The sequence below is a fragment of the Devosia sp. YIM 151766 genome (genome assembly GCF_030285925.1).
Classification (GTDB): Bacteria; Pseudomonadota; Alphaproteobacteria; order Rhizobiales; family Devosiaceae; genus Devosia.
The window spans coordinates 1585529-1809485 of the sequence record NZ_CP127251.1 but is presented as its reverse complement, the minus strand read 5'-3'; the positions used below and the strand labels follow the sequence as shown (position 1 = coordinate 1809485).

Sequence of the window (223957 nt, the reverse complement as noted above, 5' to 3'; positions counted from 1 at the left end):
AGCGAGCCCTCGATGGCCTGCCCCTGCGGATCGAGAACGCCATTCTTGAGCGTGACGATGACGCGCGCTTTCATCAGTTCAATTCCCGAATTACTGGACCAGGCGCGGACCTGTGGTCAGCGCATTGTCATTTTCCACGAGGATGCCGAGGCGCTGGGCCACTTCGCGATAGCTCTCGACCAGGCCGCCGAGATTTTCGCGGAAACGGTCCTTGTCGAGCTTGTTGCGGGTCTTGATGTCCCACAGACGGCAATTGTCCGGGCTGATCTCGTCGGCCAGCACGATGCGCATCAGATCGCCTTCATAGAGCCGGCCGACCTCGATCTTGAAATCCACCAATTGGATGCCGACGCCCATGAACAGGCCGGTCAGGAAGTCGTTGATGCGGACAGCGAGGCTCATGATGTCGTCGAGCTCGGCGGGATTGGCCCAGCCGAAAGCGGTGATGTGCTCTTCGGAGACCATCGGGTCGCCGAGCGCGTCGTCCTTGTAGCAGAACTCGATGATCGAGCGGGGCAGGCGGGTGCCGGGTTCGAGCCCCAGGCGCTTGGCCAGCGAACCGGCGGCGTAATTGCGCACGATGATCTCGAGCGGGATGATCTCGACTTCCTTGATCAATTGCTCGCGCATATTGATGCGGCGCAGGAAATGCGTCGGGATGCCCAGATCGTTGAGCTTGGCGAAGATGAACTCGGAAATCCGGTTGTTCAACACGCCCTTGCCGTCGATCACTTCGTGGCGGGCGCCGTTGCCGGCAGTGGCGTCGTCCTTGAAGTATTGCACCAGAGTGCCCGGCTCGGGACCCTCGAACAGGATCTTGGCCTTGCCCTCATAGATTTTGCGTCGACGGTTCATATCGAATCCGTTGCCATTGAGAGGTGGGGTGGATTGGCCGCTTCATGCGCCAGAATGGGGCAAAAAGGCAAGGGCTTTCCTGCCATGGGCAATATGCATGACATGGCGCGGCAGCCGCAGAGGTGCCGTTGATTTGCGTGGCCGAACCACCTATGTCCAAGACCGGAGCCGGTTAGGCGGCGATACATAGCCATTTTGGGAGAGACCATGAGCCAGTTTGAAGATCGGCAGAAGGGCCAGGAAGCCAAGTTTGCCTTCGACGCCGAAAAGAAATTCAAGGCCGAGGCGCGCCGCAACAAGCTTCTGGGCCTGTGGGTTGCCGAACTGCTGGGTCTGTCCGGCGATGCCGCCAATAGCTATGCCGCCGAGGTCGTGGCCGCCGATTTCGCCAAGCCGGGCGATAGCGACGTGTTCGAGAAGGTTTCGGGCGATCTCAAGGCCAAGGGCGTCGCCCTGGATGACGCCGCCATCCGCGCCAAGATGGATCAACTGGCCGGCGTGGCCAATGAGCAGGTCGCCGCCGAAGGCTGATCCGCGCCAGATTCTGAAAACAAGGGCTCCGTCGGGAAACCGGCGGGGCCTTTTTTTGTTTTAGAGACGCTGCATCAGCCGCGTGAACATCAGCAGGCCCTCGGGCCAGGGGCCGTGGCCGGAAGCCACGTTGATATGGCCGGCAGCGCCCGCCTGATGAAAGTCCGAACCCCAGGCCGCAGCCAGATCGGCGCCGCGCTCCAGCGCGCAATAGGGATCGGTGGAAGAGGCGACGAGCAGCGAGGGGAAGGGCAGGGGCTCGCGGCATATTGGCAGGAAATCGAGCAGCTCGTCGGGCAGATTGGCGCGTTCGAGATCGGGCGGCGCCACCAGCAATGCCCCTCTCACCTTGCCATCCGCCAGCCTGGCCGCTGCCCTGGCCACGGCAATGCAGCCGAGGGAATGAGCGACCAGAACCACCGGCCTGGATGCCAGTTCCACCGCCTTGACGATGGTGTCTGCCCAATCGTCGGGATCGGGCTCGTGCCAGTCGGCCTGCTCGACGATCGCGGCGGTGGACATTTTTTCGGCCCAGCGGACCTGCCAATGTCCCGGCCCGGAATTGCCCAGGCCGGGCAGGATCAGGATTTCGGCCTCGGCAATTCTCATTCGTCGAAAACCCGGGCGAAAATGGTGTCGACATGCTTCAAGTGATAGCCGTCGTCGAACATGGCGTCGATTTGGGCATCGGACAGAGTCACTTGCGGGTCGTCCTTGAGGTTCTGGGCAAAAAGGCCGGTGCGGTCGCCCCGATGCTCCCAGACTTTCATGGCGTTGCGCTGCACCGCCGCATAGGAATCCTCGCGGCTATAGCCGGCCTGGGTCAGCGCCAGCAGCACGCGCTGCGAATTGTGCAGTCCGCCGAGCAGGTCGAGATTCTTGCGCATGTTCTCGGGATAGACCACCAGCTTGTCGATGACGCCGGTGAGACGGGCCAGTGCGAAATCCAGGGTGATGGTCGCGTCCGGCCCGATCATGCGTTCGACCGAGGAATGCGAAATATCGCGCTCGTGCCACAGCGCCACGTTTTCCAGCGCCGGAACCGCCATGCCGCGGACGAGGCGCGCCAGGCCGGTGAGGTTTTCCGTCAGCACCGGATTGCGCTTATGCGGCATGGCCGAGGAGCCTTTCTGGCCGGGCGAGAAATATTCCTCGGCCTCCAGCACTTCGGTGCGCTGCAAATGCCTGATCTCGACGGCGACGCGTTCGATGGAGCTGGCGATGACGCCCAAAGTGACGAAGAACATGGCATGGCGGTCGCGCGGGATCACCTGCGTGGACACCGGCTCGATGGCGAGCCCCAGCTTCTCGGCCACATAGATTTCTACCTGCGGATCGATATTGGCGAAGCTGCCAATGGCCCCTGAAATGGCGCAGGTGGCGATGTCGTCGCGCGCCGCCACCAGCCGGCCCCGGTTGCGGGAAAATTCGGCATAGGCCTGGGCCAGCTTGATCCCGAAAGTGGTCGGCTCGGCATGAATGCCGTGGCTGCGGCCGATGGTGATGGTGTGCTTGTGCTCATAGGCGCGCCTCTTGAGCGCGGCCAGCAATGCGTCGATATCGGCCAGCAGAATATCGGCGGCGTTCCGCAGTTGCACCGAGAGCGTGGTGTCGAGAATGTCCGACGATGTCATGCCCTGATGCACGAAGCGGGCATCGGGCCCGACGATTTCCGACAGATGCGTCAGAAAGGCGATGACGTCGTGCTTGGTGGTGCGCTCGATCTCGTCGATCCGTTCCACGTCGAAACCGTAATCGCCCAGTTCCGCCTTGCGGGCGTTCATGACGTCCCAGATCTTGTCGGCGCTTTCCTTGGGCACCACGCCCAATTCGGCCAGCTTGGAGGTGGCATGCGCCTCGATCTCGAACCAGATGGCGAAGCGATTTTCGGCCGACCAATTGGCCACCATTTCAGGACGGGAATAGCGCGGAATCATGGGTTTAGCCTTAGTAGATCAGAATTCGATTCAATGGGGCGGTGGTGGCAGGAGGCTAGACCAGCAGCCCCGTGGCCGCATCGCGTATGGCCTTGATCCGGCCGGCATAGGTGGCGGCATCATTGCCTGCATAGATCGCCGATCCGGCCACCAGCACATTGGCTCCCGCCGCGACGATGGCGCGCGCGTTCTCGGCGCTTACGCCGCCATCGACCTCGAGATCGATGGCGCGGCCGCCGATCAGCGCCCTGGCCTGGCTGATCTTGTTGAGGCTTTCGGGAATGAAGCTCTGTCCGCCAAAGCCGGGATTGACGCTCATGACCAGAACCAGGTCGCAATCGTCGATGACATGCTGGATCGCAGCAACCGGGGTCGCGGGATTGAGCGCTACGCCGGCCTTCTTGCCCATGGCGCGGATGGCCTGCAATGAGCGGTGCAGATGCGGGCCGGCCTCGGCATGGACGGTAATGATATCGGCCCCGGCATTGGCGAAATCGGCCAGATAAGGATCGACGGGCGCGATCATCAGATGCACGTCGAATATTTTATCGGTAACGCCACGCACCGATTGCATCACCGGGGCGCCGAAAGAGATATTGGGCACGAAATGCCCGTCCATCACGTCGACGTGAATATAATCGGCACCGGCGTCGACAATCGCCTTCACCTCATCGCCCAGCCGCGCGAAATCGGCGGAGAGGATGGACGGCGCAATGCGGAGCGGACGGGTAGGCATTGAATGCACCTCAACCGATGAGCGTTGGCCGGTGCTGTAGCGTGGGCGGGGGGCAGGGGCAAGGCTTTGCGCCCTGAATGGGCGATTTCGTGCGGGGCGAGGGGGCCAGGCGCTCACAACGCCGCGATGCGACCCTACGGCTCATTGCTTTGTAAAACGCAGGCGCTACACAGAAGCGCGAGCAAGGAGCGTCGGCTTTGGAATTTTCCCTGCCTCTGGTCATCGGTGCGGGCATATTGAGTTTTCTCAGCCCCTGCGTGCTGCCTCTGGTGCCGCCCTATCTCACCTATATGAGCGGGGCGAGTTACGACCAATTGCGTGCCGAATCCGCCACGATCGGCGGGCGCTTGCAGCTGCGGGTGGCCGTTACCTCAATCTTCTTCATTCTCGGCTTCTCGGTGGTGTTCGTTACCCTGGGCGCCACCGCCACGGCTTTCGGGCAAGTCTTCCGCCAGCTCCTGCCGATCCTGACGCCGATTGCCGGCGTGGTCATCATCGCTATGGGCCTGCATTTCCTGGGCGTCTATCGCATCGGCTTTCTTGACCGCCAATTGCGGCATAACGGGCCGGGCGTGGCTTCGGGGCCGTTGGGCGGGTTCCTGCTCGGTCTTGCCTTCGCCATTGGCTGGACGCCCTGTATCGGGCCGGTCCTGGCGGCGATCCTGTCCGTTGCCGCCAGCCGCGATACCGCGTGGGAAGGGGCGTCGCTGCTCGGGCTCTATTCGCTGGGCCTCGGCATTCCGTTCTTCCTCGCCGGCATCGCCGTTGGTCCGTTCCTCACCTTCTTCCAGGGGTTCAAGAAGCATCTCGGCCTGGTCGAGAAGATCATGGGCGGGATTTTGGTGGTGACGGGCCTGTTGTTCCTTACCGGCAATTTCACCCGCATCTCCTACTGGTTCCTCGAAACCTTCCCGGTTCTCGCAACCTTCGGCTAAGCGGCCATTTCCTGGACGGGACAGCGATCAGATGAGCTTCAATCCGCGCAGCGAAGCGTGGCCGGATTTGCCGATGATGATGTGATCGTGCAGGCTGATGCCCAAAGGCTTGGCGATATCGGCAATTTCCCGGGTCATCCGCACATCGGCCGATGATGGGGCGGGGTCGCCAGACGGATGGTTGTGCACCAGGATCAGGGCGGTGGCCGATAGTTCCAGCGAGCGGCGGATCACTTCGCGCGGATAGACCGGCGTATGATCGACAGTGCCGACCTGCTGGACCTCATCGGCAATCAGGCGGTTCTTCTTGTCGAGGAACAGCACCCGGAACTGCTCGATGGTCTCATAGGCCATCTGGCTGCGGCAATAATCGATCAATTGCGACCAGGACGCCAGAATCGGCAGTTCGCGGTCGATCTGGTCCCGGCCATAGCGCTGTGCAGCCGCCTGGATCACCTTGAGATTGGTGATCGATGTCGGGCCCAGGCCCTTGACCTCCGTCAGCCGTGCAGGCGAGGCGCCCAGGACAGCCGAAAATGAACCGAAACGCTTCAGCAATTCCTTGGCCAGTTCCTTGGTGTCGCGCTGCGGCAGTAGAATGTGCAGGACCAGTTCCAGCAATTCATAATCGGCCAGCGCGTCGCCGCCCACATTGTTGAAGCGCTCGCGCGCCCGTTCGCGATGGCCAAGATAATGCGGTTTCAGCGCTTCGGACATTCCCGGATCTTTGTTCGTCGGCTTTTCCGTCACGCTGTCGCCCGGCTGGCCAGCGGATTGAACAGGCCGGCGGGCGACTTGGTGAAGATTTCGCAGCCGGTCTCGGTAATGCCGATGGAGTGCTCGCACTGGGCCGAGAGCGTGCGGTCGCGGGTCACGGCGGTCCAGCCATCGGAAAGGATTTTCACATGCGGCCGGCCCAGATTGATCATCGGCTCGATGGTGAAGATCATGCCGGGCTTCAGCGGCACGCCGGCGCCGGGTGTGCCGAAATGCAGGATATTGGGTTCATCATGGAATAGCCGGCCCAGGCCATGCCCGACGAAATCGCGGACCACGCTCATGCGTTCGGCTTCGGCGATTATCTGGATCGCGGCGCCGATATCGCCGGTGGTGCTGCCCGGCCTGGCGGCGGCAATGCCGGCTTCCAGGCACTCATAGGTGATCTCGATCAACCGCTCCGCCTTCCGCGAAATCTCGCCGACCGGATACATGCGGCTCGAATCGCCGTGCCAGCCATCGACCACCAGCGTCAGGTCGATATTGACGATATCGCCCTCGCGCAGCGGCCGCTGGTCGGGAATGCCGTGGCAGACGACGTGATTGATCGAGGTACAGAGCGAGTGGCGGTAGCCCTTGTAGAAAATCGTCGCCGGCACCGCGCCATTGTCGCGGGCAAATTCATAGGCGATCTGGTCGAGCTTGTCGGTCGACACGCCCGGCTCGACATATTCGGTCAGAATATCCAGGGCCTGCGCGGTCAACGCGCCAGCCTTGCGCATGCCCGCGAAACCTTCCTCGCCATGGAGCGGAATAACGCCCGAGGTGCGGCGGGTTTTGCTGGTGGCGTCGACATAAGTGATCATGCGTGGTCTCCTGACCGCAAAATAGGAGGATCGGTGGGGGATTGGAAGGCCGTAGGGCGGCTTGACTCGGCTTTGTCCGGCGAGGCATCCAGAAAGCCCATTGGATAAAGACCATGAACCAGCCAGATAGCCGTGTCACCGCCGGAATGATCGTCATCGGCGACGAAATCCTCTCCGGCCGCACCAAGGACGTCAATATCGGCGCCGTCGCCGATTTCTGCACCGATCTGGGTATCGATCTCACGGAGGTGCGGGTCGTGTCCGACGAAATGGAGCATATCGTGGAAGCGGTGAATGCGCTGCGCGCCCGCTATACTTATGTCTTCACCTCGGGCGGTATCGGGCCGACGCATGACGATATCACCGCCGACGCCATCGCCCGCGCCTTCGGCGTCGCGCTGCCCATCAATCCACAGGCCCGCGCCATGCTCGAAGCCCGCTGGAAACAATCCGGCACCGAGGTGAACGAGGCCCGCCTGCGGATGGCCCGCATCCCCGAAGGCGCCGACCTGATCGTCAATTCGGTCAGCGCCGCCCCCGGTTTCCGCATCGGCAATGTGCATGTCATGGCCGGCGTGCCGGTCATCATGCGCGCCATGCTCGAAGCGCTGACGCCCACGCTCAAGGGCAGCAAGAAGGTGATGTCGGCCACGGTGAAGGCGGCGGTCGGCGAAGGCACGGTCGGCGGTCCGCTGGCGGCCTTGCAGGCGGAATATCCCGACGTGAAGATGGGCTCCTATCCGCAGATGGGCCATGGCTGGGCCATCACCGAACTGGTGCTGCGATCTTCGGATGAAGCCCGGCTGGCCGAAGCCGCCGAAAAGGTGCGGGCCATGGTGGCTGCCGCCCATGAGAAGGCCGGCATCGGGCCGCCCGATTCTGAATGATTGGCGATCCGGCGCGGCTTTGCTAAGCACGGGCCGATATCAGTACACATTGGCGCAAGCCGCCGCCTGGAGAGCTATGTGAGCAACCCGAACCAGAAATCCTTTCCCGTTACCTGGGATCAGTTCCACCGCGACAGCCGCGCCCTGGCCTGGCGCCTGACCGGCCTCGGACCCTTCGACGCAGTGGTGGCCATTGCCCGTGGCGGCCTGGTGCCGGCGGCCATCGTCGCCCGCGAGCTCAATATCCGCACCGTCGAGACGGTCGCGGTCAAAAGCTATGACCATCAGAATCAGAGCGGCATCAAGGTGCTGAAGGAGATCAGTCCGCCGGTGCTCGAGGTTTCCAGGAATGGCGGCAAGGTGCTGATCGTCGACGATCTGGTCGATACCGGCAATACCGCCCGCGTCGTCCGCGACATGCTGCCCGGCGCCCACTTCGCCACCGTCTATGCCAAGCCCAAGGGCCGCGAGATGGTCGATACCTTCATCACCGAGGTCAGCCAGGATACCTGGATTTTCTTTCCCTGGGACCTTGACGTCGCTTATGTTGCCCCCATCTCCGGCGGCACCGACTAAGCATCTGGCGGGCGTGGTGGAATGGTAGACACACCGGACTTAAAATCCGGAGGGGGTATCCCCATGCGGGTTCGAGTCCCGCCGCCCGCACCATATGTATCGAGGCTCTCGCGGGCCAAGATGCCGACCGGAATCTCAGAATCGAAATGACAGCCATGGCGGTGCAGGACTGATGCTTCTCAAGCGTGACCTTCTCGAAGATATCAAGGCCGGCAAGGTGGACCTCATCTTCCGCCGCTGGAACCGGCCGACCGTCAAAGCCGGCGGTACGCTCAAGACCAAAGTGGGGCTGCTGGCCATCAAGGCCATCACCGATATGAGCCCGGATGACGTCACCGATGCCGAGGCCGGGCGCGCCGGCTTTGACGGCGTTGCCGATTTTCGCCGCTGGCTCGAGACGATGAAACAGGGCAACCTCTTCCAGAAGATCGAAGTCGGCTATATCGGCGAGGCGGAATAGCGCACCGGCTCGAGGGGCCGGCGGGCACCGATATTCAGAACGGCACCGGCGCCGAGAAGGTCATGAATTGCCCGGTCGTGGGATGGGTGAAACCCAAAGACGCGGCATGCAATTGCAGCCTGTCGGCGGCGGTGAAATCCTCGCCCTCGGCATAAAACGCATCGCCTAGAATCACATGGCCGATGGCCTTCATGTGCACCCTGAGCTGGTGGGTGCGCCCGGTGAGGGGTACGAGCTTGACGCGGGTGGCCCGGTCCTCGCGCTCCATCACCTGCCATTCGGTCTGCGCCGGGCGGCCGTGATCGTGGTCCACCTTCTGGCGCGGCTTGTTGAGCCAGTCGGTGGCCAGCGGCAGGTCGACCAGCCCGCTATCGGCTTCGACAATGCCTGACACGCGGGCCACGTAATGCTTGCTGGTCTTGCGGTGTTCGAACTGGCTGCCGATAAAGCCATGGGCGCGCTTGTTGAGCGCCAGCACCAATACACCCGACGTATCCTTGTCGAGCCGATGGCACATGCCGGCGCTGGGCCAGGTCTGGCGCGCGCGATATTCCACGCAATCCCACAGGCTCGGGTCCTTGCCGGGGACGCTCAGCAAGCCGCTCTGCTTGTCCACCACCAGAATATCGTCGTCGACATGGAGGACGTTCAGATAGGGATCGGTGGGCGGGAAATAATCGAGAAGAATGGGCATGGGACCGGGCATCGCAGCCCTCTAGCAGAGGGAGCCGGGTTTCGCCATGCTCCATTAGCAGGCCGATAGCGCTACAGGCCTTATTGCCAGCGCTTGAAGCTCTTGAGGTGGTCGAGACTGCCGACCACGGTGCGAACGATCTTGTCGACGCTGTCGGTCACCGGAACCGCCAGCACGTTTTCGGTTTCCGGGTCCGGCACTTCCAGGGTTGCGAACTGGCTGTCGAGCAGGCTGGTCGGCATGTATTCGTGGCTGCGTTTGGCCATGCGCTCGGCAATGACCTCCTGGCTGCCGTCGAGATAGACGAACAGCACCGGCTCGCCGGCCTGTTCGGTGATGAAATCCCGATAGGCCTTTTTCAGGGCCGAACTGGCGCCAACGGCCACGCCTTTTTTCTGCGAGGCCTGTTTCAGCGCCGCAGCGTGCACCTCCAGCCAGGGCCAGCGGTCGGCATCGGTCAGCGGTGTGCCGGCCCGCATTTTCTCGACATTGGCTTCCGGGTGATATTGGTCCCCATCCAGAAACGGCGCATGCAGCGCCCGGCTCAGGGCCGCGCCGATCGTGGATTTGCCGGAAGAGGATACGCCCATCACGATGATGATACGGGCAGGTTCAGACTGTGGCTGTGAAGGCGCCGTCGACATAGAGAATGTGTCCATTAACAAAACGGGATGCATCGGAGGCGAGGAACACGGCGGCCCCGCCCAGTTCTTCAGGCTGCCCCCAGCGGCCCATGGGCGTGCGGCTTTCTATCCAAGAATTGAATTTCTCATCGTTGAGCAGCGCCTCGTTCATCTCGGTGGCAAAATAGCCCGGGGCAATGCCATTGACGTTGAGACCGTGCTTGGCCCAGTCGACCGCCATGCCGCGCGTGAGGTTGGCCACCGCGCCCTTGGTCGCCGCATAGGGGGCGATGGAGGGGCGGGAAAGCTCGGCCAGCAGCGAACAGATATTGATGATCTTGCCGCGTCCGCGCGAAATCATGTGCCGCGCCACCGGCTGGGAAACGTTGAACACCGAGGTGAGATTGGTGTTGACCACCTGGTCGAACTTGTCCGGCGGAAATGCCTCCAAGGCGCTGCGGAACTGCATGCCGGCATTGTTGACCAGAATATCGATCGGCCCGATCTCGTCCTCGACATGAGCAATGGCCGCATCGATGCTGTCGCGGCTGGTGACGTCGAAGGCCATGGCGCTGACCTCGAAGCCCTGTTCGGCCAAGTCCGCGGCAGCATTGCCCAAGGCGGAATTATCGCGTCCGTTGAGGATCAGCTTCGCGCCGGCCTGGCCCAATGCCCTGGCCATGGCGAAGCCAAGGCCTCGGCTGGATCCGGTGACCAGCGCGAGGCGTCCAGTCAGGTCGAAGGGAGATGGCTTGCTCATGTCGTCCCATAATCCTGAAACTGCCGTCCCCGCTTGTTAGTTCAGCAGCGATTCCGAGGCAAGGCTTGTCGGCGAACTTCCATACAAGCGGTGCAAATCGGTCGGCATTTGCGCAATTCGCCCTTCCTTTGCCGGGGAGATTGTGGTCATTCTGCCGCCATGCGCGCTGTATCGGCGGGCAGGATACGACGATTTCAGAAGGACTTTGCGGATGTCGACTGCGGATATCGGCCTGATCGGCCTGGCGGTGATGGGTTCCAATCTTGCGCTCAACATTGCGGAGAAAGGCTACACGATCGCCGTTCACAACCGCTCCTCGGGCCGCATCGATGAATTCGTCGCAGAAGCCAAGGCGCAGGGGCTGTCGGAGCGGACCATCCCGAAATACGACCTGGCCGATTTCGTCCAGAGTGTGAAGGCGCCGCGCTCGATCATCATCATGGTCAAGGCCGGCAAGCCGGTCGACGACATGATCGAACAGCTCTTGCCGCATCTGCAACCGGGCGATGCCATCATCGAATGCGGCAATTCGCTGTTCACCGATACCCAGCGGCGTTTCGATTATCTCAAGCCCAAGAATATCGGCTATCTCGGCGTCGGCGTGTCCGGCGGCGAGGAGGGGGCCCGCCATGGTCCCTCGATCATGGTCGGCGGCTCCAAGGAACAATGGCACAATGCCGAGGCGGTGCTGACCGCCATCGCCGCCCAGTTCAATGGCGAAAGCTGCTGCGCCTATCTCGGCGAAGGCGGCGCCGGCCACTTCGTCAAGACCATCCACAATGGCATCGAATATGGCGACATGCAGATGATCGCCGAAGTTTATGGCGTGATGCGCGATGGTCTGGGCATGTCACCAAAGGCTTGCGCCGAAGTCTTCAAGGAATGGAACAAGGGGCCGCTCAATTCCTATCTCATCGAAATCACCGGCCATGTTCTGGACGCCGTCGATGGCGAAACCGGCAAACCGCTGGTCGACCTGATCCTCGACAAGGCCGGCCAGAAGGGCACCGGCGTCTGGTCCGCCATCGTCGCCCAGCAGATGGGCGTGCCCGCCACCGCCATTGAGGGCGCCGTGGCGGCCCGCTCCATCTCCTCGCGCAAGGATGAGCGCGTCGCGGCCGAAGCCATTTATGGCAAGCCGAACCGCGCCCGGACGGATGTGACGCTGGAAGATCTCGAAAAGGCGCTGCTGGCCGGCAAGATCGTGTCCTATGCCCAGGGCTTCGCGGTGATCGCCAGGGCCTCGGAAGAAAACGGCTGGGCGCTGCCGCTGGCCACCATCGCCAAGATCTGGCGCGCCGGTTGCATCATCCGCTCGCGCTTCCTCGACCAGATGGCGTCGGCCTATGCCAAGGGCGAGGCCGTCAATCTGCTGGTGGTGCCGGATTTCGTCACCATCATGAAGGACGCGCACCCGAGCCTGCGCAAGGTGGTTGCCGCCGCCGCCATCGGCGAATTCCCGATGATCTGCCTCTCGGCCGCGCTGAGCTATTTCGACAGCTACCGCCAGGCCCAGGGCACCGCCAACCTGATCCAGGGCCAGCGCGACTTCTTCGGCGCCCATGGCTTCGAAATCGAAGGACGCGGGACGGGCCTGCACGGCACCTGGCCGTCGACGCTGGGCAAGTAAGTTCCAATTAAAAAGCCCCGCTTCGGCGGGGCTTTTCGTTGCTATAGCTCGCGGAACATCACATAGGCGTCCACATATCCGTGGACGGGGTGATTGAAGGCATGGGGTAGGGTGCCGACGATCTCGAAACCGAGCTTCTTCCACAGCGCCACCGCGCCTGCATTGCTTGACACCACGTGGTTGAACTGCATGGCCCGAAAACCGCGATCCCGGGCGCGCTGTAGCGAATGCAGACCCATGGCGCGGGCCACACCCTTGCCGCGGGCTTCCGGCGCGGTCATGTAGCCGCAATTGGCCACATGCACACCGCCGCCACGTTGATTGGGCATCAGGTAATAGGTGCCGATGACGCGTCCATCCAGCTCCGCCACAAACACTTCATGCGCGGGCATCAGCCAATAGGCGCGGACGCCCTCGTCATCCAGATCGCGGTCGATCGCATAGGTCTCGCCCGCCGCCAGGACCGGCTTGACGATGGCGAGGATGGCGGGCCAGTCGGCGTCAGCGGCGGCGCGGATCGTTATCGCGGTCATCTTCTATCGGGGCGATGCGTACCTGGCCCGGCGGCGGCATTTCGGGCGCCTGCGGGTGGTCGGCAATGCTGGGGCGACGGCTCAGCTCGAACCGCCAGGCGGTGAAGGCGAAGAGCAGCAGGGCCATGGTCACGCTGGCGCTGGCGGCAATGAAGGGAGCGCCGGGAAAGTAGCCATGCGCGCCGGGCGAGGTAGTGTAATAGGAAAAGATCTGCGTGGCCGCCAGCGGTCCGATAATGGTCGCCAGCGAGCTGGCGGCGTTCACCGCCCCCTGCAATTCGCCCTGGCTGTTGTCCGGCACCTGCCGCGACAGCACCCCGTTGATCGCCGGCGGCGCCAGGCCGCTGACCGTGCCCACCATGATGAACAGATAAAGCTGGTACACATCGCTGGAGAAGGCGACGCCGGCAAAGGCCGCCATGGCGGCCAGCAGCCCGATCATGGCCACGGCCGGTTCGCCGATGCCGCGGGACAGCGGGCCGGCCAGCACGGCCTGGCTGATGGCGAAGCCCAATCCGAACGCGCCAAGGGTGCGGCCGATGGTCGATGAGGTGAAATTGAACATTTCGACGGTGAAGTAGCTGAACACCGTCGGCAGCGCCTGGGCCGAGAGCTGGAAGAAGAACAATACGCCCAGCAGCCACAACACCGAGGGGTATTTCTTCAGCGCCAAGACCGCGCCAAGCGGATTGGCCCGGCGGATATCGAATTTGCGGCGCGAGGTTTTGGGCAGGCTTTCCGGCAGCACCAGCAGGCCGAAGAGGAAATTGGCGAAGGCGAGGCCGGCGGCGGCAAAGAACGGCACGCGGGGGCCGATCTCACCGAGCTCGCCGCCGATCACCGGACCGATGATGAAGCCCAGCCCGAAGGCCGCGCCGATCAGGCCGAAGCGATGCGTACGTTTATGGGGCGGGGTGATGTCGGCCATATAGGCGGTCGCCGTCGCCAAAGCCGCCCCGGCAATGCCGGCGATGATGCGGCCGATGAAGAGATACCAGACGAAGGGCGCGATCGACATCATCAGGTAATCGAAGGTCAGGCCGAGCAGCGACAGCAGTAATACCGGCCGCCGCCCGAAGCGGTCGGACAGATTGCCCAGGACCGGCGAAAACACGAATTGCATGAAGGCATAGGCGAAGACCAGATAGCCGCCGATAACCGCCGCTTCCGCCACGCTGCCACCGGTCAGATCCTCCAGCAATTCGGGCAAAACGGGCACGATGATGCCCACGCCGATCATGTCGAGCAGGATGGTGGTGAGGATACAGGCCAGGGTCAGTTTGGAGCGGATCGCAGCTTGCATGCGGTGGTTCGAACCTTTTTCTTGTCCCGCTCCGGGGGCTCGCTGCAATTGACACGCCCCAGCCCGGCAAAGCAAGGCCGGCTAAGAGATTGCGTCGGCCTTGTAGTCGTAAATCCAATTCAGCCGCCGCAGATGCGCCCGTGGTCCCTGCGCCGAGATCGTGGCGTCTCGCGCCAGGCTCAGTGGCCATGGCAGGTGGAAAATCCGGCCATTCTGCGCAGACAAGGCGGCGACCCGTTTCACCCTGGCTTGCCGAAGCGCCGCATAACGGGCAAACGCGTCTTCAGCGCCTTTCGTCTCCACCAAAAGTGGCGCGAGGATGGTCGCGTCCTCGATTCCCATGGCGGCGCCCTGCGCCTGGAACGGCACCATGGCGTGGGCGGCATCGCCGATCAGGCCGATATTGGACCGATGCCAGATGGAAGTCTCGACCGTGAATAACGGCCATGGCGTCCAGCCGCTCCCGGCCGCGGTCAGAATTGCGCCTGCCCTGGCTCCGGTGCCGGAAGGACGAGGCTGGCCTTGCGGCTCCTGCGTCGCGGCGGGCATGAAGAGCGCCAGATTGGCTTGTCGCCGGGATGGCAGGGGATAGCAGACCAGATGAAAACCGGCGCCGAAAAACACGGAGACCCGGTCCGGCGCGATCTGTCCGGAGACGAGATCGAGGGGAACCAGCGCGCGCCAGGCGATTCGATTGCCGAAATGCGCCTCCGGCCCTGCCAGCATGCCCCGCCGGGTCGGCGAATGAACGCCATCGGCGCCAATGAATGCGTGGGCGCGGCTGGTGCGGCTTTGCCCATCGGCCTCGTCGATGGCCACGGTGACGCCGCGGGCGTGGGAAACCACGTCCCAGTGCCGCACGCCGAACAGAATATCGATATTGGCGAAGCGCCGGCAGGCCTTGTAGAGCAAGTCGGCCAGGTCCGCCCGGTGCATCACCGCATAGGGCGCGCCGAACCGCTCGCGCATGATGGCGCCCAGCTCCATGCTCATGGGAGTGCTCTGGCTGCCTTGCGGGTAGAGATCGAGCGCCTCGGGTTCCAGACTCACCGCGTCCAGCGCCGCGCTCAGCCCCAATCGGTCGAGACAATGACGGGCATTGGGGCTGATTTGCAGTCCCGCGCCGAATTCGTGCATATGGGGGCTGCGCTCGAGCACCAGGATATTGGCGCCGAATTTCGCCAGGGCGAGGGCCAGCGTCATGCCGGCAATGCCGGCTCCGGCGATGATATAATTGCGGCCCGTGGCGGGCATGGCATCACTCAGGCGGCATAGGCCCGGAAAATGGCGGAGGCCGGGTTGGCATGACCGGCGCCGAGTTCTGCCTTATAGACGTAAAGCGTCGAGCAATAAGAGCAGACGACCTCATTGTCTTTGCCCATGTCGATGAAGATATGGGGATGATCGAAGGGGGGCAGGGCGCCGATGCACATGAATTCCTTGGACCCGACCTCGATGGAACGCAGGCCTTCGGTGTTGTGAAAATGCGGGATCGAACCGTGGGCCATGATCGGAACCTGGATTGTTGAAATCGGCGCGACCATAGCCAAACCACCCGGGCAAGAAAAGGGCAAAGGCAGCGGCCGATTGTCCTTGATTTTGCCGATTGAAGCCGCAAAACCCAAACCCGTCACCAGCAGGATCGCTTATGCCCACTTTCTCCACTTCCGGTCTGTCGCTCGCCTATGACGTTCACGGCGCCGGCGCGCCGGTCCTATGCGTTCACGGCTTCGCCTCGAGTGGCAAGGTCAATTGGATCGATACCGGTTGGATCGAGACACTGAACGGCGCGGGCTATCAGGCCATCACGCTCGACAATCGCGGTCACGGCCGGTCGGACAAGCCGCACGATCCTGAACTCTATTATCCCATCCAGATGGCCGAGGACGCCATTGCGCTGCTCGATCATCTCGGCATCGAGCGCGCCGCGGTATTGGGCTATTCCATGGGCGCACGGATCGCCGCCTTCATGGCCTTCTCCCATCCCGAGCGCGTCGCTGCCGCCATTTTCGGGGGCATGGGCATGAATCTCGTCAATGGTCTGACCGATGGCAACGACATCATTGCCGGCCTGCGGGCCCCGGCGCTATCGGATCTCACCCATCCCACCGCCCGGCAATTCCGCATTTTCGCCGACCATACCGGCTCGGACCGCGAAGCCTTGGCCGCCTGCATGGAAACCTCTCGCCAGCCCATGGCGCGCGCCGATGTCCGACGCATCGACGTGCCGGTATTGGTGGCGGTCGGTGAGGCCGACGAGATGGCTGGCCGCCCCGAGACGCTGGCCGAACTCCTGCCGCAGGGCGAGGCCGTGGTCATTCCCAGGCGCGACCACATGCGCGCAACCGGCGACCGGGTGTTCAAGGAAGCCACGCTGGAATTTCTGGGCAGGACATTTCCCGCAACTACCCATTCGTGAACCAATTGGTTCGCTGAGGCTTTGTTTTATGGAACGATCTGTCCTATATCGTGCTTTGTCGATGAAGCGGAGAGCGATGCCATGAGCGGCACGGCCCGGAAATCTGCCTATATTCAAGCTATTGATCCTGTCTGGGATGCGGTGCGCGCCGGTGCGCAGCAGATTCTGGACAGCGAGCCGTCGCTGGCCAATCTGGTTCTGTCGAATGTTCTCAACCACGATAGTTTCGAGGCGGCCTTGGCGCACCGCCTGGCGGCGCGTCTCGATCACGAGGAAGTTTCGGCGGACCTGATCCGTCAGGCCCTGACCGAGACGCTCAAGGATAATCCTGAAATCGGCGAGGCGGCGCGGGTCGATCTCGCCGCCACCCTGGAGCGCGATCCGGCCTGTAATCGGGCCGTGGAGCCATTGCTCTATTTCAAGGGCTATCAGGCGATCCAGACCCATCGTTTCGCCTATGCAATGCACAAGGCCGGACGACGCGACCTCGCTCTCTATCTTCAGAGCCGTTCCAGCCAGGTTTTCCAGGTCGATATCAATCCCGCCGTCGCCATGGGCAAGGGGATCATGCTCGATCATGGCACCGGGCTCGTCATCGGCGAGACGGCGGTGATCGGCGACAATGTCTCCATGTTGCAGAACGTTACCCTGGGCGGCACCGGCAAATCCGACCAGGACCGCCATCCCAAGATCGGCAATGGCGTATTGATTGGGGCCGGGGCCAAGGTTCTGGGCAATATCAAGATCGGCGATTGCTCCCGTATCGGCGCTGGGTCGGTGGTGCTCAAGGAGGTGCCGCCGCGCGTTACCGTCGCCGGTGTACCGGCCAAGGTCATCGGCGAGGCCGGTTGCGCGCAGCCGGCCCTGGTGATGGACCAGATGGTTCTGGTGCACGACGCCAATTGATCTGAACGCAAGTCCCGCCTCGGCGTTTTACCTGAAAATGACCCGGCCCGGGCCTTGTCTGCGGCGGGACAAACACTAGATTGCCGGCTCCACGAAACCAGTAGGACATAGGCCCGTGAACCATCCCGAGATCATCAAGCTGCAAAAATTCCTGCAACAGACGTTCAACAACCGCAATATCGATGTCCGCCCACGGGCCAAGCTGAACGATTCAGTGGAAGTGTTTATCGGCGAAGAATCGATCGGCCTGATCCATGTCGATGACGAGGACGGCGACAAGTCCTTCATGTTCTCCATGTCGATCCTCGACATCGATCTTGAAGACCTTTGACTGATCGAATGGGACCGCGCCCGGCGCGGTCAGTTCGCTAAAGCGCTCCGATCTGGCCCAGCCACAGGGCCAGTTCCTGGTCGAATTGCCGCCAAGCCGGCAGCGCGCCGGCTTCGAAGCTCAATACGGCCGCCAGCCCGCTTTGCAGATGAATGGTGCGCAGGCACCGATCCGGCCTGGCTCCGTCCACCGCCGTTGCGCATTTGGCCACGAAGGGCACCGGTGACAGCGGGTCGTACCAGACTGTCTCCCCCGCATAACCTTCTCGCGCCGCCATGGATTTTCCCACCAGACCGGGAATGCCGCCGATAGTCCCGTCCTCGAATTGGTGCAGATAGACGGCATCGAGCAGGGCACTGCTGGCGCGGGCGCGACTGCGCGGCAGCAGGGTCACGTCGATCGCGACCGGCGCGGCGCCGGGTTCCAGGTCCAGCAGGAACCGTAAATCCACCTGGCTGGCGAAGCCGCCCGTCATCTGTTCGCCATAGCGGAACCAGGCGGCGGGGATGTCCAGATCCCGGCCGGCAATGGTCTGTTGCACGCTGTCCTGGTCCCCAAGCGCCGGCAGAGGCGACGTCTCGGTTTGACCTGTCCGATCAATGAGATAGGCCAGGCTCACGGCCATCAACAGGACCAGCGCCGCTATGCCGGCGAGATTGTAGATCAAGGCGCTGCGCGTCTCCGCCCGGCCATTTGTGGATATCGGGGCCAGCATTAACCAATTTTTCCGCCTGAGGGTGACAGGCAATAGGGCAATCAATATGCTTAACAAAAGGTAAATAATGGTGTCAGGGTGCAGCCATGACGAGAGAACTCCTGCTCGCAGCGTTCATCATGGGCGTGGGGCTCTGTGTCTCGGGGATGGCGACGCATCTCTACCAATGGCGCACCCGCCAGCCGGCCATGTTGCGCATGGATGGCAGGACCTATCTGGCGGCGCTGGGCAATCTGTTCATGAGCTTTGTCTGCGGACCTTACATCATGCTGCAATATGGCTGGCGGCATGAGGAAGGGGGCACGATCTCGATGACCTCGATGCTGGTCGCCGCCCTCGTCGCCTTCGGCTGGGCCTTCATTACCGGGCTGCTCTTCATGAGCGTCTATATCGCCCTGCGCTTCTAAGTCATTGAAACAGCGAGGCCGGCTCCGCAATAGCGAGGCCGGCCTTGCTCTTCAGACCCCTATCAGGGGCGGGGTCCGGAAACTCATTTCATGTTGGCGGCGACCACGGTGACGCGGTCATCGATCATGTCCACCCACTGGCCGGCATGGGCCTGGGACTGGCGCTTGATGTAGGTGTAGGGGGTGTCGCTCCACAGGCGGATGGCGCCATCCTGATTGTCGAGAACGAGGTCGCCGCGATCGGTGCGGGCGATCAGCACGGCGTGGCCATTGCCATTGGCTTCCTTGACCACGGCGATCATCAGCGTCGACGGATGCCAGCCGGCGGCGATGAGATCGCGGCGTTTGATCAGGGCGAAATCTTCGCAATCGCCATAGCCGTTGGGATAGGTCCAGAACTCGGCGACCTGATAGAGCTCCTGGTCGGTGACCGGCACAATCGTTTGATTATAATAGGAATTTACCGAAACAAGCTGCTGCCAGCTGGCATCGGTCAGCGTGGCGGCGGGCACGACCTGGTCATGGGCGCGGCATTCGGACGGGCGGGATTGGCAAAATTCGAGGTGCCCCACCGGAATGGAGGTATTGCCGGCGGCGGTCTGGATGAAGGCGACATTGGAGAGGTCCAGCGCCGCAGCGGGATTTGCCATTGCGATCAAGGCCATAAGCAGCCCGACCAGCAGTCCTTTATTGTTGAAAGCCATTTTGTAGTCTCCCTGATAGAGACCACGTTAGGCGGCGCGGTTTAGGTCGATCCGAAAATTGCCGAGCAGTTTTTATGCGTGTTTTATCGAAGCCGGCAGGCTTGTCTTAACCATGGCATTTGGGGGAATCCGCTAACAGATTGTTAGCGTCGAGCTCAGTTCACGCGCAGATTCTGCTGCACGACGTTGAGCATTTCCTGGGCGGAGGCGAATTCGACGGCGACGCCATTCTGGAAGTGGCGGATGACGCGGGCGCGCATGCGGCCCAGGGTGATCGGCGTGCCCATGGCCGGGCGGACGTCGAGTTCGATGGCGGCGCCGGAAAGCGAGATGTCGATGATCTTGCAATTATAGCGCCGGCCATCGTCGAGGACGACGGTGGAGTGGCGGATGTCGGGAACGACGCGCTCGTGGCGGCGGTCCTCGGGCAGGTTGAGCAATTCCTTGTTGGCGAGCCAGGTGAGCTGGGCCGCCATCTTGTCGCGCTTGCGGGGGGAGGCGGCGATGTCCATGACGAAGCCGCCATCGACCTGGAACAGGATCGTGCCCTCGATGCGGCCGATATGATCGAGATAGGCGATGATGCGTTCGCCCACTATGCCCGCCACCGGCGCGATCACCACGGCATCACCCGGCGACATCGACAAAACCTGGCAGGGAAACTCGCGACGGTCGGCCAGCATGTAGCGGCCCAGGATCGACACTTTGACGCGCTGAAAACGATGCTCGGGAGCACCGTCGCCGCGGCCGGGGGCGGATTGCGGCGCGAAAATATCATCACTGAGCATATGTCAACCTGCCCACGCATTGGGGGAAACCAGTGCGAGGTTAGCCGGTCTTGGTTAACGCTTGGTGAGACTATCGCCGCCGATTAGCGGCAAAGGCCGGACAGGGCTCAGTTGCGGCCGCCATCGATCACCGCGAGATGAGCGTAGCGGCGGGCGGTACGGCCATAGATCGTCGTCGGCAAGGCGGCGGGAGCGCTATGGGCATAGTGCACGTCATTGACGACGCTGGACATGACCTCCCGCACCGTGTCGCCGGCCGAAATCTCGTCGGGCCAGATCAGCCGCAGGCCGGTAATGCGCTGTTCGAGCACCGGCTGCACGCCGAGCCAATAGGGCTCTTCCAGTGCCGTCATGGCGCCGAGGATGCGGGTATGGGTGGAGCCATTGTGGCGCAATGGCATGAGGATGGTTTCGAAATTCACCCGGGTCTGCAAGGCGGTCGAGCCCTGGAAGGTGACCAGAGCCACGGCGTGGTCCTCGGTGACGGCGCGGATCAGGGTTTCCATGGCGTCGCTGTCGCGGTCGTGCCAGAGCGCGGAGAAGGAGCGCCCCTTGAGCTCGCGGCAATAGCTGGTGCACAGATGCGAGCCGGCCAGGCGGAAGGAGAACTTGTCGTGCTCGTCCAGTTCCAGAATGAAGGTATTGGCCAGGGCGTCGCGGATGCGGGTCGGGTCGATGTCGCGGCGATCGGGAGCGCTGCGCGAGCCGCGAATCGTGTTCCAATAGGTATAGAGCGACGTGGTGCTCGGCATCTGCATGGTCAGGAACCCGGTCTGGAAGGCCTCGGAAGGCCCAACAGGAGGCCGTCCGCAACATTCCGACAATCGCAAAACGCGGCTGTGAATGCCCGCTTAAAGAAGAGTTAAGGTTAACGCCGGTGGCCGAATGTGGAAAAGTTAACGCGAGACCGCGCGGCGCCGGAGTTTCAGGACTTTCCCATGCGTGAACAAGATCAAGTCCCGGCGCCGCCGGGCATCCCGGCCAAAGAGCCGGTCTTCCTGCTGCCCACGCCAGTCACCCTGCTGGCCGGCGCGCTGATTGTCGTTCACCTGGCGTCAACCCTGGTTCTTAACCAGGACGGGCTGAACCAATTGCTGTTCTGGTTCGCTTTCCAGCCCTATCGAATCGTGCTGATGGCCGAGGATCCCAGTTTCGGCATTCCGCTGCTCTGGTCGCCGTTCACCCATGCGCTGCTGCATGCGGGATGGGACCATCTGGTGTTCAACACCGCCTGGCTGGTGATTTTCGCCACGCCCGTCGCCCGGCGCTATGGGGCAGGGGCCATGCTGGCGCTGTTTCTGGTATCGGCGGCAATGGGGGCGGCATTCTTCGCGGCGACGACGCTTTATGAAGGCATCTATCTGATCGGCGCCTCGGGCGGCGTGGCCGGCCTGACCGGCGCCGCCATCCGCTTCATCTTCCAGCCAGTGCTGATGGCGCGGCACCCCGAAACCGGCGAGCCGGTCATGATCGGGCGGCGGCTGGCCAGCCTAAGGGAGGTGTTCGCCAATCCCTCGTCGCGCTATTTCACCCTGATCTGGCTGGTGCTCAATGCCGCCGTGCCCCTGGTGCCGGTGATCACCGGGCAATCGCTGGCCGTCGCCTGGCAGGCGCATCTGGGCGGCTTCGTGGCGGGGTTCCTGCTGGTGGGGCTGTTCGAGCGCAAGGTTTAGGATTTTTACCCCGGAATTGCGGCTTTTTGCTCCCTCTGGGGAGAGGGGGGGTGTTTACATCGGGCACTTCGAGCCAAGTTGTCTCGGGACGTGAGGCCTTTCGCCCCCTCCCCCTTGAGGGGAGGGCCGGGAAGGGGTGCTGCGGTTCCTACACATCTGGGAGCCTCGCCCTTGCTCCGACACCCCCACCCTCAATCCCTCCCCTCAAGGGGGAGGGAGGCGCAGGAACCGCCGATCCTTTACCGGCGTCGAGTTTTGAGGGAAGGCCCCCCATCCGGCCCTGCGGCCGACCTCTCCCCCGAGGGAGAGGTGACGCAGCGCCCGCGTCTGCCCCCCCCTCATCCGGCCCTGCGGGCCACCTTCTCCCCGAGGGGGAGAAGAATGGGTTCTGGGCTCAGCCGGTCCACCGGGGCGCGTGGGAATCAGGCGCCGTAGACGGTCTTGGGGTCGAATAGTCTGGGCAGGCCGGTATCTTGCAATTGCGCGGTGCCGTCCTTGAGAATCACCCGGCGGTAGAAGCAGCTTTGACGGCCGGTATGGCAGGCGGCGCCGCGGCCGGTCTGGCGCACGACCATCACCAGACAATCCTGGTCGCAATCGGTGCGCAGCTCGACCACTTGCTGCAATTCGCCGGAGGTTTCGCCCTTTTTCCAGATCGCGCGGCGGGAGCGGGACCAGTAATGGGCGGTGCCGGTTTCCAGCGTCAGCGCCAGCGTTTCGGCGTTCATGTGGGCGACCATCAGCACCGCATTGGTCGCGGCGTCCAGGGTGACCACGGTGATGAGGCCATTGGCGTCGAAGCGGGGGGCGAAAGTCGTGCCTTCTTCGAGGGCGGCGCGGTCGAGGGATCGGGGGTCGGTGAAGGGGCCCATGCTAGCGATGCGCCACCATGGCGAAGAACCGGTCCTGCTCGGCGCGGTCCTCGGCGAAGACGCCGGTGAAGCGGTGGGTGACGGTCTTGACGTCATGCGCCTTCACGCCGCGCATGGTCATGCACATATGCTCGGCTTCGAGCAGCACGGCGGCGCCGCGGGGGCCGAGATTTTCGTTGATGGCGTCGATGATCTGCGCCGTCATGGTTTCCTGGGTTTGCAGACGCCGGGCGAAGACGTCGACGAGCCGGGCCAGCTTGGACAGGCCGACGACGCCGTCATGAGGCAGATAGGCGATATGGGCCTTGCCGTGGAACGGCACCATGTGGTGTTCGCAATGGGCATAGAATGGGATGTCCTTGACCAGAACGAGGTCGTCATAGCCGCCGACCTCCTTGAAGGTCTTGGACAGGACTTCGCGGGCGTCCTGGCCATAACCGGCGAAGAGCTCGCCATAGGCCTTGACGACGCGGGCAGGAGTTTCCAGCAAGCCCTCGCGGGACGGATCGTCGCCGGCCCAGGCGATCAGCGTCCGCACGGCCTCCTCCGCCTCTTGCCGGCTGGGGCGGGAGCGGGGCGTATCGGCAACGGGCACCGGCGAGAGGGGCTTTATCTGGGCATCCATGTATCCGGCTCCTTGCATGGCCACCGCCCGATAGAACGCCGCACGGCAGCGTCAAATCATGACAGGAGCAGATTCTCCTGACAGGCCGATGGAGAGCCCCTATATAGAAGCGGAGCGGGACCGGAACAAGAAACAGAATTGTCCAGATCATGGAACTGAGCGATCTCTATTCCGAAAAAATCCTCGACCTGGCGGGAAATGCCCGGCAGCCGGGACGATTGGCCGATGCCGATGCCAGCGCCCGCAAGGTGAGCCGCATTTGCGGCTCGGTGATCGAGGTCGATCTGCAGGTGCGCGACGGGATCATTACCGGCTATGGCCACGAGATTTCCGCCTGCGCGCTGGGGCAGACCTCGGCGGCGGTAGTGGCGCGGGAAGTGATCGGCACGCCGGTCAGCGAATTCCTCGGCGTGCGGCAGGCCATGCATGACATGCTCAAGGCCGAGGGGCCGCCACCGGGCGGCAAGTGGGACGACCTCAAATATCTCGAGCCGGTGCGCGCCTATCCGGCGCGCCATGTGTCGACGCTGCTGGTATTCGATGCGGTGGCGGCGGCGCTGGAAAAACTCGAATCGCCACAACAGGTTGCGTCGCAAGGCTGATGAACAGATTCATGGCGCTGTTCTGGCGGGTGCTGGACTTTCCGTTCAAGCTGGCGGCGATTTTCCTGATCACGCTCTATCGCTATACGCTGTCGGCCTTTATGGGCCGCACCTGCCGGCACCTGCCGACCTGCTCGGAATATACACGCGACGCCATCTGGCAATTCGGCTTCTGGCCGGGCGGCTGGATGGGCCTGGCGCGGTTCTGGCGCTGTCGGCCCGGCGGCACGCATGGCTACGATCCGGTGCCGGAAAGCCTGCCGGAGGCGGGCCGGTGGTATCTGCCGTGGCGCTATGGGCGGTGGCGGTAGGCTTTCGAAGGCCCCTGACATTCGAGTTTTTGGCTGGCTCGGCTGGAAATGTCCGCCAATCATGCTATTCAGGCCGCCTCGCAGCGATGCATGCTGCGATCAACCCCAATTGCTGGAGACTTCCAATGTCGATCAAGGTGACGTTCCCCGATGGTGCTGCTCGCGATTTTCCGCGCGGCACTACCGGCACCGCGATCGTCGAGGGCATCTCCAGGTCGCTGGCCAAGAAAACGGTCGCCATGCGCTGGAACGGCGTGTTGTCCGATCTTTCCGATGCGCTGGAAGATGACGGCCGGATCGAGTTCGTGACGCGCGACAGCGGCTCCAAGGACGTGCTGGAGCTGATCCGGCACGATGCCGCCCACGTGCTGGCCGAGGCGGTGCAGGAGCTGTGGCCCGATACGCAGGTGACGATCGGCCCGGTGATCGAGAACGGCTTCTATTACGACTTCTTCCGTCCGACCGGGCCGTTCACCGAGGACGAGTTGCGCGTCATCGAGAAAAAGATGGGCGAAATCGTCGAGCGCGGCGCCGCCTTCACCAAGGAAGTGTGGAGCCGCGACCAGGCCAAGGACTGGTTCGCCGCCAAGGGCGAGGCGTTCAAGGTCGAGCTGGTGGATGCCATTCCGGCCGACCAGTCGATCAAGATGTATGCCCAGGGCCAGTGGAAGGACCTGTGCCGCGGGCCGCATATGCGCAGCGTGAAGGATGTCGGCCAGGCGTTCAAGCTCACCAAGGTGGCCGGCGCCTATTGGCGGGGCGACAGCAATCGCGAAATGCTGTCGCGCATCTACGGCACGGCATTCGCCACGAAAGAAGAGCTGGACGCCTATCTCCACATGATGGAGGAGGCGGAAAAGCGCGATCACCGCAGAATAGGCCGCGACCTCGACCTGTTCCATTTGCAGGAAGAGGCGCAGGGCTCGGTATTCTGGCATCCGCGCGGTTTCGTTATCTACAACCAGATGGAAGAATATATCCGCCGGCGGCTGAACAAGGCCGGTTATGTCGAGGTCAAGACGCCGCAGCTGATGAATGCCAAGTTCTGGGAGCAGTCGGGCCATTGGGGCAAATATCGCGAAAACATGTTCGTGGTGCCCGACCAGGTGCCGAATACGGAAGACGACAGGCCGGTCTTCGAAGAGGTCGGCGACCTGTTGGCGCTCAAGCCGATGAATTGCCCGGCGCATGTGCAGATCTTCAACCAGGGCATCAAGTCTTACCGCGATCTGCCTCTGCGCATGGCAGAATTCGGTTGCTGCCATCGCAATGAGGCGCATGGGGCGCTGCATGGCCTGATGCGGGTGCGGCAGATGACGCAGGACGATGCGCATATTTTCTGCCGCGAGGACCAGATCCAGTCCGAGACCGAGCATTTCGTGCATCTGCTCTATTCGGTCTATGGGCATCTGGGCTTCGAGAACGTGGTCATCAAGCTGGCGACGCGGCCGGAGAATTTCGGCGGTACCATCGAGCGCTGGGACGCGGCGGAACAGGCGCTGGGCGATGCGCTGCGCGCCACCGGCTACGATTTCGAGATCGCCGAGGGCGAGGGCGCCTTCTATGCCCCCAAGCTGGAATTCCATCTCAAGGACGCCATCGGCCGTTCCTGGCAGGTGGGGACGCTGCAACTCGACTATGTGCTGCCCGAACGGCTCGACGCAACCTATGTGGCCGAGGATGGCAGCCGCAAATATGCGGTGATGCTGCACCGGGCCATCCTGGGATCGCTGGAGCGGTTCATCGGCATCCTGATCGAGAACTATGCCGGCAAGATGCCGATGTGGCTGGCGCCGACCCAGGTGGTGGTGGCGACCATCGTTTCGGAAGCGGATGAATATGCGGAAAAGCTGGTGCGCCAGCTCCGCGATGCCGGCATTCGCGCCGAGATCGACATTCGCAACGAGAAGATCAATTACAAGGTGCGCGAGCACTCGGTGCAGAAAGTGCCGCTGATGTTCGTGGTCGGGCGGCGCGAGGCCGAGGAGGGCAATGTGTCCGTCCGCCGCCTGGGCACCGAGGGGCAGCAGGTGCGCCCATTCATGGAGGCGCTGGTGGACCTGATGGCAGAGGCGACTCCGCCCGACCTCAGGGAACGGGCCGAAAAGGCCGCCTGATGCCGCAACGTCCGTCGAACCGCGAGATGAAGGCGCTTTATCACCTGGGCGAGGACAAGGTCCTCGGCCCGGGCGATTTCAAGGATATCGGCGAAAAGACCTTTGCCGGCATGCTGAAGAAGCAATGGGTGGAAGAGGTCACTCCGGGCAAGTTCCGGACGACCGAGAAAGGCCGGATCATCCACGACGAGGAAGTGTATTTCACCGGCCGCTGGAAGCGCTGACCGTCAGGGGAAAGGTGCGACATGGCCGAGCCGATCATGATCACCCGCAGCCTCTCCATCGATCCCGCCGAAATCGAGGAAACGTTCATACGCGGATCGGGGCCGGGCGGGCAGAATGTCAACAAGGTGGCGAGCGCGGTGCAATTGCGCTTCGACCTCATCAATTCCCCCAGCCTGCCGGAGCCGGTGAAGCGGCGGGTGAGCGCGTTGGCGGGCAGCCGGCTGACCAAGGACGGCGTCCTTGTCATCAGCTCCAATTCACATCGCGACCAGCCGCTGAACCGGGCCGAAGCGCTGGCGCGGCTGATTGCCTTGCTGCGCGAAGGCGCCTATCCGCCCAAGCCGCGCATCGCCACCCGGCCGACCCTGGCGTCCAAGAAGCGCCGGCTGGCGGGCAAGGCGCACCGCTCGATGACCAAGCGCCTGCGGCGGACGGATATCGAGGGAGATACGTGAATCAGGAAGCGCGGGCGGCCGGAAAAGCTGTGGCCGCGACCTCATGGTTCGACAGGCTCACCATGAGGTCTATGGGGCGGGGCAACCCGCGCTGGTGGCGCGGGGTGGTTGATCGCGTTGTTATTTCGCCGTGGCGGAGATGTTCACCTTGCCCAGGAGCGAGGCGGGGTCCTTCTCGGCGGCGAGGAAATCGGCCATGTCGAGGCCGGGTTCGTCCTTGGCGGTGATGCCGATTTCGAGGGTTTTGGCGCTGCCGGAAACGAAGGCAGCGACGGCGTCGCCCAGTTTGGCCGCATCGGCGACACCGGCCAGCAGGCTGATCACCGTGCCCTTGGCCAGATCGGCATAGATCGGGCGAAGCCTCGCCGGATCGCCGCCCTGTTCGGCGGCGGCGATGGCCAGCACGAGATCGGCGAGACCGGCATCGGCCACATTGACCCGGATCGCCTTCAGCGCCAGCTCCCTGCCGGCCTCGATCATGGCGTTCTCGTCCAGCGCGAAGAGGTCGGCGGTCGCATTGGCGATGATGCCGGCCAGATTGAGCGTGACCAGGTCGACGCCGGTGAACGAGACTTCCTCGATGTCGATAATGCTATCGGCCTCGTTCCAGGCGCCGGCCAGTCGAAAGCCGAAATCGATGTCGGTGATGCCCAGCGCCCGGAGCTGCTCCAAGGTGTCGTCGCCGTTTTCGGGCAGCACGGCCTGGATATTGGTGGCGGAGATGTCGAGATCGGTGGGGATGCCGTTGAGATATTCGCCCAGGGTCAGGTCGAAGGCGCCGACGCTGGCCTGGATGCGTTCGTCGGCATTGTCGGGATCGGGAATGTCGATCGACAGGCCGGCAAAGGACAGGCCCTCCATGGAGGGGATCAGGGCGCGGCCATGCTCTTCGAACCAGGTCTCGTCGACATTGTCGGGGACAGTTTCCAAGGTGGCGATGACGCCGCCGAGATCGGCTTGCTTGATCGTCAGATTGTCGAGCGTGACGGCGCCGTCGCCCTCCACCACCACGCTGAAGCCGTCCATGGAGATGGCGGGATAGATGCCGGGGGACATGCCATCCATCACCAAGCCGGCAATGTCGAAAGTCAGCGGCCGGTCTTCATCGTCGACGCCGGAGCAGGACAGGCCGTCAAAGCTCATCTCGGAGGTTTCGAAGGCGGTGAGGATATCGGCATAGATGCGCACCATGCTGGACAGGAGCGCCGGATCGAGGTCGTCGGGATCGTCCTCCAGCGCCTGGGTCAGCGCCATGATCTCGATGAAGGAGGTCTGGAGGGGCCGGGCCTTGAACCAGGCACCGGCGGCGGCGCCGATGGCGCAACTGGTCTCGTCGGTCTCCAGATTGCCGCCTGCGGCCGTAAAATCGGTGTAGATGGTCTGGAATTCGGTTCGTCCGGCCGCGTCGACCAGCCCATAAAGGCCGAGCATGCCGCCAATATTGAAATTGGCGGCCGACATGGTCCCGAAATCGGCACTGGTCTTGTCGGTCTCGACGGCGATGCCGCCCAGGGTGACGCTGCCGGCGACGCCGTCGGTAACGTCGGTGAGCACGAGATCGCTGAAGGTCACCAAAGCGTCATCGCGGCTCTTGCCGCGTTGCGAGGACAGGGTGAAGACGATTTCCGGCACCGTGATGCTGGTGGCGTCGAGCCCGGCCAATGCGTCGGCATGTTCGGCAATGGCGCCCGACAGAATGGCGGAGAGTACGTCTTCGGACAGGTTCGAATCCACGGTGTCGATATGCGGGATGGAAACCGAATGGGCGATCTCAAGCGCGGCGGGGGCCGGCGCCTTGGTCTTGATCTTGGACTTGTCCTGGGACAGGGCCGGGGTGGCGGGCAGGACCACGCCGATCAGGCAGGCGGCGGCCAGCGTCGGCAGACGGCGCGAAGCGAATGCGTTGAAAGTCATGGGTTCTCTCCCGTTTCCATGCGGCATATCTGACGACGAAAGAGCCGCCGTTCAACGATGCGCGCTGTCATTGCCGATAGCGATACGCAAATAGGGCGCCAGCGTGGCGGGCGGGAGATGGAGAGACCTCATGGTGAGCTTGTCGAACCATGGGGTCGCGGGCGTGGAGTTACCCGACCTCGTCCTTCGACAGGCTCAGGATGAGGTCTGCGATAGGCTGGGTGAGGCCTATAGCCCTAATAGATCGAGGACAGGACCTCGAATTCCCGCTGGCCGCCGGCCTGGACCTGCAATTCCCGATTGTAGACCTGGTCGCCCAGCTTGGCGAGGACGAGATATTCGCCTTCGGCCAGCACGGTGGAGGGGAAGGCGCCGCGCTCGGTGAAGAGGGTGGCGCCATCGCTGGTCTGGAGGGTCCATTCGACATCGGCGATCGCCTCGCCGCCTTCCTCAGAGACGAGCTTGAACGACACTTCGGCAGCATGATGATAAAGCGTGGCGTCGGTGAGCTGGCCCGGCTCCACCCGCAAATCGGCCCGCACCACAGCGTTGATGTCGCCGAACCGGGAAACGACCTGATAGGTTCCGGCATTGAGGGTGACGATCTCGTTGGCCGCCAGGTTTTCGGCCACCGGCACGCGTTCCGCGCCATTGCCTGCGGTCAGGATGTCGAAATGCAGCAGGGAAGGGGAGATGGCGATATCGCCGGTGACGGCGGAATTGAGCCTGATGGCCCCGACATCGAGAACCAGATCCACCTGATTGTTGCCGGGAACCACCACCAGCGGCTCGCTGAACTGGGCCCGGCCATAGGCGAGATGGATGACATATTCGCCGGGGGGAAGCTCAAGATCGGCGCTGCCGGCTTCGGCCTTGGCCACCAGCGCCATTTCGCCGTTCTCGTCCATGGCGCTCTCGAAAATCCGCCAGATCAGGCCATCGGCAATGGCGGCGCCGTCCTCGGTGATGCGCGCCGTCAGCGTCACCGGCTGGGGAACATTGGTCAGCGCCGCAATGGCTTCGGCCGCCGTATCGGCGGGGGGCGGCGGGACGATCTCGCCCGCTTCCCGGTCGGGCCGGGGCCGTGGCAGTGGCGGCATCTCGGCGTTTTCCTGCGCCAGCGGCGGGGTGAGCGGCGGCGCGATCAGGGTCGTCAATCCGATCAAGATCGCCAATAAAACTGCAAAACGCATGAAGACTCCCGGGCGGCCGCATGGATTGATCGGCGAATCCTTCCGGAACGGATAGGCCGAGATTTGGGAAAAGCTGTGTCACATTCACCGTGGCTTTTAAACAGCGCAGTGGCAAGATGCCGCCTTTTTCGCGGCATGCACTTTGCCCAAGCTGGCGCGAACGGATATCTATCGGACAAACAAGGAGATTTTCATGCCCGCCAATCCGGTTCTGCGCGATTATCTATTGACCCGCCGCTCGGTGGGACTGGCCTTCTTGCAGGAGCCGGGTCCGTCCGAGGCCGAGCTGGAAACCATCCTGGCGATCGGCACGCGGGTGCCCGACCATGGCAAGCTCACGCCCTGGCGGCTGGTGATCATCGACGGCGCGGCCCGGGCTGAGGCGGGCGAGAAGCTGGCGGCCATCGCCGCGGCGCGCAATCCGGGGCTGGATGAGGCCGGGCTGGAGATGGAACGCCGGCGTTTCCTGCCGGCTCCGGTGACCATCGGGGTGATCTCCGCGCCCAGGGAACATCCGAAAGTGCCGGAGCTGGAGCAGGTGCTGTCGGCCGGCAATGTGGCATTCAACCTCGTCCATGCCGCCTATGCGCTGGGCTATGCCGCCTCCTGGGTGACGCGCTGGTTCACTTTCGACGCCGAGGCGGCGCGGATGCTGGGCGCCGGCGAAGGGGAGCAATTCGTGGGCTTCGTGCATATCGGCACGCCCAGCGCCAGCGTGGAGGACCGGCCACGGCCCGCGCTTGCCGAGGTGGCGACGCGCTGGAGCGCCGGGTAACCAGGCCTTAAGCTTGGTTAACGCATTGTTAGCGTCCCGGCGTGATATTGTACCGGTTCCCGATTCCCTCGTGAAAGCCCGCCCATGGGTGTGCAGCCGATTAAAATCCCGCAAAATCTCGCAAGCGCGCTGACGGCGGCGGGCACGCGCAGCGGGGTGGATTTCGGCTATCTGCTGCAAACCGCCATGCGGGAAAGCAGCCTCGATCCGCAGGCGCGGGCGGGCACCTCCTCGGCGGTGGGGCTGTTCCAGTTTCTGGAGGGCACCTGGTTGCAGGTGATGAAGCAGGATGGGCCGCGCCTCGGCTACAAGGCCCATGCCGACCAGATCGAGGTGAATGCGGGCGGCGATTACGTGGTGCGCGACCCGGCGCGGCGCGCCGCCATCCTCAAGCTGCGGGAAGACCCGCAGATCGCCGCCGACCTGGCGGCGGCGTTCACGCGGTCCAATGGCGAATATCTGTTTTCGGCCTTCGGGCGCATGCCGAGTCCGGGGGAATTGTATATCGCCCACTTTCTTGGCGCCCAGGGCGCGGAAAAGATGTTTCGCGCCGGGCTGCAAAATCCCGACCAGGTCGCGGTCAACCTGTTTCCGCGCCAGGCCCAGGCCAATAGAGCGATATTCTACGATGCCGGCGGTACGGCCCGCACCATCAAGCAGGTCTATCAGGTGTTGACGGCCAAGCATGAAGGCGGCCCCGCCGCCGGGTTCTCGGTGCAGCAGATGGCCGGGCAGGGGGCGGGTAGCGCCAGCAGGGAGCCGGCACCGCCGCCGATCCCATCGCGGTTTTCGCGCGACGACATGTCGTTTACCGGCCTGTTCCTGACCGATCCGAAAATACCGGGCGAAGACGATGCCGAGGCGGAGGGCGGCGCGGCCTTCTTCACGCAGCTCTATAGTCAATAGGCGAGACGTGAGCAGCCTGAAATTCGGCACCAGCGGCCTGCGCGGGCTGGCGGCGGAGCTGGAGGGACAGGCGGCGCGGCGCTATATGCGGGCCTTTATCACGCATCTGTGCCGACAGGGCATGGCCGGCAGCGGCAGGATATTCATCGGCCGGGATTTCAGGCCGTCGAGCCCCGCCATTGCCGCCGATTGCGCCATGGCCATAGCGGCGGCGGGGCTGGAGCCGGTGGATTGCGGAATGCTGGCGGTGCCGGCGCTGGCGCTGCACGCCATGGCTGCCGGCAGCGCCGCGGTGATGGTCACCGGCAGCCATGTCCCGGCGGAACGGAACGGGCTCAAATTCTACCTGCCCGGCGGGGAAGTCGGCAAGGCGGATGAGGCGGGAATCCTGGCAGCGCTCGGCCCTGAGCCGGTGCCGGACCTGACCGTGTCGATGGCCCAGGAAGGGGCGCTCGCCCAGCAGCGCTATATCGCGCGCTTTGCGGACCTGCTGCCGGCCAGGCAGCTGAAGGGGTGGCGGATCGGGATATTCGAGCATTCCAGTGTGGTCCGGGACGTGCTGGGGCAGGTGCTGAGGCAATTCGGGGCGGAGACGATCGGGCTGGGGCGGGCCGATAATTTCGTGGCGGTGGATAGCGAGGCGTTGGGCGACGAGGTGTTTGCGCCGCTGCCGGGCTGGCTGGAGCAATATGGACTCGACGCCATCGTCTCGGCGGATGCGGATGGCGACAGGCCGCTGCTGATGGACGGCAGGGGACAATTCGTGCGCGGCGACGTTCTCGGCCTGGTCACGGCGCGATATCTGGGAGCCGAGAGCGTGGTGACGCCGGTGACCGCCAATTCCGGCATCGAGCGGATCGGGGCCTTTGCCCGCGTGGTGCGGACCAGGGTGGGATCGCCCTATGTGATGGCGGCGATGGCGGAGGCGCCGGGCGCGGTGATCGGGTTCGAGGCCAATGGCGGCACTTTCGTGGGCAGGCATGTCAGTGTAGCCGGCAGGCACCTGCCCGAACTGGCCACCCGCGATGCCGTGCTCCCTATATTGTGCATGCTGGGCGCCACCGGCCCGGGACGGCGGATCGAGGACGTGGTGGCGCAATTGCCATTGCAGGCGGCGCTGGCCGATCGCCTGCGAAACGTGCCGGAGGCGCGCAGCCGGCGGTTTCTCGGCCGGCTGGCGGACGATCCCGACTATGCGGCAGCCCTGTTCGAGCCGCATGGCATTGCGGAGCTGGTGCAGATCGACGGGCTGCAATTCCGCACCGGAGCGGGGGACATGGTGCATTTCCGGGCCTCGGGGAATGCCCCCGAACTGCGCTGTTATGTGGAGGGCAGTTCCATGGATATCGCGCGCGACCTGCTGCGCTGGGGCATGAATATCGCGGCAAGGGAGCTGGGGCTGGATGACGAGGAGGGGCGGGAGCTTTGACAAAGACCGTTCCGGGCGGTTGTATGTATTAACCCGTAGTTAACCATGATGCGGCCGCCATTGCCGCAAGCGCTGGGATCGATCTGCAGTTATAATTCCGATGGGCAGGAACGATGACACTGTACGACCAAGCATGGCCTGTCACGGCTGCGGCGCGTGACCCATCTGTTTTTGCCGGCCGCCAGCAGCACGAGCTTCATCTAAGCCAGAGCGGGCTGCCGCTCCGATTGTCGGACATGGCGGCGCCGGGCGTCCGCTGGCGCAGGAATTCCATTTCCAAGAGGACGATCGATGTCGTGCTGGCGCTGGCCGGCCTAATACTGCTTTCGCCGCTTTTTCTCGTTCTGGCGATCCTGATCAAGCGCACCAGTCCGGGGCCGGTATTCTTCCGCCAGCAGCGGGAGGGCCTCGATGGCAAGCTGTTCGGCGTCTATAAATTCCGCTCGATGCGGACCGAGCTGGGCGACCAGTCCGGGCTCCGGCAGGCGGTCGGCGGCGATCCGCGCATCACCCGGCTCGGGCGGTTCATGCGCCGGACCAGCCTGGATGAGATGCCGCAATTGATCAATGTGCTGTTCGGGGACATGTCGCTGATCGGGCCGCGCCCCCATGTGCCCGGTATGCTGGCGGCGGGCATGCCCTATAGGGATTTGGCGCCCTATTACGATGATCGGCACCGGGTCAGGCCGGGGCTCACCGGCTGGGCACAGGTCAACGGCCTGCGCGGCCCGACGACCGAGCCGCAGCTGGCGCTGGCGCGGATCCATCACGATCTGGCCTATATCCAGAACTGGAGCCTATGTCTGGATTGCAGAATCCTGGCGCTGACCCTGTGGCGGGAGCTTTCCACCGGCACCGGCAGTTGAGCGGCAAGGCGGCAGGTCGCGGGGCCGTCACAGCTTTTGCTGGTTGAGAACCGGGATGAGCGGCACGCTGCCGCGCAATGCGGGCTCCAGCGACAACAGGGCCTTGCGCACGTCCTGTTGCGGGGTAGTGGCCCATTGCACCACCATGACCACCGCATCGGCCTGGCGCGCGATATAGCTGCCATCGACCACGTGGCCCAGCGGCGGGGTATCGAGGACGACGATCTCGAAGGCCGAGGCGGCGGCGGCCAGCAGCCGCTCGAAATTGCGGCTGGTGACCAATTGGTCGGTGGCGACGTCGCTGGACTGCGAGCCGATCAGCGTCAGCAGGCCGGTCTGCTTGTCCTCGGTGGCGGCGGTGCGGAAATTGTCCAGCATTTCGCCGGATCTGAGCGCATTGAACAGACCGTCGGAGGCGCCGACGCCGAGTTGACGATGGATGGAGGGACGCCGGAAATCGCAATCGATCAGCAGGGCCGCGCGCCCGGCCAGCGCATAGGAGCGGGCAATGGACAGCGCCAGGGTGGTTCTGCCCTCCGCGAACGCCGCCGAGGTCACCATGATGATCGGGGCCCGGTCCGGTTCGGATTTCGAGGCCATGGCCAGGCTGTGGTCGATGCTGGTCCGAACCCGCCGCACTGCCTCGGCATAGGCGGATAAGGGCGCGGCAATAAGCGCTTCGGCGACGCTGTGCTGATCGGGCAGGAGCTTGACGCGCGGCACGACCAGGGCCGACCGGGTCCTGGCAATGGCGGCCAATTGATCGTCCGAGGTGACGCCGCCGATGAAATGCTCGTAAAGGAAGGCCAGGAAAATGCCGAGCACGAGGCCGATCAGGGCGGCCAGGGCCAGCATGTTGCGGGCATTGGGGAAGCTCGGCAGATCGGGACGCAGCGCCGCCGAAACCACCCGGCTATCGGCCAGTTGAAGACTGGCTTCCGCCTGCAATTGCTGGGACAGGGCCAGCAATTGTTCATATTGCCGACGCGCCAGATCGCCGCGCTGCCGCATGTCGTAGAGTTCGGTCGGCGTTTCGGGTGCCTCCTCGACCGGGCGCTGGGAAAAGCCGTCATTCTCCATCAGGCTTTGGCGCGCCGCATCCAATTGCCGTATCACCACGTCGCGGGCCGCCAATGCGCCCTGCACCTTGGCGCTCAATTGACTGCCGATATAGGCGCTGGCCATGGCATTGGCCAATCTGGCCGCCAGGTCGGGGTCCTCCGAACTCGCGGAAATCGAGATGAGGAAGGTGGCGCGATGCCGCTGTACGCTGATTCTGGAATCCAGCTTGGCCAGGATTTGCCGCAGGGCATCGTCGGGGGTCGAGGATAGCGGCGCGCGCAAACCAAGGAATGACAGCAGGCGGTCGGCAAAGCCCGGGCCAGCCTGAAACTCGCTGTTGGCGCCGAGATTTTCGCGATCGATGACCGCCAGCAATACATTGTCCGACTTGGCCAGCAGCACCTCGCCTTCGACACGGGCGTCGATAGCCGAACTGGCGCCGGTCTGCGGCTGGTCGAGAAGCAGGTTCCTGCTGCTGGGATCGACCATGACCAGGGTGGTGGCGGTGTAGATCGGAGTCAGGGTGAGCAGGTATAGGCCAGCCAGGCCGATAATTGCCAGAAAGATCGCCAGCACCAGCCAGAACTGGCGCCGGAGAAAACTGAAAACCGCCCGAAGGTCGATCTCGGCATCCATGTCGGACCTTAAAATGACAGCGGCCTGAAAAATTTCCGCCGGGGCGGAAAGTTTTTATCGCTCGATCCGCTCCAGACTTGCCGGTTTCCGAGGCGGATGCAAGAGACGGCAGGTTTTTCTCGCCACCAGGTGCGGGTTTTGACAGTCTTCGGCGCCCCCGGGCGGCAGAGGCGGAATTTATCTATTGCCGGGCCGGCCAAAAATAGTGTTCGCTCTCCATTACTCTTGTCATTGCCCGTCATATGGCTTGGAGCAGGCATGAATAGGCCAAGGACCGCCCTTATCACCGGTATTACCGGGCAGGATGGCGCCTATCTGGCGCAGCTTTTGCTGGACAAGGGATATGTCGTCCACGGCATCAAGCGGCGGTCGTCATCGGTCAATACCGGCCGTATCGAGCATCTCCGGCAAAATCCGCGGCTCATCCTGCATTATGGCGACCTTACCGACGCGACCAATCTGGTCCGCATCATGCAGGAAACCCAGCCGGACGAAATCTATAACCTGGCGGCGCAAAGCCATGTGCGGGTCAGCTTCGAGACGCCCGAATATACCGCCAATGCCGATGGCATCGGCACCTTGCGCCTGCTGGAGGCCATCCGCATTCTCGGCATGACCGAGCGGGTGCGGTTCTGCCAGGCCTCGACCTCGGAGCTTTTCGGGCTGGCGCAGGAAGTGCCGCAAAGCGAGACCACGCCGTTCTATCCGCGCTCGCCTTATGGGGTAGCCAAGCTATACGCCTATTGGATCGTGGTGAATTACCGCGAAGCCCATGGCATGCACGGCTCCAACGCCATCCTGTTCAACCATGAAAGCCCGGTGCGCGGCGAAACTTTCGTTACCCGCAAGATCACCCGGGCGGTGGCGGCGATCCATCTGGGCCGGCAGGACAAGCTCTATCTGGGCAATCTCGACGCCAGGCGCGACTGGGGCCATGCGCGCGAATATGTCGAGGGCATGTGGCGCATGCTGCAACAGGACGAGCCCGGCGATTACGTGCTGGCCACCGGCGTGACGAGCGCGGTGCGCGACTTCGTGCAATGGGCCTTCGCCGATATCGGCATGGCCATTGAATGGCGTGGCAGCGGCCTGGAGGAGCAGGGCCACGACGCGGCGACGGGACGCTGCCTGGTCGCGGTGGACCCGCGCTATTTCCGGCCGACCGAGGTGGATATGCTGCTGGGCGACCCGAGCAAGGCGCGGCAGAAACTGGGCTGGAGCCACAAGACCGGTGTTCGCGAACTGGCCGCCGAAATGGTGCGCGAGGACCTGCGCATCATGGCGAATGACAGCATGGTGGAGGAGGCGGAATGTACGATCTAGCGGGCAAGCGCGTCTGGGTCGCCGGCCATCGCGGCATGGTCGGCAGCGCATTGGTGCGCCGGCTGGCCTCGGAGGATTGCGCGATCATCAGCGCCGGCCGCGAGGTGGTCGACCTGAAGCGGCAGGCGGAGGTCGAGGCTTTCGTGGATCATGCCAGGCCCGACGCCATCATCATGGCGGCGGCCCGGGTCGGCGGGATATGGGCCAATGAGAGATACCCGGCGGATTTTCTCTATGACAATCTGATCATCGAGGCCAATGTCATCGAGGCGGCGCATCGCCATGACGTGGAGCGGCTGCTGTTCCTGGGCTCGAGCTGCATCTATCCAAAATCCGCATCGCAGCCGATTGACGAAACCGCGCTGCTGACCGGGCCGCTGGAGCCGACCAATGAATGGTACGCCCTGGCCAAGATCGCCGGCATCAAGCTGGCCGAGGCATATCGCCGGCAGCATGGGCGGGACTATATTTCCGCCATGCCGGCCAATCTCTATGGGCGGGGTGACAATTTCGATCTGGCGTCGAGCCATGTGCTGCCGGCGCTGATCCGCAAGGCCCATGAGGCCAGGATGAACGGGGAATCCAGCCTGACCATATGGGGGACCGGCACCCCGCGCCGTGAATTCCTGCATGCCGACGATTGCGCCGACGCGCTGGTGTTCCTGCTCAAGACCTATTCGGGCGCGGAGCCGGTCAATGTGGGGTCGGGCCGGGACATCCCGATCCTCGATCTGGCGCGGCTGGTCGGCGACGTGGTCGGGTTCGGCGGCGACATCGTGCACGACCTGAGCAAGCCGGACGGCGCGCCGGGCAAACTGATGAGCGCCGACACGCTCAGGGGCATGGGCTGGAGGCCGCGCATCGGATTGGAGGAGGGCATTCGCGATGTCTATGCCTGGTTCGTGCAGCATGTTGCGCAGGACAGAGCGGCGTGAAGCTGCTGATCCTGGGCCTCAATTACGCGCCCGAACCGATCGGCATCGCCGTCTATACCACCGGCATGGCCGAGGCGCTGGCCGGCAATGGCCATGAGGTGCAGGTGGTGGCGGCGTGTCCCTATTATCCGGGCTGGAAGATCATGGCGGGCCATAGTGCCTTCACCTATGCGCGCGGTTCCGAGAACGGCGTCGATGTCACCCGCGTGCCTCATTACATCCCGGCCGGGCCATCCGGGGGCAGGCGGCTGCTGCATCATTGCAGTTTCGGGCTGGCGGCCTTGTTCCCCATGCTGATGCGGGCCTGGTTCTGGCGGCCGGATGTGGTCATGAGCGTGGCACCCTCGCTGATCGCCGCGCCGGTCGCGCGCCTGGCCGCTGGCCCGTGCGGCGCGAAAAGCTGGCTCCATATTCAGGATTTCGAAACCGAAGCCGCCTTCGCCACTGGTCTGCTCAGGGATGGCGGGCCGGGCGCGCGGCTGGCGCGGTTTTTCGAGCGGGCGGTGCTGAACAGGTTCGATATCGTCAGCACGATTTCTCCCTTCATGGGCCGCAGGCTGGCGGAAAAAGGCGTATGCGCGGACCGGATCGTCGAGTTCCGCAATTGGGCCGATCTCGACGCGGTGCAGCCGGGACCGGACGGGTCGGACTATCGGGCGGAATGGGGCATCACCACGCCCCATGTCGCGCTTTATTCGGGCAATATCGCCAATAAGCAGGGTACCGAGATCATCGTGGAGGTGGCCCGCCGGTTGAGAGAGCGGACGGACCTGACTTTCGTGGTTTGCGGGGAGGGACCGAACCGGGCCAATCTCGAAGCGCGGGCGGCGGGCCTGACCAATATCCAGTTCCGCGATCTGCAGCCCAAAGAGCGATTGGGCGCCCTTCTCGGATTGGCGAGCATCCATCTCTTGCCGCAAATCGCCGGCGCGGCGGACCTGATGCTGCCGTCCAAGCTGGCCAATATGCTGGCATCGGGACGGCCGGTCATCGCGACGGCGGCGCCGGGAACGGGGCTCGCCACCGAAATGGAGCATTGCGGTCTTTGCACCATGCCGGGCGACATTGACGGTTTTGTTGCCGGTATCAGCCGCCTGCTGGACGATGCGGAACTCTGCGAGAAACTGGGAGCGGCGGCGCGAAACAGGGCACAGGAGCGCTGGGGAAAAGCAGCCATTCTGAATGGCTTCGAGCGGCAGCTTGGACTGCTTTGTGAAGATCGGCGGCAATCGGCCGGAGGCGGAATTGGCAGCTATGGAGCAAAATAGCGCCGACACCGCCATCGCCCCGCCGCCGGACGAGCGGGCGCGCCGGATCATCGTCAGGCTGGTGCAGTGGATATTCGTTCTCGTGCTGCTGGAGGGCGTCTTGCGCAAATGGGCCTTCGGCTCGTTCGAGCAGCCGCTGCTGTTCCTGCGCGATCCGCTGATGATCGCCGCGATCATCCATTATGTCGGCTATCGGGGGGTGAAATTCTCGGTGCTGTCATTCTGGTATTGCATCGCCGCGCTGGCCTTGCTGCTCCTGGCATTGTTGCAATTGAGCACGGGCGTGAATGTGCTGGTCAGCTTGATCGGGATGCGCTTCTACCTGTTATTCGTGCCGCTGCTGTTCATCATTCCGGAAACCTTCAACCCGGAAGACATCGCGCGGCTGCTGCGGCTTTGCCTCTGGCTGGCGGTGCCGGTGGGCATTCTGGTCATGGTGCAGTTTCATTCGCCGGTGGATGCGCCGATCAACAAGGGGCTGGGCGACGATCTTGAGGGCCGCTTCACGGTGGTTTCCGGCGTCGTGCGCCCCTATGGCCCATTCACCTTCGCGCAGGCGCAGGCCACTTTCGCGAGCTTTGCGCTGGCCACGCTGCTGCTGACGGCGCTGGGGCGCAATTTCATCCAGGCGCCCCGGATATTACTTGTGGCGGGCGGGATGGCGGTGCTGGTCATGGGGGCGCTGAGCGGCGCCCGGTCATATTTCGTATCGGCCGCCATCATCGTGGTTTTCGCCATGATCGGCTCGCTCATCGTGGGGCAGAGAACCGGGCGCTTCGGCGGGATAATAGCGCTGTTCGGACTGATCGCCGCCTTCTTCGTGGTCTTCGTCGCGGTGTTTCCCGATGCCTATGAAACCATGGCGCAGCGCCAGACCATGGCCGGCAGCAGCGAAGGCTCCGTCTTCGAGCGGATCTGGACCATCCTGACGGGGGTGACGGCGCAATTCGAGCGGGCCGATATGTGGGGTCTCGGCATCGGCACCGGCTCCAATGCCGGCTCGTTCCTGGCGGCAGGCGAGCGGATGTTCCTCCTGGCGGAAGGGGAATGGCCGCGCATGGTGCTCGAACTGGGCCCGGTCTTCGGGGTGACCTTTATCGGCCTGCGCATGCTGATCGTCGCGGCAATATTGCTGAAAGCGGCCAATGGGGCGCTGGCGGGGAACAGCGCGGCCATGGTCATGGCGGGCTTTGCCGCTCCCCTCATCCTGATCGCGCAAGTGACCGGCAATAATGGCATGGCGACCTTGCCCTGGCTGGCCGGCGGCCTCACTCTGGCGCTGGCGCGGCAAAGCTTGCCGGACATGGCGCGGGAGGCGCCGGCTGCATTTTCCCGGCCAACCGGGCCGCGCATGGGCAGGGCGGGATCGCCATGACCCGCGACCTGGCCCCGCTGCGCTATCTTCAGCGATTGCCGATCCGGCGGGCCAGCACCTTTCTCGTCGCCAGCACCATTGCCCAGGGCCTCACCGCCCTGGCGGGGCTGATGATCGCCCATTGGACCTCGATTGCCGATTACGGGCTCTACACGATCGTCACCACGCTCATGGGCGCGATCATTATCCTGACCAGTGGCGGCGCGCAGTTGAGCTTTACCGCCATATTGGGCCGGACCTGGCCCGCTATGGATCGCGCCGCCGAGGCGCAGGAAGCGGTCATGCGCATGCGCCGCCGGCTGGCACCGATCATGCTGCCCCCGGTGCTCGGCGCGGCGTTCGCGCTGCTCCTGCATAATGGCGCGGCGCTGGAGACGGCCATTTGCCTCTGCGTTTTCCTGCTGATGTTCTGGTGGGCCGACCTGCATGGCCGCCTTGCTGAACAAGTGCTCTATTTTGCCCGGCGGACGAGCCGGGTCCAAGCGGTCGAAATCGGCTTGGCGGCGCTGAGAATTCTGGCGGTATTGGCGCTCCACGCCTTGGGAATGCTGGACATTTACTGGGCAGTGGGCCTCAGCGTGCTGGTGGCGCTGCTCAAGGTGGGGCCAATGGTCAATTGGTCGCGCCAGATCATCGGGCGGGAGCGGGGATGGCGCGAGGAGGATCGGCGCGAGGTCCGGCTTGCGGTTCGCCAGCAATTGCCCGTCGATCTCTATCATGTGTTCCAGGCGCAGATCGTTATCGTCGCGCTGTCGCTGTTCGCCGGCGTCAGCGATGTGGCCGGGTTGGGGGCGATCGGCCGTATCCAGCAATTGCTGTTGCCCGTCGATGCTTTCACCTATGCCTTTTGCGTACCGATTTTCGCGCAGGCGACCCGGAACCTGCTGAGAAAATACTGGGCCCTGGTCATGCTCACCATGGCGCCGGCATTGCTGCTGCTGGGCGTGGCCTATCTGGCGCCATGGATTTTGCTGGCGCTGGTCGGGCCGAATTATGCCGGCCTGGACTTCGAAATTCTGGTGGCGGCGGCGGTGGCGCTGGCCAATCGCGGTTCGCTGACGGCGTGGCGCCTGGTCGCTCATCGAGGCTGGACCGGCTATAGCTGGCTGCAAATCCCGGTGGGGCTGGGTACTTGCGTGCTGATTGCCCTCGTCGTCGATATCGGCACCATTGCCGGGGCGCTGACCCTGACTTTGTCGCTGACCCTGGGGCGGCTGGCCGCCGCCGGCGCCGAACTGATCGCCGCTCATCGGCGCGGCGCCCTGATGCCCCGGGCGGCCGGAGGCTGGCCATGAAAGTGCTGATCTCCAGCCATGCCTATTGGCCCGCCATCGGCGGATTGGAGGTGACGGCCGAGAACATTGCGCGGCGCGCCGCCGCCGATGGGCACGAGGTGATCGTGATCACCCAGACGGCGAGCGCGGTGGAGCGCAACGACGGCGTGGCGATGGTGCGAGGCCCAAATCCGTTGCGCCTGCTATCGCTGTTCCGCTGGGCGGACCGGGTCATCGCCCGGCATCCATCGGTGCGTCTCAACTGGCCGGTCCTGGTGACGAGAAAGCCGTTCACGATCTGGTATGCCAGCCATGTCCGGGGCGGTGGCGGAATATTGTCCGGCTGGCTGTTGCGGCGGATCGAGGCGGCAGGATTCAGGATCGCCAATAGCGAATTCGTCCGCGGCAAGATACCGGGCTGCGCGGCGGTGATCTTTCCCGGCTATGACGAACAGGTGTTTCGGCGGGAGATCGCATGGAGCAGCAGGGCGGCGGATTTCATCTTTGTCGGCCGGCTGGAGCCAGAGAAAGGCATCCAGACGCTGATCGAGGCCATGCAGCGCTTCCCGCATTCCCGGCTGACCATTGTGGGGCGCGGCTCGGGCCAGGCGGGATACGAGTGCCTGGCCGGCAAGCTGGGATTGCAGGCGCGGATCAGCTTTGCCGGCGCCAAATCGCAGGCGGAATGCAATGCTCTGCTGAATCGGCACAAAGTGCTGGTGGTGCCGTCGCGCTATGAGGAGCCGTTCGGCAAGGTCGCGGTGGAGGGACTGGCGGCGGGGTGCCGGGTGGTGGTCTCCGACAGGGGAGGCTTGAAGGAGGCCGGCGGCCCGGCGGCGCTGCTGTTCAGGGCGGGGGAGGTGGGCTCATTGGCCCATGCCATGGCGAAGGCGCTGGAGCCGGCGGAACATTTGCGGCTGCTGGCGGAGGCGCATGTGGCGGATTGCACCTTTGCAGCGGCCTATCGGCAATTGGCGCGGCTTGCCGGCCTCGATGGAGGCGTAACGTGAAGGTTACGATATCGGCCCATGGCCGCGCCCATATGTTCGCTTTGGCGCGGCAGATGCTGAAAAGGAACAGCCTTGGCCGCATCTATTCCGGCTTCAATTGGGGCAGCCTGAAGCGAGAGAATGTGCCGCGCGACCGGGTGACGACCTTGCCCGTGCTGCGGCCGCTGATGATGCTGCGATATCCCGCTGCGATACAGCCCGGCCCGCGCGATATGCAGCATATGCATCGCGCTTCGGCGCTCTTGCAGGATGCCTTGGTCTCCCGGCGCTTGCCGGACACGGATATTTTCGTGGCGCAAGAGGGGCTTGGTCTGTGGAGCGGGCCGGCGGCACAGCGGCACGGGGCCAGATATGTGCTGGATCGCGGCTGTACGCATATCGGCTGGCAGCATCGCCTGCTCCGGGAAGAATATGAGCGCGTCGGCCTGGAAAATAGCTATTATGCGCCAACGACCCATGAGCGCGAACTGACTGAATATGAGCTGGCCGACCTGATCGTAGTGCCCTCGGGATTGGCGAAACGGAGTTTCGTCGAAGCGGGTGTGGATGCGGGACGGGTGGCGGTGGTGCCTTATGGGGTCGATCTCACGCGGTTCAGGATGGAAGGCCGGCCCGGCTCCGGGACGTTCGATCTCTTGTTCGTCGGCGATCTTTCGGTGCGCAAGGGGGCCTTCGATCTGTTCGACGCGCTCGACCTGCTCGCGTCCCGCGCCGTGACGCTGACGCTGATCGGCAGCATGGAGCCGGCGGTGCGGCAGCGGCTGGGCCGCCGGCTGCGGGCTGGTAATGTCCGGGTCATGGGGCGGGTGGATCATGACAGGCTGCGCCATGTCATGTCCCGGTCCCATGTTCTGGTCCTGCCCAGCATCGAGGATGGGTTCGGGCTGGTGGTGGCCGAAGCCATGGCCTGTGGCTGCCCGGTCATCCTGTCCGAAAATACCGGCGCGCGCGAGCATGTCGCACATGGCGCCGAGGGGCTGGTGGTTCCGATCCGCAGCCCCGAGGCCATCGCGGCGGCAATCGCCTGGATGGCGGACAATCCCGCGGAGCGCGCGGCCATGGGGTATCGGGCGCGGGCGCGGGTCGGCGCGCTTGGCGGCTGGGATCAATATGGCGAGCGGATGTTCCAGCTCTATAGCGGGCTGCTGCAATGAGGATCCTGCACATCATCGCGTCGGCAGACCCGCGCACCGGAGGCCCTATAGAAGGGCTGCGGCTCGCCGCCGATCTCATGGCCGAATGGGGACATGGGACCGAGATCGTGACGCTCGATGCGCCGGAGGCGGCGTTCCTGCGCCATTGGCCGCATCAGGTCCATGGGGTGGGGCGGTGGGTGAAGCGATATGGCTATACGCCGGCATTGGCCAAATGGGTGGCGCGCCATGCCGCCCGCTTCGATGTCGCCGTGGTGCATGGCTTGTGGAACCATGCCTCGGTCGGCGGCGGGCAGGGACTGCGCCGGTCGGGCCTGCCCTATCTGGTCTTTGCCCATGGCATGATGGACCCGTGGTTCCGGCAGACCTATCCGCTGAAGCATCTGGCCAAGCAGGCATTCTGGACATTGTGGCAGGGCAGGGTGCTGCGCGAGGCGCGGGCGGTGCTGTTCACCACGGAAACGGAGATGCGGCGCGCGCGTCATAGCTTTGTCGGGCACGGCTATCGGGAAGAAACCGTTGCTTTCGGGTCAGGCCAGCCGCCGGCTGGGGACGCCGAGCAGCGGGCGGCGTTTGGCGCCGTCCTGCCGGCGCTGGCAGGGAGGCGATATCTCCTGTTTCTCGGCAGGCTTCACCCCAAAAAGGGGTGCGATCTGCTGATTGAGGCGTTTGCCGGAACAGCCCGAACGCATCCGCATCTCGATCTGGTGATCGCCGGCCCCGATCAGGCCGGGTTGAAGGCCAGGCTGGCGGGACTGGCGGAACGGGCCGGTATTGCGCCGCGGGTGCATTGGCCCGGCATGTTGACCGGCGCGGCCAAATGGGGGGCGTTTCGCGGCGCCGAAGTCTTTATCCTGCCGTCCCACCAGGAAAATTTCGCAATTGCGGTGGCGGAGGCCCTGTCCTGTTCCTGCCCGGTATTGATCACCGATAAAGTCAATATCTGGCGCATAGTGGAACGGGCCGGAGCGGGGCTGGTGCGGGCCGATAGTCTGGCGGGCGTGCGGGCGTTGCTCGCCGCATATCTCGATCTGCCTGAAGCGCAGCGCGCGGGAATGCGCCTGGCCGCCAGGACCGCATTCGAGACCCATTTCTCGGCGGAGCGCGCGGCCGCTGACCTGCTGATGCATTTGGAGGAAGCAGCGCGATGAATGGCGACCGCGATATTCTGCAGGCCGGGCGGCATGGCGCCGTGTTCGGTGGAGCCAGCTTTACCCTGGCGCACCGGCTCAAGCGGCTCGCCTGGGCGACCGCCTGGCTGGTGCTGGCGCGCTGGACGCCCGCGCCGATGCGGACATGGCGGATCATGGTGCTGCGCGCCTGCGGGGCCCGCGTTCACGCGACCGCCAATGTCTATGGCAGCGCCCGCATCTGGTATCCGCCCAATCTGACGATGCACGCCCATGCGACGCTGGGACCGCGGGTCAACTGCTACAATATGGCGGCAATCGTCGTCGGCGAGCGGGCTTTGGTTTCGCAGGGCGCGCATCTCTGCTGCGGCAGCCACGATGTGGACGACGCGCATTTCCAGCTGGTCGCCAAGCCCATCGTGATCGGAGAGGGCGCCTGGGTGGCGGCGGAGGCCTTTGTGGGGCCGGGCGTGGAAATCGGCAATGGCGCGGTGCTGGGCGCGCGCGGGGTGGCGTTTACAAATCTGGAGCCGGGGATGATCTATGCCGGCAATCCGGCCAGGCCCCTGCGGCCTCGCCGCCTGGCCGGGGCGGGGGCATGACCGGCCTGGCGGTGCTCATCCTCGCCCAGGACGAGGAGCGTCACATCGCCCGGGCAATCGCCTCGGCAGCGGGGTTCGCGACGGAGGTATTCGTCATCGATTCCGGCTCGACGGACCGCACGGTGGAACTGGCGCAAGCGGCGGGAGCGCAGGTCCTGACCAATCCCTGGATCAATTATGCCAGGCAATTCCAATGGGGCATGGACAATGCGCCGATCACCGCCGAATGGATTTTACGGCTGGACGCCGACGAGATCGTCGAGGCCGATCTGGCGGCGCGTATTGGGAGCGAATTACCCTTTCTGCCCGCCGATGTGGCGGGCGTCACTATCGACCGCAAGCATATTTTCATGGGCCGCTGGATCAGGCATGGCGGCCGCCATCCATTGCGCCTGCTGCGGCTGTTCAGGCGCGGCCATGGCCGCATCGAGCAGCGCTGGATGGACGAGCATATCCTGGTCGAGAACGGGCGCGTGGTGCATTTCGCCGGCGGCTTTGCCGATCACAACCTGCATGATTTGAGCTTCTTCATCGACAAGCACAATAAATATGCGACGCGCGAGGCCGTCGACGTTCTCAACCAGAAATATGGACTATTCGCCCGCGACAGGGACATCACCGAGAGCAATGCGTCCCGCCAGACGGCCTTCCGGCGCCGGATGAAGGAGGCGGTCTATAATCCCCTGCCATTCCCGGTTTCGGCGCTGGGATACTTCCTTCATCGCTATTTCATCCAGCTTGGATTTCTCGATGGCCGCGAAGGCCTCGTCTATCATTTTCTGCAGGGCTATTGGTACCGTTTCCTGGTCGGCGCCAAGGTCATGGAGTTCGAGCGAGCCCTGGCCGCTTGCGATAATGCCGAGGAAAAGCTCAGCCGCTTGCGGGCGCTTTCGGGATTGAAGCTGTAGCCGGCCGCATTGCCCGGTCGGGCCGGGCAATGCGGGGAAGATGGCGTTCAGGCGGCCAGCAGGAGCGGGAAGTCGGAACGGGTGATGGCGAGGTCATAGGCCCTGCCGCTCAGATTTAGCGTCTGGCCCTCGGCACTGGTCTGCAATTGCACCGCCACCAGGATCGGCTCATCGATGCCGGCAGTGCCGGCCTGCCAGGATATGCTGGTTCGGCCATTGGCCGGGTCGGTGAACGGCATGGGCCGGCCATCCAGACAGATCCTGATGCCGAAGCCATTGGCGCGGATATTGCCATTGCCATTCATCTTGAAGGTCAGCCAGTAGTTTTGCCCGGTGGCGAAGCCCCAGACGCCAAAGGATGACAGGTCCACATATTTGCCGAAGGCATCCGCATTGGGCGATGCGGCGATATCGCTGCGAATGGCCGTCGCCCCGACAATGGTGCTCGCCGTGTCGTCGATGAAGACCGGGGCGAGGCGGGAGCCCTCGATCAGCGTTGGGACCAGCGGTTGCGCGCTCGACGCCATGGCGGTCAAGTTCTTGGCGACGGCATCGACGGTCACCGTGTGGTCGCCCCGCAATTCCCGCGGGAAGGAGCGATAGCGCGCCGCCGCCCGCCGGCTGATATTGCTGTCATGGGGGATCGGCATGCCGGCCTGGGCGGATAGTAGATCGTCCAATGCCCTGTAGCCGGCAGCATTGGGATGGATGAAGTCGCCGGAATAGGTGCCGGCCGCGATATTCAGATTGCTGGCGCCCGGATAGTAGGCGGCGGCATAGGCGGCAATGTCCGCGTCCTGGCGGTTGGCGCCATCCCAGTCCAGCACGAAGACGCCATCGCCGGCCTGCGCCAGAATATCGGCTTTCAGCCGATTATAGGCCGTGTGGAAATTGGCATTGCCGGCATCGTTGGGCATGATGTGGTGGCCGGCCATTTCGATGGCATAGATCACCGGGATGCCGGCGGCGCGAAAACCGTCGAGCAGCTTGGCCAGGGCCGTGGCGAAACCGCCGCGGCGCACCCAGCCGTCAGCGGAAGCCTGCGTGCCGGCATCGTTGACCGTATAGGTGATGACGGCCAGATCGAGCTCGGGAATGCCATGCAGCGCGTCGATGCCGTTGTCGCCGGCAATGGCAATGCCATCGACCAGATTGCCGGTCTTGCTGCGCAGCGTCACCGCATCGCGCAGCGTCGAGCCGCCGAGGGTGAAATCCTCGACTTCGACGCCCAGCGCCGCAACGCGACGGGACAGGCGGCGCTCGATATAGCAATAGCCGCTGGCCGGGGGCGTGATGATCAATTCGTGCGGTCCCGGATCGACCGCAAAGCGCGCCAGCATGCCATAGGCCTGGGCGCCGCCCTCACCGACCGGATGGCTTATCCCGTCAATGGTGACGGTGAAGCCTTCGGCGTCGATTTCGCGGGACCAGAACAGGTCGATCTGGTCGCCATAGACGATTTCCCGGATCGGCGTCGACGTGCTCCGGCCGCGCAGCCGGATGGTGCCCGCGCCGCCGAAATATTGGCGATGCCAGCCCTGATACACATTGTCATAGCTGCCGCCGATGCCGCCATAGAGCTGCGATTGCGCGCCGGCATCGCCCCATTTGGCGCGCACGTCCTCCTTGAATTTCTGCATGGTGCTGATGTTCAATTGCGCCAGCGAGGTGCCGAACAGGCCGATGCGATAGCGCCCGGCCAGCGCCTTGCGGAAGTTGAAGGGGTCATCGCCGCCCGCGATGGGTGTCAGAGCGGCGCCGATGCCCAGGCCAATTTCGATCATCAGGCCAATCCCACCAACTGGGTCGCGGTGCTTGCTTCGAGGACGCGGCGGACGCGGATCGGCAGCAGCGTTCCTGCTGCGAGGCCGGTGAACGTCGCTTGCCCGCCATCGCGCATCGTGACCGTCAGATCGCCGCCACCGCCGATATAGATGGCCCTGGTGGTGAGGCTCAGATCGGCATTGTCGTCAGGCGCGATGGCAATCGCCCGGGAGGCGGGAGATGTCAGTCCGCTATGTGTATTTTCGAAATAATCGCTCATGGCTGCCCTCTTGGTCATCGAAGCCACGAGGGTACGTCCGCCGGGGGCGGGCGGGGATAAGCCGGCGCCGTGTGTCAGGCGCGGCCGAATTCATCTTCGATGCGGACAATGTCATCCTCGCCGAGATAGGAGCCGGTCTGCACTTCAATCAGCTCCAGATCGATCTTGCCCGGATTGCTCAGCCGATGGGCGCAGCCGAGCGGCAGGTAGATGGACTGGTTTTCCGTCAGGGCGGTGATGGCGCCATCCACCGTAACTTCCGCCGTGCCGCGCACCACGATCCAGTGCTCGGCTCGATGATGGTGCTTTTGCAGGCTCAGCTTCTTGCCAGGCTTGACGAAGAGCCGCTTCACCTGGAAGCGGTCGCCATTGAGGATCGAGGAATAACCGCCCCAGGGCCGATGGGCGGTCGGGTGGATTTCCGTCAGCGTCGCCGCATCCGTGTCGGTGCGCAGGCGTTTGACCATGTCGCCCACCCTCTGGGCCTGCGACAGGCGACCGACAAAAACGGCGTCATTGGTGGCGATCACCGCCACATCGTCCAGCCCGTCGACGGCAATATGGGCGTGGTCGCTGACGATCAGCGAATTGGACACATCGAGCAGCGTGGTCCGGCCCCGGGTGACGTTGCCGAGAGCGTCGCGCTCGCCGCTTTTCCATACGGCGTTCCAATTGCCGAGATCGGTCCAGGAAAAGTCCACGGCCACCATGGCGGCGCGAGCGGTTTTCTCGAAAATGGCGTAGTCGACGGAAATGTCGGGCGCCGTGGCGAAGGCGGTTTCCTCAAGGCGAATGAAGTCGAGATCCTCGCGGGCGGCCTGCGCCGAGGCCAGCGCCGCCCGGTGCGTATCGGGGGCCAGCCGCTCGGTCTCGGCGAGGAAATGTGCCGCATGCAGCATGAACATGCCGGAATTCCAGAAATATCCGCCTTCCTCCAGCATTTGCGCGGCCCGTGCCTTATCCGGCTTTTCCACGAAATGCTCGACCGGGCGGGCCAGCCCGCCGATGACGGCGTCGCATTTGATATGGCCGAAGCCGGTTTCCACCCGAAGCGGCCTGATGCCGAAGGTCACGAACCGGCCGGAGGAAGCGGCTTCGACAGCCTGGTCCACGGCCAGCCAATAGCCCTGATCGACGGTCACGTCCTGATCGGAGGGCAGGACGTGCATCAAGGTTTCCGGGCCGAAATGCCGGGCGATATAGGCGGCAGCGACGGCGATGGCCATGGCGGTGTTGCGCGCCACGGGTTCGAGTAAGATGCCGGACAGGCCGATGCCGAGCTCGGCCGCCTGCTCGCCGACGATGAAGCGGTATTCGGAATTGGTGATGACCAGCGCCGGCGCGTAACGGGCATCGGCCACCCGTTCAAGCGTATGCTGGAACGGGCTGACGGGGCCGGTCAGCGGCAGGAATTGCTTGGGCCGCGCCGTCCGTGACATCGGCCACAAGCGCGTTCCCTGGCCGCCGGCGAGAATGAGGGGGACGACGACAGCGCTCATGAGTCAATCACTCCAGCAAACCGCACCGATATGACCGGTATATACGAGCTTTCCCCTAGTGTCGCCTGCACGGGCTTATGGTGAACCGTTCCTTAAACTCTGCGCTTTATTGTCGGCTGGCGTAGGCGGAGTAGCGTTATGATCGGGTACCAGGCTTTTGCGGACCTTTCACAGTCCAGCGACAGCAATGAGCGCGGCCACGCCGCCCACCTCGCCGCCCTGGCCTATCTCGAACATCGCGGCGCGGCTGAAGAGCATGCCGCTCTCTATGCGGCCCTGATCGGCTTTCTCGATGATCCGTCGGTCAAGGTCCGGGCGGCGCTGGCCTATGGATTGCTGCATTCCGCCGAGGCGCCACGGCCGATCATCCTGGCCTTGCTGCGCGACAGCCCGATCATTTCCCGCGCCGTGCTGCAATATTCGCCGCTGCTGGTGGATGCCGACCTCATGCCCATCGTGCGCTCCGGCGACGCATCGGCGCTGCTGGCGATCGCCCAGCGCGTCAATGTCAGCCGCCGGATCGCCGCCGGATTGGTGGCGCGCGACGATCCCGGCCTGACCTTGCGGCTGCTGCGTCGGCCGGATGTCCCGTTCGGCGCCGACATGCTGCAATCGCTGGCCGTGGCCCAGGGCGGGGATGCCCGGCTTCGCGGCGCCATGCTGGCCCGGCGCGATCTGCCGCCGCCGGCGCGGCTGGTCCTGGTTCACCGCGCCGCGGAAAGCCTGCGCCAATGCCGCATCGTCAAGGGCGCGCTGGCGCCGGAGCGGCTGGAGCGACTATTGCGCGACGGCACCGATATGGCTTTGTCGGAAATCGGCGAGACGGCGAGCGCCGATCCGGAATTCGTCGATCGCCTGGTCGGCGCCGACCAGCTCAATACCCGCCTGCTGCTGCATGCGATGGTCACCGGTCATGTCATGTTCTTTTCGGCCTGCCTCGCCTCGCTCGGACAGGTGAGCCGCGAGAAGGTTTTCGTGCTGCTCGAAAACGGCAGCCGGGCGGCGCTCAATGCGCTCTTCGCTCGCTGCGGGCTCGATGCCGCCATCGCCCGCCTGTTCGTCCGCATGGTCATGCATGCGCGCACCGCCGACCTGTCCGACGATCTTGCCGCCCGCCATTATGTGGTAACGGCGCTGACCGAGGAATTGCTGGCCGAATTCGCCGACGAGATCCCCATCGAGCTCGAAGAGGCGTTCACCTATCTCAGCGAGCAGAACGTGGCGCTGGCCCGCCAGGCGGCGCGCGGGGTGCTGCGCGCCTTCGCCGATTCGCGCGACGGCATGCTGCAATTGCCGGCGGCCTAGAAGCGGAATTGCTCGATCAATACCCGTTCTTCCAGGCTGGTGCCCGGATCGAACAGCAGGATGGCACGGTGGCTGCGGTCCTCCTTGACCGTGACCTCCTGGATATTCTGGAATTCCACATTGTCGGCGACGGCGCTGACCGGGCGTTTCTCGATCTCACGGACGACGAATTTCACCACGGCGCGATTGGACAGGATGGCGCCGCGCCAGCGCCGGGGCCGGAACGGGGAGATCGGCGTGAGCGCCAGCAGCGGCGCTTCGATCGGCAGGATCGGCCCATGCGCGGACAGATTGTAGGCGGTGGAGCCGGCCGGGGTCGACAGGAGCGCGCCGTCGCAGATCAATTCCTCCAGCCGCACTTCGCCATCGACGATAATCTGCAGCTTGGCCGCTTGGTAGGTGGAGCGGAACAGCGAGACCTCATTGATGGCCAGCGCCGCGCGCGTTTCCCCGCTAGCGTCGAGGACGGTCATCGATAGCGGATAGATATGCGTCCGTTGGGCCGCCGCGAGGCGTTCATCCAGCGCATCCTCGCTGAAATCGTTCATCATGAAGCCGACAGAGCCGAAATTCATGCCATAGGTGGGGATGTTGCTGTCCATGACCTGGTGCAGGGTCTGCAACATGAGCCCGTCACCGCCAAGGGCGACGACGATATCGGCATCTTCAATGGCGCAGGTGCCATAGCGGGCGCGCAGGCGGTCCGCCGCTTCGTCGGCCGCCGGGGTATCATTCGTCACAAAGCAAATTCGGGAATCTGCCAACCGGGCGGCCTCCTGAGAACCGTCGTCTGACTAGCATGCCGCTCTCGCGGGCGTCCATCCTACGATAGACGACCGGCGGCGCCGGCCAGCGGGCCGGGAATTTCCTGTACCCCCGTCAGGCCATCCAATGCTTTTTGCGGGCCGTCTTGCCGATGCCGGGATTGAACGTGTTGGTGGGGTCGAGCTGGCGGTAGAATTGCTCCAGCGCCGGCTTGGCGCGGTAGAGATGTCCCACATTGTGCTCGGCCGGATATTCGGCGCCGCGCGCATCGAGAAGCGCCAGCATTTCGGCTTCCACGGCGTGCAGGTCGCTGCCGCGCCGGACCAGATATTCCTGATGCAGGACGTGGCAGAAGAAATGTCCGCAATACATCTTGCGCACGAAATGCCGCTCGATCTCGGCCGGCAGGGTCTCGAACCAATCGACGGTATTGCGCGGCAAGGCGATATCGAGCGCCACGATGTCTTCCACTTCGTCCAGATGGACATCGCGATAGCGGACCACGGAGCCGCCCACGGCGAAGCGGTTGAGATAGGCGCATTTGCCCTCCTCCTCCGTGCATTCGAAGAAAGCGCCGGTGGCGGTGGGGAAATGCTTTTCGAGATAGGCGCGGGCTTCGGCGACGCCTTCGCCGCCCATTCTCAGCATGAGATGGTGCGCATAGCGGTCACGATAATCGTTGAGCCGATCCGGCAGATGCTCGGGCAGCAGCCTCACCACGGCTTGCAGCACTCTGTCGGTGACGTGGCCGCCCAGGCCGAATTTCTCGGTCAAGCCGTCGAACCAGCTCTTGATCGCATAGGCCTTCGGAACATGGTCGGTGCCCAGATGCTTGACGAACAGAAACAGGTCTTTGCCGTAGCGCTGGGACAGGTCGTAAGCGCCGCGATGCATATATTCGCCGGCTATCGGCATATTGGCGAAACCGGACAGGATATCGCGCCGCACCATGGCCAGGTCGGCGGGATCATTGCTGCCGATATAGAAGACCGCAACGTCCTTGTCCGCCTCGAACGTATCGAGGCGCAATGCGAAAACCGCCACTTTGCCGGCCGAGCCGGAGGCTTCGTAATGGCGGCGCGGATCGGCATTGAAGCGCGCGGGCGTCGGCGCATCCACGTCGCGGACATGGTCGTGATAGCCGCGATCCGAGGCCCATTGATTGCCGTCGTCGCGAATATCGGCAGCACTGTAATCGCCGCGGTCGAGACGGGCCAGGATGGTTTCCGGATCGGCGCCGAGTTCGACGCCCAGGTGATTGACCAGGTGCAGCCGCCCCGCTTCATCGACCTGGGCAAAGAGGGCCAATTGCGTATAAGCGGGCCCGCGCCGGATCAGCGAGCCGCCGGAATTGTTGCAGACGCCGCCGATCACCGACGCGCCGATGCAGGATGAGCCGATGACCGAATGCGGCTCCCGGCCCAGCGGGCGGAGCCGTTTTTCCAGCTTGTCGAGCGTCGCGCCGGGCAGGCAAAGCACCTGTTTGCCCTCATCGATGAGGTCGACACGGTCGAGGCGCAGCGTGCTGATGATGACGATGGGGCGGTCATAGCCGTCGCCATCGGGCGTCGAGCCGCCGGTGAGCCCGGTATTGGCCGCCTGGCAGATGACGATGACGTCGGCCTGGATGCAGGCCTCGAGCACGCGCCATTGTTCCAGCAGCGTGCCCGGCCGCACCACGGCCAGGACCTTGCCCTCGCCGAAACGATAGCCTTTGCGGAAATGGCGCGTCCGCCGGTCGCCCACCAGGACATGGCGGGGGCCGACGATCGTGTGGAACTGGGAAAGGAGCGGTTGCATGATCTCCGGCAATGGCGGCGTTCAGCGTTGGAATTTACCGGATTCGAGCTTCGAATTCGGCGATCTTGTCGGTAGCGGCGGGTTCATCCTGAACCTTCGAGAAGCGCCTGGCAATTTTCTCGCCGTCTGCCGGCGGGCGCTATCCCCGGCCTACGAACGGCATGGCCGTCGCCATCACCGTCATGTTCAGCACATTGGCCTGAAGCGGCAGGCCGGCCATATAGAGAACCGCCCTGGCCACGTCCTCGACATTCATGGTCGGCTCGGCGGCGATCCGGCCATCGGCTTGCAGCACGCCGCTTGAAATGGTCTGCGTCATGTCGGTGGAAGCATTGCCGATATCGATCTGGCCGGCGGCGATATTATAGGCCCGCCCGTCGAGCGAGGTCGCCTTGGTCAACCCGGTGATCGCATGCTTGGTCGCCACATAGGGGGCCGAGCGCGGCCGCGGGGTGGTGGCCGAGACCGAGCCGTTATTGATGATGCGCCCGCCCTGCGGCGTCTGCCGCTTCATCTGGGCGAAGGCGAACTGGGTGCAATAGAACGCGCCCGAAAGATTGGTCGCCACCACTTCCGACCATTGTTCGCCCGTCACCTCCTCAAGGGAGGCCGACGGCCCGGCAATGCCGGCATTGTTGACCAGAAGGTCCAGCCGCCCCCATCGGGCCGTCACCGCGGCGAAGGCCGCCTCGACCCCCACGCGGTCGCCGATATCGACCGGCAGCGCGATGGCGGTATTGCCGCTGGCATCGAGCGTCTGCGCCAGCTCGTCGAGCACCGGCTTCCGCCGCCCGAACAGGGCCACTTTATAGCCTTCGCCGTGCAGCGCCCTGGCGATGGATTTGCCAATGCCCGATCCCGCGCCCGTTACGATTGCAATCTTGCCGCTCATTCAGGCAACTCCCCACCAAGCTCGTCTTCGATATGAATCCGGATAATCTCGTCAAACGAGCTTTCCGCCGCAAAGCCCAGCGCCCTGGCGCGCGAGGCGTCGAAATCCCCGGCCCAGCCAGCGACCATTTCAATCGTCATGGCGTCCGGCTCGCGCCGGATCAGCGATACGGCCTTGTCGCCCGCGACCCGCCGCAACGCCTCGATCTGCTCTCCGGCCGTGGCGGATAGTCCCGGCATGTTGAGGTTGCGCCGGACGCCGAGGCTCGCCGTGTCCATTTGCGCCGCATGCAGCAGGAATCCCGCCGCCGCGCGCGGGCTGGCATGCCAATGGCGCACATTCTCATCGACCGGCAGCACCGCTTCGAGCCCGATGAGCGGTTCGCGCAGGATCGAGGAAAAGAACCCCGACGCCGCCTTGTTGGGCTTGCCCGGACGGATGCAGATCGTGGGCAGGCGAATGCCGATTCCATCCAGGAAGCCGCGCCGCGAATAATCCGAGAGCAGCAATTCCCCGATCGCCTTTTGCGTTCCATAGCTGGTGCGCGGCGTCGAGAAGAATTCATCGCCGATCTTTTCAGGAAACGGCGCGCCGAACACAGCAATCGAGGAGGTGAAGACGAAACGCGGGCAATAGGCTTCCTGCCTGCCGGCCAGCCGGATCGCCTCATAGAGGAACCGCGTGCCATCGAGATTGATGGCATAGCCCTTCTCGAAATCGAGTTCGGCCTCACCCGAAACGATGGCCGCCAGATGGAAAATGACGTCGGGACGATTCGCGATCAGGCCGGACGCCGCTGCCGGGTCGGCGATATCGACGGCGCGGGCGGTGACGGCGATGTCCTGTTCCTGCGGCGTTTCGGGAGCGATGACATCGACCAGTTCGATCGCTTCGATGGGTTTTCCGCTCAACGCTCCATTGGCGAGAAGGGCGGCGGTCAGCTTGCGGCCCACCATGCCGGCGGCGCCCGTGATCAGCACTTTCATCAACAATCAGCCTTTCGGATTCGCCCTATTGGCGCGGGGGCCGGGACGTTCGCGGGCCATGAGTGCATAGGCGATATTGACGCTGGCCGGAGCGGGCCTGTGCCGGAGCGCCGCCACTTTGAGCACGGGTCTTCCGGGCGGGCCGCATAGCGCGCATGGCCAGGCAGGATTGGAAAGGGAGTGCCTTCCACGGCGTCTTAGACCCCTCGCAGAATGTCGGCGGAAACCTGGTTGGACATAAGCCATCATTTAAGCGATTGTCCAGAAAACTCACTTGCGGCGCCGCAATATGCGCCTGAAAACCCTGAAATATTTGGCGTGTTCAGCTTGTCGATCGCGCCCATGAAGGAGAGACCTGATCATGTTGCTGGGCCTGGGGCCGATGGTGGCGACCGATGCCATCTCCATCGTCGGCGGGGATGAGACTGCCTGGTGCGGCGCGCCGAATGCCGGCGGAGAAATCTGATGTCCAGCGTCAATACCGGCTCCGGCCTTTCCGCCATGTCGCCCGCCCGGCTGGGAGTGCTGGTCATGCTGGCCGGCATGTTCCTGTTCGCGGTCAATGACGCGGTGGGCAAATATCTGGTCGCCTCCTATTCGGTCGGCCAGGTCCTGCTGCTGCGCTCTGCCGTGGCGCTGGTCATCCTGCTGCCTTTCCTGGTGAAATCCGGCATCGGCCCGATCTTTTCCGCCGAGCGTCCATGGCTGCAATTCGCCCGCGTGGTGTTTTCCACCGCCGAGGTCTTCTGCTTCTACTGGGCGGTCTATTACCTGCCGCTGGCCGATGTCATGACTTATTGGCTGGCCGCGCCCATCTATGTCGCGGCGCTCTCGCCCTTCCTCTTGCGGGAAAAAGTCGGCGCCATCCGCTGGGCCGCCATAGCCATCGGCTTTATCGGCGTATTGATCGCCCTGGCGCCCTCGGGCGAAGTCAATCCGCTCGCCATCCTGGTTTCGGTGGTCGGTACGCTGGCCTTCGCGCTGATGGTCATCACCGGCCGCACCCTGCGCGGCACGCCCGACACGGTGCTGGTGTTCTTCCAGATCGGGGGCGCATTGGTCGCCGGACTGATTCTGACCCCCTTTGGCTGGGTCACGCCCACGGCCGGCGATTTCGTTCTTCTCGGAACGCTGGGCGTCGTTGCCATGCTGGCCCATATCTGCGTCAATCGCGCCGTCAAACTGGCCGATGCGGCCATCGTCGCGCCGCTGCAATATACCTTGCTGCCCTGGGCGATCGTGCTTGGCTATCTGTTCTTCGGCGATCTTCCCCGCCCGATGACCCTTATCGGCGCGACCATCATCATCGCCTCGGGCTTTATCATCTTCATCCGCGAAAACCGCGCCAAGCGGCCGCCTACGAGAAAACGCGCCTGAAAATTTCACGGGATTTTCTGGTGCCGGCAGCAGGGTTCGAACCCGCGACCCCCTGATTACAAATCAGGTGCTCTACCAACTGAGCTATACCGGCCTCGCCATGGCCTTTAGCATCGACTTGCCTTGACCGGCAAGTCGATCCGTGGCGATGGGGGCGCGGAACTTTTATTCTCTCCAGGCGGCCATCGGCGCATCCGGCAATCACCTTGCGTATCGTGGTTTGGAGGCCTTTCACATCTGCGGATGCAATGCCGCACTAATTTGCTCCAAGCCATTGTAACCCCAGCATTTCCAGCGCTTTCAGGCTTGAATCGGGAGGCGGCGAGGCGGTATTTACGACGCCTGAATGCCATGCCGGCGGCGTGGCCCGACCGGGGCGAGAACCGTGACGCAGAACCGATTGACGCATTTGCAGGCGCTGGAAGCCGAAAGCATAGAAATCCTCCGCGAGGTTGCGGCGAGCTTCGAGCGGCCGGTGATGATGTATTCGATCGGCAAGGATTCGAGCGTCCTGCTGCATCTGGCGCGCAAGGCGTTCTTTCCCAGCCGCATCCCGTTCCCGCTGCTGCATGTGGACACCACTTTCAAATTCCGCGAAATGATCGCCTTTCGCGACAAGATCGCTGCCGAATACGGGTTCGAACTCATCACCCATACCAACCAGGATGGGGTGCGGGACGGGATCAATCCGTTCGATCACGGGTCGTCGCGCTATACCGACATCATGAAGACCGCGGCCCCTGCGGCAGGCGCTCAATGCCGGGCAATATGATGCGGCCATCGGCGGGGCGCGGCGGGACGAGGAAAAGTCGCGCGCCAAGGAGCGGGTGTTTTCCCATCGCAATGCCCGCCATGCCTGGGACCCCAAGAACCAGCGGCCGGAGCTGTGGCGCACCTTCAATACCAGGCTCAATCCGGGCGAGAGCATGCGGGTGTTCCCGATCTCGAACTGGACCGAGCTGGATGTGTGGACCTATATCTATTCGGAAAACATTCCTATCGTGCCGCTTTATTTCGCCCGGCCGCGTCCGGTGGTCGAGCGGGGCGGCACGCTGATCATGGTGGATGACGACAGGCTGCCGCTGGCGCCGGGCGAGAACCCGGGCGAGGAAGTGGTGCGGTTCCGCACGCTGGGCTGCTATCCGCTGACCGGGGCCATCCGCTCACCCGCCACCGACCTGCCCGCGATCATCATGGAAATGCAGGCCAGTCGCGCTTCCGAGCGGGAAGGGCGGCTGATCGACAGCGATTCTGCCGGCTCGATGGAAAAGAAAAAGCAGGAAGGGTATTTCTGACCATGACCCTCGCCAGCGCCATTGCGGATAATGACCTCGATTTCTGGCTCGCCGGTCAGACCGGCAAATCGCTGCTGCGGTTTCTTACCTGCGGCTCCGTCGATGACGGCAAATCCACCCTGATCGGCCGGCTGCTCTATGACAGCCAGCTCATTCTCGACGACCAATTGGCCAGCCTGAGGCGCGAGAGCCATAATCGTCCGGTGGGCGATGAGGGTGTGGATTTCTCCTTGCTGGTCGATGGCCTCGTCGCCGAGCGGGAGCAGGGGATCACCATCGACGTCGCCTATCGGTTCTTCTCGACCGAGAGGCGCAAATTCATCGTCGCCGATACGCCGGGCCACGAGCAATATACCCGCAACATGGCCACTGGCGCCTCCAATGCCGATCTGGCCCTGGTGCTGGTCGACGCGCGCAAGGGCGTTCTCACGCAGACGCGGCGGCATTCCTTCATCCTGTCGCTGATCGGGGTGAAACATGTGGTGCTGGTGGTCAACAAGATCGACCTGGTCGATTACGATCATGCGGTGTTCGAGCGGATCGAGGCCGAATATCGCGCCTTTGCCGAGCCGCTGGGTTTCAAGACGCTGGCGGCGGTGCCGGTCTCGGCCCTGCGCGGCGACAATATCCTCGCCCCCAGTCCCGATACGCAATGGCACAAGGGCCCGGCCCTGATGCCCTATCTCGAAGCCATCGACGTCGCCGAGGATCGCACGGCGCGGAAATTCCGCTTTCCGGTGCAACGGGTGAACCGCCCCAATCTCGATTTTCGCGGCTTTTCCGGCACCGTCGCCGCCGGCAGCATAACGGTCGGCGACGAAGTGCTGATCGCCTCCTCGCGCCAGCCGGCCGTAGTGAAGAAGATCGTCACCATGGACGGCGATCTCGGGCACGCCATTGCCGGGCAGGCGGTGACCCTGGTGCTGGACCGCGAGGTGGATGTGTCGCGCGGCGATGTGCTGGCGCGGCCCGGCGAGACGCCGGAATATTCCAACCAGGTGCAGGCGCGGCTGATCTGGATGAACGAGGAGGCGGCGTTTCCGGGCCGGTCCTACCTGCTCAAGCTCGGCTCGCAGATCGTGCCGGCGACGATCACCGACCTCAAGTTCCGCACCAATATCAATAGCCTGGAACAGAGTGCGGCGACCAAGCTCGATCTCAACGAGGTCGCCACGGTGACCATTGCCACCGACAAGCCGATTGCCTTCGATGCCTATGCGGCCAATGCGCTGACCGGCGGCTTCATTCTCATCGACCGGCTGTCCAATGCCACGCTGGGGGCCGGGACCATCGAATTCGGCCTGCGCCGCGCCCAGAATCTGACCTATCAGAATTTCGACGTGAACCGCGAGGTCCGGGCCCGCTCGAAAGGCCAGACGCCGCGCATCGTCTGGTTCACCGGCCTGTCGGGCTCGGGCAAGTCCTCCATCGCCAATCTGCTGGAAAAGCGGCTGACCGCCGAAGGGCGCCACGCCTATATTCTCGATGGCGACAATGTGCGCCACGGGCTCAACAAGGATCTGGGCTTCACCGAGGCGGCGCGGGTCGAAAATATCCGCCGCGTGGCGGAGGTCGCGCGGCTGATGGCCGATGCCGGCCTGGTGGTGCTCGTCTCGTTCATCTCGCCCTTCGAGAAGGAGCGGCGGCTGGCCCGCGAGATCGCCGGCGATATCGACTTCAGCGAAATCTATGTCGATACGCCGCTCGAGGTGTGCGAGGCGCGCGATCCCAAGGGCCTCTACAAAAAGGCGCGGGCCGGCGAGATCAGGAATTTCACCGGCATCGATTCGCCCTTCGAAGTGCCCGGCAATCCCGAATTCGTGCTGCATGGCGCCGAATGGGAACCGGCGGCCCTGGCCGACCAATTGCACGACTGGCTGAAATTCTAGGACGGCAGGTATATTGCACTAACCGCGGGCGCGCTCGGCGGCGGTCAGGGCGGCGAATTCGACCTGGTCGATATTGCTCAGCGTCTTCATCATCAGGCCGCGGAAAATCGGTTCTTTCTCGTCCAGATGCGCCATGATGCTGGGCATGCCGTTGATCTTGCACACCAGCGAGGCGTTCAGGGCGCTTTCGATTTCCGGCCGCATCAGGCCGAGCGCCCGCGCCCCCGGTCCGACGATCAGGATATGGGAGGGATCGAACATGGCCAGCATGCGGGCGAGGCCATAGCCGATGGCGCGGCCCGCCAGGTTGAAGCCATGGGTAGCGGTGCGCTCGCCCATTTCGGCGCGCTGCACCAGCGATTCATATTGCTGCGCCGGAACCGCGAGGGCAGGGGAGGCGGTTTCGGGAACCGAATAGGCGGTGCGCAGCACGCCGTAATCGGCGGCATAGGCCTCGATGCAGCCACGCATGCCGCAGCGGCAGAGCGCGCCGTTGGGGATGTGGTTCATATGGCCGAATTCGGTAGCGCCGTCGTCGCCGCGTCCCATGATCTGGCCATGCAGGCTGAGGCCCATGGCGACGGTCGAGCCCACGAAAACCGTGGCGACGCTGGCGTCCAGCAGGCTTGCTTCGAGCCAGCGGGCGCCCTCGGCCAGCAGGCGTCCGCGCTTGTGCAGGCTGACCGGCAATCCGATGCGGCTTTCGAGAATGGCCGCGAAGGGGGCGCCGGCCAGGCCCGGGATCGGCGACCATTTGACGCCTCCGCCATCGCGATCCAGAATGCCCTGCACCGAAATGGCGATGCGGCGCAGCGTCCCCGATGCCTGGGGCGTGCGCGCCGACATTTCCGCCAGCTTCTCGGCGAGGAAATCCTCGGGCCGCGCGCCCCGGAAGGTGGTCGGGGTGATGGCGCTTTCCATCCGGTCGACCAAGATGCCGGCATAATCCACCAGCGATAGCCGCGCCCGGTTCACGTCGATCTCGAACAAGGCGACATAGGCGGCGCAACGCTGGAAACCCACCAGCGTCGCCGGCCGCCCACGGCTGCGGGCGTCGCTTCGCTCGACGGCGCTCAGCTCCTGCACCAGCCCCTGGGCCAGCAGGTCCTGCATGATGGCGGTGACGCTGGCATGGCTGAGTCCGGTCAGGCTGGCCAGCGCCGTGCGCGATTGCGGCCCGCTGGCGCGCAGCGCTCCCAGGATCAAGCCCCGGTTCTGCCGCCGGACGCTGTCGCTATCGCTGACGGATCGGGTCAACCGCCTACTCCCTGAACCCCGGCCATCCATCTGAACATCACTGCCCGGCAAGCTGCAGCCGCCAGAATTTGGATTCCGAAATTGATGTTGACATGTCCGCAAGCGCTATGCGAGAGCTTTTTTCGAGCAATAAAATAAAGCTCAGGGCGCAAGGGGGAGGCAGCCTGCAAGGCGGCCGTCCAGCTTGCTTTTCGGGCAATGTACTGCCCCATGGGAGGACAGATTTATGAACAAGTTCGCAGCTGTGCTGCTTGCCTCGACCGTGCTGTTCGGGTCGGCGATCGCGCAGGATCAGGTGGTTGTCGGCGTCTCCTGGAACAATTTCCAGGAAGAGCGCTGGAAGACCGACGAAGGCGCCATCAAGGCTGTGCTCGATGCCGCCGGCGCACAATATATCTCCGCTGACGCGCAGTCGTCCGCGTCCAAGCAGCTCACCGACATCGAAAGCCTGATCAGCCAGGGCGCCGATGCCATCATCGTCCTGTCGCAGGACAGCGACGCCGTCGGTCCGGCCGTGGCCGCCGCCGTTGCCGAGGGTATTCCGGTGGTCGGCTATGACCGCCTGATCGAAAATCCCGATGTCTTCTACCTGACCTTCGACAACAAGGAAGTCGGGCGTCTGCAGGCCGCTGGCGTTGCCGCCGTGGTTTCGGAAGGCAATTTCGTCTTCATCAAGGGCAATTCGGCCGATCCGAACGCCGACTTCCTGTTCGAAGGCCAGATGGAAGTGCTCCAGGCCGGCATCGATGCCGGCACCATCAAGAATGTCGGCGAAGCCTATACCGAGAACTGGAATCCGGAAGTTGCACAGAGCAACATGGAGCAGTTCCTGACCGCCAACAACAACGAAGTCGACGCTGTCGTCGCCTCCAATGACGGCACTGCCGGCGGCGCCATCGCGGCGCTGGCGGCGCAGGGCCTGGCCGGTTCCGTGCCGGTCTCGGGCCAGGACGGCGACCACGCCGCCCTCAACCGCATCGCGCTCGGCACGCAGACCGTGTCGGTGTGGAAGGACGCTCGCGAACTGGGCAAGAAGGCCGCTGAAGTGGCCCTCGAACTGGCTGGCGGCAAGGCGCTCGACGAAGTCACCGGCGTGGTGCCCTTCGCCGGCGGCCCGAAGGGCGTGGAGATGAACGCCTTCTTCATCGCCCCTGTCGCCGTCACCCAGGACAATCTCAACGTCGTCATCGACGCCGGCTGGGTGTCCAAGGACGTGGTTTGCCAGGGCGTTGCTGCCGGCTCGGTCGCCGCGTGTGACTAATCCAGCGCGCGGCAAGGCCGGAAACGGCTTTCCGCAAGCGAGGCGAAAGTAAATGGCGGGGCGGCATTGGCAGTCTTCGGACCCTATGCCGCTTCGGACTGAAACCATATAGACTGGTTTGAGGTGCCGCGGCGTTCGCGCCGCGGCATTTCTGAATCGGACCGCGCTCTGTTTCTGCGGCGCGTCGTTTTTTTCGGGAGATTTCGATGGCAGAGCAGCACGCCATGACGACCCCCGCGCATCCGAGCAGCTTTGCGCAAAATCCCCTGCAGCGATTCCTGAGCGCCACCGAGGTCGATACCCGTCTCCTCGGCATGATCGGCGCGCTGGCCATTATCTGGGTGGGGTTCAATATTTTCTCCGGCGGCCTGTTCCTCACGCCGCGAAACCTGTGGAACCTGTCGGTGCAGACCGCCTCGGTGGCGGTCATGGTCACCGGCATGGTGCTGGTCATCGTCACCCGCAATATCGACCTGTCGGTTGGCTCCATTCTGGGCCTGGTCGGCATGGTTATGGGCGTCATGCAGACGCAGATCCTGCCGGTGCAGTTCGGCCTGGGGCTTGGCCATCCGATGATCTGGGTGCTCTCGCTCGCCACCGGCATCGGCGTCGGCGTCCTGATCGGCGCGTTGCAGGGCTCGATCATCGCCTATCTCAAGGTGCCGGCCTTCATCGTCACCCTGGGCGGCTATCTGGTCTGGCGCGGCGCCGCCTGGTGGGTCACCGCCGGCCGCACGGTCGCCCCGATGGACACCAAGTTCCAGCTCATGGGCGGCGGCCCGTTCGGCGCCATCGGCGCTATGTGGAGCTGGGTCGTGGCCGTCATCGCCTGCGCCGCCATCATTATCGGGCTCTATCTCGGCCGCCGCCAGCGCCGCCGTTTCAATTTCCCCCAGCGTCCGGTCTGGGCCGAAATCACCCTGGCGGTGATCGGCTGCGGTGCCGCCATCGGCGCGGTCGCCGTGGTCAATGCCTATCCCTGGCCGGTGCGCATCGCCGAGAATTTCGCCGCCGCGAACGACATCGCGGTGCCCGAAGGCGGGCTGTTCATCGCCCATGGCATCGCCATTCCGGTGCTGATCGCGCTGGGCGTCGGCGCGGCCATGACCTTCCTGACCACCCGCACCCGTTTCGGCCGCTATGTCTATGCCATGGGCGGCAATCCGGAAGCGGCCGAGCTGGCCGGCATCAATACCCGCTGGGTGACGGTCAAGATCTTCATGCTGATGGGCGCGCTCTGCGCCATCGCCGCCGCCATCGCCTCCGCCCGCCTCAATGCGGCGACCAATGCGCTGGGGACTCTGGACGAGCTCTATGTCATCGCGGCGGCGGTCATCGGCGGCACCTCGCTGGCCGGCGGCGTCGGCACGGTCGCCGGGGCGCTGCTGGGCGCGCTGGTCATGCAATCGCTGCAATCGGGCATGGTGCTGATGGGCATGGACAGCCCCTTGCAGTCGATTGTCGTCGGTGCCGTTCTGGTCTTCGCGGTGTGGCTGGACACGCTGTACCGCCGGAACAAGAATTAGGAGTCGCGCTCATGTTGGACACAAGAACGCCAATGGTCGAAATGACCGATATCTCCATCTCCTTCGGCGGCATCCGCGCGGTCGATCATGCCTCCATCAGCCTGCATGGCGGCGAGGTCGTGGGCCTGCTCGGCCATAATGGCGCCGGCAAGTCGACGCTGATCAAGATTCTCTCCGGCGCCTATCGCCGCGATGCGGGCGAAATCCGCATCAATGGCGAGGCCGCGACGATCAACAATCCGCGCGACGCCAAGGCCTATGGTATCGAGACCATCTATCAGCAGCTCGCCGTTGCCGATAATGTCGATGCCGCGGCCAATCTGTTCCTCGGGCGCGAGATCATTACCCCATTGGGCACGCTCGACGATGCGGCCATGGAATCCAAGGCGCGGGAAGTGATGGGGCGGCTCAATCCCAATTTCCGCCGCTTCAAGGAGCCGGTAAAGGCGCTGTCGGGCGGCCAGCGGCAATCGGTGGCCATTGCCCGGGCGATCCTGTTCAATGCCCGCATCCTGATCATGGACGAGCCGACCGCCGCTCTGGGGCCGCAGGAAACCGCGCAGGTCGGCGAATTGATCAAACAGCTCAAATCCGATGGCATCGGCATCTTCCTCATCAGCCACGACATCCATGACGTCTTCGACCTCGCCGACCGTGTGGTGGTGATGAAGAACGGCCAGGTCGTCGGCCAGGCCAGGACCAGCGACGTCACCAAGGACGAAGTGCTGGGCATGATCATCATGGGCAAGGTGCCCCCCGGCGCCACGCCGGGGCCGGGCGCCATTGCGGGGTAGAGCCGGGCGGTTTGAAACCCCCGGCCTAGCGGCTCCTGTGCCCCTCTCGGCCCAAACCACCGCTCGTCACCCTCGCGCTTGACGCGAGGGTTCTTCGTATATGGATTTTGCCGCAAGAGCCCTCGCGTCAAGCGCGAGGGTGACGATCCGGGGATTCCGGCCTATCGGCTCCTGCGCTCCCTCTCCCCCAAGGGAGGGGTGAAGAGGCGCGACCGATCGCCGGGGACAATAGCTGATGGTTGCTCCCCCACCGTGGGCATGTCACGTTCCCGCAGAATCAGTTTTGGAGTGCATGCCATGAAGACCCGCGCCGCCGTCGCTTTCGCAGCCGGAAAGCCGCTCGAAATCGTCGAAGTCGATCTGGAAGGCCCCAAGGCCGGCGAAGTCCTTATCGAAATCAAGGCGACGGGCATTTGCCACACCGACGATTTCACCCTGTCGGGGGCAGATCCCGAGGGCATTTTCCCGGCCATTCTCGGCCATGAAGGCGCCGGCATTGTCGTCGATGTCGGGCCGGGCGTCACCTCGCTCAAAAAGGGCGATCACGTCATTCCGCTCTACACGCCCGAATGCCGCGAATGCTATTCCTGCCGCTCCGGCAAGACCAATCTGTGCACCGCCATCCGCGCCACCCAGGGGCAGGGGCTCATGCCGGACGGCACGTCGCGCTTCTCCTTCGAGGGCAAGCCGATCTTCCACTATATGGGCTGCTCGACCTTCTCGAATTACACGGTGCTGCCCGAAATCGCCGTCGCCCGGATCGATGAAGCCGCTGCCTTCGACAAGGTCTGCTATGTCGGCTGCGGGGTCACCACCGGGGTCGGCGCCGTGCTCAACACCGCCAAGGTGGAAGTGGGCGCGACGGCCGTGGTGTTCGGGCTGGGCGGCATCGGCCTCAACGTCATCCAGGGCCTGCGCCTCGCCGGCGCCGACATGATCGTCGGCGTCGATCTCAACAATGGCAAGAAGGAATGGGGCGAGCGCTTCGGCATGACCCATTTCGTCAATCCCACCGAGATCGGCGAGGATATCGTTCCCTATCTCGTCAACCTGACCAAAAGGCGCGGCGATCTGATCGGCGGCGCCGATTACACCTTCGATTGTACCGGCAATGTCACGGTCATGCGCCAGGCGCTGGAAGCCAGCCATCGCGGCTGGGGCAAGTCGGTGGTTATCGGCGTGGCCGGAGCCGGGCAGGAAATCGCCACTCGCCCGTTCCAGCTGGTCACCGGCCGCACCTGGATGGGCACCGCCTTTGGCGGCGCGCGCGGCCGCACCGACGTGCCCAAGATCGTCGACTGGTATCTCGACGGCAAGATCGAGATCGATCCGATGATCACCCACACGCTGCGCCTCGAAGACATCAATAAAGGCTTCGACATGATGCATTCGGGCGAAAGCATCCGCTCGGTGGTGGTGTATTAAGCGCCGCCCGGATCATGGCCGATCCCGTCATTTTCGTCGACGCCGATGCCTGCCCGGTCAAGGACGAGGCCCGGCGTGTCGCCGAGCGGCTGGGCCTCGTCGTCACCTTTGTCAGCAATGGCGGCATCCGGCCATCGCGCGATCCCATGGTGCGGGTGGTTGTCGTGCCCGCCAGTGCCGACGCGGCCGATGACTGGATCGTCGAGCAGGCCCAGCCCAACGATATCGTGCTGACGGCCGATATTCCCCTGGCCAGCCGCGCCATCGACAAGGGCTGCCACGTGCTCGGTTTTACCGGCCGGCCCTTCACGCCGGCCTCGATCGGCATGGCCCTGGCCATGCGCGATCTCAAACAGCATCTGCGTGAAACCGGCGAGATCCAGGGCTACAATCCCGGCTTCCGTCCCGCCGACCGCTCGGCCTTCCTCTCGGCGCTGGATACTCTGGGCCGCAAGGCTAAATCACTGCGCGGTAAGTAGTTCTTAAGTTTTTGCGAGGGGTTTATTAACCATAATCGCAAATTGTGGAGCCCGCTGATCCAGTGTCGTGGGTGTCCTCGTGCAAGTGCTGCGTGCCTTTGTTCTAGCCGGTCTGTTGGGGGCGGCGCTTATGGGTTGTGCCAAGCCGGTCAGCCATAACGATCATGCCGTTTCCGGGCCGCTGGCCGTTCAGGACCGTGTAGTGACCGGCAGCGTCCAGCAGGTGGCGAGCGTAAGGGTGCAGCAGCCGATGCCCAAAAGGATTTTCGCCTCCGGCGCCCTGGCCGGCCGCACCCTGGCCGTCGCCGCCACCGCCGATATCGTGCTGCGGCCCGGCGAAGTCATCCTGACTTTCGATGACGGTCCGCGCGCCGGCAAGACCCCGGCCATTCTCGATATTCTCGACAGCCATGGGGTGAAGGCCACCTTCCTGATGCTGGGCTCGGCGGCCCGGGCCAATCCGGCGCTGGCCCGGCTGGTGGCGCAGCGCGGCCACAGCGTCGGCAGCCACACCTATGACCATGTCGATCTCAGTACGCTCGGCCGGCAGGCGGCTTTGGACGAGATTGCCCGGGGCGAAGCGGCGGTGGCCGACGCCCTGGCCGGTTCGGGGCAGGGCCTCTCGCCCTTCTTCCGCTTTCCCTATCTGTCGCAGAGCGGCTATCTGCGCACCACGCTGCTGCAAGGCGATATGGTGGTGCTCGACGTCGATATCGACAGCAAGGATTATTACAAGGATTCGGCCGCTATCGTCGCCGCCCGCACCCTCGAACGCCTCGATGCGCGCGGCAGCGGCATCATCCTGTTCCACGATATCCACCAGCGCACCGTCGACATGCTCCCGGCCTTCCTCGATGAGCTCAAGGCGCGCGGCTATAGCGTCGTGCGGCTCGCCGCGAAGAATGACGGCGTGTTCAGCCGCAGCATCATCACCGCCCAGGCTCCCGGTGCGGCCGAAAGCCTGTAGCGCGGTTTTGGAGTCCAATGTCGCTATGCGTGACCCATGGTTCGACAAGCTCACCATGAGGTCCTGCGGCCACAGGAACAGAGCTCTCGCCAGACCTCATCCTGAGCCTGTCGAAGAACGAGGTCGTCCATCGCCGCGCCCCCAATCTCGCGCCAGCGAATGCGGAACGAAGCGGCCATTGCCCGTCACCGCATAGCCGTCCAGCATCCGTTCGGCGATGCGCTTTCCCTCGCGCACGATGCGGCGTTCGAAAAGCGGTTGTCCGGTAATGGGTACGCGCATGGCGGCCTCGCTATGGTTAGCGAAGTCTTAACGCAGGGCGCGGCGCGCGTCCAAACAAGGCTGGCGCTATGGTTTACGCGCCGCGGGCCTGCCTATTCCTCGTCGTCCTCGACATCGGTGAGATAGACGGAAATCTCGATATCGATGCCATGAGCAGCAATGGAGGCCGCCGCATGGGCGGGCAGGCGGGCCGACATCGATTCGCCCGCCACCGGGTAATCGAAGGCGATATCGAGCACGGCCTTGCCGATCCGGCGGTCGTCGAGCATGGCGGCGATGGCCGCGCCGGAACGATCGGCCAGTTCCAGAATGGCCCGGACGGGATTGGCCACCGGCACATCCACCTGGGCATAGAAGCTGTTCTCGGCGTCTTCCGGCTCGTAGCGCACCGTCAATTGCTTGAGCGCCACGTCGAGTTCTTTTTGCGTCACGCTGACGCCGGAGAGCCGCAGGGCCATGGCGAAGGGCTCGAACTGGCTCATGCGCCGCGTCCGGCGGTGGCCGCGAACAGCGCGATGGCAGCGGCGTTGGAGACATTGAGCGATTTGATCGGGCCGGGCATGTCGAGCCGCACCATCTCGTCGCAGAGTTCGCGGGTGCGCTGGCGCAGGCCCTTGCCCTCGGCGCCCAGCACCAATGCAAGGGGGACGCTGTCATTGCGGGGACGCAGCGGCGCTTCAGCTTCCGAATCAAAGCCCAGCACTAACATGCCGCGTTCCTTGAGCTTTTCCAGCGTGTCGGCCAGATTGCGCACCTCGATCATCGGCACCAGGTCCAGCGCCCCGGAGGCGGCCTTGGCCATGACTCCGGTTTCGCGCGGCGAATGCCGGGCCGTGGTGATCACCGCATCGGCCCCGAAGGCGCAGGCGGTGCGCAGGATGGCGCCGACATTATGCGGGTCGGTCAACTGGTCCAGCACCACGACCAGTTTCAGCCGCGAAATATCGTTGAGCCCGAAGCGGCTGACCGGATCAACCTCCAGCGCCACCCCCTGATGCACGGCCTCGCCGCCCAGCAGGCGATCGAGTTCCTTGGGATTGGTCTCGGTGACCTTCACCTTGCCGATCTCGCCGCTGTCCTTCAGCCGGTTCAGCCCATTGGGCGTCGCCAGCAGCGCCTTCTTGACGCGGTGCGGATTGTCCAGCGCGGCGCGCACCGTATGCAGGCCATAGAGATAGACCGGCCCGGTATCGGGATCGTATTTCGGCTTGGGCGGAAACTTGTTGCGGCTCATGGCCTGAGCGGTAGCTGTTTTGCAATGGCGCGGCAAGCGGCGCAATTTGAGATTCTTCGGCTCTCATCGCCTTAGGGACGAGACGCCGCCCCGCGCCCCATGCTCACTCCGCCAATTCAAGCGTCGGTATCGTTGAAACGTCCACCTCGCGCTCAGCCCGTTCCAGGTCATAGCGCTTCTGAAGGTTGATCCACAGAACGGGGCCGTTGCCGCACAACTTGCCCAGGCGTACGGCCATGGCAGCGGTGCCCGGGATGCATGGCCGGCAGGCTGCGCTTGATCGGCGTCATCAGTGATAATCCTCCAGCTCAACCTCGATCGCGTTCTCGCCGTGACAATGCATGCTTTCACTGAACCTGGTTCGGGTATAACGTTCAGATATTGGTCAGGTTTGCATAGAAAAGACGCCCGGTAAGGCTCTGGAGGCGTCATATCAGGACAGAGTATAAACCCGCACAAGGGTGTATCAGGGCGGAGCGCATATGCCGGCGATTAAGCGGCAGGGGAGATTGACATGCTGACAATGCGCCTCAGCAAGGTTTCATTCGTCGCGGCCATCGCGCTGTTCGCAACACTTGTGTCCTTCGGCAATATCACGGATTACGGGACGAACTTCGCGTTCGTCCAGCATGTCTTGCTGATGGATACGATCTTTCCCGACGCGACGATCGCTTATCGATCGATCAGCAATCCCGCGCTGCATCACGCCGCCTATATTCTAATTATTGCAGCCGAGACGGCGACTGCGGTTCTCTGCTGGATCGGCGCTTTCTTCATGCTTTCAAACGCGCGCAACACAGCGGCCGCGTTCAACCGCGCCAAGAGCTGGGCGATAGCCGGCCTATCGATCGGTTTCCTCGTCTGGCAGGTCGGGTTCATGACTATCGGGGGCGAGTGGTTCGGCATGTGGATGTCGGACACCTGGAACGGCATCGATTCAGCCTTCCGATTTTTCATCACGATCATCGCAGTGCTCATTTACGTTGCGCTACCTGATGGTGAAATTGACGCCTAACCACGTCTGCGAGCAAAGAAAAGCCCCGCCATGGCGGGGCTAAGTTCAGGAGACAACCCAGGGAGGCGTCCAGCACCATAGGGCGCGATTCCCGATCATCGCGGTATTTGCCTTTAGTCCCGTAAGCATCCGGCGAGGGCTGCAGAAACCAGAATCTGCAAGCAGGACAAGCCCGACATTACGGACAAGCTGGTTTCGAACATGTCTCCTGCTGGTATAGGGAGCCTGGAATAAGGCTTATCTTGATGAGCTTTGCCTATTTCCCAGCGGGACGTTCAAGGATCAGGTGGACGCCTCATCCGGCGCATTCGGGCGTTTGGTGGGCAATCGACAGGCAGAGATGACCACAACGACGGTTAGAGGACTTTACTAACGCGTCCCCAGCGTCGCCAGAAAGTCGCTTAAGCTCGCCTCGTATCGGGCAGGGCTGACTTTCCAGGACTGTATGTGGTCCGCCTCTGTGCGCAGATATTCAGTGACATAGGCACGCCTCGCCACCAGATCGTCGCTGCTATGGATCGGGACGATGCTGTCGGCAAAGCCGTGGGAGAGAAACAACGGCCCCTGAAACTCTGCGAACTCATCTACGGTCACCGCGTCCGCCAGACGTACCGGCACCGATCGTTCACTGAACCACAGTGCGCCACGTGCCAAAATCGGGGCGAGAGGGAGGTTCATCCGCTCGATCTGAGCGGTGATCAAGGCCCGAAAGTCGATAGCCGGAGCATCGAGGATAATCGCCGAGATCGAGCTGGACGCATCGGATTGGCGAAGGAACTGCCCCACGATCCCACCGCCCATCGATTCCGCCACCACAATGATGGTTGGAGCGCCGTTATCTGTCGCATATCGAACGGCCGTCTCGAGATCCTGCCATTCGGTCAGGCCAAAGGCATATAGCCCGCTGGGATCAGAGGGGGCATCGCCGTCATTTCGGTAGCTGATCATGAGAACCGGCAGTCCGGCTTCATGAAGTGTGGGCAAGAACCGGTAGCCGTTTTCGCGTCGACCACCGATGCCATGCACAAAGATCGCCCAGGGCTGGCTGGCGCTCGGTTCTTTGGCGGGGATCAGCCATGCGGGGAGGTTGCCGAGCTGTCCTTCCAGGACAACATCCTGGAAGGTGTATCCATAGGCATTCTCAGGATCGCCCTCGTAGCCGATGTCAGCCGGGCTCTCGGGTGCGGGCCATCCGCTGTTCTGTGCGGTCGCCGCACCAACGCGAAGTGTGCCGTCCAGCAAGTTGGCCGCTTGCCAGCTACCGACAACTATGTACCCGGCGCCTAAGATCACCGCGGCGCCAAGCGCCCAAATTGCACTCTTTGGCATACCCGAACCCTCATTTCCGAAGGGAGGATGCCGAGCAAAGGATAACACGTGATGACCAAGCGGCGTCGTTATTGATAGGGATGAAGGCAAATGGAAGCCGTTGACACAAAATCGCGAACGGCATGGCGCGAGGGTATGGCGCGAACGCAAGAATGGCTAATGGAAAGGTTAGCCAAATCAGCGGTAGAAAGGGCAATGAAATCAAAACCCGTTTGGGCCGGTGGTGGAGGGGACTGGATTCGAACCAGTGTAGCCTGAGGCGTCAGATTTACAGTCTGATGGATTTAACCACTCTCCCACCCCTCCACATTTTCGGGCAGGAGACGAAGCGCATGCGTCTCGTCGGGCCGGTTTATGGTGGGCTGTCGCAAAGGTGTCAACACCCTAGCGCCTCTCTCCCTTAAGATTTCGTCGCCATGGCCATTTTATCGGGCGTGAAGGCCGCATGGTCTTGCCAGCTTGTGGACGATCTTGCTAAGCGAGGGCCGTGGCTTCGCCCTCGGGCGGGTATAGCTCAATGGTAGAGCAGCAGCCTTCCAAGCTGAATACGCGGGTTCGATTCCCGCTACCCGCTCCATTCTCCGCGCCAAGTCGGAGACATCGGTCGCTCCTTCGCTTCAAAAAGCCACCAGTTCTTCGGCACCTCGGCGCCTTCATTAGGGAATGACGGAACGGCGTGGTAGCTTGGGGCCAGGCGGCGATGATGCCGTCCATCTCCGAACTGATCGGACCTTCATGAACATCCCTGAATGGATCAAGCCCGCAGCTTACGGCGCGGTAGCCGGCGGCATCGTCGTAGCAGTCATAGGCTTTGCATGGGGAGGGTGGGTCACTGGCGGATCGGCCCAGGCGAGTGCGCAAGCGGCAGCGGATGCAAGCCGGACGGATCTGGCCGCTGCAATCTGCGTTCAGAATTTCCTGGCCGATGAAAATGCCCGGGAAAATCTCGAAGCGCTGAAGGCGATTTCGAGCAATACCCAGCGCCGGGGCTTCATCGAGGCGGGCCCTTGGGCGATCATGCCCGACAGCACCGCCGCCGTCGCCTCAACGGCAACGCTGTGTGCGAGAATGGTGGGCGAACTCGAACCCGTGGAATTGCCCGTTGTCGAGTCCGGGGAAGTGATCGAAGAAGGCGAAGTGATCGAAGCCGATCCTGTCGTCCCGGCGCCTTCCACGGATGTCGCGCCCGATGCGGACGCTGCCCCTGAAGCCGAGACCACGACGCCCTAGGCGAGCTGGTCTGGCGCTGAAATCTGGTGGCCCCGGTGAAATCCCGGGGCTGCCATTTGCCGATGGCTGAAGAAGGCCCCGGGCCGGAACACGGCCCGGACGCGGATCGATGCTGCGAAGCTGGCCCGCGGCCGGGTCAGTCCGCCACGCCCGCCGGCAGGATGCCGGCTTTGAACAGCACCTGAGGCTCGTCATAGGTGTCGGCCTCGACATCAACATCGGCCGAATAGGCCCAGACGCCGGCGCGCGAGGGGGCGATGCGCTCGGCCGTGGCGATGGCGGCCTCCGCCGATTTGACCTGTTGCGGCTGGTCCGGCTCCATCCGGCGGCCTTTCTGTCGAAAGCCCTGAACATAATACAGTGTCGGCATGGCGCATCCTTCTCGGTTGGCCAGCGGCTTAGCACATAAGTGCGGCGCAGCGCGGCAATCTTCCATATCGACCGGAAAACCCGACGAACTTGTCCAAACTCCTCTCAGCGCAGAACCGCCCGCAATTCGGCTTGCACCTGTTTCATGGCGGGCAGGTAGAGGGTGGCAAGGTCCGCCACGCTGTCCTGGGTCGCGGGGACGCCGATATTGAGCGCCGCCAGGGTGATGCCGCGGGCATTGAGCACCGGCACGGCAATGGAGCGCAGGCCCAGTTCCACTTCCTGGTCGATCAGCGCGAAGCCCTCGCTGCGGATCGCCGCGAGTTCCTGCATCACCGCGGCCGGATCGGTCCTGGTATAACGCGTCCGCGCCACCAGCGGCGAAGCGTCTAGAATGGCCCGGGCTTCCGTTTCCGGCAGCGCCGCCAGCATGATTCTTCCCATCGAGGTGCAGAAGGCGGGCAGACGCGAGCCGGGCATCAGGGCGATGGACATCACCTTGCGCTGGGCCGCGCGCGCCACATAGACGATTTCCGCGCCATCGAGAATCGACACCGAGGAACTCTCGCCCAATGCATCCGACAGGCGGACGAGCAGCGGCTGCACCATTTGCGGCAGCGGCATGCTGGCGAGGCAGGCCGTGCCCAGCCGCAAGATGCGGGGCGTCAGGGTGAAATATTTACCATCATAATCGGCATAGCCGAGATGGGCCAGCGTCAGCAGGCAGCGGCGCGCCGTGGCCCGGTCGAGGCCGGACGCAGCGGACACTTCGGCGATGGATTGGCGCGGACGATCCGCCGTAAAAGTCTCGATGGCCAGCAAGCCCTTGGCCAGCCCGCCCATAATGTCCCGTTCCAGCATCGCGCCCCCGTTTGTGCGATATGTCAACAAATGCAGCATATCGCACAAATGCCATTGCCGGCCAAGCGGGGAGGGCCATAATCGGCGCGAGCCTTGCGAAAAGGAAAAAGCATCATGGACAAGACCTTCCCCGATCTCGCCAGCGCCCTGGCGGGAATCGAAGACGGCATGCGCCTGATGGTGGGCGGTTTCGGCGGCTCCGGCGCGCCGATCGAGCTCATCCACGCGCTTATCGACCGGTTCAAGGCCACGGGCAGCCCCAAGAACCTGACACTCATCAACAACAATGCCGGCAATGGCCGGATCGGCATCGCCGCGATGATCGATGCCGGCATGGTGGCGAAGATGATCTGCTCGTTCCCGCGCTCGGCCGATCCGCGCGCCTTTACCGAAAAATACCTGGCCGGCGAGATCGAGCTCGAACTGGTGCCGCAGGGTACTTTGGCCGAGCGCATCCGCGCCGGCGGCGCCGGTATTCCCGCCTTCTACACGCCGGCCAGCTATGGCACCGATGTCGCGGCAGGCAAGCCGGTGGCCGAGTTCGACGGCAAGCATTATGTGCAGGAGCGCTGGCTCAAGGCCGATGCCACCATCCTCAAGGCGGAACTGGCCGATAGTCTGGGCAATCTCACTTTCCGCAAGGCGGCGCGCAATTTCTCGCCGCTGATGGCCGCTGCCGCCGCGCTCACTATCGTGCAGGCGAGCCGGATCGTGGCGCCGGGGGAGATCGACCCGGAAGTGGTGGTCACCCCCGGCATATTCGTCACCCGCGTGGTCGAGGTCGCCGATGCCCGGCAGGAAGAGGCGCTGATGCGCGAAGGAGCGGTCTATTCATGAGCACGAAACTCTCCAACGCTCAGATCGCCTGGCGGGCCGCGCAGGACATCGAGGACGGGGCCTATGTCAATCTGGGCATCGGCTTTCCCGAAATGGTGGCCAAATTCCAGCCGCCGGGCCGGCAGGCGATTTTTCACACCGAGAACGGCGTGCTCAATTTCGGTGAAAGCCCGGCAGCGGGCGAGGAGGATTGGGACCTGATCAATGCCGGCAAGAAGGCGATCAGTCTCAAGCCCGGCGCGGCATTCTTCCATCATGCCGACAGCTTCGCCATGGTGCGGGGCGGGCATCTGGATGTGGCGATCCTGGGCACTTATGAAGTGGCCGAAAACGGCGATCTCGCCAATTGGTCCACCGGCCCGAAGGGGGTGCCGGCGGTGGGCGGCGCCATGGACCTGGTGCATGGCGCCAAGCGCGTCGCCGTCATCACCGATCACGTCACCAAGGATGGCCGGCCCAAACTGGTGAAACGCTGCGCCCTGCCGCTGACCGGCGTGGGCTGCGTCACCCGCGTCTATACCAGCCTTGCGGTCGTCGATATCGAGAACCAGCGCTTCGTGCTGCGCGAAAAGCTGGCCGGCATCAGCGTGGACGAGCTGCAATCGGTAACCGGCGCCGAACTGGTCCTGCCCGACACTATCGGCGATCTCGCCGCCCCGGAGCTTTGACATGAGCGAAGCCTTTATCTGCGCCTATATCCGCACGCCCATTGGCCGTTTCGGCGGGGCCCTGTCCGCCGTCCGCCCCGACGATCTCGGCGCCATTCCGCTCAAGGCGCTGATGGCGGCGCATACTGGCGTCGACTGGGAGGCGGTCGACGATGTCATTTTCGGCAATGCCAACCAGGCCGGCGAGGACAATCGCAATGTCGCCCGCATGAGCCTCTTGCTGGCCGGGCTGCCGGTCGGCGTCACCGGCACCACCATCAACCGCCTTTGCGGCTCCGGCATGGATGCGGTGATCGCCGCCGCCCGCGCCATAAAATCCGGCGAGGCCGAGCTGGTGATTGCCGGGGGCACCGAATCCATGTCCCGCGCCCCCTTCGTGCTGCCCAAGGCCGAGACGGCTTTTTCCCGCAATGCCGAAATCTATGACACCACTATCGGCTGGCGCTTCGTCAATCCGCTGATGCGGGCGGCCCATGGCACCGATTCCATGCCTGAGACCGGCGAGAACGTGGCGCGGGACTATGGGGTGAGCCGGCAAGACCAGGACGAATTCGCCGCGCGCAGCCAGGAAAAAGCCGCCGCCGCCCAGCACAATGGCCGGCTGGCCCGCGAAATCGCCCCGGTCGTCATTCCACAGAAAAAGGGCGATCCCATCGTGGTCGACAAGGATGAGCATCCGCGCGCCGGCACCAGCGTCGAGACCCTGGCCAGGCTGCGCCCGCTATTTCCCGATGGCTCGGTCACCGCCGGCAATGCCTCCGGCGTCAATGACGGAGCGGCGGCGCTGATCGTCGCCTCGGAGGCGGCGGCGAAAAAGCATGGCCTCACCCCCATTGCCCGCATTCTCGGCGGCGCGACGGCGGGCGTACCGCCGCGCATCATGGGCATGGGGCCGGCTCCCGCCACCCGCAAGCTCTGCGCCCGCCTCGGCCTCGCCCCCGGCGATTTCGACATCGTGGAGCTCAACGAAGCCTTTGCCAGCCAGGGCATCGCCGTGCTGCGCGAATTGGGCATCGCCGAAGACAGCGCTCATGTGAACCCCAATGGCGGCGCCATCGCCCTCGGCCATCCCCTAGGCATGTCCGGCGCCCGCATCGCCGGCACGGCGGCGCTGGAACTGAACCTCACCGGCAAAAAGCTGGCTTTGGCAACGATGTGCATTGGCGTAGGGCAGGGCATCGCCCTGGCGCTGGAGCGGGTCTAAAAATCCCGCGGGCCCAGCCCTCGCAGACCTCATGGTGAGCCTGTCGAACCATGGGTCGGTTCGCACCGTGCCGTCGACGGGCTCAGGATGAGCTCTAGTGAGGCCGGACGCAATGGTGTGAAGCGCGGTGAACTGACAAGCAAGCCGAGCGCCGGCGCGCGTTATCCTGCACCTTGCTCCTTCACCCCCGATCGTCACCCTCGCGCTTGACGCGAGGGCTCTTGCAGGAGCGGCGACACACGCAGACCCCTCACGTCAAGCGCGAGGGTGACGAGTGGCGCCGGACGCCGATGCGCCCCGGCGGCATCAAGACGCTATCGCGGACATCCACATGACAATATCGGAAAATCGGGCCTGGCAGGGGCTGGGGGACTCGAACCCACGACCCTCGGTTTTGGAGACCGATGCTCTACCAACTGAGCTAAACCCCTTCAGGCGAGGCCGTGTCTAAAGCCAAAGCCGCCGCGATGCAAGTGGGTCCGCGCGCTGGAAAGCGGGTTTCTTGGCCGCGCTATAGCGGCCATTGGATGACCGTAGGAAACGCTCAGTTTGCTGGCCAGCCGTTTTGCCGCTGCGGAATTGTGCGTCGAATTGCCCGCCCCCGACCGGACAATATGGTGCGCCGGGCGGTAAGCGCGGCCAGGACGGCGGTGACGCCAAGAATCATCAGGACGGCCATTCTCTCCTCCTCTGGGGAGACAATGACGCGCCGGGCGCGGCGTTCCATCACAAAGAAGACGATTACTCGGCGGCGGCCGGCAGCTTGCCGATATGGCGCGCCTTGAGCCGGTTCAATTGATGGGCGGCATGGGAGAGCAGGGCGGTGCGGACCTGATCGTGCGGAACGCGGCCGCAATCGGCCTTGACCTTGAGATCGAGCGAATATTGCGTCGTATTGCCCATGAGATGCTCGCGGATACGGACGCGTACCGCGCCGGTGATCCGGTTGGGCAGCGCCCGGTGCGGACCGAAATGCAGGAGCTGGCAGCCAACGACTTCGAAAGACATCGCTCTCCCCTCCATGAGCTTTGCCGTTTTTTGGGCACATTTCGATCCAAAGCCAATGCGGGGCCGCTGGCAAGAGCAATTCGCGCGGTTTTGCACTTATCCTTTACAGTTTCGTGGTTTTGGCGGGTGCGGGCTGCGACGATTCTCTGGGCTTGCCTGTTGCAATATGCCGGCAAAGCCTCTAGATAGCCGGTCTCTAGCCGTGCGGGATTCCTGCGCGGCCTTTGGTTTTGCACCAAGTTACGAGTTGTTTATCTATGGCCCGCACGAACCCGATCAAGTTTCTCCAGCAGGTTCGCTCGGAAGTCAGCAAGGTTACCTGGCCCAGCCGGAACGAGGTCCTGATCTCGACCGTCATGGTCATAGTGCTGGTCATCCTGGCCAGCCTGTTCTTCCTGCTGGCCGATCAGGTCATTTCCTGGCTCGTGTCCTTGCTGCTGTCGATCCGCTAAGCGGATCAGTCTATGGATCTATTGGGAGCGGCGACGCTTTATGGCCAAGCGCTGGTATATCGTTCAGGCTTATTCGAACTTCGAGCGTAAAGTGGCGGACGATATCCGTCAGAAAGTTGCGCAGAAGAAGCTCGAACACCTGTTTGAAGACGTGATCGTGCCGACCGAGAAGGTCGTCGAGATCCGCCGTGGCCGCAAGGTGGATGCCGAGCGCAAGTTCTTCCCGGGCTATGTGCTGGTCAAGATGGACATGACCGACGAGGCGTTCCATCTGATCAAGACCACCCCCAAGGTCACCGGTTTTTTGGGCGCGGACAACAGGCCCGTGCCGATTTCGGAGAGCGAGGCCATGTCGATCCTGCAACAGGTGCAGGAAGGCGTGGACCGTCCCAAGCCCTCCATCAGCTTCGAAGTGGGCGAGAACGTGCGCGTGTCGGACGGTCCCTTTGCCAGCTTCAACGGCATCGTCGAAGAGGTGGACGAGGAACGCTCCCGCCTCAAGGTCGAGGTCTCGATTTTCGGTCGCCCCACTCCGGTGGAGCTCGAATATGGTCAGGTCGAAAAAGCCTGACCAGCCCGATCGGCTTCGCTCGGTCGGAAACCCGTGGAAGGGGATGGCGCTTAGCCGGCGCCAGGAAACCGCACCACGGCATCAACTGCCCTTCGGGGCAAACTGTAAGGATGAACAATGGCTAAGAAAATTACGGGCTATATCAAGCTCCAGGTGCCGGCTGGCTCCGCCACGCCGTCGCCCCCGATCGGTCCTGCCCTGGGCCAGCGCGGCCTGAACATCATGGAATTCTGCAAGGCCTTCAATGCGGCCACGCAGGAGCTGGAAAAGGGCTCGCCCATTCCCACCGTGATCACCGCCTATGCCGACAAGAGCTTCACCTTCGAGATGAAGCAGCCGCCGGTGACCTATTTCATCAAGAAGGCGCTGGACCTCAAGTCCGGCTCGAAGCTTCCGGGCAAGGAGAGCGCCGGCAGCCTCTCGCAGGCGCAGCTGCGCGACATCGCCGAGAAGAAGATGAAGGATCTCAACGCCGATGACGTTGAGACCGCAATGACCATGATCGCCGGTTCCGCGCGGTCCATGGGCATCCAGGTCGAGGGCTGATAGATATGGCAAAGATCGCAAAGAGGGTCGCCGCTGCCCGTGATGGCATCGACCGCAACAAGCTCTACAGCCTCGAAGAGGCCGTCAAGCTGGTAAAATCCAAGGCTTCGGCCAAGTTCGACGAATCCATCGAGATCGCCATGAATCTGGGCGTCGATCCGCGTCACGCCGACCAGATGGTCCGCGGCGTCGTCAGCCTGCCCAATGGCACCGGCAAGACCGTTCGCGTCGCCGTGTTCGCCCGTGGTGCCAAGGCCGACGAAGCCACGGCCGCCGGCGCCGATATCGTGGGCGCTGAAGACCTGATGGAAACCATCCAGAGCGGCAAGATCGATTTCGATCGCTGCATCGCCACCCCGGACATGATGCCGCTGGTCGGTCGTCTCGGTAAGATCCTGGGCCCGCGCAACCTGATGCCGAACCCCAAGGTCGGCACCGTGACCATGGACGTCAAGGGTGCTGTCGGCGCCGCCAAGGGCGGTGCGGTCGAGTATCGCGTCGAGAAGGCCGGGATCATCCATGCCGGCGTCGGCAAGGTGTCCTTCTCCGAGGAAGCGCTGTTGCAGAACATCAAGGCGTTCACCGACGCCGTCGTGAAGTCCAAGCCGGCCGGCGCCAAGGGCACCTATGTCAAGAAGGTCGCCGTCAGCTCCACCATGGGCCCGGGCGTTCACGTCGAGCCGGGTACGGCGCTGTAGATTCGCAGGGCTTCGGCCCTCGAAACGTTAGCAGTCTGTTAGCGTCAAGCGCGGATTGCCAACGCAAGTCCTGTCCGAGACTGCCGGCCGGCGTCAGCCGTTAATTCCGAATTCCGGAGCCAGCAATAGATGGGGTGAGACCCGATCTGGCCGTGAGGCCATGGGTTCGAACCTAAGCCAGTTGTCTCTTTGCGAGGCTCCCGGTTGGCAGGCATTAACCGTTGTTCCCCGGTCCGGAAGGGCAGGGGGCAACATTTGCCAATGGTCCCTAAGTGCTTGTCGCTGCGGGGCTAATTAGTGGAGACTAGCTTTGGAAAGAGCGGAAAAGCGTGTCGTCGTCGCCTCGCTCCAGGAAGCCCTTGCGGGTGCTGGATCGATCGTCGTCGCACACAATACCGGCCTGACCGTCGCTGCGTTCACCGATCTGCGCGTGCAGGTCAAGAAGGCTGGCGGCAAGGTCAAGGTCGCCAAGAACCGCCTTGCCAAGCTCGCTCTGAAGGAAACCGATGTCGCTGATATATCGGGCCTTTTTACCGGCCCGACCGTCATCGCCTATGCGGAAGATCCTGTCGCTGCACCGAAAATAGCAGCGGCCTTCGCCGAGAAGAACCAGAAGTTCGTCATTCTCGGTGGTGCCATGGGTCAGACCGCGCTCGACGCCAATGGCGTCAAGGCGTTGGCGACCATGCCGTCGCTGGACGAACTGCGCGCAAAGCTCGCAGGCCTCGTCAAGCAGCCGGCAACGAACATCGCTTCCATCCTCGTGCAGCCGGGTGCGGGCATTGCCCGTGTCCTCAAGGCTCACGCCGAAAAGAGCGAAGCGGCGTAAGGCCGTTCCAAACTACCTCAACATTCGAACCCAAACTGAAAAGAGTACAAAATGGCTGCTGATCTCGCCAAACTCGTAGACGACCTTTCGGCCCTGACCGTTCTGGAAGCTTCCGAACTGAGCAAGCTCCTGGAAGAGAAGTGGGGCGTTTCCGCCGCTGCTCCGGTCGCCGTTGCCGCTGCTGCCGGTGGCGCTGCCCCGGCCGACGCTGCTGAAGAAAAGACCGAATTCGACGTGATCCTCACCTCCTTCGGTGAGAACAAGATCAACGTCATCAAGGAAGTCCGCGCCATTACCGGTCTCGGCCTGGGCGAAGCCAAGGCGCTGGTCGAAGCCGCTCCGAAGGCCGTCAAGGAAGGTGTCGCCAAGGCTGAAGCCGACGACATCCAGAAGAAGCTGGAAGCTGCCGGCGCGAAGGTCGAACTGAAGTAATTTTCGGTTCCTGCCTTGAAATTGGCGAAATGGCGCTTTATGTGCCATTTCGCTTCTCCGTTTCCTAGCGGAGCGATTCGCCGGGCCGATTGGATGGGTCAAGGCGCCAATTTGCGGAAATATATGACGATTTTGGATGTCGCGGGCACAATCAAGCCTCTGTTGACCTCGCTGCGGGCTGTGCCGCATGCGGGGTTTTAGCTGCTGATCACGTGTCTGTGATCCCGTTTCCGGGCCTGGAACGGGATTAGTGAATCATCCCTCGAAAGGCCCGAGAGAATTGACGAAGGGCATATATCCCGAGCGCCGACGGCTGATGGTCGGGTCTTTGGATATCTGCCTCCGAGACAAGCAAAAAGGAGCGTTTTCCGGAAAAGTGGTTTCCATTTTTTCGTCCGGAAAACGCGACCAAATTAAAACAGGAGCTTTCATGGCTACCACCTTCAACGGCCGCCGCAAGGTTCGCAAGTCCTTCGGATCCATCCGCGAAGTCACGGAGATGCCCAACCTGATCGAAGTCCAGAAGGCGTCTTACGATCAGTTCCTGCTGGTCGACGAGCCCAAGGGCGGTCGTTCGGACGAGGGCTTGCAGTCCGTCTTCCGCTCGGTCTTCCCGATCACCGATTTCTCCAATACCGCCTCGCTGGAATTCGTGCGCTACGAGTTCGAACAGCCCAAATATGACATCGACGAGTGCCGTGCGCGCGATATGACTTTCGCTGCCCCGCTCAAGGTGACGCTGCGGCTGATCGTGTTCGAAGTGGACGAGGAAACCGGCGCCCGCTCGGTCAAGGACATCAAGGAGCAGGACGTCTATATGGGCGACATGCCCTTCATGACGCCGAACGGCACCTTCATCGTCAACGGCACCGAGCGTGTCATCGTTTCGCAGATGCACCGCTCGCCGGGCGTGTTCTTCGACCACGACAAGGGCAAGACCCATTCCTCGGGCAAACTGCTGTTTGCCGCCCGCATCATTCCCTATCGCGGTTCCTGGCTCGACATCGAGTTCGACGCCAAGGACATTGTCTTTGCGCGCATCGACCGCCGCCGCAAGATTCCGGTGACCTCGCTGCTCAAGGCGCTCGGCATGGATGCCGAGGAAATCCTCGCGACCTATTACAACACGCTGCAATACGAAAAGTCCGACAAGGGCTGGCGCGTTCCTTACGATGCCGAGAAGTGGAAGGGCGCCAAGCCCAGCTATGATCTGATCGACGCCACGACCGGCGACGTCGTGCACGAGGGCGGCAAGAAGCTTTCGGCCCGCCAGGCCAAGAAGCTCGCCGAGAACGGCCTCACCCATCTGCTGGCCGTCGATGAAGACCTTTACGGCATGTATATCGCCGAGGACCTGGTCAATCTGCAGACCGGTGAGGTCTATGCCGAGGCCGGCGACGAGATCGACGAGAAGACGCTCGCCACCCTGATGGAGCTCGGCTTCGACGAATTGCCGATCCTCGATATCGATCACATCAGCATCGGCGCCTATCTGCGCAATACGCTGGCCGTGGACAAGAACGAGTCCCGCGAGGACGCGCTGTTCGATATCTACCGCGTGATGCGTCCGGGCGAGCCGCCGACCGTCGACACGGCCGAAGCCATGTTCAACTCGCTGTTCTTCGACAGCGAGCGCTATGACCTGTCCGCCGTCGGCCGCGTCAAGATGAACATGCGCCTGGGGCTGGAAGCGCCCGATACCGTGCGCACGCTGCGCAAGGAAGACATTGTCGAAGTCGTTCGCACCCTGGTCGACCTGCGCGATGGCCGCGGCGAAATCGACGATATCGACAATCTCGGCAACCGCCGCGTCCGTTCGGTCGGCGAGCTGATGGAGAACTCCTACCGCCTTGGCCTGCTCCGCATGGAGCGCGCCATCAAGGAGCGCATGAGCTCGGTCGAAATCGACACAGTGATGCCGCAGGACCTGATCAACGCCAAGCCCGCGGCTGCCGCGGTGCGCGAGTTCTTCGGCTCCAGCCAGCTCAGCCAGTTCATGGACCAGACCAATCCGCTGTCGGAAATCACCCATAAGCGCCGGCTTTCGGCGCTTGGGCCGGGCGGGCTCACCCGCGAGCGCGCCGGCTTCGAAGTCCGCGACGTGCATCCGACCCATTATGGCCGCATCTGCCCGATCGAGACGCCGGAAGGGCCCAATATCGGCCTGATCAACTCGCTCTCGACCTTTGCCCGCGTCAACAAGTACGGTTTCATCGAAACCCCGTACCGCAAGATCGTCGACGGCAAGCTGACCGAGGACGTGGTCTATCTCTCCGCCATGGAAGAGGCCAAGCACTTCGTCGCCCAGGCCAATGTGCAGTTCAACAAGGACGGCACGCTGCAGGACGATCTGGTCGTGGCGCGCCATGCCGGCGACAACGGCCTGACGCCCAAGGAAAACGTCGACCTGATGGACGTTTCGCCCAAGCAGATGGTGTCCGTTGCCGCCTCGCTGATCCCATTCCTTGAAAACGACGACGCCAACCGCGCCCTGATGGGCTCGAACATGCAGCGTCAGGCCGTGCCGCTGCTGCGGGCCGAGGCGCCTTATGTCGGCACCGGCATGGAAGCGGTCGTAGCCCGCGATTCCGGCGCCGCCATCGTGGCCAAGCGCACCGGTGTCGTGGACCAGGTGGACGCTACCCGTATCGTCATTCGCGCCACGGAAGAAACCGACGCCTCGAAGTCGGGCGTCGACATCTACAATCTGATGAAGTTCCAGCGCTCGAACCAGTCGACCTGCATCAACCAGCGGCCGCTGGTGGTGGTGGGCGACCACATCAATTCCGGCGACATCATCGCCGATGGGCCCTCGACCGAACTGGGCGACCTCGCTCTCGGCCGCAACGTGCTCGTCGCCTTCATGCCCTGGAACGGCTACAACTTCGAAGACTCCATCCTGCTCTCCGAGAAGATCGCGATGCAGGACGTGTTCACCTCGATCCATATCGAGGAATATGAAGTCATGGCCCGCGACACCAAGCTTGGCCCCGAGGAAATCACCCGCGATATTCCGAACGTCTCGGAAGAAGCGCTGAAGAGCCTCGACGAAGCCGGTATCGTTCATATCGGCGCCGAAGTCATGCCGGGCGACATCCTGGTCGGCAAGATCACTCCCAAGGGCGAAAGCCCGATGACGCCGGAAGAAAAGCTCCTCCGCGCCATTTTCGGTGAAAAGGCTTCGGACGTTCGCGATACCTCGCTGCGCGTGCCCCCGGGCGATGCGGGCACGGTCGTGGAGGTGCGGGTCTTCAATCGTCATGGCATCGACAAGGACGAGCGCGCCATGGCCATCGAGCGCGAGGAAATCGAACGCCTCGCCAAGGACCGCGACGACGAGCAGTCGATCCTCGACCGCAACGTCTATGCCCGCCTCAAGGAAATGCTGTTCGGCAAGGCCGCCACGGCGGGTCCGAAGGGCTATGTGGTCGGCACCAAGCTCAATGATTCCATCTTCGAGGGCCAGCCGCGTTCGAAGTGGTGGCAGTTCGCGGTCGAAGACGACAAGGTCATGACCGAGATGGAAGCCCTCCACGCCCAATACGAGGAGAGCCGCCGTCTGCTCGAGCAGCGCTTCATCGACAAGGTCGACAAGTTGCAGCGCGGCGACGAACTCCCCCCGGGCGTGATGAAGATGGTCAAGGTCTTCATCGCCACCAAGCGCAAGATCCAGCCGGGTGACAAGATGGCCGGCCGTCACGGTAACAAGGGTGTGGTTTCCCGCATCGTGCCCGTCGAAGACATGCCGTATCTCGAAGACGGTACTTCGGTGGACATCGTGCTGAACCCGCTCGGCGTGCCGTCGCGCATGAACGTTGGCCAGATCCTCGAGACCCATCTGGGCTGGGCCTGTGCCGGCATGGGCAAGAAGATTGACGAGATGGTCCGCGCCTATCATGCCAAGGGCGACCTGAAGCCGCTGCGTCTCGAAATCGGCGAGCTCTTCGCCAATGACGAGTCGATCACCCAACTCGACGATGACGGTCTGGTCCGCCTGGGCGAGCATTTGTCCAAGGGTGTGCCGATCGCCACTCCGGTGTTCGATGGCGCCAAGGAAGCCGATATCGTCGAGCTTCTGGAGCGGGCAGGACTTCAGTCCTCGGGCCAGTCGACCGTCTATGACGGGCGCACGGGCGAGCAGTTCGACCGTCAGGTGACGGTGGGCTATATCTATATGCTCAAGCTGGACCACCTGGTGGACAACAAAATCCACGCGCGTTCCATCGGCCCCTATTCGCTCGTCACGCAGCAGCCGCTGGGTGGCAAGGCGCAGTTCGGCGGTCAGCGCTTCGGCGAAATGGAAGTGTGGGCACTCGAAGCCTATGGCGCCGCCTATACGCTGCAGGAAATGCTCACCATCAAGTCGGACGACGTGGCCGGCCGCACCAAGGTCTACGAGGCCATCGTGCGTGGCGACGACACCTTCGAAGCGGGTATCCCGGAAAGCTTCAACGTCCTGGTCAAGGAAATCCGTTCGCTCGGTCTCAATGTCGAACTTGAGAACCGCGAGCTGGCGGCTCCGGCCAATGAAGCCGAGGGCGAACTCGCGCCTCCTCAGGAAGCGGCGGAATAATCCGGCACTTCCAATCCCATTCACCTTCCGGCCGGATCAGCAGCGTGGCTGCGGTCCGGGCGGATAGAGGAGAGAACAGATGAATCACCATTCCCACGTCATGGACCCGTTCAACCCGGCCATTCCCGTGCAGACTTTCGATCAGATGAAAATCTCGATCGCGTCGCCGGAAAAAATCCTTTCCTGGTCCTATGGCGAGATCAAGAAGCCCGAGACCATCAATTACCGCACGTTCAAGCCCGAGCGTGACGGACTGTTCTGCGCGCGCATCTTTGGTCCCGTAAAGGACTATGAATGCCTGTGCGGCAAGTACAAGCGCATGAAGTTCAAGGGCGTCATCTGCGAAAAGTGCGGTGTGGAAGTCACCCTGAGCCGCGTTCGCCGCGAGCGCATGGGCCATATCGAACTGGCCGCTCCGGTCGCCCATATCTGGTTCCTGAAGTCGCTGCCGAGCCGCATTGCCCTGCTGCTCGACATGACGCTGAAGGATATCGAACGCATTCTCTACTTCGAGAACTACGTGGTCCTCGATGCCGGCCTGACGCCGTTCACCACGAACGAGCTGCTGACCGAAGAGCAATATCTGGATGCCCAGGACGAATACGGCGCTGACACCTTCACCGCCAAGATCGGCGCCGAGGCCATCCGCGACCTGCTGATCGGCCTCGATCTGGAAAAGATCGCCGCCGACCTACGGGTGGAAATCGCCGAGGCGACCACCGAGCTGAAGCCGAAGAAGCTGGCCAAGCGCCTCAAGATCGTCGAGCAGTTCATCGTTTCGGGCAACAAGCCCGAATGGATGATCATGACCGTGATTCCGGTCATTCCGCCCGAGCTGCGCCCGCTGGTGCCGCTGGATGGCGGGCGCTTTGCGACCTCCGACCTCAACGATCTCTATCGCCGCGTCATCAACCGCAACAACCGGTTGAAGCGCCTGATCGAGCTGCGGGCGCCGGATATCATCATCCGCAACGAAAAGCGCATGTTGCAGGAAGCTGTGGACGCGCTGTTCGACAATGGCCGCCGTGGCCGCACCATTACCGGTGCCAACAAGCGTCCGCTGAAGTCGCTGTCCGACATGCTCAAGGGCAAGCAGGGCCGCTTCCGCCAGAACCTGCTGGGCAAGCGCGTCGACTATTCGGGTCGCTCGGTCATCACCGTGGGTCCGAACCTGAAGCTGCATCAGTGTGGCCTGCCCAAGAAGATGGCGCTCGAACTGTTCAAGCCGTTCATCTATTCGCGCCTTGAGGCCAAGGGTTTCTCCTCGACCGTCAAGCAGGCGAAAAAGCTGGTCGAAAAGGAAAAGCCCGAGGTCTGGGATATCCTGGACGAGGTGATCCGCGAGCACCCGGTGCTGCTGAACCGCGCGCCGACGCTGCACCGTCTCGGCATCCAGGCCTTCGAGCCGATCCTGATCGAGGGCAAGGCCATCCGTCTGCACCCGCTCGTCTGCTCGGCATTCAACGCCGACTTCGACGGCGACCAGATGGCCGTGCACGTTCCGCTGTCGCTCGAAGCGCAGCTGGAAGCGCGCGTTCTGATGATGTCGACCAACAACATCCTGCATCCGGCCAATGGCCAGCCGATCATCGTGCCGTCGCAGGATATCGTGCTGGGGCTCTATTACCTGTCGCTGATGAGCGACAATGAGCCGGGTGAAGGCATGGCGTTCGGTTCTTATGCCGAACTCGAACATGCGCTGGACAACAAGGTCGTCACCCTCCACAGCAAGATCAAGGCTCGCGTGGCAGCCTGGGACGAGAACGGTCAGCGGACCACCGAGATCGTGGAAACGACCCCGGGCCGCATGCTGATCGGGCAGATCCTGCCCGAGAGCGCGGCCGTGCCGTTCGCGACCGCGAACCAGCTGATGACCAAGAAGATGATCTCCAAGATGATCGACACCGTTTATCGCGGTTGCGGCCAGAAGGAGACGGTCATTTTCTGCGACCGCGTCATGCAGCTCGGTTTCCAGAACGCCTGCGATGCCGGCATTTCGTTCGGCAAGGACGACATGGTCATCCCCGCGTCCAAGTACACGATCGTGGAAGAGACCCGTAAGCTGGTCGAGGAATTCGAGCAGCAGTACAATGACGGCCTGATCACTCAGGGCGAGAAGTACAACAAGGTCGTGGACGCCTGGGCCAAGTGCGGCGACCGGGTCGCCGAGGAAATGATGGAGGCGATCCGCACGGTGCAGATCGACGAGGAGAGCGGCCGTCAGAAGCCGATCAACTCCGTCTATATGATGAGCCATTCCGGTGCCCGCGGTTCGCCGGCCCAGATGAAGCAGCTTGCCGGCATGCGCGGCCTGATGGCCAAGCCGGACGGCTCGATCATCGAGACGCCGATCACCGCGAACTTCAAGGAAGGCCTCAACGTGCTGGAGTATTTCAACTCCACCCACGGCGCCCGCAAGGGTCTGGCCGATACTGCTCTGAAGACCGCCAATTCGGGTTACCTGACCCGTCGCCTGGTGGACGTGGCGCAGGACGCGATCATCGTCGAAGTGGATTGCGGCACCGAGCGTGGCCTCACCATGGAGCCGATCGTCGATGCCGGCCAGGTCGTGGCTTCCATCGGCCAGCGCGTGCTGGGCCGCACCACCGCCGACGATGTGTTCCATCCGCTGACCGGCGACCTGATCGCTCCCAAGGGCACCTTGCTCGAGGAGAAGCATGTCGACGTGATCGAAGAGGCTCGCATCCAGTCGATCCGCATTCGGTCGCCGCTGACCTGCGATCTGCGTCAGGGCTGCTGTGCATCGTGCTATGGCCGCGACCTGGCGCGCGGCACGCCGGTCAATATCGGTGAAGCTGTCGGCGTCATCGCCGCGCAGTCGATCGGTGAACCCGGCACCCAGCTCACCATGCGCACGTTCCATATCGGTGGCACGGCGCAGGTGGTCGATTCCTCGTTCCTCGAGGCCGGCGCCGAAGGCAAGATCGAGGTTCGCAATCCGAACCTGGCGACGACCGAAGGCGGCAAGCAGGTCGTCATGGCCCGTAACGTCGCCCTGGTCATCGTCGATAGCGAAGGCAAGGAGCGGGCGACCCACAAGGTCACCTATGGCTCCAAGCTGCTGGTGAAGGAGGGCGACAGCGTCCGCCGCGGCCAGCGCCTCGCCGAATGGGACCCCTATACCCGTCCGATCCTCGCCGAGGTCGAAGGCGAGGTGGTGTTCGAGGATCTGGTCGACGGCGCTTCCGTTGCGGAAAACACCGACGAGGCCACCGGCTTCACCAAGCGCGTGGTCATCGACTGGCGCGGCAACCAGCGTGGCGACGGGCTCAAGCCGGCGCTCGCCATCGCCCGCGGCGGCGACATCGCCAAGGTGGAACGCGGCGGCGACGCTCGCTACCTGCTCTCGGTGGATGCGGTTATCGCCGTCGAGCCGGGTGAAAAGGTCGCTCCGGGTGACGTTCTCGCGCGTATTCCGCTGGAAAGCGCCAAGACCAAGGACATCACCGGCGGTCTGCCGCGTGTGGCTGAATTGTTCGAGGCCCGCCGTCCGAAGGATCACGCCATCATCGCCGAGATCGATGGCACGATCCGTTTCGGTCGCGACTACAAGAACAAGCGCCGCATCGTCATCGAGCCGAATGAGGATGGTGCAAGCCCGGTCGAATACCTGATCCCGAAGGGCAAGCCGTTCCATCTCCAGGAAGGCGACACCATCGAGAAAGGCGAATACATCCTGGACGGCAATCCCGCTCCGCACGACATCCTTGCCATTAAGGGCGTCGAGGAACTGGCGCGCTATCTCGTCAACGAGATCCAGGAAGTCTATCGCCTGCAGGGCGTGCTGATTAACGACAAGCACATCGAGGTGATCGTCCGGCAGATGCTGCAAAAGGTCGAAATCGTCGATCCGGGCGAATCCGGCCTGCTCAAGGACGAGCAGCTCGACAAGCTCGACTTCGACGAGCTCAATGACACCCTGGTGGCTGACGGCAAGAAGCCGGCAACCGCCAATCCGGTGCTGCTCGGCATCACCAAGGCGTCGCTGCAGACCCGTTCCTTCGTGTCCGCCGCCTCGTTCCAGGAAACCACAAGGGTGCTCACCGAGGCTGCCGTCTCCGGCAAGGCCGACCTTCTGGAAGGTCTCAAGGAGAACGTCATTGTCGGCCGCCTGATTCCGGCCGGTACCGGCGCCGGCCAGTCCAAGGCCAAGCAGATCGCTGCCAAGCGCGACGATCTGATCCTGGACGAGCGCCGCCGCCAGGCCGAAACCGCCGCCATTGCGGCGCCGGCGGCCGAATAAGGCGCCTGGTTGCGAAACGAATTGGGGAAGGGGCCTTCGGGCCCCTTTTCTTTGTCCGCGCCAGCGAAGGGCCGGCGGAAGGGGCAGGGCAGGGGAATCCTCCCGGCCGAACGGATATTATCAACTCCGTCCAGTTTCGGTTTTGCGGCCTTTTGCGCCGAAGTGCCGGAAACGCATGGCTCTCCTTCGGATATTTCAAGAAAGAATCCTTGACGCGGCGAGTCTTCGGCTCTAAACAGCGCCTACCTTAGCGGTCGGTCGTGATTGTCACGCCGGGTCCCTGCCAACTAGCGCGGGAATCCAGGGCAATCAAACACACTGTCGGGTAGTTAGACGAAGCAAATCCTTGTGCGCATGACCGCTGCTGAAAGGCGCGTGGTCCGCTGCAACTGAGGCGCTGCCGAATCCCTGCAGGGGTCGGGTGAGCGCCGCTTTGGTTTGCTTGTGTAGACCGTATAATTTTGGACCAATGGAAAGAGCGCAATGCCCACCATTAATCAGCTGATCCGCAAGCCACGCGCCAGCAAGCCAAAGCGGAACAAGGTTCCGGCCATGGAAGCCAACCCGCAAAAGCGCGGCGTCTGCTCCCGTGTGTACACGACGACCCCGAAGAAGCCGAACTCGGCTCTGCGCAAGGTGGCGAAGGTTCGCCTGACCAACCAGCGCGAAGTGATTTCGTATATCCCGGGTGAGGGCCACAACCTGCAGGAGCACTCCGTGGTGCTCATCCGTGGTGGCCGCGTACGCGACCTGCCGGGCGTTCGTTACCACATTTTGCGCGGCGTTCTCGATACGCAGAGCGTGAAGGACCGCAAGCAGCGCCGTTCGCACTATGGCGCGAAGCGTCCTAAGTAAGGAGATTTGAGTCATGTCCCGTCGCCACCGCGCAGAGAAGCGTGACGTTATTCCCGATCCCAAATTCGGTGATCTCGTCGTCTCCAAGTTCATGAATTACCTGATGCAGGACGGCAAGAAGTCGGCTGCCGAGTCGATCGTCTATGGCGCTTTCGACATCGTCGAGGTCAAGACCAAGCAGGACCCGATCGCCGTGTTCCATGGCGCGCTGGATAATATCCGTCCGGCCGTCGAAGTGCGTTCGCGCCGCGTCGGCGGTGCGACCTATCAGGTTCCGGTTGAAGTCCGCACCGAACGTCAGCAGGCCCTGGCCATCCGCTGGCTCATCGAATCCGCCCGCAAGCGCGGCGAGAACACCATGCGCGAGCGCCTTTCCGGCGAGCTCATGGATGCGATGAACGGCCGCGGTCAGGCCGTCAAGAAACGCGAAGATACGCACCGTATGGCTGACGCCAACCGTGCCTTCTCGCACTACCGCTGGTAGCAGGAGCGCCCAATGGCTCGCGATATTCCGATCAATCTCTACCGCAATTTCGGCATCATGGCGCACATTGATGCCGGTAAGACCACTACGACCGAACGCATCCTCTACTATACCGGCAAGAACCATAAGATGGGCGAGACCCATGACGGTTCGGCCACCATGGACTGGATGGCGCAGGAGCAGGAACGCGGCATCACCATCACTTCGGCCGCGACCACCACGTCGTGGAAGTCGCGCGATGGCGTACAGCACCGCTTCAACATCATCGACACGCCCGGACACGTGGACTTCACCATCGAAGTCGAACGCTCGCTGCGCGTGCTGGACGGCGCCGTGGCTCTGCTCGATGCCAATGCCGGTGTGGAGCCGCAGACGGAAACCGTCTGGCGCCAGGCCAACAAGTATGATGTTCCGCGCCTGATCTTCGTCAACAAGATGGACAAGGTCGGTGCCGACTTCTACCGCTGCGTGGAAATGATCGGTACCCGCCTGGGTGCGAAGGGGATTCCGGTTCAGCTGCCGATCGGCGCCGAGACCGAATTCAAGGGCGTCGTCGATCTGATCGAAATGAAGGGGATGGTCTGGCGCAACGAGGAGCTCGGCGCGCAGTGGGATGTCGTCGAAGTCCCGGCCGACCTCAAGGAAAAGGCCGAGAAGTTCCGCGAGCAGCTGGTTGAAGCTGCCGTCGAAATGGACGACGCGGCCATGGAAGCCTACCTCAATGGTGAGGTTCCGAACAACGACACCATCCGTCGCCTGCTGCGCAAGGGCGTGCTGGAGACCAAGTTCTTCCTGGTCTTTGCCGGTTCGGCTTTCAAGAACAAGGGCGTTCAGCCCCTGCTCGACGGCGTTATCGACTATCTGCCGGCGCCCACCGACATTCCGGCGATCAAGGGTATCGACGCCAGGACCGAAGAGCCGATCGAGCGTCATGCCGACGACAGCGAGCCGCTCTCGATGCTGGCCTTCAAGATCGCCAACGACCCGCATATGGGCTCGCTGACCTTCTGCCGCATCTATTCGGGTCACCTCGAATCCGGCGTGCAGCTGGAGAACACCGTGAAGGGCAAGCGCGAGCGCGTTGGCCGCATGTTCCAGATGCATTCCAACAGCCGCGAGCAGATTACCGAGGCCTTTGCCGGCGATATCGTCGCCATCGTGGGCCTCAAGGACACGACGACCGGCGATACGCTGGCGCCGGCGAACTCGCAGGTCATCCTGGAGCGCATGATCTTCCCGGACCCGGTTATCGACATTTCCGTCGAGCCGAAGTCCAAGGCCGACCAGGAAAAGATGGGCCTCGCCCTCAATCGCCTGGCCGCCGAAGATCCGTCCTTCCGCGTCAAGACCGACGAGGAATCGGGTCAGACCATCATCTCGGGCATGGGCGAATTGCACCTCGACATTCTCGTCGACCGCATGAAGCGCGAGTTCAAGGTGGAGGCCAATATCGGTCAGCCGCAGGTGGCTTACCGTGAGACCATCACCAAGAAGACCGAGAAGGACTACACTCACAAGAAGCAGTCCGGCGGTTCGGGCCAGTTCGCCCGCATCAAGATCATCGTCGAGCCGGGTGAAGCCGGCAAGGGTCTGGAATTCGTCAACGCCATCGTTGGCGGCTCGGTGCCGAAGGAATATATCCCGGGCGTCAGCAAGGGTATCGAATCGGTGATGGGCGCAGGCCCGCTGATCGGCTTCCCGGTCGTGGACGTGAAGGTTACCCTCGTCGATGGTGCCTATCACGACGTGGACTCCTCGGTCCTGGCCTTCGAGATCGCCGGCCGTGCGGGCTTCCGCGAAGCCTTGCGCGAAGCCGGTCCGAAAATCCTCGAGCCGATCATGAAGGTTGAAGTTACGACGCCAGACGATTACATGGGCGACGTCATCGGCGACCTCAACTCGCGGCGTGGGCAAATCCAGGGCACTGAAAGCCGTGGTGTCGTCCAGACCGTGAATGCGTTCGTGCCGCTTGCAAACATGTTCGGCTATGTGAACTCGCTGCGCTCCATGAGCCAGGGTCGTGCTCAATACACGATGACGTTCGATCACTACGAGCAGGTTCCGCAGGCTGTCGCTGACGAAGTCCAGGCCAAATACGCCTAACAACAGCGCAAGCTAATAAACTCAACTGAATGTCGGCGATTGCGCTGACGAATTTGGAGAAAAGCGATGGCAAAGGAAAAGTTTTCCCGCACCAAGCCGCACTGCAATATCGGCACCATCGGTCACGTTGACCACGGCAAGACCTCGCTGACCGCAGCGATCACCAAGGTGCTGGCCGAGGCCGGCGGCGCGACCGCTCGCGGTTACGACCAGATCGACAACGCGCCTGAAGAAAAGGCCCGTGGCATCACCATCAACACCTCGCACGTCGAGTACGAGACGGCCAACCGTCACTATGCTCACGTCGACTGCCCGGGCCACGCCGACTATGTGAAGAACATGATCACCGGTGCCGCCCAGATGGACGGCGCGATCCTGGTCGTGTCCGCTGCCGACGGCCCGATGCCCCAGACCCGCGAGCATATCCTGCTTGCCCGTCAGGTTGGCGTGCCGGCCCTGGTGGTGTTCCTGAACAAGTGCGACATGGTCGACGATCCGGAACTGCTCGAGCTCGTTGAACTCGAAGTCCGTGAACTGCTCTCGTCCTATGAATTCCCGGGCGACGACATTCCGGTCATTCGCGGTTCGGCCCTTGCCGCCCTCGAAGACAGCAACAAGGAACTCGGCCACGACGCCGTTCTCAAGCTGATGGAAGCCGTTGACGCTTACATCCCGCAGCCGGAGCGTCCGATCGACCTGCCGTTCCTGATGCCGATCGAAGACGTGTTCTCGATCTCGGGTCGCGGCACCGTGGTGACCGGCCGTGTCGAGCGCGGTATCGTCAAGGTTGGCGAAGAAGTCGAAATCGTCGGCATCAAGGACACCCAGAAGACCACCGTTACCGGCGTCGAAATGTTCCGCAAGCTGCTCGATTCGGGTGAAGCTGGCGACAATATCGGTGCGCTGATCCGTGGTGTCGACCGCACCCAGGTGGAACGCGGCCAGGTGCTCTGCAAGCCCGGTTCCGTGACCCCGCACACCGACTTCGTTGCTGAGGCCTATATCCTCACCAAGGAAGAAGGCGGCCGTCACACTCCGTTCTTCGGCAATTACCGTCCGCAGTTCTACTTCCGCACCACCGACGTGACCGGCATCGTGACCCTGCCGGAAGGCACTGAGATGGTTATGCCGGGCGACAACATCAACATGAACGTTCAGCTCATCGTGCCGATCGCCATGGAAGAGAAGCTCCGCTTCGCTATTCGTGAAGGTGGCCGCACCGTCGGCGCCGGCGTCGTCGCGAAGATCCTGAAGTAATCGTCCTAGAGACTTTCGCGGCGCGCGACTGAGCGCGCCGCGATCCATTTTGTCAGGATTTGAGAAGATGAACGGTCAGAATATTCGCATCCGCCTCAAGGCGTTTGACCATCGCGTGCTCGATAGCTCGACCCGCGAGATCGTCAGCACTGCCAAGCGTACGGGTGCGCAGGTGCGCGGGCCGATCCCGCTGCCGACCCGCATTGACAAGTTCACCGTCAACCGCTCGCCGCATATCGACAAGAAGGCTCGCGAGCAGTTCGAGATCCGGACCCACAAGCGTCTGCTGGACATTGTGGACCCGACTCCCCAGACGGTCGATGCACTGATGAAGCTCGATCTCGCCGCCGGCGTCGACGTCGAAATCAAGCTCTAAGGCCTAAGGACTACAAGAGTTTCCGCGCCTGCCGCGAAAAGGGTCCTCTGAAACCATGACCCGGCAGTGCGCCAAATGAGAAGGTAAAACCGATGCGTTCTGGATTGATCGCACAGAAGCTGGGGATGACCCGCATCTTCGCAGAGGACGGCTCGCACGTCCCCGTGACGGTGCTGAGCCTGCAGAACTGTCAGGTGGTGGGCCAGCGTACCGTCGAGAAGGACGGCTATGTTGCGCTGCAGCTTGGCGCTGGCCAGGCCAAGCCGAAGAACATCTCCAAGGCCGAGCGTGGGCAATATGCCGTCGCCAAGGTCGAGCCCAAGCGTCACGTGGCCGAGTTCCGCGTCGATGAAGCCAACCTCATCGAGGTCGGCGCGACGCTCAAGGCCGACCATTTCGCCGATGGCCAGCTGGTCGACGTGACCGGCACCTCCATCGGTAAGGGTTTTGCCGGCGGCATGAAGCGCTGGAACTTCGGTGGTCTGCGTGCTTCGCACGGCGTGTCCGTGTCGCACCGCTCGATCGGCTCGACCGGTCAGAGCCAGGATCCGGGCCGCACCTTCAAGAACAAGAAGATGCCGGGCCATATGGGTGATCGTCGCATCACCACGCAGAACGTCAAGGTCGTCAAGACCGACGTGGAACGTGGTCTGATCATGATCCAGGGTTCGGTCCCGGGCGCCAAGGGCGCCTGGATCATGATCAAGGATGCCGTCAAGAAGCCGGCTCCCGCGAACGTTGCCTTTCCCGGCTCGTTCGAGGCCGCCCTTGCGGGAGAAGTGAAGTAAATGGAACTCCAGGTAACCACTCTCGACGGCAAGTCTGCCGGCAAGGTTGAACTCAAGGAAGACCTGTTCGGTCTTGAGGTTCGCCCCGACATTCTGCACCGCATGGTTCGCTACCAGCAGCTCAAGGCCATGGCCGGCACGCATGACGTGAAGAACCGGTCGGAAGGCGCGCTCACGGGCAAGAAGTTCGTGAAGCAGAAGGGTTCGGGCGGCGCTCGTCACGGCGACCGCAAGGCGCCGCAGTTCCGTGGTGGCGGCCGTGCATTCGGCCCGACGCCGCGCAGCCATGCGATCGACCTTCCCAAGAAGGTCCGCGCTCTGGCGCTGAAGCATGCCCTGTCGTCCAAGGCCAAGGCGGGCTCGCTGATCGTCATCGACAGCGTTGCCCAGAAGGAAGCCAAGACGGCTGCTCTGCGGACCGCTTTCGGCAAGCTGGAATGGGCGAATGCCCTGATCATCGATGGCGCGAATGTCGACCAGAACTTCGCTCTGGCCGCCCGCAACATCCCTAATATCGACGTGCTGCCGGTGCAGGGGATCAACGTGGTGTCGATCCTGAAGCGTGACAAGCTCGTCCTCACCAAGGCAGCGCTCGAAGCGCTGGAAGCGAGGTTCGCATGAACAAGCTTGCCGCATACGACATCATCCGTAGCCCCGTCGTGACGGAAAAGTCGACCATGGCTTCGGAAGCCAATCAGGTCGTCTTCGATGTTGCCATCGACGCCAACAAGACCGAGATCAAGGCCGCCGTCGAGCAGCTCTTCTCGGTCAAGGTCAAGGCCGTGAATACCCTGGTCCGCAAGGGCAAGGTGAAGCGCTTCCGTGGCCGCACCGGTGTTCGCAACAACGTCAAGAAGGCCGTTGTAACCCTGATCGACGGCCAGTCGATCGATATTTCGACCGGCCTTTAAGGGACAAGAGACAGACAAATGGCTCTAAAGACTTATAATCCCACCTCCGAAGGCCGTCGTACCCTGATTACGACCGATCGTTCGGGTCTGTGGAAGGGCAAGCCGGTCAAAGCGCTGACCGAAGGCCTGAGCAAATCCGGTGGCCGTAACAATCACGGCCGCATCACTGCGTTCCATCGTGGCGGCGGTCACAAGCGGACCTACCGCTTGATCGACTTCAAGCGCGTAAAGTTCGACGTGGTCGGGACCGTTGAGCGTCTCGAATACGATCCGAACCGCACCGCCTGGATCGCGCTGATCAAGTACGAGGATGGCGAGCAGGCCTATATCGTGGCGCCGCAGCGCCTGGCCGCCGGCGACAAGATCATCTCGTCGCTCAATGGCGCCGACGTGAAGCCGGGCAATGCCATGCCGCTGGAGCGCATGCCGGTTGGCACCATCGTGCACAATATCGAGCTGAAGCCCCGCAAGGGCGGTCAGGTCGCTCGTTCGGCCGGCGCCTATGCTCAATATGTGGGCCGCGACCAGGGTTGGGCGGTTCTGCGTCTCAATTCGGGTGAACAGCGTCGCGTTCACGGTTCCTGCATGGCCACCGTTGGCGCAGTCAGCAACCAGGATCACTCGAACACCTCGCTGGGCAAGGCCGGCCGCAATCGCTGGCTGGGCCGCAAGCCCGCCAACCGCGGCGTGACCATGAACCCGGTCGACCACCCGCATGGTGGTGGTGAAGGCCGGACCTCGGGCGGCCGTCATCCGGTGACCCCATGGGGCAAGCCGACCAAGGGCAAGCGCACCCGCAGCAATAAGGCGACGGACCAGTTCATCGTTCGCAGCCGTCACGTGAAGAAGGGCAGGTAAGACATGACCCGTTCGATTTGGAAGGGGCCGTTCGTCGACGGCTATCTGCTCAAGAAGGCCGAGAAGGCCCAGTCCTCTGGCCGCAACGACGTGGTCAAGATCTGGTCCCGTCGCTCGACCATCCTGCCGCAGTTCGTCGGCATCACGTTCGGCGTACACAATGGCCAGAAGCATGTTCCGGTGAACGTCACCGAAGACATGATCGGTCACAAGTTCGGCGAATTCGCTCCGACCCGTACCTATTATGGTCACGCGGCCGACAAGAAGGCCAAGAGGAAGTAAGAGATGAGCAAGCCAAAGACTGAGCGCGCTCTCAAGGATAACGAGGCTAAGGCTGTTCTGCGCATGCTGCGCATCAGCCCTCAGAAGCTGAACCTCGTCGCGCAGTTGATCCGTGGCAAGAAGGTCGAGAAGGCGCTGGCCGATCTCGAATTCAGCCATAAGCGCATCTCCGGCCAGGTGAAGAAGGTGCTGGAAAGCGCTATCGCCAATGCCGAAAACAACCACGGCCTGGACACCGACGCCCTCGTCGTTGCCGAAGCCTATGTGGGCAATTCGCTCGTCATGAAGCGCTTTATGGCGCGCGGCCGTGGTCGGTCCTCGCGCATCCAGAAGCCCTTCGCGCACCTGACGATCGTTGTCCGGCAAGTTGAGGAGGCCGCATAATGGGCCAGAAAATCAATCCGATCGGCTTCCGCCTCGGCATCAACCGTACATGGGACAGCCGCTGGTTCGCCAATAAGGGCGAATATGGCACTCTGCTCCAGGAAGACCTGAAGATCCGTACGGCTCTGATGGAAGACCTCAAGGCGGCTGCGGTGTCCAAGATCGTCATCGAGCGTCCGCACCGCAAGTGCCGCGTGTCGATCCACACCGCCCGCCCGGGTATTGTGATCGGCAAGAAGGGCGCCGATATCGACAAGATCCGCGCCAAGGTGAAGAAGTTCACCGACAGCGAAGTGCACATCAACATCGTTGAAGTGCGCAAGCCCGAGACCGATGCGACGCTGGTTGCCCAGGGCATTGCCCAGCAGCTGGAACGCCGCGTGGCCTTCCGCCGCGCCATGAAGCGCGCCGTGCAGACGGCGATGCGCATGGGCGCCGGTGGCATCCGCGTGAATGTCGGTGGTCGTCTGGGTGGCGCCGACATCGCTCGTACCGAATGGTATCGCGAAGGCCGTGTGCCACTGCATACCCTGCGCGCCGATATCGACTACGGCACTGCTGAAGCCGAAACCACTTACGGCATCATCGGCATCAAGGTCTGGATCTTCAAGGGCGAAGTCCTTGAGCATGACCCGTCGGCCCATGAACGCCGCGCTACCGAAGGTGGCGATGGCGGTCAGCGTAGCGAACGCGAACCGCGCCGTGAGCGCGGCGACCGCGAACGCGCATAAGAAGGTTAGTTCGTTATGCTGCAACCGAAGAGAACTAAGTTCCGCAAGGCCCATAAGGGCCGCATCCATGGCGAAGCGAAGGGCGGCACCACGCTGGCCTTCGGTCAGTACGCCCTCAAGGCCACCGAGCCGGAGCGCGTCACTGCCCGCCAGATTGAAGCCGCCCGTCGTGCGATCACTCGCGAGATGAAGCGTCAGGGCCGCGTCTGGATCCGGATTTTCCCGGATCTGCCGGTCTCCAAGAAGCCTACCGAAGTCCGTATGGGCAAGGGCAAGGGCTCCGTGGAGTTCTGGGCTGCGCGCGTTAAGCCCGGTCGTATCGTTTTCGAGATTGACGGCGTGCCCGAAGACGTTGCAAAGGAGGCGCTTCGCCTCGGTGCAATGAAGTTGCCGATCACCACGCGTGTTGTCACGCGTATTGCCGATTAAGGAACACGAGCATGAAAGCCAGTGATGTGCGGGCCAAGACCGCAGACGAACTGAAAGATCAGCTCGTCGACCTGAAGAAAGAACAGTTCAACCTGCGTTTCCAGCGCGCTACCCAGCAGTTGGAAAAGCCGGCCCGGGTCAAGGAAGTCCGCCGCGATATCGCGCGGATCAAGACGATCCTGACCGAAAAGAACGCAGCTCAGTAAGGAATAAAACCCATGCCAAAGCGCGTTTTGCAGGGGACTGTGGTCTCCGACGCCAATGACAAGACCATCGTGGTTCGTGTCGAGCGCCGTTTCACTCACCCGCTTCTGAAGAAGACCGTGCGTCGTTCCAAGAAGTACCACGCCCACGACGAGAACAACGTGGCCAAAATCGGCCAGACCGTGTGGATCGAGGAAACTGCGCCGATCAGCAGGAACAAGCGTTGGGCCTTGGTCCCCGCTTCTTCGCCGTCTGCGTAAGAGAAACAATTCAGGTCGGCGCGCCGGGTGACGGTGCAGCCGATAAATTAGAAGGCATCCAGTCATGATCCAGATGCAGTCCAATCTCGACGTCGCCGATAATTCCGGCGCCAAGCGAGTCATGTGCATCAAGGTGCTGGGCGGTTCGCACCGCAAATACGCCTCGATCGGCGACATCATCGTCGTTTCGGTCAAGGACGCTATTCCGCGCGGCCGCGTTAAGAAGGGCCAGGTGATGAAGGCCGTGGTGGTTCGTACCGCCACCGACATTCGCCGCCCCGATGGCACCGTCATCCGTTTCGACAAGAACGCCGCCGTTCTTCTGAACAATCAGAAGGAACCGATCGGCACCCGTATCTTCGGACCGGTTCCGCGCGAGCTCCGCGCCAAGAACCAGATGAAGATCATCTCGCTCGCCCCAGAGGTGCTGTAATGGCCGCCAAGATTAAGAAGGGCGACAAAGTGGTCGTCCTGGCCGGTAAGGACAAGGGCAAGACCGGTCAGGTCCTCGCTGTCATTCCGACCGAAGCCCGCGCGATCGTCCAGGGCATCAACCTGGTTCGTCGCCACCAGAAGCAGACTGCCTCGCAGGATGCCGGCATCTTCACCAAGGAAGCGCCGATCCACCTGTCGAACCTGGCTGTCGCCGACGCTAACGGCAAGCCCACCCGCGTCGGTTTCCAGATCAAGGACGGCGTGAAGACCCGCGTCGCCAGGACCACCGGAGATCAGATCGATGGCTGAGACCGCATACGTTCCGCGTCTCCGGACCGAGTACGACACCAATATCAAGGCGGCGCTGCGCGAGCAGTTCGCCTACAAGAACGTCATGGAGCTGCCGCGCCTTGACAAGATCGTGCTGAACATGGGCGTCGGCGAGGCTGTCGCCGACACCAAGAAGGTGAAGTCGGCTGCCGACGAAATGCAGAAGATTGCCGGCCAGAAGCCGGTCATCACCCATGCTCGCAAGTCGATCGCCGGCTTCAAGGTCCGCGAAGAAATGCCGCTTGGCGTGAAGGTGACGCTGCGCAAGACCCGTATGTACGAATTCCTGGACCGCCTGGTGAATATCGCCCTGCCGCGCGTCCGCGACTTCCGTGGCCTTAACCCGAACGCCTTTGACGGTCGTGGCAATTATGCCTTCGGCATCAAGGAACACATCATCTTCCCCGAGATCAACTATGATCAGATCGATCAGGTCTGGGGCATGGACATCGTGATCGCCACGACGGCCAAGAACGATGATGAGGCGCTCGCGCTTCTCAAGGCTTTCAACTTCCCGTTCCGCCAGTAAGCGGGAAGGGATAAAGGATCAGGACATGGCAAAGACCAGCTCCATCGAAAAGAACAAGAAGCGCGCCGCTCTGGCCAAGCAGTACGCCGACAAGCGCGCTACGCTGAAGGCGGCCGTGAAGAACCAGGAGACTCCCATCGAGGAGCGCTTCAAGGCCAGCCTCAAACTGGCGGAACTGCCGCGCAATTCGGCCAAGGTTCGCATTCGCAATCGCTGCGAAGTGTCGGGCCGGCCGCGTGGTTACTATCGCAAGCTCAAGATGAGCCGTATCGCCTTGCGTGAGCTGGGCAACCTGGGGCAAATCCCGGGTCTGGTGAAGTCGAGCTGGTAAGGAGAGAGAACGATGAGCTTTTCCGATCCTATCGGCGATATGCTGACCCGCATCCGCAACGCTCAGCAGCGTCGGAAGAATTCGGTCACGACGCCGGCATCGACCCTGCGCGGTCGGGTGCTGGACGTGCTCCAGTCCGAGGGTTTCATCCGCGGCTATTCGGAGACCAAGTTCGAGAACGGCGCGGCCGAATACGAAATCGAACTGAAATATTCGGACGATGAAGGCGTGATCCGCACCATCGAGCGCGTGTCCCGTCCCGGCCGCCGCGTTTACGCGTCGGTAAAGAATATCCCGCAGGTAGCTAACGGCCTCGGCGTGTCGATCCTGTCCACCCCCAAGGGTGTGATGGCCGACCACGAAGCCAAGGCCGCCAATGTGGGTGGCGAGGTACTCTGCCGCGTCTTCTAAGGAAGGCGTGGCAAGACGATTACTCAAGGAAGCATTATGTCACGTACTGGCAAGAAACCGGTGGCCCCGGTTAACGGCGTTACGGTCACGATCAATGATCGCGCCGTCAGCGCCAAGGGTCCGAAGGGCGAACTGAGCCTCACGCTCATGGATGTCGTCAATGTCGAGCAGGGTTCGGATGGCATCGTCGTCAGCCCGGTCAACGACAGCCGTGAAGCTCGCGGCGCCTGGGGCACCACCCGTTCGCTGATCCAGAACATGGTCACCGGGGTGAGCGATGGCTTCGAGAAGAAGCTGGCCATTCAGGGCGTCGGTTACCGCGCCGCCATGCAGGGCAAGGATGTCAAGCTCTCGCTGGGTTTCAGCCACGAAGTGATCTATGAAGCTCCTCGGGGCATCACGCTTGCCGTTCCGGCGCCGACGGAAATCGTCGTGAGCGGCATCGACAAGCAGCAGGTTGGCCAGGTTGCGGCCGAGATCCGCGGCTGGCGTCCCCCCGAACCCTATAAGGGCAAGGGCGTGCGTTACGCCGACGAGCAGGTCTTCCGCAAAGAAGGCAAGAAGAAGTAAGGAGCGCCGGAAATGGCAATTTCTGCAAAAGGTGCGGATCGGCGCAAGGCCCGTGTCCGCAAGGCGCTCAAGGCTCGTGCCTTTGGTCGTCCCCGTCTCAGCGTGTTCCGCTCGGAGAAGAACATCTACGCCCAGATCATCGACGACAGCACCGGCCGGACGCTGGCTGCCGCCTCGACCCTGGAAAAAGACATCAAGTCTTCCGTCAAGAATGGCGCGACCGCGGATGCCGCTGCCACTATTGGCAAGCTGATCGCCGAGCGCGGCGTGAAGGCCGGGGTGGGCGAGGTCGTTTTCGATCGTGGCGCCTATATCTATCACGGCCGTGTTAAGGCCCTTGCAGACGCTGCCCGTGAGGGCGGCCTGCAATTCTAACCACGGCGAGGAAGAGATAAAATGAGCAGAGACGTTCAAGAGCGCGAAAGCGAGTTCGTCGATCGCCTGGTCCACATCAATCGTGTGGCCAAGGTGGTGAAGGGCGGCCGTCGCTTCGGTTTTGCGGCGCTCGTCGTCGTAGGTGACCAGAAGGGTCGCGTCGGTTTCGGTCACGGCAAGGCCCGTGAAGTCCCCGAGGCAATCCGCAAGGCCACGGAGCAGGCCAAGCGCCAGATGGTCCGTGTGCCGCTGCGCGACGCCCGGACGCTGCACCATGACGTCGCCGGCCGCCACGGCGCCGGCAAGGTCATCCTGCGGGCCGCCGTTCCGGGCACCGGCATCATTGCCGGTGGTCCGATGCGTGCGGTGTTCGAAACGCTTGGCATCAACGATATCGTGGCCAAGTCGCAGGGCACCACCAATCCCTACAATATGATCCGCGCCACCTTCGATGCGCTGAAGCGCGTTGACAGCCCCCGCTCGGTGGCTGCCCGTCGCGGCCTCAAGGTTTCCGAACTCCAGGCTCGCCGCGGCGAGGCTGCCGTCGAAGCCTGATTGAAAGGCTCGGAGAAAACCAATGGCTAAAGCAAAGACCATCGTCGTGCAGCAGGTCGGTTCGCCGATCCGCCGTGAGAAGAGCCAGCGCGCGACCCTGATCGGGCTCGGGCTCAATAAAATGAACAGGCAGCGTGAGCTGGTTGATACGCCCGAAGTGCGCGGCATGATCAACAAGATCCCGCATCTCGTCCGCGTCGTCGGCGAGTAAGGAAGTTACGAAACATGACCCGTTTGAACGAACTTCGTGACAATCCCGGCGCCAACAAGGTCCGCGTCCGCATCGGTCGTGGTATCGGCTCGGGCGTCGGCAAGACCGGTGGTCGCGGCGGCAAGGGCCAGACGGCTCGTGCCGGTGTCGCCATCAACGGCTTCGAAGGCGGCCAGATGCCGCTTCACATGCGTATGCCGAAGCGCGGCTTCAATGCTTGGAATCCCAAGGATTGGAATGAAGTCCGCATTGACCGCATTCAGGCCTATATCGATTCCGGCAAGCTGGACATCAAAGCGGTGGTCGACGCCGCCGCTCTGGTTGCCGCTGGCGTTATCCGCCGGCCCAAGCACGGCGTCCGCCTGATCGGCGCCGAGGGCTTCTCGGCCAAGAAGGTTACCTTCAAGGTCGATTACGCCACCAAGGGCGCCACCGCCGCCATCGAAGCTGCGGGCAGCAAGCTCGACCTGATCCCGGTCAAGGAGACCTGGAAGAAGACTCCGCACGCCGGGTAATCCACTCGGCCGGGCGCACGCGGCAATCGATGCCGGGTGCGTTCTTGTGGTTTGTTGCGTCTGGCGGGGACATGTCCCATATATGCTCCCGCAGCGCTCCGAGCGCACCTGGCATCTACGGCATCGTGCGGAAAAGTGGGAACCGGTTTTCCGCGGCAAGCGATGCGGCAATAAATGACTGGAGCGGCAATGGGCGTTCGCCAGAACGTTCGCCGCTTTAGGCCATAGGAGCGATTTATATGGCGTCCGCAGCCGAACAGCTCGCACGTAATCTCAGTTTTTCGACCTTCTCGAAAGCGAAGGCCCTGCAACAGCGCATCTGGTTCACACTGGGCGCGCTGCTTGTTTATCGTCTGGGAACCTATATCCCGCTGCCGGGCATCGATCCCGATGCGTTCCGCGCGACGTTCGAGCAGTCGCAGCAGGGCATTATCGGCATGTTCAACATGTTCTCCGGCGGTGCCGTCGAGCGCATGGCGATCTTTGCGCTCAACCTCATTCCCTACATCACCGCCTCCATCGTGGTGCAGGTGGTTTCTTCCGCATCGCCGCGCCTCGAAGCCCTCAAGAAGGAGGGTGAGGCCGGCCGCCGCAAGATGAACCAGTACACCCGCTATCTGGCGGTGCTGTTCTGCGCCATCCAGGCCTATGGCATTGCCGTCGGTCTCGAAGGCAGCCAGGACGTCGTCCTCAATCCCGGCTGGTTCTTCCGTATTTCCACGGTGATCAGCCTGGTCGGCGGCACCATGTTCCTGATGTGGCTCGGCGAGCAGATCACCGCGCGCGGCGTCGGTAACGGCATTTCGCTGATCATTTTCGCCGGCATCGTGGCCAACCTGCCGTCCACCGTGGCTCAGACGCTGGAACTGGCCCGCACCGGCGCCATTCCGGGTTTCGCCGGTCTGGGCATGCTGGTCCTGGCCCTCGTGGTGATCGGCGTCATCGTGTTCTTCGAGCGCGCCCAGCGCCGGCTGCTGATCCAGTATCCGAAGCGTCAGGTGGGCAATAAGATGTTCCAGGGCGATACTTCGCACCTGCCGCTGAAGCTCAACACCTCGGGCGTGATCCCGGTGATCTTCGGTTCCTCGCTGCTCCTGCTGCCGGCCACGATCGCCTCGTTCGCCGCCCAGGGCAATGCGCCGGGCTGGCTCACCACCGTCACCGCCCTGCTGGGCCGGGGACAGCCGCTCTATCTGGCGCTGTTCGCCTTCTTCATCATCTTCTTCGCCTTCTTCTACACGGCCATCGTGTTCAACCCGACCGAGACGGCGGATAATCTGAAGCGCTCCGGCGGCTTCATCCCCGGCATTCGTCCCGGCGAACGCACCGCGCAGCATATCGATTATGTGCTCACCCGCGTCACCGTGGTCGGCGCGGTCTATCTGGCGGTGGTGGCGCTGATTCCGGAAGTCATGTTCAGCCAATTGGCCGTCAGCCAGTTCATCGGCGGCACTTCGCTGCTGATCATGGTGACCGTGACTCTCGATACGATCACGCAAATCCAGAGCCATCTGGTGGCCCAGCAATATGAAGGGCTGCTGAAGAAGTCCCGTCTTGGGGGAGGCAAGCGTCGATGAGACTGATTCTGCTGGGGCCGCCGGGAGCGGGCAAGGGGACGCAGGCAAAGGTCCTGATGGACGCCTATGGCATTCCCCAACTCTCGACCGGCGATATCCTTCGCTCGGCGATCGCGGCGCAGACGCCGCTCGGGCTGGAAGTGAAGGCCATTCTGGATCGGGGCGACCTGGTGTCCGACGACATCGTCAATGGCATCATTTCGGAGCGCCTGGACGCCGAGGACTGCAAGCCCGGCTTCATTCTCGACGGCTTTCCACGCACCATCGCCCAGGCGGAGAGCCTGGACAGGATGCTGGCGGACAAGGGCGTGTCGCTCGATGCCGTCATCGAGATCAAGGCCGAGACCGACGAATTGGTGAAAAGAGTCATCAATCGGGCCCGGGAATCGGGTACGGCACGGGGTGACGACAACGAGGACGTGCTGCGCAAGCGCCTCGGAGTCTATTCCGAGCAGACCGCGCCACTGGTCGCCTATTATGCCGACAAGCAGCTCTTGCGGACGGTCGACGGCATGGCGCCGGTCGAGCAGGTGACGGCGGCGATAAAATCGGCGCTCGGGAAGTGAACGCAGGGCCGGGCAGGGCTGTTGACTCTGGCCGGTCTTGTCCTTAAAGAACCGCACCAGTCTCATGGATCATTGGGCTGGATTCGGTTTTCCCATAATCGGGGTCGAATTCCGGTCCCTTGTTGTTTAAAGGCATCCGCCGCGATGGCGCGTGTCGAATGAAGGAGAGCAGACGTGGCTCGTATTGCTGGCGTCAATATTCCGACGAATAAGCGTGTGGTGGTTGCGCTGCAGTATATTCACGGAATCGGCGACAAGTTCGCCAAAGACATTACTGAAAAGGTCGGCATTCCGGCCGAGCGCCGCGTCAATGAGCTGACCGACGCCGAAGTCATTCAGATCCGTGAAGCCATCGACCGCGATTATGTCGTGGAAGGCGATCTTCGCCGTAATGTGGCGATGAACATCAAGCGCCTGATGGACTTGGGCAATTATCGTGGCCTGCGTCACCGTCGCGGCCTGCCGGTTCGCGGTCAGCGCACCCATACCAATGCTCGTACCCGCAAGGGTCCGGCCAAGCCGATCGCTGGCAAGAAGAAGTAATTCCGTTCCCGCGTTGCGGGGACGGCAGCATTGGACTGAAGATCGCGATGCGATTTTCGGACGAGTTCGATGCGCAAGGAATGCTGGAGCGCCTGGCGCTCCGGATAATGGGATTTGGCGGGGCAGGGCTTTTCGGCGGCTCGACAGAGTAGCTGGAAGGGCTTGAACCGCTAATTCCGTGGTGGAGCTGCTGGTGTTACGGCAGCGCCGATATCCTAGAGGATAGTAATGGCTAAGACTGAAGTCGCGCGCATCCGCCGTAAGGAGCGCAAGAATATCACTTCCGGCGTCGCTCATGTGAACGCCTCGTTTAATAATACCATGATCACCATCGCCGATATGCAGGGCAACACGATTTCGTGGTCGTCCTCGGGCGTGATGGGCTTCAAGGGATCGCGCAAGTCGACCCCCTATGCCGCGCAGGTTGCGGCGGAAGATGCCGCCAAGAAGGCGCAGGAACACGGCATGAAGACCCTTGAGGTCGAAGTGCGCGGCCCCGGCTCGGGTCGTGAATCGGCCCTGCGGGCGCTACAGGCCGCCGGCTTCAGCGTCACCTCGATCCGCGACGTTACCTCGATCCCGCACAATGGCTGCCGTCCGCGCAAGCGGCGCCGCGTCTAGTCAAGACCATTGGAACGCTCCCGGCCTCTCCGGCCGGGAATCCTATTGTGTTTGCGGCGGTGCGGTCTTCGTAGGGCCGCGATTTTGAAAGGACAATACCGTGACGATCCAGAGGAACTGGCAGGAACTGATCAAGCCGACCAAACTGGACATTGTTTCGGGCGGCGATAACGTGCGCGCGGCTTCGGTGGTTGCCGAACCGCTTGAGCGCGGATACGGGCTTACCCTGGGCAATGCCTTGCGTCGCGTGCTGCTGTCGTCGCTTCAGGGCGCGGCAGTGACCGCAATCCAGATCGACGGCATTCTGCACGAATTCTCCTCGCTGCCCGGCGTGCGCGAGGACATCACCGACCTGGTGCTCAATGTCAAGGAAATCGCCCTGAAGATGGGTGGCGAAGGCCCGAAGCGGCTGACCCTCTCGCGACAGGGCCCGGGCGCCGTCACCGCTGGCGATATCAAGGTCACCGGCGATATCGAAGTGTTGAACCCGGACCTGGTGATCTGCCATCTCGATGATGGGGCCGAGATCAACATCGAGTTCACCGTCAATTCCGGCAAGGGCTATGTCCCGGCCGAGAAGAACCGTCCCGAGGACGCACCGATCGGCTATATCCCGGTCGATTCGCTGTTCTCGCCGGTTCGCCGGGTGAGCTACAAGGTCGATGCGACCCGCGCCGGCGAGAGCCTGGACAAGGACAAGCTGACCCTGTCGATCGAGACCAATGGCGCGCTGACGCCGGAAGATGCAGTGGCCTTCGCCGCTCGCATCCTTCAGGATCAGTTGTCGGTCTTCGTCAACTTCGAAGAGCCTACCAAGGAAAAGGCCCAGGATTCGGTTCCCGAACTGGCCTTCAACCCGGCGCTGCTCAAGAAGGTGGACGAGCTCGAACTCTCCGTGCGTTCGGCCAATTGCCTCAAGAACGACAACATCGTCTATATCGGCGACCTCATCCAGAAGACGGAAGCCGAGATGCTGCGGACCCCGAATTTCGGCCGCAAGTCGCTCAATGAAATCAAGGAAGTCCTGGCACAGATGGGGCTTCATCTCGGAATGGACGTCAATAACTGGCCGCCCGAGAATATCGATGACCTCGCCAAGCGCTACGAAGATCATTATTGATCCGGCGCTGCCAAGATTTTAGGAGAAACCCATGCGCCATGGTAATTCAGGCCGCAAGCTCAACCGGACCGCTTCCCACCGCAAGGCCATGTTCGCCAACATGTCCGCGGCGCTGATCAAGCACGAGCAGATCGTCACCACGCTTCCCAAGGCCAAGGACCTGCGTCCGATCGTCGAGAAGCTCATCACCCTGGGCAAGCGCGGCGACCTGCATGCGCGCCGCCAGGCCATCGCGCAGATTCGCGACGAGACCCAGGTTGCCAAGCTGTTCGCCGTGCTCGGTCCGCGCTATGCCGAACGCCAGGGCGGCTATATCCGCATCCTCAAGGCCGGCTTCCGCTATGGCGACAACGCGCCGCTGGCGGTGATCGAATTCGTCGATCGCGACGTTAATGCCAAGGGTCTGGATTCCGGTCCGACCTTCACGCAGGACGACGAAGCCGAAGCCGCGTAAGACCGGCCGGTAGAAATGAATTGAGGCGGCCACGGTTCTCCGTGGCCGCCTTTTTCATGGGCGCGGGAAAGTCCTGCCGCCTACCGCGCCTTGCTCACCAGTTCGCGCACCGCCGGGGCCACTTCCTTGCCGAACAGGTCGATGGGGCCGGAGCTGTCGGCGGGCAGGATGAAGGTGGAAAAACCGTGCTCCAGCGCCAGCGTCGCGATCTGCTCGACCATCCGCTGCCAATCTTCCGGCGCCCCCAGCCGGCCCTGAAGATTGATCAGCCGCCGGATTTCGCGCGGATCGCGCCCGGCCTCCTCCGCCGCCGCGTCGATGATGGCGTTTGCCTCGGCAAGGCCGGGGCTTTTGATATAACCCAGCGACGGCAACCAGCCGTCGCCCTTGCGGCCGATCAGCTTGAGCATGCGCGGCTTGTAGGCGCCCACCCAGATGCCGATAGGATGTGCGGGCAGGGGCCCGCGGCGCGCTCCGCGCGCCTGATGGAAGCGTCCCTCGACCCGGACCCCGCCTGGCTCCCCGGCATCCCAGATGCCGCGAATGATGTCTATGGCCTCGTCCAGTGCGTCCACCGCCTGGCCCGGCGTCAGCTTGCCGCCGCCCATGGCCTCGATGCCCTCCCAGAAGGCGCCGGAGCCCAGTCCCAGCTCGGCCCGTCCATGCGACAGCAGATCGAGGCTTGCCATCGCTCGCGCCAGCACCGCCGGCTGGCGCAGCGGCAGGTTCAGCACATTGCCTGCAAGGCTGATGCGCTCGGTCTTGGCGGCCACGAAGGACAGCAGCGTCCAGGTGTCGAGAAAATTGGCCTGATAGGGATGGTCCTGGAAGGTAGCGAGATCCAGCCCCGCCGCCTCGGTCGCCTGCGCCAGGGCGACGACAGCGTCGGGATTTTGTGCCGATGGCGTGATGAACGTGCCGAAACGCAGTGCGTGCCCATAATCAGTCATGGCAAAGTTCCGATGGTTACGAAAGATAGCCTGCTATCTGGTCGATACCCAACGGCCGGGCAAGGCGGCACAGCGATGTAACCGCTCCTTGCCCGATCATCCTCCTGCCATTCACTCCGCCGGCGCCATATCCTTGCCGGTATAGACGTTCTCGACCCAGTATTGATCGCGGCGCACGAAGCCGTTGAACGGGGTCAGCGAGGCTTGGGTATAGGCGCCCATCAGGCCGAACTCGATCCAGTCGTCCTCGTCGATATCGGCGGGCAGGGTGAAGACTTGGGGCAGCACGTCATAGCTGTCGCAGGTCGGGCCCCAGATGGTGAATTCGCTGAATTCGCCATTATTGTCGTGCAGGCGCGGGCCCCGCCAGACGCGCACCGGCGGAGTGAAATGCATGAACTTCACTTCCATCAGCGCGCCATAGGCGCCGTCATTGACATAGACCGACTGGCCGCCGCGCTGATGCTTGACGCGCAAGAGCAGCGAGGTGGACGAGGTGACCAGCGCCCGGCCCGGCTCGATGATCAGCTCGGGCTTGTTCTTGCCGAAATGTTCCTCGACTGCGGCTTTAATGGTGTCGAAATAATGATCCATGGGGGGCGCCACGCTGGTCGGGTAGGGGGCCGGATAGCCGCCGCCGATATTGAGGCGCTTCAATTCGATGCCCGCTTCATTGACGATACGTGCGGCTGCGGCGATGTGGCGCTCATAGGCATAGGCGTCTTCGCACTGGCTGCCGACATGGAAGCAGAGGCTGGGCGTATAGCCCATCTTGTCCACGGCGGTGACGATCTCGGGCGCCGATTGCTCCATGACGCCGAACTTGATGCCGAAATCGTAGGATTTCAGCGCCTTGCCGGCCTTGAAGCGCGTAGTCACTTCCACGTCGCGGCTGGGCGACACCACGGCGGCCAACTGGTCGAGTTGCTGCGGATGGTCGATGGTGAAGCTGCGAACCCCGAATTCCTCATAGGCGCGTTCGATCTCGCGCTTGTTCTTGATCGGGTTGTTGTAATGCATCACCGCGCCGGGAGCGTAGTCGCGCACCAGCTCCATTTCGACATTGGAGGCCACGTCGAAGGCCGTGATGCCCTCGTCATGCAATTGCGCGATGATGTGCGGGGAGGGATTGCACTTCACCGCATAGGTCAGCAGCCCGTCAAAGCCCTTCTTGAAGACCTTGATCGCCCTGCGGAATTCCTTCTCTGAAAACAGGAAAGAGGGATAATCCGGCGCTTCCGCCGCAATCAGCGCGGAAGTATTGGCATGCAGGATTTTCGGCTCGTCATTCATTGGACAACAGGCCTTTCAAGGCTGGAGCAAGCGGCGGAAATGAGCGCTGCATATAGGGCTGGGGTCCCCCCGGTGCAAATGTTTATTTAGGTCCTATACCAACAATGCGCGGGCGTCATTTTGATGACAGATTCCGCGCGCCTTGCTTGCTGGGCCCGGAGCCGGTCGACAGGCTGAAGAATTGATTCCGAAGGTTTGTTCATGTCATTGCGAACGCTGGTGTTTTCAGCAGTAATTCTGGCGCTGCTCGCGCTGGGTGGCACCTTGGCTTTGGCGCCATGGAATGGCGCGCCGCCGATTCATGCTCAGGTGCCGATTGCGCCCGTTGCGACGGCGCCGCCGGCAGAGGTGGAACGCATGGTTCCGCAAACCGATCCGCAGATCAGGCTCAGCTTCGCGCCCGTCGTCCAGGCGGTGTCGCCTTCGGTGGTCAATGTCTATGCCACCCGCATCGAGCAGCAGGTGGTTTCGCCCTTTGCCAGCGATCCGTTCTTCTCGCGCTTTTTCGGCGATCGATATTTCCAGACCAGGCCGCGCGAATCCCGCTCTCTGGGCTCGGGCGTCATCGTCGATGCAAGCGGCGTCATTCTCACCAATAGCCACGTCATCACCGGCGCGACCGATATTCGCATCGCGCTCAGCGACGGGCGCGAATATGCCGTCGATCTGGTGGTAGAGGACCAGCAGACCGATCTGGCGGTACTGCGGGTCCGCAATGCCGAGGCCACCGCTTTTCCCGCTATCACCTTCGCCGACAGCGACGCCTTGCTGGTGGGCGATCTGGTCCTGGCCATCGGCAATCCCTTCGGCGTCGGCCAGACAGTCACCAGCGGCATCGTTTCGGCCCTGGCACGCACCGGGGTCGAAGCGTCGGATTATGAATTCTTCATCCAGACCGATGCCGCCATCAATCCCGGCAATTCCGGCGGCGCGCTGGTCGATCTGTCCGGCGACCTGGTGGGTATCAACACCGCCATCTATTCCCAGACGGGCGGTTCGGTGGGCATCGGCTTTGCCATTCCCGCCAATATGGCGCGGCTCGTGGCCGAGGCCGGCGTCAGCGGCGGCGAAATCGTCCGCCCGTGGTTCGGCGCCAAGATGCAGGCGGTCACCGCCGATATCGCCGCCAGCCTGGGCATGGCGGCGCCGCATGGGGCGATGATCACCGAAGTCGCGCCGGGCGGTCCGGCCGAGCGCGCCGGTTTCCAGTCCGGCGATGTCATTCTTTCGGTGGATGGTTTGCGGATCGACGATCCCAGCGGCTTCAATTTCCGTCTTGCCACCAGGCCGATTGGCCAGCCCGCCGATCTCGAACGCCTGCGCGGCGGCGCGAGCGAGACCATTGCCTTCCCGGTCGAGGCGGCCCCGCAGCCGCCCGCCGAAGCGGTTGCCGCCATCGCCGGCAATACCCGCTTTGCCGGCGTCACCGTCCGCGAGCTCGATCCCGCCCTGAGCGAGGCCAAGGGCCTGCCCTATGACGCCAAAGGAGTCATCGTCACCGCCATCGAGCCGGGATCGGCCGCCGAAGCCATGGGGCTCCGGGTCGACGACATCATCCTGGCGCTCAACGACAATGACATCACCAGCGCCCGGAGCTTCCAGCAGATCGCCAGCCAGCGCGTCCGCACCTGGCAGATCATCCTGCAACGCAATGGCAGAGTAAGCCGCTCGATCGTGAGTGGCTGAGCGCCGTCCCGCAGGGCAAATCGCGCCAGTGGCGCGATTTGAAGCGCTCAGGCCATGAGAGCTGTGCTCGAATGGCGGGGCATTTCCGTTTGCAGTGCTACGAAATTCGGCCGATTTGAGCTAGAACCCCTTCATGTCCGATCTTTTCTCCGCCGACCCGTCAGAAACCGACAAGGCCCGCCCGCTGGCCGACCAACTCCGTCCGCAGAATCTGGATGAGGTGATCGGGCAGGAGCACCTGCTCGGCCCCAATGGCACGCTGCGGCGCATGCTGGCCTCCGGCCGCCTCGGCTCCCTGATCCTGTGGGGACCGCCCGGCACCGGCAAGACCACCGTGGCCCGATTGCTCGCCGACCAGATCGGCTACCGTTTCGAGCAGATTTCCGCGATCTTCTCCGGCGTCGCCGATCTCAAGAAGGTTTTCGAGAAAGCCCGGTTCGAGCGCCTGTCGGGCCACCGCACCCTGTTATTCGTCGACGAAATCCATCGCTTCAACCGGGCCCAGCAGGACAGTTTCCTGCCGGTCATGGAAGACGGCACCGTGGTCCTGGTCGGGGCGACCACCGAGAATCCGTCTTTCGAACTTAATGCCGCGCTGCTCTCCCGCAGCCAGGTGCTGCGTTTCGAGTCGCTGGGCCGCGACGATCTCGAAAAATTGCTGGGGCGGGCGGAGACATTGCTGGGCGCCAAATTACCGCTGGACGATGCGGCGCGCGAAACCCTGCTCGGCCTCGCCGATGGCGACGGGCGAGCGCTGCTGGGACTGGTCGAGGAAATTCTGGCCTCGGTTCACCCGGACGAGACGCTGGATGTTAGCAGTCTGCTAACGATAGTGCAGCGCCGGGCACCGATCTACGACAAGGCGCAGGATGGCCATTACAACCTCATTTCCGCGCTGCACAAGACCATACGCGGCTCCGATCCGGACGCCGCCCTCTACTATTTCGCCCGGATGCTGGATGCCGGCGAAGACCCGTTATTCCTTGCCAGACGCTTGATTCGCATGGCTTCCGAGGATATCGGCCTCGCCGATCCGCAGGCCCTGACCCTCGCCGTCGCCGCCCGCGACGCCTATCAGATGCTCGGCTCACCCGAGGGTGAATTGTCGCTGGCGCAGGTCGTCGTCTATCTGGCGCTGGCCCCCAAGTCGAACGCCATCTACACGGCCTTCAAGTCCGCGATTTCGGTTGCCAAATCAACGGGTTCGCCAACGCCGCCAATGGTGATCCTCAACGCCCCGACCAAGATGATGAAGGGGCAGGGCTATGGCGAGGGCTATATTTACGACCACGATACACCCGAAGCGTTTTCCGGCCAGGAATATTTCCCGGAAAAAATCGGGCGGCAGGATTTTTATCATCCGGTCGAGCGGGGCTTCGAACGCGACCTGCGCAAACGCATGGACTATTTCGCTCGCCTCCGTGCTTCGAAATATCCCGCGGAATCAGGAGATTAAGCGATGCAGGCTGTTTTTCTCGTCGGGCTGGGCGGCGCCATTGGCGCAACGGCCCGCTATGGCGCCTACGTGCTTGTCGGTCGTTGGTGGGCGGCCGGTTTTCCGCTGGCGACGCTGCTGGTCAATATCCTCGGCTCCTTCCTGATGGGCGTCCTGATCGGCACTTTAGCCCGGACGCTGCCGGCTTTTGCCAATGAAATCAGACTGTTCGTCGCTGTCGGCATTCTCGGGGGCTTCACGACCTTCTCCTCCTTCTCGCTCGATACCATTGTGCTGATCGAGCGCGGCGAGATCGGCCAGGCTCTACTTTACATCGGCTTGTCAGTTGTAGTTTGCCTGTTCGGTCTATATCTCGGGCTGCTGATAACCAGAGGTGCGGCATGAGCGGCGTTCAACATCGAGAAGTCGTGGCGGATGATGACGGGATGCGGCTGGACCGCTGGTTTTCCCGGCATTTCCCGCAGCTTGGCTTCGCCCGTCTGCAGAAGCTGATCCGGAACGGTGAGGTGCGGGTCGACAAGGCGAAGGCGCAGACCAGTACGCGCCTGGTGCAGGGGCAGGTGGTTCGCATCCCGCCGATCGATGATCCCGACACCGTTCGACCGCACCGCGTGAATGAAGAAGATGCCAGGTTTCTCAAGGACTTGATCCTTTACGAGGACGACGATCTCTATATCTTCGACAAGCCGCATGGCCTGGCGGTACAGGGGGGCAGCGGCACCACGCGGCATCTGGACGGGCTGCTGAAGAACCTGCCCAACAAGCAGGGCGAAGCGCCGCGTCTGGTGCATCGGCTGGACCGGGACACTTCGGGTTGCCTGGTGGTGGCGAAGACCGCTGCGGCGGCGAAGCATTTCGGCTCGGTGTTCCGGTCGCGTTCGGCAAGGAAGATCTATTGGGCCGTGGTGGCGGGCAATCCAAGTCCGCGCCAGGGCGAGATTTCCTGCTTTCTGGCCAAGCGGCAGACGGCGGATGGCGAGCAGATGGCGGTGGTGCGCAATGGTGCTCCGGGCGCGGTGCATTCGTTGAGCTATTATTCGACCACCGATACGGCAAGCCGGCGGTTTGCCTGGGTGACGCTGAAGCCGGTGACTGGCCGGACGCACCAATTGCGCGTGCATATGGCGCAGTTGGGGACGCCGATCATCGGCGATCCGCGCTATTTCAATATCGAGAACTGGCAGGAAGCGCCGGGGCTTGCCGACGGTCTGCATCTGCATGCAAGGCGCATCGCCCTGCCGCTGCGCAACGGAAAAAAGATAGATATTTCAGCGCCTTTGCCGCCGCATATGCGGCAGAGCTTTGAAGCGCTCGGCTTCGATCCGGATCGGTTCGATGCGCAGAATGACGATCCGGAGGACGTGGCGTGAAATTGATCATGTTCGACATGGATGGAACGCTGATCGATACGGCGTCGCTGATTGGCGAACATATGGCCACCACCTTTGCCGGGGCCGGGCTGAATGTGCCGGAGCCCGATCAGGTGCGGAGGGTCATCGGCCTTAGCCTGCCACGGGCCATGCTGCAATTGCTGGGCTCGCAAGATATTGAACTGGCTGACAAATTGGCTGACGACTATCGCGGCCATTATCGCGCGGCGCTGGTTTCCGCCGAGGGGCGCGAGGGATTGTTTCCGGGGGCGCTGGACGCCTTGAATGTCCTGCGTGGCCGAGCCGACATGTTGCTGGGCATCGCCACGGGCAAGGGATTGGCCGGTGTGCATCGTTTGACGGAACTGCATGGCATTGCCGGGCATTTTTCGACGTTGCAAACGCCAGACCACAATCCATCCAAGCCGCATCCGGGGATGATGCTGCGCGCCATGGAGGAAGTGGGGGCCGACAAGAGTCTTACGGTGATCATCGGCGACACCACGTTCGACATGGAAATGGGCAAGGCTGCTGGCACGAAAACCATAGGAGTTACATGGGGTTATCACGATCCCGGCGAGCTTCTCGGGGCCGGCGCCGATATTCTGGTCGAGAAATATGCCGACCTGCCGGCGGCGATTGATCGGGTGTTGGAGAATTCATGATGCGCGACCAACTGGAAGAGGCGCAGAAGCACCTGGATGACGGTTACGGCCGGGCGCAGCACCTGAACAAGGTGGAATTGCCCAAGCGCTTTTATAGCAGCGTCGACGTGGCCCGGGGACAAGATGGCTATTCGGTGACGCTGGATGGGCGACAGGTGCGGACGCCGGGAAGGAAGATTCCGGTGGTGGTGCAAGCCCTTAGCGTTGCGCAGGTGATGGCGAAGGAATGGGCGGCGCAGGGGGAATTCATCGATCCGTCGACAATGCCCATGGTGCGGCTGATCAATTCGGCTTTGGAGAGCGGGGAGGAGATGATCCCGGCGTTCCGGGCCGAAATCGGCAAGTTCGCCGGCAATGACCTATTGCTCTATCGCGCTGATTCTCCTCATGAATTGGTCGAAGAACAGGAGCGGCAATGGGACGGCGCGCTGGTCAAGCTGGCGCGGCATTTCGACGTGGCATTCCAGCCGACCATTGGCATTATTCACCAGAAGCAGCCGGATGCGACTTTGGCGAAGCTGGATGCGGCGCTGGAAGGGCAGGGGCTGATCAACCTGACCGCGCTGGTGTCTATCACCGGGCTGACGGGCTCGGGAATGCTGGCGATTGCCCTTCTGCATCAATTGCTTAGCGCCGATGAAGTCTGGGCGGCGGCGCATGTCGACGAAGACCACCAGATTCGGCTCTGGGGCGAGGACGACGAGGCGATGGAGCGCCGCGCCAAGCGCCGGATCGAGTTCGACATGGCCGTGCAAGTGGTCGAATCTTCACGTTGAGGTCGAATTGGCTAGCAGATTGTTAGCGCCGAGGGCCGCCTAAAGGCGATTTAGGAGCCAATCGGCCGTCTCGGGTGAAATCTCGCGCAGCGGCGCCAGCACGAAGTCGCGTTCATGGGCGAAACGGTGCGGCAAGGTCAGCCGGTCCGAGTCCATTTCCACGCGCTCATAGGCAATCAGATCGATATCGATGCGGCGCGGTCCCCAGACCTCGTGCCGGACCCGGCCCAATTCGTGTTCGATGGCTAGACAGGCATCCAGCAGGTCGAGCGGGGAAAGATCGGTTTCGATTGACGCGGCCATATTGGCGAAATCGGGCTGATCGGTCTTGCCCCAGGGCTTGGTGCGGATGATCGAGGATTGCGCCACGACGCGGATATGGTCATGCGCATCCAGCCGGCGCATGGCTTCGGCCAATTGGGCGGGCGGGTCGCCGATATTGGCGCCGAGACTGAGCCAGGCCTGCGGCATCAGGCGGGCCGGACGCGATGGAGCTCGATGGCGGCCTCGCCGCGCACCATGGCAATCGGCGCTTCCGGCTTGCGGACGCGGACGATGACCCAGGTAATGTCCGAAAACGCCTCGAACAGGGCATTGACGATATTCTGGCCGACCGCTTCGATCAGTTGCATGCGGCGATTTTCGAAGGCGGATTTCACCTCGTCGTAAATGGCAGCATAGGAGACGGTGGCGCCGATCGTGTCGGTCTGGCCGGGACCGGAGAGGTCGACGCCGCATTGCAGGTCGATGAGGAAGCGCTGGCCGAGCTTGGCTTCCTCGTTGAACAGGCCGTGATAGCCGTAAAAGCCCAGATCGCTGAGAATGATGCGGTCACCGGTGAAGGGAATAGGCATGTGTTCTCTCATTCGCATCGTGTTGGGTTCAGGCGCTCGCTTCCCCTAAAGGGGAAAGCCGGGATGGTCAAAACTATGAGTCCTAGCTGTCAGTTACACCATATAGCGTTGCCTCGGCGACGCGAAGGGCATCGCTATTGGCGGCGACGTCGTGGACACGGAAAATATGGCCGCCGCGTTCGTAGCCCTGCACATTGGTCGCGATGGTGCCGGGCAGGCGCTCGGATGGCCGATTGTCGAGCAGGCGGCCGATCATCGACTTGCGCGAGGTGCCGATCAGCAGGGCTTGGCCGGGGAAATGCCGAATCAGCTCGGGGGTTTGGCGGAGAATGCTGTAATTTTGCTTCAGGGTCTTGGTGAAGCCGAAACCGGGATCGAGGATGATCCGGGCGGGATCGAGGCCGGCGCGGGCGGCGATGGCGAGGCTTTCGGCAAAATAGGCGAGCATGGCCGGGATCGGGTCGGTCGCGGCGGTCCAGTTGCGGTCCCAATGCATGGCGATGACCGGCGCATCGTGCAGGGCGGCGATCTCGGCCATTTCGGGCGCGCCTTGCAAGCCGTTGACGTCATTGACGATGTCGGCGCCGGCTTGCAGGGCCTGATCGGCGACCAGCGGTTTCATGGTGTCGATGGAAATGGGAGCGGCAATGCCTCGGGCGCGCAGGGCATCGATCACCGGCATGACGCGGTCGAGTTCCTGCTGCACGCCGACCGGTTCGGCGCCGGGGCGGGTGCTTTCGCCACCGATATCGAGAATGTCGGCGCCTTCGGCCAGCATGAGGCGGGCATGGGCGAGGGCGGCGTCCAGGCGATCATGATGGCCGCCATCGGAAAAGCTGTCGGGGGTGACATTGAGAATACCCATGACGAGAGCGCGGCGGCCGAGCAGGAGCGGCGGGCGATGGCGCAGGGCGATGGCGTGGGTGCTGTGCATATTGGCTCCGATGGGTCCGGTTTAGGGCGGAGCGGGGGCAGTCTCAAGGGGCATGTGGCATTTTGGTCGGCTGGTCTGGCACTCCGGACCGGCGGCGTCGTCGCCCCGTCCCTATTGGAAGGAGGCGACGATGTTGTGAAACGTTGCCGTCAGCCGTGCCGCCTCGTTTCGAGCGCCGCCTTGATCACCAGCGTGACCACGGCGATCAGGGTCAGGGTGGAGGCGGCGGCGAAGGCGCCGGTGATGTTGAAATCGTTGAACAGCAGGTTGATTTGCAGCGGCAGGGTGTTGGTCTGGCCGCGAATGGCGCCGGAGACCACCGAGACGGCGCCGAATTCGCCCATGACGCGGGCATTGGTCAGCACGGCGCCATAGACCAGGGCCCAGCTGATATTGGGCAGGGTGACGAACCAGAACATCTGCCAGCCATTGGCGCCGAGCGAGAGCGCCGCTTCCTCGTCGTCGGTGCCCTGCTGGCTCATCAGCGGAATGAGTTCGCGAGCCGCATAGGGGGCGGTGACGAAAAGGCTGACCAGCACAATGGCCAGCGGGGTGAACATGACCTGAAGCCCATTGGCTTGCAGGAAAGGGCCGAGCAGGCCCTGGCCGCCATAGAGGAAGAGATAGGTGACGCCGGCGACGATGGGGCTCATGGCGGCGGGCAGCTCGATGAAGCTGATAAGCAATTGACGGCCCCGGAAGCGGAAACGGGTGACCAGCCAGGCCAGAGCGGCGCCGACCACGATATTGACCGGCACGACGATCAAGGCGGTGATAACGGTGAGCCAGATGGCGTGCATCGTGTTGGGGTGGAGGATATTGGCGAAATAGACGTCGATGCCTTCGCGCAGGGCGAAGGAGAAGATGAGCGCCAGCGGAATGACCAGGGTGATGCCGGCCAGGATGAAGGCGAGGGCGATGAGAATGCGTTCGGCGGGGGAGCGGGTCATTTGGTGGCCTCACCGAGGGCTGGTTCGGTCCTGCGCCAGCGGGCTGGCCCCTGCGCCTCCCGCCCCCTTGAGGGGAGGGATTGGGGGTGGGGGTGTCGGAGCAGAGCGGGACCGCTGATTGTGTAAAGGCCGCGGCACCCCCATCCCGGCCCTCCCCTCAAGGGGGAGGAGGCGATGAGGCCGGAAAGCCGGCGCTGGTGGTGTCCGGCGGCGATCATCACGCGCTCCTTTCCACATAGCGGGTCTGCCAGGCGGCGAGGATGTTGGTGGCGAGCAGGGTGAGGAAGGCGACCAGCAGCAGGACGAAGGCCAGGGCGGCGGCGGCTTCGTAATTATATTCGTCGAGCCGGATATAGATGAGCAGCGAGACGATTTCGGTGACGCCCGGCAGATTGCCGGCGATGAAGACCACGGCGCCGAATTCGCCCAGCGAACGGGCAAAGGAAAGCACGCAGCCGCTGATGAAGGCCGGCATGATGCTCGGCCAGATGACGCGGGTGAAAATCTGCCAATTGCTGGCGCCGAGCGTCTGGGCGGCCGATTCCAGGCCTGCGTCGAGATCTTCGAGCACCGGCTGCACCGAGCGGACCACGAAAGGAATGGAGGTGAAGGTCATGGCGGCGATGATGCCGAGCTGGGTGTAATTGACCTTGATGCCATTGGGTTCGAGAAACTGGCCGTACCAGCCGGTATTGGCAAACAGGGTCACGAGGACGAGGCCGGCCACGGCGGTGGGCAGGGCGAAGGGCAGGTCGACCAGCGCATCGAGCAGGCGGCGGCCGGGAAAGCGGTAGCGGGTGAGCACCCAGGCCAGCAACAGGCCGAGCAGGGCGTTGAGAATGGTGGCGTAGAAGGCCGAGGAAAAAGTGATCTGATAGGCGGCGAGGGCGCGGGGGGAACTGGTGATGCGCCAGAATTCCTGCCAGCCCATGCCGCCGACCTTGAGCAGCATGGCGGCAATGGGCAGGAGAATGATGAGGGTGATGTAGAACAGCGACACGCCCATGGTCAGCCCGAAACCGGGGAGCAGATGCTTGCTGCGGGGATTGGCCATGGATTCCGGTGCTTTCAGGCGGGCCGCTGCCCGCCTCGCCTGTGCGATAATTGTTCGACGCAGAAACAGCCGGCTGGCGCTCCCTCGCCCCTCGGGGGGAAGAAGCGCCAGAACCGAAGTCTTTTTCCGCAAGGGTTTACTGGTTCACGAATACCTGGTCGAGCAGGCCGCCATCGGCGAAATGCTCTTCCGATACCCTGGCCCAGCCGCCGAAGGCGTCGTCGACATTGACGAGGCGCACATCGGGGAAACGATCGGCGAATTCGGCGGCGACGGCGTCGTCGTTGACGCGGTGATTGCGCTCGGCGGCGACGCGCTGGCCTTCGGGCGAATAGAGGAAGTCGAGATAGGACTTGGCGAGATCGCGGCTGCCGCGGGCGTCGACCACTTTGTCGACGATGGCAACGGGGAATTCGGCCAGCAGGCTTACCGAGGGCACCACGGCCTCATATTGGTCGGCACCGAGCAATTCGACGGCGCTGAGCACTTCGGCTTCGAAGGTGATGAGCACATCGCCCTGGCCGCGCTCGGCAAAGGCGGTGGTGGCGCCGCGGCCGCCGGTTTCGAAGACCGGCACGTTGAGGAAGACCTTGGTGAGATAATCCTCGACCTGGGCCTGGTCGCCATCAAATTCCTCGTCGGCCCAGGCGCGGGCGGCGAGATAGGTATAGCGGGCATTGCCGGAGGTCTTGGGGTTGGGGAAGATGACGCCGACATCGTCGCGGGCGAGATCGCCCCAATCGGTGATGTCCTTGGGATTGCCGGCGCGGACCAGGAAGGCCGGCAGCGAATAGAAGGGCGAGGCGCTATTGGCGAACTCGCTCTGCCAATCGGCGGAGACGAAGCCGCCCTCGACCAGCCTTTCGATATCGGGCACCTGGTTGAAGGTGACGACGTCGGCGGGCAGGCCTTCGAGAATGGCGCGGGCCTGGGTGGAGGTGCCGGCATGGGACTGGTTGACCGTCACGGCGACGCCATTGGCCGCTTCATAGGACGGAATGAAGGCGGCGTTCTCGGCCTCGAACAGCTCGCGGGCGATGTCGTAGGAGGCGTTGAGGATGTCGGTGGGCTGCGCCAGGACCGGAGTGGCGGCGAGGGTCAGGGCTGAGGCGGCGGTGGCGAGAAGTTTTTTCATCGGCGCTAAATCCATCACATTGGTCGAGTTGGCGACGTTGATGCGATGGGGAAGTGGCGCCGTAAAGCGCTAAATGATTGCTTCGGATGACTAATTCACGTTGGCCGACAGCCAGGGCAAAGACGTTGCGCCGGCTGCGCCTTCGACGCCAAATCCTTCCGGGAGGGAGGCCGGTCTCCCATGGGCGACCGGCCGGGATATTTATTTCGAAACGGCGCGGCCGATGATGATGATGATGCAGGCGCCGATAAAGCCCGCGATCAGATAGCCGACCCATCCGCCGAAGGAGATGCCCAGCAGGCCGAAAACGAGGCTGGCCAGGATGGCGCCGACAATACCCAGGAGAACGTTCTTGAGTACGCCGCCACCGGCATTCAGAAACATGCTTGCAAGCCAGCCGGCGACACCGCCGATAATGATGGCCGCAAGCCAACCTACTCCGTCAAAACCCATAATGCTGCTCCTCTCGCAATGAGTCTTTCGACCACAAGAGGTTGGCACAGTGAACGAAAAACGCAAGGTGGGGCGGAAAGCGGGTATGGGGCGGTCCGGGTATGGATCAGAACGCGATGGCGTTCTCTTGCCCCCGTGTCATTCCCACGAAAGCGGGAAGCCCCGTTGGGTTCGCCGCCAGCGGAAGTGGAGGTTCCCGCTTTCGCGGGAACGACCCCGGTGAAACACCTGACTGAACCGGAGCAAAGGCGAGCCGGTTAACGTCCGGCCGGCTCGGCGAAGAGGTCGTATTCGTCATGGTCGGTCACCGTGACCGAGACGATGTCGCCGATCTTGATGCCGGCGGCGTGGTCGACGATGACCTGGCCGTCGATTTCCGGCGCGTCCCATTTGGAGCGGGCAATGGCGCGGTTTTCCTCGGGGCGGACATCGTCGACGATGACGTCGATGGTGCGGCCGACCTTTTTCTGCAATTGGCGCCAGGACACTTCCTGGGCCACTTCCATCAATTGGGCGAAGCGCTGGTCCATGACTTCGTCGGGGACGATGCCGGGCAGGTCATTGGCCGGGGCGCCGGTGACCGGCTCGTATTTGAAGCAGCCGGCGCGGTCGATCTCGGCTTCTTCGAGCCAGTCGAGCAGGAATTCGAAATCCTCATCCGTCTCGCCGGGATAGCCGACGATGAAATTGGAGCGGATGGTCAGGTCGGGGCAGATCTCGCGCCATTTCCTGATGCGGTCGAGCGTCTTTTCCTGATTGGCCGGGCGACGCATGGATTTCAGCACATTGGGGGAGGCGTGCTGGAACGGAATGTCGAGATAGGGCAGGACGAGGCCCTCGGCCATCAGCTCGATGACCTGGTCGACATGGGGATAGGGATAGACATAGTGCAGGCGCACCCAGGCGCCGAGATCGCCCAGTTCCTTGGCCAGATCGTAGAATTTCGCCTTGACCTCGCGGCCGCGATATTTCGACGTGGCATATTTGACATCGACGCCATAGGCGCTGGTGTCCTGGGAGATGACCAGCAATTCCTTGACGCCGGAGCGGATCAGACCCTCGGCTTCGCCGAGAATGCCGGCGGCGGGGCGGGAGACGAGATCGCCCCTGATCTGGGGGATGATGCAGAAGGAGCAGCGATTGTTGCAGCCTTCGGAAATCTTGAGATAGGCATAGTGGCGCGGCGTCAGCTTCAGGCCGCTTTCGGGCACCAGGTCGACGAAGCGGTTGGCCACGGGCGGCAGGTGGTCGTGCACGGCACCGACCACGCTTTCATATTGGTGCGGACCGGTGATGGCGAGAACGCTCGGATGGGTCTCGCGGATCAGGTTCTCCTCGACGCCGAGGCAGCCGGTGACGATGACGCGGCCATTCTCGTTGAGCGCTTCGCCGATGGCCTCAAGGCTTTCCTGCTTGGCGCTGTCGAGGAAGCCGCAGGTATTGACCAGGACGATATCGGCGCCGGCATAGTCGCGGCTGAACGAATAGCCCTGCGCGCGCAGGGTGGTCATGATGCGCTCGCTGTCGACGAGGGCCTTGGGGCAGCCGAGGCTGACAAGTCCGATTTTAGGCGCCTGAGTCATGCGCGTGGCTGTGTCCGATTATCTGTTTTACGCATCGGCATGGACGAAAATCGCCAGGCGCTTTTCGGTCCGCTGCTCTGTCTGGATGGCGCGTCATACAGAAAGTCGCACATTTGCGCAATGTGACCGCCCTGCCGGGAGGGCGGGGCAGGTCTGTCATGAGCGGGCAACACGCGATGGTGAATGACGATCGGGAGGTCAGGTGACCGATTTCGGCGGGGTGCGTCTGGCGGTGCGGCGGGGCTTGTGGGTTTCGCCGGGCTTGGTGGCCGGCTCGCGTATGTCGCTGGCCGGGGGCGCGGGCGGTGCAGGCGGAACGGGCGGCGCAGGAGGAACGGGCGGCGCAGGCGGGACGGTGGGCAGGGGCTCGGTGGCCGGGGTGATATATTCGTCGGCCTCGGCATAGTCGCTGTCCTGGCCTTCTTCGGCCAGATCGCGGATGGCGTCGCGGACTTCGTCGAGCAGCGAGGCGGAATAGCGCGAGCGCTGGACGCTGTCGCCGCTCTGCTCGTGGCTCTTGAACCAGACCAGCAGGGCTTCGCAGCCGATGCGCAGGCCGACAAAGGCGAGCAGCCCGAAGACGACGATTTCGAGCAGGCCCCATAACCCGTCGCCAAAGCCGCTGCCGAAGCGGAAGAAGAAATGGCTGATGGCCCAGAGCAGGATGGCGGCGAGGCCCAAAGCATAGAAAATCGGGACCAGCCGCGGGGACAGGATCGCATCGAGCCGGAACAGCGTCTGGCGCGTCAGGAGGCGTTTGAGATCGTCCAGGGTCATATGCGGCTCCTCGAATCCGGTTCCTTGGGACAAATTGGGCGGCTCAGGCCGGGATGGCAAGGCCCGGCGGCGCCAAAAAGGTCGGCCCGAAAATCGCTTCGAAGCGGGCGCGCAGCACCGAATCGACTTCCGGCATGGTCAGCAGGACCCCCAAATCCTCGAAGGAGGTAACGCCCTGGTCGGTGATGCCGCAGGGCACGATGCCGTCGTAATGGGACAGATCGGGGTCGATATTGAGCGAAATGCCGTGAAAGCTGATCCATTTGCGCACCCGCACGCCGATGGCGGCAATCTTGTCCTCACGGCCAAGGCCCTTGCCGGGACGCGGCACCCAGACGCCGACCCGGCCGGTGCGGCGCGCGCCAGCGATATTATGGGCGGCCAGGGTATCGATGACCCATTGCTCCAGCCCCTGGACCAGGCAACGGATGTCGCGGCCGCGTCGGGTGAGGTCGAGCATGACATAGGCCACGCGCTGGCCGGGACCGTGATAGGTATATTGCCCGCCGCGACCGGCGGGATAGACCGGAAAGCGCGGATTGAGCAGGTCTTCGGCGCGGGCCGAGGTGCCGGCGGTGTAAAGCGGGGGATGTTCGAGCAGCCAGACCGCTTCCGGTGCCTCGCCGGCAGCGATGGCGGCGACGCGCTCGTCCATCATCGAAAGGGCGCGCCGATAGTCGAGCGGGGCGTCGAAAATGCGCCATTCGACGGCGCGGCCATCGTCGCGATGCAGTTTCGCGCCGCTTTGGCACGTTTCGTCGGCGCTTGTTAACACTTCCATAACCAGGCCTGGCTGACTTTCAGGGTGACGAATCCGCACACGGGGCGCGGATCACTTTGCTCGAACCCCTTATCTATGAGCACATTGGACAATATTGAAGTCGATATCACGGTGGAACTGGGCGCGACGACCATGCCCATCCACCATTTGCTGCGCATGGGCCGCGGCGCGGTCATCGAACTGGACGCGACCGAACACGATCCGCTGAAGATTTATGCCAATAATACGCTGATCGCCAGAGGCGAGGTCAATGTGGAAGAGGGGCATTTGCGGGTATTCGTCACCGAGAAGGTGATGCGTCTGGGGTAAACGCCGCAGGGCGATAATCGTCTCCTCCTGCGCTCCATTCCAGCTTGGCATTATTGGCCCGCTGTGCTTTTGATGTGTCTGTTGCAAGGCTTGAGCAGCGCGGGGGGCGTTGTCGTTGACATCAAATGTATTTGAGGGCTTGGCGAGGCTGGACCGTGGTCTGCTCCGCACGAGGCTTGTTGCCTGTCTGGTCGTGGCCGTGCTGCTGGTGGCCATCGTCATTTATAACCGCTCGGCGCTTCTGCTGCTTTCCAGCCCCGGGACCTTCGAGCAAATCGGCGCCTATTGGAATTATCTGCAGACCAATATGCGCGGCGAGCCGCTGGCCTATGGCGTGCTCATGACGCGCTTCATCGCCAATCTGATCGGATTGGGCACGTTCGCCCTGGCGATGATCGCCATCGTGCTCGGCGCGCTGCGGTTGCTGGCGCGTACGCTCTGGGAGACGCTGATCCACCTGCGCAACGCGATTCCCGAGGATGCGCCCGAAGGCTATCGGCATATCGATGAGGTGGTCTCGACGCTGACGACGCGCAAGATTGCCGTCAACCAGAACTATCATCAGTTTCTCAAGGCGACGTTCGGGGCCGCCGCCGCCTTCGTGCCGCCCGCCGCGCAGCCTTATGCGCAAGGCGCCGCATCGCGCCTGGCATCGCTGTCGGGCAGAATCGTCGGCTATATCGTGTTGAGCGGCCTGGTGCTGGGCGGGATTTATTTCCTGCATCTGGACAATGTGCTGAACTCGATGTTCAACCCGGCCTTCGCCCGGGAAGTGGCCAGGATCGGCGCGCTGGAAGCGGCGCTCTCGCTCTCGCCGCCAATCATCCTGCTGCTGGCGCTGGTGGCGATATTGAGCGCGGTGGATTTCGCATTCCTGCGGGCCGTAGTGCCGGCCCGGCTGCCGGCCGTGGACAGCGAATCGCTGGCGGAAACGCTTTCAGCATCGACCGATTACCGGAACATCATCAATCAATTGCCCAACAAGGCGGAAGCCCGGCGCTTCCAGAACATTCCCAACCGCGTGGTGCAGATGGATGCCGAGGCGGCGTCGGCCGCCATATCGGATGCCGGCACGTTCGAAGCACGGCTGGTCATCGAGCGCCAGCCGCTGCCGATGGGCAATCCGGTGGCGGCGGCGGCGCGGCTGCGGCTGGTGGCGGGCTGGTCGCTCTATGGCGTGGGCATGATCGTCGGCGGCTTCCTGGTGCTGCCGGCGGCGGTGGAGCAGTTTTTCCGCGGCGTGGCGGTGGATACGCCTTCGGCCTTCCTGCCGCCGGCGCTGGCCATGCTCTATCTGTTCGCCTCGCACCGGTTCCGCCGGGCCGGGCTCTATCACATGGAAGCCGGCGAAGCGCTCTACAGGGTGCAGCGGTTCAGGTCGCTGTTCGCCTTCATCCGGCTGCGCGGAACCCAGCACAAGGCGGAAGTCCGCGTCGGCAAGGCCGATTCCGACAGCGTGGAGACCAGCACGCAGGTCACCCACCCGGAATTTCTGGCCGAAGTGTGGGCGGGAACGGTCGAGGCGGAAGTCGGCGATCTGGATCGCCCGCGCGACCTGGTGACCATTTCCCGCACCGATGACAGCCATGACTGGCTGACCGGCATATTCGGCGACGTCAGGACGCTCTGCGCCAAACGCGTGGAAATGGTCGGCGTCAACCTCGACAACAAGGACTTGCAGGATGTCGTGCGCGGCAATGTCAACATTTCGGCGCAGCGCGAGGGCAATGCCGAACTGGCTCGCCGGCAGGCCGCGTTCGAAGCGGCGCTGACCGGGCCGCTTGCTCCGGCGCAGATCGAGGCGGCGGACATCCCGCTGGTCGAACATGGCCGCTTCTGCACCGCCTGCGGGCAGCCCGCGGGCAGGGAGGCGCAATTCTGCTCCAAATGCGGACAGAAGCTGGAGACCGAGGAAGCATAGCAAGTCTCCACAGCCGGACAAGAATTCCGATTTATCCGCTTGAGGTTGTGGCGGAGCTTTGCTACATCCCACTCGCTTCGGTGCCGCTGGCGTCCGAGGCTTCTACCACACAGTGCGGTCGTGGCGGAATTGGTAGACGCGCAGCGTTGAGGTCGCTGTGCCGCGAGGCGTGGAAGTTCGAGTCTTCTCGACCGCACCAAACTCTCCCATTCTCGTAATGGGGACAAAGAGTTGAAGGATTACAGGCACTTGTAGCAGCCCACCCACTACAAAGGGCGCTACAAGTGGCCATCCTCATGCCAGCACTTTTCCGAGCAAAAAATGGCGACTGGTTCGCGCGCAAAGTCATCCCCCCGGATGTGCGGGATGCCTATCAGCGCGCCTATGGCATTCGGCAGGAAGAGCGCTTCCGGCTCACCACCGACAAATCATCAGGCGAGGCCAAGGCTGCCTTCGCTCAGTGGGTCGCTGACGTTGAGGGCCGAATTGCTGCGTTACGCTCAGCGGCCTCCGGTGAGGCTTTGGAGCTATCTCACCGTGAGCTGCACGATCTGGCAGGGCGCTGGTATGACTGGTTCATTGCTCAGCATACCGATGGTGATGCCTCGGTTGAGGTGTGGGACCACCACTATGAGCGCTATCAGGACGCCCTAAGCCGCTTTAATAGCGCGCATGAAGAAGATGAGCCTGATGAAGCCGCTACTCGATCTCCTCGCGTTGCGGCCTATATGCAAGCAACTGTACAAGAGCTTTCACGGCTGCCCACCTTTCTTGCCGGTGAAGGCGTAGCGCTCTCGCCAATCTCCCATGCCGCTCTTGTAGACACAGTTGAGCGCGACCTACTGGCCGCTATGGCATTGCTGCGGCGAAGGGCAGGGGGTGACTATCGCCCCGACCAGCACCGTGAGCGCTTTCCGAAGGCAGTTCCCGTCAATCCAGCGAACGTGAAGCTGAGCGGCTGGAACGCTTGGGAGGCGTTTGAGGCGTGGGTGAAAGAGCGCCAGCCAGCCGTGGCCACAGTGAACCGCTGGCGCGCCGTCTTCATGGACCTCAATGCGTTTCTGGAGAAGCGCGACATTGCGCTTATGACCGATGATGATGCGGTGGCTTGGAAAGACAAGCTGGCAGCAACAGCGGGGCTCGGTGGTCGGACAGTCAATGAGATTTGGCTCACTGGTGCCCGCACGGTCTTCAATTGGGTGAAGAAGCAGAAGAAGCTGACCAGCAATCCTCTGGACGGGGTAAAGGTCGCCGTGGCCCGCTCAGGCCCGACCCGTGGCAAGTTCCAAGAGGAAGACGCCGAAACCATCCTCAAGGCCACCTTCATCCCTCTTGGGCCGCGCACATCAGAGCATCTGAAGCTCGCTGTGCGGTGGGTGCCATGGCTGTGTGCCTATACAGGTGCTCGGTCTGGTGAAATGACGCAGCTCCGCAAGCAGGACATTGAGCGGCATAAGGACGGCTTCTGGCTGGTTCATATCACGCCTGATGCGGGCACCGTGAAGGGCTCAATGCCGCGCACGGTGGTGCTGCACGACCATCTGATAGAGCAGGGGTTTATCGAGTTCGTTCAGAAGGCCAAGGCTGGTCCGCTCTTCTATGACTTAAAGGCGGTAAAGACAGACAAGCCGGTGGACCCGCTCAATCCGCCACGGCCTCCCTATGTGATCATGCGCCAGAAGCTGGCTGATTGGGTCCGTAAGCTCGGCGTTACTGACCCCGGCGTTGGTCCGAACCATGGCTGGCGGCATACCTTCAGGCGCAGGGCGGCAAAGGCCAAGATAGAAGAGCGCATCCGTGACGCCTTCTGTGGCCACACCGACCCGAAGGTTGGGCGGCGCTATGAGCTGCCTGACATCGAAGAGCTGGCCGAAGCCATCAAGGAATTTCCTCGCTATCCCGTGGAAGCGCCGAAGCGTCCCTAAGAGCCCCTAGATGGGCGCATAGCGCGATGCTTTGGCGCGGGAGGCTCATCCCCATCCCGCTGCCTCACTGTTCCTGTGTGTCCTTCTGGAGGCTTTCTCCATGCTGCCCGATGGCGGGTGGCATCACCGCGAAAACTATAGGCATTCCATGCGCGGGATTTTTTCTTTCGGTCGGTCGATCATCAACGAGGTTCAGGAGTTCGGCTTCAGGGGCGCTGTGGCGAACCTTCGGGACGATTGGGCAATGGCCAAGATTGGTCATGTCGATTTCTACGGCCCTGCTCCCCATGCCCAATTCTATGCTGACCGCAGCGCCGAAGCGTTCGCCTCTGGCCGATGGGGCGAGGGCTACACGACCGTCACAGGCGCAGTAATTCATGTGGCCGACTATGAGAGCCCAGACTGCCCTAAAGGCTGGGGGACGCTCCTTGGCCACCTCGCTGCCACCGAGCCGGATGTTCTGGGCATGATGGACCAGTTCCCAGACATCGCTGATGGGGATGGGAGGGTGCTGGAGCAGCTCTGTGAACGGGAAGGAGTGACGCCCATTATCATCTCCGCTGGCTCATGGCTTGTCCGCAACGGCGTCTTCGCCAGTCCCGCCTTCCCGCTCCATGTCCTCCGCGTTCATGCCGGGCAGGTAGTCTAATGTTGGCGGTCATTGCAGGTCTGGGCACCATGATCGGGCTCAACGCAGTCTTGGCGGTCGCCTATGGCATCGCTTGTGGGTCCAGCCAGTTTCTGAACATGCTGCTGCGGTTCTCGTATCTGGCGTGGCCGTTCAAGCTGGTGGCGTGGTTTGGCTGCGCATGGGCGGGGCTGAGCGTGGGGGAAGCGCTGGCGTGACCGATTACCCCTCACCCTAGACCTCTCGCAAATTCAAAAAACGCGGAGGTCAATCTTGCAAGAACCTCATGGGCTGCCTTCGGGTGGCCCTTTTCACTTTTGGAAATCATCGCCATGACCATCAACCGTGTAACCGGGCTTCGGCCCATGGGTGACCGCCCTCGTGCCGGTCGCCGCAACTCCGCTCGCGTGGACAGCCCCTCGGCCTCTGACATCCGCATGCCTGGGCTCCGGCCCACAGCCCGCCCGGTGGACACCTATAGCCGTCCTCAAGCCCCTTCTCAGGACAATTCCTTCCTCCAGCTTGCGCGCGCCCTGGGCGAAATCAACCCGGTCATCGGCGGCTTCCTCAATGACGAGGCCGCGCGCGAACGGAAGGATGCTGAGGACCGCGCCATGCGCCGCATCGGTGGCATGTCCTATGACGAGGCCCGGGCTGCCGTAGACAGCGGTATGCCGGAGATGGCCAACCCGTGGTTTAAGGCTGCCTTTATGAAGGTGATGGGCGAACGCACCGCCTATAACCGCATGAACGAGCTGAGTGCCCAGTACGCCACCGACCCGAACCGGCATGAGATCGACTTCTCAAGCTACGTTCGGAACGCGGCCAACGAAGACCTCACGGCCTTTGACGACAAGCACTTCGAGGCTGGCTACCTCCCCCTCATGGGCAACTATGAGGCCACGGGAGCGGCCAAGCACACCGAAGTGCAATCGGCGCGAACCATGGACGAGGCCAGGGCGAATGTCTTTGGCGTCTTCCTAGGTCAGGCGCAGACGCTCAGCGCGGAGGGCAAGCACCCCGAAGAGATCGCCAAGGAGCTTTATGCCCGCTACGAAGGTCAGGAAGAGTTCCTGCGCCTGAGCCGTGGCGAGCAGGACGAGCTGATGATCAATGTCATCAGTGCCCTCGCCAATGACGGTGATTGGGAGCTGGTCAACGCGCTGCTCAGTCATCAGCGTGAAGACGATTTCGGGAACATGTCTTCGCTGGCCACGTCGCCACAGTATTCGGTGAAGACGGCTGGCATCATCGAGCGGGCCAAGAGCGCCCATGGTGAGCAGGTTCTGGAGCAGAGCATCGGCTCCTATGCTGACCTGAATATTCAGGCGGGCAACGGTAACCTCACTAAAGAACAGATGGACCAGTACGTGGCGGAACACCCGAACATGCTGGACGGTCGCGCTCAAGCTGATTTGCTTATCCGATCTGAGAATGCCCGGCAGCGGGCTCAGGCCAATATCGCTGAAGCGAACCAGAAGGCCGCGATGGCGCTCCATGCCGAGCAGGTACGGGCGGTAGTTCACAGCTCAAATCTGAGCCGTGTTCAGACAGGCGAAAGCGGGTTTATTCAAGATATTGAAGTCCCCAATGCCAATGGGGAGGGGACGGAGACCCTGACCGCCAAGCAGCAACAGGACCAGCTAGGCAAAGACCTTGCGGCATATGTGAAGGAACAGGGGGAAGCGACCAATGCCGACCCCGAGGCCATTCTAGATCTGGAGGTAAAGCTCTTCGCCACTGCCGGTGTCGCCAATCCCCGATGGGCTCAGGTCTTTGCCACAGGCGTTTCACAGGCCACCCCATCGAACCTCAAGCAGTTCTTGGAGAGCGGTGAAGTGGTGCTACCGCCAGCGCTGGAAGCTGGCATCGGGGTGTTTGAGCAGCTCTACATGAAGAGTCCTCTGCTCCTAAACACCTACTTCTCCAGTGCGGATGACAGACGGTTCTTCGACCTCGTTGTGCAGGGCAAAAAGCTGGGCATGGACAATTATCAGGCCGTGCGTCAGGCGAACCAAGCCCTGATGAACGGCCCGGCCTCCCATCCCATGGTCAACATGACCACCAAGCAGGCCGAAGAAGCGCTTGGCCGGGTCAAGGTTGGCGGCTTTCTGGGCTGGGGTGCGCATGAGCCAATGAATGCCTCCCAGGCCCTTTCCGAGATTAGCGACACCATGCGCTACTATGCGGCGGTCGGCGGTCAGGTCGGGAACGCCGCATTTGAGGCGGCGGTAGAGCAATACGCCAGCACCCATATCAACATTAACGGCTACATGGTCTCTGTGGCCGGCATCGGTGTGGGCGACCCCGGCCAGTTCTCAATGGCCGTCGATCTGGCATTGAGCGAGGTAATGGCAAACCAGCCTCGTTACCTGAATGGTCAGCAGCTACACTTGGAAGACATCACCATTCGTCCTACCGGCAACGGTGTGTTTCGGCATGCAAATTTGACCCCTTACCGGGGGTAATCGGCGTCCAATATTGACCCCCCATTTTGTGTTTTAGGCAGACTGTCCGTCCTTTGGTTTGGGATAGGCGGTTGGGGGATGAAGTGCGTGGATACGATTGCACGGGTTCGTCGGGCATATTTTGTGCAGGGCAAGTCCATCAAGCAGATTGAGCGGGAGTTGCATGTTGCGCGCAACACGGTGCGCAAGATCATCCGGTCGGGTGAGACGAGCTTTTCCTATGAGCGTGAGAAGCAGCCGCTGCCCCGGATCGGTCCGTGGCAGGGGGATCTGGATAAGCTATTGCTGGCCAATGAAGGGAAGGCTGCGCGTGAGCGGCTGACGCTGATCCGGGTGTTCGAGGAACTCACGGGACTGGGCTATTCGGGCAGCTACGATGCAGTTCGTCGCTATGCCCGGAACTGGGATCAGGATCGCTCCGCTACGGTTGCATCCGCCTTCGTGCCGCTGAGCTTTGCGCCGGGCGAGGCCTACCAGTTCGACTGGAGCCACGACGTGGTGCTGATCAACGGCACCACGGTGACGGTCAAGGTCGCCCATGTCCGGCTCTGCCATAGCCGGATGCTGTTCGTGCGGGCCTATCCACGCGAGACCCAGGAGATGGTGTTCGACGCTCATGATCGGGCCTTCGCCTTCTTCAAGGGCACCTGCACGCGCGGCATCTACGACAACATGAAGACGGCGGTCGATACGATCCTGGTGGGCAAGGATCGAGTCTACAATCGCCGGTTCCTGCAGATGTGCGGGCATTATCTGATCGACCCTGTGGCCTGCACACCCGCCTCAGGTTGGGAGAAGGGCCAGGTCGAGAACCAGGTCGGGCTGGTGCGGGAGCGCTTCTTCACGCCCCGCCTGCGCGTGAGCAGCTATGACGAGCTCAATGCCCTGCTGCTGGACAAGACCATTGCCTATGCCCGGGCGCATCGCCATCCCGAGTTCCGCGACCAGACCATCTGGGAAGCCTTCGAGGCAGAGCGCGGCAGTCTGGTGCCTTATGCCGGCCGGTTCGACGGCTTCCATGCGGTGACGGCCTCGGTCTCCAAGACCTGCCTGGTTCGGTTCGATAACAACAAGTACTCGGTGATGGCCAGTGCGGTGGGGCGACCGGTCGAGATCCGGGCCTATGCCGATCGGATCGAGCTGCGTCAGGACGGCAGGCCAGTGGGTGAACATCCCCGCATCTTCGGTCGCGACCAGACCGTCTATGACCCCTGGCATTACGTGCCGGTGCTGGCGCGCAAGCCCGGCGCCTGGCGCAATGGCGCGCCCTTCAAGGACTGGGTGCTGCCGGCCAGCATCGAGAAGATCCGGCGCCGGTTGGGCTCGGCAACCGATGGGGGCCGGCAGATGGTCACCATCCTGACCGCCGTGCTCAGCGATGGCTTGCCGGCGGTCGAGGCGGCCTGTGCCGAGGCGCTGCGTGAAGGGGTCTGCTCCGCCGATATCGTGCTCAACATCCTGGCCCGGCAGCGCGAACCCCGCAGCCCGGTCACCATCCTCAATACCCCACAGGCCCTCCGGCTCCGCGTCGAGCCCATGGCCGACTGTTCCCGCTACGACAGCCTGAGGAGGGCAATATGATGGAACGCTCCGAGATCCTGACCACCATGAACACGCTCAAGCTCTATGGCATGAAGAGCGCCTATGACGAGATCATCGCCACGGCGATCAAACGCGAGCATCAGCCCGCTCGCATCGTCTCGGACCTGCTCACCTCCGAGATCGCCGAGAAGCAGGCCCGCTCGATCAAGTACCAGATGACCATCGCCAAGCTGCCCCTGGCCAAGGACATCGACGACTTCACCTTCGAAGGCACTGGCATCAACGAGACCCTGGTGCGCGATCTGGCCGCCGGCAACTTCCTGGCCATGCAGCGTAACCTGGTGCTGGTCGGTGGTACCGGAACTGGCAAGACCCATCTGGCGATCGCCATTGCCCGGGCCTGCATCCGCAACGGCGCGCGAGGCCGCTTCTTCAACGTCGTCGATCTGGTCAACCGGCTCGAGGCAGAGACCCGCGCCGGTCGGCAGGGGCGCCTGGCCGACTATATGGGCCGCAAGGACGTCGTCGTGCTCGATGAACTGGGCTATCTGCCCTTCGCCCAGTCAGGAGGCCAGTTGCTGTTCCACCTGATCAGCCGCCTCTACGAGCAGACCTCGGTCATCGTCACCACCAACCTCACCTTCGGGGAATGGCCGTCCGTCTTCGGCGACGCCAAGATGACCACGGCGCTGCTCGACCGGCTCACCCATCACTGCGATATCGTCGAAACCGGCAACGACAGCTGGCGCTTCAAAAACCGTATCTGACATCCTGCCCCCGCGGGCCGGATAGCGCCGCAACCCTGACCAGCTCTGCCATCCGCCCCGCTCCACAGCCATCCAATAAGGGGGTCAATATTGGGCGCCGATAAGGGGTCAAAGTTCGGTGCCGATTGACAGCATGTTTCTCCCTTGATCCATCACGCCTGTTTTCCCATCCTAGTTTGTCTGTTTGCTATTTTTGCATGATGCTAGCGTATGTGCGTCATTTGTTGGTAGCCCAGGCAGTGGAAAACGCCACTATTGTCATGAATTGCTCTGATGCCCTAGCAGCTTTCCTGTTCTACCTTTCTGGGTGGCTTAGCCCAGACCTCAAGCAGCGCCTGAACCTTCGGCTGGACGCGCTTTCGGGCGTCCTTCCTGTCCATGCCTGTGAGCAGCAGCGTGTCATAGTCCGTCATGCGGTGGCGCAAGATGCCATCCATAGTGATACCCACAGCGCGGCCTAAAGAGACGCCTTCCCATTTCCTCTGGGAGACTTCCTGAGCCATGTAGGCTATTGCGAAGTCAGGGCATCCGGGGTGGCTTCGGCGTATGTGGCGTTCAACTGCGCCGTACGAGAACGAGATCGATGGAGGTTCTTTAGGCAAATGATCAGAGCCCGTCTGCGAAGGCGATGAAGCGGTTTCCTGAGCTGAGATAGGCATCACCGGGAACCGTTGAGTTACGCTTCCAGTCGTCCAGAAGCGTCTCCGCGAAGCCCTCTGTGAACGGTCCTACGACCAACCCAAAGCTACCGCTTTCGGACAGCACAATGCGGGTAGTGGCCGGATAGACAGCGCGGGAAAGATTAGGCAGTCCTGCTATTGAGCTGGAGCTGACCAGCACCACCCACCGATAGCCGGATGGCAATGCTGGCGAGAAAGAGTTGGTGGCCACGGGGCTCTGCGCAGGCGGTGCTGAAGTGGCGCTTTGCGCGATGTCGCAAGTGATTTGCACGGTGAAGTTCCTGCCCAACTCAGCCAATTCCCTAGCGCTTAGCGGTTTCTCAGGCTCAGCAGACGGCTCGGGGAGACGGAACAGGCTGAGGTAGTCAGCAACCACTTCTCCCTTGATTGCGAAGCCCACATTCGGGGCGGTGGTGCCCATGGCTGCCAGCAGGGCCTCATCATTGATCTTTGAAACGGCAACGCCGAGTACCCGTCCATACTCGTCTAGAATGGGACCACCACTGTTTCCCGGCTGGATGCCCACATTGGTGGTGAAGCGTGTCTCATCACCGAAGAAACCGGTTTCGGAAGACACGATGCCGGTGCCCATATTCAGCGATGAATTGAGTATGTCTGCCAGAGGGAAGCCGAGGGCCACCACGCTTTCGCCAAGTTGAGCCGCTTCGGCGCGTATCTCTGCCACCGGATGAGCTTTGGCTGTGCGGAGCTGAAGGACGGCAAGGTCAACGTCTTCGTCACTTGTGATCAAGCGGGCAGGGCCGTAGCCCACCACATCGATAGCTGAGCAGCCGTCGATGACATGGTGGTTGGTAACAAGGACGCCCTTTTCGGCAACGAAGAAACCCGTTCCAGATGAGCTTTGCGGAGCAGGGGGAGTTGCCGGTGGGGAGGCTTGAGGCGCAGGCTGTGGCGTCACCTCAGGCTGGTGAGTTGCTACGGTCGCGCTGCTATCTGGCTGAGCAAAGGCGAGGGGATAGGAGTAGGACGCCATGAAGGTGGCGACCATCGCGCCGACCTGATTGTTGGACCGTTCCCACTCAACTGAGAAGCCAGCGCTTTCGCCGGGAGTATTATTGATGAGGATGTAAAAGAGCTTGTCTTCGCGGGTGCCTGAGACCACGAATTTATCCGAGTTCAGCACCTTGTAGCTGACCTTCCGGGTCGCGCTAGTCGCAGCTAGAGAGCGATAAAGGCTCTCATAACTCTCATCCGCAAATGGCTTTCTGATCGTTTCCAGCCGGATTGAGCCGTCCGCGCTGGTGTATGCTGTGCCGCGTCTGGTCTCGCTAACCGATGGCAGCAATTTCTGGGGCAGCAGCATAGCCATACGCCCACGTGCATCTTCCACGATGTCGAAGCCAAGCTCGTGATAGAGCGCCGTTGAGCTATCCCGCAACAAGTCCTCTTGGCGCTGCGTAAGGACGCCTGTGGGGCTTTGGCCAATCGAGGATTGGAAGGCTTGAATGGCGCGATAGGTGAAGTTGCCGAATGTGCTGTCAGCGAGGGCATTGTAATGGCCAAGCAGCATCAGGTCTGATTGCAGCAGGCTCCGGTCTTCCTCGTCCATACTATTGAACCAGCGTTGGCTGCTGGCGAAGTCAGCGTGGGCCGTGGGCGTGAGAAATGCAATGAAGGCGCAAGTGAGCGCGGCTTTGAGAATGTACTGGCGTCGAAACATGAAAAGTCCCCCAGAGTGTTTTAGGGGGCAGTGCGGGAGCAATTCAAGCGAGGCATGTGCGGATAGTTACGATTTGGATTGCTCGTTTGCTTATGCATGTTTAGCTGCCTTCTACACGAAGGATGCTTGTCATCTTAGAGGGGAAGACGATGGTTAGTGGCGGGCCAGCATTCAGTTCAGGCGTTATAGATACATTGTCGAAGCGCGCGGCGCTCCTTTGCTCAAATCCTGAGTGTCGCAAGCTCACAGTCGGACCGAATGCCGACGACAGAAAAGTTACGAACATAGGTGAGGCCGCGCATATCTTTGGCGCGCGACCCAATAGTGCTCGCTATCGCTCAGAGATGACCGACACTGAGCGGGCAACAATCTCGAATGCAATTTGGTTGTGCCGCGATTGTCATGGCCTTGTAGATAAGGACAGCGCGCGGTTTCCGGCCGATATGCTGCTTCTATGGCGACAGCATCATGAGGACCGAAATCTACGTGAGTTAGGCAAGGCGGGAGACCTCGTGCTGCTAAAGATGATGGAGCAGCAGAGGACTGATTTCGCGGGCGTACCTGCGTTTTGTCAGCAACTACTTCGTGAACGCCCAAAATTCTGGGAGTGCTTCTTTGCGGCGGAATTACTCGATCACCGCCTCAAAAGTTCACTCGCACATGCTCGGCACTTACAGAAGGGTCTCGTTGCTGGCCCATATCGCCGCTTGTCTGAGGATGAGTGCGTTGAATGGGCGCAAGGAGTAATGGCTGAATTTGTGCAACTGACAGATACGCTCAACAGAGTATTGGCAGAGTTGGTTGAGGCGTTCGGTCCCTCAGGTCAACCGGGCGACGCAAGGAGAATAGTGGACACCGTAAAGCTTTTTGGGCGTTGTTCTGATCAAATGCTTGCGGTTGCAGAGGAGGCATCCCTTGCTCGCGCACCGGATGGTTATGAAGAACTTATCGCCTGCATGGCGGTACTGACTTCATACGCGGTGTCGCAGTTGGAGACACTAAGCCAGTTCTTAAGGTCTATTCCAGACGACAATCCGACTGCGAAAAGTAGCTACTTTCTGACAATCGAAGCCGTTCCTTCAGGCTGGCCGAAGCAACTTGACAAGGCACTGAACAGGGTTCGTAGGAAGCAGCGCGGTGGGTGGTGGTAATTAGCGGCGCTGTTGCCCTTGACCATCGCTACAAACGCCGCTACAAAACCCATCAACGCGGCTGTAAAAAGTCCTGTAAAATCAACGGTTAAGCGCTCTGATCAGCGTTTCTTCTCGACCGCACCATGATTTCAAAAGCCATGCGACTCTGACGAGTTGCGCGGCTTTTTGGTGTCTGGGAGGCTGCTGTTCCCATGGATTTTTCGGTTTACCTTATTGGCCTCACCACCGGGCTGGGCCTGATCGTCGCGATCGGGGCGCAGAATGCCTTCGTGTTGCGCCAGGGGCTGAAGGGCGAGCATGTCTTCGCGGTGTCGCTGGCCTGCGCGCTGTCGGATGCCTTGCTCATCGTGCTGGGGGTCGTGGGGCTGGGGCAGATCACGGCATGGCTGCCCTGGCTGGACCCGGTCATGCGCTTTGGCGGCGCCGCTTTCCTCATCTGGTACGGGGCGCGGAGCTTCCTGGCGGCGCTGCGGTCGCGCGCGGCGCTGGCGGTGAGCGCCAACGGCGAGATGACGTCGCTGACCAGCACCTTGCTGGCCTGCCTGGCCTTCACCTGGCTCAACCCGCATGTCTATCTCGACACGGTGGTGTTGCTGGGCACCATTTCCACGCAGTTTCCGGGGCAGGAAGCGCTGTTCGCCGCCGGGGCGGTGACGGGCTCGTTCCTGTTCTTCTTTTCGCTGGGCTATGGCGCCGCCTGGCTGCGGCCGATTTTCGCCCGGCCCATGTCGTGGCGCATTCTTGAAGTGGCGATCGGCCTGGTGATGTGGGCCATCGCCTTCAAGCTCCTGGCCGGTGGCTGAGGCCGGCAGGCCGGCTAGTCGCGTCCCTGTTTCAGCCGGTCCGGGGCCTTGAACTCCCAGGCGTCGTGCAGGCGCAGCGACAATTCCTCGTCATCGATGCGGTCGAGCCGGATCAGCATGGCGTCCTTGCCGATATAGGGCTCGGTCTCGAAATAGATGCCGGGCGAAATTTCCATCAGCAGAACTTTCTGATCCACGGGGCATTGCAGCACCGCTATATCGGCGTCGAGCATATGGACGAAAACATTGTCGGCGACAGCGAGCGCCGGCGCCCCATCGCTGGTGGATTGCGTCAGCCCGCGCAGGCCCCGGGCGCTGGCGAGCCCGTGCAGGCGGGTGAAGCCGGATTTCAGATTGGCATTGGCCGTCATTTGCGTGACATCTCCGCTTAGCGACGAAAAACCGGTGCCGCCACACTGGCGCAATGGCGGCCGATTGGCTACATGCTTGTCCCTGCCCCTGAAACAATCAGGACACGAAAGGGCTCCCGATGAGCGAAGAATTCGACATGGCGCCCGGCCTCGAAACCGGGATCGACACCGATGTCTTCCGCGATGCGGAGGGCCGGATCAGCCCGCTCTGGCTGGAGCGGCTGCGGGCCTTTATCGCGGCCGGCCGCAGCGAGGACGTGGCGCTGGTCACCGAGCCGCTGCACAGCGCCGATACCGGCGACGTGCTGGAACAGCTCGAAGCCGACGAGCGGCTGGCGCTGGTGCGCATGCTGGGCGAGCGCTTCGACTTCTCGGCCCTGACCGAGGTGGATGAGAGCATCCGCGTCGAGATTATGGATTCGCTGCCCAATGCCGCGATCGCCCGCGGCGTGGCCGAGCTCGACAATGACGATGCGGTCTATCTGCTCGAAGACCTGGAAAAGGAAGATCAGGACGAGATTCTCTCGGCCCTGCCGGCTTTCGAGCGGCTGGCGCTGAAGCGCAGCCTAGATTTTCCCGAGGATTCCGCCGGGCGGCGGATGCAGACCGATTTCATCGCCATTCCGCCCTTCTGGACGGTGGGGCAGACCATCGATTATCTGCGCGCCGAACAGGACCTGCCGGACGAATTCTACCAGATCTATGTGGTGGACGCGGCCTATAAGGTGCTGGGCACGCTGCCGCTGGACAAATTCCTGCGGGCCAGGCGCGTGACCAAGATCGACGCCATCATGCATACCGGCCAGGTGCTGGTGCGGGCCGAGGAAGACCAAGAAGAGGCGGCGCGCAGCTTCGAGCGCTACGACCTGGTGGAGGTCGGCGTCGTCGACGACAATGGCCGGCTGGTCGGGGTGCTGACCATCGACGATATCGTCGACGTGATCCACGAAGAGGCCGACGAGGACATCAAGCTGCTGGCCGGCGTCGGCGACGAGGACGTGTCCGACACCACGATCGACACGGTGCGGAGCCGGGCGCCCTGGCTGGGGATCAACCTGGTGGCGGCGGTGCTGGTGTCCTTCGTGATCGGGCTGTTCAACGCCACGATCGAGCAGATGGTGGCCCTGGCGGTGCTGATGCCCATCGCGGCGTCCATGGGGGGTAATGCCGGGGCGCAGACCATGACGGTGACCGTGCGGGCGCTGGCCATGCGCGAACTGGATGGCGGGCGCCTGAAGCGGCTCATTCGCCGCGAAATGGTCGTCGGCTTCGTCAACGGCGTCATCTTCGCCATTCTGCTCGGCCTCGTCACGGCGCTGCGCTACAGCAATGTCGAGCTGGGGGTGGTGATCGGCCTGGCCATGGTGATCAACATGATCGTGGCCGGCACGTTCGGAATTCTGGTGCCGTTGACGCTCGACCGGCTCAAGGCCGACCCGGCAATCGCCTCGGCGGTCTTCGTGACCACCATAACCGATGTGGTTGGTTTCTTTGCCTTTCTGGGCATTGCCGGCCTGTGGTTCGGGCTGTTTTGAGGCGAAAAAACGAACTGAATATGATTGTGGAGTGTTGCAGTTTGGTCGCTTGCATCCCATTTAGCGGGCGGTTAACGATTCACTACCGGCTCCTGGTGGGCCGGAGTGGACGACTGACAAGGAGCGATCTATGCGCAGTCAACCGAAGACCAATGTTCTGCGAACCGTGAGCTGGGCGCTGGTATGCCTCTTCTCGATGGGGCTGGTTTTCTCCGTAGTAGCTGGCGTCTAGAAAGGCGCTGGAGTTATTCACTCAGAAGATTACGGCAAGGGCGCCCGGCCACTGGGCGCCCTTCGTCTTGAAGGTGAGGATATTCGATGAAGCTCTTGATCGGAAATCGCAATTACTCGACCTGGTCGCTCCGTCCCTGGCTGGTGATGCGGCATTTCGAAATTCCGTTCGAGGATGAGGTCTTCCAGCTTTCCGGGCCGGACTGGCGCGAGAAGATCGCAGCGCGCTCGCCCACCGGCAAGGTGCCGGTCCTGATCGATGGCGATCTGGCGGTGCCCGAGACCATCGCCATCATCGAATATCTGGCGGAGCGTTTTCCCGACAAGGCGATCTGGCCGTCGGCCAGCCGGGATCGCGCATTGGCCCGGGCGGCGGCGGCGGAAATGCATGCCGGGTTTCCGGCGCTGCGCCAGCACGCGCCGATGAATTTGCGGGCATCGCATCCGGGCAAGGTCGATCTGGATTCGGTTCGGCGGGACCTGCACCGGGTCGAGGCGCTGTGGGGCGACCTGCTGGAGCGCTCGGGCGGGCCGTTTCTGTTTGGCGGGTTTTCGGCCGCCGACGCCATGTTCGCGCCGCTGGCGACGCGGCTGCGCACCTATGACCTGCCGGTCTCCGATCTGGCGGGGCGCTATGTCGAGGCGATCTATGCGCTGCCGGCCTTCCAGGACTGGCTGAGCTTGGCGCTGCACGAGCCCTGGATCGTGGACGATGACGAGATCGACGTGATCCAGGGCCGGATCGCGCCGGGGACGCTGGCATGATCCATATGGTGAAGCTGTGCGTCGGCGTGGCCAGCGTGGAGGAGCTGGAGAGCTATCGCGACGAGCGCGCCCATTGGTGGGATGCCGATTACGGCGAGGACGTGCATGTGCACCGCACCCGCATGATGCCCAAAAAGCGCGCGGAAATGGAGAATCTGTCCTCGATCTACTGGGTGATGTCGGGCACGATCAGTTGCCGGCAGCGTATCCTGCGGCTGGCGCCCTATACCAATGCCGAAGGCAAGCATTATTGCGACATCATCATGGCGCCGGACATTGTGCGCACGGTGCCCTATCCGAAGCGGCCCTTCCAGGGCTGGCGCTACCTGCGGCCCGAAGACGCGCCGCCGGATATGGACAGCAATGACAACGAGAACTCGGCGGAGCTGGCGGCGGAACTGGCGCGGATGGGGCTGATTTAGGGGCGAGCCGGCCCATAGGGCAAATGGCTCCGGCGGAGCCATTTTTTAGATGATAAAGCCAGGAGCGCTATGCGCGAATGGCGGTCATCGGAGGCGTTCCGAACGCGGAATTCCCTCTCCCCTTGCGGAAGAGGGGACGAAAGGGCCGCGCTGTTTCGATAGACCTCATCCTGAGGCCGACCATCTCGGGTCAGGCCCTCGGGACGATCCGGTGGGGGCTTCGACCCTATTCCGCCGCCCTGGTGCCGAAATGAGGCCGGCGTTCCATGATTTCCTTGAGGAAATGGCCGGTATGGGAGCGGGGATTGGCGGCGACCTCTTCGGGGGTGCCGATGGCGACGATCTCGCCGCCGCCATCGCCGCCTTCGGGGCCGAGGTCGACGATCCAGTCGGCGGTCTTGATGACTTCGAGATTATGCTCGATGACGATGACGGTATTGCCGCCATCGACCAGTTCGTGCAGCACTTCGAGGAGTTTGGCCACGTCGTGGAAATGCAGGCCCGTGGTCGGTTCGTCGAGCATGTAGAGCGTGCGCCCGGTGGCGCGCTTGCTCAATTCCTTGCTGAGCTTGACGCGCTGGGCCTCGCCGCCTGAAAGCGTGGTCGCGGGCTGGCCAACCTTGACATAGCCGAGACCGACGCGCTGAAGCGTCGCGAACTTGTCGCGGATGGTGGGGACGGCGGAGAAGAATTCGACGCCCTCGTCGATGGTCATGTCGAGCACGTCGGAGATCGACTTGCCCTTGAACTGCACTTCCAGCGTTTCGCGATTGTAGCGCTTGCCCTTGCAGACGTCGCAGGTGACGTAGACATCGGGCAGGAAGTGCATCTCGATCTTGAGGACGCCGTCGCCCTGGCATTTCTCGCAGCGGCCGCCCTTGACGTTGAAGGAGAAGCGGCCGGGGCCGTAGCCGCGGGTTTTCGCCTCCGGCAGGCCGGCGAACCATTCGCGCAGCGGGGTGAAGGCGCCGGTATAGGTGGCCGGATTCGAGCGTGGCGTACGGCCGATGGGCGATTGGTCGATATCGATGACCTTGTCGAGGAATTCGAGCCCGGTCAGTGCTTCATGGGGGGAGGGGACGACGCGGGCGCCGTTGAGACGCCGGGCGATGGCCCGGTACATGGTGTCGATCATCAGCGTCGACTTGCCGCCGCCGGACACGCCGGTAATGGCGACGAACAGGCCCAGCGGCACGTCGACCGAGACATTCTTGAGATTGTTGCCGGTGGCGCCCTGGATCGACAGGGCCTTGCCCTTCTTGCCTTCGCGGCGCTCGACCGGCAGGGGAATGCCCATGCGGCCGGACAGGTATTTGCCGGTCAGCGAATCCGGATGGTTGAGGATGTCCTGCGGCGTGCCCTGAGCGACGATATTGCCGCCATTGACGCCGGCGCCCGGGCCGATATCGAGGACGTAATCGGCGGTGAGGATCGCGTCTTCATCGTGTTCGACGACGATGACGGTATTGCCGAGATCGCGGAGGCGCTGCAGGGTTTCGAGCAGCCGGGCATTGTCGCGCTGATGCAGGCCGATAGAAGGTTCGTCGAGCACATAGAGCACGCCGGTCAGGCCGGAACCGATCTGGCTGGCAAGGCGGATGCGCTGGCTTTCGCCGCCCGACAGGGTGCCGGAATTGCGCGACAGGGAAAGATATTCGAGGCCCACATCGTTGAGGAAGTTCAGACGCTCGCGAATTTCCTTGAGGATGCGCTCGCCGATCTGGCTCTGGGTGGGCGACAGCTTGTCGGACAGCGCGACGAACCATTGCGAGGCATTGCGGATCGACATGTCGGTGACCTGGCCGACATGCAGGCCATCGATCTTGACGGCGAGGGATTCCGGCTTGAGGCGATAGCCGCCGCAGGCCATGCAGGGCTTGGCCGACATGTATTTTTCGATCTCTTCGCGCATGCCGGCGCTTTCGGTTTCCCGGTAGCGGCGCTCAAGGTTGCCGATGACGCCTTCGAAGGCTTTCGAGGTCTTGTACTGGCGCAGGCCATCGTCATAGACGAAATCGATCTTGGTCTTGTCGGTGCCGTAGAGCACGGCATGCTGGACGTCGAAGGGCAGCTCGTTCCAGGCGGTGCCGGTGGAGGCACCGAAATGCTTCACCACGGCTTGCAGCGTCTGCTGGTAATAGGGGGCGCTGGTCCTGGACCAGGGCAGGATGGCGCCGTCGCGCAGCGACAGGGTCGGGTCGGGGACGATCTGGTCCGGGTCGATCTTCTGCTCGGTGCCCAGGCCATCGCAGACGGGGCAGGCGCCGAAGGGATTGTTGAACGAGAACAGGCGCGGCTCGATTTCGGCAATGGTGAAGCCGGAGACCGGGCAGGCGAATTTTTCCGAGAAGGTGATCTGGCGGGCGGTGCCGTCCTCGTTCTTTTCATCGGCGAATTCGATCAGCGCGATGCCCTCGGCCAGCTTCAGGGCCGTTTCGAAACTCTCGGCCAGCCGGCCGGAAATGTCGGGGCCGACGACGAGGCGATCGACCACCACCTCGATGTCGTGCTTGTATTTCTTGTCGAGAGCGGGAGCGTCCTCGATCTCGTGATATTCGCCATCGATCTTGACCCGCTGGAAGCCCTGGCGCATCAGGCCGGCCAATTCCTTCTTGAACTCGCCCTTGCGGCCGCGGGCGATGGGGGCGAGCAGGTAAAGGCGCGTGCCTTCGGGCAGGTCGAGGGTGCGATCCACCATCTGGCTGACGGTCTGGCTTTCGATGGGCAGGCCGGTGGCGGGCGAATAGGGAATGCCGACCCGGGCATAGAGCAGGCGCAGATAGTCGTAGATTTCGGTGACGGTGCCGACGGTGGAGCGCGGATTGCGCGAAGTGGTCTTCTGCTCGATGGAAATGGCCGGCGACAGGCCCTCGATATGCTCGACATCGGGCTTCTGCATCATTTCCAGAAACTGGCGGGCATAGGCGGAGAGCGATTCCACATAGCGGCGCTGGCCTTCGGCATAGATGGTGTCGAAGGCGAGAGACGACTTGCCCGAGCCGGAAAGCCCCGTCATCACGATCAGGCTGTCGCGCGGCAGCTTGACGTCGATGCCCTTGAGATTGTGCTCGCGGGCACCGCGCACGATGATTTCGCGGTTCAGGCTCGGCTTGTCGGTCATTGTCGGTCCAGTTGGTGTCGCGCCGGCGGGAAGAGGCGGGCGAAGGCCAAGAAATAGGACTTCGCACCCTTGCCCGCAAGTCGGCATGCCAGATGCGTGACTTTGGTGAACGTAACCAGAACAAAGGGGATTCGGTCAAGCCGGGTCTAGGCGGACCTGCTGACAGGAGATGTCAGGAGAACGCCCGAGGGGGCGGGTTTGCGGCCGGCCCGGATCTGCTCATGGACATGGGCGGGATATTGACAATGGGCGCATTGAGAACATAAATAGAACAAACGGACTTTCCGCTGCCGACAGGCGGCGCGGAAAGGTTGTGGAAGGCGGCGAATTTACCGGTGCCGCCTGGCGGAAAGGTTTATAACGCGCCATGAGCGGGCAGGCGCGCCGGGCCTTTTCTGACCTGCAACAGATGGAAAAGCGCCCCGCGACCGGGCAGGCCGGGGCTGAATTGGAAGGAAAGCGCCATGGCTGGCAGCGTGAACAAGGTCATTCTGGTGGGCAATCTGGGCAATGACCCGGAAGTGCGGAGCCTGCCGAGCGGCGGCAAGGTGGTCAATCTCAGCGTGGCGACCTCCGAGCGCTGGCGCGACCGCAATAGCGGCGAACAGCGCGAAAAGACCGAATGGCACCGGGTGGTGATCTTCTCGGAAGGACTGGCGCGGGTTGCCGAGCAATATTTGAGGAAGGGCTCCAAGGTCTATCTTGAAGGCCAGTTGCAGACCCGCAAATGGCAGGACCAGTCGGGCCAGGACAAATATTCCACCGAAGTTGTGCTGCAGAACTTCAATTCCTCCATGGTGCTGCTCGATAGCCGTGGCGAGGGCGAGGGCGGCGGCTATCGCGGCAATGACGATGGCGGCTTCCGCGGCGTGCGCGACAATGCCGGCGGCGGCGCGCGGCGGCCCTCGGCCAATGCGCCGGCCTTCGAGCCGGGCGGCATGGACGACGATATCCCGTTCTGACGGGGTGAATATATTGGCAGCTTGCTGCGGCGACAGGTTCGGCGGTTCCTGCGCGCTCCCCCCTCCCTTGAGAGGGTGGCTATTGCATTTGTCTCGGTGTCACCCCCGCGACAGCGGGGGCCTCGGTTTTAACAGAGGTTCCCGCTGTCGCGGGAATGACGCGGTGGTAAAACGAGGTGTCCCAAAACTACCCTCGTCACCCTCGTCACCCTCGTCACCCTCGTACCGCTCGTCACCCTCGCGCCTGACGCGAGGGTTCTGCTCTTTTGCCGGAGCCGGGCGGATCGGCGGCATTGCCTTCCGCCCCGCCCGGGAGTAATCACGCCGCATGCTCAAACGCTTTTTCTCCTATTACGCGCCCTATAAGGGGCTGTTCGCCCTCGACTTCGGCAGTGCGATCGTGGCCGGCCTGCTGGAACTGGCCTTCCCGCTGGCAGTGGCCTATTTCATCGATACCCTGCTGCCGCAGAACGATTTCGGGCTCATCGTCCTCACCAGCATCGTGCTGCTGGTGATCTATTGCCTCACCGCAATTCTGCGCGGTGTCGTCAATTATTTCGGCCATATGCTCGGCATCCATATCGAAACCGACATGCGCCGGCAGGTCTTCGGCCATCTGCAAAAGCTGAGCTTCCGCTTCTTCGACAATCAGAAGACCGGGCATTTGATCACCCATGTCACCAAGGGGCTCGAAGACATTGGCGAAGTCGCCCACCACGGGCCGGAAGATCTGTTCCTGGCGGTGATGACCTTTCTCGGCGCCTTCGTGCTGATGTTTCTGACCAATTGGCAATTGGCGACGATCACCGTCGTCCTGGTGCCGGTAATGACCTGGCTGGTCAGCACCTATGGCGCGCGCATGAACAAGAATTGGCGCGAGCTCTATGGAAGGGTCGGGGATTTCAATACTCGGGTCGAGGATTCAATCGGCGGTGTGCGGGTGGTGAAGGCCTTTGCCAATGAGCATCACGAAGAACAGCTCTTCGCCGGCAATAACGACGCCTATCGCATCACCAAGCTGCGGGCCTATGCGCTGATGACGGCCAGCAATGTCGTCACTTTCCTGAGCACGCGGCTGGTGCAATTGGCGGTGATGCTGTTCGGCGCCTGGCTGGTGACGCTGGGCGAATTGTCCTATGGCGGCTTTGTCAGCTTCCTGCTGCTGGTCAACGTCTTCATGAAGCCGATCGATCAGATCACCACGGTGCTGGAAATGTATCCCAAGGGCATTGCCGGCTTCACGCGCTTCATCCAGCTGATCGATACGGCGCCGGACATTGCCGACAAGCCCGACGCCAAGGTGGTCGACCATCTGCGCGGCGATATCGTGTTCCGCGATGTGAGCTTTGCCTATGAGCCGGGCGGCCGCAAGGTCATCGACGGGCTGAATCTGTCGGTCTCGCCGGGTGAAACCGTGGCCATTGTCGGTCCTTCCGGGGCCGGCAAAACCACGCTATGCGCGCTGCTGCCGCGATTCTACGAGATCGATGGCGGCTCGATCACCATCGACGATGTCGATATCAGGGACATGACCCAGGCCAGCCTGCGCAGCCAGATCGGCATCGTGCAGCAGGATGTGTTCCTGTTTGGCGGGACGCTGCGTGACAACATCGCCTATGGACGCCTTGGCGCCAGCGATGAGGAGATTATGCATGCCGTCCGACAGGCCCGGCTGGAAAATGTCATCGAGCGCCTGCCGCACGGGCTCGACACCATGGTGGGCGAGCGCGGCGTGAAGCTGTCCGGCGGGCAGAAGCAGCGCGTCGCCATTGCCCGCATCTTCCTCAAGAACCCGCCGATCCTGGTGCTCGACGAGGCGACCTCGGCGCTGGATACGGCGACCGAGCTGGCCATCCAGCAATCGCTGGCCGAATTGTCCCGGGGCCGCACCACTCTGGTCATCGCCCACCGCCTGGCCACCATCCAGCATGCCGACCGCATCGTGGTGGTGGACGAGACCGGCATTGTCGAGCAGGGGCCGCATAACGACTTGCTGGCGCGCAAGGGCGCCTATGCCCATCTGCACGCCGCCCAGTTCGGCGGTCTGGCCCCACCGCGGGAAACGGCATGACGACGAAATTGCCCGCTGCCGGCAGCGAGCAATTGCTTGAAAATCCCGGCTCGCGCTGCTAGGTCGGCTCTGGCTGGTCCCGTAGCTCAGCAGGATAGAGCACAGGATTCCTAATCCTGGGGTCGTGAGTTCGAATCTCGCCGGGATCACCATCATTTCCATCGCCATCGGTTGATCCCCGCCAACGCGTCCGCTAAACGGTGCGCGACACGAAAGGAAGTTCAATGCGCGCGGAAATCGAAAAGACCGTCGCCGAAATCGAGCAGGTTCTGACCCTGCTGAGGAGGCATCTTTGACTGGGATACAGCTCAACTCCGTCTTGACGCGCTGAACGCGCAAACCGAATCTCCCGAATTCTGGAACGACCCGGAAAAGGCCCGCACCATTATGCGCGAGCGCGACGAGCTCGACGTGGCCGTCAAGACCGTGCGCGAACTGGAAACGGGCATCGGCGACAATGTCGAGCTCATCGAACTGGGCGAGGCCGAGGGCGATCAGGATGTCGTGCGCGAGGCCGAGAACGCGCTGGTCGAACTCAAGCAGATGGCGCGCCGCACCCAGATCGAAACCCTGCTTTCCGGCGAGGTCGACGGCAATGATTGCTACGTCGAAATCCATTCCGGCGCCGGCGGCACCGAGAGCCAGGACTGGGCCAATATCCTCTTACGCATGTATACCCGCTGGGCCGAACGCCGGAAAATGAAGGTCGAAGTGCTGGAAATGCACGACGGCGAAGAAGCCGGCATCAAGTCCGCGACCATTCAGGTCAAGGGCCACAATGCCTATGGCTGGATGAAGACCGAAAGCGGCGTGCACCGGCTGGTGCGCATCAGCCCCTACGATTCGGCCGCTCGCCGCCATACCAGCTTTTCCAGCGTCTGGGTCTATCCGGTGGTCGATGACAGCATCGACATCGACATCCGCGAAGCCGATCTCAAGGTCGACACCTATCGCTCCTCGGGCGCCGGCGGCCAGCACGTCAACACGACGGATTCGGCCATCCGCATCACCCATATACCCAGCGGCATCATCGTCGCCTGCCAGCAGGAGCGCAGCCAGCACAAGAACCGCGCCACGGCCATGAACATGCTCAAGGCGCGGCTCTATGAGCTGGAATTGCAGAAGCGCGAAGAGGCGGCCAATGCCCAGGCGGCCAGCAAGACCGATATCGGCTGGGGCCACCAGATCCGCTCCTACGTGTTGCAGCCCTACCAGATGGTCAAGGACCTGCGCACCGGCGTCGAAAGCGGCCAGCCTTCCTTGGTGCTGGATGGCGATCTCGACGAGTTCATGGAAGCGGCCCTGGCCCAGCGCGTCGGCGTCGCCACGGATGTGGCCGGGGACGATTGACGCCCCGGCCTTCCGCTACTCCCGGATGGACGGCTATAATATCGCCAGCAGCCGTTTGCCCGCGTCGAGAAACGGCTTGGGGTCGAGGGCATTGTCGCCGCGCCGCACCTCGAAATGCAGATGCGGGCCGGTGGAGCGCCCGGTCGAGCCCACTTTGGCGATGGGGGTGCCGGTGCTGACCTTCTGGCCGCGATGGGCCAATTGCGCGCTCAGATGGGCATAGCGGGTGAGCAGGCCATTGCCATGGCTCACCTCCACCACCTTGCCATAACCGGAGCGCTCGCCGACAAAGCTCACCACGCCATCGGCGGCGCTGAACACGCTGGTGCCGGTCGCGGCGGCGAAATCGAGGCCGGAATGAAAGGCCCGGCCGCCGGTAAACGGGTCCTTGCGGTTGCCGAAGCCCGAGCTCTGGCGGAAATTGCCGCTGATCGGCATATGCACCGGCGCCAGGGTCAGGCTGTCGCGCGCCGCCTTGTAGCGCAGCAGGGCATCCATCACCGCATTGGCATCGTCGATCAGCACCGTGCTTTCGACGCTCCCGGAAGCGGCGAGCAATGGGCCACCCATGCCGGCCAGGGCATCGTCCGGCATGTGCGGGCTGATGCCGAGCTTGCCCAGTTCGCCGACAATGCTGTCGGTGCGCTGCGTGGCCGCCACGGCAATGCCGGTCATGGCCTGCTGCGTTTCGTCCATCATGCGCGCCACATGCTGCGCCGTCGCTGCGATGTCGGGATTGCCATCGGCGGTGCTGACCGGCGCCAGCTCGTCCGGCGCGCTCATGGAAATGTCGAGATTGGCGAGGCCGAGCCGGTCGGCCTTGTCGACCAGCGCCCGCACCAATTGGTGCTGTTCGAGCAATACGTCCTGTTGCTGCGACAATTCCTGCAATTGCAGATTGATGTCGCCGGCCTGCGCATAGCTGCGCGAATGCAGCCGGTCGATTTCCACCCGCATCTGCGCCAGCCGGTCCTCATAGGCGGCCATCACCAGCTCGTTCTGCCCGCTCATCAACCGGGCTATGTCGGGAGCCATCAGCAGCGCCGTGCCGGTTATCGCATTGCCGCCCAGCAGCAGCGCGAACATCCCGTAGAACAGGGCGGGGCGTATCCCCTTGCGCATGGGCTGGGCGTCCCGACGGTCCCGGAACCCGAAACTGGCTGACTGACGCACCGAACACCCTCTCACGCACCAATATGGTTAGCGGATTATGGAACGGCTTGGTTAAGAAAGCTCAAAATGCTTAGCGTCCGGCCAGAACCTCGTCCAGCGCCGCCAGCATTTTCGCCGCATGCCCCTTGATCCGCGTGGCCCGGACAATTCTGGCGATCCGCCCCGCTTCATCGATGATGAAGCTGGTGCGCACCAGCCCCATGAATTCGCGTCCATAGAGCTTTTTCATCTGCCATAGCCCGAAGGCTTCGATGGTCCGGCGTTCCGGGTCGGCGCCGAGCGGCACCGATAGTCCATATTTGGCGCGGAATTTCCGGTGGCTCTCGATATCGTCGGGCGACACGCCCACCAGCATGGCGCCGCGCGCCGCGAAGTCCGGCGCCAGCGCGGAAAATTCCTGGTTTTCATCGATGCAGCCGCCCGAATCGTCCTGCGGATAAAAATACAGCACGGCCGGACGGCCCCTGAGCGAAACGGTGCTGACGCTGGTGCCATCGTCGCGCGGCAGGACGAAATCGGGTGCCGGATCGCCGGGCTTGAGATGGGTCATCGATGCGCTCCTTTTGCGTTTCCTTCATAGTGCTTTTTGTAAAAAGCGCCCGGGAAAATAAGAGGAACTGGGGAAATCGCGGCTTTTTGCCGACAAGCCGGTGGTAATCGCGGTTGAGACTGTCGGCGCCACATTCCAGCCGGTATCATCGAACAATGGACCGCCCTGTGCGGATGATTCTGTGCGGGCCAGATTCAATCTGCCCTCTTGGCATGGCGACAAGTGAGCGAAGCGACCATCTCGACAGACAAGACGGAATCGCCGCCCGCCCCCCCGCGGCGGACGCCCGCGCGGCGGGCTGCCAAGATCGCCGTCTGGCTGATCGGCATTCCCTGTGCGCTGCTGCTGCTGCTCTATGCCGTGCTGCTCGTCACCCCCATCCGCCTGCCGTTCACCGGACCGGCCATTCGCAGCCTGGTGCAATCCTTTCTGCCCGCGACCGCCGAACTTCACATGGGCGATCTGGCGCTGGCGCTGGAGCGGGGCATCTGGCCGGTTCTGCGTTTCGAGCCGGTCGAATATCGCGACCGCAAATCCGGCGCGCGCATGGCCATGGAGGCGCTGGAGATCGGCTTTTCGCCATCGCGGGCGCTGTTCGGGCAGCCCGGCACCACCGTCACCATCGTCGCCCCCCATATCCAGATCGTCCAGGATCTTTACGGACCGCGGCCCACCAGTTTCGAGATCACCCATGGCGCCGATGGCTCGCCGGCCACTTTGCGGGTGCTGGAAGGCGACGATACCTATCCCGCCGTGGATATTTCGACCTCGGGGATTGCCTTCCAGTCGGGCGCGCCGCCCATGCGTTCGGACAATGACTGGCTGATCTACAATCTCGAAGCCAGCGAGGTCGCCATTGCCGATCTGGTCGAGCAGACCGCACAGGGGCGGTTTTCTCGTCTCATGATCCGGGATGGCCGGGTCGAAATGGCCGATCCGCTTTATGGTCTCTATCGGCAATTCGACAATCTCTCGCTCGATATCGGCCCGGTGCCCCTCGAAGCCCGGGTCGAGGGCAGGTTCAGCGCCCTGATCGGCGGCCGCAATGTGGTGGGCAGCATCGAACGTTCCGTCGACGACGATGGCACCAAGCGCTTGCAGGCCGATGTCACCAATCTCGATTTTTCCGCCTTCCTGCCGTTCATCGACGACCGGGACAGCCTCGCCGCCATGCGCGGGGCCGGCGCCATCTCCATCGATGTCGCGTTCAGCGCCGACGAAGGCAAGCTGACCGGCGGCGATTTCAAGCTCGACCTGACCGGCATCGATTTGCGCCTGGCCGACGATTATTTCCCCGTCGCCAGTTCCATCCTCGATGTGTCCTGGCAGCCGGCCCAGGGCCGCTTCGTGCTGAGCGAGGGGGCGGTGCAGATCGGCCAGAGCAAGGCGCGGGTCGCCGGCACCTTCGCCATGGGGCTCGATCCCGATTTCGGCCCCACTATCGGCATTGCGCTCAAGGCGCGCGAGGTTTCCATCCATCCAAACGATATGGACGCCCCCGAAACGCCTCTGGACAGCGTCGAGTTTTCCGGCTGGTCGGCGCCGCTCTATGGCGCGGTGGGGGTGGATCGGCTGGTGGTGCGAAAAGGCGATGGCGTGGTGGAGGCCGCCGGGCGGCTCGATCTGCTGCAACAGGGCCTCGGCGTGAGCATGACGGTGGCGGGGCAGGGGGTCAGCGCCGACGATTCCAAGCGGCTCTGGCCCTATATAATGGGCGAGGAAAGCCGCGACTGGTTCGTGGCCAATGTCACGGCGGGGCGGGTGAAGAGCGGCCATATGACCTTCAATTTCCCGGTCGGCAGCATGAGTTTCGGGGGCGAGGCCAAGCCCATTCCCAAGGACAGCATGCAGATCGCGATCGTCGGGGAAGACGTCGCCGTCAAGCCGGTCCCCGCCATGCCGCCCATCGTCATTGCCGGGGACACGCGGCTGCGCGTCGATGACGAGACGCTTTCCGTCGCCGGCGGCGGCGGCACGATCGACACCGCTTCCGGCACCATTGCGGTGACCAATCCGGCTCTGGTGATGGACAATTCCGTCCCCGGCGAGAGCATTATCGAAATTTCCGGCGATCTGCGGTCGCCCATTCCGGCGCTGCTCGATCTGGCGCAGGAACAGCAGCCCGAGGCCCTGACCGGACTCGATCTGCCCGTCGACCTCGAAAGCCTCACCGGCGGCATCGATCTCAACCTGGTCGCCACCTTCGCGCTTGGCGACGAGGAAACCGGCAGGCCCCTGCACGTGGATTACGTCGCCAATGGCACGATCAGCGATTTTGCCAGCACCGAACCCATCCAGGAGCGGCGCATCGGCAATGGCCAATTGGCCTTTTCGGCGTCGCAGGTCGGCTATCAGCTCGGCGGCACTGCCGAGATCGATGGCCTGGCGGCGGAAATATCGGTCGCGGGCACGCCCGAGAGCGAGCCGGTCTTCCGCCTGGCTTCCACCATGGCCGTGGCCGATCTTGCCGCCTTCGGTTTCGACGCCGCGCAATTTCTCAGCGGCCAGGTGCGGTTCATGGCGCAGCCGCTGGCCGACGGCGCCCTGCAAATGTCGGTCGATCTCACGGAGGCGGGGCTGAATATCCGCGACCTCGGCATCGCCAAGGCCCGGGGCACTCCCGGCACCGTGAGCGCCATCGTCCGGCCCGACGGCGAGGTCACTCATCTCGACGACATCGCGCTGGCCTTCGGCGCCGTGCGTCTCAATGGCAGGCTCGATTATCATGCCACCGATGGCCTGGTATCCGCCGTCTTCGATACATTCGCTCTCAGCAGCGGCGACAGCGCCAGCGTCAGCCTGACGCCGATGGAAGGAGGCTATGCCGTTCGCATTCGCGGCCGGCAACTCGATCTCAAACCGGTCCTCGGCCGCTTTTTCAGCCTGGGCGAGGGCAGTGGCGGCCTGCAAAATACCCAGTTCAACGCCGCCATCGCGCTCGATGTCGAGCTCGACCGCGCCGTGGGCTATTATGCGACCACGGCCTTCAACGTCGATCTCGACCTGGTCCTGCGCGGCACCCAGCTCAGCCGCGCCGCGCTCTCGGCGCAATTCGGCGAGGGCAACGCCATTTCCATCACCACCAATCCGGCCCCCAATGGCCGCTCGCTGGTCATGGCCTTCAACGATGCCGGCACGGTGCTGCGCCTGCTGGGCATCTATTCGCAGCTCGCCGGCGGATCGGGCAGCCTGATCATGACCACCGACCGCAACCGGGACCAGGAAACCGGCCAGCTCATCCTGCGCGATTTCGCCATTGTCGATGAGGCCAATGTCATTCAGGTGCTCGGCAATCATTCCGATTCCCGCGCCGCCATCGCCGCCCGCAATCGCCTCGACTTCAAGGCGGGGCAGGTGGATTTCATCCGCCGCAGCGATCGCGTGGAAGTCACCGATGCCGTGCTCGCCGGCGATACGGTCGGCGGAACGCTGCGCGGCTTCATCTATACCGAAAGCCGCCAATACGATCTGACCGGCACCTATGTGCCGCTGTTCGGCCTCAACAATATCTTCAGCCAGATTCCGCTGTTCGGCCCGCTGCTGGGCGGACGCGGCGGCGAGGGGCTGGTCGGCGTCACCTTCGCGGTGCGCGGTCCGCTCAACCAGCCGCAATTCCTGGTCAATCCGCTGTCGCTGCTGGCGCCGGGTTTCCTGCGCGAATTGTTCGAATTCCGCTCGCGCGAATTGCCGCCGGGGCAATAAAAAAGGCGCCGCGAGCGACGCCTTTCATTTCGCTGTGGCCGAGCCTAGACCGGCCTGAGCAAGGCGTGGCGTTTCTTGCCCACCGAGAGCTTGACCACGCCTTCGGGCAATAAAGCGTTCTCGCCGAGGCTGAGCCGTTCATCCTCGACCACCGCGTCGTTGACCCGCACGGCGCCGGAAGAAACATGCCGCCGCGCTTCGCCATTGGAGCCGGCCAGCCCGGCCTTGACCAGGGCATTGAGCACCCCGATCCCGGCATTGAGCTCGGCATGGCTCACTTCGGCGGTGGGCAGCGACAGGTCCAGCGTCCCCGCCTCGAAGGTGGCGCGCGCCGTTTCCGCCGCCTCTTCCGCCGCCGCTCGGCCATGCACCAGCCCGGTGACTTCGGTGGCCAGCCGCTTCTTGGCCTCGTTGATGTCGCCGGCCGCCACCCGCTCGATCTCGTCGATCGGCAGGATGGTGAACAGCTTCATGAAGCGCAGCACGTCGGCGTCCTCGGTATTCCGCCAATATTGCCAGAAATCATAGACGCTCATCATGTCGGCGTTGAGCCACATGGCCCCGCCCAGCGACTTGCCCATCTTCTGGCCCGAGGCGGTGGTCAGCAGCGGCGAGGTCAGCGCGTAGAACTGCCTGCCCAGCATGCGGTGGCCGAGATCGATGCCGTTGACGATATTGCCCCATTGATCCGAGCCGCCCATCTGCAACACGCAATCGTAGCGCTTGTTCAGCTCGACGAAGTCGTAGGCCTGCAGGATCATGTAGTTGAATTCGAGGAAGCTCAGCGATTGCTCGCGGTCGAGGCGCTGCTTCACCGAGTCGAAGCTCAGCATGCGGTTGACCGAGAAATGCTGGCCCACATCGCGCAGGAACTCGACATAATTGAGCTCCAGCAGCCAATCGGCATTATTGGCCATGATGGCATTGCCGCCGGCTTCCTCGAAGGTGAGGAAATTGCCGAACTTGGCCTTAATGCCCTCGATATTGCTCCTGATACCCTCGACGCCGAGCAGCTTGCGCGCCTCGTCCTTGAAGCTGGGGTCGCCGATCATGCCGGTGCCGCCGCCCATCAGCGCGATCGGCCGATGGCCGGTCGCCTGCAGCCAGTGCAGCATCATGATCTGGGTGAGGTGCCCCACATGCAGGCTCGCTGCCGTCGGGTCATAGCCGATATAGGCGGTGATCCGGCCCTCGCTGGCCAGCCTGTCGAGTCCTTCCGGGTCGGAAATCTGGTGGATGAAGCCGCGCTCGTCCAGCGTGCGCAGGAAGTCGGATTTGAACTTGGTCATTTTGTGCGATCCAAAGGTCGTCCCCATCACAGGGTCATTCCCGCGAAAGCGGGAACCTCTGTTTGAAAGGACCACCGCTAGGGAAACGGAGGTCCCCGCTTTCGCGGGGTTGCCTCCGTGGTGGTTTCAATCGCATTCAGTGCGCCCCTCAGCGCCCGCCGCCATCCGCGATCTCCTGACGGCGACGGTCGAGATATTCGGCGCAGCGCGTGGTCAGTTCATCGACCTTGCCTTCGAAGAAGTGGTTGGCGCCATCGACGATCTGCTGCTCGATGGTGATGCCCTTCTGCGTCTTGAGCTTGTCCACCAGCTTCTGCACCGATTGCGGCGGGGCCACGCGGTCCTTGTCGCCATGGATGATCAGGCCCGAGGAGGGGCAGGGGGCCAGGAAGGAGAAATCGTAGAGGTTTTCCGGCGGCGCCACGGAAATGAACCCTTCCACTTCCGGGCGGCGCATCAGCAATTGCATGCCGATCCAGGCGCCGAAGGAGAAACCGGCGATCCAGCAGCCGCGCGACTCGCGATTGATGGTCTGCAACCAGTCGAGCGCCGCGGCGGCATCGGACAATTCGCCGACGCCATGATCGAACGCGCCTTGCGAGCGGCCCACGCCGCGCGAATTGAAGCGCAGCACCGAAAAGCCGCGCTCGGCGAACATGTAGAACAGGTTATAGACGATCTGGTTGTTCATCGTCCCGCCGAATTGCGGGTGGGGATGCAGCACAATGGCAACCGGCGCATTGGGCTCCTTGCCCGGCTGGTACCGGCCTTCGAGGCGCCCTTCCGGGCCATTGAAGATCACTTCAGGCATAGGTTCGTTTCCGGCCTTTCAGGCTTTATCACAATGGTCAATTCGGGCCCGGGAAAGCACTCTGCGCGGCTTGACTAAGCGCTGTGCTCTCCCTAAAACATGGGTCCGAAAACCAGTTTAGAATTGTTCAAAAACGGGTTCTGGCCGGTTTGCGGCCAGCTAGAGCGCCCCTTGTAATGATGTTGGGCTCGAAAATTCAAGAAGTGTTTGGTTTTGGCGAGGCGTCAGGGTCTCGGGCCGGGCATATAAGATATGACGGACGCGCAGGCGTCGCGGCCTGACGCGGGAGCCGGGAACGGGTTTTCCGCTGCGGTCGTACAACATGGACGGGGCCCGTGGTCCCAAAGGTAAGATGACGAGACCGGCGGTCTATCTTGATCATAATGCCGCGTCCCCGCTTCGTCCCGAGGCGAGGGCGGCTCTGCTTGCCGCGCTCGAACTCCATGGCAATCCATCATCCGTCCATGCCCATGGACGGGCCTTGCGCAACCTCATCGAGACCGGCCGGCAGCAGGTCGCACGGCTTGCCGGCGCCGAAACCCGTCAGCTGGTCTTTACCGGTTCGGCCACCGAAGCGATCACCCAGGCGATCGTCGGCGGCGTCAGGAGTTTTTCGGCAGGCGCCATAGCCGTCAGTGCGGGGGAGCACGCCGCCGTCCAGAAGGCGGCGGAAGCCACGGGCCTGCCTGTATGGACCATCGCGCTCGATGGGCAGGGCTGCATTGATCTCGATCAAGTCGCGGCAATTCTCAGTCGCGCCGATGACGAAGGGATCACGCTGCTGGTCGCCCTGCATTGGGTCAATAATGAAACCGGCGTGGTGCAGCCGATGGGCCTTATCAACGCGCTGGTCGGTCCCACCCGTCACACGCTTTTCATCGACGCCGTTCAGGCCTGCGGCAAGCTGCCTCTGGATTTTGCCGCTTCCGCACCCGACATGATGGCTATAAGCGGCCACAAGATCGGCGCTCCCGCCGGCATCGGCGCCTTGTTGGTCAAGGGTCATGCCGACATCGTCCGGCTCATTCCCGGCGGCGGGCAGGAGCAGGGCCGGCGCGGCGGCACCGAAGCCACGGCCCTGATTGCCGCTTTCGGCGCAGCCGCCGAGGCAGCGGTTTACGATTACGACGCCATCACTGCGCTGACCGGCCGCGTCGAGGCCGGGTTGCGGGCCATGGCGCCCGATACGGTGATTTTCGGCGCCGAGGCCGAGCGGGTGGGCAATGTGGTCAATTTCGCCGTGCCCGGCCTGCGCAACGCCACCGCCATGATGGCGCTGGATCTGATGGGCCTGTCGGTGTCGTCCGGCTCGGCCTGCTCGTCGGGCAAGGTCGGCGCCAGCCATGTGCTTGCCGCCATGGGCGTCGACAAAACGCTGGCCGAAAGCGCCCTGCGCGTCAGCTTCGGCTGGAATTCCACCGGCGAGGATGCCGAGGCGTTCCTGGCCGGTTTCGAAACGCTCCTCTCCCGCCGGCGGCGGGAAGGGAAAGCGGCTTAAGCGTTCTCAGGAAGAGTGCCACCGCTTTTCCGTTTCGAGAATGCGCCAAAGAAAGGCGGCCTGGCCGTCACTATCTATTCGTTCGCGACGGCCTTGAACCGTCGATGAGCTAAAAGGAGAGCCTTATGGCGGACTACGATATTCCAACGCTCAAGGAAGAGATCGACCGGGAAACCGTCGAGCAGGTTCTGGCGCTTGACGTCGACAAGTACAAATACGGCTTCGAGACCGATATCGAATCCGATGTCGCGCCCATCGGCCTCGATGAGGATACGGTCCGTATGATCTCGGCCAAGAAGCAGGAGCCGGAATGGATGCTGGAATGGCGTCTCGACGCCTTCCGCCGCTGGCAGACCATGGACGAGCCGAGCTGGGCCAAGGTGCATTATCCCAAGATCGACTTCCAATCGATCAGCTATTATGCGGCGCCGAAAGCCTTCAAGGGCCCCCAAAGCCTCGATGAAGTCGATCCCGAATTGCTGCGCACCTATGAAAAGCTCGGCATTCCGCTGCGCGAACAGGCCATTCTGGCCGGCGTCGAAGGCGCGGGCGAGCCTACCGGTTCTCCCTATAGCGGCAATGTCGCGGTCGACGCGGTCTTCGACTCGGTTTCGGTGGTCACCACGTTCCGCGAGGAACTGGCCAAGCACGGCATCATTTTCTGCTCGATCTCGGAAGCGGTGCGCGAATATCCCGATCTGGTGAAGCAATATCTGGGCACGGTCGTTCCGGTGTCCGACAATTATTACGCAACTCTCAATTCGGCGGTCTTCACCGACGGGTCTTTCGTTTACATCCCCAAGGGTGTGCGTTGCCCCATGGAGCTCTCGACCTATTTCCGCATCAACGAGCGGAATACCGGCCAGTTCGAGCGTACGCTGATCATCGCCGACGACGATAGCTATGTGAGCTATCTCGAAGGCTGCACCGCGCCGATGCGCGATGAGAACCAGCTGCATGCCGCGGTGGTGGAGCTGGTCGCCCTCGACAATGCCGAAATCAAGTATTCCACCGTCCAGAACTGGTATCCGGGCGACAAGGACGGCAAGGGCGGCATCTACAATTTCGTCACCAAGCGCGGCGATTGTCGCGGGGTCAATTCGCACATCTCCTGGACTCAGGTGGAAACCGGCTCGGCCATTACCTGGAAATATCCGAGCTGCATCCTGCGCGGCGACGGTTCGCGCGGCGAATTCTATTCCATCGCCATTTCGAACGGCTATCAGCAGATCGACAGCGGCACCAAGATGATCCATCTGGGCAAGAACACGTCCAGTCGCATCATCTCCAAGGGCATCGCCGCCGGCTTCTCCGACAACACCTATCGCGGCCAGGTCTCGGCCCATGCCCGGGCGACCAATGCCCGCAATTTCACCCAATGCGACAGTTTGTTGATCGGCGACAAATGCGGGGCTCACACGATTCCTTATATCGAGAGCCGTAATGGCACCGCCGTGTTCGAGCACGAGGCCACCACGTCGAAGATTTCCGACGATCAGATGTTCTACTGCCTGCAGCGCGGCCTCGACGAAGAAGAAGCCGTGGCGCTGATCGTCAATGGCTTCGTCCGCGACGTGCTCCAGCATCTGCCGATGGAATTCATGGTCGAATCCCAGAAGCTGATCGCCATCAGTCTTGAGGGGAGCGTGGGCTAGGGGCCGAAGGCCCTCTCACCCGGCGCTATGCGCCGACCTCTCCCCCAAGGAGAGGTGAAGAACAGACATTGCGGCTCCCTCCCGCCTTTCCCTCCGGGGGAGAGGTCGCCCGAAAGGCGGGTGAGGGGGCCTTCAACGAAACCGGCGACTGACTGGCGCCATGGAGAAAAAAATGACCACTCCCGTATTGGAAATCCGCAATCTGCACGCCCGTATCGAGGAACGCGAAATCCTCAAGGGGGTGAGCCTCGTCATTCCGCCCGGCCAGGTGCATGCCGTCATGGGCCGCAATGGTTCGGGCAAGTCCACGCTCAGCTATGTGCTGGCCGGCAACGAGAATTATGAGGTCACCGAGGGTGAGGTTCTGCTCAACGGCGAGAACATCCTCGAAATGGCGCCCCATGAGCGGGCCGCCGCCGGCCTGTTCCTGGCCTTCCAATATCCGATCGAAATTCCCGGCGTCGCCACCATGACCTTCCTCAAGGCGGCCATGAACGCCCAGCGCAAGGCGCGTGGCGAGGGCGAATTGACGACCCCTGAATTCATGCGCGCCGTCAAGGAAGCCGGGGCCCAGCTCAATATCGACAGCGACATGCTCAAGCGCCCACTCAATGTCGGCTTTTCCGGCGGCGAGAAGAAGCGCGCCGAAATCCTCCAGATGGCGCTGCTCAAGCCCTCGCTGGCCGTGCTCGACGAAACCGATTCCGGGCTCGACATTGACGCGCTCCAGGTCGTCTCCAAGGGGGTCAACGCCCTGCGCGACGGCCAGCGGGCCATGCTGGTCATCACCCATTACCAGCGCCTGCTGAACCACATCGTGCCCGACGTGGTGCATGTCTTCTCCGATGGCCGGATCGTGGAAAGCGGCGACAAGGACCTGGCGCTCCAGCTCGAAGCCAAGGGCTATGCCGGTTATGACGATAAGGCGGCCTGAGACATCATGCGATCCAATTTTCCCGTTCGTCTCGGCGCCGCCGAGCAAGTCCTGATCGATCAGCTCAAGTCCGTCGGCGCCGACCAGGTGGCCGAGCGCATCAATGTGGCCGGCCTGCCCACCCGCCGCGTCGAGAGCTATCATTATACCGACCTCAAGACCCTGCTGCGCGCCGTGCCGGCGCTCGGCCAGCCGGCCAATGAAGCCGGCGCTCCGGCGCTGCACGTGCCCGGCGCCTTCAACCTGACGATCGCCAATGGCGCGATCCAGAACGCGGCCGCGGCCCCGGCCGGCGTGATTGTCGGCAAGGCCAATGGCGGCGTGCTGACGACACGCGACGACATGCTCGTCCACGTCAACAATGCGTTGACGAAAGAGGCCCTGACGCTAAACCTCGAGAACAAGGTCGAACCGGTCATCCAGATCGATCGCCGCTTCGAGGGCGAAGCCGCCCATGTGGCTGATGCGCTTAAGGTTTTCGTGGCCGACAATGCCTCCGCCATCATCCTCGAAACCTTTTCGGGCTCCGATGCCGCCCATGTCGGCAACCGCGCCACCTATATGGCTTTGGGCAAGAATGCCGTGGTCACCCACATTACCATCGACCTGAATGGCCGTGGCGTCTCGCATTTCGCGACCAACGAATATCATCTTGCCGACGGCGCCAAGCTGCGGACGCTGATCATCCATGCCGGGGCCGGGCTTTCGCGCACCAATCTGTTCCCGACGCTTGGCGGCGCCGAAGCCCATGCCGACGTCACCGGGCTCAACATGGTGTCCGAGGGGCAACATGCTGATATCACGATGGAAATCACCCATGCGGTGCCCCATACCTCGTCGCAGCCGCTGTTCAAGTCCATCACCCGTGGCCGCTCCAAATCGGTGATCCAGGGCAAGCTGATCGTCGCCCGCGACGCACAGAAGACCGACGCCAAGTTCATGCATCAGGGCCTGATGCTGTCCGACGAGGCGGAAATCCTGAGCAAGCCCGAGCTGGAAATCTATGCCGACGACGTCGTCTGCGGCCACGGTTCCACCTGCGGCAAGCTGGACGAGGATAGCCTCTTCTACCTGCTCAGCCGCGGCATCCCCAGGGCCGAGGCGGAAACCATGCTGGTTCGCGGCTTCATCGCCGAACTCATCGATCCCGTTGAAGACGAGGCCCTGAACGAAGCCCTGCAAGGCGTCGTCGACGACTGGCTCGCGGGCGAGGAATAGGCCAGGCCGGGGCCTCCCGGCTCCATTGCCTCCCTCCCCTCGAGGGGAGGGAGAACAGAAGCGGCCAGATTGGATATGTAATGACCTTCGATCTCGAAAAAATCCGCGCCGATTTCCCGCTTCTGTCGGAACAGATCCACGGCCAGCGCCTGGTCTATCTCGACAGCGGCGCCTCGGCCCAGAAGCCGGTTCAGGTCCTCGAGCGCATGGATCATGGCTTCCGGCATGAATATGCCAATGTTCACCGAGGCTTGCACACGCTGGCCAATCGGGCGACCGAAGGTTACGAGGCCGGCCGCGAAAGCGTTCGCCGCTTCCTCAATGCCGGTCGGATCGAGGAAATCATCTTCACCAAATCCGCCACGGAATCGATCAATCTGGTCGCCGCGTCCTTTGTCGGCCCGCGCCTTCGCGAAGGCGACGAGATCGTCACCACGATCATGGAGCACCATTCCAATATCGTGCCCTGGCATTTTCATCGCGAGCGCCGGGGCGCGGTGATCAAATGGGTGGATGTGACCGAGGATGGCAGCCTCGACATGCAGGCCTTCGAGCGCTCGCTGACCGACCGGACCCGTATCGTCGCCGTTACCCATATGTCCAACGTGCTTGGCACCGTCAATCCGATCAAGGAGATGGTCGCCATTGCCCATGCGCGCGGCATTCCGGTCCTGGTCGATGGTTCCCAGGCCGCCGTGCACATGCCCGTCGACGTTCAGGACCTCGACGCCGATTTCTACATCATGACCGGCCATAAGCTCTATGGCCCGACCGGCATCGGCGTGCTTTACGGCAAATACGATCTGCTGGCCGAAATGCAGCCCTATCAGGGTGGCGGCGAGATGATCGATACCGTCACCCTGGACGGCGTCACCTATAACGAGCCGCCCCACCGCTTCGAGGCCGGCACCCCGCCCATCGTCCAGGGAATGGGCCTCGGCGCCGCGCTCGACTATATGGAAAGCCTCAGCCTGGACGCCATAGCGGCCCATGAGCGCGAGGTCGCCGATTATGCCCAGGAGCGCCTCAGTCGCATCAATTCGCTGCGCCTGATCGGCTCGGCGCCGGGCAAGGGCGGCATCTTCTCCTTCGAGATCGCCGGCGCCCACGCCCATGATATCGCCACCATTCTCGATCGCTATGGCATCGCCGTCCGCGCCGGCACCCATTGCGCCCAGCCCTTGCTGCACCGTTTCGGCACCACCTCTACCTGCCGCGCCTCTTTCGCCCTATATAACGGCAAGGACGATGTGGATGCGCTGGTCGATGGCATCGAGCGCGCCCGGAAATTTTTCGCCTGAGGAAGGCAGTCATGACCGAAGAGACCAAGACCGAAATCGCCGCCGATGCCCGGATGGCATCCAGCCTGCCCTCCGGCCTGCCGGAAGGCGAGGTCGAACGCATCACCAGCGATCTGATCGGCGCCCTCAAGACCGTCTATGATCCCGAAATTCCGGTCGACATCTACGAACTCGGCCTCATCTACAGGGTCGATCTCGACGACGACCGGAATCTGGTGATCGACATGACGCTCACCGCTCCTGGCTGTCCGGTGGCCGGCGAAATGCCCGGTTGGGTGGAAAATGCCGCGCGCGGGGTGGAAGGCGTCCAGGACGTCACCGTCAACATGGTTTTCGATCCGCCCTGGGATGCGTCGCGCATGAGCGAGGAAGCACAAGTTGCGTTGAACTGGTGGTAATTCCGCGCGTTTCGGCCTATATATCGTAACATGCCGATAGAAGGTGCCTGCCGATGCCGTTCAAGATCATGTCGCTGACCGATGCCGCCGCCGAGCGCATCACCGAGATTGTCGAGGATTCGGACAAGCCGGTCATCGGCCTGCGCGTGGGCATCAGGAATGCCGGCTGCGCCGGCGTCTCCTACACGATGGAATATGTCACCGAGCCGATAAATGGCGACGACCATGTCGAGGACAGGGGCGTCAATGTCTGGGTCGATCCCAAGGCGACCATGTATCTGCTCGGCACCGTCATGGATTTCGAGGCCGGCAAGCTCGGTTCCAGCTTCACCTTCAAAAACCCCAACCAGACCAGCGCCTGCGGCTGCGGCGAAAGCGTCACCCTGGCCGCCGCCGACCTCAAGGCCCTGGCCGAGGCTAGGGCAGGGGCCTGACCAGCACCGGCCCCTCAACGCCAAGCTCCAAGCCCCACAGACCTCATCCTGAGCCTGTCTAAGGACGAGGTCGCGGCCCCGGTGTCTCTGCCCTCATGGTTCGACAAGCTCACCATGAGGTCTTGGGCAACATCCCGCCCAAACGGCCTCAAATAGCCCCTTTATCGGCCGATCCAGTTGCACAGACCAATCGGCTAGTGCATTGATCCTTCATTATGAACGATCTTCCCCTCGCCTATACCATCACCCCGCCCCTTTCTCCGTTGACCGGCCGCGTTTCGCCTCCGGGGAGCAAGTCGATCACCAATCGCGCCCTGTTGCTCGCCGCCTTGGCGAATGGCACCAGCCGCCTCACCGGCGCGCTCAAGAGCAAGGACACGGTGCTGATGGCCCGCGCCCTGCGTGAAATGGGTGTGACGGTGGAGGAACCGGACGCCACTACTTTTCTCGTCACCGGCACCGGTCGGCTCGCCGCGCCCCCCAGGGCGCTCTTTCTGGGCAATGCCGGCACCGCCACGCGCTTCCTCACCGCCGCCGTCGCCACTATCGAGGGCACGGTCATCGTCGATGGCGACGAGGATATGCGCCTGCGCCCGATCAGGCCGCTGGTGGACGCGCTCAATTCCCTCGGTATTGCCGCCGATGCGCCCACCGGCTGCCCCCCGGTCACTGTTCGCGGCACCGGTCATTTCGGCACGGGCAGGGTGGAAATCGATGCCTCGCTGTCCAGCCAATATGTGTCCGCTTTGCTCATGGCGGCGCCTTTCGGCGCTGGCCCGGTCGAAGTGGCGCTCACCGGCAAGGATATCGGCGCGCGCGGCTATGTCGATCTGACGCTGGCCGCCATGCGCGCCTTCGGCGCCGAGGTCGAATCCCGCGACGACGGCTCCTGGCTGGTCCAGCCGACCGGCTACAAGGCCGCCGATTTCCATATCGAGCCCGATGCCTCCGCCGCCACCTATCTCTGGGGCCTCGCGGCGCTGACCGATGGCGCGATCGATCTCGGCGTCCCCGCCAATGCCTTCACCCAGCCCGACGCCGCCGCGCAGGCGCTGATCGCGGCTTTTCCCGACATGCCGGCAATCATCGACGGCTCGCAGATGCAGGACGCCGTGCCCACCATGGCCGTCCTCGCCGCCTTCAACAATCGTCCGGTCCGTTTCGTCGGCATCGCCAATCTGCGCGTCAAGGAAACCGACCGCATCCGCGCCGTCGCCAATGAACTCAACCGCATCCGCGCAGGCCTGGCGCGCGAGGAGGGGGATGATCTGGTGGTCAATGCCGATCCGTCCCTGTCGGGACAGACCTTGCCGGCCCGCATCGAGACCTATCACGATCACCGCATCGCCATGAGCTTCGCCCTGGCGGGCTTGCGCATTGGCGGCATCACCATTCTCGACCCGTCCTGCACCGGCAAAACCTACCCGGAATATTGGGATATGCTCTCGGGCCTGGGGGTGGAATTGACGGCGACGGAATAGGCGGTCTCACTTCTTGAGATTGGGCTATCGCATTTGGCTTCGATAGCGCCCTTCCCAGGATCGTCACCCTCGCGCTCGACACGAGGGTGACGAGCGGGGTTTGAGGCAAACGGGCAAGGGGCCAAGGGCAGGGGAGCAAAGGAGCCCAGCCGCCAAAAACGATGGGTCTCAGGCTATCGATACGTTCTTGTCGGAAACGTCATCGATCTCGACCAGCTCGTCTTCGCTGACGACGCGATTGCGCCCGGCATGCTTGGCGGCATAAAGGCACTGATCCGCCCGTTCGATCAAGGTCATGGCGCTGTCCGCCGCCCGGAAGCGCGCCACGCCGAACGAGGCGGTGATCCGGCCCAGCTTTTCGTTGGTGGAGCGCTTGAGCAATTCCTTGGCCTGAATGGCCTTGCGGATATTTTCCGCCACGATGATCGCGCCTTGCAGATCGGTCGAGGGCAGGATGGCGGCGAATTCCTCGCCGCCATAGCGGGCGGCGAGATCCTTGCCCTTGATGTTGGACTTCAGCGTCATCGCCACCAGCCGCAGCACCTGGTCGCCAGTCTGGTGGCCGAAAGTGTCGTTGAAATTCTTGAAATGGTCGATGTCGATCAGCATGAGGCAGAGCGGATCGCCGCTCCGGACCGATGCGGCGATGCCGTCCGCGAGCCCTTCATCGAAGCTCTTGCGATTGGCGATCTTGGTCAGCGGATCGAGCATGGATTCGCGTCGCACATCGTCGAGGTCGCGTTGCAGCGCCGAGATGTCGTCGCGCGACGCCTCCAGCTTCTGCTCCAGTTCGCGATTGGTGTTCTGCATGCGGCGCGTCTCGGTCAGCAGCCTGGTCGCCAGGGTCTTCATCGCCTCGCCGCCCAGGTCGCGTTCCAGGTCGCCCGCCGCCGATTGCAGCGAGCCGGAATAGGCATTGGCCGTGGTCATGGCGGCGTCGATCGCGTCATGCACCGATTCGATGCGCGCATGCATGCGTTCCGACACGCTCGACATGCGATCGTTTACATCGGATTTGAGGAATTCGTTGTAGAGCGTTTCGGCCAGATCGGTCGATGGCGAAGTGCCGCTGCGGAAAATGGCGTTGATGCGGTTATTCAGCGAGGGATTCACGCCGGTGGCGTAAGTATAGAGCAGTTCGTAGAATTGCGGATAGGGCGGAATCTGACTGCGCTTGAGCAGGTCAAACGCCGCATTGGCATAGCCGAGCGCCCGTATGAATTCCTGGTCCGACACTGCTCCCCCCGCGCATAGTTGCGCCGACCTGCAAAGTAACCGAAAACCGAGGCGACGTATATGTTGTCGTGGCCGCTTCGGTGAACTCAATCACAACTTGGCAGGATTCGATAGTTGAGTGTCGGTTATATTTGCGGGCCCGTCAGGACGCTCTGGTGGAACGCAGCAGGAAAGCTGGAACAGGTCCCGCCGAACCGAACGGACCGTCTGCGGCCTCGGCTTCACTGATGTCCTCGGCTTTCTTGTCGCGGCGGCGCGGTTCCGGCCGCGGCTCCGCCTTGACCGGTTCGGCCTTGGCGGCGGCGACCGGGCTTGCAGCTTCTTCGGCCGGTGCGGTTTTGCGGCGGCGCGACGGCCTCGCCTTGGGCGGTTCCGCCTGCTCGGCCGTTTCCGGCTTCTCGGTCTTTCGGCCGCTTCCCGGCTCTTCGACCCATTCCAGCGGCTTCTGGATCAGCTTGAGGATGGCGTCCAGGTTCTTCTCCTCGGACGGCGCGACCAAGGTATAGGCGACGCCGGAGCGGCCGGCGCGGCCCGTGCGGCCGATGCGGTGCACGTAATCTTCGGCATGCACGGGAACGTCGAAATTGAACACATGGCTCACGGCCGGAATATCGAGGCCGCGCGCCGCCACATCGCTGGCCACCAGCAGGGTCAGCTTGTTGGTCTTGAAGGCGTCCAGCGTCTCCATCCGGCTTTTCTGGTCCATGTCGCCATGCAGGGCGCCGGCGGAATATTTGTGCCGCTGCAGGGACCGGGCCAGCGTCGCCACGTCGCGCTTGCGATTACAGAAGATGATGGCGTTGGTCAGCCCCTCGGCGGCGTCGATGCGCTTGCGCAAGGCGGCGCGCCGTTCGTCCGGCTTGGCGGAGACCCTGACCAGCTTCTGGTCGATCGTGTCGGCGGTGGATGCGGCGCGCGACACATGCACATGCACCGGGTCCTTGAGGAATTTCTTGGTCAGCCGCTCGATCTGGGCGTCCATCGTGGCCGAGAACAGCATGGTCTGGCGGCGCGGCGGCAGGCGCGAGCAGATTTTCTCGATGTCGTCGATAAAGCCCATGTCCAGCATGCGGTCGGCTTCGTCGATGACGAGGATCTCAACGCCGGTCAGCAGGATTTTGCCGCGCTCGAACTGATCGAGCAGGCGGCCGGGCGTAGCGATCAAGACATCGACGCCGCGATCCAGCTTCTTGTTCTGGTCCTCGAAGGACACGCCGCCGATGATCAGGGCCATCGAAAGCCGGTGGTTCTTGCCGTATTTCTCGAAATTTTCGGAAACCTGCGCAGCAAGTTCGCGCGTCGGCTCCAGAATGAGCGTGCGCGGCATGCGGGCGCGGGCGCGGCCGGCTTCCAGCAGGGTCAGCATGGGCAGCACGAAGCTCGCCGTCTTGCCGGTGCCGGTCTGGGCGATGCCGATCAGGTCCTTCTTCTCTAGAAGGTGCGGGATAGCCTGGACCTGGATTTCGGTTGGCTTGGTATAGCCTGCCGCGGCCACCGCGTCGGTAACCTTGCTGGACAAGCCCAGTCCGGAGAAAGTATCGGTCAAGTCGGTCGTTCCACTCAAGGATGCTGTCCGGTGTCGCTCCTGGCAGGATTGCCCGGGTCGCGCGACCGGTATTTGGAAGTCGACAGGCGCCATCCTGCGGACGGTTCCTGCGTGGGTGCCAACCAATCGACGAATTCCTCAGCACCCGCGGCTCGGGCATCGACAACCTGCCATTGGCCGTCTGCACGCCCCGTCGGTCATCCAGGCGCTGCGGCGGCGAGTAATGCCTGCGCGCACTTGGTAACAATACCGGCGGCGCGGACCATAACGCAAAGGCCCGGCCTGTCAACAATATTGGCCATGTTTAGGTTAGCGCCGCGCTAGATATCGAGGTCGGTGACGAAGGCCGCGTTCTCCTGGATGAATTCGAACCGCGCTTCGGGCCTGTTGCCCATCAGCCGGTCCACCGTGGACTTGGTGGCGTCGCGGTCATCCAGCACCTTGACTTGCAGCAATGTCCGCGTCTTGGGCGACATGGTGGTCTCGCGCAGATGCGCGAACGGCATTTCGCCCAGGCCCTTGAAGCGGGTGATGTCCACCTTGCCCCTGCCGGCGAACTCGCTCTCCATCAATTCGTTCTTGTGGGCGTCGTCGCGGGCATAAAGCGTCTTGCCGCCCTGACTGATGCGGTAGAGCGGGGGCAGGGCGAGATAAAGATGCCCGTTCTCGATCAGCCGCGGCATTTCCTGGAAGAAAAACGTGATCAGCAGCGAGGCGATATGGGCGCCGTCCACATCGGCGTCGGTCATGATGATGATCTTGTCATAGCGCAGATCATCCTCGGAATAGCGGTCCCGCGTGCCGCAGCCCAAGGCCTGAATCAGGTCGGCGATCAACTGGTTCGCCGCCAGTTTTTCGCGGCTGGCGCCGGCCACGTTGAGAATCTTGCCGCGCAGCGGCAGCACCGCCTGATTGGCGCGGCTGCGCGCCTGTTTGGCCGAGCCGCCAGCCGAATCGCCCTCGACGATGAACAATTCGGCGCCTTGAGCCGCATTCTGCGTACAATCGGCGAGCTTGCCCGGCAGGCGCAGCTTTCGCGTGGCGCTCGCCCGGTCGATTTCCTTTTCCTTGCGGCGGCGCAACCGCTCCTCGGCGCGCTCCACCGCCCAGTCGAGCAGTTTGCCCGCCTGCAATGGCGAGGCCGCCAGCCAGTGATCGAAGGCGTCGCGCAGGGCGTTGTCGACGATGCGGGTAGCCTCGCCCGAGGCCAGCTTGTCCTTGGTCTGACCGACGAATTCCGGCTCGCGCACGAAAACCGAGAGCATGGCCACGCAGGAGGTCAGCACGTCCTCGGCGGTGAGGTTCGCGGCGCTCTTGTTCTTGGTCAGTTCGGCGTAATTCTTGAGCCCGCGCAGCAGCGCCGTGCGCAGCCCGGATTCATGGGTGCCGCCATCCGGCGTCGGCACGGTGTTGCAATAGGATTGCACGCCGCCGTCGCCCAGGGTCCAGGCAATGGCCCATTCCACCGAACCATGGCTGCCGGGGCGGCCGCTCTTGCCGGCGAAGATTTCGTCGGCGATCCGCGTCTCGCCCTCGATCCGCGCCGCCATGAAATCCTTGAGCCCGTCGGGATAATGGAACACCGCCTTGGCCGGCACGTCCTCGCTGGCCAGGCTCTCGTCGCAGCTCCAGCGCAATTCCACGCCGCCGAAAAGATAGGCCTTGGCCCGGGTCATGCGGAAAATCCGCCCGGGCGAGAAATGCGCCGTCGGGCCGAAAATTTCCGGGTCGGGATGGAAGCGGGTCGAGGTACCGCGCCGGTTCTGTACCCGGCCGATATTGGTGACGTCCTCGACCACCTTGCCGCGCGCAAAGACGATGCGGTGCAATTGCTGGTCGCGGGCGACTTCCACGACCATGTCGTCGGAAAGCGCGTTCACCACCGACACGCCCACGCCATGCAGGCCGCCGGAGGTTTCATAGGCCTTGGAGTCGAACTTGCCGCCGGCATGCAAAACGGTATGGACGATTTCCAGGGTCGAGCGATTGGGGAATTTCGGATGCTTCTCGACCGGGATGCCACGGCCATTGTCGGTCACCGTGATATAGCCATCGGCGCCCAGATGCACCTCGATCCGGTTGGCATGGCCGGCAATGGCCTCGTCCATGGAATTGTCGATGACCTCGGCGAAGAGGTGGTGATAGGCATTGGCATCGGTGCCGCCGACATACATGCCGGGCCGGCGGCGCACCGGCTCCAGGCCTTCCAATATCTCGATTTCGGCCGCGCCATAGGCATCGGCGCCGGGGGCGGGCGCCGCCTTGGCCGGGTCTTTCCGCTTTGGTGTTTCCGGCTGAGGCGCAGCGCTACCGAAGAGATCCTGAGACATGCACGTTCCATACTGATCGCCCGAATCGGGTCAGCTTGTTTTCTAGCATATTCCAGCGTTTCCGTGGGTCTCGCCGCCATGACAATTCCCACACTCATGGCAAGGCGAGGGCCGTCAAGATGAACCTTTAGAGAACCGGCCTATGCCGGAACGATCGGGCGCGCGTCCCAAGATAGGCCGCCCGGTTTACGCATCCTTCGTTCTTTGACAGCACTTTCTTAAGTGCCCGCTGGTACAAATCGCCCATACGGTTGGTCTGGAGTTTGCCGTATGCGAGCCGAACTGCCCAGTATTGCGTATCAAGGGGTTAGCGTCGGTTCGAACGTGCCTGGACATTGGCCGACAGCCGGATTGAGTATTGCGTACCGGCTGGCCAATTTCCGCATTCCGCGCCTCGGCGCGCTGCTCGGCGCGAGCCTGCTTTTCTATTTCTTCTGACGTTTCCGGGCCAAGGCCCGGAATGATGCGCGGGGCCCGCCGGGCTCAATGGCTCCGATGGGCCGGGAGAGCTTTCAGCTCCTCCTTGCTCAAATAGGTCAGCGCATGCACGTTGCGGTTCTCGTCGCGCATGAAATCGAGCTGCCCGATGGGCACGGCGACCGGCTTGGCCCCGAGCCCCAAAAATCCGCCGACATCGATGATCACTTCGCCGGCAACGCCGGTGCCCAGAACATGGGTCACCTTGCCCAATTCCTCATTGCCCGGCCCATAAACCGGTGCGCCTTCCAGCGTGGCCTGGGTCAGTTCATAATCCTCGAGGCGCGGATGGCTGGCATGGTCGGGATGCGGCGCATGACGGCCTGGCATATCGCTGCGGCCGGTCTGGTGATTGGGCAGCGTCCGTTCCAGCCGCTCCAGCGCCTCGGCGACGCGCTGCGCCACCAGCGGATCGTAATCGTCATCGGGCGCGGTGCGTTCGTAATTCTGCAATTGCTCGACGCTGATGCCGGCCTCGGCGGCGAATTGCTCCGGCTCGAAACCCAGCGACAAGCGGCGGTTATGGTCGCCCTTGGGCTGATGGGTGGCGTCTGATGTATATTGGGTCATGGCGTGCTCCTATGGTGCAGGAACAAGGGGGCAGGGGGGAAATGGTTCACCCATTGCCCGCGCCAAGCCGATCAATTCTGCCGGGAAACCGTGCATTGAGGCCTGCCATCCCCGCTCGTCACCCTCGCGCTTGACGCGAGGGTGACGAATAGCGGAGGTACGGATGCCCAAAAATGCACCGCCCGCTCATAGACCTCATGGTGAGCCTGTCGAACCACGAGGTCGCGGCCCCGGATTTACCGATCTCGTCCTTCGACAAGCTCAGGATGAGGTCTGCGGGAGATGGAGCCTGCCGAGTTTGTCGAAGCACGAACCACGCGGCCCCGATTTCTCCACCCCCCGACACAAAAAAGACCGCCCGAAGGCGGCCTTTTCGTTCGCAAGCGACCCTGCGAAAATTTTAGTGGTGGTGTTCCTCGGGAACTTCGTCCTCGCCGGCTTCGATCAGCTTGGCGAGTTCGTCGCGGCTCATCTTCTTCTCGGTGATTTCACCCAGTTCGATGATGTGGTCGACCACCTTGTTCTCGAAGATCGGCGCGCGCAGGCTGGCGAGAGCCTGCGGGTTCTTGCGGTAATAATCGTAGACCTGCTGTTCCTGGCCGGCAAAGCGCCGCACTTCGGCGATCAGCGCCTGCTGGTGCTCCTCGTCGGTCACCTGGACTTCGTTGACATTGCCGATTTCGGCGACCACCAGGCCCAAGCGCACGCGGCGCTCGGCGATGCGCTTATATTGTTCCTTGGCTTCTTCCTCGGTCGTGCCTTCATCTTCGAAGGAGCGGCCGTGATGCTCGATCTCGTGCACCACCCGTTCCCAGATGGTGTTGAATTCGGCATCGACCAATTGCTCGGGCACGTCGAATTTGTGGCCATCGTCCAGCGCATCCAGAACCTGGCGCTTCATGTGCTGGCGACCCATCGAGGCCAGGGCGCTTTCCATCTGGTCGCGCACCGCCTTGCGCAGGCCGGCCACGTCTTCGAGGCCCAGATTCTTGGCGAATTCGTCGTCCAGCTCGCCCTGGTTCGGACCGTCGGCATGCAGGATGGTGACGTCGAAAGTCGCGTCCTTGCCGGCCAGGTCCTTGTTCTGGTAGTCGGCGGGGAAGGTGACGGAGATGGTCTTGGTCTCGTCCTTCTTCATGCCCACCAGCTGTTCTTCGAAGCCGGGAATGAATTCGCCCGAGCCCACGGTCAGATGGGCGTGGTCGGACGAGCCGCCTTCGAATTCCTTGCCGTCGATCTTGCCGACGAAGCTGAGGCCCAGCCGGTCGCCGTTCTCGACAATGGCGCCTTCGCCCTTGTCGGTATAGCCGCGGTTCTGGTTGAACACGCGCTTGACCTCGGCCTCGACTTCCTCGTCGGTGACATCCACCACCGGCTTGTCGATCTTGACGCCCTTGATGTCCATCAGGGTCACCGGCGGCAGAACTTCATATTCGACGTCGAATGCCAGGTCGGCCTTGCCGTCCAGCACTTCGTTGATGACGGTCTGGTCCTGGGGCAGGTCCACCTTCGGCTGGGCCGCGGCGCGTTCCTTGCGCTCGTCGAGCGTGTCCGAAACCGTCGCATTGATGGCATCGGTCATCACTTCCGACATGGCCGAGCGGCCATAGACCTTCTTCAGGTGCGCGGTCGGCACCTTGCCGGGACGGAAGCCCTTGATATTGGCCTGGCCCTTGAGCTCTTCGAGCTTGGCGTCAAGGCGCGAATTGAGGTCTGCGGCCGGAATGGTCACGTTCAGCTTGCGCTTCAGGCCTTCATTGAGGGTTTCGGTTACCTGCATTGGGGTCTTATTCCCGTCTTGATTGATCTCGTTAGGCCGAGGCCATGTGGTGCGGGTGAGAGGACTCGAACCTCCACGCCTTGCGGCGCTGGAACCTAAATCCAGTGCGTCTACCAGTTCCGCCACACCCGCAAGGGCCCCCGTCGGCCGGGTTGGCGTTGCATCTATATGAAGAGCGTAGGCCAGTCAAAGCCTCATTGTCCCGCCGCCTCTGTGCCGCCGACGCTCAATCGCGCGCCACTCGCCTTGCGACAAGGGGCCGGACTTGCGTAGGATATGGGCATATTGCCCATTTTTTGCGCAATCAGGCTGGGATTGGCGGAAGCGCCTCCCGAGCCTGCTTCCTCTAACTTATTCGATTATAACGCAATTTCGGCTTTGGCATAGCGTGGCACGGCCCATGCATACGTCTTTGCATCAACTGCCGAAAACGACCAGTGGAGGCGTAAGTGAAGAAAATCGAGGCTATCGTGAAGCCGTTCAAGCTCGACGAGATCAAGGAAGCGCTACAGGACGTTGGCCTGCAAGGCATTACCGTGACCGAGGCCAAGGGCTTCGGGCGCCAGAAGGGCCATACCGAGCTGTATCGCGGCGCCGAATATGTCGTGGATTTCCTGCCCAAGGTGAAGGTCGAGGTCGTGTGCCCCGACGACCTGGCCGACAAGGCGATCGAGGCGATCCGGGCTGCCGCGCAGACCGGCCGGATCGGCGACGGCAAGATTTTCGTCTATTCCATCGAGCAGGCGATCCGCATCCGTACCGGCGAAGCCGGCGACGACGCGCTCTGAACCCCAGCCAGCAACAGCATTCCGACCAGACAGAGGACGATAAATGACCACCGGAAGCGACATCATCCAGAAGATCGCGGATGAGAACATCAAGTATCTTGACCTGCGCTTCACCGATCTGCGCGGCAAGCTGCAGCACGTCACCATGGACGTCTCGGTGGTCGACGCCGACATGTTCGAGGAAGGCGTCATGTTCGACGGCTCTTCCGTTGCCGGCTGGAAGGCCATCAACGAAAGCGACATGGTGCTGATGCCCGATCCGAATTCGGCCTATCTCGACCCCTTCTTCGCCGCCTCCACCCTGGCGGTGAACTGCGACATTCTCGAACCCGCCACCTATCAGCCCTATAATCGCGACCCGCGCTCCATCGCCAAGAAGGCCGAGGCGCTGGTCAAGTCCAGCGGCATCGGCGACACCGTCGTCTTCGGCCCGGAGCCGGAATTCTTCATTTTCGACGATGTGCGCTATTCCAACAGCACCTACAAGGTCGGCTTTTCGGTCGATCACTCCGAGCTGCCGAGCAATAGCGACACCGTTCGCGAAGGCGGCAATAGCGGCCATCATATCGGCCTCAAAAAGGGTTATTTCCCGGTGCCGCCGCTGGACAGCGCCCAGGACATGCGCGGCGAGATGCTCGAAGCCATGAGCTCGATGGGCGTCGTCGTCGAAAAGCACCACCACGAAGTGGCGTCGGCCCAGCATGAACTGGGGGTGAAGTTCAAGACCATGATCGCCTCGGCCGATGATGTGCTGATCTACAAATATGTGGTGCAGCAGGTGGCCAATGCCTATGGCAAGACCGCGACCTTCATGCCCAAGCCGGTCTATGGCGACAATGGCTCGGGCATGCATTGCCATTCCTCCATCTGGAAGGACGGCAAGCCGCTATTCGCCGGCGACCAATATGCCGGCCTCTCCATGGAATGCCTTTATTATATCGGCGGCATCATCAAGCACGCCAAGGCCATCAACGCCTTCACCAATCCGACCACCAATTCCTACAAGCGGCTGGTGCCGGGCTTCGAGGCGCCGGTCCTGCTGGCCTATTCGGCCCGTAACCGTTCGGCTTCCTGCCGCATTCCCTTCGGCCAGAGCCCCAAGTCCAAGCGCGTCGAGGTCCGCTTCCCCGATCCGCTGGCCAATCCCTATCTCGCCTATACCGCGCTGCTGATGGCCGGCCTCGACGGCATCCGCAACAAGATCCATCCCGGCGATCCGATGGACAAGGATCTTTACGAGCTGCCCCGGGAAGAGCTCAAGGAAATCCCCGTCGTCGCCGCCTCTTTGCGCGAAGCGCTGGAAAATCTGTCGACCGACCGCGACTTTCTCAAAGTCGCCGGCGTCATGGATGACGACTTCATCGACAGCTATATCGACCTCAAGATGCAGGAAGTGATCAAGGTCGAGCAGACCCCCCATCCGGCCGAATACGAGATGTATTATTCGGCCTGATCCGACCGCTCGCTGATGCGGCGCCATCCGCTCGTTCGGGTGGGGCCGCATGGCGACCGCTGCTATCCGTCTGGCGGCTGCAACAGATATTCCACGGCATCGCGATCCTGAATCTGGACGAATTGCAGGGCGAAACCCACTTCGAGATAGCGGACGACGCGCCCCACCAGCCGGCCCACGGCCATGGGCGTACCGATTTCCGGCCAGAAATGCGCGGAGATCGCCGCGCCGGACTGGGACACGTCGATGATGAAGCAGGGAATGCTGGTGCCGTCGCCCAGCGTCAGCAGGCTGCGCGGATCGCGGGGCGGAAAGCGTTTATGCTCGCGCTTGTCGGGAACCTGCGACTGCATGTATTTCTTGTGCCATTCGATCTTGGCGCCGAGCTTGGCGCGGGCGCTTTCCGGCATCTCGATGTCGATGACGAAGCCGGAGGGCAATCGGCGGGTGATGCGGCCGTGCAGAATGCCGAATTCATCGAAATGGGAGGAAACCGTCTCGCCTTCGCGGCCGACCTCCGGCCCCACGGCCACCAGCATGCGCGGAGAAATCGAACAGAGGCGGCAGGCATAGATGGGGATTTTCTCCTGCGGCGACTGCCGGCGGTCCGGCAAGGCATAGCGGCCCGCCAGCGCACCGATAAAGCGCACGTCGCGCCATCCGTGACTGGACGAGCGCCCATCATTGTTCAAAGTGGCAGCAAGTGACACGGGCCCCCCCTCCCATGGATCACCAATCGGCACCCTGGCCGGATGCCCCTAAGGACTAATCCCGATATGGCCGTACAAGACCGTACACCTGTAAATTTGTTGCTAATTGCATCGTTTGCATCTTCTGCATCGTTTGCCCGATGCGATGCTTCCCGGTGCCCTTTCAGATGAATGAGTCGAGAGAAATCCTGCTGTCCCCGCAGCAGATGATGCGGGCCGATCATCTGGCCGTCGAGGCCGGCATCGCTTCGCTGGCGCTGATGCAGGCGGCGGGCGCCGCTGTGGAAGCCGATATCGTCGCCCATTTTTCTCCGAGGCCCGTGCTGGTCCTGTGCGGGCCCGGCAATAATGGCGGCGACGGCTATGTATTGGCGCGGCTGCTGCGGGATCGGGGCTGGCCGGTAACGCTCGGCCAGGCCGGCGATCCCGACAGGCTGCAAGGCGACGCCGCGGCCATGGCGGCGCAATGGACCGGCCCGGTCGTCCCGCTTGCCGAGCTCCAGCCCGGCGATTTCGGCCTGATCGTCGACGCGCTGCTCGGCGCCGGACTGGATCGCGACGTCACCGACGCGATGGCGGACATGATTGACCGCCTCAATGCTGCTGAACGCCCCATTGTCAGCGTGGACATGCCCACCGGCATCGACGGCGCCACCGGCGCGGTTCGGGGCCGGGCTGTCAGGGCCCAGCGAACCGTCAGCTTTTTCCGCCGCAAGCCCGGCCATCTGCTGCTGCCGGGCCGGGCGCATTGCGGCACGCTGACGCTGGCCGATATCGGCATTCCCGATGCCGTGCTGGAAACGATCGGCGCCCGCGCCTGGCGCAATCGCCCCGGCCTCTGGCTCCTGCCGCCGCAGCGCGACGAGGACAATAAGTTCAGCCGCGGCCATGTCGTCGTCGTTTCCGGCGGAGCCTTGCAGACCGGAGCCACGCGGCTCGCCGCATTGGGCGCGTTCCGCAGCGGCGCCGGCCTGGTCACCCTGGTCGGCAGCGAGGATGCCTTGCGCGTTCATGCCGCCCACGTCACCGCCATCATGCTGAAACCGGCTCCCGGCGCCGCCGACCTCGCCGATCTGCTGTCCGACCGGCGCATCAATGCCTTGGTCATCGGCCCCGCCGCCGGCATCGGCCCCGACACCGCCGCCCGGGTCAATGCCATATTGGCCACTGCAGCCGCCGCCGTGCTCGACGCCGACGCCCTGACCAGCTTTGTCGGTGATCCAGAGGCCTTGTTCACCGCCATCGCCGCCCGGGCCGCGCCGGTCGTGCTGACCCCGCATGAAGGCGAGTTCGAGCGCCTTTTCGGCGACCTTCCCGGCGGCAAGCTCGAAAGGGCCTGTCTGGCGGCGCGCCGATCCGGCGCCACCATCATTCTCAAGGGCAGCGACACCGTCATCGCCGCGCCCGATGGCCGCGCTGCCATCAACGACAATGCCCCGCCCTGGCTGGGAACCGCCGGGGCAGGGGACGTCCTGGCCGGCATCGCCGCCGGCCTGCTGGCGCAAGGCATGGCCGGCTTCGAGGCCGCCAGCGCCGGTGTCTGGCTCCACGCCGAAGCCGCCAACCATTTCGGCGGCCCCGGCATGCTGAGCGAAGACCTCCCCAACCTGCTGCCCAAAGTGCTGGCCAGCCTGCAATAAGGGCAAGCCCGACGCTTGCCGGGTCCAAAACCCCGTCGTTTGCACTCCCCACCGCGCCTCGGGGGCTGGGGATGTCGTTCCTCCCCGGATCGTCACCCTCGCGCTTGACGCGAGGGCTCTTGCGATGCCGGTAACGCCCTCGCGTCAAGCGCGAGGGTGACGAGCGGTGGCAATGTCCCCCAGCCCGTCGCCGCAAGGGAGGAGTGTTTACATCGGGGACTTCGAGTCAAATTGTCTCGGAACGTGAGGTCCTTAGCTCCCTCCCCCTTGAGGGGAGGGCCGGGGAGGGGGTGCTGCGGACCCTGCACATCCGTAGCCTCACCCTCGCTCCGCCACCCCCATTCTCAATCCCTCCCATCAAGGGGGAGGGAGGCGCAGGAGCCGCCGATTCCGGGAAAAGCTGAAGCACTCTCGGGATATCGTTCCCTCCCCGGATCGTCACCCTCGCGCTTGACGCGTGGGCGAGGGGCAGTGGGTGGGGGCAATCGCATGGCCCCAAACCCCGACCGGAGAGGCGCACAATCCTCTCCCAGACCTCATCCTGAGCCTGTCGAAGGACGAGGTCGGTAAAACTCCCCTTCGACACGCTCCCCATGAATTCGCGTAGCTGGCCGGGGAGGGGCCCCACCCCTCCTGCCACATTCCGGCAACACCTTCCGTCATCCTCCGGTCCCATCTTGCCAGGCCCCGCGCGGCCCCTTACATCACACTGCCCTTGCTCATGGTCCCCGCTTGTCGTCGCGACCGGGTTCGGCGCGGCGATGCAAATGGAGTGACCTCATGAACAAGGCGCTGGTGGTCATTCTCGCGGCCGTGATGCTGGATGCTGTCGGCATCGGCCTGATTTTCCCCATTCTGCCCGCTCTGTTGCGCGAGGTCGGGCATACCAGCGACATCGCCATGCTGCTGGGCGTGATGCTGGCGCTCTATTCCGCCTGCCAATTCCTGTTTTCGCCGATTCTCGGTGTCCTGAGCGACAGGTTCGGGCGTCGTCCGGTGCTTCTGGTCTCGCTGGCCGGCGCCGCCATCGATTATCTGGTCATGGCGGTGGCGCCCGAATTGTGGCTGCTGGTCATCGGCCGGGCCATTGCCGGCATTACCAGCGCCAATATGGCGGTCGCCACCGCCTATATCACCGATATTTCCAGCGAGGACGAACGCGCCAGGAGATTCGGCCTGTTCCATGCCATGTTCGGCATCGGCTTCATCATCGGCCCGGTGCTGGGCGGCATGCTTGGCGATCTGTGGGTGCGGGCGCCCTTCCTCGCCGCCGCGCTGCTCAACGGGCTCAACTTCGCCCTGGCCCTGTTCGTGCTGCCCGAATCGCGGCCCGGTCGCCGCGATGCGCGCTTCACCTGGGACACGCTCAATCCTTTCAAGCCGCTGGCCTGGGCCCTGACCTTCAAGGCGCTGATCCCGCTCATGGCCATCTATCTGATCATGAATCTCGTCGGCACCGTCTATGGCACCACCTGGGCCATCTATAGCGAAGACGTCTTTGCCTGGAACGGCATGATGATCGGCCTGTCGCTGGGCGCCTATGGCGTCTGTCACGCGCTGGCCCAGGCCTTTCTCACCGGGCCGGCCGTGGCCCGGCTGGGGGAGCGCTGGGCGCTGATCGTCGGCATGGCCTTCGAGGCCGGAGCCATGCTGACCCTGGCCTTTGCCACCCAGGGCTGGATTCTGTTTCTCATGGCGCCGGTCTTCGCTATGGGTGGCATCGGCATGCCGGCGCTGCAATCGCTCACCACGCGGCAGGTGGACGCCGACCGGCAGGGGCAATTGCAGGGCGTCCTCGCCAGTCTGGTCAGCCTGGCTTCGGTCTTCGGCCCGCTCTTTTTCAGTTTCGCCTATCACGGGTTCCGGCCCGCCTGGCCCGGTGCCATCTGGCTGGTGGCGCTCGGCATCTATCTGCTTGCCCTGCCGTTGATGCTCGGAATCAGACGTACACAGCCGCATGTCGGCTCTCCCCACACCTGAAGGCCGATGAGGCAGGTGCGGGGCTTTTGATCCAGACGAGGCGCTCGCGCGGTAGCGGGCCGTGGATTCGAACTTGTTCACAGCCCCCGGAAAACCGGGATTTTGCAGCCGAACTGGGCTTGCAGAGCCCGGTTTTCCGGTCCATTAACAGATTTGCACCGTCGGGCCGCCGAAAACCCCCGGATTTCCTTGCGTTTCGCGCAGAATCGCAAAAGGTTGTCGGCGTTTTCGTTCGCCAGACGGCGGGCATTCACTGTGAGGAAACGCTATGAACAAAAACGATCTGGTTGGCGTCGTTGCCGACAAGGCTACGATCACCAAGGCACAGGCCGCCGAAGCGGTGGATGCAGTGTTCGAGGCCATCACCGCAGCCCTGAAGGGCGGCGAAGAGGTTCGGCTGGTCGGTTTCGGCACCTTTGCCGTCTCCCAGCGCAAGGCTTCCACCGGCCGCAATCCGGCCACCGGCGCCGAAATTCAGATTCCGGCTTCGAACCAGGCCAAGTTCAAGCCCGGCAAGGGCCTCAAGGACGCGATCAACTAAGATCGCCTCCCGCGCCTATGGCAATCGGCTCCGCGCAAGAACTGCCGGGGCCGTTTCGCCTTACAATGCCGGTTGACGGGCACGAGCAGGCACCCTAATCAGGGCGCCGTTCCGTTCCAGATCGGCGCGGGCGATTAGCTCAGTTGGTAGAGCGCCTCGTTTACACCGAGGATGTCGGCGGTTCGAGTCCGTCATCGCCCACCAGTCCTTCCGATGGCTGGACGCCTTTTCCCGCAGCGATTATCGCCCGCCGGGCTTTTTCCCGGATTTCGCGGCAGATGCTAACAGTCTGTTAGCGGGAAGCGCGTGATGCGATACCGATGCTGAAAATGTCCCGATTTCGCGCGCTACATCAAAAAAGCGTCCTTACTGCTTCTGAAAGCGTAAGTTTTCCACATCGCTTTTTGACTTTTGCGAAAATGTCGTCCCATCGTCACTTGCTCGCTTGACTTCGCAAACACCCCCCGGTAAACGAACGCCACGTTGCGCGAATGACTTGTTCGCAAGCGCTGCGGGAGTAGCTCAGTTGGTTAGAGCGCCGGCCTGTCACGCCGGAGGTCGCGGGTTCGAGCCCCGTCTCTCGCGCCATTCATTTCCTTGAAATCATTATTGAATTGGCGTCGTCCGTCGCGGGTTCATTTCGTCGTGATGCGCGGTCGCTGGCCGCAATTTGCCGGCATAATGGTTGAATGGCTTATGTCCATTCACGAGGTGCGCGATGCCCATCGCAACCGATTGTCACCGCCGCCGATTCCTGATCGGCCTTGCCGCTAGTTCTTTGACTTTCCTTCCATTTTTGGCTCCGCCATCGCTCGGCCAGGAAAAACCCGTCACCATCCCGCCGCCTGAAATGGACCTGGAAGAAGACCGCGACATAGCCGTCGCGATCCTCGCCGGCGGTTGCTTCTGGGGAATCCAGGGCGTCTTCCAGCGCGTAAAAGGGGTGAAAAGCGCCGTATCCGGCTATTCAGGCGGGCTGGCGGAAACTGCCACCTACGAGCAGACCAGCCGGGGCGATACCGGCCATGCCGAAGCGGTTGAAGTGAGCTATGATCCCCGGGAAATCAGCTTCGGCGCCCTCCTGCATATTTATTTCTCCGTTGCCCACAATCCGACCCAGCTCAATTATCAAGGGCCGGACCGCGGCCCCCAATATCGCTCGGCAATTTTTGTGCGCGGCAAGGTGCAGGAAGATGTGGCCCGGGCCTATATCGCCCAACTCGATGCCAGCAAGCTGTTCGAGGCCCCGATCGTGACGTCCCTGGAGCCGTTTGAGGCTTTCTACCCGGCCGAGCAATATCATCAGGACTTCCTGACCTTGAACCCGGACTGGCCCTATATCGTCGTGCATGACATGCCCAAGATTGCCGCGTTGGAGCGGCTCTTTCCCCAACGTTTCCGCGCCGATCCCGTGCTGGTCGGTTCGTTGCCAAGCGGGTAGGGGGGCGAACCGCGGAACCGTGGCCTGCGGCGGGGCGTTTTCGTTTCATCTCCGGACCGCCCCGGGAGGACGGCCATGCCAATGATTCACAAAATCGCCCTTGTCAGCGCCCTTTGCTCAGTTTCCGTGAGCGCGGCCCTGGCGGCCGATGTGATCACCGTGCCTACGTCCAGTCAGGCGGCCTTGCCCATACATGAGGAATCCGGGTTTGACTGGAGTGGATTTTATGCCGGCATTTACGGCTCTATCCAGAACGGTTCCGCTGGTGGCATGCAATATGGCGCGGGCCTGAATGCCGGCGTCAATACCCAGTTCGATTTCTATCTGCTCGGCGCTGAAGTGGCCGTGCACGGTCTGGCGGATGACGGGACGGGCGAGCCCGCCTATGGCCAAATCCTCGGTCGGGCCGGCCTGGTCGTCTCCGACGATGTGCTGCTTTATGGAGCTGGCGGCTATGGCATCGATCTCGGCGCCCCGGCAGAGGCAGACTGGCTCGCCGGTGGCGGTGTCGAACTGGCGATCACCGACGCTTTTTCGGTGCGGGCCCAATATCTTCACAGCTTTCCGGCCGGCGGCGGAAACGCGGGGGATCAGTTCACTCTCGGCGCCAATTTCCATTTTTAGGATGGGCGATTCTTAGAATCACGCGGACTGCGGCAAAGCAAGGGGCCGCCCGTTGCTTTCATAGCAGGAATGTGGCAGCTTCTGCCCCATTCCTGCGATATCAATGCGCTAGGGAGGTCCTCATCGGACCCGATAAGGCCGTGTCCAGTCGGCATTTGTATCAAATTGAACCAATTCCGGGACATTCCTGCAACAGGTGCCCGCAAATGGTCATCAAATCTTATCCGCGCCGCCAGAATGAGGGTGGTACACTCTTGTCAGTGTCGTGCGCGTCAGGCATTTATCAGCCGACTACGGTTAACTCTATTGGGAGTGCAAGACATGTTTGTACGTTCTATCGCCATCGGCGTTTCCGCCGCGGCTCTTATGGTTGGTGGCGCTCAGGCCGCTGACCTGATCATCCCGACCACCCCGCAGCCGGTTTACACCCCTGCTGGTTTCGACTGGGAAGGCCTCTACATTGGTGCCCGTCTGGGTGGCCAGTTCGTTGGCGCCAATGGTTACGCTGGCTTTGACGTTGATCCCAGCACCACCTACGGCGTCGTCGGTGCCGCTGTCGGCGTGAATTTCATTCCGGTCGACCCGATCCTGCTCGGTGTTGAAGTCACCGGCGATTATCAGTGGGGCGGTACTACCGTCACTTCTTCCAGCGAGTTCTTCGCTAACCTCCGCGTCGGTGCGGTCGTGACCGATAACGCTCTGGTTTATGCTCTGGGCGGCATTGGCTTCAACAACACCTCGGCCGGTGGTTCGCAGGGTGTCTACCAGCTTGGTGGCGGTGTTGAATTTGCCGTTACCGATGCGATCACCGTTCGCGGTGAAATCGTCGGTCAGGGCGACTTCGAAAGCGCCGCGGCGACCGACAGCTTCTTCGAATCCGCCAAGGCAACTGTCGGCGTGTTCTACCACTTCTAAGAATCTAGCGTGGCGGGGCGCCATCGCCCCGTTGCCATTTTCTTGCAACCCAATTCGGCGGACCGATTCTTCGGTCCGCCGTTTTGGTTTTTGACCTGGAAGCCGGACGGCGCTTTCACGGCCGGCGGATTTCGGAAGCGCCCGCGTGACATGCACGTCTCGGCCGCCGCTATTTCCTGAAATGCCTTTTCCGTAAACGAACAGGCCGGTTCTTGATGGTCCTGGGGCACGATCATTCCCCAAATGGCGCGCTACTTACATGATTATTTTGCTCATATTTTCTTTCCCTTGAAACGTTTGGGGGGAAGGTCTAAGCCCTTGCGCATCACCTGCGCGTCGGTTCGCTTGCCCCAATTGCAAACCAACCCGCGCGCATCACGGCCGTTCTGGCTGCTTGAACTTTAGGCTGCCGCATGTCTGATCTGCTCAGCAATTATTTGCCCATTGTCATATTCATCGCCCTTGCCGCCGTGATCGGCGCGGCGCTGCTGGCGGCGCCGTTCCTGGTCTCGGTGAAGCGTCCCGATCCCGAAAAGGTCTCGGCCTTCGAGGCTGGCTTCGAAGCCTTTGGCGATGCGCGTATGAAGGTCGACGTGCGCTTCTATCTGGTCGCCATCCTCTTCATCATTTTCGATCTGGAAATAGCATTTCTCTTTCCCTGGGCCGTGGCCTTCCGCGATGTCGGCTGGTTCGGCTTCTGGTCGATGATGGTGTTCCTCGGCGTGTTGACCATCGGCTTTATCTATGAATGGCGTAAGGGAGCTCTGGAATGGGATTGAGCCCGTCCAGTTCGACACTGGTTACTCCGCGTCCTTCGGGCGCCCTCGATCCGGCCACCGGCAAGCCGTTTGGCGCTGACGATCAGTTCTTTGCCGGCGTCAATAACGAATTGGCCGACAAGGGTTTTCTCGTCACCACCGTGTCGCAGCTCATCACCTGGGCGCGCACCGGTTCGCTGATGTGGATGCAGACGGGCCTGGCCTGCTGCGCCGTGGAAATGATGCAGATGTCGATGCCGCGCTACGATATCGAGCGCTTCGGCACGGCGCCGCGCGCCTCGCCGCGTCAGTCCGACGTGCTGATCGTCGCGGGTACGCTGACCAACAAGATGGCCCCGGCCTTGCGCAAGGTCTACGACCAGATGCCTGAACCCCGCTATGTCATTTCCATGGGCTCCTGCGCCAATGGCGGCGGTTATTATCACTATTCCTATTCCGTTGTGCGCGGTTGCGACCGGGTGCTGCCGGTGGACGTCTATGTTCCGGGCTGCCCCCCGACCGCTGAAGCGCTTCTCTACGGCATCCTGTTGCTGCAGAAGAAGATTCGTCGCGACGGCACGATCGAACGATAGGGCGGGGGTATGGACGAAACTGTAATTGCCGACCCGCTCGTGACGCTCGGCGAATATGTCGCTGCCTCGCTGGGCGATGTCGTGCGGGGTTTTGAGGTTGCTTACGGTGACCTGACCGTTAACGTCGAGCGTGACGCGATCGTCGCAGTGGCGACTTTCCTGCGTGACGATGCGAAATGCCGCTTCATCTCCTTTGTCGACGTCTGCGGCGCCGATTATCCGGCGCGCGAGTTCCGCTTCGATGTGGTCTATCATTTCCTCAGCCCGCATCTGAACCAGCGCATCCGCGTCAAGCTCGAAGCCGACGACCAGACGCCGGTGCCCTCGATCTGCGAGGTGTTCCCCGGCGCCAATTGGTTCGAGCGCGAGGCCTACGACCTCTATGGCGTGCTGTTTTCCGGCCACCCCGACCTGCGCCGCATCCTCACCGATTATGGCTTTGACGGGCACCCGTTGCGCAAGGATTTCCCGCTCACCGGCTTTGTCGAGGTGCGCTACGATGAGGAGCGCAAGCGCGTCGTCTACGAGCCGGTCAAGCTGACCCAGGAATTCCGCTCGTTCGATTATCTGTCGCCCTGGGAAGGCACCGATTATGTGCTGCCCGGCGACGAGAAGGCGAAGAACTGATGTCTGAAGTCGACGTACGTAACTTCACGATCAATTTCGGCCCGGTCCACCCGTCCGCGCATGGTGTGCTGCGCATGATTCTGGAGCTGGACGGCGAGCTGGTCCAGCGCGTCGATCCGCATGTCGGCCTGTTGCACCGCGGCACCGAAAAGCTGATCGAGTACAAGACCTATCTGCAGGCCGTGCCTTATTTCGACAGGCTCGACTATGTGGCGCCGATGAACCAGGAGCATGCCTTCGCCCTCGCCGTCGAGCGCATGCTGGGCATCGAGGTGCCGCGCCGGGGCCAGCTCATCCGTGTGCTCTATTCCGAGATCGGCAGGCTGCTCGCCCACCTGATGAACGTGACCACGCAGGCCATGGATACCGGGGCGCTGACCCCGCCGCTCTGGGGCTTCGAGCAGCGTGAAAAGCTCATGATATTTTATGAGCGCGCCTCTGGCGCCCGAATGCACGCCGCATATTTCCGGCCGGGCGGCGTCCATCAGGACCTGCCGCAAGCGCTGATCGACGATATCGCGATCTTCTGCGAGGAATTCCCCCGGGCCCTTGACGATATCGACAGGCTGCTCACGGAAAACCGTATTTTCAAGCAGCGCAATGTCGATATCGGTGTCGTGACCGAGGAAGAATCCTGGGGACTCGGCTTTTCCGGCGTCATGGTGCGCGCCTCCGGCGCCGCCTGGGATCTGCGCAAGAGCCAGCCCTACGATGCCTATGCCGAAATGGATTTCGATATCCCGACCGGCTCGAATGGCGACTGCTATGACCGTTACCTCGTGCGCATGGAGGAAATGCGCCAGGCCAACGAGATCATGAAGCAATGCATCGCCAAGCTGAACGCCCCCGACGGCAAGGGCCCCGTGGCCTCCACCGATGGCAAAGTCGTGCCCCCCAGCCGCGGCGAGATGAAGCGGTCGATGGAAGCGCTGATCCATCACTTCAAGCTCTATACCGAGGGCTACAAGGTGCCGGCCGGCGAGATTTATGCCGCGGTCGAGGCGCCCAAGGGCGAATTCGGGGTCTATCTGGTGGCCGATGGCACCAACAAACCCTATCGCTGCCATATCCGCGCTCCGGGCTTTGCCCATCTGAGCGCCATGGATCACCTGTGTCGCGGCCATATGCTGGCCGACGTAACGGCGATCCTGGGATCGATTGACATTGTGTTCGGAGAGGTTGATCGCTGATGTCTGTGCGACGCCTTGCGGACGAGTCGGTACAACCGGCAAGTTTCGCCTTTACCGCAGAAAATCTCGCCTGGGCTGAAAAACGCATAGGGCTTTATCCGCCGGGTCGGCAGCAATCCGCCGTCATCCCGCTGCTCATGCGGGCGCAGGATCAGGATGGCTGGGTCACCCGCGCGACGATCGAGGCCGTCGCGGAAATGCTGTCCATGCCCTATATCCGGGTGCTGGAAGTGGCGACCTTCTATACCCAGTTCCAGTTGCAGCCGGTCGGCACCCGTGCGCACGTCCAGGTGTGCGGCACCACGCCCTGCATGCTGCGCGGGGCGGAGGGACTGATCGAGGTCTGCAAGAGCAAGATCCATCCCGAGCCGCACCGTCTCAATGAAGATGGCACGCTGTCCTGGGAAGAAGTGGAATGTGCCGGCGTCTGCGTGAACGCGCCCATGGTGGCCATTTTCCATGACACCTATGAGGACCTGACGGCCGAGCGCCTGGAAGAGATCATCGACGCTTTCCATGCCGGCAAGGGCGAGAGCATAAAGCCCGGCCCGCAGATCGACCGCCAGTTTTCCGGCGCTGAGGGCGGGGAAACCAGCCTGCTCGAAAAGCCGACGGCCACGCGCGAGAAATTTGTGCCGCCACCAGCTCCCGATGCGCCGGCCACGTCGGCTCCGGCGGCGGCGACGCCTACTACGGCTGCCAAGCCCAAGGATGTTGCCGAAGAAAACGCTCCGGCCCTCAAGGGTGCTCCTCAAGAGGCCAAGGTTTCCGAAGCGAAAGCCGAAACCGAGCGCAAGGCGGCGGCACAATCCGCCAAGGGGACCAGTGGCGAGCCCAATAAAGCGATGCGCGAAGACGCTGTTGGCGCCGAATCGCTCGGGTCCTCCCTCGATGGCGGCAAGGCCGTGGGCAAGGCTACGGTCAATGCGCCTGCCGATGGCGGTGCGCCGGCTTCAGTGAAAAAGACCAAATCCACGGCCAAGGCCGGGAAGGCCAGCGCCAGGGAAGTCTCCCCGACGGCCGACCATGCCGGCACGCCGCAGCCATTGTTCGACAAGCCTGCCGGCGCCGCCGATGACCTCAAGCTTATCGCGGGCATCGGTCCGGTGCTGGAAGGCAAGCTCAATGCCTTGGGGATCACCCGGTTCGAGCAGATTGCCAAGTTCAAGAAGGCCGATATCACCCGCGTCGATGAGGTCCTGAACTTCCGGGGCCGTATCGAGCGGGACGACTGGGTCAAGCAGGCCAAGGCGCTGGCCAAGGGCGGCGTCGAGGAATACCGCAAGGTGTTCGGGAAGGACCCGCGCTAAATGGCCATTCGCAGGATAGACTTCGGAAAGCTGACCATCATGGACTACGCTGTCGGCGTGGTACTCACCCTGGTCGCCACTGCCGTCGTCACCGGTTTCGAGATGGCTGCGAATTTAACGTTGCCGAGCTTTGCAGCTTCGGTGGCAGGAGCGGCGATCGGGATCGTCGCCTGGTTTACTTATCTGTTGAAGCGGAAAAGCTGATCATGCTCGCTGACAAGGATCGCATTTTCACCAATCTCTACGGCCGCCATGACTGGTCGCTCGCCGGAGCCCGCGAACGCGGCGCCTGGGTCGGGACGCGGGAATTCATCGACAATGGCCGCGACTGGATCGTCAACGAGGTCAAGGCTTCGGGCCTGCGCGGCCGGGGCGGCGCCGGTTTTCCCACCGCGCTCAAATGGACGTTCATGCCCAAGGAAGGCGCCGGCGACGGTCGCCCCAGCCAGCTTCTGGTCAATGCCGACGAATCCGAACCCGGCACCTGCAAGGACCGCGAGATTTTGCGGCACGATCCGCATCACCTGGTGGAAGGCTGCCTTCTGGCTGGCCGCGCCATGGGTGCGCATATCGCCTATGTCTATATCCGTGGCGAATTTGTCCGCGAGCGCCAGAATTTCGAGGCGGCCGTGCAGCAGGCCTATGATGCCAAGCTGATCGGCAAGAACAATCTGCATGGCTGGGACTTCGACATCGTCGTGCACCATGGCGCCGGCGCCTATATCTGCGGCGAAGAAACCGCTTTGATGGAGAGCCTGGAGGGCAAGAAGGGCCAGCCGCGCCTGAAGCCGCCGTTCCCGGCGGCCATGGGCGTCTATGGCAATCCCACCACCGTCAACAATGTCGAATCCATCGCCGTGGTGCCGGAAATCCTGCGCCGCTCCGGCGCCTGGTTCGCTTCCATCGGCCGCCCCAACAATACCGGCACCAAGCTGTTCATGGTCTCCGGCCACGTCAACAAGCCCGCCACCTTCGAAGAAGCGCTGGGGGAGAGCTTCAAGGACATCATCGAGAAGCATTGCGGCGGCATACGCGGCGGCTGGGATAACCTGCTGGCGGTAATTCCGGGCGGTGCGTCCTGCCCGGTGGTGCGCGGCGAGGACATGATGGATGCCGTCATGGATTTCGACGGCCTGCGCGAGAAGAAATCGTCCTTCGGCACCGGCGGCATGATCGTCATGGACAAGTCCACCGACATCATCAAGGCGATCTGGCGCATCTCGGTTTTCTTCAAGCATGAGAGCTGCGGGCAGTGCACACCCTGCCGCGAAGGCACCGGCTGGATGATGCGTGTGCTCGACCGCATGGTGCAGGGCCGGGCGCAGAAGCGCGAGATCGACATGCTGTTCGAGGTCACCAAGCAGATCGAAGGCCACACCATCTGCGCGCTGGGCGATGCGGCCGCCTGGCCGGTACAGGGCCTGATCCGCAACTTCCGTGACGTCATCGAAGCGCGGATCGATCAATATACCTATTCTTCCACCAGCGACGGCGCCGTGCCGTCGATCGCTGCGGAGTAAGTCGATGGCTCAGCTCAAGGTCGACGGCCAACTCGTCGAAGTCCCCGATTACTACACCCTGATGCAGGCCGCCGAAGCAGCCGGGGCGGAAATCCCGCGCTTCTGCTATCATGAGCGCCTGTCGGTGGCCGGCAATTGCCGCATGTGCCTGGTCGAGGTGAAGGGCGGTCCGCCGAAGCCGCAGGCTTCCTGCGCCATGGCGGTGCGCGACCTGCGCCCCGGCCCGAACGGCGAGCCGCCGGAAATGTTCACCAATACGCCCATGGTCAAGAAGGCCCGCGAAGGCGTGATGGAATTCCTGCTGATCAACCATCCGCTCGATTGCCCGATCTGCGATCAGGGCGGCGAGTGCGACCTGCAGGACCAGGCCATGGCCTATGGCGTCTCCGGCTCACGCTTCTTCGAGAACAAGCGCGCCGTCGAAGACAAATATATGGGCCCGCTGATCAAGACGGTGATGAACCGCTGCATTCACTGCACCCGTTGCGTCCGCTTCACCACGGAAGTGGCGGGCATTTCGGAACTGGGCCTGATCGGTCGCGGCGAGGATGCCGAGATCACCCCCTATCTGGAGCGGGCGCTGACCAGCGAATTGCAGGGCAATGTCATCGATCTGTGCCCGGTCGGCGCGCTGACCTCCAAGCCCTATGCCTTCAACGCCCGTCCGTGGGAATTGAACAAGACCGAATCCATCGACGTCATGGATGCCCTCGGTTCGGCCATCCGCGTCGATAGCCGTGGCCGCGAAGTGATGCGGGTCCTGCCGCGCATCAACGAGGCTATCAACGAAGAGTGGATTTCGGACAAGACGCGGTTCATCTGGGATGGCCTCAAGAGCCAGCGCCTGGACCGGCCCTATGTACGCAAGGGCGGCAAGCTGCAGCCTGCCAGCTGGGACGATGCCCTCTCCGCCATTGCCACGCGGGTCAAGAAGGCCGGCAACAAGGTCGGGACCATTGCCGGCGATCTCGCCGCCGTCGAGGAAATGTATGCTCTCAAGGGCCTGCTGGCCTCGATCGGCTCGGGCATGACCGATGTGCGTCCGGCCATGTCCGGCATCGATCCGTCCATGCCGCGTTCGGCCTATCTCTTCAATCCCACCATTGCCGGGATCGAGGAAGCCGACGCCATCCTCATCATCGGTTCCAATCCGCGCAAGGAAGCGGCGGTGCTCAATGCGCGCATCCGCAAGACCTGGCGTGCCAAGGGCGTGCCTGTCGCCGTTATCGGCGAACAGGCCGACCTGACCTATGACTATACCTATCTCGGCAACGGGCTTGAAACGCTTGCCGACCTGGCCGCCGGCAGGGGCGCTTTCGCCGAAACGCTGGGCAATGCCCAGCATCCGCTAGTCATCGTGGGCGAGGGCGCCGTTTCTCACGCCACGCTCGGCAAGCAGGTCGGCCGCGATACCATCGCGCTCGCCGCCAGGCTGGCTACTGGCCCGAACGTCGCCGCAGGCTGGAACGGCTTTGCGCTGCTGCACAACGCCGCCAGCCGCGTTGGCGGCCTCGATATCGGTTTCGTACCGCATGATGGCGGCGTCTGCTCGGCCGATCAGATCGCGCTGGCCGGCAAGGGCGAACTCGACGTGCTGTTCCTGCTCGGCGCCGACGAACACGACATCGCCGCCACGGGCAAGGCTTTCGTCGTCTATATCGGTTCGCATGGCGACAAGGGTGCGCACCGCGCCGATGTCATCCTGCCGGGCGCTGCCTATACCGAGAAGTCGGGCACCTATGTGAACACCGAGGGCCGCGTGCAGGTTACCACCCGCGCCGTGTTCCCGCCGGGAGAGGCCAAGGAAGACTGGGCCATCATCCGGGCGCTGTCCGGCGCCATGGGCCAGCCGCTGCCCTACAATTCGCTGGCGCAGCTTCGCGCGGCGCTTTATGGCGAGTTCCCGCATCTGGCGCGCATCAACGAAATCGCCCCCGGTTCGGCGGCGGACATTGCCGGGCTGGGCCAGGCCGGCATCGAGACCAAGTCGGCGCCCTATGCCTCGCTGGTCGACGACTTCTATCTCAGCAATCCGATCGCGCGGGCCTCGGCCACCATGGGCGAATGCGCCGCCATGGCCGCCGGGCTCAGGCAGGCGGCGGAATAGGGGAGCAATATGGACTTTATCATCGCTGCCCTCGATTACCTCCTCGGCATCCCGGTTCTTGGCTGGGGCACCCATATCGGCTTTGTCTATAAGGCATTGCTGCTGCTGGTCGTATTGCTGGTCTATACCGCGTTCATCCTGCTGGCCGACCGCAAGGTCTGGGCGGCGGTGCAGCTCCGTCGCGGCCCCAATGTGGTGGGGCCGTTCGGCCTGCTCCAGAGCTTCGCCGACCTGTTGAAATTCGTCTTCAAGGAGCCGGTCATTCCGGCGGGCGCCGACAAGGTGCTGTTCCTGGCCGCTCCATTGATCACCGCCACTCTGGCGCTGGGCGGCTGGGCGGTGGTGCCGCTCTTCGATGGCGGGGCCATGGCGAATATCAATGTGGGCGTACTCTACGTGCTCGCCATTTCCTCGCTGGGTGTCTATGGCGTCATCATCGGCGGCTGGGCCTCGAACTCGAAATATCCGTTCTTCGGGGCGATCCGCGCCGCCGCGCAAATGGTCAGCTACGAAGTCTCCATCGGCCTCGTCATCATCACCGTGCTGCTCTGCGTCGGCTCGCTGAACCTCAACGATATCGTCATCGCGCAGTCGGAGATGGGCCTCGCCCATGCCCTCGGCGTTCCGTGGCTTTCGTTCCTGAACTGGTTCTGGCTGCCGCTGTTCCCGATGTTTGTGGTGTTCTACATTTCGGCCCTGGCCGAAACCAACCGTCCGCCCTTCGACTTCGCCGAAGGCGAATCGGAGCTGGTCGCCGGTTTCATGACCGAATATTCGGCCACGCCCTACATGCTGTTCATGCTGGGCGAGTACATCTCCATCCTGTTGATGTGCGCCATGACCACCATCCTGTTCCTGGGCGGCTGGGCCGCGCCCATCGATCTGCCGCCCTTCACCTGGATTCCGGGGGCCGTGTGGTTCTTCATCAAGGTCAGCCTGGTCTTCTTCATGTTCGCCATGGCCAAGGCCATCGTGCCCCGTTACCGCTATGACCAGCTCATGCGGATCGGCTGGAAGCTGTTCCTGCCGCTCTCGCTCCTCATGGTCGTCATCGTCGCTTTCGTCCTTCAGCTCACCGGCTGGGGCTGGCACGGAGGGATTGCCTGATGCGCGCCAGACAGATTTTAAACACTCTGCTGCTCACGGAACTGGTCTCGGCCTTTTTTCTGGCCATGCGATATTTCTTCTCGCCCAAGCCGACCGTGAACTATCCGTTCGAGAAGGGGCCGGTATCGCCGCGCTTCCGGGGTGAACATGCCTTGCGCCGCTATCCCAATGGGGAAGAGCGCTGCATTGCCTGCAAGCTCTGCGAGGCCATCTGCCCGGCCCAGGCCATCACCATCGAGGCCGGACCGCGCCAGAATGACGGCACCCGCCGTACATTGCGCTACGATATCGACATGGTGAAATGCATCTATTGCGGTTTCTGCCAGGAAGCCTGTCCGGTGGATGCCATCGTCGAAGGGCCGAACTTCGAATTCGCAACCGAAACGCGCGAGGAGCTCTATTTCTCGAAAGAGAAGCTTCTCAGCAATGGCGATCGTTGGGAGCGGGAAATCGCCGCCAACCTGGCCGCCGATGCGCCTTACCGCTGAGAGGGAAGAGGATGACCCTTCCACTATTCTTCTTCTATCTGTTCTCGGCGATCGCCGTCGCCTCGGCCTTCATGGTCATCTCGTCGCGGAACCCGGTGCATGCCGTGCTGTTTCTGATCCTCACCTTCGTCAATGGCGCGGGCCTGTTCATGCTGGCCGGCGCCGAATTCCTGGCGCTGATCCTGATCGTGGTCTATGTCGGCGCCGTGGCGGTGCTATTCCTGTTCGTCGTAATGATGCTCGATGTGGACTTTGCCGAGCTCAAATCCGGCGTGCTGCAATATGCGCCGATCGGCATTCTGGTCGGCGTTGTGCTGCTGCTCGAACTACTGCTGGTCGCTGGCAGCACCATGGTCTCCCCGGAGATCACGGGCGGCGCGGCGCTGCCCATCGACAATACTATCGAGAATACGCGCGCGCTCGGCCAGGTGCTCTACACACGTTACGTCTTCCTGTTCCAGGGTGCCGCTGCCGTGCTGCTGGTCGCCATGATCGGCGCCATCGTTTTGACGCTGCGGCATCGGCCCGGCATCAAGCGGCAGAACACGGCCACGCAGATCGGCCGCAAGGCGAGCGAGACGCTCAAGGTCGTCAAGGTCAAACCGGGTCAGGGGCTATAGGGGATTATCATGGGTCTGGGAATCGGGCTCGGTCATTACCTGACCGTCGCGGCAATCCTGTTCACGCTCGGCGTGTTCGGCATTTTCATCAACCGCAAGAACGTCATCGTCATCCTGATGTCGGTGGAATTGATCCTGCTTGCCGTCAATCTCAATCTGGTGGCTTTCAGCGCGCAGCTCAACGACCTGCAAGGTCAGGTCTTCGCACTGATGATCCTCACCGTGGCCGCCGCGGAAGCCGCCATTGGTCTGGCCATCCTGGTCATCTTCTATCGCAACCGCGGCTCCATTGCGGTTGAAGACGTCAACATGATGAAGGGCTAAGAGCACCGCTATGATCATTCAGGCGATTGTTTTCCTGCCCCTTATCGGGGCGCTCATTGCCGGGCTCCTGGGCCGCAGCATCGGTCATCGTCCGAGCGAATTCATCACCACCGGGCTGCTGATCGTGGCGGCGGTGCTGAGCTGGGTCGTGTTTATCCCGGTGGCCTTCGGCGATGGTCTGGCGGGCGCGGTCGGCGACGGCCAGGCCGCAGTGCTCAAGATCGAGGTGATGCGCTGGATCCAGGTTGGCGATATGGACCTGCGCTGGGTGCTGCGCGTCGACACGCTCACCGCCATCATGCTGGTGGTCGTGAACACCGTCTCGGCGCTCGTGCACGTCTATTCCATCGGTTACATGAGCGAGGATCCGCATCGCTCGCGCTTCTTCGCCTATCTCTCGCTTTTCACCTTCGCCATGCTGATGCTGGTGACCGCCGACAACTTCCTGCAAATGTTCTTCGGCTGGGAAGGGGTGGGGCTGGCCTCATATCTGCTGATCGGCTTTTGGTACACAAAGCCATCCGCCTCGGCCGCCGCCATGAAAGCCTTTATCGTCAACCGCGTCGGCGATTTCGGCTTCCTGCTGGGCATTTTCGGCTCCTTCCTGGTGCTGGGCGAAATCGGCTTCGACGGGGCATTCGCCGCCGTCGACGAATTCGCCACTACCGGCATGCCCACCATCCAGTTCCTCGCCTGGAATCTGGATGCCATGACCGTCATCTGCCTGCTCCTGTTCATGGGGGCGATGGGCAAATCGGCACAATTCCTGCTGCACACCTGGCTGCCCGACGCCATGGAAGGCCCGACGCCGGTATCGGCGCTGATCCATGCCGCCACCATGGTTACCGCCGGCGTTTTCATGGTCGCCCGGCTGTCGCCGATTTTCGAGACCTCGCCCTTCGCCCTGGCAGTCATCATCGCCATCGGCGCCATCACCGCCTTCTTCGCGGCGACAGTGGGCCTGGTGCAGAACGACATCAAGCGCGTGATCGCCTATTCGACCTGTTCGCAGCTCGGCTACATGTTCGTGGCGCTGGGGGCAGGGGCCTATTCGGCCGGCGTCTTCCACCTGTTCACCCACGCCTTTTTCAAGGCCCTGCTGTTCCTCTGCGCCGGCGCGGTCATCCATGCCATGCACCATGAGCAGGACATGCGGAACATGGGAGGGCTGCGCAAGAAGATCCCCATCACCTATGCGATGATGCTGATCGGCACGCTGGCGCTGACCGGCGTGGGCATTCCCGGCACCAATTTCGGCTTTGCCGGCTTCTTCTCCAAGGATGCCATCATCGAGAGCGCCTATGCCTATGGCGGCAATCTGGGCAGCTTCGCCTTCTGGCTCCTGGTTGTCGCGGCCTTGTTCACCAGCTTCTATTCCTGGCGCCTGGTGCACCTGACCTTCCACGGTTCGCCGCGCGATGCGCAGCATCATGGCGAGGGGCCGCATCCCGACCCGTCCCATGCAGCGCTGGAAAGCCATGACGAGCCGCTGGCGGACGCCCATCACGGCTCGGCCTACGATAATGCGCATGAAGCGCCCAATGTCATGCTGGTGCCGCTCTATGTGCTGGCGGTCGGCGCGGTGCTGGCCGGCGTGGTGTTCTACGGCATGTTCTTCCACGACGTGGAGCATATCGAACACTTCTTCGCCGGCTCGATCTTCGTCGACCACCAGATCATCGAAGACGCGCATCATGTGCCCGCTTGGGTGAAGTGGAGCGCGACGATTTCCATGATCGTCGGTTTCGTCGCTGCCTGGTACATGTATATCCGTCGTCCGGACGTGCCCGGCCGCCTGGCCGCTTCCAATCCGGGGCTCTACAAGTTCCTGCTCAACAAGTGGTATTTCGACGAACTCTACAACACGATCTTCGTGCGTCCGGCGCTGTGGATCGGCAATGCGATCTGGAAGGGCTTCGACGATTGGCTGGTTGACGGCAAGATCACCGAGGGTCTCGGCCGTCGCGTCCAGAACGTCACCAGCTGGGTGGTCAAATTGCAGACCGGTTATCTCTACCATTATGCCTTTGCGATGCTGATCGGCATTGCGGCGCTGCTGACCTGGGCTATTGCGGCCGGGGGGCTCATCTGATGAATTTCGACAATACCATCCTGACAATCATCACCTGGCTGCCGGTAATCGGTGCCGCCGTTCTGATGCTGACGCCCAAGGGCTCGGTCAATGCCATCCGCTGGATGGCGCTGACCGTGACGCTGATCGTCTTCGCGCTTTCGCTGGCTCTCTGGCAAACCTTCGACGTCACCAATCCGGGCTTCCAGTTCGTGGTGAACATGCCCTGGATCGGCGATTCCATCGGCTATCGCGTCGGCGTTGACGGGATTTCGGTGCTCTTCGTGGTGCTGACCGCGCTGCTGATGCCGGCTGCCGTCCTGGCCAGCTGGGAAGTGGAAACGCGGGTCAAGGAATATATGATCGTATTCCTCGTGCTCGAGACCCTGATGATCGGCGTGTTCACCACGCTCGATCTGGCCATGTTCTACGTGTTCTTCGAGGGCACCCTGCTGCCGATGTTCCTCATCATCGGCATCTGGGGCGGCTCGGCGCGCATCCAGGCGGCCTACAAGTTCTTCTTCTACACCTTTGTCGGCTCGGTGCTGATGCTGCTGGCCATGATGGCGATGTACTGGGATGCCGGTACGACCGATATCGTGAAACTGCTGGCCCACCAGTTCCCCAGCGGCATGCAGATCTGGCTGTGGCTGGCCTTCTTCGCCTCTTTGGCGGTGAAGATGCCGATGTGGCCGTTCCATCGCTGGCTGCCCGAGGCACACGTGCAGGCGCCGACCGCCGGCTCGGTGATCCTGGCCGCGATCCTGCTCAAGCTGGGCGGCTACGGCTTCCTGCGCTTCAGCCTGCCGATGTTCCCCGAAGCCTCGGCGCAATTGACGAATTTCGTTTTCGTGCTGTCGATCGCTGCCATCATTCTCACCTCGCTGGTGGCGCTGGTGCAGACCGACATGAAAAAGCTGATCGCCTATTCGTCCGTCGCCCATATGGGTTTCGTGACCATGGGCATCTTCGCCGGCAATGCACTGGGCATCCAGGGCGCCATGTTCCAGATGATCAGCCATGGCATCGTGTCCGGCGCGCTGTTCCTTTGCGTGGGCGTGATCTACGACCGCATGCATACCCGGGAGATCGCGGCCTATGGCGGGTTGGTGGAGCGCATGCCGCAATATGCTTTCGCCTTCATGGTCTTCACCATGGCCAATGTCGGGCTGCCCGGCACATCGGGCTTCGTCGGTGAATTTCTCACCATGATCGCGGTGTTCCAGGTTAACACCTGGGTAGCATTCGGCGCCGCATTAGGGGTGATTCTGTCAGCCAGCTATGCCCTTTGGCTCTATCGCCGCATCATTTTCGGCGCGCTGACCAAGGACAGTCTCAAATCCATCCTCGATCTCAATCTGCGCGAGAAGGTGGTGCTCTATCCCTTGCTCGCGCTGACGGTGGTTTTCGGTTTCTATCCGGCGCCGATCCTCGATACGACGGCTGCCGCTGTCAATAATCTGGTGGCGCAATACTCGACCGCCACCGGCCGCGATCCGGCCGTGGATCTGGCGGATGAACGTGCCCAACTCGAATATGCCGCGCCCATGGGCGAGGCGCAGCCGGCCACAGCGCCCGCTTCGCATTAGGAGACTGTCGTGAACTCTGACATTACCGATTTTGCGAGCCTGGCCCCGGCCTATCCCGAAATGCTGGTGGCTGTCGGCGCTCTGGTGCTGATCGTCATCGGCGTCATCGTCAACAAGGAGAAATCCGCGCTGGTGAACTGGCTGGCCATCGCGCTGCTGGCCGTCGCCGGTGTGCTGGTGGTCGCGCAGCCGGCGGATGGGGTGATCTTCAACGGTCTCTTCCTGGCCGACAGTTTCGCCCGCTACATGAAGGTGCTGGTCATGGGCGGCGCGCTCCTCGCGCTGATCCTCGGCCTGTCCAATGCCGAAGAGAACGGCATCCACAAATACGAATATTCCATCCTCGCGGTGCTGGCGACTTTGGGCATGATGGTCATGGTTTCGGCCAACGACCTGATGAGCCTTTATGTCGGGCTCGAGCTGCAATCGCTGTCGCTCTATGTCATGGCTGCCATCAAGCGCGACGACAGCCGGGCCAGCGAGGCGGGGCTGAAATATTTCGTGCTGGGGGCGCTGTCCTCGGGCATGCTGCTCTATGGCGCGTCGCTGATCTACGGCTTTACCGGCCATACCAATCTCTCCGACATCGTGGTCGCCATCGCCAATGACGGCCGGTCCATCGGCCTGATCTTCGGCGTGGTGTTCCTCTTGACCGGCATCGCCTTCAAGATTTCCGCCGTGCCGTTCCACATGTGGACGCCCGACGTCTATGAGGGCGCGCCGACCCCGGTTACCGCCTTTTTCGCCATGGCGCCCAAGGTCGCGGCGATGGCGCTGATGGTGCGGCTGGTGATGAACACTTTCGCGCCCATCGCCCATGACTGGCAGCAGATCGTCATTTTCCTCTCCATCGCCTCCATGGTGCTGGCGGCCTTCGCCGCCATCGGCCAGCAATCGATCAAGCGGCTCATCGCCTATTCCTCGATCGGTCACGTGGGCTTCGCGCTGGTCGGGCTGTCCTCGGGCACGCAGGTGGGGGTGGAAGGCGTTGCGGTCTATATGGCCATCTATGTCGCCATGACGGTGGCGCTCTTTGCCTGCATCCTGTCGCTGCGGACCGACAAGGGCTATGTGGAAAATATCGAGGATCTGGCCGGCGCCTCGCGCAAGCGGCCCTTCGTAGCGGCCATCATGGCCATCGTGATGTTTTCCTTGATCGGGCTGCCGCCGCTGGCCGGGTTCTTCGCCAAATGGCAGGTCTTCCTTGCAGCCATCGAAGCCAATCTCTATATCCTGGCGGTCATCGGCATGCTGGCCTCGGCGATCAGCGCCTTCTATTACCTGCGGGTGGTCAAGATCATGTATTTCGACGAACCCAAGGATGAGTTCGCCGCCGTGCCGGGGGAACTCAATATCGTCATGGCCGTGTCGGGATTCCTCATCGTGACCTATTATTTCACCGTCGGTAATCCGCTGGCCGGCCTGGCGCACAATGCCGCCGGAAGCCTGTTCTAGTGCATCGCCCGGAAAAGCGGATGCCGGTTTCCGGTCAGGCGCTGCACCGCAAGCGGCCCGGACTGCCTGGAGTACGCCCATGGGCGTGCGTGGTGTTTTAGGTGGCCAAGTTCGCGCTTGGCGCCAAGGCCAAAGCGGCCGGCTACCGGCTGGCCGGCTTTGACGCCATCGGCTCCACCAATAGCGAAGCGCTCGCGGCGGCGGCGGCGGGCGATCCGGGCGGCATCTGGTTCGCCGCCCTGCAGCAAAATGCCGGCCGGGGGCGACGGGGCCGGGAATGGCACAGTCCCGCCGGCAATCTCGCCGCCAGCCTGCTCATCGTGCCGGACGTTGCGCCCGAACTCATCGCTACTCTGGGTTTCGTTGCCGGCGTGGCGCTCAATCGCGGCCTCTCCGCCATTCTGCCGGCCGGCGTGGTCCGGATCGGCATCGACGGGGCGGACGGGGCCGACGGCTCGCGTATCGCGCTCAAATGGCCGAACGACGTATTGGCGGACGGCGCTAAGCTGGCCGGCATCCTGTTGGAAGCCGGCAAGACGCCGGACGGACGCAGCGCCATCGTCATCGGCTGCGGCGTCAACATCATCGCGGCGCCCGAAGGAACGCCCTATCCGGCGACCTCGCTCAGCGCCCTGGGCATCGAGCGCAGCGCCGAAGACGTGTTCGAAGCGCTCTCCGACGCCTGGGTGGAAACCTTTTCCCTGTGGGATGACGGGTGCGGCGTTGCGGCGGTGCTCGACCGCTGGCGCGGTTCCGCCGCCGGGCTGGGGGCGCCGGTCGCCGTCGCGCAGGACGGTGTGGTCCGGCGCGGCATTTTTGAAACCATCGATTCCGCCGGTCGGCTGATCATCCGCGACGCTGACGGTTCGCGGTTCCCGATCACGGCGGGCGACGTACATTTTGGGGCAACGGCCAGCGCCCGAAGCTGACCATAGACAAAGCGCGGCGACCGTCGACCAAAGCTCGGCCGGCGTCGCGCATCGAAAGGAAAAGATAACCCATGGCTAAGAACCAAAGGGATGAACTCGTCTTCCTGCCGCTTGGCGGCGTTGGCGAGATTGGCATGAACATGGCCGCCTATGGCTTCGGTCCGGAGCGTAAGCGCAAATGGATCGTGGTCGATTGCGGCGTCAGCTTCGGCGGGCCGGACCTGCCGGGCATCGAGCTGATCATGGCCAATCCGGAATTTCTCGAGGAAAACGCCGACGATGTCCTGGCGCTGGTCCTCACCCATAGCCACGAAGATCATTACGGCGCCGTGCTCGATCTCTGGCCGGTCTTCGACAAGCCGGTCTATGCCACCCCGTTCACCGCCGCCATGCTGGCGGCCAAGCGGGCAGGGGACGGCATCATCGAAAATGTCGACATAACCATCATGCAGCCGGGCAAGCCGTTCACGGTCGGGCCCTTCACGGTCGAGCCCATCAATGTGGCGCACTCGATCCCCGAGGCCAATGCCTTGCTGATCACCACTCCGATTGGCCGGGCCCTGCATACGGGTGACTGGAAACTCGACCCCACCCCGGTCATCAGCGCCCCCACCAATGTCGAGCGACTGCAGGAAATCGGCGAAGAAACCGAACTGCCGCTGGCTTTGATCTGCGATTCCACCAATGCGGTGAAGGAGGGCGAGAGCCCGAGCGAGCAGGAAATCGGCGACAATCTCGCCAAGCTGATCGCCGACGCCCCCCATCGCGTCGCCGTCACCACCTTCGCCTCGAATGTGGGGCGTGTCGTGTCCATCGTCCGCGCCGCGCACAAGGCGGGGCGTGAAGTGGTGATGTCCGGCCGCTCGTTGCACCGCATCATGGGCATCGCCAAGGAAGTCGGCATGCTCGAAGGCCTGCCGCCATTGCACGACCAGGACATGTACAAGTCCATAGCGCGCGACAAATGCGTGCTGATCTGCACCGGCAGCCAGGGCGAATCCCGTGCCGCCATTGCCCGTATCGCCCGCGGCGACCACCCGATCATCGATCTCAATGCCGGCGACCGCATGATCTTTTCGTCCTGGGCCATCCCGGGCAATGAACGCGAAGTCGCCGATATCCAGAACCTGCTGATCGACAAGGGCGTCGAAGTCATCACCGCCAACGATGCCCTCGTGCACGTCACCGGCCATCCGCGTCGCGGCGAGTTGCAGAAGCTCTATTCCTGGGTGAAGCCGAACGTGCTGGTGCCCGTCCATGGCGAAGCCATGCATCTGGAGGCCCATGCCAAGCTGGGCCGCGCCGCCGGCATTCCCAATGTCTGCGAGACCCGCAATGGCGACATGGTGCGGCTCTTCCCCGAGCCGATGGTCATGCCGGCCGAAGTGCGCACCGGCGAGCTCTATCTCGACGGCCTCGTGCTCTGCACCCCGGAAGAAAGTGGCGTCAAGGGGCGGCGGCGGCTGTCCTTCGGCGGCATGATCATCGTCAGCCTGGCGGTCAATTCCAGCGGCCACGTCGTTTCAGGACCGGAAATGGTCGTGGAAGGCCTGCCGGAAACAGAAGAGGAATCGATCGCCGAACTGGTGGAAGACACCATCGCCGGCGTCATCAAATCCATGCCGCCCAAGCGCCGCTCCGATACCGAAGTGCTGAATTCGGCGCTGTTCAAGGCCATCCGCAACGAGGTCAACTCCTTCTGGGGCCGCAAGCCCAATGTCAGCGTGTTCGTGCACCGGATCTAGGGCGGAGCCGCTATCGGCGCCCTGCGGCAATAGGAACCGCAGGTTGCCGCTTTCGCCGGAGCGGCGCGCGGGTTAAGGATAGGCCATGCAAATCGGTTCGCTCATCGCCGTATATTTCGTTGTCTGGTGGATCACCCTCGTCATGGTGCTGCCCATCGGCAATCAAAGCCATCACGAGGCCGGCGTCGAAACCGTCGCCGGAGGCGATCCCGGCGCGCCGCTGAAGCCGCGGCTGATCTTCAAGCTATTGCTGGCGACGCTGCTGGCGGCAGTGTTCACTGCCCTGCTGATATGGGGTGTTTCCAACGAGACCCTGCATAATTACTGGAACCGCTGAGCGGGGGACCGTGTGATCGGTCCAAAACCGCCACTCGTCACCCTCGCGCTTGACGCGGGGGTTTTTGTTTGTGGGGGTAGCCGCAAGAACCCTCGCGTCAAGCGCGAGGGTGACGATCTGGGAAACGGGCGAGAGGGTGACGATCCGGGAGGGCGCGCGAGAGCGATGATCGGGGAAGGGGCGCTACTTCACCGCATGGGCATGCGCCATGGCCAAGGCAGCCGCGATATCCGGCTCGGTTGCCGGCGCCAGCATGATCGTCGTCCAGCCCTGCCTGCCCCAGCCATTGTCGATGGCCTCAAATATGTCCGGCGCCACCAGACATTTCAGTTCCTGCTCTTCGGGAGTGAATTTGAGATTTGCCGAAAGCCCGTCCGCCGCGAGCGTCGCGTAATTGCGTTTCACCTTGAAGGCGACCCGGTCGAAATGCGGCGCGCTCGTCGTGCCGGGCAGGGCCATCGCAATTCGCGTGAAGGTTTCAGCACTGGCCATAATACATTGAACTCAAACAAAAAAGCGGGGCACGAGGGCCCCGCTGAAATGAGTTTGTCCGACAATACGTTGGTCTTAGGCGCGCTACAAAGCGGCAGCCAACGCTCCTCCCTTGACGTTGTCGACGTCCGGCGGTTTGGGCCACCTTTGTTTTATTGGCTCGGACCCTAACAACACTTTTTGGCTCTGCCAAGCAGATTCTGCATAGCTTGCATGCTTGCATCGAATGGAGTGTTAGGATTTGAGTGGGCATCAACAGAACCCTCGAGTCGACGTACCTGTTCGGAGTTTTCATGCGTCTTTCCCGCTATTTCCTGCCGGTGCTGCGCGACGTGCCCAAGGAAGCTGAGATTGTCTCGCACCGCCTGATGCTGCGCGCCGGCATGATCCGTCAGCAGGCATCCGGCCTCTATTCCTGGCTGCCGCTCGGCTACAAGGTGCTGATGAAAGTGCAGCGCATCATCGAGGAAGAGCAGAACCGCTCCGGCGCCATCGAATTGCTGATGCCCACGATCCAGTCCGCCGATCTCTGGCGCGAATCGGGCCGCTACGACGCCTATGGCAAGGAAATGCTGCGCATCGCGGACCGGCACGAGCGCGAATTCCTCTATGGGCCGACCAATGAGGAGATGATCACCGACATCTTCCGGGCCTATGTGAAGTCCTATAAGGACCTGCCGCTCAATCTCTACCATATTCAATGGAAATTCCGCGACGAGGTGCGCCCGCGTTTCGGCGCCATGCGCAGCCGCGAATTTCTGATGAAGGACGCCTATTCCTTCGATCTGACCAAGGAAGACGCGGTCAAGGCCTATGAGCGCATGTTCGTGGCCTATCTGCGCACCTATGCCCGCATGGGGCTGACCGCCATTCCGATGCGCGCCGATACCGGTCCCATTGGCGGCGATCTCAGCCATGAATGGATCATCCTCGCCGAAACCGGCGAGAGCCAGGTGTTCTGCCACAGGGACCTGCTCGACAAGCCCATCCCGCCCAAGGACGTGGATTTCCGCGGCGATCTGAAGCCCATTTTCGACGACTGGACCTCGCTTTACGCCGCCACCGAGGAAATGGTCGACCAGGCCGAATATGAAGCCTTGGTCCCCGCGGACAAGCGCGTATCGGCGCGCGGCATCGAGGTCGGGCACATCTTCTATTTCGGCACCAAATATTCCGAGCCGATGAAGGCCAGCGTCACCGGCCAGGACGGCAAGGAAACCATTGTTCATATGGGGTCCTACGGCATCGGCCTGACCCGCGTCGTGCCGGCCATCATCGAGGCCAGCCATGACGAGAACGGCATTATCTGGCCGGTTTCGGTGGCGCCGTTCGAAGCGGTGCTGATCAATCTCAAGGCCGGCGACGCCGAAACTGATGCGGCCTGCGACACGCTCTATGCAGAGTTCAATGCCGCCGGTCTCGACATGCTCTACGACGATCGCGACCAGCCGGCCGGCTCGAAGTTCGCCACGGCGGATCTGGTCGGCATTCCCTATCAGGTCATTCTGGGCCCGCGCGGCCTTAAATCGGGCGAAGTCGAGATCAAGCATCGCAAGACCGGCGAGCGCGAGACGCTGCCGCTAAGCGGGGCAGTCGAGCGCCTCAAGAGCCTGATCGAACCGCAGCGGATGACCGACATTTGACCTCGAACGCGCCAGACGTCCCGGCAAACCGGGAAACCCGCCCCTTTGCCCGGTTCGAGTGGATGATTGCCGGACGCTATCTGCGCGCCCGCCGCAAGGAAGCGTTCATTTCCGTCATCGCCAGCCTGACCATGGTGGGGGTCGCTATCGGCGTCGCCACGCTGATCGTGGTCATGTCGGTGATGAACGGATTTCGTGGCGAGTTGCTGGACAAGATTCTCGGCCTCAACGGCCATTTCACCGCCTATCCGATCGAAAGCCAGCTCACCGATTACCGGGAAACGGTGGCGGCGCTGGAGCAGGTCGATGGCGTCAGCTTCGCCGTCTATTTCGTCGAGGGCCAGGTGCTGGCCTCGGGGCGCGGCTCGTCCACCGGCGCCACCGTGCGCGGCATGGATGAGGAAAACCTCCGGAAGTTGACCTTGCTCTACAATGGGGCGGAGCAGGGGGGCTTCGACCAATGGGACGACAGCCGCGGCGTCGCCATCGGCTATCGCCTGGCGCAGACGCTCGGCGTCGGCATCGGCGATCAGGTGCAGCTCATCAATCCCGAAGGCACGATGACGCCGTTCGGCTCGACGCCGCAAATCCGCTCCTATCCGGTCAATGTGATCTTCAATCTCGGCATGGTCGAGTTCGATTCCTACTTCATGTATATGCCGCTCGAACCGGCTCAGGATTATTTCAAACTGGTCGATGAGGTGCTGAAGCCCGGCATGGGGCCGCTCGATCCGCTGGCGAGCGATGCGGAAATCGATGCCGCCTATGAACGGGTGGCGCGCGTCTCGGCCGCCGAGATCTTCATCAACGACCCGGATGGCGTAGGCGTCATGCGGCAGCGCCTGCAATCGGCGCCCGGCATAAGACCGCTGATCCTCACCTCCTGGCAGGAACGCAACCAGACTTTCTTTTCGGCCCTGCAGGTGGAACGGGTGGTGATGTTCACCATCCTCTCCATGATCATCCTCGTCGCCGCCTTCAACATCATCGCCAGCCTGATCATGCTGGTGAAGGACAAGAGCGCCGATATTGCGGTGCTGCGCACCATGGGCGCGACGCGCGGCTCGATCATGCGCATCTTCTCGATCACCGGCACCGCCATCGGCTTTATCGGTACGCTGGTCGGCTTCGTGCTGGGCCTGATCGTGGCGTCGAATGCAGAGGCCATCCGCGCATCGATCTCCAACCTGCTCGGCGTGACCCTGTTTCCGCCGGAAGTCTTCTTCCTGTCCTCGCTGCCCAGCCGTGTCGATCCGGTGGAAGTGACCGTCGTGGTGTGCATGGCCCTTGGCCTTTCTTTCCTCGCCACGCTCTATCCCGCCTGGCGCGCCGCGCAATATGATCCGGTGGAGGCCCTGCGCTATGAATAAGCCGCATCTGCGCCTTTCCGGCGTGCATCGCCATTACGGCGAAGGCGAGCGCATGGTCCGCGTGCTCGAAGCCGCCGATCTTGTCGTGGACAGCGGCGAGATGGTGGCGCTGGTCGCGCCATCGGGCGCCGGCAAATCGACCCTGCTGCATCTCTGCGGCCTGCTGGAATCGCCGCAATCGGGCGAGATCGAGATCGTCGGCCAGCCCACCAGCCGGATGGGCGACCGGGCGCGAACGCAATTGCGGCGCTCGACGGTGGGCTATGTCTATCAATTCCACCATTTGCTGCCCGAATTCACCGCGCTCGAAAACGTGGTCATGCCGCAATTGATCGCCGGCCGCTCGCAGAAGGACGCGGAGGGCCGGGCCATGGACCTGCTCGATCTGCTCGGCGTGGCCCCGCGCGCCGAGCATCGTCCGGCCGAACTCTCCGGCGGCGAGCAGCAGCGTATCGCCATTGCCCGCGCCGCCGCGAACCATCCGCGCGTCATCCTCGCCGATGAACCGACCGGCAATCTCGACCCCGAAACCAGCGACCGCGTTTTCGAGGCCCTGAAAGATCTCATCCGCAATGAAGGCGCCGCCGCCCTGATCGCCACCCACAATTACGACCTTGCCCGACGGGCGGACCGGATCGTGACGATCAAGAACGGGTTGGTGGTTCCGCATACGCTGTAGGGCGGGCCAGCCGTCACGGCGTTTCCGCACCGTTTGATTCTTGGCGGCTACGTTCGTCACCCTCGCGCTTGACGCGAGGGTTCTTTTTTGTGGACCTGCGACAAGAGCCCTCGCGTCACGATCCGGTAAAGAGGCGATAGCCCGGCTCAAGACGGGCGAGGCACAGGAATCTCTGATTCCGCCAAAGCGGAAAGCTCCTAACGATTTCCTAACCAGTTAACCTCTGTCCCCGGTTTCACCGATGTTCCTGTATGGACGAGAACAAATATCGAACATATAAGAACAATACGGAAACACAGGAGATAGAGATGCTCGATTTCGTCAAGGACTTCGCCGCTTTCGTTACCTTGGGTGTGTTCACCATCGGCTCGCTGGCCTGGATGGATATCCTGACCAAGCTGGTGTGATGGCTGTGGATTGAGCGCTGTGTGGTTTGACCTTGCGAGGCCGGTGCCACAGAGTCCGCCAAGGAGATGCATATGCGCGGCCCCGGCTTCATTCACCTGCACGTTCATTCGGCTTTCTCGCTCCTCGAAGGAGCGTTGCAGCTGGAAACCATTCTCAAGCTCGCCGCCGAGGACGGGCAGCCGGCGCTCGGCATAGCCGATACCAACAATCTTTTCGGTGCGCTGGAATTCTCCGAAAAGGCCACCAAGAAGGGCATCCAGCCGCTGATCGGGGTCGAGCTCGCCGTGGATTTCGCCGCGGCGGAGGAACGGCTGAGCGAGCGCGGGCATCTGGCCTGGGCCGGCAAGTCCAGCATCGTGCTGATGGCGCAATCGGAGGAAGGGTTTTCCAACCTCTCGCAGCTCGTCTCCCGCGCCTATCTTGAAGGCGAGGATGGCCTGGCGCGGGCCCGGCTGGATTGGCTGACCCGCGATAGCCTGTCGGGCATCATTTGTCTTTCCGGCGGTCCCGAAGGGGCCATCGACATGGCCTTCGCCCATGGCCAGGACGCCAATGCCGTCCGCCGCCTTGATCTATTGGCCGATCGCTTCGGCGACCGCTTCTATATCGAATTGCAGCGCCATGGCCGCCCGCTGGAAGCCGCTGTCGAGCCGCGCCTCATCGATTATGCCTATCGCAAGGGCATTCCGCTGGTGGCCACCAACGAACCATTCTTCAAGTCCGAGAAGGAGTTCGAGGCGCATGACGCCTTGCTGGCCATTGCCGGCGGCTCGGTGCTGGCCCAGACCGAGCGGCGCAAGCTCGGCGACCAGTATTTCTTCAAGACCCGCGCCCAGATGGCGGAGCTGTTCTCCGACCTGCCCGAGGCGCTGGATTCGACGGTGGAGATCGCCCGCCGCGTGGCCTATCGCCCGCGCACCAGGGACCCGATCCTGCCCAAATTCGCCGCCGGATCGCATGACAGCGAAGAGGCCGTGGTGGCGGCGGAAGCGGCCGAACTGCGCCGGATCGCCGTCGAGGGCCTGGACAAGCGGCTGGAAGTCACCGGCATCGCCCCGGGCAAGACCGAGGCCGAATATCGCGAGCGGCTAGATTTCGAGCTGAACATCATCGAAAGGATGAAGTTTCCGGGCTATTTCCTCATCGTGGCCGACTTCATCCAATGGGCCAAGGGCCACGATATCCCGGTGGGGCCGGGACGCGGCTCGGGCGCCGGGTCGCTCGTCGCCTATGCCACCACCATCACCGACCTCGATCCGCTGCGCTATAATCTGCTGTTCGAACGCTTCCTCAATCCCGAGCGCGTTTCGATGCCGGACTTCGACATCGACTTCTGCCAGGACCGGCGCGAAGAAGTCATCGACTATGTGCAGGACAAATACGGCTCGAGCCAGGTCGCCCAGATCATCACCTTTGGTACGCTGCAGGCCCGCGCCGTGCTGCGCGATGTGGGGCGGGTATTGCAGATGCCCTATGGGCAGGTCGACCGCATCTGCAAGCTGGTGCCCGCCAATCCGGCCGATCCGTGGTCGATCGAGCGGACCATGAAGGAAGTGCCGCAATTCAAACAGATGGCGGACGAGGACGAAACGGTCGGCCAATTGGTGGAGATCGGCAAGGCACTGGAAGGGCTCTATCGCCACGCTTCCACCCACGCCGCCGGCATCGTCATCGGCGACCGGCCCTTGCAGGAATTGCTGCCGCTCTACCGCGATCCGCGCTCGGATATGCCGGTCACCCAATATAACCTCAAATGGGTCGAGCCGGCGGGACTGGTGAAATTCGACTTTCTGGGCCTCAAGACCCTGACCACCATCCGCTATGCCGTCGACATGGTGAAAAACCGCGGCATCACCCTCGATATCGACGCCATCCCGATAGACGATGCGGCGACCTACAAGCTTTATGCGCGCGGCGATACCTACGGCATCTTCCAGTTTGAAAGCGCCGGCATGCGGCGGGCGCTGATGGAGCTCAAGCCCGACCGTATCGAAGACCTGATCGCCATGAACGCGCTCTATCGGCCCGGCCCGATGGACAATATTCCCAGCTTCATCGACCGCAAGCATGGCCGCGAGCCGGTGGATTATCCGCATGCGGCGCTCAAGGAGGTGCTGGACGAGACCTATGGGATCATCGTCTATCAGGAGCAGGTGATGCAGATCGCCCAGCTTCTCTCGGGCTATTCGCTGGGCGAGGCCGACATGCTCCGCCGTGCCATGGGCAAGAAGATCAAGGCGGAAATGGACGCCCAGCGCGTTCGCTTCCGCGAAGGCTCCGGGCCGCAGGGCATCAGCGAGGCGTTGGCCGACCAGATTTTCGACCTATTGGCCAAGTTCGCCAATTACGGCTTCAACAAGAGCCACGCCGCCGCCTATGCCTGGGTGTCCTATCAGACGGCTTATCTCAAGGAACATTTCCCGCACGAATTCTACGCCGCCTCCATGACCCTCGACATGGCGCAGACCGACAAGCTGTCCGATTTCCGCCGCGAGGCCGGCAGGAAGGGCATCGAGGTCGTGCCGCCCTGCGTCAACCAGTCCGAAGTCGTGTTTTCGGTGAAGAGCGAGCGTGTCCATTACGGCCTCTCGGCGGTAAAAGGCGTCGGCCGCGCCATGGCGGAACACATCGTCGAGATGCGTGGCAACACGCCCTTCAAGGATTTGGGCGATTTTGCCCGCCGCGTCGATCCGCGCGTCCTCAACAAGCGGACGCTGGAAACCCTGGTCAATGCCGGCGCCTTCGATGCCCTGGCGCCGCGCCGCGAAGTCGCCTTCGCCGCCGTGGAAGCGGTTATCGGCACCGCCCAATCGCTGACCGCCGACCGCAGCAGCGGACAGGTCTCGATGTTCGACTCCGTCGAGGAAGAGCCCTTCCGCCTGCCGACGGGCGTGGCCGTGTGGAATTCCACCGAGCGCGCCGATCGCGAACTGGCAGCGATCGGCTTTCACCTGTCGGCCCATCCGCTCGACGCCTATGCCGACCTGTTCGAAAAAGTGCGGGTACAGCGCTGGAGCGATTTCGAACGGGCGGTGAAGGATGGCGCCGGGGCAGGGCGGCTGGCCGGAACCATTTCGTCGCGCAATGACCGGCGCACCCGCAAGGGGACGCCGATGATGATCCTGACCCTGTCGGACCAGAGCGGCACCTTTGAGTGCATCGCCTTCTCCGAGCAGATCAACGAATTCGGCGCCGTGCTGCAACCCGGCAATTCCGTCATCCTCCAGGTGGGGGCGGACGAGCGCGCCGAAGGCATCAGCCTGCGGCTGATTTCCGCCGAGCCCATCGAGGGATTGGCGGAGCGGGTGGACCGGCAATTGACCATCTTCGTGGCCGATGCCAAGGCGCTTGGGCCGACAACGGCGCAGCTCAGGCGCGGCGGCAATGGGCGGGTGAATTTCGTGGTCATTCGCGATGGCGGAGCGCGGGAATACGAGATCGAGCTGCCCGGCAAATATAATGTCACCGCCGAAGTCGCCGGCGGCATCAAGGCGCTGGACGGGGTGACGGATGTGCGGTTCGCCTGAAGGTGACGGGCCGGACTAGGCGCCCAGCCAGAGGCGCATGAAGTAGACGGTCAGCACGCCGCTTGCCATGGCGGCAAAGAGGTTTCGCGACAGGATGAAGATGGCCGCTGTGGCTAAGGCGGCGATCACCTCGGCGAGGCCGCCGGTGACCAGCGCCGGCGCCACCAGCGCCGCAAGCACCGCGCCGGGAATATGCTTGAGCCAGGCGGCGGCAAAGCCCTCGCGGGGCAGGCGGTCGGCCAGCAGCAGGCCACCAGCCTTGACGGCTATGGTGACGAGGGCCATGCCGAGAATGGCCAATAGGGCTTCAGGCGATATGTGCATGCTTGCGCACCTCGACCAGGGCGCCCGCGAAGCTGCCGGCGATGCCGCCGACCAGGATATGCCAGCTGCCTTCGATATATTGGGCGGTGACGATGGCGGCGAGCGCGGCGACCAGCCAGGGAACGAGATCGCCCTTGCCCTTCCACATGCCCAGCAGCAATGCCAGGAAAGTCGCGGTGAAAGCGAAATCGAGGCCCCAGCGCGTCGGATCGTCGATGGCCGAGCCAAGGCCATAGCCGATTAGATTGGTGCTCATCCATGAAATCCAGGCGAGCGCGCCGCCGCCCATGAGAAATGCCACGCTGCCGCCGCCCCGCGCCATGGCGGCGACGGTCATGGCCCAGTTCTCGTCGGTCACCAGATACATGCTGAGCGCGCCACGGCCGAGCTTTCGGTCCGGATAGAGCGGGCGGAGGGTGGCGGTCAGCAGCAGATAGCGCAGATTGACGATGAGTGCGGCCAGGATCAGCGGGCCGATGGGCAGCGTTGCCGGCACCGCCGTCCACAGATCCAGCGCCACGAATTGCGCCGAACCGGCAAAGACCAGCCCGCTCATCAGCACCACTTCGAGCGGGCTCAGGCCGGCGCCGCGCGCCAAAACGCCCCAGACCAGCCCATAGGCGGCGACCGATATGGCGACCGGCAGGCAGGCACGGGCGCCGGCGAAGAATTGTTCAACGGTAGAATCAAATGTGGTGGCGGCTTGAGACATGGCCGTTGTCTAGCACAGGGCAGGGCGGGGTTGGCGATGACAAGTGGTCCTATTCCAGGGGCATAGGTGCCGAGACGCGGCCGGTCCGGGCCGGACCGGTTGACGCCCCAGAATGGCGGGCGTAGAGAGGCCGCAATGTCATTGCCAAGCCTCCAGCGCCCGTCCAGCCGGCACCTTCATTCCGGGGTGTGAATTGGTCCCTCCGGCGGGCTGAATATTGCTCAGCGCCATGCCGGCTCCGGGGATTCCCGCCGTGACGTGCCATTCGATGTCTTTTTCTGGAGCGTTCCCATGAATCCCGATTCCACCCGCCCGCTCTGGCAGCGGTTCAGCCTGTTCCTGATCCCGCTCATGGCCTCCAATATCCTGCAGGCGCTGTCGGGAACCATCAATTCGATCTATGTCGGACAGATGATCGGCGTGGAGGCTCTGGCCGCCACCGCGACTTTCTTCCCGATCATGTTCTTCCTGATGAGCTTCATCATCGGGCTGTCGGCCGGGTCCACCATCCTGATCGGGCAGGCCTGGGGCGCCAGGAATATCGACAAGGTGAAGCAGGTCACCGGCACGACGCTGAGCGCCACCCTGGCCCTGGGCATTGTGGTCGCCATCGTCGGGGGCATCTGGGCCGAGCAGATCATGACCGTGCTCGGCGCCCCCGAGAATATCCGCGATCTCTCCGTCGGTTACGCCCGTATCGTGCTGATCGGGATTCCCGGCTTTTTCCTGTTCCTGGTGGTGACATCGGTGCTGCGCGGCGTGGGCGACACGGTTACCCCGTTGTTCTCGCTCATCCTGTCCATGATGGTCAGCCTGCTGGTGACGCCGGCGCTCATTCAGGGATGGTTCGGCCTGCCGCAATTGGGGGTCAATGCCGCGGCCTGGGCGATGATTGCCGGCTTTCTGACGGTCCTGGTGTTCCTGTTCGTCTATATGCGCGTCCGCAAGATGCCGCTCGCTCCTGATCGCGTGCTGCTCGCCGCCATGCTGCGGCCCGATTTCAAGCTGCTCGGCCTGATATTGAAGCTCGGCGTGCCCACCGGCCTGCAAATGGTTATCTCGTCGATTGCCGGCATCGTGGTGATCGGCCTGGTCAACCGCTTCGGCTCGGACGCGACCGCCGCCTATGGCGCGCTGGGTCAGGTAATGAGCTATGTGCAATTCCCGGCCATGTCGATCGGCATCGCCGCCTCGATTTTCGCCGCCCAGGCCATCGGCGCGCGCAAGATCGACCAATTGGGCGCCATCACCCGTATCGCCTTCATCTTGAATCTGGTCATCACCGGCGGCCTGATCGTCCTTGCCTATCTTTTCAGCCAGCATGTCGTGGCCCTGTTCATTACCGATCCGGACGTGGTCGCGCTCACAGAAACGCTGCTGCATGTGGTGCTTTGGAGCATCCTGTGTTTCGGCTGGAGCATGGTGTTTTCCGGGATCATGCGCGCCAGCGGCACCGTCTATGCGCCGATGCTGCTATCGCTGGCCTGCATCCTGCTGGTCGAGCTTCCGGGCGCCATCTGGCTCAGCCAGACCAGCCTCGGCCTTGTCGGCATCTGGGTGGCTTATGCGGCCGGCTTCACCATGATGCTGGTCTTGCAGGCAAGCTGGTATCAGTTCGTCTGGAAGCGCAAGGAAATCGTGGCGCTCATCTGAGCGCCGCGATCCGCGGATCACTCGCCCAGGGATAGCCGAATGGCGCGCTTGCCGCCGGGGGCGAAGACGTCGATCTCCACCTGCGCCGGCTCCTGCGCCATGCGGCGGGTGCGGGCCGACAGGGTCATGACCACCGCGAGCAGATCGCCGACGGAGCGGCGCTGCCGCGGCAGCATGCGCTCCGTCATGCCGGCCAGGGCCCGGTTGCGCATGGCGGGATCGGGAGAGGCCAGAGGGGAGCGGCCGATGAAGCTGGCCAGTTCGACAAGAGCACTACGGTCACTCATTGGGCTACTCCATACACAAGCACCAAATCGCTGCTTCCCCGGTCGATGGCCGGCGGCCGGTGAGGCCAGACCATCCAGTTCCTGCGGCCGGCGGTTGATCCGCCGCGCCGCACAGTCTTGATCAACCCTGCATCGCCAGGCAGGCGAGGTCCTGACCCTTGAGGCGGTCGCACATTGCCGCCGCCGCGTTCCGGTCGCCGAAGCCGACGAACCGGGCGCGGTAGAAGATCTGGCCGTTCTTTTCGAAGCGTTCGACATAGGAGCGGAAGTCGCCGAGAGAACCGACCTTTCCCGCGGCGTCGGACAACATTGCCCGGGCGCTGTCCTCGGAAGGACCGGCACCGATCTGCACGATCCAGGCGCCGGGCGGGGCCGTGGTTGCCGCGGCGGTCTGAACCGATCCGGAATGCATCAGGTCGACGGGCTGGCCGCCGGTGCCGCCCTCTACTTCACCGGGAGGCAGGAGCGGGGCCGATGGCGCCGTATGGCCAAGGGCAGCGGGCGGCGCGCCCAGATTGTAGGTTTCGCTCAGCCAGGCACCGATGACGTCCTGGCTCGGATAATCCGGCTGCGCCTGGGTCGGCGCGGCCAGGACATTCGCGGCCTGGACCGCCGGCGCCAGACCGAGATCGGCCGGCACGGGCGTGGGCAGGACCGGAGCGGTGGCCGCCACCGCAACCGGGGCCTGCTGCGGCTGGGCGCCATTGCCGGCGACGAGCTGAGCCAGGCGGAAATCGGGCATTGGCGTCGGCATGGCCAGCGTGGGCTTGCGCGGCGCGGCGAGGGCGAATTGGGTATTGCCTTGGCGGCCGGGCAGCGGAACCATCGCCGTCTGCAAATAGTCGCCCCGGCGGCCCTTGGTCAGGTAGGAGGAGACCAATTGACGGACTTTCTCGTCGCGGGCGGCGGCGGAATTGAAGCCGAAGGCGACGATGACGATGTGGCGATTGTCCTTGCGGGCGGCGGTCAGCAGATTGGAGCCGGCGGCGTTGATATAGCCGGTCTTGATGCCGTCCACGGCGCCCATATAGCCAAGAACCCGGTTGTGATTGCCATAGGTCTTGCCGCCATATTTGAAGGAGGTGGTCTGGAAGTAATTGTAATATTGAGAGAAATGCTGATAGATCGCGATGCCCAGGATCGCCTGGTCGCGGGCCGTGGTCACCTGACCGCCATCGGGCAGGCCGGAGGCGTTGCGATAGGTGGTGTTGCGCATGCCCATGGCGCGGGCCGTGGCGGTCATGCGCTCGGCGAATTTGCTTTCCGTGCCGGAAATATGCTCGGCGATGACGCGGGCCATGTCGTTGGCCGACAGCGTTACCAATGACTTGATGGCATCTTCTACCGAAATGGTCGAGCCGGCGCGCAGGCCGAGCTTGGTCGGCACGGCGGCAGCGGCGTGCTTGGAGACGGTCATCTTGGTGGTGAGGCTGAGATTGCCGGCCTGCAATTCCTGAAACAGCAGGTAGAGCGTCATCACCTTGGCGACGGAGGCCGGGTAACGCCTTGAATCCGCTTGGTCTTCGTAGAGGACCTTGCCGGATTTGGCGTCGACGACGATGCCGGCATATTTGCGGAGGTTTTCAATGGCATGTACGGGCGTGGCGATGGCCAGCACGACAAGGAAGGCAGCGATGGCGCGAAAAAACCTCGCGCGCCAGGGGGTCTTTTCCAAGGAAATCACCCGGTACTCCAATTACTTATCTCGGGCATCCTGCCCGTACGCAACTCGTTTGACGCGGCGATTTTCGGGGAGCCCTCACACCCCGATCATCATCCTTTCGATGAAGCTACGCCCATGCCGTTACCATTCCGTAAAATGCGATCGATTTGTCCGCTGCCGCTGCAAGCGGGTAACAGACTGTTACCATCGAGGCTTGCCGCGGCGCGATTTAGCCGCGGATTTGTGACTTATTCCGCCTCTCACATATTCGCGAACCGACAGGCCTTAACACTGGCCCGATTTTGCCTACATAATGGGTCCAACCTGCTGCGTCGTTTTCCTCAGGCGGCCATTGCCATGACCATGACTCCCAATCTGCCCTTATCACCCCTGCCGAGCCGCGCCGGCCGCGCGCGTCCTATCGCCGTGGGCGGACCCGAGGATGACGATGGCCGCCGCCGGGGCGGAGACGACGCCAATTTCGAAACCGGGACGGTGACCAAGACGCGTCCCAAAACCAAAAGGCCGAACCTCTATCGGGTTCTGCTGCTCAACGACGACTACACGCCGATGGAATTCGTCGTTCTGGTCCTGCAGGACGTCTTCAACAAGTCACGCGAAGACGCCATGCAGATCATGCTGCACGTGCACCAGAAGGGGGTGGGTGAGTGCGGCGTATATCCATACGAGGTTGCCGAGACCAAGGTGACCCGGGTGATGGATACGGCACGCAAGAACCAGCATCCGCTGCAATGCGTGATGGAAAAACAGTAGGAATATCATATGCCCTCATTTTCGCGCGGACTCGAAAAGGCCCTGCACCAGGCGATGAACCTGGCCCGTGAGCGCAACCATGAGTTCGCCACGCTCGAACATCTGCTGCTCGCCCTGACCGAGGACCGCGAGACGATCGCGGTGCTGACCGGGTGCGATGTCGATATCGACGCGCTCAAGAGCGACCTCGAAGATTTCATCAACGAAGAACTGGACAGCCTGATCGTGCCCAACGGCCAGGATGCGCGGCCCACTGCCGCCTTCCAGCGGGTGATCCAGCGCGCGGTCATCCATGTGCAATCCTCCGGCCGGGAAGAGGTCACGGGCGCCAATGTGCTCGTCGCCATCTTTGCCGAACGCGAGAGCCATGCCGCCTATTTCCTCGAACAGCAGGACATGAGCCGGCTGGACGCGGTCAATTTCATCTCCCACGGCATCACCAAGTCCGGCCCGAGCGAGGAGCGCAAGGTGCGCGGCGCCGAGGACGGCGAGGGCGCCGCCGAAGGCGGGGCGGAAGGCAAGAAGAGCTCGGCGCTGGCCGATTTCTGCGTCAACCTCAACGAGAAGGCCCGCGCCGGCAAGATCGATCCGGTGATCGGCCGCGATGCCGAATTGCGCCGCACCATCCAGGTGCTGTGCCGCCGCTCCAAGAACAATCCGCTCTATGTGGGTGACGCGGGCGTCGGCAAGACCGCCATTGCCGAGGGCCTGGCCCGCAAGATCATCGAAGGCGACGTGCCCGAAGTGCTCAAGGAAGCGGTGATCTATGCGCTCGACATGGGCTCGCTGCTGGCCGGTACCCGCTATCGCGGCGATTTCGAAGAGCGGCTGAAAGCGGTGATGAAGGAACTCGAAAAGATGCCGCATGCGGTGCTCTTCATCGACGAAATTCACACCATGATCGGCGCCGGCGCCACTTCCGGGGGGGCGCTCGATGCCTCGAACCTGCTTAAGCCCGCTTTGGCGAGCGGGGCGATCCGCTGCATCGGCTCGACCACCTACAAGGAATATCGCCAGTTCTTCGAGAAGGACCGGGCGCTGGTCCGCCGGTTCCAGAAGATCGACGTCAACGAGCCCAGCGTTCCCGATGCCATCGAGATCGTGAAGGGCCTGCGGCCCTATTTCGAGGACTTCCACAAGCTCAAATACACGGACGATGCCCTCAAGGCCGCCGTGGAATTGAGCGCCCGCTACATCACCGACCGCAAGCTGCCGGACAAGGCGATCGACGTGATCGACGAGACCGGGGCCAGCCAGATGCTGCTGCCGGAAGACCAGCGCAAGAAGCTGATCGAAACCGAGGACATCGAAGCGACCATCGCCTCGATCGCGCGGATTCCGCCCCGGTCGGTTTCCAAGTCCGACGCGGAATTGCTGTCGAGCCTGGAGCGCAGCCTGCACAATGTGGTGTTCGGACAGGAGCAGGCGATTTCGGCGCTGTCCTCGGCGATCAAGCTGGCCCGCGCCGGCCTGCGGGAGCCGGAAAAGCCCATCGGCTCCTACCTGTTCACCGGTCCGACCGGCGTGGGCAAGACCGAGGTGGCCAAGCAGCTCGCCGATACGCTGGGCGTGGAATTGCTGCGCTTCGACATGTCGGAATATATGGAGCGGCACACGATCAGCCGGCTGATCGGCGCGCCGCCGGGCTATGTCGGCTTCGATCAGGGCGGACTGCTCACCGATGGCGTCGACCAGCATCCGCATTGCGTGGTGCTGCTGGACGAAATCGAGAAGGCGCATCCCGATCTCTACAACGTGCTGTTGCAGGTGATGGACCATGGCAAGCTGACCGATCACAATGGCAAGGCGGTCGATTTCCGCAATGTCATCCTGATCATGACCTCCAATGTCGGCGCCGCCGAACTGGCCCGCGCGCCCATCGGCTTCGGCCGCAAGCGCGAGCAGGGGGACGATGAAGAGGCGATCAACCGCACTTTCAGCCCCGAATTCCGCAACCGGCTCGATGCGATCATCTCCTTCGCGCCGTTGCCGCGCGACGTGGTGCGCCGGGTGGTGGAGAAGTTCGTGTTGCAGCTCGAAGGCCAATTGGCCGAGCGCGGCGTCACGATCAACCTCACCCCGGAAGCCGCCGACTGGCTGGCCGAGCACGGCTATGACGAGCGCATGGGCGCCCGCCCGCTGGGCCGCGTGATCCAGGAGCACGTCAAGAAGCCGCTGGCCGACCAAGTGCTGTTCGGCGAATTGGTCAATGGCGGCTCGGTGACGGTGGCCGTGGTTGGCGAAGGCAGCGAAGCCAAGCTGGAACTGGTGGCGGTGCCGCCGCGCCCGGCCAAGCCCAAGGCGCTGCCCAAGCCGAAAAAGCCCAAGGCTACGGCGGAAAAGAACTAAGAGCGAAGGCCGGGAGCGATCCCGGCCTTTTTTGTATGGGGGTGGGCTTCACTTGGCCGGCCTCGCGGTTCGACAGGCTCACCATGAGCTTGTGGGGAAGCGGGGCTTGTTCGGAGGGGTGTTGGAGGGCTCGGAACCTTACCTCTCCCTTGGGAGAGAGGTCGGCCCACAGGGCCGGGTGAGGGGGCCTTTTCACCCATGCGAATTTGCCGGAAGGCCCCCTCACCCCAGCCCTCTCCCCCAGAGGGAGAGGGGGCGCAGGGGCGCTGGCCATAAGGTCCGGGGAGCGGTGTTGGAAAGCGGCCGCCCGGTTCAGGCGTGGCGGGCGGCGCGCAGATGGTAGAGCGTGAAGGCGGCATAGATGGCGACGGGCAGGGCGAGCGCGCCGATGCCGATGAAGCGGTAGAGCAGGGCGCCCAGGATGGCGCCGCCGAGCAGGCCGAGCCAGACGGCCAGATGCTGGGCCCAGCGCCAGGGCGGCGCCTTGCCCTTGAGCGCCAGCGCCAGATCCTGGCCGGCGACATAGAGCGTTCCGGTGACGAAAGTGGCGCCCAGCCGCACGGCGCCGCGCATGGGCAGGATGGCGTTCTGCGCGCCGGCGGCGGCGGCCAGGACCAGCATGGTCTGGCTGGGCGGGAAGCCGCCAAGGGTCAGGGCCAGGGAACAGGCCACGCCCAGCGTGACCCCGAAACTGACGGCAGCGCCGCCCCAGCGGGCACTGGAGGTGGCGAGCAGTGTGGCCAGGATGCTGCCGACGAAAAACAGCGCCACCAGCGACAGGGTGAGTCTGAATACCGGCCAGGCGCCCTCGACCAGGGCCGTGCCGCCATGGGTGGTGTTGCCGCTCATGAAGGAAATGAAGAAGCCGCCCAGCTCGATGAAGCCGACGGCATCGATGAAGCCGGCGGCGGCGGTGAGGATCATGCCGAGGATTAGATGGCGGGCCGGGGTCATGAAGACATCTGCGCTAGAGCCTTGCCGCGATGGCGCTGGCCAGGGCGGCCAGTTCCGCATCGTCGGCCTTGCCGCCGCCATGAGGAGCGAGGGCCACGCCTTCGTAAGCGGGAATGAGGTGGAAATGCAGGTGGAACACCGTCTGGCCGGCCGGGGCCTCGTTGAACTGGGCGAGACGGATGCCATCGGCATCGGTGGCGGCCATGATCGCGGCGGCAACCCGCTGGACCAGCGGCATGATGGCGGACAGCGCGGCGGGATCGGCGTCGAGAAGATTGCGGGACGGGGTTTTGGGGATGACCAGCGCGTGGCCCGTCGACTGGGGGAAGATATCCATCATCACCAGCGCCGTGTCGTCCTCATAGACCTTGTGGCAGGGCAGCTCGCCTTTGAGGATCTTGGCGAAGATATTGGCGGAATCGTAGGACATGTATGGCTCCCGGGGACTCGTTGCGCCCAATGTGTAGGGCGGCGCGACGCAGGAGGGAAGGGGCGGCGGTTCAACGCTCCTGCCGCTCGCCCTTCCGGAACGGGGTGAAGGTTTCGAGCATTTCCTGCTGACGCTCGACCGCCGAGCGCTCGTCTTCGAGATAATCGGCGATGGCGTGGCGGAGGCCGGGATGGGCGATCCAGTGGACGGAATGGGTGCTGACCGGCTCGTAGCCGCGGGCCAGCTTGTGCTCGCCCTGGGCCCCGGCCTCGACCACGGCGAGCTGGTGGGCGATGGCATAGTCGATGGCCTGGTAATAGCAGATTTCGAAATGCAGGAAGGGCACGTCGCGGACGGCGCCCCAATTGCGGCCATAGAGGCGGTCGCGGCCCCGGAAATTGATGGCGCCGGCAATGGGCTCATTGCCGTCATAGGCGAGCATCAGAACCACGCTGTCGGCCATATATTGGCCGAGCAGCGAGAAGAAGGCGCGGTTGAGATAGGGGCGGCCCCATTTGCGGGCGCCGGTATCCTCGTAAAAATCGAAAAAGGCGTCCCAATGGCGCTCCTCGATGTCCCGGCCGGTGAGCCAGCGCACCGTCAGGCCATCGGCCAGCGCGTCGCGGCGCTCGCGGCGGATGGTCTTGCGCTTGCGCGAGGACAGGGTTTCGAGGAAGTGCTCGAAACTGGCATAATCGCGGTTGTGCCAGTGAAATTGCGTGTCGGTGCGGCGCAGCCAGTCGAGGGAGCCGGCCAGTTCCGCCTCGGGTTCGGGCAGGAAAGTGAGATGCACCGAGGACGCATCGAGGCGGGTGGCGAGCTGCTGGGCGGTTTGCAGCAGCGCGGCCTGGGCTTGCAGCGAACCGGACGGCACCAGCAGCTTGGGCGCGGTGGCGGGGGTGAAGGGCACCGAGCCTTGCAGCTTGGGGTAATAATGGCCGCCGGCGCGCTCAAGCGCATTGGCCCAGCCATGGTCGAAGACATATTCGCCCATGGAATGGGATTTGAGGAATAGCGGCAGCAGGCCGACAGGCTGGCCGGTTTGGTCGCTGAGCAGGATATGCTGCGGCTGCCAGCCGGTCTTGCCGGTGGCGCAGCCGGATTCCTCGAGGGCGCGGAAAAAGGCATGGTCGAGGAAGGGATTGTCGGCAATCCCTGCCGTCGCGGGGACGAGGCCGTTCCAGACCGCCTCCGGAATGGCGGAACTGGAGGGATGGATTGTCGCCGTATAGGCTTGTTCTGGCACTGCTGAATGAGCCTTGAGGAATGCCGGGCCGATATGGGGGCGCGCGGCCCCCGGTTCAAGCCTGGCCTCAGACCTCGATGACGGCGTCGATTTCGACGGCGGCGCCGAGCGGCAGGGCAACGACGCCGAAGGCGGCGCGGGCATGCTTGCCCTTGTCGCCCAGCACGCCCACCAACAGGTTGGAAGCGCCATTGGCGACCAGGTGCTGCTCGGTGAATTCGGGATCGGACGCCACGAGCACGGTGAGCTTGAGAATCTGCTTGATGTCCTGAAGCGGCACGCCGGCCATGTGAACGACCTGTGCGAGAATGTTGACGGCGCAGAGTTCGGCGGCATTGCCGCCCTGGACCACGTTCATATTGTCGCCAAGCCGGCCCTGGACTACGCCGGACGTGTCGCTGGAAATCTGCCCGGATACATAGATCAGGTTGCCGGAGCGGGTGACGGGCACATAGCTGGCCACCGGGGCCTTGGCGGCCGGGAGTTCGTAGCCATATTCGCGGAGTTTCTGGATAGGATCGGTCATCTGGTGTTGCCTTCGAGGTCTTCTGCTTCTTCTTCTGACATTGGAGCCGGCGGCGCGCCGGATCGATTCTTGTAGAGCTTGCCGCGCACCAGGGCGGTCTGCCCGAAACGGTTGCGGACGATGTCCATGGCCCGCTCCGCCGCCGCCTTGCGCGCCACCAGCGGCTCCAGCAGATCGGTGGGATCGGAGCCGTCCGCCGCCTCGATGCCCGAAACGCCGATGCCGATCAACCGGAACGGGGTGCCGTCGGCTTCGCGCTGCAACAGACTCA

General features: G+C 62.9%; 224 protein-coding genes, 10 tRNA genes and 1 pseudogene (2 of these 235 cut by a window edge). 155 read left to right on the top strand and 80 right to left on the bottom strand.

The annotated features are described in order from the left end of the window. Both purS and purC read right to left on the bottom strand, forming a co-directional pair. Positions 1-74: the 5' end (the start) of a phosphoribosylformylglycinamidine synthase subunit PurS gene (gene purS, locus O9Z70_RS08905; protein WP_286018467.1), read on the bottom strand. It extends 169 nt beyond the left edge of the window; 74 of the gene's 243 nt are visible here — the first part of the coding sequence; it begins with the start codon at positions 72-74; its stop codon lies off the left edge, out of view. A 16-nt stretch (positions 75-90) separates the two neighbouring features. Further along, entirely contained in the window at positions 91-855 is a 765-nt protein-coding gene (purC, locus tag O9Z70_RS08900; protein ID WP_286018466.1) for a phosphoribosylaminoimidazolesuccinocarboxamide synthase, read from the bottom strand. 207 nt (positions 856-1062) lie between these two features. On the opposite strand from purC, the gene O9Z70_RS08895 reads away from it, so the two are divergent. Continuing rightward, entirely contained in the window at positions 1063-1386 is a 324-nt protein-coding gene (locus tag O9Z70_RS08895; protein WP_286018465.1) for a DUF1476 domain-containing protein, read from the top strand. A gap of 60 nt (positions 1387-1446) precedes the next feature. Here O9Z70_RS08895 and O9Z70_RS08890 read toward each other — a convergent pair whose 3' ends face one another. The 3 genes from O9Z70_RS08890 to rpe are packed head-to-tail and all read right to left on the bottom strand — an operon-like array spanning position 1447 to position 4059. Beyond that, positions 1447-1995, bottom strand: a complete 549-nt coding sequence (locus tag O9Z70_RS08890) for an RBBP9/YdeN family alpha/beta hydrolase (protein WP_286018464.1) — start codon at positions 1993-1995, stop codon at positions 1447-1449. After that, positions 1992-3323, bottom strand: a complete 1332-nt coding sequence (purB, locus tag O9Z70_RS08885; RefSeq protein ID WP_286018463.1) for an adenylosuccinate lyase — start codon at positions 3321-3323, stop codon at positions 1992-1994. The genes O9Z70_RS08890 and purB overlap by 4 nt, the downstream gene beginning before the upstream one ends. A gap of 55 nt (positions 3324-3378) precedes the next feature. Then, positions 3379-4059 (bottom strand): ribulose-phosphate 3-epimerase, encoded by a 681-nt coding sequence (rpe, locus tag O9Z70_RS08880; protein ID WP_286018462.1) that lies wholly within the window; start codon positions 4057-4059, stop codon positions 3379-3381. 197 nt (positions 4060-4256) lie between these two features. Here rpe and O9Z70_RS08875 point away from each other — a divergent pair, with 197 nt between their 5' ends. After that, positions 4257-4994 (top strand): cytochrome c biogenesis CcdA family protein, encoded by a 738-nt coding sequence (locus O9Z70_RS08875; RefSeq protein ID WP_286018461.1) that lies wholly within the window; start codon positions 4257-4259, stop codon positions 4992-4994. Positions 4995-5021: 27 nt separating this feature from the next. On the opposite strand, the gene radC is transcribed toward O9Z70_RS08875, so the two are convergent. Both radC and map read right to left on the bottom strand, forming a co-directional pair. Beyond that, on the bottom strand, positions 5022-5711 hold the full coding sequence (gene radC / locus O9Z70_RS08870; protein ID WP_286018460.1) for a RadC family protein: 690 nt from the start codon (positions 5709-5711) through the stop codon (positions 5022-5024). A gap of 29 nt (positions 5712-5740) precedes the next feature. After that, positions 5741-6577: a type I methionyl aminopeptidase gene (map, locus tag O9Z70_RS08865; RefSeq protein ID WP_502870118.1), complete on the bottom strand. Its 837-nt coding sequence runs from the start codon at positions 6575-6577 to the stop codon at positions 5741-5743. A 113-nt stretch (positions 6578-6690) separates the two neighbouring features. Here map and O9Z70_RS08860 point away from each other — a divergent pair, with 113 nt between their 5' ends. From O9Z70_RS08860 to O9Z70_RS08845, 4 genes are all read left to right on the top strand, one after another. Beyond that, positions 6691-7464, top strand: a complete 774-nt coding sequence (locus O9Z70_RS08860; protein ID WP_286018459.1) for a competence/damage-inducible protein A — start codon at positions 6691-6693, stop codon at positions 7462-7464. A 78-nt stretch (positions 7465-7542) separates the two neighbouring features. Continuing rightward, positions 7543-8040, top strand: coding sequence for a xanthine phosphoribosyltransferase (gene gpt, locus O9Z70_RS08855; RefSeq protein WP_286018458.1), 498 nt, complete (start codon positions 7543-7545; stop codon positions 8038-8040). 7 nt (positions 8041-8047) lie between these two features. Further along, positions 8048-8133, top strand: a tRNA-Leu gene (locus tag O9Z70_RS08850). 79 nt (positions 8134-8212) lie between these two features. Further along, on the top strand, positions 8213-8500 hold the full coding sequence (locus tag O9Z70_RS08845; RefSeq protein ID WP_286018457.1) for a hypothetical protein: 288 nt from the start codon (positions 8213-8215) through the stop codon (positions 8498-8500). Positions 8501-8534: 34 nt separating this feature from the next. Here O9Z70_RS08845 and O9Z70_RS08840 read toward each other — a convergent pair whose 3' ends face one another. The 3 genes from O9Z70_RS08840 to O9Z70_RS08830 all read right to left on the bottom strand — a co-directional run bounded on the left by O9Z70_RS08840 (position 8535) and on the right by O9Z70_RS08830 (position 10577). Further along, positions 8535-9194, bottom strand: a complete 660-nt coding sequence (locus tag O9Z70_RS08840) for an RluA family pseudouridine synthase (protein WP_286018456.1) — start codon at positions 9192-9194, stop codon at positions 8535-8537. A gap of 80 nt (positions 9195-9274) precedes the next feature. Continuing rightward, positions 9275-9784 carry a gluconokinase gene (locus tag O9Z70_RS08835; RefSeq protein ID WP_502870190.1) on the bottom strand — a complete coding sequence of 170 codons (510 nt, stop codon included), beginning with the start codon at positions 9782-9784 and terminating at the stop codon, positions 9275-9277. Positions 9785-9806: 22 nt separating this feature from the next. Beyond that, complete coding sequence (locus tag O9Z70_RS08830) at positions 9807-10577, bottom strand: SDR family oxidoreductase (RefSeq protein ID WP_286018454.1); 771 nt, start codon at positions 10575-10577, stop codon at positions 9807-9809. Positions 10578-10788: 211 nt separating this feature from the next. Between O9Z70_RS08830 and gnd the strand changes: the two genes are divergently transcribed. Beyond that, positions 10789-12207, top strand: coding sequence for an NADP-dependent phosphogluconate dehydrogenase (gene gnd / locus O9Z70_RS08825; protein ID WP_286018453.1), 1419 nt, complete (start codon positions 10789-10791; stop codon positions 12205-12207). A gap of 41 nt (positions 12208-12248) precedes the next feature. On the opposite strand, the gene O9Z70_RS08820 is transcribed toward gnd, so the two are convergent. The 4 genes from O9Z70_RS08820 to O9Z70_RS08805 all read right to left on the bottom strand — a co-directional run bounded on the left by O9Z70_RS08820 (position 12249) and on the right by O9Z70_RS08805 (position 15551). Next, positions 12249-12740: a GNAT family N-acetyltransferase gene (locus tag O9Z70_RS08820; protein ID WP_286018452.1), complete on the bottom strand. Its 492-nt coding sequence runs from the start codon at positions 12738-12740 to the stop codon at positions 12249-12251. Then, the gene (locus O9Z70_RS08815) at positions 12709-14043 is read right to left on the bottom strand and encodes an MFS transporter (RefSeq protein ID WP_286018451.1); all 1335 of its coding nucleotides are present in this window, start codon (positions 14041-14043) and stop codon (positions 12709-12711) included. The genes O9Z70_RS08820 and O9Z70_RS08815 overlap by 32 nt, the downstream gene beginning before the upstream one ends. Before the next feature lie 81 nt (positions 14044-14124). Next, the gene (locus tag O9Z70_RS08810) at positions 14125-15297 is read right to left on the bottom strand and encodes an FAD-dependent monooxygenase (RefSeq protein ID WP_286018450.1); all 1173 of its coding nucleotides are present in this window, start codon (positions 15295-15297) and stop codon (positions 14125-14127) included. A gap of 8 nt (positions 15298-15305) precedes the next feature. Continuing rightward, positions 15306-15551 (bottom strand): zinc-finger domain-containing protein, encoded by a 246-nt coding sequence (locus O9Z70_RS08805; RefSeq protein WP_286018449.1) that lies wholly within the window; start codon positions 15549-15551, stop codon positions 15306-15308. A 140-nt stretch (positions 15552-15691) separates the two neighbouring features. On the opposite strand from O9Z70_RS08805, the gene O9Z70_RS08800 reads away from it, so the two are divergent. The 3 genes from O9Z70_RS08800 (at position 15692) to O9Z70_RS08790 (ending at position 17699) form a co-directional block, all read left to right on the top strand. Beyond that, the gene (locus O9Z70_RS08800) at positions 15692-16462 is read left to right on the top strand and encodes an alpha/beta fold hydrolase (protein WP_286018448.1); all 771 of its coding nucleotides are present in this window, start codon (positions 15692-15694) and stop codon (positions 16460-16462) included. 81 nt (positions 16463-16543) lie between these two features. Next, complete coding sequence (gene cysE / locus O9Z70_RS08795; RefSeq protein ID WP_286018447.1) at positions 16544-17368, top strand: serine O-acetyltransferase; 825 nt, start codon at positions 16544-16546, stop codon at positions 17366-17368. Positions 17369-17483: 115 nt separating this feature from the next. Next, positions 17484-17699 (top strand): DUF3126 family protein, encoded by a 216-nt coding sequence (locus tag O9Z70_RS08790; RefSeq protein ID WP_286018446.1) that lies wholly within the window; start codon positions 17484-17486, stop codon positions 17697-17699. 37 nt (positions 17700-17736) lie between these two features. Here the strand turns inward: O9Z70_RS08790 and O9Z70_RS08785 are convergent, their stop codons facing one another. After that, positions 17737-18414: a hypothetical protein gene (locus O9Z70_RS08785; RefSeq protein ID WP_286018445.1), complete on the bottom strand. Its 678-nt coding sequence runs from the start codon at positions 18412-18414 to the stop codon at positions 17737-17739. A gap of 86 nt (positions 18415-18500) precedes the next feature. Between O9Z70_RS08785 and O9Z70_RS08780 the strand changes: the two genes are divergently transcribed. Further along, positions 18501-18821: a DUF6949 family protein gene (locus O9Z70_RS08780; protein WP_286018444.1), complete on the top strand. Its 321-nt coding sequence runs from the start codon at positions 18501-18503 to the stop codon at positions 18819-18821. An 83-nt stretch (positions 18822-18904) separates the two neighbouring features. Here the strand turns inward: O9Z70_RS08780 and O9Z70_RS08775 are convergent, their stop codons facing one another. The 3 genes from O9Z70_RS08775 to O9Z70_RS08765 form a co-directional block, all read right to left on the bottom strand. Continuing rightward, positions 18905-19525 carry a transglutaminase-like cysteine peptidase gene (locus O9Z70_RS08775; RefSeq protein ID WP_286018443.1) on the bottom strand — a complete coding sequence of 207 codons (621 nt, stop codon included), beginning with the start codon at positions 19523-19525 and terminating at the stop codon, positions 18905-18907. 155 nt (positions 19526-19680) lie between these two features. Further along, positions 19681-20313, bottom strand: coding sequence for a PilZ domain-containing protein (locus O9Z70_RS08770; protein ID WP_286018442.1), 633 nt, complete (start codon positions 20311-20313; stop codon positions 19681-19683). A 107-nt stretch (positions 20314-20420) separates the two neighbouring features. Beyond that, on the bottom strand, positions 20421-21071 hold the full coding sequence (locus O9Z70_RS08765; RefSeq protein ID WP_286018441.1) for a PAS domain-containing protein: 651 nt from the start codon (positions 21069-21071) through the stop codon (positions 20421-20423). Positions 21072-21251: 180 nt separating this feature from the next. On the opposite strand from O9Z70_RS08765, the gene O9Z70_RS08760 reads away from it, so the two are divergent. Further along, positions 21252-21986, top strand: a complete 735-nt coding sequence (locus O9Z70_RS08760) for a rhomboid family intramembrane serine protease (RefSeq protein ID WP_286018440.1) — start codon at positions 21252-21254, stop codon at positions 21984-21986. Between the two features lie 422 nt (positions 21987-22408). Here the strand turns inward: O9Z70_RS08760 and hisI are convergent, their stop codons facing one another. Together hisI and folE are read right to left on the bottom strand one after the other, a co-directional pair. Continuing rightward, positions 22409-22858 carry a phosphoribosyl-AMP cyclohydrolase gene (hisI, locus tag O9Z70_RS08755; RefSeq protein ID WP_286018439.1) on the bottom strand — a complete coding sequence of 150 codons (450 nt, stop codon included), beginning with the start codon at positions 22856-22858 and terminating at the stop codon, positions 22409-22411. 1 nt (position 22859) lies between these two features. Then, positions 22860-23483: a GTP cyclohydrolase I FolE gene (folE, locus tag O9Z70_RS08750; RefSeq protein WP_286018438.1), complete on the bottom strand. Its 624-nt coding sequence runs from the start codon at positions 23481-23483 to the stop codon at positions 22860-22862. 149 nt (positions 23484-23632) lie between these two features. On the opposite strand from folE, the gene O9Z70_RS08745 reads away from it, so the two are divergent. The 5 genes from O9Z70_RS08745 to arfB all read left to right on the top strand — a co-directional run bounded on the left by O9Z70_RS08745 (position 23633) and on the right by arfB (position 27193). Beyond that, complete coding sequence (locus tag O9Z70_RS08745) at positions 23633-24085, top strand: iron-sulfur cluster assembly scaffold protein (protein ID WP_286018437.1); 453 nt, start codon at positions 23633-23635, stop codon at positions 24083-24085. An 11-nt stretch (positions 24086-24096) separates the two neighbouring features. Beyond that, positions 24097-24396 carry a membrane protein insertion efficiency factor YidD gene (gene yidD / locus O9Z70_RS08740; RefSeq protein WP_502870189.1) on the top strand — a complete coding sequence of 100 codons (300 nt, stop codon included), beginning with the start codon at positions 24097-24099 and terminating at the stop codon, positions 24394-24396. A gap of 125 nt (positions 24397-24521) precedes the next feature. Beyond that, positions 24522-26513, top strand: a complete 1992-nt coding sequence (gene thrS / locus O9Z70_RS08735) for a threonine--tRNA ligase (protein WP_286018435.1) — start codon at positions 24522-24524, stop codon at positions 26511-26513. Then, positions 26513-26737, top strand: a complete 225-nt coding sequence (locus O9Z70_RS08730) for a hypothetical protein (protein ID WP_286018434.1) — start codon at positions 26513-26515, stop codon at positions 26735-26737. Before thrS ends, O9Z70_RS08730 begins: the two co-directional genes overlap by 1 nt. Before the next feature lie 21 nt (positions 26738-26758). Then, the gene (gene arfB / locus O9Z70_RS08725; RefSeq protein ID WP_286018433.1) at positions 26759-27193 is read left to right on the top strand and encodes an alternative ribosome rescue aminoacyl-tRNA hydrolase ArfB; all 435 of its coding nucleotides are present in this window, start codon (positions 26759-26761) and stop codon (positions 27191-27193) included. A 120-nt stretch (positions 27194-27313) separates the two neighbouring features. Here the strand turns inward: arfB and O9Z70_RS08720 are convergent, their stop codons facing one another. Next, on the bottom strand, positions 27314-29107 hold the full coding sequence (locus O9Z70_RS08720) for an aq_1923 C-terminal domain (protein ID WP_286018432.1): 1794 nt from the start codon (positions 29105-29107) through the stop codon (positions 27314-27316). A 236-nt stretch (positions 29108-29343) separates the two neighbouring features. Continuing rightward, positions 29344-30300 carry an RgsD C-terminal domain-containing protein gene (locus tag O9Z70_RS08715; protein WP_286018431.1) on the bottom strand — a complete coding sequence of 319 codons (957 nt, stop codon included), beginning with the start codon at positions 30298-30300 and terminating at the stop codon, positions 29344-29346. Between the two features lie 193 nt (positions 30301-30493). On the opposite strand from O9Z70_RS08715, the gene O9Z70_RS08710 reads away from it, so the two are divergent. From O9Z70_RS08710 to O9Z70_RS08695, 4 genes are all read left to right on the top strand, one after another. Then, a complete protein-coding gene (locus tag O9Z70_RS08710) occupies positions 30494-31075 on the top strand; it encodes a nitroreductase family protein (RefSeq protein WP_286018430.1) in 582 nt (193 codons plus the stop codon). Positions 31076-31159: 84 nt separating this feature from the next. Further along, the gene (locus O9Z70_RS08705; RefSeq protein ID WP_286018429.1) at positions 31160-31981 is read left to right on the top strand and encodes a lysozyme family protein; all 822 of its coding nucleotides are present in this window, start codon (positions 31160-31162) and stop codon (positions 31979-31981) included. Between the two features lie 7 nt (positions 31982-31988). Further along, complete coding sequence (locus O9Z70_RS08700; protein ID WP_286018428.1) at positions 31989-33410, top strand: phosphohexomutase domain-containing protein; 1422 nt, start codon at positions 31989-31991, stop codon at positions 33408-33410. 113 nt (positions 33411-33523) lie between these two features. Further along, positions 33524-34276: a sugar transferase gene (locus O9Z70_RS08695; RefSeq protein WP_286018427.1), complete on the top strand. Its 753-nt coding sequence runs from the start codon at positions 33524-33526 to the stop codon at positions 34274-34276. Between the two features lie 27 nt (positions 34277-34303). Here O9Z70_RS08695 and O9Z70_RS08690 read toward each other — a convergent pair whose 3' ends face one another. Next, positions 34304-35974 carry a polysaccharide biosynthesis tyrosine autokinase gene (locus tag O9Z70_RS08690; RefSeq protein WP_286018426.1) on the bottom strand — a complete coding sequence of 557 codons (1671 nt, stop codon included), beginning with the start codon at positions 35972-35974 and terminating at the stop codon, positions 34304-34306. Between the two features lie 258 nt (positions 35975-36232). Here O9Z70_RS08690 and gmd point away from each other — a divergent pair, with 258 nt between their 5' ends. Genes gmd through O9Z70_RS08640 form a run of 10 tightly spaced genes read left to right on the top strand, consistent with a single transcriptional unit; the run spans position 36233 to position 46953 of the window. Then, positions 36233-37297 (top strand): GDP-mannose 4,6-dehydratase, encoded by a 1065-nt coding sequence (gene gmd / locus O9Z70_RS08685; RefSeq protein ID WP_286018425.1) that lies wholly within the window; start codon positions 36233-36235, stop codon positions 37295-37297. Then, entirely contained in the window at positions 37285-38232 is a 948-nt protein-coding gene (gene fcl, locus O9Z70_RS08680; protein ID WP_286018424.1) for a GDP-L-fucose synthase, read from the top strand. The genes gmd and fcl overlap by 13 nt, the downstream gene beginning before the upstream one ends. Beyond that, positions 38229-39500, top strand: coding sequence for a WcaI family glycosyltransferase (locus O9Z70_RS08675; protein WP_286018423.1), 1272 nt, complete (start codon positions 38229-38231; stop codon positions 39498-39500). The genes fcl and O9Z70_RS08675 overlap by 4 nt, the downstream gene beginning before the upstream one ends. After that, on the top strand, positions 39487-40875 hold the full coding sequence (locus tag O9Z70_RS08670; protein ID WP_286018422.1) for a hypothetical protein: 1389 nt from the start codon (positions 39487-39489) through the stop codon (positions 40873-40875). Before O9Z70_RS08675 ends, O9Z70_RS08670 begins: the two co-directional genes overlap by 14 nt. Next, on the top strand, positions 40872-42170 hold the full coding sequence (locus O9Z70_RS08665) for a hypothetical protein (RefSeq protein WP_286018421.1): 1299 nt from the start codon (positions 40872-40874) through the stop codon (positions 42168-42170). The genes O9Z70_RS08670 and O9Z70_RS08665 overlap by 4 nt, the downstream gene beginning before the upstream one ends. Further along, positions 42167-43159, top strand: coding sequence for a glycosyltransferase family 4 protein (locus tag O9Z70_RS08660; RefSeq protein WP_286018420.1), 993 nt, complete (start codon positions 42167-42169; stop codon positions 43157-43159). Before O9Z70_RS08665 ends, O9Z70_RS08660 begins: the two co-directional genes overlap by 4 nt. Next, positions 43156-44313 carry a glycosyltransferase family 4 protein gene (locus O9Z70_RS08655; RefSeq protein ID WP_286018419.1) on the top strand — a complete coding sequence of 386 codons (1158 nt, stop codon included), beginning with the start codon at positions 43156-43158 and terminating at the stop codon, positions 44311-44313. The genes O9Z70_RS08660 and O9Z70_RS08655 overlap by 4 nt, the downstream gene beginning before the upstream one ends. Continuing rightward, positions 44310-45464, top strand: coding sequence for a glycosyltransferase (locus O9Z70_RS08650; RefSeq protein WP_286018418.1), 1155 nt, complete (start codon positions 44310-44312; stop codon positions 45462-45464). Before O9Z70_RS08655 ends, O9Z70_RS08650 begins: the two co-directional genes overlap by 4 nt. Next, positions 45461-46045, top strand: coding sequence for an LbetaH domain-containing protein (locus O9Z70_RS08645; RefSeq protein WP_286018417.1), 585 nt, complete (start codon positions 45461-45463; stop codon positions 46043-46045). The genes O9Z70_RS08650 and O9Z70_RS08645 overlap by 4 nt, the downstream gene beginning before the upstream one ends. Next, complete coding sequence (locus O9Z70_RS08640) at positions 46042-46953, top strand: glycosyltransferase family 2 protein (RefSeq protein WP_286018416.1); 912 nt, start codon at positions 46042-46044, stop codon at positions 46951-46953. The genes O9Z70_RS08645 and O9Z70_RS08640 overlap by 4 nt, the downstream gene beginning before the upstream one ends. Before the next feature lie 47 nt (positions 46954-47000). Here the strand turns inward: O9Z70_RS08640 and O9Z70_RS08635 are convergent, their stop codons facing one another. From O9Z70_RS08635 to O9Z70_RS08625, 3 genes are all read right to left on the bottom strand, one after another. After that, entirely contained in the window at positions 47001-48737 is a 1737-nt protein-coding gene (locus O9Z70_RS08635) for an SGNH/GDSL hydrolase family protein (RefSeq protein WP_286018415.1), read from the bottom strand. Next, positions 48737-48997, bottom strand: a complete 261-nt coding sequence (locus tag O9Z70_RS08630) for a spike base protein, RCAP_Rcc01079 family (RefSeq protein WP_286018414.1) — start codon at positions 48995-48997, stop codon at positions 48737-48739. Before O9Z70_RS08630 ends, O9Z70_RS08635 begins: the two co-directional genes overlap by 1 nt. 74 nt (positions 48998-49071) lie before the next feature. Continuing rightward, positions 49072-50496, bottom strand: coding sequence for a mannose-1-phosphate guanylyltransferase/mannose-6-phosphate isomerase (locus tag O9Z70_RS08625; RefSeq protein ID WP_286018413.1), 1425 nt, complete (start codon positions 50494-50496; stop codon positions 49072-49074). 138 nt (positions 50497-50634) lie between these two features. Here O9Z70_RS08625 and O9Z70_RS08620 point away from each other — a divergent pair, with 138 nt between their 5' ends. Further along, the gene (locus O9Z70_RS08620) at positions 50635-51801 is read left to right on the top strand and encodes a DUF2336 domain-containing protein (RefSeq protein WP_286018412.1); all 1167 of its coding nucleotides are present in this window, start codon (positions 50635-50637) and stop codon (positions 51799-51801) included. On the opposite strand, the gene O9Z70_RS08615 is transcribed toward O9Z70_RS08620, so the two are convergent. From O9Z70_RS08615 to denD, 4 genes are all read right to left on the bottom strand, one after another. Next, positions 51798-52541 carry an NAD kinase gene (locus O9Z70_RS08615; protein WP_502870117.1) on the bottom strand — a complete coding sequence of 248 codons (744 nt, stop codon included), beginning with the start codon at positions 52539-52541 and terminating at the stop codon, positions 51798-51800. The genes O9Z70_RS08620 and O9Z70_RS08615 overlap by 4 nt on opposite strands. 139 nt (positions 52542-52680) lie before the next feature. Further along, positions 52681-54366 (bottom strand): D-lactate dehydrogenase, encoded by a 1686-nt coding sequence (gene dld / locus O9Z70_RS08610; RefSeq protein ID WP_286018410.1) that lies wholly within the window; start codon positions 54364-54366, stop codon positions 52681-52683. Between the two features lie 139 nt (positions 54367-54505). Further along, a complete protein-coding gene (locus tag O9Z70_RS08605) occupies positions 54506-55258 on the bottom strand; it encodes an SDR family oxidoreductase (RefSeq protein ID WP_286018409.1) in 753 nt (250 codons plus the stop codon). After that, on the bottom strand, positions 55255-56244 hold the full coding sequence (gene denD, locus O9Z70_RS08600) for a D-erythronate dehydrogenase (protein ID WP_286018408.1): 990 nt from the start codon (positions 56242-56244) through the stop codon (positions 55255-55257). The genes O9Z70_RS08605 and denD overlap by 4 nt, the downstream gene beginning before the upstream one ends. A gap of 465 nt (positions 56245-56709) precedes the next feature. On the opposite strand from denD, the gene O9Z70_RS08595 reads away from it, so the two are divergent. Then, positions 56710-57621, top strand: coding sequence for a DMT family transporter (locus O9Z70_RS08595; protein ID WP_286018407.1), 912 nt, complete (start codon positions 56710-56712; stop codon positions 57619-57621). Positions 57622-57639: 18 nt separating this feature from the next. On the opposite strand, the gene O9Z70_RS08590 is transcribed toward O9Z70_RS08595, so the two are convergent. After that, positions 57640-57715: transfer RNA gene (locus tag O9Z70_RS08590), tRNA-Thr, on the bottom strand. Positions 57716-57967: 252 nt separating this feature from the next. Here O9Z70_RS08590 and cysD point away from each other — a divergent pair. Together cysD and cysN are read left to right on the top strand one after the other, a co-directional pair. Continuing rightward, positions 57968-58916, top strand: a pseudogene (gene cysD, locus O9Z70_RS08585) (sulfate adenylyltransferase subunit CysD). 2 nt (positions 58917-58918) lie between these two features. Continuing rightward, complete coding sequence (gene cysN / locus O9Z70_RS08580) at positions 58919-60805, top strand: sulfate adenylyltransferase subunit CysN (protein WP_286018406.1); 1887 nt, start codon at positions 58919-58921, stop codon at positions 60803-60805. A gap of 18 nt (positions 60806-60823) precedes the next feature. Here the strand turns inward: cysN and O9Z70_RS08575 are convergent, their stop codons facing one another. Continuing rightward, complete coding sequence (locus O9Z70_RS08575; protein ID WP_286018405.1) at positions 60824-62062, bottom strand: ROK family transcriptional regulator; 1239 nt, start codon at positions 62060-62062, stop codon at positions 60824-60826. Positions 62063-62288: 226 nt separating this feature from the next. Here O9Z70_RS08575 and xylF point away from each other — a divergent pair, with 226 nt between their 5' ends. The 6 genes from xylF to O9Z70_RS08545 all read left to right on the top strand — a co-directional run bounded on the left by xylF (position 62289) and on the right by O9Z70_RS08545 (position 68514). Then, positions 62289-63323: a D-xylose ABC transporter substrate-binding protein gene (gene xylF / locus O9Z70_RS08570; RefSeq protein ID WP_286018404.1), complete on the top strand. Its 1035-nt coding sequence runs from the start codon at positions 62289-62291 to the stop codon at positions 63321-63323. Positions 63324-63547: 224 nt separating this feature from the next. Beyond that, the gene (locus O9Z70_RS08565) at positions 63548-64849 is read left to right on the top strand and encodes a sugar ABC transporter permease (protein WP_286021981.1); all 1302 of its coding nucleotides are present in this window, start codon (positions 63548-63550) and stop codon (positions 64847-64849) included. Positions 64850-64860: 11 nt separating this feature from the next. Beyond that, complete coding sequence (locus tag O9Z70_RS08560; protein WP_286018403.1) at positions 64861-65643, top strand: ATP-binding cassette domain-containing protein; 783 nt, start codon at positions 64861-64863, stop codon at positions 65641-65643. Positions 65644-65940: 297 nt separating this feature from the next. Beyond that, the gene (locus tag O9Z70_RS08555) at positions 65941-67068 is read left to right on the top strand and encodes an S-(hydroxymethyl)glutathione dehydrogenase/class III alcohol dehydrogenase (protein ID WP_286018402.1); all 1128 of its coding nucleotides are present in this window, start codon (positions 65941-65943) and stop codon (positions 67066-67068) included. Positions 67069-67082: 14 nt separating this feature from the next. Further along, positions 67083-67547: a YaiI/YqxD family protein gene (locus O9Z70_RS08550; protein ID WP_286018401.1), complete on the top strand. Its 465-nt coding sequence runs from the start codon at positions 67083-67085 to the stop codon at positions 67545-67547. 79 nt (positions 67548-67626) lie between these two features. After that, complete coding sequence (locus tag O9Z70_RS08545; RefSeq protein ID WP_286018400.1) at positions 67627-68514, top strand: polysaccharide deacetylase family protein; 888 nt, start codon at positions 67627-67629, stop codon at positions 68512-68514. Between the two features lie 96 nt (positions 68515-68610). On the opposite strand, the gene O9Z70_RS08540 is transcribed toward O9Z70_RS08545, so the two are convergent. From O9Z70_RS08540 to O9Z70_RS08525, 4 genes are all read right to left on the bottom strand, one after another. After that, positions 68611-68796 (bottom strand): hypothetical protein, encoded by a 186-nt coding sequence (locus O9Z70_RS08540; protein WP_286018399.1) that lies wholly within the window; start codon positions 68794-68796, stop codon positions 68611-68613. 92 nt (positions 68797-68888) lie between these two features. Further along, positions 68889-69278 (bottom strand): hypothetical protein, encoded by a 390-nt coding sequence (locus tag O9Z70_RS08535; protein ID WP_286018398.1) that lies wholly within the window; start codon positions 69276-69278, stop codon positions 68889-68891. Continuing rightward, positions 69275-70030: a 23S rRNA (guanosine(2251)-2'-O)-methyltransferase RlmB gene (gene rlmB / locus O9Z70_RS08530; protein WP_286018397.1), complete on the bottom strand. Its 756-nt coding sequence runs from the start codon at positions 70028-70030 to the stop codon at positions 69275-69277. Before rlmB ends, O9Z70_RS08535 begins: the two co-directional genes overlap by 4 nt. 103 nt (positions 70031-70133) lie before the next feature. After that, a complete protein-coding gene (locus tag O9Z70_RS08525) occupies positions 70134-70268 on the bottom strand; it encodes a helix-turn-helix transcriptional regulator (protein WP_286018396.1) in 135 nt (44 codons plus the stop codon). Between the two features lie 276 nt (positions 70269-70544). Between O9Z70_RS08525 and O9Z70_RS08520 the strand changes: the two genes are divergently transcribed. After that, positions 70545-71045, top strand: coding sequence for a DUF2165 family protein (locus O9Z70_RS08520; RefSeq protein ID WP_286018395.1), 501 nt, complete (start codon positions 70545-70547; stop codon positions 71043-71045). A 369-nt stretch (positions 71046-71414) separates the two neighbouring features. Here the strand turns inward: O9Z70_RS08520 and O9Z70_RS08515 are convergent, their stop codons facing one another. Together O9Z70_RS08515 and O9Z70_RS08510 are read right to left on the bottom strand one after the other, a co-directional pair. Then, on the bottom strand, positions 71415-72374 hold the full coding sequence (locus tag O9Z70_RS08515) for an alpha/beta hydrolase (protein ID WP_286018394.1): 960 nt from the start codon (positions 72372-72374) through the stop codon (positions 71415-71417). A 221-nt stretch (positions 72375-72595) separates the two neighbouring features. Further along, positions 72596-72680, bottom strand: a tRNA-Tyr gene (locus O9Z70_RS08510). Positions 72681-72877: 197 nt separating this feature from the next. Between O9Z70_RS08510 and O9Z70_RS08505 the strand changes: the two genes are divergently transcribed. Both O9Z70_RS08505 and O9Z70_RS08500 read left to right on the top strand, forming a co-directional pair. Beyond that, positions 72878-72951 (top strand) — tRNA-Gly (locus O9Z70_RS08505). A gap of 158 nt (positions 72952-73109) precedes the next feature. Then, positions 73110-73604 (top strand): hypothetical protein, encoded by a 495-nt coding sequence (locus tag O9Z70_RS08500; protein WP_286018393.1) that lies wholly within the window; start codon positions 73110-73112, stop codon positions 73602-73604. A gap of 136 nt (positions 73605-73740) precedes the next feature. Here the strand turns inward: O9Z70_RS08500 and O9Z70_RS08495 are convergent, their stop codons facing one another. Both O9Z70_RS08495 and O9Z70_RS08490 read right to left on the bottom strand, forming a co-directional pair. After that, positions 73741-73974: a hypothetical protein gene (locus tag O9Z70_RS08495; RefSeq protein WP_286018392.1), complete on the bottom strand. Its 234-nt coding sequence runs from the start codon at positions 73972-73974 to the stop codon at positions 73741-73743. A 104-nt stretch (positions 73975-74078) separates the two neighbouring features. Next, entirely contained in the window at positions 74079-74834 is a 756-nt protein-coding gene (locus O9Z70_RS08490; RefSeq protein WP_286018391.1) for an IclR family transcriptional regulator domain-containing protein, read from the bottom strand. Positions 74835-74948: 114 nt separating this feature from the next. On the opposite strand from O9Z70_RS08490, the gene O9Z70_RS08485 reads away from it, so the two are divergent. From O9Z70_RS08485 to pcaF, 3 genes are read left to right on the top strand one after another with little or no spacing between them, the layout of a single operon-like run. Next, positions 74949-75671: a 3-oxoacid CoA-transferase subunit A gene (locus O9Z70_RS08485; protein WP_286018390.1), complete on the top strand. Its 723-nt coding sequence runs from the start codon at positions 74949-74951 to the stop codon at positions 75669-75671. Then, entirely contained in the window at positions 75668-76339 is a 672-nt protein-coding gene (locus tag O9Z70_RS08480; RefSeq protein ID WP_286018389.1) for a 3-oxoacid CoA-transferase subunit B, read from the top strand. Before O9Z70_RS08485 ends, O9Z70_RS08480 begins: the two co-directional genes overlap by 4 nt. Before the next feature lies 1 nt (position 76340). Next, positions 76341-77543, top strand: coding sequence for a 3-oxoadipyl-CoA thiolase (pcaF, locus tag O9Z70_RS08475; protein WP_286018388.1), 1203 nt, complete (start codon positions 76341-76343; stop codon positions 77541-77543). Between the two features lie 355 nt (positions 77544-77898). On the opposite strand, the gene O9Z70_RS08470 is transcribed toward pcaF, so the two are convergent. Together O9Z70_RS08470 and O9Z70_RS08465 are read right to left on the bottom strand one after the other, a co-directional pair. After that, a tRNA-Trp gene (locus O9Z70_RS08470) sits at positions 77899-77974 on the bottom strand. A gap of 310 nt (positions 77975-78284) precedes the next feature. Then, positions 78285-78551: a hypothetical protein gene (locus O9Z70_RS08465; RefSeq protein ID WP_286018387.1), complete on the bottom strand. Its 267-nt coding sequence runs from the start codon at positions 78549-78551 to the stop codon at positions 78285-78287. Positions 78552-78808: 257 nt separating this feature from the next. Here O9Z70_RS08465 and secE point away from each other — a divergent pair, with 257 nt between their 5' ends. From secE to rplQ, 39 genes are all read left to right on the top strand, one after another. Continuing rightward, positions 78809-79003 carry a preprotein translocase subunit SecE gene (gene secE, locus O9Z70_RS08460; protein WP_286018386.1) on the top strand — a complete coding sequence of 65 codons (195 nt, stop codon included), beginning with the start codon at positions 78809-78811 and terminating at the stop codon, positions 79001-79003. A 40-nt stretch (positions 79004-79043) separates the two neighbouring features. Then, a complete protein-coding gene (gene nusG / locus O9Z70_RS08455) occupies positions 79044-79574 on the top strand; it encodes a transcription termination/antitermination protein NusG (protein ID WP_286018385.1) in 531 nt (176 codons plus the stop codon). A 117-nt stretch (positions 79575-79691) separates the two neighbouring features. Then, positions 79692-80120 (top strand): 50S ribosomal protein L11, encoded by a 429-nt coding sequence (gene rplK / locus O9Z70_RS08450; RefSeq protein ID WP_286018384.1) that lies wholly within the window; start codon positions 79692-79694, stop codon positions 80118-80120. 5 nt (positions 80121-80125) lie between these two features. Continuing rightward, positions 80126-80818: a 50S ribosomal protein L1 gene (gene rplA / locus O9Z70_RS08445; protein ID WP_286018383.1), complete on the top strand. Its 693-nt coding sequence runs from the start codon at positions 80126-80128 to the stop codon at positions 80816-80818. Positions 80819-81128: 310 nt separating this feature from the next. Then, positions 81129-81647: a 50S ribosomal protein L10 gene (gene rplJ / locus O9Z70_RS08440; RefSeq protein ID WP_286018382.1), complete on the top strand. Its 519-nt coding sequence runs from the start codon at positions 81129-81131 to the stop codon at positions 81645-81647. 51 nt (positions 81648-81698) lie between these two features. Beyond that, positions 81699-82079 carry a 50S ribosomal protein L7/L12 gene (gene rplL / locus O9Z70_RS08435; protein WP_286018381.1) on the top strand — a complete coding sequence of 127 codons (381 nt, stop codon included), beginning with the start codon at positions 81699-81701 and terminating at the stop codon, positions 82077-82079. Between the two features lie 430 nt (positions 82080-82509). Beyond that, positions 82510-86652 carry a DNA-directed RNA polymerase subunit beta gene (gene rpoB / locus O9Z70_RS08430; protein ID WP_286018380.1) on the top strand — a complete coding sequence of 1381 codons (4143 nt, stop codon included), beginning with the start codon at positions 82510-82512 and terminating at the stop codon, positions 86650-86652. 79 nt (positions 86653-86731) lie between these two features. Further along, complete coding sequence (rpoC, locus tag O9Z70_RS08425; protein ID WP_286018379.1) at positions 86732-90916, top strand: DNA-directed RNA polymerase subunit beta'; 4185 nt, start codon at positions 86732-86734, stop codon at positions 90914-90916. A gap of 483 nt (positions 90917-91399) precedes the next feature. Continuing rightward, positions 91400-91771, top strand: a complete 372-nt coding sequence (rpsL, locus tag O9Z70_RS08420) for a 30S ribosomal protein S12 (protein ID WP_286018378.1) — start codon at positions 91400-91402, stop codon at positions 91769-91771. Between the two features lie 13 nt (positions 91772-91784). Continuing rightward, a complete protein-coding gene (rpsG, locus tag O9Z70_RS08415; RefSeq protein WP_286018377.1) occupies positions 91785-92255 on the top strand; it encodes a 30S ribosomal protein S7 in 471 nt (156 codons plus the stop codon). A gap of 12 nt (positions 92256-92267) precedes the next feature. Further along, the gene (fusA, locus tag O9Z70_RS08410; RefSeq protein WP_286018376.1) at positions 92268-94358 is read left to right on the top strand and encodes an elongation factor G; all 2091 of its coding nucleotides are present in this window, start codon (positions 92268-92270) and stop codon (positions 94356-94358) included. 66 nt (positions 94359-94424) lie between these two features. Further along, on the top strand, positions 94425-95615 hold the full coding sequence (gene tuf / locus O9Z70_RS08405) for an elongation factor Tu (RefSeq protein WP_286018375.1): 1191 nt from the start codon (positions 94425-94427) through the stop codon (positions 95613-95615). Between the two features lie 67 nt (positions 95616-95682). Next, on the top strand, positions 95683-95991 hold the full coding sequence (rpsJ, locus tag O9Z70_RS08400) for a 30S ribosomal protein S10 (protein WP_286018374.1): 309 nt from the start codon (positions 95683-95685) through the stop codon (positions 95989-95991). Between the two features lie 92 nt (positions 95992-96083). After that, positions 96084-96779, top strand: coding sequence for a 50S ribosomal protein L3 (rplC, locus tag O9Z70_RS08395; RefSeq protein ID WP_286018373.1), 696 nt, complete (start codon positions 96084-96086; stop codon positions 96777-96779). Beyond that, the gene (gene rplD, locus O9Z70_RS08390) at positions 96780-97400 is read left to right on the top strand and encodes a 50S ribosomal protein L4 (protein WP_286018372.1); all 621 of its coding nucleotides are present in this window, start codon (positions 96780-96782) and stop codon (positions 97398-97400) included. Beyond that, entirely contained in the window at positions 97397-97690 is a 294-nt protein-coding gene (locus O9Z70_RS08385) for a 50S ribosomal protein L23 (RefSeq protein ID WP_286018371.1), read from the top strand. The genes rplD and O9Z70_RS08385 overlap by 4 nt, the downstream gene beginning before the upstream one ends. Positions 97691-97708: 18 nt before the next feature. Further along, positions 97709-98548 (top strand): 50S ribosomal protein L2, encoded by an 840-nt coding sequence (gene rplB / locus O9Z70_RS08380; RefSeq protein WP_286018370.1) that lies wholly within the window; start codon positions 97709-97711, stop codon positions 98546-98548. A gap of 3 nt (positions 98549-98551) precedes the next feature. After that, positions 98552-98830 (top strand): 30S ribosomal protein S19, encoded by a 279-nt coding sequence (gene rpsS / locus O9Z70_RS08375; RefSeq protein WP_286018369.1) that lies wholly within the window; start codon positions 98552-98554, stop codon positions 98828-98830. A 3-nt stretch (positions 98831-98833) separates the two neighbouring features. Beyond that, positions 98834-99214: a 50S ribosomal protein L22 gene (gene rplV / locus O9Z70_RS08370; RefSeq protein ID WP_286018368.1), complete on the top strand. Its 381-nt coding sequence runs from the start codon at positions 98834-98836 to the stop codon at positions 99212-99214. Beyond that, positions 99214-99945 carry a 30S ribosomal protein S3 gene (gene rpsC, locus O9Z70_RS08365; protein ID WP_286018367.1) on the top strand — a complete coding sequence of 244 codons (732 nt, stop codon included), beginning with the start codon at positions 99214-99216 and terminating at the stop codon, positions 99943-99945. Before rplV ends, rpsC begins: the two co-directional genes overlap by 1 nt. 15 nt (positions 99946-99960) lie before the next feature. Beyond that, complete coding sequence (rplP, locus tag O9Z70_RS08360) at positions 99961-100374, top strand: 50S ribosomal protein L16 (RefSeq protein WP_286018366.1); 414 nt, start codon at positions 99961-99963, stop codon at positions 100372-100374. 11 nt (positions 100375-100385) lie between these two features. Beyond that, positions 100386-100580, top strand: a complete 195-nt coding sequence (rpmC, locus tag O9Z70_RS08355) for a 50S ribosomal protein L29 (protein ID WP_286018365.1) — start codon at positions 100386-100388, stop codon at positions 100578-100580. A gap of 12 nt (positions 100581-100592) precedes the next feature. After that, positions 100593-100838: a 30S ribosomal protein S17 gene (gene rpsQ, locus O9Z70_RS08350; RefSeq protein WP_286018364.1), complete on the top strand. Its 246-nt coding sequence runs from the start codon at positions 100593-100595 to the stop codon at positions 100836-100838. Between the two features lie 64 nt (positions 100839-100902). Further along, a complete protein-coding gene (rplN, locus tag O9Z70_RS08345; RefSeq protein ID WP_286018363.1) occupies positions 100903-101271 on the top strand; it encodes a 50S ribosomal protein L14 in 369 nt (122 codons plus the stop codon). Then, entirely contained in the window at positions 101271-101582 is a 312-nt protein-coding gene (gene rplX, locus O9Z70_RS08340) for a 50S ribosomal protein L24 (protein WP_286018362.1), read from the top strand. The genes rplN and rplX overlap by 1 nt, the downstream gene beginning before the upstream one ends. Then, complete coding sequence (rplE, locus tag O9Z70_RS08335) at positions 101575-102132, top strand: 50S ribosomal protein L5 (protein WP_286018361.1); 558 nt, start codon at positions 101575-101577, stop codon at positions 102130-102132. The genes rplX and rplE overlap by 8 nt, the downstream gene beginning before the upstream one ends. Positions 102133-102157: 25 nt before the next feature. Then, complete coding sequence (rpsN, locus tag O9Z70_RS08330) at positions 102158-102463, top strand: 30S ribosomal protein S14 (protein WP_286018360.1); 306 nt, start codon at positions 102158-102160, stop codon at positions 102461-102463. Positions 102464-102475: 12 nt separating this feature from the next. Further along, positions 102476-102874 carry a 30S ribosomal protein S8 gene (gene rpsH, locus O9Z70_RS08325; protein ID WP_286018359.1) on the top strand — a complete coding sequence of 133 codons (399 nt, stop codon included), beginning with the start codon at positions 102476-102478 and terminating at the stop codon, positions 102872-102874. A 36-nt stretch (positions 102875-102910) separates the two neighbouring features. Then, positions 102911-103444 carry a 50S ribosomal protein L6 gene (gene rplF / locus O9Z70_RS08320; protein ID WP_286018358.1) on the top strand — a complete coding sequence of 178 codons (534 nt, stop codon included), beginning with the start codon at positions 102911-102913 and terminating at the stop codon, positions 103442-103444. 12 nt (positions 103445-103456) lie between these two features. Then, the gene (gene rplR, locus O9Z70_RS08315) at positions 103457-103819 is read left to right on the top strand and encodes a 50S ribosomal protein L18 (RefSeq protein WP_286018357.1); all 363 of its coding nucleotides are present in this window, start codon (positions 103457-103459) and stop codon (positions 103817-103819) included. A gap of 21 nt (positions 103820-103840) precedes the next feature. Then, positions 103841-104374, top strand: a complete 534-nt coding sequence (rpsE, locus tag O9Z70_RS08310; RefSeq protein WP_286018356.1) for a 30S ribosomal protein S5 — start codon at positions 103841-103843, stop codon at positions 104372-104374. Positions 104375-104396: 22 nt separating this feature from the next. Then, positions 104397-104585, top strand: coding sequence for a 50S ribosomal protein L30 (rpmD, locus tag O9Z70_RS08305; protein WP_286018355.1), 189 nt, complete (start codon positions 104397-104399; stop codon positions 104583-104585). Positions 104586-104599: 14 nt separating this feature from the next. Continuing rightward, positions 104600-105100 (top strand): 50S ribosomal protein L15, encoded by a 501-nt coding sequence (gene rplO, locus O9Z70_RS08300; RefSeq protein ID WP_286018354.1) that lies wholly within the window; start codon positions 104600-104602, stop codon positions 105098-105100. Positions 105101-105339: 239 nt separating this feature from the next. Continuing rightward, a complete protein-coding gene (secY, locus tag O9Z70_RS08295) occupies positions 105340-106677 on the top strand; it encodes a preprotein translocase subunit SecY (protein ID WP_286018353.1) in 1338 nt (445 codons plus the stop codon). Further along, positions 106674-107243 carry an adenylate kinase gene (locus tag O9Z70_RS08290; protein ID WP_286018352.1) on the top strand — a complete coding sequence of 190 codons (570 nt, stop codon included), beginning with the start codon at positions 106674-106676 and terminating at the stop codon, positions 107241-107243. Before secY ends, O9Z70_RS08290 begins: the two co-directional genes overlap by 4 nt. A 174-nt stretch (positions 107244-107417) precedes the next feature. Further along, positions 107418-107786 (top strand): 30S ribosomal protein S13, encoded by a 369-nt coding sequence (rpsM, locus tag O9Z70_RS08285; protein ID WP_286018351.1) that lies wholly within the window; start codon positions 107418-107420, stop codon positions 107784-107786. A 228-nt stretch (positions 107787-108014) separates the two neighbouring features. Beyond that, the gene (gene rpsK / locus O9Z70_RS08280) at positions 108015-108407 is read left to right on the top strand and encodes a 30S ribosomal protein S11 (RefSeq protein WP_286018350.1); all 393 of its coding nucleotides are present in this window, start codon (positions 108015-108017) and stop codon (positions 108405-108407) included. A 100-nt stretch (positions 108408-108507) separates the two neighbouring features. Then, positions 108508-109527 (top strand): DNA-directed RNA polymerase subunit alpha, encoded by a 1020-nt coding sequence (locus tag O9Z70_RS08275; RefSeq protein WP_286018349.1) that lies wholly within the window; start codon positions 108508-108510, stop codon positions 109525-109527. Between the two features lie 31 nt (positions 109528-109558). After that, positions 109559-109981 (top strand): 50S ribosomal protein L17, encoded by a 423-nt coding sequence (gene rplQ / locus O9Z70_RS08270; RefSeq protein ID WP_286018348.1) that lies wholly within the window; start codon positions 109559-109561, stop codon positions 109979-109981. Between the two features lie 80 nt (positions 109982-110061). Here rplQ and O9Z70_RS08265 read toward each other — a convergent pair whose 3' ends face one another. Both O9Z70_RS08265 and O9Z70_RS08260 read right to left on the bottom strand, forming a co-directional pair. Further along, a complete protein-coding gene (locus O9Z70_RS08265; protein ID WP_286018347.1) occupies positions 110062-110931 on the bottom strand; it encodes an LLM class flavin-dependent oxidoreductase in 870 nt (289 codons plus the stop codon). 111 nt (positions 110932-111042) lie between these two features. Then, complete coding sequence (locus tag O9Z70_RS08260; RefSeq protein ID WP_286018346.1) at positions 111043-112224, bottom strand: type III PLP-dependent enzyme domain-containing protein; 1182 nt, start codon at positions 112222-112224, stop codon at positions 111043-111045. A 201-nt stretch (positions 112225-112425) separates the two neighbouring features. Between O9Z70_RS08260 and O9Z70_RS08255 the strand changes: the two genes are divergently transcribed. The 6 genes from O9Z70_RS08255 to O9Z70_RS08230 all read left to right on the top strand — a co-directional run bounded on the left by O9Z70_RS08255 (position 112426) and on the right by O9Z70_RS08230 (position 118177). After that, positions 112426-113910, top strand: a complete 1485-nt coding sequence (locus O9Z70_RS08255; RefSeq protein WP_286018345.1) for a DegQ family serine endoprotease — start codon at positions 112426-112428, stop codon at positions 113908-113910. A gap of 133 nt (positions 113911-114043) precedes the next feature. Continuing rightward, positions 114044-115366 carry a replication-associated recombination protein A gene (locus O9Z70_RS08250; RefSeq protein ID WP_286018344.1) on the top strand — a complete coding sequence of 441 codons (1323 nt, stop codon included), beginning with the start codon at positions 114044-114046 and terminating at the stop codon, positions 115364-115366. Positions 115367-115369: 3 nt separating this feature from the next. Next, positions 115370-115750, top strand: a complete 381-nt coding sequence (crcB, locus tag O9Z70_RS08245; protein ID WP_286018343.1) for a fluoride efflux transporter CrcB — start codon at positions 115370-115372, stop codon at positions 115748-115750. Then, on the top strand, positions 115747-116736 hold the full coding sequence (locus O9Z70_RS08240; RefSeq protein WP_286018342.1) for an RluA family pseudouridine synthase: 990 nt from the start codon (positions 115747-115749) through the stop codon (positions 116734-116736). Before crcB ends, O9Z70_RS08240 begins: the two co-directional genes overlap by 4 nt. Further along, entirely contained in the window at positions 116733-117401 is a 669-nt protein-coding gene (locus O9Z70_RS08235; protein ID WP_286018341.1) for an HAD family hydrolase, read from the top strand. Before O9Z70_RS08240 ends, O9Z70_RS08235 begins: the two co-directional genes overlap by 4 nt. Then, a complete protein-coding gene (locus tag O9Z70_RS08230; protein WP_286018340.1) occupies positions 117398-118177 on the top strand; it encodes an ATP12 family chaperone protein in 780 nt (259 codons plus the stop codon). The genes O9Z70_RS08235 and O9Z70_RS08230 overlap by 4 nt, the downstream gene beginning before the upstream one ends. A 39-nt stretch (positions 118178-118216) precedes the next feature. Here O9Z70_RS08230 and folK read toward each other — a convergent pair whose 3' ends face one another. From folK to lipB, 10 genes are all read right to left on the bottom strand, one after another. Beyond that, complete coding sequence (gene folK / locus O9Z70_RS08225; RefSeq protein ID WP_286018339.1) at positions 118217-118648, bottom strand: 2-amino-4-hydroxy-6-hydroxymethyldihydropteridine diphosphokinase; 432 nt, start codon at positions 118646-118648, stop codon at positions 118217-118219. After that, positions 118648-119031: a dihydroneopterin aldolase gene (gene folB / locus O9Z70_RS08220; RefSeq protein ID WP_286018338.1), complete on the bottom strand. Its 384-nt coding sequence runs from the start codon at positions 119029-119031 to the stop codon at positions 118648-118650. Before folB ends, folK begins: the two co-directional genes overlap by 1 nt. A gap of 82 nt (positions 119032-119113) precedes the next feature. Then, positions 119114-119965, bottom strand: a complete 852-nt coding sequence (gene folP / locus O9Z70_RS08215) for a dihydropteroate synthase (protein ID WP_286018337.1) — start codon at positions 119963-119965, stop codon at positions 119114-119116. Between the two features lie 149 nt (positions 119966-120114). Further along, positions 120115-120915 carry a sulfate ABC transporter permease subunit CysW gene (gene cysW, locus O9Z70_RS08210; RefSeq protein WP_286018336.1) on the bottom strand — a complete coding sequence of 267 codons (801 nt, stop codon included), beginning with the start codon at positions 120913-120915 and terminating at the stop codon, positions 120115-120117. A 217-nt stretch (positions 120916-121132) separates the two neighbouring features. Then, positions 121133-121969, bottom strand: a complete 837-nt coding sequence (gene cysT / locus O9Z70_RS08205; RefSeq protein ID WP_286018335.1) for a sulfate ABC transporter permease subunit CysT — start codon at positions 121967-121969, stop codon at positions 121133-121135. A 136-nt stretch (positions 121970-122105) separates the two neighbouring features. After that, the gene (locus tag O9Z70_RS08200) at positions 122106-123104 is read right to left on the bottom strand and encodes a sulfate ABC transporter substrate-binding protein (RefSeq protein ID WP_286018334.1); all 999 of its coding nucleotides are present in this window, start codon (positions 123102-123104) and stop codon (positions 122106-122108) included. 201 nt (positions 123105-123305) lie between these two features. Further along, positions 123306-123557 (bottom strand): GlsB/YeaQ/YmgE family stress response membrane protein, encoded by a 252-nt coding sequence (locus tag O9Z70_RS08195; protein ID WP_286018333.1) that lies wholly within the window; start codon positions 123555-123557, stop codon positions 123306-123308. Positions 123558-123814: 257 nt separating this feature from the next. Continuing rightward, positions 123815-125140: a 30S ribosomal protein S12 methylthiotransferase RimO gene (rimO, locus tag O9Z70_RS08190; RefSeq protein ID WP_286018332.1), complete on the bottom strand. Its 1326-nt coding sequence runs from the start codon at positions 125138-125140 to the stop codon at positions 123815-123817. A 198-nt stretch (positions 125141-125338) separates the two neighbouring features. Then, positions 125339-125917, bottom strand: coding sequence for a DUF4282 domain-containing protein (locus O9Z70_RS08185; protein ID WP_286018331.1), 579 nt, complete (start codon positions 125915-125917; stop codon positions 125339-125341). A 43-nt stretch (positions 125918-125960) separates the two neighbouring features. Beyond that, positions 125961-126698: a lipoyl(octanoyl) transferase LipB gene (gene lipB, locus O9Z70_RS08180; RefSeq protein WP_286018330.1), complete on the bottom strand. Its 738-nt coding sequence runs from the start codon at positions 126696-126698 to the stop codon at positions 125961-125963. Positions 126699-126773: 75 nt separating this feature from the next. Between lipB and O9Z70_RS08175 the strand changes: the two genes are divergently transcribed. The 9 genes from O9Z70_RS08175 to istB all read left to right on the top strand — a co-directional run bounded on the left by O9Z70_RS08175 (position 126774) and on the right by istB (position 136258). Continuing rightward, entirely contained in the window at positions 126774-127007 is a 234-nt protein-coding gene (locus O9Z70_RS08175; protein WP_286018329.1) for a FliM/FliN family flagellar motor switch protein, read from the top strand. Positions 127008-127146: 139 nt separating this feature from the next. Further along, positions 127147-128928 carry a zinc ribbon domain-containing protein gene (locus O9Z70_RS08170; protein ID WP_286018328.1) on the top strand — a complete coding sequence of 594 codons (1782 nt, stop codon included), beginning with the start codon at positions 127147-127149 and terminating at the stop codon, positions 128926-128928. A gap of 114 nt (positions 128929-129042) precedes the next feature. Beyond that, a tRNA-Leu gene (locus tag O9Z70_RS08165) sits at positions 129043-129127 on the top strand. 85 nt (positions 129128-129212) lie between these two features. Next, positions 129213-130853: a site-specific integrase gene (locus O9Z70_RS08160; protein WP_286018327.1), complete on the top strand. Its 1641-nt coding sequence runs from the start codon at positions 129213-129215 to the stop codon at positions 130851-130853. A gap of 100 nt (positions 130854-130953) precedes the next feature. Then, positions 130954-131502 carry a hypothetical protein gene (locus tag O9Z70_RS08155; protein ID WP_286018326.1) on the top strand — a complete coding sequence of 183 codons (549 nt, stop codon included), beginning with the start codon at positions 130954-130956 and terminating at the stop codon, positions 131500-131502. Continuing rightward, a complete protein-coding gene (locus tag O9Z70_RS08150) occupies positions 131502-131699 on the top strand; it encodes a hypothetical protein (protein ID WP_286018325.1) in 198 nt (65 codons plus the stop codon). Before O9Z70_RS08155 ends, O9Z70_RS08150 begins: the two co-directional genes overlap by 1 nt. Positions 131700-131813: 114 nt before the next feature. Further along, positions 131814-133949 (top strand): hypothetical protein, encoded by a 2136-nt coding sequence (locus O9Z70_RS08145; protein WP_286018324.1) that lies wholly within the window; start codon positions 131814-131816, stop codon positions 133947-133949. Between the two features lie 78 nt (positions 133950-134027). Then, positions 134028-135530 carry an IS21 family transposase gene (gene istA / locus O9Z70_RS08140; RefSeq protein WP_286018323.1) on the top strand — a complete coding sequence of 501 codons (1503 nt, stop codon included), beginning with the start codon at positions 134028-134030 and terminating at the stop codon, positions 135528-135530. Then, entirely contained in the window at positions 135530-136258 is a 729-nt protein-coding gene (gene istB / locus O9Z70_RS08135; protein WP_286021956.1) for an IS21-like element helper ATPase IstB, read from the top strand. The genes istA and istB overlap by 1 nt, the downstream gene beginning before the upstream one ends. 278 nt (positions 136259-136536) lie before the next feature. Here istB and O9Z70_RS16330 read toward each other — a convergent pair whose 3' ends face one another. Next, entirely contained in the window at positions 136537-136761 is a 225-nt protein-coding gene (locus tag O9Z70_RS16330) for a DUF2293 domain-containing protein (RefSeq protein ID WP_502870115.1), read from the bottom strand. A gap of 103 nt (positions 136762-136864) precedes the next feature. Further along, positions 136865-138619, bottom strand: coding sequence for a serine protease (locus tag O9Z70_RS08125; RefSeq protein ID WP_286018321.1), 1755 nt, complete (start codon positions 138617-138619; stop codon positions 136865-136867). Positions 138620-138963: 344 nt separating this feature from the next. On the opposite strand from O9Z70_RS08125, the gene O9Z70_RS08120 reads away from it, so the two are divergent. Further along, the gene (locus O9Z70_RS08120) at positions 138964-139770 is read left to right on the top strand and encodes a hypothetical protein (RefSeq protein WP_286018320.1); all 807 of its coding nucleotides are present in this window, start codon (positions 138964-138966) and stop codon (positions 139768-139770) included. Positions 139771-139964: 194 nt separating this feature from the next. After that, on the top strand, positions 139965-140576 hold the full coding sequence (locus O9Z70_RS08115; RefSeq protein WP_286018319.1) for a LysE/ArgO family amino acid transporter: 612 nt from the start codon (positions 139965-139967) through the stop codon (positions 140574-140576). 14 nt (positions 140577-140590) lie between these two features. Here O9Z70_RS08115 and O9Z70_RS08110 read toward each other — a convergent pair whose 3' ends face one another. Next, a complete protein-coding gene (locus tag O9Z70_RS08110; RefSeq protein WP_286018318.1) occupies positions 140591-140947 on the bottom strand; it encodes a hypothetical protein in 357 nt (118 codons plus the stop codon). A 119-nt stretch (positions 140948-141066) separates the two neighbouring features. Between O9Z70_RS08110 and mgtE the strand changes: the two genes are divergently transcribed. The 3 genes from mgtE (at position 141067) to O9Z70_RS08095 (ending at position 143900) form a co-directional block, all read left to right on the top strand. Beyond that, positions 141067-142482: a magnesium transporter gene (gene mgtE, locus O9Z70_RS08105; protein ID WP_286018317.1), complete on the top strand. Its 1416-nt coding sequence runs from the start codon at positions 141067-141069 to the stop codon at positions 142480-142482. Between the two features lie 318 nt (positions 142483-142800). Then, on the top strand, positions 142801-143478 hold the full coding sequence (locus O9Z70_RS08100; RefSeq protein ID WP_286018316.1) for a glutathione S-transferase family protein: 678 nt from the start codon (positions 142801-142803) through the stop codon (positions 143476-143478). After that, entirely contained in the window at positions 143475-143900 is a 426-nt protein-coding gene (locus O9Z70_RS08095) for a DUF1489 family protein (protein WP_286018315.1), read from the top strand. The genes O9Z70_RS08100 and O9Z70_RS08095 overlap by 4 nt, the downstream gene beginning before the upstream one ends. A 226-nt stretch (positions 143901-144126) precedes the next feature. On the opposite strand, the gene uvrA is transcribed toward O9Z70_RS08095, so the two are convergent. Beyond that, positions 144127-147021: an excinuclease ABC subunit UvrA gene (gene uvrA / locus O9Z70_RS08090; RefSeq protein WP_286018314.1), complete on the bottom strand. Its 2895-nt coding sequence runs from the start codon at positions 147019-147021 to the stop codon at positions 144127-144129. A gap of 464 nt (positions 147022-147485) precedes the next feature. On the opposite strand from uvrA, the gene ssb reads away from it, so the two are divergent. From ssb to prfB, 4 genes are all read left to right on the top strand, one after another. Continuing rightward, on the top strand, positions 147486-147983 hold the full coding sequence (gene ssb / locus O9Z70_RS08085; protein ID WP_286018313.1) for a single-stranded DNA-binding protein: 498 nt from the start codon (positions 147486-147488) through the stop codon (positions 147981-147983). Between the two features lie 328 nt (positions 147984-148311). Next, positions 148312-150054 (top strand): ABC transporter ATP-binding protein, encoded by a 1743-nt coding sequence (locus O9Z70_RS08080; protein ID WP_286018312.1) that lies wholly within the window; start codon positions 148312-148314, stop codon positions 150052-150054. Positions 150055-150129: 75 nt separating this feature from the next. Then, a tRNA-Arg gene (locus O9Z70_RS08075) sits at positions 150130-150206 on the top strand. Positions 150207-150278: 72 nt separating this feature from the next. Next, positions 150279-151404 (top strand): peptide chain release factor 2 gene (gene prfB, locus O9Z70_RS08070; RefSeq protein ID WP_286018311.1). Its coding sequence is split into 2 segments (ribosomal slippage): positions 150279-150347 and positions 150349-151404, totalling 1125 coding nucleotides; the frame shifts between segments, so codons are not numbered across the junction. A gap of 33 nt (positions 151405-151437) precedes the next feature. On the opposite strand, the gene O9Z70_RS08065 is transcribed toward prfB, so the two are convergent. The 3 genes from O9Z70_RS08065 to O9Z70_RS08055 all read right to left on the bottom strand — a co-directional run bounded on the left by O9Z70_RS08065 (position 151438) and on the right by O9Z70_RS08055 (position 153325). Continuing rightward, on the bottom strand, positions 151438-152526 hold the full coding sequence (locus tag O9Z70_RS08065) for a M23 family metallopeptidase (RefSeq protein WP_286018310.1): 1089 nt from the start codon (positions 152524-152526) through the stop codon (positions 151438-151440). Positions 152527-152647: 121 nt separating this feature from the next. Beyond that, positions 152648-153127: a peroxiredoxin gene (locus O9Z70_RS08060; RefSeq protein ID WP_286018309.1), complete on the bottom strand. Its 480-nt coding sequence runs from the start codon at positions 153125-153127 to the stop codon at positions 152648-152650. 24 nt (positions 153128-153151) lie between these two features. Then, on the bottom strand, positions 153152-153325 hold the full coding sequence (locus O9Z70_RS08055) for a hypothetical protein (protein ID WP_286018308.1): 174 nt from the start codon (positions 153323-153325) through the stop codon (positions 153152-153154). 24 nt (positions 153326-153349) lie between these two features. Between O9Z70_RS08055 and O9Z70_RS08050 the strand changes: the two genes are divergently transcribed. Then, a complete protein-coding gene (locus tag O9Z70_RS08050) occupies positions 153350-156829 on the top strand; it encodes an AsmA-like C-terminal domain-containing protein (protein WP_286018307.1) in 3480 nt (1159 codons plus the stop codon). A 44-nt stretch (positions 156830-156873) separates the two neighbouring features. Here O9Z70_RS08050 and tyrS read toward each other — a convergent pair whose 3' ends face one another. Further along, on the bottom strand, positions 156874-158118 hold the full coding sequence (gene tyrS, locus O9Z70_RS08045; protein WP_286018306.1) for a tyrosine--tRNA ligase: 1245 nt from the start codon (positions 158116-158118) through the stop codon (positions 156874-156876). A 148-nt stretch (positions 158119-158266) separates the two neighbouring features. Beyond that, positions 158267-158929, bottom strand: coding sequence for an alpha/beta hydrolase (locus O9Z70_RS08040; RefSeq protein ID WP_286018305.1), 663 nt, complete (start codon positions 158927-158929; stop codon positions 158267-158269). A gap of 352 nt (positions 158930-159281) precedes the next feature. On the opposite strand from O9Z70_RS08040, the gene O9Z70_RS08035 reads away from it, so the two are divergent. The 8 genes from O9Z70_RS08035 (at position 159282) to O9Z70_RS08000 (ending at position 167848) form a co-directional block, all read left to right on the top strand. Continuing rightward, complete coding sequence (locus O9Z70_RS08035; protein ID WP_286018304.1) at positions 159282-160427, top strand: cysteine desulfurase family protein; 1146 nt, start codon at positions 159282-159284, stop codon at positions 160425-160427. Positions 160428-160552: 125 nt separating this feature from the next. Continuing rightward, positions 160553-162082 (top strand): Fe-S cluster assembly protein SufB, encoded by a 1530-nt coding sequence (gene sufB, locus O9Z70_RS08030; protein ID WP_286018303.1) that lies wholly within the window; start codon positions 160553-160555, stop codon positions 162080-162082. Positions 162083-162254: 172 nt separating this feature from the next. Continuing rightward, the gene (gene sufC, locus O9Z70_RS08025) at positions 162255-163016 is read left to right on the top strand and encodes a Fe-S cluster assembly ATPase SufC (protein ID WP_286018302.1); all 762 of its coding nucleotides are present in this window, start codon (positions 162255-162257) and stop codon (positions 163014-163016) included. 6 nt (positions 163017-163022) lie between these two features. Further along, positions 163023-164234: a Fe-S cluster assembly protein SufD gene (gene sufD, locus O9Z70_RS08020; RefSeq protein ID WP_286021936.1), complete on the top strand. Its 1212-nt coding sequence runs from the start codon at positions 163023-163025 to the stop codon at positions 164232-164234. A gap of 80 nt (positions 164235-164314) precedes the next feature. Next, positions 164315-165535, top strand: a complete 1221-nt coding sequence (locus O9Z70_RS08015; RefSeq protein WP_286021935.1) for a cysteine desulfurase — start codon at positions 164315-164317, stop codon at positions 165533-165535. A gap of 11 nt (positions 165536-165546) precedes the next feature. Then, positions 165547-165933 (top strand): SUF system Fe-S cluster assembly protein, encoded by a 387-nt coding sequence (locus O9Z70_RS08010; RefSeq protein WP_502870174.1) that lies wholly within the window; start codon positions 165547-165549, stop codon positions 165931-165933. 53 nt (positions 165934-165986) lie between these two features. Next, positions 165987-166367, top strand: coding sequence for a HesB/IscA family protein (locus O9Z70_RS08005; RefSeq protein ID WP_502870173.1), 381 nt, complete (start codon positions 165987-165989; stop codon positions 166365-166367). A 215-nt stretch (positions 166368-166582) separates the two neighbouring features. Further along, the gene (locus O9Z70_RS08000; RefSeq protein WP_286021934.1) at positions 166583-167848 is read left to right on the top strand and encodes a 3-phosphoshikimate 1-carboxyvinyltransferase; all 1266 of its coding nucleotides are present in this window, start codon (positions 166583-166585) and stop codon (positions 167846-167848) included. Positions 167849-168016: 168 nt separating this feature from the next. Here O9Z70_RS08000 and O9Z70_RS07995 read toward each other — a convergent pair whose 3' ends face one another. The 3 genes from O9Z70_RS07995 to parE all read right to left on the bottom strand — a co-directional run bounded on the left by O9Z70_RS07995 (position 168017) and on the right by parE (position 172960). Next, on the bottom strand, positions 168017-169084 hold the full coding sequence (locus O9Z70_RS07995; RefSeq protein ID WP_286021933.1) for a GGDEF domain-containing protein: 1068 nt from the start codon (positions 169082-169084) through the stop codon (positions 168017-168019). A 142-nt stretch (positions 169085-169226) separates the two neighbouring features. After that, entirely contained in the window at positions 169227-170630 is a 1404-nt protein-coding gene (locus O9Z70_RS07990) for a DEAD/DEAH box helicase (RefSeq protein ID WP_286021932.1), read from the bottom strand. A 320-nt stretch (positions 170631-170950) separates the two neighbouring features. Next, a complete protein-coding gene (gene parE, locus O9Z70_RS07985) occupies positions 170951-172960 on the bottom strand; it encodes a DNA topoisomerase IV subunit B (RefSeq protein ID WP_286021931.1) in 2010 nt (669 codons plus the stop codon). Between the two features lie 270 nt (positions 172961-173230). Here parE and O9Z70_RS07980 point away from each other — a divergent pair, with 270 nt between their 5' ends. Then, positions 173231-173398: a hypothetical protein gene (locus O9Z70_RS07980; protein WP_286021930.1), complete on the top strand. Its 168-nt coding sequence runs from the start codon at positions 173231-173233 to the stop codon at positions 173396-173398. A 45-nt stretch (positions 173399-173443) separates the two neighbouring features. On the opposite strand, the gene O9Z70_RS07975 is transcribed toward O9Z70_RS07980, so the two are convergent. From O9Z70_RS07975 to O9Z70_RS07965, 3 genes are all read right to left on the bottom strand, one after another. After that, on the bottom strand, positions 173444-173767 hold the full coding sequence (locus O9Z70_RS07975) for a PRC-barrel domain-containing protein (RefSeq protein WP_286021978.1): 324 nt from the start codon (positions 173765-173767) through the stop codon (positions 173444-173446). Positions 173768-174407: 640 nt separating this feature from the next. Then, positions 174408-175787 (bottom strand): trigger factor, encoded by a 1380-nt coding sequence (gene tig / locus O9Z70_RS07970; RefSeq protein ID WP_286021929.1) that lies wholly within the window; start codon positions 175785-175787, stop codon positions 174408-174410. A 47-nt stretch (positions 175788-175834) separates the two neighbouring features. Beyond that, positions 175835-175919, bottom strand: a tRNA-Leu gene (locus tag O9Z70_RS07965). Between the two features lie 317 nt (positions 175920-176236). Here O9Z70_RS07965 and O9Z70_RS07960 point away from each other — a divergent pair. Next, complete coding sequence (locus O9Z70_RS07960; RefSeq protein ID WP_286021928.1) at positions 176237-176575, top strand: P-II family nitrogen regulator; 339 nt, start codon at positions 176237-176239, stop codon at positions 176573-176575. A 43-nt stretch (positions 176576-176618) separates the two neighbouring features. Then, entirely contained in the window at positions 176619-178028 is a 1410-nt protein-coding gene (gene glnA, locus O9Z70_RS07955) for a type I glutamate--ammonia ligase (protein ID WP_286021927.1), read from the top strand. Between the two features lie 62 nt (positions 178029-178090). On the opposite strand, the gene O9Z70_RS07950 is transcribed toward glnA, so the two are convergent. Next, on the bottom strand, positions 178091-178738 hold the full coding sequence (locus O9Z70_RS07950) for a PilZ domain-containing protein (protein WP_286021926.1): 648 nt from the start codon (positions 178736-178738) through the stop codon (positions 178091-178093). Positions 178739-178905: 167 nt separating this feature from the next. On the opposite strand from O9Z70_RS07950, the gene O9Z70_RS07945 reads away from it, so the two are divergent. The 26 genes from O9Z70_RS07945 to O9Z70_RS07820 all read left to right on the top strand — a co-directional run bounded on the left by O9Z70_RS07945 (position 178906) and on the right by O9Z70_RS07820 (position 204649). Further along, positions 178906-180378 (top strand): NAD(P)H-hydrate dehydratase, encoded by a 1473-nt coding sequence (locus O9Z70_RS07945; RefSeq protein WP_286021925.1) that lies wholly within the window; start codon positions 178906-178908, stop codon positions 180376-180378. A 780-nt stretch (positions 180379-181158) separates the two neighbouring features. Beyond that, positions 181159-182358, top strand: coding sequence for a Tet(A)/Tet(B)/Tet(C) family tetracycline efflux MFS transporter (gene tet / locus O9Z70_RS07940; RefSeq protein ID WP_286021924.1), 1200 nt, complete (start codon positions 181159-181161; stop codon positions 182356-182358). 268 nt (positions 182359-182626) lie between these two features. Beyond that, complete coding sequence (locus O9Z70_RS07935; protein ID WP_198875625.1) at positions 182627-182899, top strand: HU family DNA-binding protein; 273 nt, start codon at positions 182627-182629, stop codon at positions 182897-182899. A gap of 128 nt (positions 182900-183027) precedes the next feature. After that, positions 183028-183103: transfer RNA gene (locus tag O9Z70_RS07930), tRNA-Val, on the top strand. Between the two features lie 307 nt (positions 183104-183410). Further along, positions 183411-183487 (top strand) — tRNA-Asp (locus O9Z70_RS07925). 130 nt (positions 183488-183617) lie between these two features. After that, positions 183618-184340: a peptide-methionine (S)-S-oxide reductase MsrA gene (msrA, locus tag O9Z70_RS07920; RefSeq protein ID WP_286021923.1), complete on the top strand. Its 723-nt coding sequence runs from the start codon at positions 183618-183620 to the stop codon at positions 184338-184340. Positions 184341-184415: 75 nt separating this feature from the next. Further along, positions 184416-184964, top strand: coding sequence for an outer membrane protein (locus O9Z70_RS07915; protein WP_286021922.1), 549 nt, complete (start codon positions 184416-184418; stop codon positions 184962-184964). 321 nt (positions 184965-185285) lie between these two features. After that, entirely contained in the window at positions 185286-185879 is a 594-nt protein-coding gene (locus O9Z70_RS07910; RefSeq protein ID WP_286021921.1) for an outer membrane protein, read from the top strand. Positions 185880-186292: 413 nt separating this feature from the next. Continuing rightward, on the top strand, positions 186293-186658 hold the full coding sequence (locus O9Z70_RS07905; RefSeq protein ID WP_286021920.1) for an NADH-quinone oxidoreductase subunit A: 366 nt from the start codon (positions 186293-186295) through the stop codon (positions 186656-186658). Continuing rightward, positions 186649-187230: a NuoB/complex I 20 kDa subunit family protein gene (locus O9Z70_RS07900; protein WP_286021919.1), complete on the top strand. Its 582-nt coding sequence runs from the start codon at positions 186649-186651 to the stop codon at positions 187228-187230. Before O9Z70_RS07905 ends, O9Z70_RS07900 begins: the two co-directional genes overlap by 10 nt. Positions 187231-187239: 9 nt before the next feature. Then, entirely contained in the window at positions 187240-187857 is a 618-nt protein-coding gene (locus tag O9Z70_RS07895) for an NADH-quinone oxidoreductase subunit C (RefSeq protein WP_286021918.1), read from the top strand. Beyond that, positions 187857-189047 (top strand): NADH-quinone oxidoreductase subunit D, encoded by a 1191-nt coding sequence (locus tag O9Z70_RS07890; protein ID WP_286021917.1) that lies wholly within the window; start codon positions 187857-187859, stop codon positions 189045-189047. The genes O9Z70_RS07895 and O9Z70_RS07890 overlap by 1 nt, the downstream gene beginning before the upstream one ends. Then, positions 189047-190357 carry an NADH-quinone oxidoreductase subunit NuoE gene (gene nuoE / locus O9Z70_RS07885; RefSeq protein ID WP_286021916.1) on the top strand — a complete coding sequence of 437 codons (1311 nt, stop codon included), beginning with the start codon at positions 189047-189049 and terminating at the stop codon, positions 190355-190357. Before O9Z70_RS07890 ends, nuoE begins: the two co-directional genes overlap by 1 nt. Continuing rightward, positions 190358-190561, top strand: a complete 204-nt coding sequence (locus tag O9Z70_RS07880; RefSeq protein ID WP_286021915.1) for a hypothetical protein — start codon at positions 190358-190360, stop codon at positions 190559-190561. A 2-nt stretch (positions 190562-190563) separates the two neighbouring features. After that, positions 190564-191877, top strand: a complete 1314-nt coding sequence (gene nuoF, locus O9Z70_RS07875; RefSeq protein WP_286021914.1) for an NADH-quinone oxidoreductase subunit NuoF — start codon at positions 190564-190566, stop codon at positions 191875-191877. Between the two features lie 4 nt (positions 191878-191881). Beyond that, entirely contained in the window at positions 191882-193984 is a 2103-nt protein-coding gene (gene nuoG / locus O9Z70_RS07870; protein ID WP_286021913.1) for an NADH-quinone oxidoreductase subunit NuoG, read from the top strand. Between the two features lie 9 nt (positions 193985-193993). After that, positions 193994-195091, top strand: a complete 1098-nt coding sequence (nuoH, locus tag O9Z70_RS07865; protein ID WP_286021912.1) for an NADH-quinone oxidoreductase subunit NuoH — start codon at positions 193994-193996, stop codon at positions 195089-195091. Next, positions 195091-195579 (top strand): NADH-quinone oxidoreductase subunit NuoI, encoded by a 489-nt coding sequence (gene nuoI / locus O9Z70_RS07860; protein ID WP_286021911.1) that lies wholly within the window; start codon positions 195091-195093, stop codon positions 195577-195579. The genes nuoH and nuoI overlap by 1 nt, the downstream gene beginning before the upstream one ends. 11 nt (positions 195580-195590) lie before the next feature. Further along, entirely contained in the window at positions 195591-196199 is a 609-nt protein-coding gene (locus tag O9Z70_RS07855; RefSeq protein ID WP_286021910.1) for an NADH-quinone oxidoreductase subunit J, read from the top strand. A 15-nt stretch (positions 196200-196214) separates the two neighbouring features. Further along, the gene (gene nuoK, locus O9Z70_RS07850; protein WP_286021977.1) at positions 196215-196523 is read left to right on the top strand and encodes an NADH-quinone oxidoreductase subunit NuoK; all 309 of its coding nucleotides are present in this window, start codon (positions 196215-196217) and stop codon (positions 196521-196523) included. Positions 196524-196533: 10 nt separating this feature from the next. After that, positions 196534-198615, top strand: a complete 2082-nt coding sequence (nuoL, locus tag O9Z70_RS07845; RefSeq protein ID WP_286021909.1) for an NADH-quinone oxidoreductase subunit L — start codon at positions 196534-196536, stop codon at positions 198613-198615. Then, positions 198615-200183, top strand: a complete 1569-nt coding sequence (locus tag O9Z70_RS07840) for an NADH-quinone oxidoreductase subunit M (protein WP_286021908.1) — start codon at positions 198615-198617, stop codon at positions 200181-200183. Before nuoL ends, O9Z70_RS07840 begins: the two co-directional genes overlap by 1 nt. 9 nt (positions 200184-200192) lie before the next feature. Then, the gene (gene nuoN, locus O9Z70_RS07835; protein ID WP_286021907.1) at positions 200193-201638 is read left to right on the top strand and encodes an NADH-quinone oxidoreductase subunit NuoN; all 1446 of its coding nucleotides are present in this window, start codon (positions 200193-200195) and stop codon (positions 201636-201638) included. Between the two features lie 101 nt (positions 201639-201739). Continuing rightward, positions 201740-202567, top strand: coding sequence for a biotin--[acetyl-CoA-carboxylase] ligase (locus O9Z70_RS07830; protein WP_286021906.1), 828 nt, complete (start codon positions 201740-201742; stop codon positions 202565-202567). Positions 202568-202638: 71 nt separating this feature from the next. After that, positions 202639-204312 carry a ribonuclease J gene (locus tag O9Z70_RS07825; protein WP_286021905.1) on the top strand — a complete coding sequence of 558 codons (1674 nt, stop codon included), beginning with the start codon at positions 202639-202641 and terminating at the stop codon, positions 204310-204312. 85 nt (positions 204313-204397) lie between these two features. Next, positions 204398-204649, top strand: a complete 252-nt coding sequence (locus tag O9Z70_RS07820) for a DUF1467 family protein (RefSeq protein ID WP_286021904.1) — start codon at positions 204398-204400, stop codon at positions 204647-204649. Between the two features lie 183 nt (positions 204650-204832). On the opposite strand, the gene O9Z70_RS07815 is transcribed toward O9Z70_RS07820, so the two are convergent. Continuing rightward, complete coding sequence (locus O9Z70_RS07815; RefSeq protein ID WP_286021903.1) at positions 204833-205141, bottom strand: MmcQ/YjbR family DNA-binding protein; 309 nt, start codon at positions 205139-205141, stop codon at positions 204833-204835. A 293-nt stretch (positions 205142-205434) separates the two neighbouring features. On the opposite strand from O9Z70_RS07815, the gene proS reads away from it, so the two are divergent. The 4 genes from proS (at position 205435) to dnaE (ending at position 212768) form a co-directional block, all read left to right on the top strand. Continuing rightward, complete coding sequence (gene proS, locus O9Z70_RS07810; RefSeq protein ID WP_286021902.1) at positions 205435-206784, top strand: proline--tRNA ligase; 1350 nt, start codon at positions 205435-205437, stop codon at positions 206782-206784. Positions 206785-206846: 62 nt separating this feature from the next. Beyond that, the gene (locus O9Z70_RS07805) at positions 206847-208154 is read left to right on the top strand and encodes an ABC transporter permease (protein ID WP_286021976.1); all 1308 of its coding nucleotides are present in this window, start codon (positions 206847-206849) and stop codon (positions 208152-208154) included. Next, positions 208147-208833 carry an ABC transporter ATP-binding protein gene (locus O9Z70_RS07800; protein ID WP_286021901.1) on the top strand — a complete coding sequence of 229 codons (687 nt, stop codon included), beginning with the start codon at positions 208147-208149 and terminating at the stop codon, positions 208831-208833. The genes O9Z70_RS07805 and O9Z70_RS07800 overlap by 8 nt, the downstream gene beginning before the upstream one ends. Positions 208834-209312: 479 nt before the next feature. Then, positions 209313-212768: a DNA polymerase III subunit alpha gene (gene dnaE, locus O9Z70_RS07795; RefSeq protein ID WP_286021900.1), complete on the top strand. Its 3456-nt coding sequence runs from the start codon at positions 209313-209315 to the stop codon at positions 212766-212768. Positions 212769-212783: 15 nt separating this feature from the next. Here dnaE and O9Z70_RS07790 read toward each other — a convergent pair whose 3' ends face one another. Both O9Z70_RS07790 and O9Z70_RS07785 read right to left on the bottom strand, forming a co-directional pair. Then, positions 212784-213092 carry an AzlD family protein gene (locus O9Z70_RS07790; protein ID WP_286021899.1) on the bottom strand — a complete coding sequence of 103 codons (309 nt, stop codon included), beginning with the start codon at positions 213090-213092 and terminating at the stop codon, positions 212784-212786. Then, on the bottom strand, positions 213076-213804 hold the full coding sequence (locus O9Z70_RS07785) for an AzlC family ABC transporter permease (protein WP_286021898.1): 729 nt from the start codon (positions 213802-213804) through the stop codon (positions 213076-213078). The genes O9Z70_RS07790 and O9Z70_RS07785 overlap by 17 nt, the downstream gene beginning before the upstream one ends. 291 nt (positions 213805-214095) lie before the next feature. Here O9Z70_RS07785 and O9Z70_RS07780 point away from each other — a divergent pair, with 291 nt between their 5' ends. Continuing rightward, positions 214096-215457, top strand: coding sequence for an MATE family efflux transporter (locus O9Z70_RS07780; RefSeq protein WP_286021897.1), 1362 nt, complete (start codon positions 214096-214098; stop codon positions 215455-215457). A 17-nt stretch (positions 215458-215474) separates the two neighbouring features. Here the strand turns inward: O9Z70_RS07780 and O9Z70_RS07775 are convergent, their stop codons facing one another. Together O9Z70_RS07775 and O9Z70_RS07770 are read right to left on the bottom strand one after the other, a co-directional pair. Continuing rightward, positions 215475-215744, bottom strand: coding sequence for a hypothetical protein (locus tag O9Z70_RS07775; protein ID WP_286021896.1), 270 nt, complete (start codon positions 215742-215744; stop codon positions 215475-215477). Positions 215745-215865: 121 nt separating this feature from the next. Further along, positions 215866-217428 (bottom strand): serine hydrolase, encoded by a 1563-nt coding sequence (locus O9Z70_RS07770; RefSeq protein WP_286021895.1) that lies wholly within the window; start codon positions 217426-217428, stop codon positions 215866-215868. Positions 217429-217764: 336 nt separating this feature from the next. Between O9Z70_RS07770 and clpS the strand changes: the two genes are divergently transcribed. Next, positions 217765-218181 carry an ATP-dependent Clp protease adapter ClpS gene (gene clpS, locus O9Z70_RS07765; protein ID WP_286021894.1) on the top strand — a complete coding sequence of 139 codons (417 nt, stop codon included), beginning with the start codon at positions 217765-217767 and terminating at the stop codon, positions 218179-218181. A 9-nt stretch (positions 218182-218190) separates the two neighbouring features. Then, a complete protein-coding gene (clpA, locus tag O9Z70_RS07760) occupies positions 218191-220530 on the top strand; it encodes an ATP-dependent Clp protease ATP-binding subunit ClpA (RefSeq protein ID WP_286021893.1) in 2340 nt (779 codons plus the stop codon). 312 nt (positions 220531-220842) lie between these two features. On the opposite strand, the gene O9Z70_RS07755 is transcribed toward clpA, so the two are convergent. The 5 genes from O9Z70_RS07755 to O9Z70_RS07735 all read right to left on the bottom strand — a co-directional run. Next, complete coding sequence (locus O9Z70_RS07755) at positions 220843-221484, bottom strand: YoaK family protein (protein ID WP_286021892.1); 642 nt, start codon at positions 221482-221484, stop codon at positions 220843-220845. Positions 221485-221497: 13 nt separating this feature from the next. Continuing rightward, complete coding sequence (locus tag O9Z70_RS07750; protein WP_286021891.1) at positions 221498-221914, bottom strand: HIT family protein; 417 nt, start codon at positions 221912-221914, stop codon at positions 221498-221500. A 70-nt stretch (positions 221915-221984) separates the two neighbouring features. Continuing rightward, positions 221985-223160 (bottom strand): GNAT family N-acetyltransferase, encoded by a 1176-nt coding sequence (locus tag O9Z70_RS07745; protein WP_286021890.1) that lies wholly within the window; start codon positions 223158-223160, stop codon positions 221985-221987. Between the two features lie 67 nt (positions 223161-223227). Next, on the bottom strand, positions 223228-223686 hold the full coding sequence (locus O9Z70_RS07740) for a RidA family protein (protein ID WP_286021889.1): 459 nt from the start codon (positions 223684-223686) through the stop codon (positions 223228-223230). Beyond that, positions 223683-223957, bottom strand: partial view of a DNA polymerase IV gene (locus O9Z70_RS07735; RefSeq protein WP_286021888.1) — the 3' portion only. It continues 1060 nt past the right edge of the window; 275 of the gene's 1335 nt are visible here — the last part of the coding sequence; the start codon falls outside the window, past its right edge — the gene reads right to left on this strand; it ends in the stop codon at positions 223683-223685. The genes O9Z70_RS07740 and O9Z70_RS07735 overlap by 4 nt, the downstream gene beginning before the upstream one ends.

What these genes read in the sequence shown, in the direction of transcription:
- O9Z70_RS08785 (WP_286018445.1), bottom strand. Translation starts at nt 18,414, where the DNA reads ATGCTGGCCCCGATATCCACAAATGGCCGGGCGGAGACGCGCAGCGCC.
- rpmD (WP_286018355.1), top strand. Translation starts at nt 104,397, where the DNA reads ATGGCTAAAGCAAAGACCATCGTCGTGCAGCAGGTCGGTTCGCCGATC.
- O9Z70_RS08800 (WP_286018448.1), top strand. Translation starts at nt 15,692, where the DNA reads ATGCCCACTTTCTCCACTTCCGGTCTGTCGCTCGCCTATGACGTTCAC.
- cysE (WP_286018447.1), top strand. Translation starts at nt 16,544, where the DNA reads ATGAGCGGCACGGCCCGGAAATCTGCCTATATTCAAGCTATTGATCCT.
- O9Z70_RS08660 (WP_286018420.1), top strand. Translation starts at nt 42,167, where the DNA reads ATGAAAGTGCTGATCTCCAGCCATGCCTATTGGCCCGCCATCGGCGGA.
- O9Z70_RS08690 (WP_286018426.1), bottom strand. Translation starts at nt 35,974, where the DNA reads ATGGATGCCGAGATCGACCTTCGGGCGGTTTTCAGTTTTCTCCGGCGC.
- parE (WP_286021931.1), bottom strand. Translation starts at nt 172,960, where the DNA reads ATGTCTCAGGATCTCTTCGGTAGCGCTGCGCCTCAGCCGGAAACACCA.
- O9Z70_RS08060 (WP_286018309.1), bottom strand. Translation starts at nt 153,127, where the DNA reads ATGACCCATCTCAAGCCCGGCGATCCGGCACCCGATTTCGTCCTGCCG.
- rpsL (WP_286018378.1), top strand. Translation starts at nt 91,400, where the DNA reads ATGCCCACCATTAATCAGCTGATCCGCAAGCCACGCGCCAGCAAGCCA.
- rpmC (WP_286018365.1), top strand. Translation starts at nt 100,386, where the DNA reads ATGAAAGCCAGTGATGTGCGGGCCAAGACCGCAGACGAACTGAAAGAT.
- O9Z70_RS08565 (WP_286021981.1), top strand. Translation starts at nt 63,548, where the DNA reads ATGACGACCCCCGCGCATCCGAGCAGCTTTGCGCAAAATCCCCTGCAG.
- O9Z70_RS08520 (WP_286018395.1), top strand. Translation starts at nt 70,545, where the DNA reads ATGCTGACAATGCGCCTCAGCAAGGTTTCATTCGTCGCGGCCATCGCG.
- fcl (WP_286018424.1), top strand. Translation starts at nt 37,285, where the DNA reads ATGTACGATCTAGCGGGCAAGCGCGTCTGGGTCGCCGGCCATCGCGGC.
- O9Z70_RS07820 (WP_286021904.1), top strand. Translation starts at nt 204,398, where the DNA reads ATGCAAATCGGTTCGCTCATCGCCGTATATTTCGTTGTCTGGTGGATC.
- O9Z70_RS08525 (WP_286018396.1), bottom strand. Translation starts at nt 70,268, where the DNA reads ATGGCCGTACGCCTGGGCAAGTTGTGCGGCAACGGCCCCGTTCTGTGG.
- sufC (WP_286018302.1), top strand. Translation starts at nt 162,255, where the DNA reads ATGACCACTCCCGTATTGGAAATCCGCAATCTGCACGCCCGTATCGAG.
- O9Z70_RS08145 (WP_286018324.1), top strand. Translation starts at nt 131,814, where the DNA reads ATGACCATCAACCGTGTAACCGGGCTTCGGCCCATGGGTGACCGCCCT.
- rlmB (WP_286018397.1), bottom strand. Translation starts at nt 70,030, where the DNA reads ATGAGCCGCAACAAGTTTCCGCCCAAGCCGAAATACGATCCCGATACC.
- rplK (WP_286018384.1), top strand. Translation starts at nt 79,692, where the DNA reads ATGGCTAAGAAAATTACGGGCTATATCAAGCTCCAGGTGCCGGCTGGC.
- sufB (WP_286018303.1), top strand. Translation starts at nt 160,553, where the DNA reads ATGGCGGACTACGATATTCCAACGCTCAAGGAAGAGATCGACCGGGAA.
- O9Z70_RS08125 (WP_286018321.1), bottom strand. Translation starts at nt 138,619, where the DNA reads ATGTTTCGACGCCAGTACATTCTCAAAGCCGCGCTCACTTGCGCCTTC.
- O9Z70_RS07855 (WP_286021910.1), top strand. Translation starts at nt 195,591, where the DNA reads ATGACCCTTCCACTATTCTTCTTCTATCTGTTCTCGGCGATCGCCGTC.
- crcB (WP_286018343.1), top strand. Translation starts at nt 115,370, where the DNA reads ATGCAGGCTGTTTTTCTCGTCGGGCTGGGCGGCGCCATTGGCGCAACG.
- rimO (WP_286018332.1), bottom strand. Translation starts at nt 125,140, where the DNA reads ATGACTCAGGCGCCTAAAATCGGACTTGTCAGCCTCGGCTGCCCCAAG.
- denD (WP_286018408.1), bottom strand. Translation starts at nt 56,244, where the DNA reads ATGAAAGTGCTGATCACGGGCGCCGCCGGCATGGTGGGCCGCAAGCTG.
- rplB (WP_286018370.1), top strand. Translation starts at nt 97,709, where the DNA reads ATGGCTCTAAAGACTTATAATCCCACCTCCGAAGGCCGTCGTACCCTG.
- nuoI (WP_286021911.1), top strand. Translation starts at nt 195,091, where the DNA reads ATGCGCGCCAGACAGATTTTAAACACTCTGCTGCTCACGGAACTGGTC.
- O9Z70_RS07935 (WP_198875625.1), top strand. Translation starts at nt 182,627, where the DNA reads ATGAACAAAAACGATCTGGTTGGCGTCGTTGCCGACAAGGCTACGATC.
- O9Z70_RS08840 (WP_286018456.1), bottom strand. Translation starts at nt 9,194, where the DNA reads ATGCCCATTCTTCTCGATTATTTCCCGCCCACCGATCCCTATCTGAAC.
- ssb (WP_286018313.1), top strand. Translation starts at nt 147,486, where the DNA reads ATGGCTGGCAGCGTGAACAAGGTCATTCTGGTGGGCAATCTGGGCAAT.
- arfB (WP_286018433.1), top strand. Translation starts at nt 26,759, where the DNA reads ATGGCCGAGCCGATCATGATCACCCGCAGCCTCTCCATCGATCCCGCC.
- yidD (WP_502870189.1), top strand. Translation starts at nt 24,097, where the DNA reads ATGGCGCTGTTCTGGCGGGTGCTGGACTTTCCGTTCAAGCTGGCGGCG.
- O9Z70_RS08745 (WP_286018437.1), top strand. Translation starts at nt 23,633, where the DNA reads ATGGAACTGAGCGATCTCTATTCCGAAAAAATCCTCGACCTGGCGGGA.
- O9Z70_RS08895 (WP_286018465.1), top strand. Translation starts at nt 1,063, where the DNA reads ATGAGCCAGTTTGAAGATCGGCAGAAGGGCCAGGAAGCCAAGTTTGCC.
- tyrS (WP_286018306.1), bottom strand. Translation starts at nt 158,118, where the DNA reads ATGACCAAGTTCAAATCCGACTTCCTGCGCACGCTGGACGAGCGCGGC.
- O9Z70_RS08080 (WP_286018312.1), top strand. Translation starts at nt 148,312, where the DNA reads ATGCTCAAACGCTTTTTCTCCTATTACGCGCCCTATAAGGGGCTGTTC.
- O9Z70_RS08810 (WP_286018450.1), bottom strand. Translation starts at nt 15,297, where the DNA reads ATGCCCGCCACGGGCCGCAATTATATCATCGCCGGAGCCGGCATTGCC.
- O9Z70_RS08860 (WP_286018459.1), top strand. Translation starts at nt 6,691, where the DNA reads ATGAACCAGCCAGATAGCCGTGTCACCGCCGGAATGATCGTCATCGGC.
- purC (WP_286018466.1), bottom strand. Translation starts at nt 855, where the DNA reads ATGAACCGTCGACGCAAAATCTATGAGGGCAAGGCCAAGATCCTGTTC.
- O9Z70_RS08730 (WP_286018434.1), top strand. Translation starts at nt 26,513, where the DNA reads ATGCCGCAACGTCCGTCGAACCGCGAGATGAAGGCGCTTTATCACCTG.
- rpsK (WP_286018350.1), top strand. Translation starts at nt 108,015, where the DNA reads ATGGCTAAGACTGAAGTCGCGCGCATCCGCCGTAAGGAGCGCAAGAAT.
- rplN (WP_286018363.1), top strand. Translation starts at nt 100,903, where the DNA reads ATGATCCAGATGCAGTCCAATCTCGACGTCGCCGATAATTCCGGCGCC.
- clpA (WP_286021893.1), top strand. Translation starts at nt 218,191, where the DNA reads ATGCCCTCATTTTCGCGCGGACTCGAAAAGGCCCTGCACCAGGCGATG.
- O9Z70_RS07815 (WP_286021903.1), bottom strand. Translation starts at nt 205,141, where the DNA reads ATGGCCAGTGCTGAAACCTTCACGCGAATTGCGATGGCCCTGCCCGGC.
- purB (WP_286018463.1), bottom strand. Translation starts at nt 3,323, where the DNA reads ATGATTCCGCGCTATTCCCGTCCTGAAATGGTGGCCAATTGGTCGGCC.
- O9Z70_RS08175 (WP_286018329.1), top strand. Translation starts at nt 126,774, where the DNA reads ATGAGCACATTGGACAATATTGAAGTCGATATCACGGTGGAACTGGGC.
- O9Z70_RS08605 (WP_286018409.1), bottom strand. Translation starts at nt 55,258, where the DNA reads ATGAGCGGCAAGATTGCAATCGTAACGGGCGCGGGATCGGGCATTGGC.
- O9Z70_RS08195 (WP_286018333.1), bottom strand. Translation starts at nt 123,557, where the DNA reads ATGGGTTTTGACGGAGTAGGTTGGCTTGCGGCCATCATTATCGGCGGT.
- O9Z70_RS08595 (WP_286018407.1), top strand. Translation starts at nt 56,710, where the DNA reads ATGTCCAGCGTCAATACCGGCTCCGGCCTTTCCGCCATGTCGCCCGCC.
- rplL (WP_286018381.1), top strand. Translation starts at nt 81,699, where the DNA reads ATGGCTGCTGATCTCGCCAAACTCGTAGACGACCTTTCGGCCCTGACC.
- O9Z70_RS08290 (WP_286018352.1), top strand. Translation starts at nt 106,674, where the DNA reads ATGAGACTGATTCTGCTGGGGCCGCCGGGAGCGGGCAAGGGGACGCAG.
- cysT (WP_286018335.1), bottom strand. Translation starts at nt 121,969, where the DNA reads ATGGCCAATCCCCGCAGCAAGCATCTGCTCCCCGGTTTCGGGCTGACC.
- rplR (WP_286018357.1), top strand. Translation starts at nt 103,457, where the DNA reads ATGGCAATTTCTGCAAAAGGTGCGGATCGGCGCAAGGCCCGTGTCCGC.
- O9Z70_RS08035 (WP_286018304.1), top strand. Translation starts at nt 159,282, where the DNA reads ATGACGAGACCGGCGGTCTATCTTGATCATAATGCCGCGTCCCCGCTT.
- secY (WP_286018353.1), top strand. Translation starts at nt 105,340, where the DNA reads ATGGCGTCCGCAGCCGAACAGCTCGCACGTAATCTCAGTTTTTCGACC.
- radC (WP_286018460.1), bottom strand. Translation starts at nt 5,711, where the DNA reads ATGTCCGAAGCGCTGAAACCGCATTATCTTGGCCATCGCGAACGGGCG.
- fusA (WP_286018376.1), top strand. Translation starts at nt 92,268, where the DNA reads ATGGCTCGCGATATTCCGATCAATCTCTACCGCAATTTCGGCATCATG.
- O9Z70_RS08110 (WP_286018318.1), bottom strand. Translation starts at nt 140,947, where the DNA reads ATGACGGCCAATGCCAATCTGAAATCCGGCTTCACCCGCCTGCACGGG.
- rpsE (WP_286018356.1), top strand. Translation starts at nt 103,841, where the DNA reads ATGAGCAGAGACGTTCAAGAGCGCGAAAGCGAGTTCGTCGATCGCCTG.
- O9Z70_RS08485 (WP_286018390.1), top strand. Translation starts at nt 74,949, where the DNA reads ATGGACAAGACCTTCCCCGATCTCGCCAGCGCCCTGGCGGGAATCGAA.
- lipB (WP_286018330.1), bottom strand. Translation starts at nt 126,698, where the DNA reads ATGGAAGTGTTAACAAGCGCCGACGAAACGTGCCAAAGCGGCGCGAAA.
- O9Z70_RS07880 (WP_286021915.1), top strand. Translation starts at nt 190,358, where the DNA reads ATGGCCATTCGCAGGATAGACTTCGGAAAGCTGACCATCATGGACTAC.
- rplD (WP_286018372.1), top strand. Translation starts at nt 96,780, where the DNA reads ATGGAACTCCAGGTAACCACTCTCGACGGCAAGTCTGCCGGCAAGGTT.
- O9Z70_RS08720 (WP_286018432.1), bottom strand. Translation starts at nt 29,107, where the DNA reads ATGACTTTCAACGCATTCGCTTCGCGCCGTCTGCCGACGCTGGCCGCC.
- O9Z70_RS08040 (WP_286018305.1), bottom strand. Translation starts at nt 158,929, where the DNA reads ATGCCTGAAGTGATCTTCAATGGCCCGGAAGGGCGCCTCGAAGGCCGG.
- O9Z70_RS08200 (WP_286018334.1), bottom strand. Translation starts at nt 123,104, where the DNA reads ATGAAAAAACTTCTCGCCACCGCCGCCTCAGCCCTGACCCTCGCCGCC.
- O9Z70_RS07775 (WP_286021896.1), bottom strand. Translation starts at nt 215,744, where the DNA reads ATGAGTGACCGTAGTGCTCTTGTCGAACTGGCCAGCTTCATCGGCCGC.
- map (WP_502870118.1), bottom strand. Translation starts at nt 6,577, where the DNA reads ATGATCACTTATGTCGACGCCACCAGCAAAACCCGCCGCACCTCGGGC.
- O9Z70_RS08550 (WP_286018401.1), top strand. Translation starts at nt 67,083, where the DNA reads ATGGCCGATCCCGTCATTTTCGTCGACGCCGATGCCTGCCCGGTCAAG.
- rpoC (WP_286018379.1), top strand. Translation starts at nt 86,732, where the DNA reads ATGAATCACCATTCCCACGTCATGGACCCGTTCAACCCGGCCATTCCC.
- O9Z70_RS08670 (WP_286018422.1), top strand. Translation starts at nt 39,487, where the DNA reads ATGGAGCAAAATAGCGCCGACACCGCCATCGCCCCGCCGCCGGACGAG.
- mgtE (WP_286018317.1), top strand. Translation starts at nt 141,067, where the DNA reads ATGAGCGAAGAATTCGACATGGCGCCCGGCCTCGAAACCGGGATCGAC.
- proS (WP_286021902.1), top strand. Translation starts at nt 205,435, where the DNA reads ATGCGTCTTTCCCGCTATTTCCTGCCGGTGCTGCGCGACGTGCCCAAG.
- nuoG (WP_286021913.1), top strand. Translation starts at nt 191,882, where the DNA reads ATGGCTCAGCTCAAGGTCGACGGCCAACTCGTCGAAGTCCCCGATTAC.
- pcaF (WP_286018388.1), top strand. Translation starts at nt 76,341, where the DNA reads ATGAGCGAAGCCTTTATCTGCGCCTATATCCGCACGCCCATTGGCCGT.
- O9Z70_RS08115 (WP_286018319.1), top strand. Translation starts at nt 139,965, where the DNA reads ATGGATTTTTCGGTTTACCTTATTGGCCTCACCACCGGGCTGGGCCTG.
- O9Z70_RS08805 (WP_286018449.1), bottom strand. Translation starts at nt 15,551, where the DNA reads ATGGCCCACGGTTCGATCCCGCATTTTCACAACACCGAAGGCCTGCGT.
- O9Z70_RS08065 (WP_286018310.1), bottom strand. Translation starts at nt 152,526, where the DNA reads ATGCGCAAGGGGATACGCCCCGCCCTGTTCTACGGGATGTTCGCGCTG.
- O9Z70_RS08000 (WP_286021934.1), top strand. Translation starts at nt 166,583, where the DNA reads ATGAACGATCTTCCCCTCGCCTATACCATCACCCCGCCCCTTTCTCCG.
- clpS (WP_286021894.1), top strand. Translation starts at nt 217,765, where the DNA reads ATGACCATGACTCCCAATCTGCCCTTATCACCCCTGCCGAGCCGCGCC.
- O9Z70_RS07910 (WP_286021921.1), top strand. Translation starts at nt 185,286, where the DNA reads ATGTTTGTACGTTCTATCGCCATCGGCGTTTCCGCCGCGGCTCTTATG.
- O9Z70_RS08015 (WP_286021935.1), top strand. Translation starts at nt 164,315, where the DNA reads ATGACCTTCGATCTCGAAAAAATCCGCGCCGATTTCCCGCTTCTGTCG.
- O9Z70_RS07945 (WP_286021925.1), top strand. Translation starts at nt 178,906, where the DNA reads ATGAATGAGTCGAGAGAAATCCTGCTGTCCCCGCAGCAGATGATGCGG.
- O9Z70_RS08710 (WP_286018430.1), top strand. Translation starts at nt 30,494, where the DNA reads ATGCCCGCCAATCCGGTTCTGCGCGATTATCTATTGACCCGCCGCTCG.
- O9Z70_RS07905 (WP_286021920.1), top strand. Translation starts at nt 186,293, where the DNA reads ATGTCTGATCTGCTCAGCAATTATTTGCCCATTGTCATATTCATCGCC.
- O9Z70_RS08230 (WP_286018340.1), top strand. Translation starts at nt 117,398, where the DNA reads ATGATGCGCGACCAACTGGAAGAGGCGCAGAAGCACCTGGATGACGGT.
- O9Z70_RS08480 (WP_286018389.1), top strand. Translation starts at nt 75,668, where the DNA reads ATGAGCACGAAACTCTCCAACGCTCAGATCGCCTGGCGGGCCGCGCAG.
- sufD (WP_286021936.1), top strand. Translation starts at nt 163,023, where the DNA reads ATGCGATCCAATTTTCCCGTTCGTCTCGGCGCCGCCGAGCAAGTCCTG.
- O9Z70_RS08650 (WP_286018418.1), top strand. Translation starts at nt 44,310, where the DNA reads ATGAGGATCCTGCACATCATCGCGTCGGCAGACCCGCGCACCGGAGGC.
- rpsJ (WP_286018374.1), top strand. Translation starts at nt 95,683, where the DNA reads ATGAACGGTCAGAATATTCGCATCCGCCTCAAGGCGTTTGACCATCGC.
- O9Z70_RS16330 (WP_502870115.1), bottom strand. Translation starts at nt 136,761, where the DNA reads ATGGCTCAGGAAGTCTCCCAGAGGAAATGGGAAGGCGTCTCTTTAGGC.
- O9Z70_RS08500 (WP_286018393.1), top strand. Translation starts at nt 73,110, where the DNA reads ATGAACATCCCTGAATGGATCAAGCCCGCAGCTTACGGCGCGGTAGCC.
- nusG (WP_286018385.1), top strand. Translation starts at nt 79,044, where the DNA reads ATGGCCAAGCGCTGGTATATCGTTCAGGCTTATTCGAACTTCGAGCGT.
- O9Z70_RS07895 (WP_286021918.1), top strand. Translation starts at nt 187,240, where the DNA reads ATGGACGAAACTGTAATTGCCGACCCGCTCGTGACGCTCGGCGAATAT.
- O9Z70_RS08780 (WP_286018444.1), top strand. Translation starts at nt 18,501, where the DNA reads ATGACGAGAGAACTCCTGCTCGCAGCGTTCATCATGGGCGTGGGGCTC.
- O9Z70_RS08695 (WP_286018427.1), top strand. Translation starts at nt 33,524, where the DNA reads ATGACACTGTACGACCAAGCATGGCCTGTCACGGCTGCGGCGCGTGAC.
- hisI (WP_286018439.1), bottom strand. Translation starts at nt 22,858, where the DNA reads ATGGGCCCCTTCACCGACCCCCGATCCCTCGACCGCGCCGCCCTCGAA.
- O9Z70_RS08815 (WP_286018451.1), bottom strand. Translation starts at nt 14,043, where the DNA reads ATGCAAGCTGCGATCCGCTCCAAACTGACCCTGGCCTGTATCCTCACC.
- msrA (WP_286021923.1), top strand. Translation starts at nt 183,618, where the DNA reads ATGCCCATCGCAACCGATTGTCACCGCCGCCGATTCCTGATCGGCCTT.
- O9Z70_RS07890 (WP_286021917.1), top strand. Translation starts at nt 187,857, where the DNA reads ATGTCTGAAGTCGACGTACGTAACTTCACGATCAATTTCGGCCCGGTC.
- rplO (WP_286018354.1), top strand. Translation starts at nt 104,600, where the DNA reads ATGACCCGTTTGAACGAACTTCGTGACAATCCCGGCGCCAACAAGGTC.
- O9Z70_RS07825 (WP_286021905.1), top strand. Translation starts at nt 202,639, where the DNA reads ATGGCTAAGAACCAAAGGGATGAACTCGTCTTCCTGCCGCTTGGCGGC.
- O9Z70_RS08640 (WP_286018416.1), top strand. Translation starts at nt 46,042, where the DNA reads ATGACCGGCCTGGCGGTGCTCATCCTCGCCCAGGACGAGGAGCGTCAC.
- O9Z70_RS08255 (WP_286018345.1), top strand. Translation starts at nt 112,426, where the DNA reads ATGTCATTGCGAACGCTGGTGTTTTCAGCAGTAATTCTGGCGCTGCTC.
- rpsN (WP_286018360.1), top strand. Translation starts at nt 102,158, where the DNA reads ATGGCAAAGACCAGCTCCATCGAAAAGAACAAGAAGCGCGCCGCTCTG.
- tet (WP_286021924.1), top strand. Translation starts at nt 181,159, where the DNA reads ATGAACAAGGCGCTGGTGGTCATTCTCGCGGCCGTGATGCTGGATGCT.
- O9Z70_RS08820 (WP_286018452.1), bottom strand. Translation starts at nt 12,740, where the DNA reads ATGACCGCGATAACGATCCGCGCCGCCGCTGACGCCGACTGGCCCGCC.
- O9Z70_RS08490 (WP_286018391.1), bottom strand. Translation starts at nt 74,834, where the DNA reads ATGCTGGAACGGGACATTATGGGCGGGCTGGCCAAGGGCTTGCTGGCC.
- thrS (WP_286018435.1), top strand. Translation starts at nt 24,522, where the DNA reads ATGTCGATCAAGGTGACGTTCCCCGATGGTGCTGCTCGCGATTTTCCG.
- O9Z70_RS07750 (WP_286021891.1), bottom strand. Translation starts at nt 221,914, where the DNA reads ATGTCCTACGATTCCGCCAATATCTTCGCCAAGATCCTCAAAGGCGAG.
- cysW (WP_286018336.1), bottom strand. Translation starts at nt 120,915, where the DNA reads ATGACCCGCTCCCCCGCCGAACGCATTCTCATCGCCCTCGCCTTCATC.
- O9Z70_RS08715 (WP_286018431.1), bottom strand. Translation starts at nt 30,300, where the DNA reads ATGCGTTTTGCAGTTTTATTGGCGATCTTGATCGGATTGACGACCCTG.
- O9Z70_RS08185 (WP_286018331.1), bottom strand. Translation starts at nt 125,917, where the DNA reads ATGACCCTGGACGATCTCAAACGCCTCCTGACGCGCCAGACGCTGTTC.
- istB (WP_286021956.1), top strand. Translation starts at nt 135,530, where the DNA reads ATGGAACGCTCCGAGATCCTGACCACCATGAACACGCTCAAGCTCTAT.
- folB (WP_286018338.1), bottom strand. Translation starts at nt 119,031, where the DNA reads ATGCCTATTCCCTTCACCGGTGACCGCATCATTCTCAGCGATCTGGGC.
- gmd (WP_286018425.1), top strand. Translation starts at nt 36,233, where the DNA reads ATGAATAGGCCAAGGACCGCCCTTATCACCGGTATTACCGGGCAGGAT.
- rplC (WP_286018373.1), top strand. Translation starts at nt 96,084, where the DNA reads ATGCGTTCTGGATTGATCGCACAGAAGCTGGGGATGACCCGCATCTTC.
- O9Z70_RS08240 (WP_286018342.1), top strand. Translation starts at nt 115,747, where the DNA reads ATGAGCGGCGTTCAACATCGAGAAGTCGTGGCGGATGATGACGGGATG.
- glnA (WP_286021927.1), top strand. Translation starts at nt 176,619, where the DNA reads ATGACCACCGGAAGCGACATCATCCAGAAGATCGCGGATGAGAACATC.
- O9Z70_RS08620 (WP_286018412.1), top strand. Translation starts at nt 50,635, where the DNA reads ATGATCGGGTACCAGGCTTTTGCGGACCTTTCACAGTCCAGCGACAGC.
- istA (WP_286018323.1), top strand. Translation starts at nt 134,028, where the DNA reads ATGAAGTGCGTGGATACGATTGCACGGGTTCGTCGGGCATATTTTGTG.
- O9Z70_RS08250 (WP_286018344.1), top strand. Translation starts at nt 114,044, where the DNA reads ATGTCCGATCTTTTCTCCGCCGACCCGTCAGAAACCGACAAGGCCCGC.
- O9Z70_RS08265 (WP_286018347.1), bottom strand. Translation starts at nt 110,931, where the DNA reads ATGACTGATTATGGGCACGCACTGCGTTTCGGCACGTTCATCACGCCA.
- O9Z70_RS08830 (WP_286018454.1), bottom strand. Translation starts at nt 10,577, where the DNA reads ATGAGCAAGCCATCTCCCTTCGACCTGACTGGACGCCTCGCGCTGGTC.
- nuoF (WP_286021914.1), top strand. Translation starts at nt 190,564, where the DNA reads ATGCTCGCTGACAAGGATCGCATTTTCACCAATCTCTACGGCCGCCAT.
- folE (WP_286018438.1), bottom strand. Translation starts at nt 23,483, where the DNA reads ATGGATGCCCAGATAAAGCCCCTCTCGCCGGTGCCCGTTGCCGATACG.
- O9Z70_RS07790 (WP_286021899.1), bottom strand. Translation starts at nt 213,092, where the DNA reads ATGCACATATCGCCTGAAGCCCTATTGGCCATTCTCGGCATGGCCCTC.
- O9Z70_RS08540 (WP_286018399.1), bottom strand. Translation starts at nt 68,796, where the DNA reads ATGCGCGTACCCATTACCGGACAACCGCTTTTCGAACGCCGCATCGTG.
- rplE (WP_286018361.1), top strand. Translation starts at nt 101,575, where the DNA reads ATGGCTGAGACCGCATACGTTCCGCGTCTCCGGACCGAGTACGACACC.
- O9Z70_RS08385 (WP_286018371.1), top strand. Translation starts at nt 97,397, where the DNA reads ATGAACAAGCTTGCCGCATACGACATCATCCGTAGCCCCGTCGTGACG.
- O9Z70_RS08645 (WP_286018417.1), top strand. Translation starts at nt 45,461, where the DNA reads ATGAATGGCGACCGCGATATTCTGCAGGCCGGGCGGCATGGCGCCGTG.
- O9Z70_RS07840 (WP_286021908.1), top strand. Translation starts at nt 198,615, where the DNA reads ATGAATTTCGACAATACCATCCTGACAATCATCACCTGGCTGCCGGTA.
- O9Z70_RS08155 (WP_286018326.1), top strand. Translation starts at nt 130,954, where the DNA reads ATGCTGCCCGATGGCGGGTGGCATCACCGCGAAAACTATAGGCATTCC.
- cysN (WP_286018406.1), top strand. Translation starts at nt 58,919, where the DNA reads ATGACCCTCGCCAGCGCCATTGCGGATAATGACCTCGATTTCTGGCTC.
- rpe (WP_286018462.1), bottom strand. Translation starts at nt 4,059, where the DNA reads ATGCCTACCCGTCCGCTCCGCATTGCGCCGTCCATCCTCTCCGCCGAT.
- O9Z70_RS07785 (WP_286021898.1), bottom strand. Translation starts at nt 213,804, where the DNA reads ATGTCTCAAGCCGCCACCACATTTGATTCTACCGTTGAACAATTCTTC.
- rplF (WP_286018358.1), top strand. Translation starts at nt 102,911, where the DNA reads ATGTCACGTACTGGCAAGAAACCGGTGGCCCCGGTTAACGGCGTTACG.
- O9Z70_RS08150 (WP_286018325.1), top strand. Translation starts at nt 131,502, where the DNA reads ATGTTGGCGGTCATTGCAGGTCTGGGCACCATGATCGGGCTCAACGCA.
- uvrA (WP_286018314.1), bottom strand. Translation starts at nt 147,021, where the DNA reads ATGACCGACAAGCCGAGCCTGAACCGCGAAATCATCGTGCGCGGTGCC.
- O9Z70_RS08665 (WP_286018421.1), top strand. Translation starts at nt 40,872, where the DNA reads ATGACCCGCGACCTGGCCCCGCTGCGCTATCTTCAGCGATTGCCGATC.
- rplV (WP_286018368.1), top strand. Translation starts at nt 98,834, where the DNA reads ATGAGCAAGCCAAAGACTGAGCGCGCTCTCAAGGATAACGAGGCTAAG.
- folK (WP_286018339.1), bottom strand. Translation starts at nt 118,648, where the DNA reads ATGCCGCAGGCCTGGCTCAGTCTCGGCGCCAATATCGGCGACCCGCCC.
- dnaE (WP_286021900.1), top strand. Translation starts at nt 209,313, where the DNA reads ATGCGCGGCCCCGGCTTCATTCACCTGCACGTTCATTCGGCTTTCTCG.
- O9Z70_RS08770 (WP_286018442.1), bottom strand. Translation starts at nt 20,313, where the DNA reads ATGCTCAGTGATGATATTTTCGCGCCGCAATCCGCCCCCGGCCGCGGC.
- O9Z70_RS07915 (WP_286021922.1), top strand. Translation starts at nt 184,416, where the DNA reads ATGCCAATGATTCACAAAATCGCCCTTGTCAGCGCCCTTTGCTCAGTT.
- folP (WP_286018337.1), bottom strand. Translation starts at nt 119,965, where the DNA reads ATGCACAGCACCCACGCCATCGCCCTGCGCCATCGCCCGCCGCTCCTG.
- O9Z70_RS08775 (WP_286018443.1), bottom strand. Translation starts at nt 19,525, where the DNA reads ATGGCTTTCAACAATAAAGGACTGCTGGTCGGGCTGCTTATGGCCTTG.
- rplX (WP_286018362.1), top strand. Translation starts at nt 101,271, where the DNA reads ATGGCCGCCAAGATTAAGAAGGGCGACAAAGTGGTCGTCCTGGCCGGT.
- O9Z70_RS07900 (WP_286021919.1), top strand. Translation starts at nt 186,649, where the DNA reads ATGGGATTGAGCCCGTCCAGTTCGACACTGGTTACTCCGCGTCCTTCG.
- O9Z70_RS08095 (WP_286018315.1), top strand. Translation starts at nt 143,475, where the DNA reads ATGATCCATATGGTGAAGCTGTGCGTCGGCGTGGCCAGCGTGGAGGAG.
- O9Z70_RS07800 (WP_286021901.1), top strand. Translation starts at nt 208,147, where the DNA reads ATGAATAAGCCGCATCTGCGCCTTTCCGGCGTGCATCGCCATTACGGC.
- O9Z70_RS07975 (WP_286021978.1), bottom strand. Translation starts at nt 173,767, where the DNA reads ATGCCAGGCCGTCATGCGCCGCATCCCGACCATGCCAGCCATCCGCGC.
- rplQ (WP_286018348.1), top strand. Translation starts at nt 109,559, where the DNA reads ATGCGCCATGGTAATTCAGGCCGCAAGCTCAACCGGACCGCTTCCCAC.
- O9Z70_RS08010 (WP_502870174.1), top strand. Translation starts at nt 165,547, where the DNA reads ATGACCGAAGAGACCAAGACCGAAATCGCCGCCGATGCCCGGATGGCA.
- nuoL (WP_286021909.1), top strand. Translation starts at nt 196,534, where the DNA reads ATGATCATTCAGGCGATTGTTTTCCTGCCCCTTATCGGGGCGCTCATT.
- O9Z70_RS08465 (WP_286018387.1), bottom strand. Translation starts at nt 78,551, where the DNA reads ATGTCTTTCGAAGTCGTTGGCTGCCAGCTCCTGCATTTCGGTCCGCAC.
- rplP (WP_286018366.1), top strand. Translation starts at nt 99,961, where the DNA reads ATGCTGCAACCGAAGAGAACTAAGTTCCGCAAGGCCCATAAGGGCCGC.
- O9Z70_RS08765 (WP_286018441.1), bottom strand. Translation starts at nt 21,071, where the DNA reads ATGCAGATGCCGAGCACCACGTCGCTCTATACCTATTGGAACACGATT.
- gnd (WP_286018453.1), top strand. Translation starts at nt 10,789, where the DNA reads ATGTCGACTGCGGATATCGGCCTGATCGGCCTGGCGGTGATGGGTTCC.
- O9Z70_RS08625 (WP_286018413.1), bottom strand. Translation starts at nt 50,496, where the DNA reads ATGAGCGCTGTCGTCGTCCCCCTCATTCTCGCCGGCGGCCAGGGAACG.
- rpoB (WP_286018380.1), top strand. Translation starts at nt 82,510, where the DNA reads ATGGCTACCACCTTCAACGGCCGCCGCAAGGTTCGCAAGTCCTTCGGA.
- dld (WP_286018410.1), bottom strand. Translation starts at nt 54,366, where the DNA reads ATGCAACCGCTCCTTTCCCAGTTCCACACGATCGTCGGCCCCCGCCAT.
- O9Z70_RS08890 (WP_286018464.1), bottom strand. Translation starts at nt 1,995, where the DNA reads ATGAGAATTGCCGAGGCCGAAATCCTGATCCTGCCCGGCCTGGGCAAT.
- O9Z70_RS07740 (WP_286021889.1), bottom strand. Translation starts at nt 223,686, where the DNA reads ATGACCGATCCTATCCAGAAACTCCGCGAATATGGCTACGAACTCCCG.
- O9Z70_RS08515 (WP_286018394.1), bottom strand. Translation starts at nt 72,374, where the DNA reads ATGCCAAAGAGTGCAATTTGGGCGCTTGGCGCCGCGGTGATCTTAGGC.
- nuoE (WP_286021916.1), top strand. Translation starts at nt 189,047, where the DNA reads ATGTCTGTGCGACGCCTTGCGGACGAGTCGGTACAACCGGCAAGTTTC.
- tig (WP_286021929.1), bottom strand. Translation starts at nt 175,787, where the DNA reads ATGCAGGTAACCGAAACCCTCAATGAAGGCCTGAAGCGCAAGCTGAAC.
- tuf (WP_286018375.1), top strand. Translation starts at nt 94,425, where the DNA reads ATGGCAAAGGAAAAGTTTTCCCGCACCAAGCCGCACTGCAATATCGGC.
- O9Z70_RS08760 (WP_286018440.1), top strand. Translation starts at nt 21,252, where the DNA reads ATGCGTGAACAAGATCAAGTCCCGGCGCCGCCGGGCATCCCGGCCAAA.
- O9Z70_RS08705 (WP_286018429.1), top strand. Translation starts at nt 31,160, where the DNA reads ATGGGTGTGCAGCCGATTAAAATCCCGCAAAATCTCGCAAGCGCGCTG.
- rpsH (WP_286018359.1), top strand. Translation starts at nt 102,476, where the DNA reads ATGAGCTTTTCCGATCCTATCGGCGATATGCTGACCCGCATCCGCAAC.
- nuoH (WP_286021912.1), top strand. Translation starts at nt 193,994, where the DNA reads ATGGACTTTATCATCGCTGCCCTCGATTACCTCCTCGGCATCCCGGTT.
- O9Z70_RS08535 (WP_286018398.1), bottom strand. Translation starts at nt 69,278, where the DNA reads ATGAGCCAGTTCGAGCCCTTCGCCATGGCCCTGCGGCTCTCCGGCGTC.
- O9Z70_RS07805 (WP_286021976.1), top strand. Translation starts at nt 206,847, where the DNA reads ATGATTGCCGGACGCTATCTGCGCGCCCGCCGCAAGGAAGCGTTCATT.
- O9Z70_RS07980 (WP_286021930.1), top strand. Translation starts at nt 173,231, where the DNA reads ATGCGAGCCGAACTGCCCAGTATTGCGTATCAAGGGGTTAGCGTCGGT.
- O9Z70_RS08555 (WP_286018402.1), top strand. Translation starts at nt 65,941, where the DNA reads ATGAAGACCCGCGCCGCCGTCGCTTTCGCAGCCGGAAAGCCGCTCGAA.
- O9Z70_RS08005 (WP_502870173.1), top strand. Translation starts at nt 165,987, where the DNA reads ATGCCGTTCAAGATCATGTCGCTGACCGATGCCGCCGCCGAGCGCATC.
- rpsQ (WP_286018364.1), top strand. Translation starts at nt 100,593, where the DNA reads ATGCCAAAGCGCGTTTTGCAGGGGACTGTGGTCTCCGACGCCAATGAC.
- rpsG (WP_286018377.1), top strand. Translation starts at nt 91,785, where the DNA reads ATGTCCCGTCGCCACCGCGCAGAGAAGCGTGACGTTATTCCCGATCCC.
- O9Z70_RS07755 (WP_286021892.1), bottom strand. Translation starts at nt 221,484, where the DNA reads ATGACCCCGGCCCGCCATCTAATCCTCGGCATGATCCTCACCGCCGCC.
- rpsC (WP_286018367.1), top strand. Translation starts at nt 99,214, where the DNA reads ATGGGCCAGAAAATCAATCCGATCGGCTTCCGCCTCGGCATCAACCGT.
- rplA (WP_286018383.1), top strand. Translation starts at nt 80,126, where the DNA reads ATGGCAAAGATCGCAAAGAGGGTCGCCGCTGCCCGTGATGGCATCGAC.
- O9Z70_RS08260 (WP_286018346.1), bottom strand. Translation starts at nt 112,224, where the DNA reads ATGAATGACGAGCCGAAAATCCTGCATGCCAATACTTCCGCGCTGATT.
- secE (WP_286018386.1), top strand. Translation starts at nt 78,809, where the DNA reads ATGGCCCGCACGAACCCGATCAAGTTTCTCCAGCAGGTTCGCTCGGAA.
- O9Z70_RS08835 (WP_502870190.1), bottom strand. Translation starts at nt 9,784, where the DNA reads ATGGGCGTATCCTCTTCCGGCAAATCCACGATCGGCGCGGCCCTGAGC.
- rpsS (WP_286018369.1), top strand. Translation starts at nt 98,552, where the DNA reads ATGACCCGTTCGATTTGGAAGGGGCCGTTCGTCGACGGCTATCTGCTC.
- O9Z70_RS08630 (WP_286018414.1), bottom strand. Translation starts at nt 48,997, where the DNA reads ATGAGCGATTATTTCGAAAATACACATAGCGGACTGACATCTCCCGCC.
- O9Z70_RS08560 (WP_286018403.1), top strand. Translation starts at nt 64,861, where the DNA reads ATGTTGGACACAAGAACGCCAATGGTCGAAATGACCGATATCTCCATC.
- xylF (WP_286018404.1), top strand. Translation starts at nt 62,289, where the DNA reads ATGAACAAGTTCGCAGCTGTGCTGCTTGCCTCGACCGTGCTGTTCGGG.
- O9Z70_RS07780 (WP_286021897.1), top strand. Translation starts at nt 214,096, where the DNA reads ATGAATCCCGATTCCACCCGCCCGCTCTGGCAGCGGTTCAGCCTGTTC.
- O9Z70_RS08100 (WP_286018316.1), top strand. Translation starts at nt 142,801, where the DNA reads ATGAAGCTCTTGATCGGAAATCGCAATTACTCGACCTGGTCGCTCCGT.
- O9Z70_RS08120 (WP_286018320.1), top strand. Translation starts at nt 138,964, where the DNA reads ATGACCGACACTGAGCGGGCAACAATCTCGAATGCAATTTGGTTGTGC.
- O9Z70_RS08635 (WP_286018415.1), bottom strand. Translation starts at nt 48,737, where the DNA reads ATGATCGAAATTGGCCTGGGCATCGGCGCCGCTCTGACACCCATCGCG.
- O9Z70_RS08845 (WP_286018457.1), top strand. Translation starts at nt 8,213, where the DNA reads ATGCTTCTCAAGCGTGACCTTCTCGAAGATATCAAGGCCGGCAAGGTG.
- O9Z70_RS08495 (WP_286018392.1), bottom strand. Translation starts at nt 73,974, where the DNA reads ATGCCGACACTGTATTATGTTCAGGGCTTTCGACAGAAAGGCCGCCGG.